Consider the following 165,331-nt stretch of genomic DNA (forward strand, 5'->3'; position numbering starts at 1 on the left):
GTCGAGATGCGGGTTGCGCTCTTCCGGGTGCGGCGGAATCGCCAGGGCGACAACGGAATACGAGTCGGCGATCTGGATGCCGCATTCGCGGGCCATGGTGAAGGTGGGGTGCCCGCCGAGCAGGGCCGAAGCGAGGGTGTGCGCGGCCGTGTGGTGCTCGCCGACCACGGCGCGCAACTCGGTCACGTAGGCCCGCGAGACGGTCGAGGTGATGGTGTCCAGGATCTCCAGCAGGCGGCGGCTGATCTCCTTGAGACTGTCGAAGTCCGCGGCGGTCGCGTTCGCCACGATCAGGTCGAAGCCGAGCTTGAATCCCTCGTGCACGGCGTGGTGGATGGTGTCGATCGGAATGCCTTCTCGCGCCCAGCCCGCCGCGGCGTTGCGCAGCAGGAGGGTCTTCTCCGGGATGTCACTGCCGTCGAGCATGCTGACGGCCAGTTCCAGGCACAGGCGGGTGATGTTGGTGATGTCGCCGTTGAGCGCCTCACCGGGGAGCGTCCGGCAGTGCGCGACGGTCTCGATGAAATGGCCGACCATCTTGCGCGACAGATTCCGCACGTCTCGCAGTGAAGAACTGGCCGGGCGGCCCGACAGGGTCAGATCCGGGCCTGCCGAATCGGTGATGGACATGTGACTCCTTCCCTCCCCGATCGCGGAAAGTACTCCACGGTAACTTGACCGGGTCGGCGTGCCGAGGTCCAAGCCTCCGGTTGGGGACACCACCCGAACCGGGCGACGCGCGTCTGTGAAGCCTCACAAGTCGTCATCGCGCGGTCGAATTCTTTCGATCCCCGTCGTAACGTCGGTGGCAGCAGGGTCGCCGCGCGGAGGGAGGGCCATGAACATCGGCCCGCACGAAGAAGATCGGGACATCACCGAAGTGTCCGCGAGATTCACTCGTGGCGCCCATCGCGGCGGTCCCGACGCGCTGATCAGAATGGGCTTGGAACTGGCCCTCGTCCTGGTCGACGCGGCCGAGGCGGCGGGCAGTCTCGCGCTGGGCCGGTTCGAGCACGCGGCGACCCGATGCGCCCAGGCGGGCATCCCGATCGAAGCGGTGCACGCCGTCCTGCGCGACAGCGTCGACGCGGGCCTCGCCGCACCCGCCACGGATTCCCCCGGACGGCGCACCGCGCGCGATCGGGTCGAGCCCGGCGTGCTCAGCGAATTCCTCGAGACGCTGAACTCGGTGGTGGCGCGCAGTTACGCCAACTGAGCGCGACCGACGCACCGGCCGCTGCTCACAACGCCGCTACGAGCGCGGCGCTCTCCAGCGCGCATCCGTGGCCGATGGTGATGCCGGAGCCGCCGTGGCCGTAGTTGTGGACGACGGGCGTGCCGGGTAGCACGGCGGTGTCGAGTTCCACGCGGACCTCCCGGCGACCGGGGCGCAGTCCCACCACGGCGTCCAGCACCTCACTGCCGTCGAGCCCTGGGACCAGATCGCGGCAGCGCCGCAGGATAGATCGGGTGAGGTCGGGGTCGGGCGCGGTGTCCCACTCGCCGGTGTCCAGCGAACCGCCCAGGACGCAATCGTTCGCGCGGGGATGGACGTAGGCGCGACCGAGCGGATGGGCTTCGTCGCGGACCGACACCGACAGCCCGGGGTTCGCGACCCGCACGATCTGGCCGCGGATCGGATACGCCTCCGGGTCGCCCACCAACTCGGCGGCCCGCAGACCGGCGCAGTTCACCACGACGTCCGGCGACAGGTCCGCGAGATCATCGAGGCTCCGCACAGCACGCGGCACGCGACGCGCGCCTGCCGCGTCCACCTGCGCGCTCAAGAACGGCAGGTAGGTCGGCATCTCCACCAAAGGAACTTCGAAACGGAATCCGAATCCGTAGTCCGGAGGCAGGTCCACCCGATCGGCCTGCCGGAACGAGCGCACCGACCGCGACCACGCGGGAATCGCGGGCTCGTCGCGATACAGCGCCATGGACGCGCACATCCGCACGCCCGGCGCTTCGGCGGCGGCCAGCGCCGCCAAGTGCTCGAAAGTTGTCTCGCTCCAGGCCAGCACGCGATCGGCGGGACCGGCGGCGGTCGGAAACCAGACCGCCGCGGCCAGGAAGGACGTCGTCGCCGTGATCGGCTCGGCGCTGACGACGATGACCTCGTGCCGGGCTCGGAGCAGTTCGGCCGCGGTGGACAGACCCGAAATGCCCGAGCCGAGGACGACGATCCGCATGGGAGCGAGAGTATCGAGCCCTACCCGCCCAGCGCTGTTCCCGTAGCACCGCCCGTGGGACGCGCGGATAGATCAGTCGGCATCGTCGAGCGATGTGACACCGGTCGTCATGGCCACCACCGGCCACTGCGGCCCGGCACAGGCCGCGGCCACGGTACTGCCCTCCGCGAACCCGCCCCGGCTCTCGCCGGTCCCGGCCATGTCCACCCGGGGACCGGCCGCCTCGGCCGAGCCGATCAACACACAGTTCCAGTTCTCCGACGGCGGCTGGCTGCCCACCGCGATGGCGCCCTCCTCCTGGCTGTCCGCCGACAACGTCGGTCCCGCGGCGGCCACCCCCGCGCCGGCAGCAGCGACGATCACGACGCAGCCCCCGGTAGCGGCGACACGTGCAGCGATCCGAAACATGCGACAACTCCTGCGGCCCCCCGTCGTTCGCGTTGCCGCCCTCCGGCCGTTCAAATCGCGTCGAAGCCGACCGGCAACTGATCGGCGAACGCGACTCGTTCGGTTGACTAGCCCGTCGGCCCGTGGGTAATGCCAATCCATGGACGATGGGCGGCTGACCATCGGGGTGGAAGAGGAGTTCCTGCTCGTCGACCCGCGCACCGGCGAACCGCTGGCACGCAATGTCGAGGTGGCGCGTACCGCGGAGGAACTCGGCATCGACCTGCAACTCGAACTCACCCGTTGTCAGGTGGAGACCAGCACCGCGGTCCACACCGATATCGGCGCACTGCACCAGCAGTTGCGCGACCTGCGCCGTGGCATCGCCGCCTGCGCCGAGCGCAACGACGCCCGCTTGCTCGCGGTCGGCATCCCGCCCACCGTCCCGCACGAGTTCCCGGTCACCGACACCCCGCGCTACCAGCGCATCGAAGAGAACTTCGGCATGCTCGCCCACGAGCAGGGGCTGTCGGGCTGTCACGTGCACATCGGCATCCCCGACGTCGAAACCGCGATCCAGGTCAGCAACCACCTGCGGCCGTGGCTGCCGCAACTGCTCGCGATGACCGCGAACTCCGCCATCTACCGCGGCACCGAGACCGGCTTCGCCAGCTGGCGCAGCATCCTGTGGCGGCGCTGGCCCAGCGCTGGACCGCCTCCGTACTTCGAATCCGCGCGGCACTACGAGGCGATGGTCGCGATGATGCTCAACAGCGGCAGCATCCTGGACAAGCAGATGGTCTATTGGGACGTCCGCCCCTCGGTCTCGTTCCCGACCGTCGAGATACGGGTCAGCGATATTCCGGCGACCGTCGAGGAGACCGCGCTCTTGGCCGCGCTGGTGCGCGCCGTCGTCGTGATGGCGGAGAGATCGTTGGCGGCGCGGCAGCTCGCGCCGCAGGTGCCCGCGGAGATGTTGCGGGCGGCGTACTGGAAGGCAGCGCGTTCGGGGCTGGCCGGAGACGGCGTCGACCCTCGTGACGGCACGGTGGCGCCCGTGCGCGACCTGCTGTGCCGGCTGATCGACTACGCCGCGCCCGCGCTGGAGGACGCGGGCGACCGCCGATTCGTCGACGAGGCGTTCGGCCGCCTGCTCGCGCGCGGCAACGGCGCGCACCGACAGATCGCTGCGCTGCGGGCGCGCGGGGAGATCGACGACGTCGTCGAGGAGGTGGCGCGCTCGACCCTCGAAGGCTGCGACCAGCCGGGAAGTTCCCGCGCGACACCGGCGACCGGAGCGCCGCTCAGCTGAGCACCACGGTGGCTATGCGCTGCGTGGTCGGCCGCGCTGGTCCGCGCTCGGACTCGAATCATCGATCGCCCGCAGGATCTTCGACTCGAGGGTGGTTGGCGGATTCACCGCGGCGGTCGCGCTCAGTGCCGCCAACGTGTCCCGGATACGCCGCACCGCGCCGGCGAACGCCGCTGCGGTGCCGGATTCGGCTGTCGCGACGCGGTTTTCGATGCGCCTGCGCTCGATCTCGGCCACCGCGTCCATCGCGTACGGGTACGCCAGATCGAGCAGATTCGCGCGACACGGCTCGGCGCCGGTCATCGCCGGTCACCTTCGACCGACCCGACCGGCAGCCCTGGGTGCGCCGATCGCGGCCTCGCCGCGACCTCGACGCGCGAACGGACCGCCGACTCCGCAGGCGTACGACCATGCGTGGATGGACCCGCACCGCGGTCTGGGCGCACCTGTCTCGTGCCAACCCGCATGCCTTGACTTCGCGGCGCACCGTCTCGCGGATTGGATTCTCGCCATATTCGAACCGAAAACGGGTACGCTCCTGGTCCGCCGAAGTCGTTCCGATGGTTTCGGCCCGGAACGTCGGCGGACGCGCCGGAGGCCGCCGCGCCCGCGCCCGCTTTCCGACGCAGAGGAGATCACCGATGCGCACCGAGCTCCGCGACGATCGTGGCGTCCCGCTCGAACACGTCACCGTGGCGCTCGGCTGGGATCCGGCCACCCGTTCGCGCTTCTTCGGCCGGCGCGAGGAGATCGATCTCAACGTCGCGGCCTTGCTCTTCGCCGCGGACCGGCTCGTCGACGTCGTGTACCACGAGCAGCTCAGCTCGACCGACGGGGCCGTCCGCCTGCACGGCGACAGCATCACCGGAGAAGGCGAGGGCGACGACGAGATCATCAGCGTCGATCTGTCCCGCCTCGCCGCGCAGGTGACGACGGTGTTGTTCCTCATCACCTGCTACACCGGCCAGACCTTCGAGCGGATCGCGAACGCGTACTGCCGAGTGATCGACACCGTGGCGGGCACCCAGCTCGCCCGCCACGAGCTGACCGGCGGCGGCTCGCACACCGGCCTGGTGCTCGGCCGAGTGCGTCGCACCGAGGGCGCCTGGCACTTCCAGGACGTCGGCGCGGGCTTGCGGGCGCGGCACCCGATCGAGGCGATTCCGCAGCTCGGCCCGTACATCGAATGACCTCGTAGCGATTCGGCTTGCGCCGCAACGGCTTCGGTTTCAGCGCGAGCTACGGTCTGGCGCCGGCCGCTTCGCGCGTCGCACACCCCTCCCCCGCCGGACCGGCCGCGGCCTCCGATTGGAATTCGGACGCGCGGGTAGTCGCCGGGCAGGAGGTGTGACATGCCGAAGGAGGTCTCATGACCGGGACGACACAGGTTCGCCCGCCCGCGAACGCACGGTCGGTCAGCGAACTGGTCGAGGACGCCACCACCCAGGTGTCCCGGCTCATCCGCGACGAACTCCAGCTCGCTCGCGTCGAGATGCGGGAGAAGGGCAAACGGTTCGGCTTCGGAGCGGGCCTGGCGGGCGTGGCGGCGCTACTGGCGTTCTACGGCGGGGCGGCGTTGGTCACGGCGGCGGTGCTCGGCCTCACCGAGGTGCTGCCGGGCTGGGCGTCCGCGCTGATCGTCGCGGGCGCGCTGCTGGTGGTCGCGGCGGCGCTCGGTCTGGCCGGGAAGAAGAGCGTCGAAGAGGCGAATCCGCCGATCCCGCAGGAAGCGGTCGAGGGCATTCGCGAGGACATCGAGGTGATCAAGGACAGGAGGCGGGGATGAGTGACAGCCGACCCGGGGCCGACCGGCCCACCGACGACGTCGCGGCCCTGCGGCGCGACCGCGACCAGGCCAGGGCGGATCTCGGCCGCACCGTCGAAGAGCTGGGCCACAAACTCGATGTGCCCGCGCGCAGCAAGGAGAAGGCGCACGACGTCGTCGAGGCGACTCAGCACGCGGCGTCCGAGGCGGCGCTCACCGTCGCGGACAAGGCCCAGCAGGCCAGGACGGGCGCGGCCGACCTCGTCCACCGAGTGGCGGCGGCCACACCGGAGCCGGTGGCCGAACGCGGCAGGCAGGCCGGTGGCGCACTGCGCGCCCATCCGATTCCCGCGGCCCTCGGCGCGGCGGTGCTCGCGGCCGTGGTCTGGCAGATCGTGCGGAGGCGACGATGAAGACGCTCTACAAACCACTCGGCCTGCTGATCAGCGTGCTCGGCGGCCTCGCGGCGAACGCCGTGTTCACCAAGGTGTGGAAGCAGATCACCGGTGAGCGGCAGGCCCCGACGTCGACCGCGCGGGATCATTCCTGGCGCGAGGTGCTTTTCGCCGCGGCATTGCAGGGCGCGGTTTTCGGCCTGGTCAAGGCCGCGATCGACCGCGCGGGCGCGACGGGCTACGAATCGCTCACCGGCACTTGGCCGGAATAACGCGGCGCGTCGCCGCAGCTCGACATCACTGCCGCCGTGACTCGACGTTCTCGAGTCACGGCGCCAATTCGGTGTGCGTCTGAATCCCGGCGTCTGAATCCCGGCGTCATCACGAAGCCGCACCCGTCACCGAGGTCGATCGTCCGCCTCGGCGGTGCACGACGGGCATGCTTCGTCGCGCCGCTGATGGGGATCGGCCCCCCTTCAGGTCGGCTCTTGTGTCACGGCTGCCCCGAGCGACGATCGAGGCAGCCGTCGGACCGGCGCAACGAGCTTGCCCGGCCGCACGAGACCGCCTGGTCGGAGGCGCGACCGGGCGCACAGTGTGATCAGCGCACGACGGGATGGGGTAAGTTGGCCGCGGAGTGGTCGCTCTCTGCGCCGAGAACCCGTGCGCAAGAGACGTGAACCGGAGCGGAGGTCGACGTGGCGTACTGCCGAGGACGCGTCGCCGGCACGGGAGGTGGATTGTGAGTTCCGAAAGCGCGCCCCGGGCGCTGGAGGTCGAGGTGCGGTCGGCGGAGGACACGGTCGTCGTCACCGTGCACGGCGAGATAGACATGGCGTCCGCGCCACGCTTGCAATCGGCTCTCGACGAGGCGCTACGCGACGCACCCGCCGCCGTCGTGGTGGACATGACCAACGTCGGGTTCCTCGGCTCCGCCGGGCTGAGCGTCCTGCTGGCGGCCTCGGAAGCCACCGGCTCCGGTGGCTTGCGCGTCGTCCCCAGCGACGCCGCGCGCAGGCCGATCGAGGTGACCGCGCTGGACCGGTTGCTCACGGTGTTCGACTCGGTCGAGGACGCGCTCGCGGTGAACGAGACCCAGGCGCCGAACTGAGCTTCCCGGCACCGCATCGGTGCCGCTCAGCCCGCGACGCGGTTTCGACCCCGTGTCGCCGGGTATGTGACCGGTCGTCGGCACCGTGTCGACCAGAGCGCACCGGGAGGAGGCCGTATGGCAGAAACCCGCGAACACCGATTGGTGGGAGTGCCCGCGGTGGCGGCGTTGGCGGATCTCGGATTCGCCTCGGTCGCCTCGGGTGTCATCGCCCGGCGCAGGCCGGTGCTGGGCCTGCTGGAACGCACCGGAGCCGATTCCAGGGCGATCGAGCGCGTGCGGCAGTTGCGGCGCGAGTTCGGCGCGGGCCCGGTCGAGCTCGTGGTGCCGGGTCGCCGGATCGTGGTCGTTCTCGATCCGCATGACGTGGGACGGGTGCTGGCCGACGCGCCGACGCCGTTCAGTCCGGCGAATCGGGAGAAGCGCGCCGCGTTGCGCCAGTTCCAGCCGCACGGCGTCCTGCTCTCGGAGGGACCGATCCGTGACCAGCGCCGCGCCGTGAACGAGGCCGCGCTGGACTCGGCCGAGCCGCTGCATCGCCTGGCCGGTCCGTTCGCCGAGGCGATCGCGGAGGAGGCGCGCGAGTTGATCCTGTCCGCCCTGCACCGCGGCCACCTGGACGCGCGGCAGTTCACCACGCGCTGGTGGCGGCTGGTGCGGCGGATCGTGCTCGGCGAGCGAGGACGCGACGACACCGTGCTCACCGACGAACTCTCCCGGCTGCGCTCGGCGGGCAACTGGTCGTTCCTCGCGCCTGCGCATCGCAGGCAGCGCGACCAGTTCACCAACCGGCTGTACCGCCACGTGGAGTCCGCTTCGCCGGACAGTCTCGCCGGAGCGTTGGCCGCGGTGCCCGCGGGCGGCGCCACCGATCCGGTCGGGCAGATACCGCACTGGTTGTTCGCCTTCGACGCGGCGGGCATCGCGCTGAGCCGGGCACTGGCGGTGCTGAGCACTCACCCCGAGCACCAGGCCCGCGCACTCGCCGACGCCGTCGATCCGGAACGCGTCGACCTGCGCGGTTATCTGCGCGCCTGCGTCCTCGAGTCGGTGCGGCTGTGGCCGACCACACCCATGCTGCTGCGCGACATCACCGCCGATACCGAGTGGCGCGACGGCGACGAGCGCTTCACCATCGCCGCGGGCGCCGCGCTGATGATCGCGGTCCCTGCGTTCCACCGGGATGCCGAACTGCTGCCCTTCGCCGACCAGTTCGTCCCGGAGATCTGGCTGGACGGCCGCGCGGAGCAGTATCCCCAACTCGTGCCGTTCAGCGCGGGCCCCGCCGACTGCCCCGGCCGTAACCTGGTGCTGTTCGTCACCAGCACGCTGCTCGCGCACTTGCTGACGTCGGCCGACTTCCGGCTGCGGTCCACGCCGCGCCCCAGCCCGGACGCTCCACTGCCGGTGACCTTGAACAATTTCGGGCTCGACTTCACCGTCGAGCCGTGCATGACCCAAGCGGGCTAGACGCTCGGCACGGAGGCACGATCGGCCGCGCCACCGGACGGAGACCGGGAGCGGCCGATCGCACCACTCACGCAGACGCGACTACCGGACCGCGCCCGCGACACCGCCGATGAGGCCGCCGAGCACGCAGCCGGGGAACACGCCGATGATGAGGAAGATCAGACCGACCACGGCGCCGATGGCGCAGCCGATCAGCACGCCGCCCAGGGCACTCCCGGCATCACCGACGAACTGCGGCGCACCCGGCTCCGGAATGGCGGCGCCGACCGGAGTCAGGGTCAAAGTCGTTGCGTCCGCGTTGATTTCCGGAGCAACCGCGACCTGCTGCCCCATCGCGGATCGCAGAGTGGTCGGCACCGTCGCCACCACCTCGCCGTCCGGCGCGAGCACGGTGATCACGTCCGGTGTGACGGCGAACGTGCCGGAGGCGAGCGTCAGCGTCGCGCTCGACCGGTCCGGCGCGACGACGACGGAGGAGGCCACGACGTCGTCGCCGAGCGCGGGATCGTAGATTTCGGCCTGCCCGTAGGCGGTAGCCGCCGTGACGCCGGTGGCGGCAATGGTCAGCAGCGTGGTCGCTACCAATTTCCTGAACTTCATGAGCTTTCCCATCCTCAGCAGAATCGATCTGTCGTTACCTGGGTACAGCCATGGAACATCAGCGATTATAGACGTTACACATCACTGCTTCGGACAGTTGGTATTCCCAAGATGCCCTGCACGACAGCGCATTTCGTGACGAATCCGGAAAATGGGATGGGCGGACCCTACTCCAGCTCCCCTTCGGTCTCCAGGTAGACCTGCCGCAGTCGATCGAGCGTGTCCTGTTCGGGACGTTCCCACAGTTTCCGCTCGGCCGCCTCCAGCAACCGTTCGGTGATCCCGTGCAGCGCCCAGGGATTGGACTGCTCCATGAACTTTCGGTTCGCCTCGTCGAAAACGTAGCTCTCCGTCAGCTTTTCGTACATCCAGTCGGCCACCACGTTGGTCGTGGCGTCGTAGCCGAACAAATAGTCGACGGTCGCGGCCATTTCGAACGCGCCCTTGTAGCCGTGCCTGCGCATGGCTTCGAGCCAACGAGGGTTCACCACCCGGGCCCGGAACACCCGTGCCGTCTCCTCCGACAACGTCCGGGTGCGCACCGCGTCCGGGCGTGTGCTGTCGCCGATGTAGGCCTCCGGGTTCTTGCCGGTCAGCGCACGCACCGTGGCCACCATGCCGCCGTGGAACTGGAAGTAGTCGTCGGAGTCGGCGATGTCGTGCTCGCGGGTGTCGGTGTTCTTGGCCGCCACGGCGATCCGGCGATACGCGCCGCGCATGTCCTCCGCGGCGGGCGCGCCGTCGAGATCGCGCCCATAGGCGTAGCCGCCCCAGGTGGTGTAGACCTCGGCGAGGTCGTCGTCGGTGCGCCAGCTCTTCGCATCGATCAGCTGCAACAGGCCCGCCCCGTAGGTGCCGGGCTTGGAACCGAAAATGCGGGTGGTGGCGCGCCGCTGGTCGCCGTGCTCGGCGAGATCGGCTTGGGCGTGCGCGCGGACGTAGTTGTCCTCGTGGGGCTCGTCCAGATCGGCGACCAGGCGAATCGCGTCGTCCAGCAGGGCGAGCACGTGCGGGAAGGCGTCGCGGAAGAAGCCGCTGATGCGCACCGTGACATCGATGCGTGGGCGGCCGAGTTCCGCGAGCGAGACCACCTCGAGCGTGCGGACGCGGCGGCTGGCCTCGTCCCAGACCGGCCGCACGCCCAGCAGCGCGAGCACTTCGGCGATGTCGTCGCCGGAGGTGCGCATCGCGGAGGTACCCCAGATCGACAGACCCACCGACCGCGGGAATTCACCGTGGTCGGCGTGGTAGCGCTCCAGCAGGGATTCCGCCATGGCCTGCCCGGTCTCCCAGGCCAGCCGGGACGGCACGGCCTTGGGATCGACCGAGTAGAAATTGCGCCCGGTCGGCAGGACGTTGATCAGGCCGCGCAACGGCGACCCGCTCGGGCCTGCCGGGATGAACCCCCCGTCGAGCGCGTGCAGGACGCGGTCGATCTCCACGCCGGTCTGCCGCAGGCGCGGCACCACCTCCGTGGCCGCGAACCGCAGCACCAGGCGCACCTGCGGGTCATCGGCGATACCGTCGACCGCCTCCGGCGACCAGTCCGCCGCCTGCAACGCCGCGACCAACGCGCGGGCGCGAGCCTCCACGGCATCCACGCGCTCACGCGCCTCGCCTCCCGACTCGTCGAGGCCGAGGGCTTCGCGCAGGCCGGGCACGGTGCGCTCGCCACCCCACAGCTGACGCGCGCGGAGCATCGCCAGCACCAGGTCGAGTTCACTCTCCCCGGCCGGAGCCGAGCCGAGAACGTGCAGGCCGTCGCGGATCTGCACGTCCTTGATCTCACACAGCCAGCCGTCGACGTGCAGCAGCATGTCGTCGAAGGATTCTTCGTCCGGACGCTCGGTGAGGCCGAGGTCGTGGTCCATTTTCGCGGCGCGCATCAGCGTCCAGATCTGCTGACGGATCGCGGGCAGCTTGGCCGGGTCCAGGGCCGAGATGTTGGCGTGCTCGTCGAGCAGCTGCTCCAGTCGCGAGATGTCGCCGTAGGTTTCGGCGCGAGCCATCGGCGGGATCAGATGGTCCACCAGGGTGGCGTGCGCGCGTCGTTTGGCCTGGGTGCCCTCGCCGGGATCGTTCACCAGGAACGGATAGATCAGCGGCAGATCACCGAGAGCGGCATCGGTGCCGCAGGAGGCCGACATACCCAGCGTCTTGCCGGGCAGCCACTCCAGGTTCCCGTGCTTGCCCAGATGCACCATCGCGTCGGCGCCGAAACCCTCGGGCGCGCTGAGCCACCGGTAGGCCGCCAGATAGTGGTGGCTGGGTGGCAGATCAGGGTCGTGGTAGATGGCGACGGGGTTCTCGCCGAAACCGCGCGGCGGCTGCACCATGAGTACGACATTGCCGAAACGCAGTGCGGCGATGACGATCTCACCGGCCGGGTCGGCGGATCGGTCGACGTAGAGTTCGCCCGGCGGCGGGCCCCACGCTTCGACGACGGCCTCGCGCAGGTCGCCGGGCAGGGTGTCGAACCAGGCGGTATAGGTCGCCGCGCCGATGCGGATCGGGTTCCCCTCCAGCTGTTCGGCGGTCAGCCAGTCGGGATCCTGGCCTCCGGCGGCGATCAGGGCGTGGATGAGCGCATCCCCGTCCTGTTCGTCCAGGCCGGGAATCTCACCGGGTGCGCCCAGATCGTAACCGGCGGAGCGCATTTCGGTGAGCAGGCGGATCGCGCTGGCCGGGGTGTCCAGACCGACGGCATTGCCGATGCGGGCGTGCTTGGTCGGGTAGGCCGACAGCATGACGGCGATGCGCTTGCGTTCGGCGGGGATGTGACGCAGCCGCGCGTAGCGCGTCGCGATGCCCGCGACACGGGCAGCGCGCTCGGCGTCGGGGACGTAGGTGGACAGGCCGTCGGCGTCGAATTCCTTGAACGAGAACGGGACCGTGATGATCCGCCCGTCGAATTCCGGCACCGCCACCTGGGTGGCGACGTCCAGCGGTGACAGCCCGTCGTCGTTGGCCTCCCACTGGGCGCGGCCCGTGGTCAGGCACAGTCCTTGCAGGATGGGCACATCCAGGTCGGCGAGCGCGCCGACATCCCACACCTCGTCCTCGCCGCCCGCGGACGCGATGGCGGGCTTGGTGCCGCCCGCGGCCAGGACCGTCACCACCAGCGCGTCGGCGCGGGACAACATTTCGAGCAACGCGGGTTCGGCGGTGCGCAGCGACGCGCAGTACAGCGGCAGCGCCCGCGCGCCCGCCTGTTCGATCGCGGTACAGAGGGCGTCGACGTAGGCGGTGTTGCCCGCCAGATGCTGGGCGCGGTAGTAGATCACCGCCACGGTCGGCCCATCGGGATGCTCAGCGGCGACCCGGTCCAATTCGCCCCAACTGGGCAACTGGATCGGCGGCTCGAAGCCGTGGCCGGTCAGCAGCACGGTGTCGGACAGGAAATTGTGCAGCTGGCGCAGATTCTCCGGGCCACCGGCGGCCAGGTAGTTGTGCGCGTCGGCCGCGACGCCGCCCGGGACGGTGGAGCATTCCATCAATTCGGCGTCCGGGGCGATCTCGCCGCCGAGGGCGACGAGCGGGATCCCGCTGGCGCGCAGCGCCTCCAGCCCGTCTTCCCAGGCCCGCTTGCCGCCGAGAATGCGCACGATCACCAGATCGGCGCCGTCGAGCAGGGCCGGCAGGTCGTCGACCAGCAGGCGAGCCGGATTTCCCCACCGATAGTCGGCTCCGCTGGCGCGGGCACTGAGCAGATCGGTGTCGGATGTGGACAACAGCACAATCACGGGTGGCAGCCTTCCTCGGGTGACGCGCCCATCGGGGGTTCGCTGCTCGCCGGGGAGGGTCTGGCTTTCCACAGTGGCGCGACCGCACCGGACTTTCACCGGTTTCCTCGTCGTCCGCCGAGCACGCCGATGCTACCTGCCGTCCGGATCGTCCTCGTCCACGCGCCCCGCTCGATCAGCCGCGACGGTCGCGGTCGCTCGCCCTGGCTGCCAAGAAGTCGTCCACGAGTCGTGCGCAGTCGGCGGTGCCGATCGGTTCGAGCCCGACCAGCCTGGCGAAGACGATCGGGCCGACGAGCTGGGTCAGCGCGAACGTCACGTCCGGATCGCCGAGTTGGGCGCGCACGTCCGGATCGCCGAAGAGCTGGTCGAACGGCTTGCGGTACTGCTCGATGAGCCGCCTGCGCAGCCCGCCGCCTGCCTGCTGAGCAATTCGATCAGCCGTTGCCGCAGCGGACCGGCGGGCGGCGCCTCGATCACCGGTCTGTTCGTCTTCGCGGCTGCCTCGGCGGCCCCGGCGCTGCTGCACACGCCCGGCTGGTTGATCGCGGGCCGGACGGCGGCCGGGGTGGGCGCCGCTCTCGTCATGCCCTCGACGCTGTCCCTGATCACCGCCGGATTTCCCGAGTCGCGCCGGGGCGATGCCGTCGGGCTGTGGGCGGGTGTCGCCGGTGCGGGCGCGGTGCTGCAGGTCACCGAGCGGATCGGCCCGCAAGCCGCGCCCCTGGCCGACTTCGCCGAATCGGCCTTCGTGCACGGCGCCCAGCAGTCAGCGCTGGCGCTGGGCATTGTCACCTTCGTCGCCGCGGCCCTGATCGGGGTGTGGGCGCCGGGGCGCTCACGCGCGACGGCGAAACCGGCGCCGACTCGACCGGAGACGCAACCGACGACGACACCGTGACGACCGCGCGCCGGTCACACCCGCACGACCGATCACACGACGGCCGTGCAGGATTCGCGCCGGGCCTAGACCAGGTCGGCGTTCCCGTCGATCACCTTGAGGTGGTAGTGGAACCGGTTGACCCGCCACCCCTGCGATGTGCGCTCGACGCCGAGGGAGTAGTTGCCGACGAAGGTACGGGTCTTGCCCTCGGTCGCGGCATTCTTGACGTGCACCGCGATGGCGTCCGCGTGCACGCGCGCCGCGTCGCCGTCCAGATCGATGAGATGGTTGCCCGACTGGTGGTGCACCCCGTCGAGGTCGGCGAGCCCGGTGCGCCAATCCGCGATGATGTCGGCGGTGGCACGCTCCCCGACCGGCCCGCCGAAACCGCCGTCGAAATCGACGGTCGGCGTGAACACCTCCGCCGACAAGTCTTCCCAGCGCTTCTGGTCGGTGTACACGAACATCTTGGTGATCACATCGACGATGGCGAGCCGGTCGGCGAGAGTGGAAATTTCGGACATACGCCGACCTTAGTCGGCGGGCCCGCCCTATGCCTTGCGGACCACCCCGCCGAGCAGCACCAGCCCGGTTTCCGGCAGGTCGTCGCCGAGCCACTGTTGCAGGGGAACCACACCGGGCTCGAGTATCTCGAACCCCTCGAAGAACGACTCGACCACGGCCGCAGACCGATAGACCACCTGGGCCGAGGATTTGGCGGTATCCGACGACGACTGGTCGATGAAGTCCGAATTGCTGTCGTCGGAGCCGTGCGTGAACGCCAGATAGCTTCCCGGAGCCATGATTTCCCGCAGCCGAGCGACGATCTCGGCCGGGCCTTCGTCGTCCATCACGAAATGCAGGACCCCGACGAGCGTGATCGCGACCGGCTCGTCGAAGTCGATCGAACCACCGCTGCGCAGCCGGTCGATGATGTCGTCCGGACGGCGAACGTCACCCAGCATCGCCGTCACCCCGTCCGCTTGCGCCAGCAGGGCATTGCAGTGCGCGTAGACGACCGGGTCGAAATCGACGTACACCACCCGCGCCGAAGGGTCGGTCTTGTGGGCGACCTCGTGCACGTTCGGCGACGTCGGGATACCCGCGCCCAGATCGATGAACTGCCGGATCCCCGCCTCGGCGGCCGACTGGACCGCACGCACCAGGAACTGGCGACTGAACCAGGCCAAGGTTCGGGTATCCGGGGCGATGGACAGCATGCGGTGCGCGACCGCCCGGTCCACCTCGTAATTGTCTTTGCCGCCCAGGAGATAGTCGTATACCCGCGCGGAATTCGGCAGGTTCGGATCGACGCCGCGCGGTGCTCGCTCCATGCCGGACACCGTACCTCCCGATCGCCCCGATCATGATCCTAACAAAACAGTCGCGGGCCGTCGCCTCGGTTCTCGGCCCTGAAAAGGCACTCGCGTATCGAATGACATTGCAGGGAACATTGTTTCAGGCGCTGTCGAGCACGCGCGCACGGACTCACTCGCCGACCGCCGCTAGCAACTCCGTTCGCGCCATCAGCTCATCCGCCACCGGGCGGGGACGGCGACCCAGACCACACGCGCAAGCGAGGCCGTCGATCGGACGGCCCAGCGCGTTCTCGATGATCCGCAATGTCTCCGTCTGCTGTGCCTCGGTAGGAACGTCGTGCACGAACCCCGCGTAGAAATTCGTACCGGCATCGAGGGCCAATTTCGCCAAAGGCGCATAGAATTCCGCTTTCTCCGATGGAGGTACGTCGCCCGCCGCGAGCGGACCGTGCACGTATTCCAGGACGCGCCCCCGCGGCCAATGACCGACGACGGAATTGGCCAGATCGACCAGCGGCCGGGCATCGCGCAACCGGCCTCGTGCCTTGTTGCGCAAACTGCCGAGGCACAGGTGCACCCCGAAACGGGTACCTTCGGGGGCGGCCGCGGCCAGGGCCGCGATCCCCTCCCCCAGCCCCAGCACCCGATCGGTCAGCCGGTGCAACGGCTGTGACTTCGCCATGAGCACCAGTTCCGCGGTGGCTTCCAGCTGCACGACGACGTCGTCACCGGCGAGCTCGCGAATGGCCGTGATGTCCCGCACGGTGGCGTCGAGGAAGGCGCGTCGATGCCGCCGCACGCCGGCGGCTCCCATCGCGATGAACGTCAGCGTGAAATCGGTCGGCATGCCGATCTGGAGTGCGAGACCGGGCAGGTCGTGCTCGGCGCGCAGTGCGCGAAAGATCGGCAGCGCCTCCTCGGCCTCGCCGAGATAGCCGAGATCCATGGCTTCGCTGGGCAATTCGGCGCCTCGCGCCACGCGGTGGATCGTCCGCTGCCTGCTCGAGCCCCACGTCCCCTGCTTCTTCACCGCCAGGACCCCTTGGTCGACCAGGTCTTCGATGATCGGCTGGATGTAGAACTCGTAGCGCCGGGTCTCCCCCGTCGGCAGGGTACGCAGTCGCGTCCCCGCACTGTCCAGCATGGCCCGCATCGCGACGTCCGTGCTTTCGGCCGGAAAACTTCCGACGAAGTGCACCGTCCGCGTACCCGCCCCTTGTCCCGTCGCACCCACGTTTCCGCGCTCCTTGTCCATCGCGTCGTCTCGGACATCCGCTGTCCCGAAGCGATATCGGGCGCGGCCGAGTACACGCGTGCGGCATCAACTATGCGATAGCCACGGAACATTGTGCGCGGTATCGCCGTTCGCCGGGCAACCAGCGGCACGATCCGCCGGGACTGGCGGCATACGGCCATGGGCAGCACTCGCGATCGACGGCGTTCACGAATATCCGGAGCCCGTTGGCGTCCGAGGCAGCACGTGGGTCGCACACCGAAATCGCCTGCTGGAAAATGTTTTACGGACGCCACGCGTGACCGGATCCGGCGTCCGCGGGTATTGCGCGCGGCGAAGTTCACGCATAGCCTGCGTCGCGTGCGAACCTCGCTACGGTCGATCGCCGTGTCCGCGGCGGCCATACTTCTCTGCCTGACACCGAGCACTGCCCACGCCGAAGACACCGCGCCGGGTCGTTGCACAGCGGTCTCCATCCCCGTTCCGCTCGGAGAGATGGCCGGATCCTTGTGCACCCCCACGGCGCGCGCCACCGACACCGTCATGGTGCTGATCGCGGGTTCCAACTACAACGCCACGTACTGGGATTTCCCCTACGCTCCGGAGACCTACAGCTTCCGGCGGGCGATGAACGCCGCGGGCATCGCGACGCTGGTGGTCGACCGGCTCGGCAACGGTGCGAGCACCCGCCCACCGAGCACGCAGGTGACGGCGACGGTCTCCGCCCGCGCCCTGCACGACATCGTCCGGTCCCTGCGCGCCGGACTTGCGGGCGCGCCCCCGTTCGGCAAGGTCATCACCGGAGGTCATTCCCTCAGTTCGGGCATCGATGTCCTGGAGGCGACCACCTACCAGGACGTCGACGGCGTCTTGCTCACCGGTTACTCCCACGCGCTCAACGTGTCCGAGGTGCTCGGCGTCATCTCCACCTACCACCAGGCCGCCGAGGATCCGCAATTCGCTGGGCGCGGTTACGACGCGGGCTATCTGGCGACGCGGCCCGGTACCCGCGCGGCCGATTTCTTCGCTCCCGAGACTGCCGACCCCGAAGTTCTCGCGGTGGACGAGGCCACCAAGGAGGTCTTCTCGCCGACCGAGTATCCCGACGGCCTGACCTCCACCCTTCCCCCGATGAGCAACTTCATCGATGTCCCGGTTCTCGTCGTCAACGGCAGTCGGGACCGGCTCTCGTGCGGCCCCGCGTACGCCGTCTGCGCGGATGCCGAGACATTGCGCGCCACCGAAGCGCCGTTCTTCGGCCCGGCGGCACGACTGCGCACCTTCGTGCTGCCCGGCAGCGGGCATTCGGTCAATCTGGCGCGCAACACCGCCGAATACCGGGCCGCCGTCGTCGACTGGGTGCGTTCGATCGGGCAGTGACCGGCCGTTCCGCCCGGCAGCCGCGTCCGTAGGCTGGAGTCGCTATGACACGACGTGCTCCTGATTCCTGCCCGGGCGTACTGCGGCTGCACGAGGCGGCCGACGGGCCGTTGGCCCGGATCCGCGTGCCCGGCGGTCGCCTGGAGCCCGCACAGCTAGGGGCACTGGCGGAGGCCGCGCACGACCTGGCGGACGGCAACATCGAACTCACCTCGCGCGGCAACGTCCAATTGCGCCGGGTGAGCGATGCCGCAGCGTTGACCGACCGGCTCGTGGCCGCGGGTCTCCTGCCGAGCACCACGCACGAACGGGTGCGCAACATCATCGCCTCGCCGCTGTCCGGCCGGATCGGCGGCCTGGCGGACGTGCGCCCGCTGGTTCGCGCGCTGGACACCGGCTTGCTCGCGGCGCCGCGGCTGGCCGACCTGCCCGGCCGGGTGCTGTTCACCCTCGACGACGGACGCGGCGATGTCAGCGGCCTCGGCCCCGACATCGGCGTGCACGCGGTCGGGGCAGACGAGTTCGCGCTGCTGCTGGCGGGCGGCGACAGCGGCCTGCGGCTGTCCGCAGCCGACGCTGTGGACGTCGTACTCGCCGCCGCGCAAGCATTCCTGGATCTGCGCGGCGCGGACCCCGGCCGGTGGCGGCTGCACGAGATCGAACACGGCGCCGAACGCGTCATCGATCGCCTCGGCTCGGCACCGAGCGCCGATGAACTCGAATTCCCCGCCACACCGGACATTCCGATCGGCTGGCTGGAGCAGGACGACGGGTCGGTCGCCCTCGGCATGGGCGTTCGCCTCGGCTCCCTGCCCGCCCGCACCGCCGAATTCCTCGCCGCGGTCGAACGACCGGTCTTCCTCACGCCGTGGCGCAGCCTGGTGGTCACCGACCTGCCGGAGTGGACCGCCGAGCAGGTGGTGCGCGTGCTCGCGCCGATGGGCTTGATCTTCGACGCCGACTCGCCCTGGCTGCTGGTCAGCGCCTGCGCCGGGCAGCCGGGCTGCGCGAAGTCGCACACCGACGTCCGAGCCGACGCGGCGGACGCCGTCGGCGCAGGCCGGGTGCTGCCGGGGCCCGCCGATCCGCTCGACCTCCCGCGGACGATGTCCGCCGCGGATGTCGCGGTGGCCGGCCGCCAGCACTGGTCCGGCTGCGATCGTCGCTGCGGCCGTCCCCAGGGGGAGGTCACCGACATCGTCGCCACGAGCGAGGGTTATCGCGTCGACCGGCCGCCCCGCGTTCCCTGAGATTCCGGCAGGACAGGTCACCCGCCATGGATCTCGAGGGTGCAGCATTTGACGGAGCCACCAGCTTTGAGCAGCTCGGACATCTCGATCCCCACCGGATGGTAGCCACGGGCACGCAAGGCTTCACTCAGGTCGGTGGCCGCGCTGCTGAGGAAGACGTTCGCCCCGTCGCAGACCCCGTTCAGCCCGAGCACCGCCGCGTCCGCGTCGGTGGCCACGATCGCGTCGGGGTAGAGCTCCGCCAGCACCGCGCGCGCCGCCGGGCTGAAGGCGGGCGGGTAGTAGGCGATGGTCGCGGCGTCCAGCGGAAGCAGCACCGTGTCCAAGTGGTAGAAGCGCGGATCGACCAGTTCCAGCGACACCACGGGCAGACCGAAGTGGCGCGACACCTCCTCGTGCGCGGCAGGTGAGCTGCGGAATCCCGTTCCGGCCAGGAGCCGGTCGCCGACCAGGAGGAAGTCGCCTTCGCCTTCGTTGCATTCCGCGGCGGCCACCAGGTTCGCCACGCCGGACCGGGCGAACCAGGCGTGGTAGGCCGGGCCTTCCGCGGCACGCTCGGGGTGCGTGAAGCGAGCCGACATGGCGCGGTCGCCGACGATCAACCCGCCGTTGGCGGCGAACACCATGTCGGGCAGGCCCGCGACACCGGGCACCACCTCCACGGTGTGCCCGTGTTCGGCGTAGGTGGCGCGCAATCTCTCCCACTGCGTGATGGCCAGCGAGCGGTCGACGGGCTCGGCGGGATTCATCCAGGGATTGATGGAGTAGGTGACGTCGAAGTGGTCGGGACGGCACATCACGAACCGGCGCGGCGACGAACGGCGGGCGGTGGACTCGAGGGGGAGGGTGGCTACAGACGTCAACGGAACTCCCGGCAGTGAGCGTGGACTTTCAGCTGTCATGACGGTAAGTCGCCTAGCATTGCGCTAGAAATGACGATTCATTGCGTATGGAAGGCAAAAATCAGCGAATTGTTGTGCAAGGCGAGAGAAGGTGTGACGTGGACGACCTCGATCGGCGGATTCTCGAGCAATTGCTGAAGAATGCGCGGGCTTCGTTCCAGGAGATCGGCGGCGTGGTCGGATTGTCCGCGCCCGCGGTGAAACGGCGAGTCGACCGGCTGGTGGCGGGCAAGCAGATCACCGGGTTCACCGCGCTGGTCAATCCCGCCGCGCTGGGCTGGAAGACGGAGGCGTACGTCGAGGTGTACTACCGCGACAACATCTCCCCGGCCGAACTCAAACGCAGTCTCGAACCGATCCCGCAGGTGGTCGGCGTGTGGACGATCGCGGGCGAGGCCGACGCGCTGGTGCACGTGATGGCCACCGACATGGCCGAGATCGAGGTGACCGTGGAACGGATCAGGGAGAACGCGCGCGTGGGGCGTACCCGCAGCGCCATCGTCATGTCCCGGATTCTCGAGCGTCCGCGGACCTGATCCGGCGGCCCCGCCCCTCGGTGTCCGGCCGCCGGGCCCGGGATGCGAAGCGCCCGACCCGGACCGATCTGTCCGGACCCGCACCCATATGGTGGACCGCATGTCCGACGTACGTGCCAGCTATCTGACCGACGGGGCCGAGATCTACCGTCGCTCGTTCGCGACGATCCGCGCCGAGGCCGACCTGAGCGGATTCCCGCCGGACGTGGCGCAGGTGGCAGTGCGGATGATCCATGGCTGCGGTCAGGTGGATCTCGCCGCGGACATCGCCTTCTCCCCCGGCGTCGTCGCCTCGGCGCGGGCAGCGCTGCGCGCGGGCGCGCCGATTCTCTGCGATGCCACCATGGTTGCCTCCGGCGTGACCAGGAAACGACTGCCCGCCGACAACGAGGTGCTGTGCACCCTCGCCGACCCGCGCGTGCCGGAGTTGGCCGCCGCCAGGGGCACGACCCGCTCCGCCGCCGCGCTCGAACTGTGGCGCGACCGTCTCGACGGCGCCGTCGTCGCGATCGGCAACGCGCCCACGGCGCTGTTCCACCTGCTCGACCTGCTCGACGCGGGAGCGCCCCGGCCCGCCGCCGTGCTCGGCATTCCGGTCGGCTTCGTCGGCGCGACCGAATCGAAGGACGCGCTGATCGAGTTCGGCGGCGTCGAATACCTCACCGTGCGCGGCAGGCGCGGCGGCAGCGCCATCACCGCGTCCGCGCTGAACGCGATCGCGAGCGAACAGGAATGAGCACTCCGGGCAAGCTGTGGGGCGTCGGACTCGGTCCGGGCGATCCGGAACTGGTGACGGTCAAGGCGGCCAACGTGATCGGCGCGGCCGACGTGATCGCGTTCCACAGCGCGCGCCACGGCCGCAGCATCTCCCGCCGTATCGCGGCGCCGTACCTGCGCCCCGGCCAACTGGAAGAGCATCTCGTCTACCCGGTGACCACCGAGACGACCGACCATCCCGGCGGTTATCAGGGTGCGATCGACGAGTTCTACGAACAGGCCGCCGAGCGGCTGGCCGAGCACCTCGCCGCGGGCCGTTCGGTCGCGCTGCTCGCCGCGGGCGACCCGCTGTTCTACAGCTCCTATATGCACATGCACCGGCGCCTGGCCGACCGGTTCGAAGCCGAGATCATCCCCGGCATCACGTCCGTGAGCGCGGCGTCGGCGGCGCTGGGCACACCGCTGGTCGAGGGCGAGCAGGTGCTCACCGTGCTGCCGGGCACCATGCCGGTCGACGAGCTCACCCGGCGGCTGCGCAGCACCGACGCCGCCGCGATCATGAAACTGGGACGCACGTATCCCGGTGTGCGCCAGGCTCTTACGGATTCCGGCCGACTCGCGGGCGCGTACTACGTCGAGCGCGCGAGCACCACCGAACAGCGCGTGCTGCACGCGGGCGCGGTGGACGACGCCGAGGTGCCCTACTTCGCCATCACCCTCGTGCCGGGTCCCGAGCCGACCACGCCGCTGCCCCGCCTCGAAGAGGAGACCGTTCAGCGTGACCGCGATGCCGAGGGGGTCGGTGAGGTCGTGGTGGTGGGCCTGGGTCCCGGCGCGCACGAGTGGACCACCGACGAGGTGCGCGCGGCATTGGCAGAGGCGACCGACCTGGTCGGCTACACCACCTATTTGAACCGGGTGCCCGAACGCCCGGGCCAGCGTCGTCATCCCAGCGACAACCGGGTCGAGTCCGAGCGCGCGGCCATGGCCTTGGACCTGGCCAAGCGGGGCGCGCGGGTCGCGGTCGTCTCCTCGGGGGATCCCGGCGTCTTCGCGATGGCGGCGGCGGTGCTGGAGGAATCCGCCGACCCGCAGTGGCGCGCGGTGCCGGTGCGGGTGCTGCCCGGGCTCACCGCGGCCAACGCGGTGGCCAGCCGGGTGGGCGCGCCGCTCGGGCACGACTACGCGATGATCTCGCTCTCCGATCGGCTCAAGCCGTGGGAGGTAGTGGCGCAGCGCCTTTCGGCGGTCGCTGCGGCCGACATGGCGATCGCGATCTACAATCCGGCATCCTCGCAACGCACCTGGCAGGTGGGCGCGATGCGGGATCTGCTGCTGGAGCATCGCAAGCCCGACACGCCCGTCGTCATCGGGCGCGACGTCGGCGGGCCCACCGAGTCGGTCCGGGTGGTGCCGCTGGGCGACCTCGACCCCGCGGAGGTGGACATGCGGACGCTGCTGATCGTCGGCGCGTCCACCACCACGGCGCTGGAAACCGGTACGGGCACCCGGGTCTTCACCTCCCGCCGCTACGGCCGCACGCGCGACGCGGCCGCCGGCGACGCGTAGTATCGCCTGACGCACCGAAGCAGATCGGAGGGACCTTGGCCGCGACACTGTCGGAGCTGACGCTGCGCGCCCGAGCCTTGGAGGCCAGGGCCACCGCGAGCGAACAGGCACTCGACGAACAGGGCGAGGTCCTCAACGAACTCGCGGTGCTGACCAGGAAGACGCTCGACGGCATCGGCCGGATCGACCTGCGCGCGGAAACCCTCGGCGAAGCCGTCGGCGAGCTGCGCCAGGACGTCGGAGACCTGCGCGAGAATGTGGGCGAACTCAACCGCAGGGTGACCGTGCTCGAACAAGGACAGGTCCGTCTGGAACAGGGCCAAACCGCGCTCGCTCGCGGCCAGGCGCAGCTCGAACAAGGACAGGCACGGCTGGAGCAGGGAATGGCGCAGGTGCTCGCCCGGCTCGACAAGCTGACCGGCGACGCCTGACCCACCACGTTCCGGTAACATTCCATTATGGAATGTTGAGAGCGAAGGGAGCAGTCGTTGACCAACACCGCGACCAAGCGCAAACCACTGAACTCGACGGCGGCGTCGTTGCTCGGATTTCTGCACGAAGGCGCGATGTCGGGATGGGATCTGGTGACCGAGGCCCAGGAGCGCATCGGCGACTTCTGGACCATCACCCAGAGCCAGGTCTACCGGGAACTCGCCACCATGGACGCGGCGGGACTCGTCGAGAAGGGCGAGACCGGCGCCAGGGAGCGCACCCCCTACCACATCACCGACGCGGGCCGGGAAGCGTTCCTGGAATGGGTCGTCCGCGATCCCGGCGGGGAAACCATCCGGGTGCCGTTGCTGCTCACGCTCTCCTTCGGCGAGCATCTCGATCGCGATCGGCTCGACGGCATCATCGCCGCCAACCGGGAGATCCATCAGGCTCGGCTCACCCGGTATCTCGCCGAAGACCCGGAGGGTAAGACCGCATTCGCCCGCGCCACGTTGGATTTCGGGATTCGCTACGAGCGCACGGTGCTGGACTGGTTCGATCATCTGCCGGAAATTCTCGGCGGCTGATCTCTCCGGCTCGTCGCGAGCCGGAACGTCTCAGCCGCGCCGGGCTCGCCGGATGCGCAGCCAATCCAGCGCTTGCGCAGAGGATTCCACGATCCGCGCGCCCTCGGGCAGCGGCGGGCGGTCCACCACGACCACCGGGATGCCCGCGGCGCGGGCGGCGGCGAGCTTGGCCTCCGTCTGCTCCCCGCCGCTGTCCTTCGTGACGAGCGCGTCGATCCGATACTCCGTGAGCAGCCGCGCTTCGTCCTGCACCGCGAACGGCCCACGGGCGAGGAGCAATTCGTGCCGCGGCGGCAGCGCGCCCTCCGGCGGGTCGATGGCACGAATCAGAAACCAGGGCCGGTCGAGTCCCGCGAACGCGTCGACGCCTTGTCTGCCGATGGTCAGGAACACGCGCTCGCCGAACGTGCCGACTGCCGTCGCGGCCGCGGGGAGATCAGGCACACGCATCCAGCGGTCCCCTGCCTGCTCGACCCACCTGGGCCGGCGCAGGTGCAACAGCGGCACACCCGAAGCTCGCGCGGCGACTGCCGCGTTGGCGCTGATGGCCGCCGCAAACGGATGGGTGGCGTCGACCATCGCGGCCACGTCGTTGGCCGCGAGCCAGGCGCGCAGTCCTTCGGCGCCCCCGAAGCCGCCGACGCGGACCTCGCCCTCGGGCAGCAAGGGTGCGCGCACACGACCGGCGAGCGAGGACACGATCTCGAATCCTCGCTCGCCGGAAGCGATGTGGGCCAGCTCCCGCGCTTCCCGGGTGCCGCCCAGAATCAGAACTCTCAGGGCTGGCCGCTGAAGTAGGCGATACCCGCGTTCAGCAGCGACGGCCCGCCCGCGACGGCCAGACCGATCAGCGCGCCGAGCACCGCGCCCGGCAGGATGCCGACACCGAAGAACACGATGCCGATGGCGGCGCCGATCAGGCCGCCGACCAGAGCGCCGAGCGAGGCGCGCTGCAGTTCGGCGAAGAACCACTCCTGCGCGCCGATGAACTCGGCGGCGACCGGCGCGTTCGCGGTCGGCGCGACCTGCGGCGTCAGCGTGAGCTGCCTGCCCTCGTCGGCGACGGCCGCGGCGATCCGGACCTCCTGACCCTTGGCCGTCGCGGTGAGCGGAATGCTGGTGACGGTCTCGCCCGCGGAGTTCTTCAGTGTGACCGCCCGGTTGTCGGTGTCGACGCTGAACGCGCCACCGGTCACGCTGGTGACCACCGACTTGCCCGCGTCGGTGAGTTGCAGCGCGTAACCGACGCCCTGATCGCTGCCGGTGACGGTGGGCGCCGCAGCGGCCTGGTCCTGCACCGCGGGCGGCACCGGGGCGGCGTAGGAAGTACCGGCGGCCACTCCGGTAGCGGCGACAGCCAGCAATGCGGTAACGGCGAACTTCTTGTATCTCATCTATCTCCCCAACAGGAATCGGATTTCCGATCAATGATCGGAACTCGGCCCCGACCCTACCGCGTGACCGGTAACGTGTTCACGCCTCCGCGGGGAAGGATCGCGCGGTCTTCACCACCGACCATTGTGTGACCGGAAGCTGCGGACGCCAGGTGGTGAAGGAGCCCAGTGGTTCTCCACGATAGATCTGGAACTTCCGCAATATGCCGCCCTGGGCGTTCGACCAGTTGAGTAGCAACGATTCCGATTCCGCTGTGACCGCGTTCGCGACGAGCCTGCCGCCCTGACGCAACTGCGCCCAGCATGTCTCGAGCACGCCATCCTGAGTCAGGCCCCCACCGACGAAAATCGCGTCGGGCGCGGCGATTCCGGTATCGGCGGCGAGTTCGCCACGCACTTCGCCGCGCACCTGGATGTGCGGCACGCCCAGAACCGTGGCATTGTCGGCGATCTGGCGTCGCCTGCGCTCGAGCCGCTCGAACGCGACGGCCCGGTTCCCCGCATGCGCCCGGCACCATTCGATGGCGATGCTGCCCGAACCGCCGCCCACATCCCACAGCAATTCCCCGGGCGCGGGCGCCAGGGCCGCCAGCGTCAGCGCGCGGACCTCGTGCTTGGTGAGCTGGCCGTCGCCGCCGAACAATTCGTCCGGCAGTCCGGGCAGGCGAGTGGCGCGCGGCCGGTCCGGGTCGGCCGAGCAGGTGATCGCCACGACGTTCAGCGGGTCGCCCGGCGGGTGTTCCCACTGCTGCGCGATTCCGGCGCGGCGCCGTTCGGCGGAACCGCCCAGTTGCTCGAGTACCGTCAGCTCCGAACCGCCGAAACCGTGGCCCCCGAGCAGTCGCGCCAGATCCCGCGGTGTGTGCTCGTCGGCGCTGAGCACCAGCAGCCGCCTGCCGTCGGCCAGCTCGGGCAGCACCGTCGCCAACGGACGCCCGACCACGCTGACCACCGGTGTTTCGGCCAGCGGCCAGCCGAGGCGGGCGCAGGCCAGGGAGGCGGAAGACGGTTGCGGCAGCACCCGCAGCGCCTGCGCGCCCAGCAATCGAGCCAAGGTGACGCCGATTCCGTAGAACATCGGATCGCCGCTGGCCAGGACGCACAACCGCGCCCCGCCATGCCGTTCGAGCAGGCCGGGCAGCGCGGGCAGTAGAGGCGACGGCCACGTCACCCGGTGCGCCGCCACGGTGGGCGGCACGAGCGCGAGCTGGCGCACGGAACCGAACAAGACCTCGGCGTCACCGACGGCCTCCCGCGCGGCGCGACCGAGGCCGTCCCAGCCGTCGGCGCCGATGCCGACGACCGTGACCGGTTTTCCTGTCCACGACCCGGGCGCGGCGCTCATCGGGGCATCCGGCGCCAGACCGGTTGTGGCAGCAGTCGCATCGCGAAGAACACCGGCCGCAGGATTCCGGGCACCCAGACTCGGCTCGCGCCCCGGCGCAGACCCTTGACCACCGCGTCGGCAACCTGATCCGGCGTGCTGGAGAACGGCGCCGGGGACATCCCCTCGGTCATCCGCCCGATCACGAACCCGGGACGGACCAGCAGCAACCGCACGCCAGTGCCGTGCAGGGCGTCCGCGAGACCGGAGGCGAATCCGTCGAGTCCCGCTTTGGCCGAACCGTAGACGTAGTTCGCGCGCCGGACCCGCACACCGGCGACCGAGCTGAACACGACGATCTGTCCCGCCCCTCGCGCGCGCAAAAGATTCGCCACCGTGGTGAGAACGCCGGCCTGGGCGACGAAGTCGGTATGCAGAATCGCCGCCGCGTGGGCGGGATCCCGCTCGGCGCGCTGCTGATCGCCGAGCACACCGAAGGCGAGCACCGCGATCCCGATCGGCCCGTGCTCGGCGGCGATTTTTTCCAGCAACGCCGGATGACCCGCCATGTCGTCGGCGTCGAATTCGACGGTGTGCACTTCACTCGCGCCCGCCGCGGTGATCTCCGCGCGCTGCTCGTCCAATTCGCCGCTGCGCCGGGCCGCCAGAACCACCGCTCGTCCCGGCGCCAGCCGTCGCGCCACCTCGAGTCCGATCTCGCTCCGCCCGCCCAGCAGCAGCACGGTCCCGTCGGACAAACCACGCGTTCCCATGCGCCTCAGTCTGTCATTGGCACGGGCGGAGCTCGTCATCGCGCACCGGCGCGGTTCGGGCTGGTGCGGCGGGGGCGGGCGCCGACGGCTATGGTCGGAGGATGCCGACGAGTACTGCTGAGCTCTCGCCCGCCGCCCTCGAGTTCGTCGCCGAACGGCACCTCGCCACGCTGACGACCTTGCGTGCGGACGGAACGCCCCATGTGGTGGCGGTGGGATTCACCTGGGACCAAGAGGCCGGGATCGCGCGCGTGATCACCAACGACGGGTCGGTGAAGGTACGCAACGTGCGCCGCTCCGGCTACGCGGCGGTCAGCCAGGTCGACGGCATCCGGTGGCTCACGCTGGAGGGCCCGGCCACCGTGCTCGAGGCACCCGACGAGGTGGCCGAGGCGGTCGAGCGGTACGCGGGTCGTTATCGCGTGCCTCGGGAGAACCCGACCCGCGTGGTGATCGCCATCCAGGTCCGGCGCGTCCTGTCCAGCAGCACGCTGGTCGCACGGGCCGGGGACGGCGCGGCCAGCGGGAACGGCGCGGGCGCTTAGCGCCTCCGCCGGACGCCTGTCGCGCCGCCGTCAGCCGTCGATCACAGCACCGTCAGGCCGTGCGGCCGCTTGTTCAGGGATTCACCGCCTTCGTCGGTGACGATCACGATGTCCTCGATGCGCGCGCCCCACTCGCCGCGGAAGTAGATGCCGGGCTCCACGCTGAATGCCATGCCGGGCTGCAGGACGAGGTCGTTGCCCGCGACGATGTAGGGCTCCTCGTGCACCGACAGGCCGATGCCGTGCCCGGTGCGGTGTACGAATGCGGGCCCGAAACCGGCTTCGGTCAAGGGGTTTCGCGCCGCGTCGTCGACCGCGGCCGCGGTGACGCCCGGGCGGACGGCCGCGACCGCCGCGGCCTGCGCGCGTTCCAACTCGGCGAAGCGGGCGGCGATCTCCGGATCGGGCTCGCCCAGGACATAGGTCCGGGTGGAATCGGAGTAATAGCCGGGTTCGACCGGGCCGCCGATGTCGACGACCACCACATCGCCTGCCTCGATCCGGCGCTCGGACACGCCGTGATGCGGGTCCGCCCCGTGCGGACCGCTGCCGACGATGACGAACGCCGCCTCGGTGTGCCCCTCGGCCACGATCGCGGCCTCGATATCGCGGCCGACCTCCGCCTCGGTACGCCCCACCTGCAAGAACTCGCCCATCCGCGCGTGCACCCGGTCGATCGCCGCACCCGCCCGGCGCAGCGCGTCCACCTCGGCCGGGTCCTTGATCATGCGCAGTTCGCGCAGGACGGGAGTGGCGGACACCGGCAGGCCGGTGAACGACTCGGCCAGCGGCAGCAGATGCAGTGCGGGCATGACATCGGCCACGGCCACCCGGGAACCCACGTGCAGCGCTGACTTCACCAGCGCGTACGGGTTGGTTCCGTCGACCCAGTCCAGCACTTGCAGACCCAGTTCGCCCGCCGCGGAGCCCTCCAGCGACGCCAGCTCCAATTTCGGGATCACGACCGACGGCGTCGCACCGTCGGCGGGGATCACCAGGCAGGTCAGTCGCTCGAACGACTCGGCCGCCGAGCCGATCAGGTAGCGCAGGTCGGGGCCGGGAGTGATCAGCAGGGCATCGAGGTGGGCGGCCCGCATCAGCTCCACCGCCCGCTCCAGCCGTGCACCGTAGACGTCCGCCGCGAACCTCGAATCCGTATGCGAGCTCATTCGTCCGACGTTACCCGCCGGGCGGGCCCGGCGAACGCCGAACTTCGCCAGGGTGGTGTCGGTGCGACCGAGTAGCCTCAGCCCGTGACCTCTGCTTCCGGTGGGCCCCTGCTGCTGTTGGACGGAGCCAGTCTGTGGTTCCGCGCCTTCCACGCCATCCCCGACAAGATCACCGCACCCGACGGCCGGTCGGTGAACGCGCTGCGTGGTTTCACCGACATGGTGGCGTCGCTGATCACCCGGTTCGACCCGAGCCGACTGGTGGTGTGCCTGGATCTGGACTGGCGCCCGGCGTATCGAGTCGAGCTGGTCCCGTCCTACAAGGCACACCGGCTGGACACGTCGCCCGATGCCGCACCCGGCGCCGAGACCGTTCCCGACAGGCTCACCCCGCAGGTCGAGATGATCCTCGAGGTGCTCGACGCCGCAGGGATCGCGACCGGAGGGGCGGAGGGCTTGGAAGCCGACGACGTGCTGGGCACCCTGGCGACTCGTGAGCGCACCGACGAGGTGGTCGTGGTCAGCGGCGATCGTGACTTGCTGCAGCTCGTCCGGGACGAGCCCGCGCCACCGGTACGGGTGTTCTACGCCGGACGGGGGCTGGCCAAGGCGGAATTGTTCGGCCCGGCCGAGGTGTCGGCGAAGTACGCTGTGCCGCAGCGGAACGCAGGCCCGGCCTATGCCGACATGGCGACGCTGCGCGGCGACGCCTCGGACGGATTGCCCGGAGTGGCAGGCATCGGCGAGAAATCCGCCGCCGCCTTGATCTCCCGTTTCGGCTCCCTGGACGCCCTCGTCGCGGCCGTCGAGGACCCCGGCGCCGACCTGTCGCAAGGCGTGCGTGCCCGGCTGCGCGCCGCCGAGGACTACTTGAAGGCCGCCGCACCGGTCGTGCGGGTGGTCTGCGACGCCGAGGTAGCCCTGTCCCGCGACGACGTCCTCCGCACCGAACCGGCCGACCCGGCCCGCCTACACGCCCTCGCCACCGCCTACAACGCGGAAAGCCCGGTCACCCGCCTGATCACGGCACTCGCCACCCGCACCGCCTGACCCGGAAGCTGGTCGCACCCGTCGCGAAGAGCCATCCGATGCGCAACCGAGCACTCGACGTTCGGACTCGCGGCTCGTGGCTGCCGAACGAGAGCGGCATCCGCTCTGACACCCGCCCCAACCAGCATCGGTGTCCGCTACCGAAGCCATCGGCGGCAGTTGCACGCGACCACTCCTGCTCACCCCCGTCTGCACTACCGTCGCCGAAACCACTCTGAGGTCCGCCACCAATCGGCGGTATGGCTTCCCTCCGCTGGCGAAAGCGAACGCCGAGGTCCGCGCGCGGCCTGACACTCCCAGCTCACCTCTGCCACAGGTTCCGAGCGAAGCGAGACCGAGCATCCGCCGTCCGCGGCCCGGCTCGCGCAAAAACGAGCCATCAGAGGGCCGCGAACACCCAGCGCCGCGGGCGCTGGAGAAACGAACACAGCTCAGCTGGGGCGACCGACCTCGTAGGTGCCGTCGTCCTTGGTGATCTTGATGCTCACCTTCTTGGCCTCGCCGCTGACCTTCACGCTGCATTCGAAGGTGGCGTCGACCTTGACTTCCTGGCCGGAGGGGCAGGAGACGTCGCTGATGTCCTGGATGCCGTAGGAATCCGACAACACCTTCTTCACGCCGTCCTGCACGGCGGCCTGGTCCAGCTGGTCCTTGGCGGTCAACACGAGCACGAGCGCGACGATCGCGCCGACCACGGCGACACCGAGCACCGACAGCCCGATGATCAGGCCTTTGTTCTTGCCGCCCTGCTGCGGAGGCTGCTGTCCGGGAGCGCCCCACTGCTGCTGCGGCTGCCCCCACTGCGGCTGCTGCCCCTGCTGACCCCAGTCCTGCTGCTGTGGTTGGCCCCACTGCGGCTGCTGGCCCTGAGCGGGCTGCTGGCCCCACTGCGGTTGCTGCGGCTGCTGCGGTTGCTGGCCCCACTGCTGCTGGGGCTGTCCCCATTGCTGCTGAGGTTGCTGCTCACCCCAGTGCTGGGTCGGCTGCGCCGAGGCCGGAGTCTGCGGCTGACCGCTCCACTGCTGTGTGGGACCGGCCCCGCCCGGCGCCTGCTGTCCACTCCACTGCTGGGTGGGATCGTTGCGTCCCTCCCCGGGGTCGTTCGGTCCGTAAGGGCCGCTCATTTGCTTGCCTCCACTCGCATCGTTGTACACACGGTAGCCCCCCGCGTGGGCCTCGTCGCATGACACGACTACTCCGCCACGGTCGGTACGCGAAAGAAATCAAATCACAATCGAATCCGCCGTGTTGATATTGCCGCCCGCCGCGTACCCGGCACTCACGCCGCTCAGGCGGCGTCCACCGCCACGACGCCGCGCCGGATCGCCCGCACCGCCTTGGCCGCGGTGGCGGCGACCTCGAGATCGTCGGCGGTGCCGTGGATCTGATCGAGCAGATCGATCACCTGCCTGCACCAACGCACGAAGTCACCGGCCGACAGCGGCGCGCCTTGGTCGCCGCTGGCGAGCAACGACTCGGCCAACCCGTCGCCGCGCGCCCATTTGTAAATGCCGTCGACGAAACCGAGATCGGGTTCCCTGGTCGGCGGCAGCTTGTGTCGCGCCTCGTCGGAGCGCAGCTCGGACCAGACGCCGATGGTCGCGCCTACCGCGCGCCGGATCGGAGCCGTCGGTCCGGTCGCGCCGAGATAGCCGCCCTCCTGGCGGGATTCGTACACCAGGATCGAGACCACACCGGCCAGTTCGGCCGGGCCGAGACCGCGCCACAACCCCTTCCTCAGGCATTCCGCTACCAGCAGATCGCTTTCCGCGTAGATGCGCGCCAACCGGCGTCCGTCCGCGGTCACCTCGCTCTCGTGCACGAATCCACGTTCCTCCAGCAGACCGAGGATCCGATCGAACGTGCGCGCCAGCGAATTGGTGGTCGCGGCAACCTTCTGGCGCATCGCCTCCGTTTCGCGCTGCAACCGGTTGTAGCGCTCGCCGATCCGGGCCAGCTGCTCGCGATCGGGCCTGGAGTGCGCCGGATGGGCACGCAGGCTCCGGCGCAAGGTGGCCAGTTCCCGGTCGTCGGCCGCGGCGGACTGCCTGCCGCGACGTGGCCTGCCCGGCACCGAGATTCCCGTGCTGCGCAGCGCGGAGGCCAGGTCGCGGCGGATGCGCGCGGTGCGGTGATCCACCCGGCGCGGCAGCCGCATGTGCCCGAGCGCCTCGGCGGGCACCGGGAAGTCGGCGACCGAAACCCGTCCGGCCCACTTGTCCTCGGTGAGCACCAGCGGCCGCGGATCGCCCGGCGTCGCGTCCGGCTCCAGGATCACCGCGAGCCCGGCGCGGCGGCCGGACGGAATCGCCACCACGTCACCGCGCCGCAGCGCGCCGAGCGCGTCTACGGCGGCGCCGCGCCGGTCGGCACGGCTCTGCTGGGCCAACTGCCGCTCCCGCTGCTTGATCCGCTCACGCAGCGACAGGTACTCGAGGAACCCGCCTTCGGCACCGCCGAGCTGGTCGCGCAACTTGCGCAGCGCTCCCTCGTTGCGCTCGATGCCGCGCACCAGCCCGACCACCGACCGATCCGCCTGGAACTGGGCGAACGATCGCTCCAGCAGGGCGCGCGACTCGTCGGCACCCATCCGATCGATGAGGTTGATCGACATGTTGTAGCCCGGCCGGAACGAGCTGCGCAGCGGATAGGTGCGCGTCGAGGCCAGACCGGCGACCGCGCTGGTGTCCACCTCGGGCTGCCACAACACCACCGCGTGACCTTCGACGTCGATGCCGCGCCGCCCCGCACGCCCGGTCAGCTGGGTGTACTCCCCGGGCGTGAGCTCCGCGTGCGACTCGCCGTTGAACTTGACCAGCCGTTCCAGCACCACCGTGCGGGCGGGCATGTTGATGCCGAGCGCCAGCGTCTCGGTGGCGAAGACGGCACGCACCAGCCCGTTGACGAACAGCTCTTCGACGGTGTGCCGGAACGCGGGCAGCATCCCGGCGTGATGCGCGGCGAGGCCGCGGTGCAGCGCCTCACGCCACTCCCAGTAGCCGAGCACCTCCAGATCGGCCTTGGGCAGATCGCCGGTGTGCTTGTCGATGATCGCGTCGACCTCGTCGCGCTCCTCCGGACGGCTCAGATCCAGCCGCGAGCGCAGGCACTGGGCGAGCGCGCCGTCGCATCCCGCCCGGCTGAAGATGAACGTGATCGCGGGCAGCAAGCCCTCTTCGTCCAGCTTGGCGAGCACCTCCGGCCGCGGCAGCGGGCGGAAATCCCGGCGCGGGCCACCGCGGCCGTTGCGCGGGGCGCCCCAGCTGTTCATCCGGTCGGCCGCCTCACGGTGGCGGATGAACCGCACCAGGTCTTCGTCGACGAGCACCTTCTGCTCGGTGGATTTGGTGTCGAACAGGTCGAACATCCGCCGTCCCACCATGACGTGCTGCCACAGCGGAACCGGCCTGGTCTCGTCGACCACCACCGCGGTGTCGCCGCGCACGGTCTCCATCCAGGCGCCGAACTCCTCGGCGTTGCTCACCGTGGCCGAAAGGCTGACCAGCCGCACGTCCGGGGACAGGTGCAGGATGACCTCCTCCCACACCGCGCCGCGGAACCGGTCGGCGAGGTAGTGCACCTCGTCCATCACGACATAGGAAAGCCCGCGCAGCGCGTCCGAGGAGGCGTAGAGCATGTTGCGCAGCACCTCGGTGGTCATGACGACCACCGGCGCGTCGGGATTGATCGATTGGTCGCCGGTCAGCAGTCCGACCTGGTCGCGGCCGTGACGCTCGGTGAGGTCGGCGAACTTCTGGTTCGACAGCGCCTTGATGGGCGTGGTGTAGAAGCACTTCCCGCCCGCCGCCAGCGCCAGGTGAACGGCGAACTCACCGACGACCGTCTTTCCCGCGCCGGTGGGGGCACAGACGAGTACGCTGTGGCCTTCTTCGAGCGCCGCACAGGCTTCGCGCTGAAACGGATCCAGCCGGAACTTCAGCTCGGCGGAAAATGCGGTCAACTCGCCCGTCTGCGACCGGTCAACTGTCACTCGTCAGAGCGTATCGGAGTAGTCCGACACCGGTCGTGCGGATTTCTCCGCGGGCGTACCGATCGACCCGGCCGGATCGATCGGTGACGGGGCGCCGAGTTCGGAGGCCTCCTCGTCCGACAGCGCACCCCAGCCCTCGCGCTCCTTGCGCGCCCGGCGCAGGTCGTTGACCCGGGAGAACTGGATCGCCACCTCGAACAACACCGTCAACGCCAAGGCCAGCGCCAGCATCGAGAAGGGATCCTGCGGAGTCACGATCGCCGCGAAGACGAACAACCCGAAGGTGATCCCCCGCCGCCACGCCTTCAGGCGCTCGTAGGTCAGCACGCCGACCAGGTTCAACCCGACGATCAGCAACGGCGTCTCGAAACTGACCCCGAAGATGATCAGCAACTGGATGATGAACGAGAAATATTGCGACCCGCTCAACGCCGTGATCTGCACGTTGTCGCCGATGGTCAGCAAGAAGCTCAACGCGTGCGCGATCACCACGTAGGCCAGCACCGCGCCGGCGGCGAACAACACCGTGCCCGAGGAGACGAACCCGACCGCGTACTTGCGCTCCTTCGCGTACAGCCCCGGGGTGATGAACGCCCACAACTGGTACAGCCAGATCGGCGCCGCCAGCACCACGCCTGCGGTCAGGCCGACCTTCAACCGCAGCGTGAACTGCTCGAACGGCGCGGTCGCCAGCAGACGGCACTCGCCGTCCGGGGTCAACGACGCACGGGCCGACGAGGGCAGCGAGCAATACGGCCCGCGCAGGATCTCACCGAGGCTCTCGATCCCGAGGAACCCGTGCCCGTACCACAGGAACCCGAGCACCGTCGTCGCGATCACCGCGGCGATCGACACGAGCAACCGGTAACGCAGCTCCTGCAGATGCTCGACCAACGACATGGTGCCGTCGGGATTGGTCCTGCGCTTACTGCGCCGCGGATCGAACGGGATTCGCATGGTTGGTGATCGCCCCTGGGTTCACGTGCCTCGCACGGCTCGGCAACAGCACTGAGTCCGGAGTGAGTTCTTCCTCACTCCGGCGCGAGCGGCTCCGCTCAGACCGATTTCTGCTCGGTGCGGGGCTCGGTGGCCTGCTGCGTCGGCTGCTGCGCGGCGGGCAACTGCGGTGCGGGCTGCTGAGCCTGCGCGCCGCTGGTTGGCGCGTTGCTCTCGTTCTGCATCTGGCTGACCTCGCTCTTGAAGATGCGCAACGATCGGCCCAAACTGCGGGCCGCGTCGGGCATCCGCTTCGCGCCGAAGAACATCACGAAGACCACCGCAATGATCAGCCAGTGCCAGATGCTCAGACTGCCCATGATCTACCTCCCAAGACTGTGATGTTTCGATGCTACCGGAGGGTGACGTGCGCGAACGCCGCCGTCACCGCTCGTTCGCCCTGCGTTCGGGCGGGGCGCCCGCCGCTGCGGCCCGCAGTTGGCCGAGCAGCTCCCGTCCGGTCCACGCGCGCCTGCCGCCCTGCTCGGCCGCGACGATCAATTCGATCAGCCGCTGATTCACCGGCGTCGGCATCCCGACCATCGCGCCCAGTTCGACGATTTCCCCGCACAGCCAGGATATTTCGGTGGTACGGCCCAGCTCCAGGTCGTCCGCCATGGACGAACGCGCCATCGGATCGATGGCCAGCACCTGCCCGGCTACCCGCCGGAAGAGGCCGTCGGGAACGGTCAGCAGCGCGGCCATCACCCGGGGCGGCAGTGGGGTCAGCCGGGCGGGGCGAATTCGCGCCTTGTTCATCACCTCGAGCGCTTCGCGCTGGGTGAGCGCGAGGCAACGGCGGTAGTCCCGGTCGGCGAGTTCTTCCCGCAGCGGGCGCCCCGACAGCGCGTTGACCGGGTTGTTCAGGTTCAGCAGCAGCTTCGCCCACTGCACCGGCCGCAGGTCGGGATACCGGCGCAGGCCGAGCCCCGCTCGCTCGAATACGTCCAGGAACGGTGCCAGAGCCGGATCGTCCTGTACCGCGAGACCGCCCTCGGTGCCGCGATGGAAACGCCCGCCGGGGTGGTGCACGACGTTGAACATCACCATTCCGGCCAGGACCACGCAGTGCGGCAGGATCTCCCGGATCACCGAGTCGTTGCCGATGCCGTTCTGCAGGCTGAGCACGACGGTGCCCGGCCGGATCTTGCCCGCGAGGTCGCGCACCGCCTCCGCCGTCGCCGCCGATTTCACCGTGACCAGCACCAGGTCCGCCGAGCCGACGTCATCCGGTTCGGTGGCGCGGTGGAATCGATCCGGCGGCAACGCGTCGTCGCCGCCGTCGAGGTCGGTGAGCCGGAGCCCGGACGCGCCGAGTTCGCCGAGCACGCGCCTGCGGCCGACCAGGGTGACCTCCGCGCCCGCTACACCGAGCTTGCCGCCGACGAAGTTGCCGATGCTGCCCGCGCCTACCACCAGCACACGACTGTTCATGCTGGTAGGGCCTCTGCCTTCCTCATCTGGCCTCCAGGTATCCGGCTTCCTCGTAGGCGGCCAGCGCGGCGTTCGACCGCTCACGCACCGCCGCCACCAGCTCCGGCGGGCCGAGGACGGTGACACCCGCCCCGAAACCGAGCAGCAGGCGGGCCATCCAGTCCAGCGTGGCGAACCGCATGGTCGCCTCCAGGCTGCCGTCGGGATGCACCGCCAGCCGATGCATCGGGTACTGATCCAGCACCCAAGCGTAATCGGCGTGAATCCGCAAGCGCGCCAAGGCGACCGCGGGATCGTCCTGGAACAGGTCCAGGCCCGCCGTCGCGTCGGTGGCATGCACGGGCGGCCGGGCGAGTTCGTCCAGCTCGGTCGCGGCCTCGATCCGGTCGAAGCGGAACAGCCGCACCCCCTCGGCCTGCCTGCACCACGCTTGCAGGTAGCTGTTGTCGTCCACGAGGACGATGCGGATCGGGTCGACGATGCGTTCGGACACCACGTCGCGACTGGCGGAGTAGTACACCAACCGCAGCGCACGGCCGAGCGCCAGCGCCGACCGCACGGCGGCCACCGCGGGCGCCTCCGGCGGCGGGGTTCGCGACCGCCCGTTCTCCGCGAGTTCCGCGCCGCCCGCGATCGCCGCTTCGATCTTCGCGATGGCCGCGTGGGCCGCCGTCGGGTCCACCATGCCGGGCATGTCGACGATCGAGCGCAGCGCGACCAGCAACGCGGTCGCCTCGGTGGAGGTCAACCGCAACGGACGGTCGATGCCTGCGGAGAAGGTGACTTCGATGCTCTCCTCGGAGAACGACAAGTCGATCAGGTCGCCCGGACCGTACCCGGGAAGCCCACACATCCACAGCTGATTGAGGTCGCTCATCAACTGTTTGGTGGTCACGCCCAGGTCGGCGGCGGCCTCGGCCGCGCTGATGCCCGGGTGGGCGATGAAGTACGGGATCATGTTGAGCAGCCGGGACAGCCGGACCGAGAGCCGCGAGCTCATGCCCGGACCTCCGTGCGGTCGAACACCGAACGCAGCCGCGCGATGACATCGGCACGCAGCGACTCGGGGGCGAGTACCACGGCGTCCGGGCCCAGGCCGGTGATCAGCCGGGCCAGCCAATCGCGGGATCGCACCGGAAGCTCGACGACGGCGCCCGTACGGCCGCCGACGACGCGCTCACCGGTCACCTGGCCGAGCCTGCGGATCTCCCGCCCGCGCCCTTCGGCCACCCAGACCGTCGCCGAGCCGCTGACCGGCGCGGTGCTGGTGACCTGGTCGACGATGGCGCGCAGGTCGACGCCCTCCGGCTTGTGGACGGCGTTGCGCGGGCCATACGCGGTCACATCGTCGCCGATGCGGGACAGCCGGAAACTGCGCACCGCGTCCCGGTCCCGGTCGTGCCCGACCAGGTACCAGCGGCCGTGATGGGTGACGACGCCCCACGGTTCGACGTCGCGCATGAGATAGGGGGCGTTGATCGCGCCGCGGTGCTCGAACCGCACCGCCTGGCCCGCGTCGATCGCGGCGAGGAGTTTGCCGAGCACGGGTTCGGAGCCCCGAGCGCGGGCCGGAACCGCGGGCACGGACGCCACGGCGGCGTCGGTTTCCACGTGGATGCCCGCCGCGCGCAGTTTGAGCAACGCCCCCTCCGCGGCGGCGGCGAGTTCCGGCGATTCCCACATCTGCACGGCCACCGCGACGGCGGCGGCCTCCTGATCGCTCAGATCGATGTCGGGTAGCTCGTAGGCGTCGCGGTTGATCCGGTAGCCCTCCACCGTCGAGTACCGGCTCACCGGACCGACTTCCAGCGGAATCCCCAGATCACGCAGTTCGTTCTTGTCCCGCTCGAACATCCGGCTGAACGCCTCGTCGCTGGCGGAGTCCTCGTATCCGGCCACGCTCACCCGGATCCGCTCGGCGGTCAGGAACTGCCGGGTCGACAGCAGCGCGATGACCAGATTCATCAGCCGCTCGACCTTGGATATCGCCACCCGATAGAGGGTAATCTGCGCAGCCGGGCTGTGTTGGTTCGGCCGCTACTTCGTAGCGGCGTGTTCGCGGCCCTCTCATCGCTCGCGTTCGCGCGACCGCCGCTTGCTCCTTCGTCGCCTACGCGGCGGCCGCGTGCGCGGACCATCAGTCTTCCGACAAATAGCGCTCGACCTTCTCCACCTTGGCGGTCATCGCATCCGTCACGCCGGGACGGATGTCGGCCTTCAACACCAAGCTGCAGCGTGGAGCGACGGCGAGGATGGCGTCGGTCGCCTGTTTCACGACGGCCATCACCTCGTCCCATTCGCCCTCGACGGTGGTGAACATGGCATCGGTGCGATTGGGCAGTCCGCTGGCGCGCACCACGCGGACCGCTTCGGCGACGGCGCGCCCGACGTCGACGCCGGTCCCGAGCGGTGTGACGGAGAAGGCGATGATCATGCCTCGATCATGCCCGCACGCCAGACTCGTCTTCGCGACGAGGCGATAGACCGTCGCTCGAACGCGAGCCACACGGTCAACCGCTTGCGCCCGATATCCAAGCACACGACCGAACGAACTGCCGTCTGGACAGCAGTGTTCAGATCGAAACTTCATTCACCGAAGCGCCCAGCGCACCTCGACCATAGGTTTCGAGCGAAGCGAGACCGAGCCTGTTCCGTTCGCGAGCCACCAGGGGGCCGCGAACACCCAGCGCCGCAGGCGCTGGAAAACCAACACGGCAAATTACATCGATGCGATCAGACGATCTACGCGCTCGTCGACCGAACGGAACGGGTCCTTGCACAGCACGGTGCGCTGCGCCTGGTCGTTCAGCTTCAGGTGCACCCAGTCGACGGTGAAGTCGCGGCCCGCCTCCTGGGCCGCGGTGATGAAGTCACCGCGCAGCTTGGCCCTGGTGGTCTGCGGCGGGGTGTCGACCGCGGCGTCCACGGCCTCGTCCTCGGTGACCCGCTTGGCCAGGCCCTTGCGCTGCAGCAGGTCGAAGACGCCGCGTCCGCGCTTGATGTCGTGATAGGCCAGATCCAGCTGGGCGATCTTGGGATCGGACAGCTCCATGCCGTACCGGTCCTGGTAGCGCTGGAACAGCTTGCGCTTGATCACCCAGTCGATCTCGGTGTCGACCTTCGCGAAGTCCTGCGCCTCCACCGCGTCCAGGGTGCGGCCCCACAGGTCGACCACCTGATCGATCTGGGGATCGCGGTCCCGATTGCGCAGATGCTCCACGGCGCGGGCGTAGTACTCGCGCTGGATGTCCAGGGCGCTGGCCTGCCGACCGCCTGCCAGGCGCACCGGGCGCCGACCGGTCAGGTCGTGGCTCACCTCGCGGATCGCGCGGATCGGATTGTCCAGCGCGAAGTCGCGGAACGAGACACCCGCCTCGATCATCTCCAGCACCAAGGCGGCCGTGCCGACCTTGAGCATGGTGGTGGTCTCGGACATGTTGGAGTCGCCGACGATCACGTGCAGGCGGCGGTACTTCTCCGCATCGGCGTGCGGCTCGTCGCGGGTGTTGATGATCGGCCGCGAGCGAGTGGTCGCCGAGGAGACGCCCTCCCAGATGTGCTCGGCGCGCTGCGACAGGCAGAAGGTGGCGGCCTTCGGCGTCTGCAGCACCTTGCCCGCGCCGCAGATCAGCTGACGGGTGACCAGGAACGGCAGCAGCACGTCGGAGATCCGGGAGAACTCGCCCGCGCGCACCACCAGGAAGTTCTCGTGGCAGCCGTAGGAGTTGCCCGCCGAGTCGGTGTTGTTCTTGAACAAGTAGATGTCGCCGCCGATGCCTTCTTCGGCCAGACGCTGCTCGGCGTCGATCAGCAACTCTTCGAGGACCCGTTCGCCCGCACGGTCGTGGGTCACCAATTGCGCCAGGTTGTCGCATTCCGCGGTCGCGTACTCCGGATGCGACCCGACATCGAGGTAGAGCCGGGCACCGTTGCGGAGGAACACGTTCGAGCTACGGCCCCAGGACACCACCCGGCGGAACAGATACCGGGCCACCTCGTCGGGGGACAGTCGACGGTGACCGTGGAAGGTGCATGTCACACCGAACTCGGTCTCGATCCCCATAATTCGTCGCTGCACACCATCGACATTACAGCCAAGTCGAGGTCTTGCGTGGGGCACCGAACAACCCGTATGCATACGTCTTCACAACGATTTGGCCCGCTTTGTCGGAATTTGCCCGGGTGAAACGCCGGTTTCGCCGGAGGATGCACAGTTCGGCCCGGCCCCGGACATGCCGATACGGCCCGCGAACCAAGCGTCGTTCGCGGGCCGTCGAGGTCGTCGGCCCGGCGGATCACTCCGCCGACGGAGTCTCCTTCGCCGACGGTTTCTCATCCTTCGGCTCGGAGCCGGTCTCCTCCACCGCGGGCTTCTCGACCGCCTCCGCCGGACTCAGCAGACGCTCCAGCGTGGCGTTGGGCACCCGCCGGAACGCCCGGCGCGGACGCGCCTGCTCCAAGGTCGCGACCTCGAGCGAGCTCACGCCCAGCACCCGCTTCTCCTTCTCCGCGCCTTCCGGAACGCCCGCCTGCAACGCGCGCACCGCGACGCCGACCGCGGAGGCCAGGTCCAGACCCGGCTGGTACGACGACTTCAGCGCGGTGACGATCGGCTCCGTGGTGCCGCCCATCACCACGAACTCGCGCTCGTCCACGATCGACCCGTCGAAGGTGATCCGGTACAGCACCGATTGCGCGGCCTGCTCCGGATAACCCACCTCCGCCACACAGATCTCCACCTCGTACGGCTTGAGCTGATCGGTGAAGATCGTGCCGAGCGTCTGTGCGTAGGCATTGGCCAGCGCCCGGCCGGTGACATCGCGGCGGTCGTACTGATACCCGCGAATGTCGGCCTGCAGGATGCCGCCCCTGCGCAGATTCTCGAACTCGTTGTACTTGCCGACCGCGGCGAACCCGATGCGGTCGTAGAGCTCACTCACCTTGTGCAGCGTCGCGGACGGGTTCTCCGCGACGAACAGCACACCCTTGTCATACGTCAAGACCACGACGCTGCGCCCCCGAGCGATGCCCTTGCGCGCGAGCTCGGTCTTGTCGCGCATGATCTGCTCGGCCGACGCGTAGTACGGCAACGTCATGATCAGGCGCTCCCTTCTTCGGCGGCCTCGCGGTCGGCGACGATGCCGCGGGTGATCTCCGCCAGCCGCGACTCGGTCACCTCGACCGCACCCTCCTCATCGATCACGATCGCCGTCGGGAAGATGCCGCGCACCAGATCCGGGCCACCCGTCGCGGTGTCGTCGTCGGCCGCGTCGAACAGCGACTCGACAGCGATGCGCAACGCGCGATCCTGATCGATTCCCTTGGCGTACAACTTCTTCAGCGAGGACTTCGCGAACATCGAGCCGGAACCGACCGCGGCGTACCCGAATCGCTCCTCGCTGCGTCCACCCACCACATCGAACGAAACAATGCGGCCCGCCTTGTCGGCATCGGTGGCGTCCAGGTCGTAGCCGACCAGCATCGGCACCACCGCCAGACCCTGCAGGGCCGCGGGCAGATTCTCGCGCACCATCTTCGACAGCTTGTTGGCCTTGCCGTCGAAGGTCAGCGGCACGCCCTCGAGCTTCTCGTAGTGCTCCAGTTCCACCGCGAAGATCCGCACCATCTCCACCGCCATGCCCGCGGTGCCTGCGATGCCCGCCGCGGAATAGCTGTCGGTGATGTAGACCTTCTCGATATCCCGGCTGGCCAGCAGGTTCCCCTGGGTGGCACGGCGGTCACCGGCGATCAGCACACCGCCGCGATAACTCACCGCCACGATGGTGGTGCCGTGCGGAGCGATCTCCTTCGCGGAAGTGCCGCCGGGGATTCCGGCGGCACCCTGTCCGAACCTGTTGCTGGGCAAAAGATCCGGAGCATGCATGCGGAGATAGTCGGAGAAGGAAGAAAGGGCGTACCCCAGGTGGAGACGCGAGGGGTCACCGACTGTCACTGGCCACCTTTCTGCACGTACGCGCGGACGAAGTCCTCGGCGTTCTCCTCGAGCACGTCATCGATCTCGTCGAGCAGGTCGTCGGTTTCCTCCGCCAGCTTTTCGCGGCGCTCCTGACCGGCGGCGTCTACACCGTCGGGGCCCTCGTCCTCGTCGCCACCCCCGGCGCGCTTGGTCTGCTCTTGTGCCATGGCAGCCGACCTCCTCTGTCCTCACCATGATCGGGACCCATGGTGAGCACGGTCCCGATCATGAGCATTGTCCGTGCTCGTCCCTCAACACTACCTACCAGCACCGACAGTGTGCCTATTTTGTGTGGCGGTGTTGGTCTCGCGCAGGTGGACTATGTCGTCAGCTGCTCCACCAGGTCCGCGGCGGTGGTCACGCCGTCGAGGAGTTTGCCGACGTGGGCCTTGGTGCCGCGGCGGGGTTCCAGGGTGGGGATGCGGACCAGGGAGTCGCCGCCCAGGTCGAAGATCACCGAGTCCCAGCTGGCCGCCGCGATGTCGGCGCCGAAGCGGCGCAGGCATTCGCCGCGGAAGTAGGCGCGGGTGTCGGTGGGCGGGTTGGTCATGGCGTCGAGGACCTGCTGCTCGGTGACCAGCCGCTTCATCGAGCCGCGGGCGACCAGGCGGTTGTAGAGCCCCTTGTCCAGGCGCACGTCGGAGTACTGCAGATCCATAAGGTGCAACTTGGGGGCCGCCCAGCCGAGGCCCTCGCGGCTGCGCATGCCCTCGAGCAGGCGCAGCTTGGCCGGCCAGTCGAGCAGGTTCGCGCACTCCATCGGATCGCGTTCGAGCAGGTCCAGGACCATCGCCCAGTTCTCGATGATGTCCCGGACGCGCTTGTCGTCGTTGCCGGTGCGGTCGACGAACTTGATCACCCGGTCCAGGTAGACGCGCTGCAACGCGAGACCGGTCAGCTCGCGGCCGTCGGCGAGCGCGACCGTCGCCCGCAGCGTGGGGTCGTGACTGATGGTGTGCACCGCGGTGACCGGGCGGGCCAGCTGCAGATCCGACAGGTCCTCGCCCGCTTCGATCAGGTCGAGGACCAAGGCGGTGGTGCCGACCTTGAGGTAGGTGGACATCTCGGCCAGGTTGGCGTCACCGATGATGACGTGCAGCCTGCGGTATTTGTCGGCATCGGCGTGCGGTTCGTCGCGGGTGTTGATGATGCCCCGTTTGAGCGTGGTCTCCAGGCCGACCTCGACCTCGATGTAGTCCGAACGCTGGGACAGCTGGAAGCCCGCGTGGTCGCCGGACTGGCCGATGCCGACCCGGCCGGAGCCGCACACCACCTGGCGGGACACGAAGAACGGCGTGAGCCCGACGATGATCTGGTTGAACGGGGTGTCCCGGCTCATCAGGTAGTTCTCGTGGGTGCCGTACGAGGCGCCCTTGCCGTCGACGTTGTTCTTGTACAGCTGCAGCCGCGGAGCCCCCGGCACGCTCGAGGCGTGCCGCGCGGCGGCCTCCATCACCCGCTCGCCCGCCTTGTCCCAGATCACCGCGTCCAGGGGGTCGGTGACCTCGGGCGCGGAGTATTCCGGGTGGGCATGGTCGACGTAGAGCCGGGCGCCGTTGGTGAGGATCATGTTCGCGGCGCCCACCTCGTCGGCGTCGATCACCGGCGCGGGACCGTTCATCCGGCTCAGGTCGAATCCGCGGGCGTCGCGCAGCGGCGACTCCACCTCGTAGTCCCAGCGCGTGCGCTTGGCGCGCGGCACGCCCTCCGCCGCGGCGTAGGCCAGGACCGCCTGGGTCGAGGTGAGGATCGGGTTGGCCGACGGCTCGGTCGGGGTCGAGATGCCGTATTCGACCTCTATTCCGATGATGCGCTGCATGGCATCGAGCCTAAGTCACGCACCCGGCCCGACCCCCCGCGACCGGCGGAGTCCAATGTCATACCGCAGGTGGTACTTCCGGAGGACCCCTCGCGGCGCAGGTCGGCGCGATAGTCGGGACATGTCCGAATCGATCGCAGCCCGCCGCCTGGAGACCGCCGAGCAGCATCGCCCGTCGCCTCCCCCACCACCCGCGCCCGCCCGGCTCGTCGCGTTGGACGTGCTACGCGGGATCGCGATTCTCGGCACCCTCGCCACCAACATCTGGATCATCACCAACCCGGAGGGGCTGGTCGGGTATCTGCACGACATGGGTGGCGAGGCCGGCGGATGGACGTGGACCGAGCGCGTGCTCCAGCAGCTGGCGCAGGGCAAGTTCCTCGGGCTGCTCACCGTCATGTTCGGCATCGGCCTGGCCATCCAGCAACGCTCCGCGACCGAGGCCGGGCGCCGCTGGCCGGGGAAGTACCCCTGGCGGGCGGGCTTGCTGTTCCTGGACGGTCTGGTCAACTTCGTTTTCGTCGCCGAGTTCGACGTCCTCATGGGGTACGCGGTGACCGGACTCGTGGTCGCGTTCGTGCTCGCCACCGGTGCGCGGGCGCGGCGGCGCTGGCTGGTGGGCGCGGCGGCCGTGCACGTGTCACTGTTGACGCTCATCGGGCTCGCTCTGGCGTTCGCGCCGAGCCAGGACGCGCAGGCGCGTCGTGCGCTGGACCCGAATCCGTATGCGGACGGCTCGTTCTGGGAGCTCGCGGCGTTCCGGCTCGGCAACGCCGGGCTGTTCCGGATGGAGACGATCTTCGTCTTCGCGATGTCGGTCGCGCTGTTCCTGACCGGCGCCCGGCTGTTCCGGGCGGGCGTGTTCGGCCCGGAAGGCGCGCGACTGCGCAAGCGGCTGATGATCCTCGGCTTCGGCGTCGCCGCGCCGATCGACCTGGGCGTCGGCATACTGGGCGGTGGCGACCTCATCCTGTTCACCCGGTACGGCAGCGCGCCGTTCGTCTCTCTGGGCATTCTGGCCGCGGTCGCCGAGTGGTACCTGCGGCGTCCCGGCGCCGGGTTCGCCGGGCGTCGGTTCACCGAGATCGGCCGCACCGCGCTCAGCTGCTACATCCTGCAGAACCTGGTGGCATCGATCCTCTGTTACGGCTGGGGTTTCGGACTCGCGGCGCGCGTCTCGCCCGATGACCGTGTCCCGTTCACCGTCGGTGTCTACGTGCTGGTATCGCTGATCATCGCCTGCGGAGCGCACCTGTGGCTACGACGCTTCGAGCGCGGGCCGGTGGAGTGGTTCTGGAACGTGAGTTTCCGAACGCTGGCGCTGGAACGCTGAAACGCCATGACGCCCGTATCCCAGGGCCGGGGATAGGGGCGTGCCCATGCCGACCGGCTCCGTTGTGGCGCAGGGCTTGTCGTACCCGCACATGCCGCGAAGGCAGGCGGCCCCGGCGCGCGGCAGCCGCTACCGTCGTGCTGTGACGCTTGCCGACCGCTACCCCTTGCTGCACACACCGGCTCACTGGGCGTGGGGCGACCTGGATGTCCGGTTCTCCACCACACTCCCGTCCGACGAACTGGTCACCAATATCCACGTCGTCTGTTTCGTCGGCGACGAGATCGTGCTCTGTCGCGACGATCGCGACGTCTGGCTGATTCCGGGCGGCACCAGGGAACGCGGCGAGTCGATCGACGCCTGCGTGCGCCGCGAACTGCGGGAGGAGGCGGGCGCACGCCCGGTCGGACCGATCCGATGGTTCGGCGCGCACCATGCGACGAGCAACGGTCCGGCACCGTATCGCGAGTGGCAGCCCCATCCGCACAAGGCGTGGCTGTGGTGCACCGCGGACGTGATGCTCGAATCCGCCCCGACCAATCCCGACGACGCCGAGCAGATCCTCGAGGTGCGCACCTTTCCCGTAGCCGAAGCGATGCGACGGGCCGGATCCGACGGCGAGCACCTGAGCGAACTGGTGGCATTGGCGGTCGAACTCCACCGGCCGGAGCGTCCCGAGTGATGTAGGCGGCCGGCCGCACATACTCGGCCGCCGCCCACCGGTGGGATCGGGGCAGAATCGAAGGATGGCAACGGCAACTTGGCACGGCCGCGTCCTCGCGACCAGCAATGACACCATCATCGTCGAGGGCAATCACTACTTCCCGCCGGACTCGATCCGACCGGAGTTCTTCCAGCCCTCCGACACGCACAGCTACTGCCCGTGGAAGGGCACCGCCAGCTACTACACCGTAGTGGTCGACGGAGACAGCAACACCGACGCCGCCTGGTTCTACCCGGAGCCGAAGACCAAGGCCGCGCAGATCAAGGACTATGTCGCGTTCTGGCGCGGCGTCGAGGTGACGGAGAGCTGAGCGGCGTCTTTCGCTGCCAGCAATCGAGTGGCGAACTCATGATCGATGCCGGAATCCGGTCGTAGGCGCGGCCGTGCGGTGATCGGCGGGCCAGGGCGGCGGCTCGGACCGCACTGCCCCGGCGAACGGCGGCAATCGGAGGAATCGGGAATACCGCCTGCGCGAAACCGATACGCTCATCCCAGGATTCAGCGCGAGTGTCTCAGCCGGGAGCATCCCATGATGAAGGCTCTGGTCACCAACGGCTTCTCGATGGCGCCTGGCGGCGCGGCGGACGAACCGGCGCGAGCGGGTGTCGCGCTGCTCCGGCCGGGGGTGCTGGCTTTCGCCGGATCGGTCGGTCCGACGGAGTTACACGCGCATCACGCGGTGCAGATCGTCGCCGCGAGCACGCCGATCGTGGTGGTGGACGGTAGCGGCGTCCGCAAGCAGGGCACCCACGTCATCGTGCCGACCGACGCGCCGCACCGGATCGACGTAGGCGCCGCGCACGGCACGGCCGTCTACCTCGACCCCGAGACGGCCGCCGGTGCGGCGGCGGATCGCAGAGCGCACCTCAACGGCTGGGTCGACAGCGCCGACGCCCTCGGCATCACCGCCGGTGGTGGAGACCTGACCGCGCAGGTCACCGCCGTCGTCGACGATCTGCTGCCGCAGGACGGCGCGTCCGGCGCGAGCGAGCGGCACGCGGTGATCACGGCGGCCCTGCAACTGCTGCCCGCACTGGTGCGCACCGGGTCGGTGCGGGGCGCGGATGTCGCACGACAGTTGGGTATTCCCGCGCCCCGACTGTCCCACCTGTTCACCGAGCAGATGGGAATTCCGTTGCGCCGCTATATCCTCTGGCTGCGGCTGCACATAGCGCGGACCCGCGCGCTGGCCGGAGACGACCTCACGACCGCCGCGCACGCGGCCGGTTTCTCCGATGGCGCGGATCTCACCCGCACCTGCCGCCGGACGTTCGGGCTGTCTCCATCGGTGCTCAGCCGCACCAGCGAATCGGTCCCGGACGCATAGCGGCCGGGACGGCTCGCCTTCCGTATCAGTCCGCCGGACGGGACTCGACGTAGTAGTCCGCCGAGATCGTCTTCAGCATCTGCCGCACGCCGAGTGGCGCCCATACCGCGGAGGGGTCGTGCCGCACGACCGGATCGGTCAGCTCGACCACATGGCCGCGGGTTTCCAGGGCGAAACCACCCGCCGCGCAGATGTTCTTGACCCAGTCGACATTCCGGCCATACGTCAGCGCGATCCGGTAGGCGCCGTCCTGCTCGAAGACCATGACCGGGGTGCGGTAGGACCGGCCCGACTTCCTGCCCTTGTGCAGCACGATGCCGAACCCGGGCGCGCGTCCCGCGACCAGGCCCGCGGTCGGATTGGTGACATGCCGGTTGAAATTCGCCAGTGCGTGCGGAAGCACCATGGGCGGCGATCCTCTCTCCCTGTGGCCTGCGGTGTTCACGTTACTCTCGACCCATGTCCGCTCCGCCGCCTCATCGCGAGCCGCCCCACACCGGAGATCCGAGCGCGGAAACGATCGCCATCTACGATGCGGCGGGCAACCCGGTGGGGGCCGCCGAGCGGGCCACGGTCTACCGCGACGGATTGTGGCACGCCAGCGCGGGGGTGCTCCTGCGCTCCGGTGACGGCGAGCGCGTCTACGTGCACCGCCGCACCGACACCAAGCTCGTTTTCGCGAGCATGCACGACTGCCTGGCCGGTGGTGTGGTCGCGCCGGGCGAAGCGCCGCGCGAGACGGCCCTGCGCGAACTGGCCGAAGAACTGGGCGTCACGCCGAACCCCGCCGACGTCTCGCCCGAACCGCTGGCGACGGTCTCCTGGGACGGCGAATGGGCCGGTCGGCCGATGCGGTGTCATCTGTTCGCGTACGAGTCGCGCTACGACGGGCCGGTTCGCCACCAACCCGACGAGATCGCCGCGGGATGGTGGTGGACCGACGCCGAACTGCTGGCGCGTCTGGCCGATCCGGACTGGCCGTTCGTCCCGGACACCCGCCTGCTGATCACGGATCTGCTGATCGGCGCCCGGTCAGCGGCAGATGACGGGACGAGGCCCTGATCAGCTGGACGAGGCGACGGAGGCGGCCCAGGCGGCGAACGCGCCGGGATTGCGTGTCTGCAACAGCACCCGGCCGGGGCCGGTGAAATCGAAGACGAAACCCTCGCCGGACTTCAACGACTGGATCGATCGACCCGAGACCGCTCGCCGGATGCTGAAATTCATCGCCAGGTCGTAGGCGACCACGTGCCCGGTGTCGATCGTGATCGGCTCGCCCGGTTGCAGATCGATCACATCGATCGCGCCGAACACGCCCACCACGATCTCACCCTCGCCGTGCGCGCGCAGACCGAATCCGCCTTCGCCGCCGAACAGATTGGCGAACCCGCCCCACTTGCTCTCCACCTGCACACCGTGCGAATTGGCGATCCATCCCCCGCGGCTGATGAAGAAAGGCCGATCCGGCGTGATCTGCAAGTTCAACATGTCGCCGGGAAGCGCGGGCGCCACGTCGACCCACCCGCCCTGCGGCGGCGCGGTGAACGTCGAGACGAAGAACGACTCCCCGGCCAGCACCGACCGCTTCAGTCCGGCCAGGATGCCGCCCTCGGCCTTGGCCTGCAACGTGACTCCCGCCGAATGAGCCACCATGGCGCCGCTCTCGACCCGCATCGGCTCGCCCCCGGCGAGAAAGCACCGCGCGACGGCGGCGGCGGGACTGTGGCGCAGTTGTACTTTCATGTCCGCCGACCCTACCGCCGAATCCCACACGGCGGGAACGGGTGTCAGAGCAGATCGCGCAGTGCGTCGTCGTCTCGGGCCACCACCGCCCCGCCGTCGGCGGTGAGCACGATCGGCCGCTGGATCAGCCCGGGATGTTCGACCAGCGCTTCGATCCAACGGTCACGGTCCGCGGCGGTCCGCGCCCAGCTCGCCATGCCGAGGTCCTTGGCGATCTGTTCGCCGGTGCGGGTGATGTCCCAGGGTTCGGCGTCCAGCCGCCGCAACACCTCACGCAGCTCGGCGGCCGTCGGCGGCTGATCCAGATACTTGCGCACGGTGTAGTCGACCCCGGCGTCGTTCAGGAACGCGGTGGCGTTGCGGCTCTTGCTGCACCGCGGGTTGTGCCAGATCTCGGTCTGCCCGGAAGTCATGTACGCAGGGTACCGAGGACGCGCACCCGGGCCGCCCGGCGCCCACTGGCGGATCTCGGACGTCGCGCCGCCGAGCGCCGCGTGTGCTCCGATACTGGAAGCCATGACTGAGCACGCGTCGCCCGAAAACCCCTACGGCACACCGACCACATCCGGTCCCGAGCGCATCCCTTCGTATCAGGGCGTGATGAATCGGGTCGTGCGCGCGCTGCTGCGTGTACCCGGGCTGTCCGGCGTCGTCGGCAAGCGGCTGATGATCCTGCACGTAGTCGGGCGCAAGTCGGGGAAGGTCTACGACGTGCCGCTGGCCTACACCCGGCACGGCGACACTCTGCTGATCGGCACCGCCCTGCGCCCGTGGGTGAAGAACCTGCGGGCGGGCGATCCGGTGCGGGCCTCCTTCGGCGGCGAGCCGCGCACCTTCGACCCGGTGGTCCACACCTCCGAGGTCGACGTGCTGCGGCTCTACGAGATCGTCGCGCGGGACAACAAGCAGAACGCCAAGTACAACGGCATCGGCTTCACCGCCGATGGTTCACCCTCCAAGGCCGATATCTACCAGACCTGGCAGCAGGGCGGCGTCGTGGTGGAACTGACGCCGCACTGAGCGGCCGGTCAGCTCGCGACGTAGCCGTCGGCCACGTCGAGCACTTCGTCGACGATCTCGAGGCCGGTGCGCAGTTCGTCGGCCGTCGTGGTCAGCGGCGGCGCGATCTGAAAGCGATTGCCCGCGTTGAACGGCCACAGCCCGCGTGCCTTGGCCGCGGCGGTGACCGCGGCCATCGGCTCGGCGTCCGCGCCTGCCGCCGCGAACGGGATCAGCGGCTGTCTGCTGCGCTGGTCCCGGACCAGTTCCAGCGCCCAGAAGAAGCCGAGTCCACGGACCTCGCCGACGCTCGGATGACGACCGGCGAGTTCGCGCAGGCCTTTTCCGAGCACATCGGCGCCCACCGCCCGTACGTGATCGAGGATTCCCTCACGCTCGAAGACCGCGATCGAGGCGACACCCGCCGCGCAGGCCAGCGGATGACCCGCGTAGGTGAGACCGCCCGGATACACCACATGGTCGTAGCGCTGCGCGATCCGCTCGGCCATGAGCACGCCACCGAGCGGGACGTAGCCGGAGTTCACCCCCTTGGCGAAGGTGATGATGTCCGGCTCGACGCCGAACGCCTGTACCGCGAACCATTCGCCCACCCGTCCGAATCCGACCATCACCTCATCGGCGATGTAGACGATGCCGAACTCGTCGCACAGCGCTCGCACGCCGGCCAGATAACCGGGCGGCGGGACGAGCACACCGTTGGTGCCGACCACCGTCTCCAAAATCAACCCCGCGATGTGCTGCGGGCCCTCGAGCTCGATGACCTGCCGCAGGTGCCGCAGCGCGGCGGCCGTCTCTTCCTCGGGAGTCGTCGTGCCCCACGGTGACCGGTAGGGGTAGGGGCCGAAGAACCGCACCACGTCGACGTTTGTCGGTTCCGCGCCCCAGCGGCGCGGTTCCCCGGTCAGGCCGATCGCGACGCCCGTGCCGCCGTGGTAGGAGCGGTAGGCGGCGAGCATTTTCGTCCGCCCGGTGTAGCTTCGCGCCAAACGCACCGCGTGCTCGACGGCCTCGGCGCCGCCGGTGGTGAACAGGATCCGGTTCAGCTCGCCGGGAGCCCGCTCGACGATCAGCCGGGCCAGTTCGCTGCGGACGTCGTTGCCGACCGTCGGCGAGATGGTCGCCAACCGCTGCGCCTGGGCGACGATCGCCGCGACGATGTCCGGATGCTGGTGGCCGATGTTCACGTTGACCAGCTGGGAGGAGAAGTCCAGATAGCGCTTGCCGGTGTCGTCCCAGAAGTAGGAGCCGAACGCCCCGGTGATCGGAGCCGGGTTCAATTCGGCCTGTGCGCTCCAGGGATAGAAGACATGATCGGCCACGCTAGTCGCTCCCTTCGGTCGACTTGGTCGTGGTCACGAGGGAAGCGAGACGAGGCAGCACCGATTCACCGTACGCCGCCAAAGTCGCGTTCTTCGCGTCGTGCTGGAGATAGACGGCGAACTGGTCCACACCGAGCCTTTCCAGCTCCCGCAACCGGGACAGCTGGTCGTCGGGCGTGCCCAGCAGGCAGAAGCGGTCCACGATGGCGTCGGGCACGTACTCGGCATGGACATTGCCCGCGCGTCCGTGCAGGTTGTAGTCGTAGCCGCGCCTGTCTTCGATGTAGTCCGTGAGGGCAGCCGGGATGTCGCCTGCCGTACCGTATCTCGCCACCATCTCCGCCACGTGGTTGCCGACCATCCCGCCGAACCATCGGCACTGTTGCCGCGCGTGCGCCTGCGCCGCGTCCGTCCCGTCGGTGACATAAGCGGGTGCGGCGACGCAGATCCGCACCGCCGCCGGGTCCCGGCCCGCGCGCTCGGCCGCGGCGCGCACCCGGGCGACGGTCCATGCCGTGATGTCGGGGTCGGCCAGTTGCAGAATGAATCCGTCGGCCACGGCACCGGTCAGCTCGAGTGCGCGTGGCCCGTAGCCCGCCACCCACACGTCCAACCGGGAGTCGGCCGCCCACGGCAACCGCACGACCGTGTCGTCCACTCGCGCGCCGCGACCGTTGCCCAGTTCGCGGATCACCTCGATCGATCGGCGCAGCGTGGCCAGCGTGGCGGGCTTGCCGCCCAGCGTGCGCACGGCCGAGTCGCCGCGGCCGATCCCGCATACGGTGCGATTGCCGAACATCTCGTTGAGCGTGGCGAAGGCCGACGCGGTCACCGTCCAGTCCCGAGTGGCCGGGTTCGTCACCATCGGACCGACCATGATCTTGCGGGTGGCGGCCAGGATCTGGCTGTAGATGACATAGGGCTCCTGCCAGAGCAGATGCGAGTCGAAGGTCCAGACGTGGGAGAACCCATATGTCTCCGCGAGCCTGGCCAGTTCGATCACACGCGAGGCCGGGGGCGTGCATTGCAGCACCACACCGATGTCCATGCGGCACTTCTCCGTTCCGAGGATCGAAAGTCAGATCAGGTTCTGCGCGAGTCCACGCGCGACGAACCGGCCGTGCCCCGCGTGCCCGAGGTAGCCGCCGTCGTCCACGACGACCCGGCCCCGGGACAGCACCGTGTCGACGTGACCGTCGATCTCGAATCCCTCGTAGGCCGAGTAGTCCATGTTCATGTGGTGGGTCTTGCCGAGACCGATGCTGGTGTGGCCGTCCGGGTCGTAGATGACGATATCGGCGTCCGCTCCCGGGCTGATCACCCCTTTGCGCGGGTACATGCCGAACATCCGGGCCGGTGTGGTGCAGCAGACCTCGACCCAGCGTTCCAGCGGGATCCGGCCGGACCGGACGCCCTGGAACATCAGATCCATCCGATGCTCGACGCCGCCGATACCGTTGGGGATCTTGCTGAAGTCGCCGAGCCCCATCTCCTTCTGGCCCTTCATGCAGAACGGACAGTGATCGGTGCCGACGGCCGTGACGTCGCCGGTGCGCAGGTAGCGCCACAGCTTGTCCTGATGCCCTTCGGCCTTCGATCGCAGCGGTGTGGAGCACACCCATTTGGCGCCCTCGAAACCCGGCGCGCCGAGCTGATCCTCGAGCGAGAGATACAGGTACTGCGGGCAGGTCTCGCCGAAGACGTTGCGCCCGGCGTCGCGGGCGGCGGCGATCTGAGCCAGCGCCTGCTCGGCCGACACGTGCACGACGTACAGCGGCACGCCGGTCAATTCGGCCAGCATGATCGCGCGGTGGGTGGCCTCCTCCTCGAGCTGCCACGGTCGGGTCGTGCCGTGGAAGTACGGCGCGTTGTCCCCTCGCGCGAGCGCCTGTTCGACCAGCACATCGATGGCTATCCCGTTCTCCGCGTGCATCATCACCAGCGCGCCGAGTTCCGCCGCTGACTGCATGGCGCGCAGGATCTGGCCGTCGGTGGAGTAGAAGACCCCCGGGTAGGCCATGAAGAGCTTGAAGCTGGTGACGCCCTCGGCCACCAATTCGCTCATGCCCTTCAAGGATTCGTCGTCGACGTCGCCGATGATCTGATGGAAGCCGTAGTCGATCGCGCATTGCCCGGCCGCTTTCGCGTGCCAGGCGGCCAGCGTGTCCTGGACCCGTTCCCCTTGCCGCTGGACGACGAAGTCGATGATGGTGGTGGTGCCGCCCCACGCGGCCGCGCGGGTGCCGGTCTCGAAGGTGTCGGAGGCCTCGGTCCCACCGAAGGGCATCTGCATGTGGGTGTGACCGTCCACGCCGCCGGGGATGACGTATCTGCCGGTCGCGTCGAGCACGCGATCGGCGGACGCGGCGAGATCCGCGCCCAGCGCGACGGAGCCCGGCCGCAGGACGGCGGCGATGGTCTCGCCGTCGACGAGCACGTCGAGCGGCTGCGCTCCGGTGGCGGAGACCACCGTGCCACCGTGGATGAAGGTGCGCGCCATGTCGTTCTCCCCGGTCTCAGGGGGCCACCAGCGGCCCGTAGGCGTCGGGGCGCCGATCGCGGTAGAAGGCCCAGCGGTCGCGCACCACCTTGATCAGGTCCATGTCCAGATCACGGACGACCAGCTCGGGGTCGGTATCGGAGGCGACCTCGCCGACGAACTTGCCTTCGGGGTCGACGAAGTAGCTGGTGCCGTAGAAGTCGTCGTCGCCGTACTCCTCGGCGCCGACCCGATTGATGGCACCGATGTAGTACTCGTTGGCTACCGCGGCCGCCGGTTGTTCCAGTCTCCAGAGGTAACCGGACAAGCCGCGCGACGTGGCCGACGGATTGAACACGAGTTCCGCACCGGCGAGGGCCAGCGCGCGCCACCCCTCCGGGAAGTGCCGGTCGTAGCAGATGTATACGCCGACCTTGCCCACCGCCGTGTCGAACACCGGCCAGCCCAGGTTGCCCGGCCGGAAATAGAACTTCTCCCAGAACCCGTGCACGTGCGGAAGGTGGTGTTTGCGGTACTTGCCGAGATAGCTGCCGTCGGCGTCGATCACCGCCGCCGTGTTGTACAGCAGACCCGGCTGTTCCTGCTCGTACACCGGCAGGATCATCACCAGGCGCAATTCTTTCGCCAGTTCCGCGAATCGTTCCGTCGTCGGCCCCGGGACGGATTCGGCGTAGTCGTAGAACTCCGTGTCCTGCCGCTGGCAGAAATACGGGGCGTAGAACAGTTCTTGGAAGCAGATCACCGCGGCTCCGTGCGCGGCGGCGCGGCGCGCGTAGTTCTCGTGCGCCGCGAGCATCGACTCCTTGTCACCGGTCCAGTTCGTTTGGACCAGCGCCGCTCGAACGATTCCCATGCCTCGTTATACGTCACCGGGAACCTGTTCCGTTGTCCGACGAGTGCCTGGAGGCATTTTGTAGCCAATCCGTGGCAACCGCGGTTACGGCGGCATCCCGACCTGCCCGTGCTCGAGTAATCGAGCCGTACTCCCCCACTTGGTCGGGCGAGATGGAATGATTCGCGCTGCATCGTCCGGTGCGCAACCCCGAGTGAAGGAGATTTTCAGCGGTGAGCAGCGAAGTGCAAGCGCGAGAACTCGTCAACGGCCGGCGCGCGGGGCGCCGGGGCGCGCCGTGGCGATCGCTGCGGATCCTCGGGGTCCTCGTCGTCGGCGCGGCGCTGGTCGCGTCCGCGACCGGTGTCGTCTCGGCGACCCCGTCGCCTGCTCGGGAGCAGGGCCCGGCCGGCTGTGGCGTACCGACCGCGGGGCAGCCGAACGGTAAGCAGTGGCCCGCCGAACCCGGCATGACCATCGATCCCAACGCGCAATACACGGCGACGCTGATCACCACTTGCGGCACCGTGACCGTCGCCCTGGACGCCGCCCACGCACCGCGCACCGTCAACTCGTTCGCGTTCCTGGCCGGGGAACGGTACTTCGACCAGACGAAGTGCCACCGGATCACCACCGACGGCATCTACGTCCTGCAGTGCGGCGACCCCACCGCGACCGGCATGGGCGGGCCCGGCTATCAATTCCCCGACGAGAACCTGGCGGGCGCGACCTACCCGGCGGGCACGATCGCGATGGCGAACGCGGGCCCCGGCACCAACGGCAGCCAGTTCTTCCTGGTCTACCGGGACGCGCCGCTGCCGCCGAACTACACCCCGTTCGGCCGGGTCACCGCGGGCATGGACGTGCTGAACGCCATCGCCGCCGCCGGAGTCAAGGACGGCTCGTCCGACGGCGCACCGGCCGCCGACGTGGTGCTCGATTCCGTCGCCGTCCGCAACTGAATTCCGGACGACCACGGTGGCGGCGTCCGATCGTCGCCGCCACCATGGTCGTCAGCGGGACCGGCTCGTCCGCCCGCTCGGGGGCTCGAACGAATCGGTCAGGACACCGCGGCGCGCCGACGCAGCAGCAGCGCCATCGCCGGCTCGACGAACCGGCTGACGACCGGCCCGAGCACCGCCATCAACAGCACGTAGGTTGTGGCCAGCGCGGCGAATTCGGCGGGGACCGCGCCAGCGGCCACCGCGAGACCCGCGATGACGATCGAGAACTCGCCGTGGGCGACCAGGGCGGTGCCCGCGCGCGCCCGGCCCAAGCGGCCCGCACCGGCCCGCTTGGCCGCCCACCATCCGGTGGCGATCTTGCTGGCCGTCGTGACCAGTGCCAGCAGGCACGCCCAGCCCAGCACCGGCGGAATGCTCGTCGGGTCGGTGCTCAGGCCGAACAGCACGAAGAACAGTGCGGCGAACAGGTCGCGCAGCGGTTCCAGGAGCTTGGTGGCGTTGTGCGCGGTGGAGTCCGAAATCGCGATGCCGAGCAGGAACGCGCCGACCGCCGCGGACACTTGCACAGCGGAGGCCGCGCCCGCCACCAGCAGCGCGGAACCCAGCAGCTTCAACAGGAAGATCTCGCGGTCGGCGCTGTCGACGATCGCGGAGACGTAGCGGCCGTAGCGCAGCGCGACGATCAGCACGACCGTGACCGCCGCCAGGGCGATGGCCAGCGTCTTCAGTCCGGCGAGGAAACCGACTCCGGCCAGCACCGCGGTCAGCACCGGCAGGTATCCGGCCATCACCAGGTCCTCGAACACCAGGATGGACAGGATCACCGGCGTTTCCCGGTTACCGAGCCTGCCCAGATCGTTGAGCACCTTCGCGACGATGCCGGAGGACGAGATGTAGGTGACCCCGGCCATCGCGATGGCGCCGGTGAACCCCCAGCCGAGCCCGAGCGCGACGAGCACACCCGGCGTCGCGTTGAGCACGATGTCCACCACGCCCGCGGCCCACGAGCGGCGCATGCCCGTGACCAGTTCCGGCGCGCTGTATTCCAGGCCGAGGAGCAACAACAGCAGGACGACGCCGATTTCGCTGGCGAGATGGATGAAGTCGTCCACCTGCCGCAACTCGACGAGGCCACCGGTGCCGAACACCAATCCGCCGATCAGATACAGCGGGATGGGCGACATGCCGATGCGCGCGGCGATCCGCCCGAGCAGGCCGAGGCCGAAGAACACCGCGCCCAGCTGGATCAGCGCGAGCGCGGTCTCGTGTGCGACCATGCGCTCAGCCGTCTAACAGGATCTTGGCGGCGGCCTCGAGGCCCTCCACTGTGCCGACGACGACCAGCACGTCTCCAGCGGTGAAGGTGAAGTCAGGCCCCGGCGAGGGAATCGGCTGACCGCTGCGGACCACGGCGACGATGGACGCCTTCGTCCGGGTGCGCATCTGAGTTTCGCCCAGCCTGCGTCCGTCGAAGCGGGAGCGGTCCGGGATGGACAGCTGCCGGGTGGTCAGTCCGGTGAACTCGCGGTGTTCCTCGCGCAGTTGTTCGACCAGCTGCGGCGCGCCGAGCAGGCTGGCCAGCACGGCCGCCTCCTTCCCCGACAGCGGTACCTGTTCGGTCTCGTCGGGGTTGTCCGGCTTGCTCACGATGAGGTCCATCGTGCCGTCGCGATGGTCGATCACCCCTATCCGGCGTCGTGTATTGGTCAGCGGAAAATCCTTGCGCACACCTATACCCGGCAGGGGTGTCACCTCAACATTCACGACCCCACCCTATCGACCCACCCATTACGACCCGTCGACGGGTGACCGAATTGTCCGTATTTCTCGCCGTTTCCGCACGCCACTCCGGCCTTGCGAGTTGGACCACGGTTCACCGCCCGTGGTAAGAGAAATGACGTGTCCCGTTCATGCCTCCGTCGCCGAGCCGTTGGATTCCGTTTCCGCGACGACCGCGCCGCGCGAGTCCGGTGACGGTCGCCCGAGCGGTGAATCGGTTGCTCCGGCCGGGTGCGGTCGCCACCGCGGCGGCCGTGCCGCGGGCGGGCGCCGGCGGGTACCGGCACGATCTGGACGGGCTGCGCGGCGTGGCGATCGCGCTGGTCGTGGCGTTCCACATCTGGTTCGGCCGGGTGTCGGGCGGCGTGGACGTGTTCTTGGCGCTGTCCGGGTTCTTCTTCACCGGCTCGCTGCTGCGCGGCGTGGCGGCCACCGGCACGGTCCGTGTCGCGCACACCGCTCGCCGGCTCGCCCGCCGATTACTGCCCGCTCTGGTCACGCTTCTGGCGGCCGTGGTCGCGGCGACCGTGCTGCTTCGCCCGTTCACCCAGTGGGGCGAGATGGCGGCGCAGACGCTGGCGTCGCTGCTGTACTACCAGAACTGGTATCTGGCGCTGTCCTGGTCGGACTACCTGGCCGCCGATCCGTCGGTGAGCCCGTTGCAGCATCTGTGGTCGATGGCGGTGCAGATGCAGTTCTACCTGCTCGCGCTGATCGTCGTGGCGTCGGTCGCTGGCCTGTGCCTGCGTTTCGCTCGCCCGGGGGCAGTGCGTCCGGCCTTGGCGATCGCGCTCGCCGCGGGCGCGGTGGCCTCGTTCGTCTACGCCGCGCACGGTACCGCGGTGCATCAGGGCTGGAACTACTACGACAGTTTCGCCCGCGCCTGGGAACTCCTCGCCGGGGCGCTGCTGGCGATCGTCGCGCCCTGGCTGTCACCGCCGCGTTCGGTGCGGGTCGCGGCCGCCGTCCTCGGCGCGGTCGCGGTGCTCACGTGCGGTTGGTTGATCGACGGCGCCGATCGGTTCCCCGGTCCCGCCGCGCTGGTGCCAGTCGGGGCCACACTGGCGCTGATCGTCGCGGGCGGCGATCTCGCCGCCGCGGATCAGCCACTACCGAACCGGCTGCTCGGCGCACCGGCCGCGGTGCGCCTCGGCGAACTGTCCTACGCGCTGTATCTGTGGCACTGGCCGATTCTGATCTTCGTCCTGGCGCGGACGGGAGCCGCGACCGCGGGACTCGGCGTGGGTCTGGGCGTCGTCGGGGCGTCGCTGGTACTCGCCTACCTGACCAACCGGTTCATCGAGGAGCCGCTACGAGTGCGGTCCGGTCGTCCGGCCGGAAAGACGCCCGCCCGCGGACGCCGCACGGGCCGGCTGGTCGCTGCGCTCGGCATCGCGGTACTCGCGGCGGCGCTGGGCGAGCAGGTGGTGACCAAGGCGAATCCGCCGCGAGCGGTGGCCGGGCTGGACTCGGCGCGCTATCCCGGCGCGGAAGCACTGGTCAACGGCGTGAGCGCGCCCGAGGCTCCGATGCGGCCGAGCATGTACGAAGCGCCGGCGGACGCGGCCTACCCCTCGCGCGACGGCTGCATCGCGGACTGGGATACCCGCGAGGTCATCACCTGCACCTATGGCGACGCCGCCGCGGAGCGCACCATCGCGGTGGTGGGCAGCTCGCATGCCGAGCATTGGGTGCCCGCGCTCGACCTGCTCGCCCGCGAGCACTCCTTCCGGGTCGAGGTCTACCTGAAGATGGGCTGCCCGCTGACCGTGGCGGCGGAACCGATGTACAAGGGTGAAGCGAATCCGGACTGCCGCGACTGGTCTGTGGAGGTGATCGACCGCCTGGGCGTCGAACGCCCGGAGTGGGTGTTCACGACAGCGACCCGCCCTCGTGACGGCGCGGGTGACGAGACCCCGGCCGACTATCTGGACGTCTGGACCCGCCTGGCCGACCGCGGACTCAACGTGCTCGCCATCCGTGACACGCCGTGGCTGCGCCGCGACGGCGTGCGGTACCGGGCCATCGATTGCCTCGCCCAGCACGGCGACCGGATCAGCTGCGGGATGCCGCGCGCGGAGGCGCTGAACGCGGTCGATCCGGCGCTGGAGTTCGCCGCCTCGTTCCCCAACGTGTTCCCGCTGGACCTGTCCGACGCGCTGTGCGAACGCGACGTATGCGCGGTCACCGAGGGCAACGTCCTGATCTACCACGACGAGCATCACCTCACCGCCAGCTATTCGCGGTCGCTGGCACCGGAACTCGGCAGACAGTTGTCGCCGATCCTCGGCTGGTGGTGAGCCGGAACCGGATCAGTTCAGCCGCAGCATGCCCGGCCATGCTCGCGACCACGGCACGAGCGGTCGCGCGCAACGCCAGACAGTGACGCCGCGGGTGACCCCCGGGAACCCGAGACGAGCGTCGACCTGCCCGATCGCGGTCACCTCGGCACAGTGCGCGCGCACATCGGCCTCAGTGCCACCCACCCACAGCACCGTCGTCGCCGTGTCCGGCGGGGTGCCGAAGTAGCCGAACCCGCGATTCGGACTGAAGACGGCGGGCAGGCCATGGGTCGCGCGCGCGAGGTCCAAGGCGCTTGCCTGCCAATAGGAATCGGCGATCACCACGGCCGAAGCCCGTTCCGGCTCCGGCAGCGCCGCGTAGGCCGCCGCGGTCCCGGCCGCGAGTTCGGACCAGCCGAACCGACCGTAGACCGCGATCTCCAGCCCCGCCTGGGCTTGGGTGTCGACCGGGTCGATGTCGGATTCCGGGCGCAGGGGCAGCGAGAAAATCACCAGCGCAACGGATATCGCGGCCACCGCAACGGTGAGGGTCACACGCGATCGCCGCCGGTTCTCCATCCACCGCACCGCGCCGACCGCGATCAGCGCTCCGTAGCAACCCGCCGCGTAGTACGGTCGTCCACCGGTCGCGATGAAGACCACGATCAGCACCAACGGCAGGACACCGAGAAAACGGTACGGCCGCAAGCTTTCGGCACGGAACAGGGTCCACACCCCGTACACCAGCAGCAATCCACCGATCAATCCGGCGGCGGCGAGCGCGAGCGGCAGCCAGATGTAGCGCCCGCCGATCGTGGCCTGCTCCGCGGCGACCACACCACCCAGACGCAGCTGCGGCCACCCGTGCGCCGCCTGCCACACCAGGCTGGGTACCGAGGTGAGGACGACGATCGCGGCGCCGCACCACAGGGCGGGGCGGCGCAGCAGCTCACGCGGTCCGTAGATCGCCACCCCGATCACCAGTGCGAGCCAGAAGAACGGAATCAGCCACTTGACCTGCATATCCACCGCGGTGAACAGCGCCGAGGCCAGCAGCAAACCGTCGTGGCGGGTGCGAACCCAGCGGATCACCAGCCAGCTCACCACCACCCACAACGCCGTGTCGATCGTATTGGTGGCCAGCTGATCACCCTGCACCAGCAGGAACGGCGAGGTGGCATACGCGGCCGCGGCAAGCACCTGCGCCGGGCGACCGCCCCCGAACTCCCTGGCGATCTGGGCGGTCACCACCACCGCGGCCACGGTGACGAGCACGGCCGGAAGACGCAGTGCCATCAGCGAATCCGGGGCGAGCAGATCCGTCATCCGCGCGATCGCGGGTAGCAGCGGCCCCTGATCGGCGTAGCCGACCGCGAGCCTGCGGCCTGCCGCGACGAAATACAGCTCGTCGCCGAAGAATCCGTACCGCCCGATGGAAACCAGCAGCGCCACCGCACCCAGCGCCGCCACCGCGCCGACTCCGCCGAAGGCGAACGAGGGCAACGGTGTCGTGGCATCGTCCCGGCGCCGCGGGGTGTCCAGTACCTCAGTCATCGTTACCCGCTTTCCGGGTCGCCGTGTCGAACAACCGGCACACGTGTGCCGCGTACGCGTCCATCGCGAAGTCCTGTTCCCGGACCGCCCGTCCGGCGGCGCCATCGATGGCGTCGCGGATGGACTTGGCCATCAAGAGCGGATCGAACTCGCCGAACTCGCCGGTGCGCTGCCCTTCGGTGAGGATGTCGACCAGCGGCGCGATGATGTCGCGTTCACCGTCGGCGGAGGCGAACTTCGGGTTGCCTTCCGCGTCCCGCAGATTCGTCACCACCTCGACCAGCGCCGCCACATACGTGGTATTCGCATCGATGAAACCGAGGTTCGATTCGAGGTAGGCCAGCAGGCTCGCGCGCGGTCCGGCCGCCGCTCCGACCCGTGGCGCGATGTACTCCGCGGCCGAGACGTAGAGCTGGACCACCAGCTGCGTCATCAGATCGTCCTTGCCCTCGAAGTGGTAGGAGATGACGCCCTTGGAGATGCCCGCGTGCTCGGCGATCCGCGCCAGCGAAGCATTCGCGTACCCGACCTCGGAGATCACCTCCACCGCGGAGGCGATGATCTGCCGCCGTCGCGCCTCTTCGATAAAGGACCGCCGTTGGCCACTCGTACTGTTTTCTGGCCGCATGGTCAAATTTTAGCACGAGCGGACTGTAGGCCTGCTGATGAGCGACGACGCCGAATGGCGCGCCGTCGAGAGTCATCCGGATACGAGTGGTGTGCGGCCGTCGCCGTGCACCGTCACCTGCGCCCTGGACAGCGAAAGGGCCGCGTCTCCGGGGAGACGCGGCCCATCGTGGTCGGCGGAACCTTTACAGGTACTGACCGGTGTTCGACTCGGTGTCGATGGCGCGGCTGGCACTGGCGTTCTTGCCGGTGACCAGCGTGCGGATGTAGACGATCCGCTCGCCCTTCTTACCCGAGATGCGTGCCCAGTCGTCCGGATTCGTGGTGTTGGGCAGGTCCTCGTTCTCGGAGAACTCGTCCACGATCGAATCGTAGAGATGCTGGATGCGCAGACCCGGGTTGCCCGTGTCGAGCACCGCCTTGATGGCGTACTTCTTGGAGCGGTCCACGATGTTCTGGATCATGGCGCCGGAGTTGAAGTCCTTGAAGTACAGGACCTCCTTGTCACCGTTGGCGTAGGTGACCTCCAGGAAGCGGTTGTCCTCGCTCTCGGCGTACATCCGGTCGACGACGCGTTCGATCATGGCGTTGATGCACAAGACCTTGTCGCCGCCGAACTCGGCCAGGTCGTCGTCGTGCAGCGGCAACTCCTGGGTGAGGTACTTCGAGAAGATGTCCTGCGCCGACTCCGCGTCCGGACGCTCGATCTTGATCTTCACGTCCAGGCGGCCCGGCCGCAGGATCGCGGGATCGATCATGTCCTCACGGTTGGAGGCGCCGATCACGATGACGTTCTCCAGGCCCTCGACACCATCGATCTCCGACAGCAGCTGCGGCACCACCGTGGTCTCGACATCGGAGGAGACGCCGGAGCCGCGGGTGCGGAAGATGGAATCCATCTCGTCGAAGAACACGATCACCGGCGTGCCTTCGGACGCCTTCTCGCGGGCCCGCTGGAAGATGATCCGGATGTGACGCTCGGTCTCACCCACGAACTTGTTGAGCAGCTCGGGGCCCTTGATGTTCAGGAAGAACGACTTGGCTTCCTTGGCATCCTCACCGCGCGCCTCGGCGATCTTCTTGGCCAGCGAGTTGGCCACCGCCTTGGCGATGAGCGTCTTACCGCAGCCGGGGGGACCGTAGAGCAGCACACCCTTCGGCGGACGCAGCGCGTACTCGCGGAAGAGGTCCTTGTGCAGGAATGGCAGCTCCACCGCGTCGCGGATCTGCTCGATCTGCCTGCCGAGACCGCCGATGTCGCTGTAGTCGACGTCGGGCACCTCTTCCAGCACGAGGTCCTCGACCTCGGCCTTGGGGATGCGCTCGAAGGCGAAACCGGCCTTCGTGTCGACCAGCAGCGAGTCGCCCGGCCGCAGCTTGCGGATGGGGGAATCGGGATCGTCGAGGTCGTCCATCTCGGCGACCTTCGCCAGCGGGCCTGCCAGCCACACCACACGCTCCTCGTCGGCATGGCCGACGACCAGGGCGCGACGACCGTCGTCGAGGATCTCCCGGAGGGTGCCGATCTCGCCGACCGCGTCGTAGTGCCCGGCCTCGACGACCGTGAGCGCCTCGTTGAGGCGGACGGTCTGACCGTATTCGAGCGTCGAGGTCTCGATGTTCGGTGAACACGTCAACCGCATCTTGCGACCCGAAGTGAACACGTCGACCGTCTGATCGTCGTACACACCGATCAGAATGCCGTATCCGCTCGGCGGCTGACCCAGCCGATCGACCTCCTCACGCAGCGCGACCAGCTGCTGGCGCGCTTCCTTGAGGGTGTCCATCAGCTTCGTGTTGCGAATGGTCAGCGAATCGATGCGGGCTTCCAATTCCCGTGTGCGATCCGGCGAATCGGCGAGTTGCCTTCGGAGTGCAGCCGCCTCGGCGCGCACTGCCTCGAGCTCTCTCCAGGCCGCCGAATCCGAATTCTCGATGGGGCTCATGTGCTGCTCCTCCCAGTCCCGGTCTATCAACGCTACCGGGCGCGACCCGTTCTCGCTTTCCGACATGGTTTCGTGGTGATCACATCTGGGCCGCGATCGGCGGCCGGATCACCATGTTAGCCTGCCCTAACCCGACCCTGGTGAGCCTCCTCGCCGCTCGAGCCGAAAGGTTGCCGACCATGCTCCTTCCCGCGAGAACCCTGCGTTTTTCCCTCGTCACCGCCGCGGCGGCGCTGGCCATCTCCGGCGCGGTGGCGGCGTGCGGCTCCGACGACGACTCCACCGGCGCGGCGACCTCGGCCGCCACCAGCACCGCCGCGTCGGGTACCCACGATCACTCCGCCCATGCGACCGGTGCGCCGACCGCCGATACCTTGCAGGCCGTGCTGGTAAAGCTCACCGATCCGACTGTACCCACCCCCGAGAAGGCCAAGCTGATCGTCAACGGTGAAAAGCGCACAGCGAACATCGACCAGATGAACAAGGGCCTGCAGGGCTACGCGCTCACCTTCGCCGTCGCCGACATCACCACCCAGGGCAACACCGCGAACGCGCAGGTGACCATCACCTCCCCGCATGGCGCCGCCCCCGCCGTGCCGCTGAGCTGGGAAAACGTCGACGGCACCTGGAAGCTGACGGACGCGAGCGGCTGTCTGCTGCTCGGCTTCGCGCAGGCGCCCTGCGTCCCGGCCTGAGTCGGCCACCACCTCGCCCGCCCGGCCGCGCTCAGCCCTTCGAGGGCCTGCGCTGCGGCTTGGGCGTGACGGTGCCCTCGGCGAGCCTGCGGGCGCTGACCAGGAAGGCGGTGTGACCCTGCATGCGGTGCTCGGGCCGCACGGCGAGGCCGACCACATGCCACGGTCGCACCAGCGACTCCCAGGAGCGTGGCTCGGTCCAGCACTCCTGCTCGCGCAGCGCTTCGACCACTTTCGACAGCTGGGTGACGGTGGCCACATAGACGATCAGCACGCCGCCCGGCACGAGCGCCTTGGACACCGCCGGTAGCGCATCCCACGGCGCGAGCATGTCCAGTACCGCGCGATCCACCGGCTCTCCGGTGTAGTCGGCCACGTCACCCACGGTCAGCGACCAGTTCGCCGGCCGCTCGCCGAAAAACGTCTCGACGTTGCGGATCGCGTGCTCTGCGTGGTCGGCGCGGATCTCGTAGGACACCACCTGCCCCTGCGGCCCCACCGCCCGCAGCAGCGAGCAGGTCAGCGCACCGGACCCCGCGCCGGCTTCCAGCACACGCGCGCCGGGGAACATGTCGCCCTCGTGCACGATCTGCGCGGCGTCCTTCGGGTAGATCACCGCGGCGCCGCGCGGCATGGACAGCACGTAGTCGATCAGCAGCGGACGCAGTGCGAGATAGGGCGTGCCGTTGGTGGAATGCACCACGCTGCCCTCGTCGGCACCGATCAGGCTGTCGTGCTTGATCCCGCCGCGATGGGTGTGGAATTCCTTGCCCGGCTCCAAGACCACCGTGTACAGGCGTCCTTTGGCATCGGTCAGCTGCACCCGGTCACCGATGGTGAATGGCCCGGTCCGTCTGGCCGTCATGAATCTCCGTTCCACTTGTCGGAATCGTGCTGTGACGCACCGGCGTGTCGGTGCCGCCGGATAGCCTGCCAGGTATGTGCTCGCCCGTGTCCACGCCCCCTGCCGACGACGCGCGGACCGCCCGGCCCGATCCGACGGCCACCCGCGCCCGGCCCGCGCTCTCGCCTTCCCGGGCAATGGATTTCAAGCAGTGTCCGCTGAAATACCGCTTTCGCGCGATCGATCGGATACCGGAGCGGCCTTCGGTGCACGCGGTGCGCGGCACGGTGGTGCACGCGGTGCTGGAGGACCTCTACGGGCTGCCCGCGGCCGAGCGGGTGCCCGAGCGCGCCGAGGCCCTGGTGCCGACGGCGTGGGCGCGGGTGCACGCCCAACAGCCGGAGGTGGCGGAACTGGTCGCCGCGGGGCAACTCGACGCGTTCCTCGAGGAGGTGCGCGCGCTGGTGCGCCGCTACTACCGGCTGGAGGATCCGACCCGGTTCGATCCGGAGTCGCGCGAAGCGCGGGTGGAGGTGGAACTGGCCGACGGCGCGCCGCTGCGTGGGTTCGTCGACCGGATCGACCTCGCGCCCAGCGGCGCCCTGCGCGTCGTGGACTACAAGACCGGCCGTGCGCCGGGGCCGACGCAAGAGACCAAAGCGCTGTTCCAGTTGAAGTTCTACGCGCTGGTCGTACTGCGCACCCGCGGCCTGGTGCCCGCCCAGCTGCGGCTGATCTACCTCGCCGACGAGCAGATCCTCACCTACGCCCCCGAGGAGCAGGAGTTGCTGCGCTTCGAGCGCACGCTCTCGGCACTGTGGGCGGCCATTCTCGAGGCGGGCCGCACCGGGGACTTCCAGCCGAACACCAGCTGGCTGTGCTCGTACTGCGACTACAAGCCTTTGTGCCCGGCATTCGGCGGCACGCCGCCGCCCTACCCTGGCTGGCCGAGCGGCGGCGTCACCGAATCCCCGGACGAGACCCTGGCCGAAGCCGTCTCGGACTGACGAGCTAGTGGCCCAGCGCGGCCACCAGGAAGTCCAATGACGTCCCGCGCTCGCCGAGCAGGAAAACCGCTCCGATCAGGACCACGACCAGTACCGCGTCGCCCGCGATGATGAACAGGTTTCGTATCCGCGTCCACGCCGTGCCGCGCGCGGGGACACCGTCGGCCGCCGGGGTGGTCGCTCGTCGGCCCGGCTCCGCCGCGGCCTTCTCGTCGTTGATCCTGTCCGACACGCCCGACAGTCTTCCCGATGAGGCCGGTGGTTTCGAGCCGACCCGCGTATTCGGCCGGTGAACATTTCCCGAACGGCGGGCCGCCCGGCCCCGATGTCCAGGACCGGGCGACATCGCGTGCCCGAGTTTCGGCTGCGTATCCATGGGGCCGACGCTCAGGCGGTGAAATTGTGGAACAGCAGCACCGAGAGTCCGAGACCCACCGCGAGATTCACGACCGCCGCGGACCCGAACACCACGACCGGCCGCCAGCCCGCTTCCCGCAGTCCGCGCAGCGAGAACTCCAAGCCGATGGAGACGAACGCGAAGATCAGGAACCAGGTGCGCAGATCGTTGATGATCGCGATGTGCGCCGCACCGGACTTCTTGTCCACCGCCTGCAGGTACAGCGTGCCGATGACCGAGGCGGCGATGAAGCCGAGCACGAACTTCGGGAACCGCTCCCAGAACTGGCGCGGCGAGGGCCGCACCGCACCGGGCGCCCGCTCGACGCGCAGCGTGAAGTACGCGGTCAGCGCGATGGCGACCACACCGATCAGCGCGTTCTGCGTGGTCTTGACGATAGTGGCGATCTGCAGCGCCTTCTCCCCCGCGATCGCGCCGGAGGCCGCGACCGCCGCCGTGGTGTCGATATTGCCGCCGATCCAGGCGCCCGCGACCGCGTCCGACAAGCCGAGCACCTCCGCCAGCCAGGGCAGCAGGAAGATCGAGGGCAACGCGAAGACGATTACCAGCGAGGCCGCGTAGGCGATCTGCTCGCGCCGCGCCTGCACCGCGCCCGCCGCGGCGATGGCCGCGCTGACACCGCAGATCGACACCGCCGAGGACAGCAGCGCGCGCAGCTTGTCGTCCAGCCCGAGGCGTCCGCCCAGCCACCAGGTGAAGCCGAACACGGCCGTGATCAGCAGCAGCGCTTGCAGGATCGACGGACCCGCCGCGGTGACCAGGACCTTCAGGTTGATCGAAGCGCCGAGCAGCACCACGCCGGTCTTGATGAAGAATTCGGTGCGGAATCCCGCCGAAAGCCGGTCGCGCAGTGCGAGTTTGCTCAGCACGACATTGCCGAGCAGACCAAGGGCGATGGCGTACACCGGGTATTCGACGGACTTGGCGACGCGCTGGAACGGAGTGCCCACTGCCCACTGCGGGACGTGTGTCTCGAAGTAGCGGGTGAGGGCGCCGAGCACGATCACGACCGCGATACCGGCCGCGATGGTCCCGGCGGTCGGCCGGGACGTCGCCTGCACCGCTTCCGTCTCGGATGACGGGATTCCGCCGGGCGCGGCCACGCCGGAATCCTTGTCCGCCAAAGCCTTCGATTCCTTCGCCGATTCGGCGCCGGTCTCGGCCATCACGGCACCAGCCAATCCGGAGTCGCGCCGAGCAGGACCAGCGCGATCAGGATCAGCCCGGCGATCGCCGCCAGCCAGTCCTCGTTCCAGGTGAATGTGCTGCCCGACTGCTCCTCGGGTGGTGACTGTGACACGGGGGCTCCTTGCGTTTCCTCATCGAGAGGCCGCACGGTAGCAACCCCCGGTCACAGGGCACACCGATTGCGCTCAGCCTGAACGAATCAGGCGTATCGGACGAATCCGGCGTTCAGAATGCGCGGCAGGAGCGGATGTCCGTGGCCAGGATGGCTTTCGCGCCCAGATCGGCCAGCTTGTCCATCAACTCGTTGCTCTGCTTGCGCGGCACCAGTGCGCGGACCGCGACCCAGCCGGTGTCGGCCAGCGGCGCCACGGTCGGCGATTCCAACCCGGGGGTGATGACGAACGCCTCGTCGAGCAAATTCTTCGGGCAGTCGTAGTCCAGCATGACGTACTGCTGGGCGAAGACCACGCCCTGGATCCGGGCGACGAGCTGATTCCGTGCCCGGTCGCCGCGATCGGCGTCCTTGCGCTCGACCAGCACACCCTCGGAGTCGCACAGCGATTCACCGAACGCGACGAGGTTGTGCTGGCGCAGCGTGCGCCCGGAGCCGACGACGTCGGCGATGGCGTCGGCGACGCCGAGCTGGATGGAGATCTCCACCGCGCCGTCGAGGCGGATCACCTCGGCCTCGATGCCGCGGCCGCGCAGATCGTCGAGCACCAGGTTCGGGTAGGAAGTGGCGATGCGCTTGTCGGCGAGGTCCTCGACCTTCCACTCCCGTCCGGCCGGGGCGGCGTAACGGAAGGTGGAGCGGCCGAAGCCGAGGGCGAGCCGTTCCTGCACCGGTGCGCCGGAATCGAGGGCGAGATCACGACCGGTGATGCCGAGATCCAGCTCCCCGGAACCGACGTAGATCGCGATGTCCTTGGGTCGCAGAAAGAAGAACTCGACCTGGTTGGCCGGGTCGAGCACGGTCAGATCGCGGGAATCCGTGCGCTTGCGGTAGCCCGCCTCGGCGAGGATCGAGACGGCGGATTCGGAGAGGGCGCCTTTGTTGGGGACTGCGACGCGCAGCATGGAGGGAGTCCTTTCGGGAGGAGAAACGGGGTGTCGGACGGCCGTCATCACAGATGTCGGTACACGTCTTCGAGCTTCAGCCCGCGACCCACCATCAGCACCTGCACCCAATACAGCAGCTGGGAGATCTCCTCGGCGAGCGACTCGTCGCTCTCGTGTTCGGCGGCCAGCCACACTTCACCGGCCTCCTCGAGCACCTTCTTACCCTGGGTATGCACGCCTGCGTCCAGCGCGGCAACGGTTCCGGACCCCTCGGGGCGGTTGACCGCACGATCCTGCAGTTCGGCGAACAGGGATTCGAAGTTCTTCACGATGAGCCATTGTTTCAGACCCGGATGCGGGTCTGTTGCTCCGGCCCACGATGGCCGGTAACGGCGACCGCCCGGTTCCTCCACCCCTGACCGGGGGCGGAGGAACCGGGCGGAAAGCGGCTAGTTCCCGGCGAGCAGCGCCTGCAGGTCGGCGACCGCCGTGCAGAGGTGGTCGGCGAACGCGTGCATCTGGTCGGCGACCGGTTTCGGAGTGGCCAGGTAGAGATTCCAGCGGTCCGGCAGCAGGACGTAGGCGATGCCGATGCAGCGGGGACTGGTGGAGCCGAAACCGAAGTAGCGGATGTTGACCGACGGCGCCGAGCTGGTGCTCAGGTAGTCGTCGCGCATGATCGTCCAGCCGGGGCTGTCGTAGAGCGGGATCGGGTCGATGACGCCCAGTTCCGCGCCGCGGCGGCGCTGGATCCACTGCAGCTCCCACAGGTGCTGCTCGGGCGCGTCACCGGCCTGGCACTGCTTGGCCCGCTCCACGTGCGCGGACGCGGCCGTCCGCGCCGCGGCGAGCTTCGCCTCGGCGCTCGCGTCCTGGTCCTGCATCGCGTCCACGAAGGCGATCATCTCCGGGGTGATCACCCGCATGGCCTCGGTGCGGCCGTTGCGGTACTGCCTGGTCGCGATGGACTCGTAGGTCGCGCCGGTGAGCCCCTTGCTGCGCCGATGGGCCAGCTGGTAGCTCAACTGCGCGAACGCGTCCGGCGAGATGCCGAGCTGCTTGGCCCTGGCGGTGCCGAAGTCCGGGAACGACACCGTCTGGGTGGCGTTCGCCGCGGCGTACTGGGCGAAGGCGGCGGCCGCCGCGGCGATATCGCCGCGCTGCGCCTCGTCGAGCACGAACTCGACCGGCTCCACCGCGGGCAGTCCCTGCGCCTGTGCGCCGGAGTGGGCGGCGTGTTCCGGCACCGAGGTTTCCAGCAGGGTGTCCACGAACGACAGGATGGTGGTGCCGTCGAGTCCGCAGTGCTCGACATTGATGCCCGCCTGTCCGTCGGCGAAGACGACGAAGGACACCGATTTGTCGAACCACCGGTTCGCGCTGTCACCGTGCAGCAACTCGTCGCAGGCGTGCAGTTCGTCGCGCGGGGCGAAGTCCTCGAGGCAGACGGCGAACAGCGCGGTCTCGATGGTGTCCAGCGCCGCGGCGTTCGCGGGCTCGGCCAGCAGCCGCTGCCTGCTCTGGGCCCATTCCGCGCGGGCCTTGGTGGTGAGGTGCCCGACGGCGGTGTCGGTGCGGGCCGGGCGGGCGCCCGCCTTCAGCACCGCGCGCAGCCCGTCGGCGAGATCCTCCGGCGAGTACGGCGCTCCGTCCGGGCCGACCACGTCCATCCGGAACGTGCTGCCGTGGAAGAACACCACGATGTGCCGGGCCTGCGAGTGACCCGGCCATTCCGCGCTGTAGGGGACCCGGACCGTGTCCTGCTCCACGCCGGGAATCCTGGTCTCGGAGAACAGGTACTTGTTCTGCCACATGGACAGCTGCTGCCCGCGCTGGGTCACCGGCGGGATGGCCTCCCGGTCGAGGGCCAGCTTGTAGTCGACGGCGGCGGAGATGATGCCCGCCGCCCGGTCCACCTGAGTCGCGGCGGTGGAGGCGGCCAGTGGGGTGTCGTCCCGGAACAGGAAGAAGAAGTTCGCGTTCAGGGCGATCCGGTCCCGCCTGCCCAGGTATCGCGACGGCCAGAACAGGTCGAGCCAGCTGCCGACGCCGGGCGTCGCGTCGTACTCCGCGAGCGCCGCGTGCAGCGTGCGCCCCGGACCGTCGGGTCGCAACAGGTCGTCGACCGCGGCCCGGGTGGCGGCGATCTCGTCGGCGGTCAGCAGCGGCTCGCACCACTGCAGGAACCGGCCACAGCTGTCCTCCAGCGTCGGCAGGGGCACCCGGGGAAGGTGGTCGTCGGCGGCGAAGGTGCGTTCGGTCAATGCGAGTCCTCGGTGTCGGCGTGATGTTTCGGCAGCGGCCTCGACACGTACAGGTTGGCATACAGCCAGCCCTGGTCTTCCCGGCCGGTCGTGTCGATCCCGTTGGCGGACAGGGTGTTCAGCACTTGCGCCTGTTCGGCCGCGGAGGCGAACCTGCGTTGCTCGTACAACCCCGGCGCGTGCTCGGTCCGGTAGCCGAGCGCGGCGAGTTCCGCCTCGATCGGTGCGAAGTCGAACATGCGCAGTACGAAGTGTGCCATCCACGGCCGCCTGCGCGGGTGCGCGGTGGCCACTCGGGTCAAGGTTTTCTCGGTGATGTACCCGACGCAGCCGGTGGAGACGACCAGATCGGCGGTCGCGAGCAGGGCGCGCTGCTCGTCGGTCGGCTCGCCGGACTCGAGGTCGGCGTGCACGACGTCGTGCAGGAGCCCGGCCTCCCGCGCGTACTCCAGGGCTGGGCGGGCGGCGTCCATGCCGAGGAAGCGGACGTCCTCCACCGCGGCCCGCCCCGCCACGCGGTCTCGGTCGCGCCGGATCAGACCGGCCCGATCGGTGTCGGCGGCCGCGTAATGCTCGGCCAGCTCGCCGATCGTGGTGTCGAGGCGCAGCAGCGCGGCGTTCACGCCGTAGGAGCAGCCGAGGTCGAGCACGGTCGGCACGGCGACCCGGGCGGACGCGCGGTATTCCCGAATCTGTTGCTGGAAGAAGGGTTTCGCCAGTTCCGGAATGCGGTAGTCCAATTCGGACATGCGCGCGTAGTAGGCGCGCGGATCGGGGCGGACGTAGATATCGTCGAAAGACGCTTTCCCGGTGGTGTCTAACGGCACTGGCACTGTCGGTCCTCTCGGGTCGAGCTCGGTCAGTCGAGCCGTTCGGCTCAGTCGAGCAGTCGATCGCCCCGGACGGCGTCGGCCGCGGCGGCTAGGTGGTCGGGTAGCACGCGGCCGAACAACTGCCGGGTGCGCTCCACCGTGCCGACCATCCCGGGACGATCGGTGTAGGCGAAAATGGCCGAATGGCGCTGACGCGCACCGTCGACGGGTGAGACGCGGTGCAACGAGAAGCGACCCTGGAACAGCTGCAGGTCGCCCGGACGCAGTTCGAGCCGCTGGACGAATCGCTCGCCGGTGCCGGTGAGCACGGCGCGGACGTCGTCGAGGTGTTCCGCCTCGGGTGTGCGGATGTTGGGGCAGTACTCGAAGACGCCGCCCTCCTCGGCGGGCTGGGTCAGCATCGAGACGGTGAATTCGTTGGTGTCGAAATGCCAGGGGTGCGACATGCCCGGCGCGACGACGTTCAGGCACAGTCCCGCCAGGGGATCGGCGAATTCGTGCAATTCCGACAGGTCGAAGCAGTCGGCGACGAATCGCTGGAACAGCTCGTCGGTGTAGAGCCGGTGGATCAGCGCGTCGGCGGGGATGCGGTCGCGGGGCACGAAAGCGTTGCCCCGCTCGAGCACGATCCGGCCCGGATGGTCCTCCGGCAGGTCGGCGTCCAGCGGAATGTTGTAGGCGTTGACCCGCTCGACCTCGTAGTGCGCGTGCGGGGCCATCAGCTCGCCCTGCGCCCGCAACGTGTCGGTCAGTTCCGGGCGGATGAAGCCACGCAGCACGGTGCAGCCGGTGTCGGCCAGTTCCGCACGGGCGCGCCGAACCGCTTCCCGCAGCGCGGGTCCTTCCGCCTCCGCCAGGGGATACCGTCCGGTATCTACGATCTCGTCGAGGACGCCCAACGCTGCCATGGCGTCATTTTGGTGGAGCGGTCGCCGACACGCCCGGGATTCGGCGAGATTGCCGGTGATCACGGTCACACCTATCATCTGCACGCACACCCGTTGCGGCACAGTAACTCTCGGCATGGCCGGTGCGCCGATGTCGCGCAACCCGGCCACCCGGATGGCTCAACCCCGCACGCGCAGAGCGTTTTCGAGTTCCGCGACGGTCAACCCGATCAGCGAATCCCGGAACACCCGCCCTGGCGCGTGCGGCACGGGAATCTCGCACGGGACGACCACCACCGCGCAGCCCGCGGCCTGCGCCGCACGCGTACCGGTCGGCGAATCCTCCACCGCCACACACTGTTCCGGATCGAGCCCGAGCAGCTCGGCAGCGCGCAGGTAGACATCCGGCTCCGGCTTGCCGTGCGCCACCTCGTCGCCGCAGACCGAGACATCGAAGAAGTCCCGGCCCAGCGTGTCGAGACCGAACTCCGTGAGCGACCGCTTGGTATTGGTGACGAGCGCGCTGGCCAGCCCCGCCGCGCGTACCATGGCCAGCGCATCCTTCGCACCAGGCCGCCACGGGATGGGGCCGGTCATCAATTCGGTCACCCGCCGCTCCAGGAACTCCCCCGCCGCACGCAACGAGTCCGGCGTGGGCTCGATACCCAAGCCGGTGAACATGATCCGCAGCGCGTTCGGGCCGGACGCCCCGATCAGCGCGTGCCGGATCGCATCGGTCATCTCGTGACCGTGCTCACGTGCCAGTTCCCGCACCGCGACATCCCAGAGCTTCTCCGAGTCGAGGAGCGTGCCGTCCATGTCCCAGAGCACTCCGGCCAGTCGCGCTGTCACGTTTCGGTCCTTCTCCCAGCTCTCGTCCATGTCGCGGGCACCGTTGCGAACCTTCCGAGATCACCCGGCCGCCGCACGAACCGTACCGCCGGGACGGAGCCGCTCCGCAGCCGAGCCTGCTCACCCTCGGATGGCTGGGCTACTCGATGGCGCAGGCCAAGGCTCGGCCGTGTCCCTAGGTACCCGATGCGGCGATCTGCAACTTGGCACTGTCGCCGACGACCTCGATCCAGCGGCTCTCGGAAGTCGTCGTGCCGTTCTTCAAGGTGTAGGTCAACGCGACGACCGCCCGATTCGCGCCGTTCTGCGTAACCGAGCCCACGCTCACCGAGCGAATCGTGCCCCAGAAGTTCACGTATGAGTCGTAGCCGGTCTTGGCCTGGTATCCGGGGGCCAGCTGCGTCCAGGCGCCGGACACGTTGGTGGGCAGCATGCCGTAGTAGCCCTGGATGAACGAGGCGATCCGGTCGGGTGTCGGCGGACCGGACGGGGTCGTCGTCGCGGTGGTGGCCGGGCCCGTGGTGGTCGGGGCAGGGCTCGACGTGGGCTGAGGCGTGGTGCTGGGCGGCGGAGTCGTGCTCGGCGCGGGGTTCGTCGTTTGCGCCGGAGGGGTGGTGCCCGGGGCAGGCGGGGGCAGCGGAGCACCCGCTGAAGTGGGCGCGGGCCCCGGCACGGGTCCAGAAGTGGGCGCGGGCGCTGAGGAGGCGGATGTTTGCGCCGGGGCGGGAGCGGGAGCTTGCACCGGCGCCGGTCGAGGCTCGGCTCCGGCCGCGTCGGCTGGCGCCTGCGTGTTCTCGGGCGCCACGGCGGCCGGAGGCTCGACCGACGACGTCGGCGCGGCGCCGCCCTCGCCGTCCACGCCGGCCAGCGTCGCGATGATGCCGACCAGGATCAGCACCCCGACCACCGCGGCGACTTCCACGGCGATCAGTCTGCGGCGCTGCCTGCCGCTCAGAACACTCCGCAACCTCGCCGCCACCCCGGCCAGCCTCGGCACCGGCCGTGACGTAACTCCTTGCGGCACGGCCGGACCCGGCACAGCGGCGGGTACGACCGCGGTGACACCGGTGTCGTCCGACTGCTCCGGCGATACGGCAGCGGCGGGGTCGGGCAGCACGGTCGTCGTGGCGGCGGGGGCGGCAATCACCTTGGTCACCGATGCGGGCAGCTCCAGATCCCGTCCCGCCGCGACGGCTTCGAGGACCGCTTTCGCCTCCCGCATGGTCGGGCGGTCGGCGACGGCCGGGGCGAGCAGGTACATCAGCACCGGCCCCAGCGAGCCGGCCGCCTCCGGCGGCGGGATTTCGCCCCGCGCCACCGCGTGCAGCAGGGCCAGCGGGTTGTCGCTCTCACCGAACGGTGGAGCGCCCTGCACCGCCGCGTACAACGTCGAACCGAGAGCGAAGACGTCGGAAGCCGGTTCCGGGTCCTCGCCGCGCGCCACCTCGGGCGACAGGTAGGCCGGCGTCCCGGCGAGAAACCCGGTGGCCGTGACCGTCACGTCGCCGACCGCGCGGGAAATGCCGAAGTCGGTGATCTTGACCGTGCCGTCGTCGGCGACCAGCAGATTCGCCGGCTTCACGTCCCGGTGCATGATCCCCGCGTCGTGCGCCGCGGCCAAGGCGCTCGCCGCCTGCGCGCCGATCCGGGCGACCTCCAGCGGCGGCAGCGTCCGGTTGCCCGACAGCTTGGTCGCCAGGCTCGGCGCGTCCAGGTACTCCATGACCAGCCAGGGCTGGCCGTCTTCCTCGGCCACGTCGAACACGGTGATGGCGTTCGGGTGGTGCAGCCGCGCCGCGATCCGCCCCTCCCGCATGGCACGCCGTTTCGCCTCCAGCGCAGCCGATCCGGTGAGTCCGGGACCGAGGAGCACCTGTTTGACCGCGACGGTGCGCTGCAGCCGGACGTCGGTGGCCCGCCACACCACACCCATGGCGCCGGTGCCGATCGGATCCGTGAGCCGGTAACGTCCCGCGATCAATCGATCCGCCGTCATCGTGGTGTGCCTCTTCCTACTTGCGCGCCTAGCCGTCTCGCACTCCACACGCAAGCCCGGAAGAATTCCGAAAGCGTACGCGCCGAGGTGCTTTGCACCACTGAGCAGGGACGCGAACGCATCCGCCGACTGCCCCGGATGCAGTTACAACGCCTTCGACAATGGCACATCCACCCGACACACAGCCACCTCCCGGTGCGGGCACGGACGATCGCCCAGGTAAACCGCGCGCGCCCGCCACTGTGACGCGCCGACGAGCGCCCCGATGCACGCGAGACATGACATCCGGGCAGGTAGCAAAGGCCCTTCACACGAGAGCATCTCGCTATTGCTCACAGTCCACCACTGATCGCCGTCCGGCCGCGACGCCCGCTGCGGACCACGAACGGACGGACAGGCCGAGAAAGGCGCTCACGTCCGCTGGACTCCGCGCGCCTACGCCCGATCCGCGAGACGAAGATGGCGCGCCCCGGGCACTCGGCAGACCGATCGGCCGGTCGAGAGCGTCCGGAAGCAGCGATGCCGACCTGCGGCAAAGGCGACGTACCGATACGGCTTCCAAAGCCTCGCGCCTGACGATCGGGCAGCCGCGTTCGCGCTGACAGCGCGGCGCCGAGACCCTCGGGCGTCGGCGCCGCGCCGCATCGGCGAACGGCTACGCGTTGAAGTACTTCGCCTCCGGATGCAGCAGGACAAAGGCGTCGGTGGACTGCTCCGGATGCAGCTGCAGCTCCTCGGAGAGCACGACGCCGATGCGATCGGCTTCGAGCAGGTCGACCAGTTTGGCGCGGTCCTCCAGCTCCGGGCACGCGCCGTAGCCGAACGAGTAGCGGGCGCCGCGATAGCCGAGCTTGAAGTACTCCAGCACGTCGGCCGGGTCGGAGTCGGCGACCGCGTGACCGTCGAGGACGAGCTCCTCGCGGATGCGGCGGTGCCAGTACTCGGCGAGCGCCTCGGTGAGCTGGACGCCGATGCCGTGCACCTCGAGGTAATCGCGGTAGCTGTCACCCGCGAACAGCTCGTTGGCGAAGTCGGCGATCGGCTGACCCATCGTGACCAGCTGGAACGGAAGCACGTCCACCTGACCGGTCGAGCGGGCGTACTCCCGCGAACGGATGAAGTCGGCGATGCACAGGAACCGGTCGCGCTGCTGCCGCGGGAAGGTGAACCGGTACCGCTCCGGCGCATCGGGTTCCGGTTCGGTGAGCACGATGACGTCGTCGCCTTCGGACACCGCGGGGAAGTAGCCGTACACCACCGCGGCGTGCTGCAACACACCCTCGGTGCTCAATCGGTCCAGCCAGGCGCGCAGACGCGGCCTGCCCTCGGTCTCCACCAGTTCCTCGTAGCCGGGACCGTCGCCACCGCGCTGCCCACGCAGGCCCCACTGCCCCAGGAACAACGCCCGCTCGTCGAGCAGGCCCGAATATTCGTGCAGCGCGAGGCCTTTCACCACCCGTGTGCCCCAGAAGGGCGGCACCGGCACCAGCAGATCGGCCGCGACGTCGGAGCGCTCCGGCACCACGACGGGCGCCTCGTTCGCCCTGCGCTCCGCCGCGATTCGCTTGGAGCGCTCGTGGCGCGCTTTGCGCTCGGCGGCCTTCTCCCGCTCGGCGATGGCTTCCGGGCTGTCCGGGTCGAGGTCGCCACCGCGTTTGCGGGTCATGATGTCGTCCATCAGCCGCAGGCCCTCGAACGCGTCGCGCGCATAGTGCACGTCGCCCTCGTACACCTCGGTCAGGTCGTTCTCCACGTAGGAGCGGGTGAGCGCCGCACCGCCCAGCAGCACCGGGAACTGCTCGGCCACACCCTTGGCGTTGAGCTCCTCGAGGTTCTCCTTCATCACCACGGTCGACTTGACCAGCAGGCCCGACATGCCGATGACGTCGGCCTTCTTGTCCACCGCCGCGTCCAGGATGGTGGCGATCGGCTGCTTGATGCCGAGGTTGACCACCTCGTAGCCGTTGTTCGACAGGATGATGTCGACCAGGTTCTTGCCGATGTCGTGCACGTCGCCCTTCACGGTGGCCAGCACGATGCGGCCCTTGCCACTGTCGTCGGTGGCCTCCATGTGCGGCTCGAGGTACGCGACGGCGGCCTTCATCACCTCGGCGGACTGCAGCACGAACGGCAGCTGCATCTGACCGGACCCGAACAGCTCGCCGACCGTCTTCATCCCGGCCAGCAGGGTCTCGTTGATGATCTGCAGCGGCGGCACCTCGGTCATGGCCGCGTCCAGGTCGGCTTCCATCCCGGCGCGTTCCCCGTCGACGATCCGCCGCTCCAGCCGCTCGAACAACGGCAGCGCGGCCAGTTCCTCCGCCCGCGACGCCTTCGACGAGGACGTGGACACGCCTTCGAACAGCGCCATCAGCTTCTGCAGCGGGTCGTAGCCCTCCGCACGGCGGTCGTACACCAGATCCAGCGCGACCTCGCGCTGCTCCTCCGGGATACGGCTGATCGGCAGGATCTTGGAGGCGTGCACGATCGCCGAATCCAGACCGGCTTGGACGCATTCGTGCATGAAGACCGAGTTGAGCACCTGCCGGGCGGCCGGATTGAGGCCGAAGGAGATGTTGGACAGACCCAAGGTGGTCTGCACCCGTGGATGCCGGCGCTTGAGCTCGCGGATGGCCTCGATGGTCTCCAGCCCGTCGCGGCGCGACTCCTCCTGGCCGGTGCCCAGGGTGAAGGTGAGCGTGTCGATGATGATGTCGCTCTCCGACAGCCCCCAGTTGCCGGTGATGTCGGCGATCAGCCGCTCGGCGATCTCCACCTTCTTCGCCGCGGTGCGGGCCTGGCCCTCCTCGTCGATGGTCAGCGCGACCACGGCGGCGCCGTGCTCGGCGACCAGGCGCATGGTCTGCTGGAACCGCGAATCGGGACCGGCGCCGTCCTCGTAGTTCACCGAGTTGACCGCGCAACGCCCGCCGAGGTGCTCCAGCCCGGCCCGCAGTACGGGGGCCTCGGTGGAGTCGAGCATGATCGGCAACGTCGAAGCGGTGGCCAGCCTGCTCGCCAGCTCCGACATGTCGCGGGTGCCGTCCCGGCCGACGTAGTCGACGCACAGGTCGAGCATGTGTGCCCCGTCACGGGTCTGGTCCTTGGCGATGTCCAAGCACTTCTGCCAGTCCCCGGCGAGCATGGCCTCACGGAATGCCTTGGAGCCGTTGGCGTTCGTGCGTTCGCCGATCATCAGGACCGAGGCGTCCTGCTCGAACGGCACCGCGGTGTACATGCTGGACACGCTCGGCTCGTGCACCGGCGCGCGCCGCTGCGCGATCGGCGGCAGGGTCGGCTCGACTTCGCGCACCGCGGCGGTGACCTGGCGGATGTGCTCGGGCGTGGTACCGCAGCAGCCGCCGACCAGGGCCAGGCCGAACTCGGTGACGAACCCGCGCAGCGCGACCGCCAGTTCCTCGGGGGTGAGCGGGTAGACCGCCCCGTCCGCGCCGAGCACCGGCAGCCCGGCGTTCGGCATCACCGAGACCGGCACCTGCGCGTGCCGGGACAGGTGGCGCAGGTGCTCGCTCATCTCGTCCGGGCCGGTCGCGCAGTTCAGGCCGATCATGTCGATGCCGAGGGGCTCCAGCGCGGTGAGCGCCGCGCCGATCTCGCTGCCGACCAGCATCGTGCCCGTGGTCTCCACCGTGACGTGCGTGATGATCGGGATCCGGCGGCCCAGCTTCGCCATCGCACGCTTGCTGCCGGTCACCGCCGCCTTGACCTGCAGCAGGTCCTGGCAGGTCTCGATGAGGATGGCGTCGGCGCCCCCGTCCAGCATGCCGAGGGCGGCCTCGGTGTAGGCGTCGCGCAGCGCGGCGAACGGGGCGTGTCCGAGCGTGGGCAGCTTGGTGCCCGGCCCCATCGAGCCGAGCACGTAGCGTGGCGTACCGTCGGGAGACGGTCCCATCTCGTCGGCGACCTCACGGGCCAGCCGGGTTCCCCGCTCGGAGAGGTCGCGGATCCGGTCGGCGATGTCGTAGTCGGCGAGGTTGGGCAGGTTGCAGCCGAAGGTGTTGGTCTCCACCGCGTCGGCGCCCGCTTCGAAATAGGCGCGGTGGATGCCGCGCAGGACCTCGGGGCGGGTGTCGTTGAGGATCTCGTTACAGCCCTCCAACCCGCGGAAATCGTCGAGGGTCAGATCGGCAGCTTGCAGCATGGTGCCCATCGCACCGTCGCCGATGACGACACGGCGGCGCAGCGTGTCGAGTAGCGTGGTGTCGAACTCGGCGGGGACGGACGCAGACATGCGTTCCAGCGTAGTGGGCGCGGCTGACGATCCAGGCCACGGCGTGGAGGCTCGGTGTCCTGGACCACACGCGCGGCCCGGAGCCGCCGCGTCCGCGCTCCGGAACACGCCACCCCGTCCGGCCGTTCTACGACACGCCATATCGCCGCACACCGTAGGCTGACCGAGTGAACGCCAGTGAAACTCCCGATCCGGAACTGCCGACGTTGCGGGATCCGGTACTGGTCGCCGCCTTCGAGGGGTGGAACGACGCCGGTGACGCGGCCAGCGGCGCCGTCGAGCATCTGGAACTGATCTGGGACGCCGAGCCGTTGGCCGAGCTCGACTCCGAGGACTACTACGACTATCAGGTCAACCGGCCGACGGTGCGTCAGGTGGACGGTGTGACCAGGGAAATCCAGTGGCCGTCGACGATGTTGTCGGTGTGCTCGCCGCCCGGCAGCGACCGCGACGTGGTGCTGCTACGCGGTATCGAACCGAATATGCGCTGGCGCAGCTTCTGCGGCGACCTGCTGGAGTTCATCGAGCAACTCGGGGTGCAGACCGTGGTCATTCTCGGCGCACTGCTCGCGGACACTCCGCACACTCGTCCGGTACCGGTGACCGGCTCGGCATACAGCAAGGAAGCGGCCGAGCGGTTCAGCCTGGAGCAGACCCGCTACGAGGGACCGACCGGGATCACCGGCGTGCTGCAGGACCAGTGCGTGAAGGCGGGGGTCCCGGCGGTGTCGTTCTGGGCGGCCGTTCCGCACTATGTCTCCCAGCCGCCGAATCCGAAGGCGACCATCGCGCTGCTGCACCGGGTCGAGGACGTGCTCGACATCGAGGTGCCGCTGGGTGAGTTGCCCAAGCAGGCCGAGGACTGGGAGACCGCGGTGAACGAGATGACCGTGGGCGACGAGGAGATCAGCGAGTACGTGCGCTCGCTGGAGGAACGCGGCGACGCCGCGGTCGACGTGAACGAGGCGATGGCCAAGATCGACGGCGACGCCATCGCGGCCGAATTCGAGAAGTACCTGCGCAGACGGGGTCCGGGCAGCTTCGGTCTCTGATCGGTTGCGCGTCGGCGCGTTCGGTGCGGGCGGCCGGCGTCCGCGGGGTTCACCGGAAGTTCGCCGGGGGGCCACCTTCAGGTCGGGAAACGACCCCCTCCTACACTTTCGCCGGTGACCGTCCATCCGATCGTCGAGCGTCTGCGCACCTTCGACGAGCGGATCGCCGTCCATTGCCCCGACCGTGCGGGCGCGGACGGCGGCGGATCCCCACCCACCCGGCAGGTGACCTACGCTCGGCTTGCTGCGCTCGTCGAGTCCTTCGCGGCCGAACTCGGCCCGGCCCGTCGCCTCGTCGCGCTCGCCGCGCGCAACGATCTTTCCTCGCTCGTCGCGTACCTCGGAGCGCTCAGCGCCGGATGCGTGGTCTTGCTGACCGAGCAGATCACTGCGGAGTTGCGGGACGCCTACGACCCGGACGTGCTCGTCGAAGACGGGCGCGCCGAGGTGGTCCGGGAACGCTCGGCGCATCGCCTGCATCCGGAGCTCGCGCTGCTGCTGAGCACCTCGGGCTCCACCGGGTCGCCCAAACTGGTCCGGCTCTCGGCGACGAACCTGCGTTCCAACGCGGCGGCCATCGCCGAGTACCTGGCCATCGGTCCTGGCGATTGCGCGGCCACCACCCTGCCGATGTTCTACTGCTACGGGCTGTCGGTGGTGCACAGCCACCTGTGGCGCGGGGCGAGCCTCATGCTCACCGACCAGTCGGTATTGGACACGCAGTTCTGGCGCGCGTTCCGGGACTGCCGCGCAACGTCGTTCGCCGCGGTTCCCTACACCATCGAACTGCTGGACCGCATCGGTTTCGCCCGTATGGACCTGCCGCACCTGCGTTATGTCACCCAGGCGGGCGGCAGGCTGGCGCCGGAGCGGGTACGCGAATACGCCGCGCTCGGCCGGGAACACGGCTGGGAGTTCGTGGTCATGTACGGCCAGACCGAGGCCACCGCGCGAATGGCCTATCTGCCCGCGCATCTGGCGAGCGCGCACCCGGACTGCATCGGGATCCCGATTCCGGGCGGCGAATTCACCCTCGAGCCGGTCGAGGAAGCCGACGACAATGGGGACGAACCGCGCGAACTGGTCTATCGCGGGGCCAATGTGATGATGGGGTATGCGAAGTCCGCCGCAGACCTCGCCCTCGGCCGTACGGTCGATGCCCTGCGCACGGGCGACCTGGCACGACGCACACCCGACGGCTTGTACCAGGTGGTCGGCAGGCGTAGCCGGTTCGCCAAGATCTTCGGACTGCGCATCGATCTGGAGCGTCTCGAATCCGGGCTGGCGGAGGCCGGATTCACGGCACGGTGCGCGGACGACGACGCGCACCTCGTCGTGGCCGTAGAGACCCCGCGGTCCGATCTCACCGAGCTCGCCGCGCGACTGTCCGGCCTGCCCGCCGCCGCCGTGCGGGTCCACGTGGTCGAACGGATCCCGCGGTTACCGAACGGCAAACCCGACTACCCCGCTATCCGGCGGCTGGCCGGATCCGCGCCGCAGACACGTGATATCCGCTCCCTCTACGCCACGACGCTGGGCATCGATCCCGCGCGGGTCCACCCGGACAGCACGTTCGTCGACCTCGGCGGCAACTCGCTCACCTACGTGACCACCGCGGCACGGCTGGAGCGGGCGATCGGCCGCCTGCCCACCGACTGGCCGAACACGTCCGTGGCGGAACTGGAACGGATACCACGAGGCCGCAGGCGTTTCGGACGGGCACTCGACACCGGAACGCTGCTGCGCGCGGTCGGCATCGTGCTCATCGTCAGCTCGCACGCCGGAGTGTACGTGCTCTGGGGCGCGGCGCACGTGCTGCTCGGCGTGGCCGGCTTCAACTTCGCGCGGTTCGGGGTGACCACGGCCCCAGCCGCCGAGCGACTGCGCCACACGTTGCGCACCGTGGCATACATCGCGGTGCCGACGGCACTCTGGGTCGCGCTGACCATGACTCGCACCGACTACTACGGCTGGCAGAATGTCCTGTTACTGAACAAGATTCTCGGCCCGCACGACAGCGCCACCGCCGGGCACCTGTGGTTCCTCGAGGTGCTCGTGTATTTCATGCTGGCCGCCGCGCTGTTGATCCGGATCCCCGTGGTGGACCGGTGGCAACGGGCCGAGCCGTTCTGGTTCGCGATGGCGCTGGTCGCGCTGAGCCTCGTCTTTCGATACCAAGCGTTCGGTCTGTATTCGGCGAAGGACATCCCGTTCTCTCCGCTGGCGGTGTGGCTCTTCGCGCTCGGCTGGGCGGCGGCGAAGGCGACGTCGATGTGGCAGCGGATGACGGTGAGTGCCGTCGTACTGATCACGGTGCCTGGCTATTTCGGCGTTCCCGAACGGGAACGTTTGATCATGGCGGGCTTGCTCGCACTGGTGTGGTTGTCCGCGGTCCGGGTTCCCGCCGCCGTCGCCGTCTGCGCCGCGGTGCTGGCCGACGGCTCGTTGTTCGTCTATCTGCTGCATTGGCAGGTATACCCGCTGTTCGAACAGCACCGGCTCGCGGGGCTGCTCGCTTCCCTGGCAGCGGGTGTACTCGTCACCGGCGCGGTGACCGGGCTGCGACGCTGGGGTTCGGGGCGGTACCGGGCAGTTCGGTCGCGGCGATCAGCTCTCCACCGTCCACACCCGCGCCGCCGCCTCCTGAGCCAGCTTGGCTATCAAGATGTCGCGCGGAATCGTCTGGCCGGCAAAGTGATCGAGTGAGGGAACCACCACATGGTGCGCGTCCGCGCGCTTGAGTTCCGCCGTGAGCTCGGCGAAAGCCGCCCCGTCACCGCCGGTCGATTCATGGAACGTTGCGGCGAAGCACAGCCCTTCCTCGCGGGCGAGGCTGCTCATCGCGGCCTCGAGCTCCTTGCTATGGCCATCGGCCAGATCGTCACGCAAGTATCCATAGATCAACGCTTCCACCCGAACCTCCGTTGGATTGGGATCGCTGTTCTCTTATGTGGATCCACCCGTTTTACGGGGTATTTGCGCTTCGTGCAAGAGCAGATGTACTTGCAATTGCTCTTACAGGAGGGGCTGGCTAACTTCTAGCGCCATGTTCAGCATGCACAACGCGGCGGCGCGAAAGTAGCTGTCAACACACGGACATCTGCCTGCCCTCTTAAGGCCACCAAACGTTAACTGGTGCGATACTACAGACGTGGCCGCTACCGACGATCGACCCGTCTGGGCAGTCCGAATGCGTTCCGAGCGTGACGCGAGGGGGTGGTCGCAAGCCGACGCTGTTCGCGTGATGCGTGGAAAGTCTTCGCACAACCTGCCGACCGACAGTACTCTCCTACGCAACTGGCGCCGTTGGGAATCGGGCGAATCACGCCCCGACGACTTCTACGCGCCGATCATCGCCGCCACCTTCGACACGGTGACCGCGGCGTTCTTTCCCAAGGCCAGACCGAACCGGGACGACGAATTGCTCTCGGCCACCGGCATGGACACGCTCGAGTTCATCGGACGACTCCGTATGTCCGATGTGTCCTCCGTGACACTGGAGGCCGTCCGCATCACCGCAGAACGCCTGTGCTGCGAATACTCCTACGCCGACCCGCACGACCTGCACGCCGACGGCACCGCGTGGCTGCGCAGAATCACCTCGTTGCTGGACGGTCGCCTGACCCTGGCGCAGCACCGCGAAATCCTCGTTCTCGCCGGATGGGTGGCGTTGCTGGTCGGCTGCGTCGACTACGACCTCGGCAGGCGCACCGCCGCGGAGGCGACCCGCCGCGCCGCCCAGTCGCTGGCGCAGGAGGCGGAGAACATCGAGATCGCGGCATGGGCAGCGGAAATGACCGCGTGGTTCGCGCTGACCCAGGGTAACTACCGCGGCGTCATCGAGACCGTGCAGCCGACGCTGGAAGTAAGCCAGCACCTGCGCGTCGGTGTCCAGCTCGCCGCCCAGCGCGCCAAAGCCTGGGCCAGGCTGGGCAACCCGCGCGAGGTGGAGGCGGCGCTCGACGAAGGCCGAGCTATCTTGGAGCGACTCGATCATCCGGCCAATCTGGACAACCATTTCGTCATCGATGCGAACAAGTTCGACTTCTACGCGATGGACTGCTGCCGGGTCGCGGGCGAGGATCGGCTCGCCGAAACCTACGCGCGGGAAGTGATCCGCAACGCCACCCGCCCGGACGGCAGCGTGCGCAATCCGATGCGGGTCTCCGAGGCGCACCTGACTTTGGCCGTGGTCGCGGTGCGCGACCGTGACCTGGAACTCGCGGTCGCCGAGGGCATGCGCGCGTTCGCGGGCAGCAGGCGGTCGTTGCCCTCGCTGATGTGGATCGCGGGGGAAGTCGCGCGCGAGATCATCGAGCGGTTCCCCGGCGATCCGCGCACCCGCGCTTATCTGGACCAGTTGCGTTCGCTGTCCGTCGAGTGAGCCGACCTGCGCAGCGGCAGCGGCGAACGGTGACGAACCGGACGCGGCCACGCCGAACACCGGAACGTCGTGCGGGTGGCGATCGGCCCGCTACTACCCTGTTCCCGGTGACCGACTCCGATGACGGCTGGGCCGACGCCCACTGGGACGACCGGCTGCGGCTGTTCTCTTTCGCCACCGCCGAGCGGCGCGCCGATTACCTCCGGGTGCTGCGCGCGTTCGACGGCGCGCGGGCAGCATACGTGGTGCTGCTGCACGCGGACGACGTCGCGGAGTGGATCGACCGCAACGGGAACACGCCGCACACGCCCGATCCGGTCACTGCGAACCAACCGGTCACGAATGCCGGCGTGGATCCGGCGCAAGCGCGCACGCGTCCGTCGGATCCACCCGGGGGCGAGCCGGAAACCGGTGCGCCGGACCGGTCCCCGGAGACACCCGGCCGACCCGCGGCCCCCCCGCTGACCGCGGCCGAGATCGGCCCGTTGCTAGACCAGTTGCACCAGTGGGGCATGCTGGAGCGCAGTTACGACGGAACCCGCGCCGCGACGCTGGCCGAATATCGTAATCGGCACTACGTGTACCAGTTCTCCCAGGCTGGTTTCCAGGCCTACCAGGCAGTCGCCGGTGTGCTCAGCGCCCGCCTCGACGAAGCTTCGTTGTCGCGCCTGGTGCTGCCGGAACTGCTGGCCGATCTGCACACCCTGGCCGAGGCCAACCGGGCGGGTGACGCCGAACGCGTCTACCGCACGCTGCGCCGTCTCGACATCGCGTTATCCGACCTGGCCGCCCGCGCCGCGCACTTCTATCTAGGGCTCGGCGACCTGGTTCGCACCACCGAGATCACCCCGGAATCGTTTCTCGCGCACAAGGACGCCCTGCTGGCGCACATGCGGGAGTTCAGCCTCGACCTGGCCCGGTTCACCCCGCGGCTGGCGGCCGCGATCGCCGAGATCGAGGAGACCGGCGTCGACGACCTGACCGGCCGGGCGGCGCGCTGCGACGAGCGGGTGCTGCTGAGTGTCGAGGAACGCCGGTCGGATTGGCAGGCCAGGTGGGACGGACTGCGGACCTGGTTCGTCGCGTCCGGCGGTGAACAGGCGGGGACGACGGAGGCCGAGCGGTTGCGTGAGGCCACCATGAGCGCGATCGCCGCGGTGCTGTCGCTGCTGCGGCGGGTCACCGAGACGCGGCGCGGCGGGGTCAGCCGGGAGTCGGCGCTGCGGCATCTGGCCGGCTGGTTCACCGCGGCGCCGACCGTGGACAGCGCCCATGCGCTGTTCGACGCGGTGTTCGGGCTGGGCAAGCCGCGGCACCTGGCGATGGAGCACCCGGACGCCGACGTGATTCCGGCGATTCGATCTTGGTGGGACGCACCGCCGTTGGAGATCTCGCGCACGCTCGCCGAGACCGGACGCCCGCCCTCCGCGGGTGCGCCCGCCCGTATCCACCGCAACGACGCGGGTATCCGGCGTCTGCGCGAGGCGCAGTTGGACGCGCAGCGGGCCCGCGCGGAGGCCGCCAGGTCGCTGACGTCCGGCGACGTGCACGAACGAGTGCTGGACGACCGGGAGACCGAGGTGCTGCTGCGGCTGCTGGACGCCGCGTCCACCGCGTGGGTTCCGGTGCGCGGCCGGGTGGCCGGCACCACCGGCTCCGACAGCGGCGTCACCCTGACGGTGTCCGAGCACGACGGTCCGACCGTCGTGCGCACCACCCGGGGACTGCTGCGGTTGAACAACCGGTCACTGAAGATCGAGCAGACCGCCGGAACACGGTCCCGCCCGCGCGGGGAGCACGGCTGATGCACGCACACACCATCGATGCGCTCGCCCTGGACAACTACCAACGCGCCGCCCGAGTCGTCCTGGCCAACCACCTGGTGACCCGCGCCTATCCGGACCGGATCGCACTGCCGCTGATCCGGCGCTGGGCCACCGAGCTGCGCGAGGACCTCGCCGAATTATTCGGGTACCGCCTGGAAGTCACCGAGACCACCGCGCGGGTCTTCCCGGTCACCGACCGCCTGGACGCGGGCAGGCCCGCGCGTACCGCCGCCGAGCGCGTCTTCGACCGCCGCCGCTACGCCTACCTGGCTCTCGCGCTGGCCGCGCTGGGGCGCGCCGGGGACCAGATCACGCTGTCGGAGCTGGCCGATCAGGTCGCCGCCTACGCGAACCGGGTGGAGGGACTGGAACTGGCCACCGACCGGGCCGCCGACCGCGACGCGTTCGTCGACGCGGTGGGCTGGCTGACCGTGCGCGGCGCGCTGGGCCTGGCCGACGGCGACGCGGGCGGCTGGGCCAGCGATCCGGAGGCCGGTGAGGCGCTCTACGACATCGACCGGCCGGTCGTCTTCGCGCTGTTCCGGCCGCCGCGGGCCCTGCAACATCTGCACGGCGTGCGCGGGTTGCTCACCGAAGAGCCCATGGTCGGCGGTGTTTCCGCGCACGCGACGACCACCGCCGAAATCGCCCGCCGGGTACGCAGGGCGCTGGTGGAGCAGCCGGTGGTGTACGCAGAGGATCTCGCACCCGAAGAGCGTCCTGTTCTCGCCCAGGAGCGGATCGTCGCGGAGGTCGAACTGTTCACCGGGCTGCGCGCCGAACGCCGCGCGGAGGGCGTGGCGCTGATCGACACCTCGGGGCGGCTGTCGGACGTCCGCTTTCCGGGGACCGGGACGCTCGCGCAGGTCGCCTTGCTCCTGGCCGGTGAGATCGCCGACCGCGTGCTGGACATCGATCACCCGCTGCCGCGGCGCCACGCCGGCCCGGACACGGATGCGGCACTGGCCGACCAGCTCGATGAAGCCATTCCCGAATCCACGCTGTTCGTGCCGCTCGCGGAGCCGCGTTCGCCGGATCCGTCCGCCCCCGAACCGGATTCGGCGACGGATGCAGCGGAGCAGACAGACCGGTCCGTCGCGACAGGCTATCCGCTGATCGACCGGGCCTGGCTGTATGAGACGGTGCAGGCGCTGGCCGATCGCTACGGCACCACGTTCGCCGCGCAATGGCAGGCCGACGTTCCTCGCCTCACCACCGAGGTGGTGGCGCTGCTGGAACGGCTGCGGCTGATCCGGATGGTCGAGGACGGACTGCTCGTGCTGCCCGCACTGGCCCGCTACCGTGGCGCGGTCGTCACGGTCCGCACCAAGCGGGCCGCGGAGCTGTTCGTCACCGCGGCCGACACCTACGGGCCCGGCGGCACCGGGACGGAAGGGAACTGACGAATGTCGCTCATTCACGGCGGAGTGCGGTTCACCCCCACCCGCGCCGGGATCGTCAACCTGTGGGACTACCGCGACCAGGAGTTCTGTTTCGCGGACGGCAGATTGGTCCTGCGCGGGCCGAACGGGTCGGGCAAGACCAAAGCGCTGGAGGTGCTGTTCCCCTTCGTTCTGGACGGACGGATCGAGCCGCGCAGGCTGAACCCGTTCGCGGGCGAGGAACGCACGATGAAGTCGAACCTCCTCTACCGCAAGCAGGACTCGGCCTACTCCTATGTCTGGATGGAGTTCGCGCGCGGTCGCTGGGAAGACCCCGAGGCGGTCACCGTCGGCATCGGCATGCGCGCCACCCGTTCCTCGGACAAGGTGACCCGCTGGTATTTCGTCGCCGACGGCCGGGTCGGGATCGACTTCTCCCTGATCGGCCCCGACGATCGGCCGTTCACCCGCAAGCAGCTGGCCGAGCAGATCGGCACCGACTCGATCGTCGACCGGCCGGTGGACTATCGCAACGCGATCGACGCGCGCATGTTCGGCCTCGGGACGCAGCGCTACGACCAGCTGATCAATCTGATCCTCACGCTGCGCCGCCCGCAGCTGGCCAAGAACCTCGACCCGCGCGGTTTGTCGCAGGCGCTCACCGACGGCCTGCGCCCGCTCGACGAGCAACTGATCCTGGACGCCGCTCGCTCGTTCAGCGATATGGAGGAGGTCGGCAGGACCCTGGAGGGTTTGGTGCACGCCGACACGGCGACCAGGGCTTTCGTCGAGGTGTATCGCAAATATCTTGCGGTTCAAGCGAAGACGGATATCGACCAGGTGCGGGCGCGGCTCGACGCGGTGACCCACGCGAGCACCGCGCTGTTCGCCGCCACCGCGCTGCGCGAGCGCAGGGAGACCGAGCGTGCCACGGCCGAGGCTCGGGCCGAGGACGCCGACCGCGCCTACGAGCAGGCCATCGCCGACCGGGAGAATCTCCAGCGTTCCAGCGCCTACGAGGGTAAACAGCAGCTCGACGACCTGGCCGACGCGGTGCGTCGCCTGGAGACCTCGGCGGGCGTGCACGCCGACAAGGCGCTCAAGTCCCGCCAGACCCTGGACCAGCGGACCCAGGAGGCCGAGCGCGCACGCACCGCGGTGCGCACCGCCGCCGCCGCGCTCGCCCGCGGCGAGGACGATCTGCGCGCCGCCGCCGAGGAGGCGGGGATCGCATGGACGCCGCTGCCGGAGTCGACGCGGGCCGAGCAGCTCACCGCGGCGGTGCGCGGGCACGCCGAGGAGCGCGACGTCGATGTGCGCGCGGTGCGCAAGGCGGTGGGCGCGGTGGATACCGCTGCCGCCGAACGCACCAGGGCCGAGCGACTGGCCGAGCGCGCGCGGGAACTGCGTGATGCCGCCGCGGCGGAGGTCGCGCACGCCGAAGCGACGGTCGCCTTGACCCGTTCCGAGGCCGCGGCCGCGTTGCGGACCTGGTGGGACGAGCACCGCGCGGTCTACACCCCGGTGCGCACCGGCCTGTTGGAAGCGCTGAACTCGGCGCTGGCCGAGGCCGGTTCGGATGCGCCCACCGTGGCCGAGGTGCTGGCCGATCGCACGGAACCCCTGCTCGAGGAGATCCGCACCCGCCGCCAAGAGGCACGCGCCCAGGTGGCCTCGGCCACGGCACACGTCGAGGAGCTGACCGCCGAACTCGAGCGGGTCGCGGCCCGGCGCGACGACGCGCCACCGGTATTCGCGGGCCGCTCCGGCCGGACCGGTGACCGGTCCGGCGCCGCGCTGTGGCGGCTGGTGCGCTTCGCCGACGACGTGCCGCCCGAGACCGCGGCGGGCATCGAGGCCGCGCTGCACGCAGCGAATCTGCTGGACGCCTGGGTGTGCCCGGAAGGCGAGCTGCCGCCGGACTACGAATCCGATCAGTTCCTGCTGCCGCTGCCCGCATCGGACCGCCCGGCCGGTCGCACGCTCGCCGACGTGCTTGTCATGGAAGACGATTCGGACACGCTGACGGTGCCGCGGCAGGTCGTGGCCGATGTGCTCGCTTCCATCGCCCTGCACGAGGACGCGGGCGAGCCGAGCGGCGCGGTGACGATCGGAGCGAACGGCGCGTTCCGGCAAGGCGTGCAGATCGGCCGCCACCGCAAGACCGACGCGGAATTCATCGGCGCCACCGCGCGAGCCAGACGCCGCGAGCTCCGCTCGGCCGAGTTGACCGCGGCCGTGGCGGCCGCCGAGGCGGACCGGAGCGCCGCCGGACAGCGGGAGGCCGCCGCCACCGCCGAACTCGCGCGAATCTCCGCCGCCGCCAAAGCGCTTCCGCGTCCGACCGCGGTGACCACGGCGCTGCGCGCGGTGTCCGAGGCCGCGGGCGTGCTGCGGTCGCGTGCGGAGGCCGCCGCCCACGCCGAGCGCGAACTCGACCAGGCGGTCGCGGACGTGTCCGCCGCGGAGAAGAAACTGCGCGCCGCCGCCACCGCACACCGCACACCGCGCACGGCGCGCGAGATCGACGCCCTCGCCGCCGCCATCCGGCACTTCGAGAACACCGGCACGGGATTGTTGCGGTTGCGCGGCGACCACGAGCGGGAACGAGAGCGCGAACGCGAAGCCGACGACCGCTTGACCGAAGCCACCGACCTGGCCGAGGCGTTCGCGGAAGAGGCCGAGGCCGCGCGCACCGGATACCAGGAGCAATTGCGCAAACTGGAGACCCTGCGCGATGCCCTCGGCGCAGGCGCGGCCGACATCGACCGCGAATTGGAGCAGGCCCGGCAGCGGATCGAGGCGACCAAGGTCGAGCAGAAGGCCGCGCGCAAGGCCGCCAACCAGGCCATCGAGGCGGTCGGCGACGCCGAAGCCGCCTACCGTACCGCGCACGAGTCGCTGGCCACCGCGCTGACCGAGGTGCTGGCGGAGGTGAAAGCCCTCGCGCCATACGCTCAGCCGGATCTGCTCACGCTGCTCGGCGCCCCCGCCGACGGACGCTGGCCCAGCAGCGACGCCGCGTGGTCGACGCCCGAGCAACTGCTGTACCGGATCGCGACGGCGGGGCCGGAGGCATCACCGCGGGTGCTGCCGGACGAAGTCGCCGCGCTGTTCGACAGCCTCTCGGCGGCCACGGCAGCGGTGCGCGTGAGCGAGGCGACGCGCAAGTCCACCCGCACGGCGGTGACCGGAGCGTTGCAGGAGTTCGACGCGGCGTTGGCCGGCTCGGGCCGCGATTACCGGTTGCAATGGGACGCCGCCGACGGCCTCACCGTCGTCCAGGTGCACGACGAACACGGGGCTTCCGCGCTGGCCGACTTCGCCGCCCGCGTCGACGCCGCCCGGCGGGATCAGGAACTGCTGCTCACCGACGCCGAGCGCCGCATCCTGGAGGATGCCCTGTTGACCGGCCTGGCCCAGCAGATCCACGAACGCACCAGCGACGCGCGCGATCTCATCGCCAGGATGGGCGCGGAGATGAAGCAGCGGCGGATGTCCTCGGGCAACACCATCGGCGTGCACTGGGTGCTGGCCGACAGCCTGTCCGACGCGGCGCGGGCGATGTGCAAGCTGCTCGACCGGGACGCGTCGGCGCTGACGGCGGAGGATCTCGCGGCGATCCGGGCGCACTTCGCCTCCGAGATCAGGGCAGCGCGGGCGGCGCACCCGGAACGCTCCTACCCCGAGATCCTGGCCGCGACCCTGGATTATCGCACCTGGCGGGTGTTCTCGTTCACTTTGATCTCCGCCGACGGCAGCGAGGACAAGCTCACCGTGGCCAGGCACAGCGCGCTGTCGGGCGGCGAGCAGTCGGTGTCGCTGCACCTGCCGCTGTTCGCCGCGGCGCACGTCATGCTCGATTCCGCCGACCCGCAGGCCCCGCGCCTACTGGCCCTGGACGAGGCGTTCGCGGGCGTCGACGACAACGGCCGCAGCGAATTGCTCGGACTGAGTGTGCAATTCGACCTCGATCTGTTCATGACCGGCTACGACCTGTGGATCACCTATCCGCACGTCCCGGCGTGCGCGCACTACGACTTGGCGCACTCGGCGGCCGAGAACACCGTCAGCGCGACACTGCTGGTGTGGGACAGCGGCGACCTGCTCGCCGAACACGACGGAACGGATCTCACCGCCGCGCTCGGCTCCCCCGATCGGCGCAGGCTTCCCACCACGATCGAGGGCGCGCTGGAACTCACGCCGGTGAGCTGATCGCCTCCGGGCCGGGTTGATCGACGGCTCGGTCCGGGAGGTCGCAGCAGGCCGCGTCGAGCAGGGAACGACCACGGGCGGGATCTGCTCATCGACGGCAGTCTGCCCACCGCCGTTCCCGACCCGGCGGTCCAGCGCGCCGCAGCAGCGGCAGTCAGCGTGCGCGGCTGGTTCCCACGCCGGTCAGCTCGCGTACGGGATGGGCGATTCGCAGCGCCGCCAATGGTTTTCGAAGTGGTCGTATTCTGCCGAACCGACCCGATCACCGCACGCTGGCGTCGGGCAGCATGGGCGGGCACGGTGTGCCCGGCGCGGTCTGCAGCTCGAAATGCCAGTACTCGTTCTCGAACGAGCGGCAGAGCCCCCATCGGTAGCCGTTCGCCTCGAGCCACCGCGCGCCCTGTTGCGGACCGACATCGATGGCGTCTCCGGACACGTGGGTGGACTCCTCCGGCGGCAGGACCCAGCGGCGCGCGTTGTCCGGCCCGTAGGTCGCCACACCGTCCTCCCACAGCGCCTGCTGCTCGGCGGGCGTCCGGTACCCGGACGTGATGGACAGCGGCACCCCCTGCGCGTGCGCCTCGCGTTCGGCCAAGGTGTAGGCCAGCGCCAGCTTGGGATCGAGCCCTTCGGTCCCCGTCGCCGAGCCCACCGACTCGCGCTGCTCGATGGCGACTGCCATGTCGGCCTGCGCTTCCCCCGCCGAAAAACCGACCGCGACCAGCGCCGGAAGCACTGCCACCGATAGTCCCGCCGCCACCCGACTCCGCCCAGCATTCCCGAACACCATGCGCCGATGCTATCGCTTGCGATCACCTATGCCGGATATGCCCCGATCGCAACGCGCTCCCGCGCTAACGGCGCAGGACTTTCGCGGTGACCGGCGCACGGCAGGAGGCAGGTCGCCGCCGCACCGGAGCCGGCTCGGCAGCCCGGGCGGTGCGGGAGCTTCACGCGGATGCGGTGATCGTGTCCTTCGCGAGCTCGCGGTAGTACTCGCTCGACGCCATCAGCTCGTCATGGGTTCCGATCGCTTCCACACGTCCGCCGGCGAGCACCACGACACTGTCCACGTCCCGAATCGTCGAATACCGGTGGGCGGCCACGAGAACGGTGCAACGTCCGCGCAGTTCGCGCAACGTCCGCAAGACAGCCGCCTCGCTGATCGGGTCCAGGTTCGACGTCGGTTCGTCCAGCAGAAGCAGGTCGGGCTCGGTCAGCAACGCGCGCGCGATCGCCAAACGCTGCCGCTCGCCGCCCGATAGGGACTGTCCGTGCTCGCCGACCTGCGCGTCCATGCCGCCGTCGAGCCGGGCGAGGACATCCTCGAAACCAGCGAGCTCGACCGCGCGCTCGACCTGCCGCTGGGTGGCGTGCGGATGAGCGTAGGTGAGGTTCTCCCGCACCGAACCGTGCAGGATCGGAGCGCCTTGCTCCACGAAGGCGATACGACGCCGATAGGGAGGCAGATGGAGGCGAGACACGTCGTGACCATCGAGGAGGATCACGCCACCAGCGGGCTCATAGAAACGCTCGATCAGGGACAACACCGTGCTTTTACCACTGCCGGATCGACCGACCAACGCGACTTGTTCGCCACCCGGCACCGTGAAAGACACTTCGTCGAGCGCTCGGCGTGACGACTCATAGGAAAAGGTGAGCGTACGGAGTTCTACCGTGGCCGGTCTGCGCCGCCCATCGTGCACCACCGCCTGCCCCTTCCCGAGACCGGTCAGCGTGGCGGGACCCTCGGTACCGGTGTCGTCTTCGATGTCGACCCGAAGCGCTTCGGCGACGCGCTGGAACGCACCCATCCCTTTCTGTATCGATCCCAGCAGCGAGATGGCGCCGGCGAGCGGTGTGGCCAGAAATGTGGCGTACAGCAAGAACCCGACCAGTTCACCGACTTCCATCCGATCGCCTGCCACGCGAATACCACCGATCAGCAGCAGAGCGAGGAACGACCCATTGACCGCCGCCGAACTCGCCGGGCGGATGATCGCCTCCATGCGCGCGGCGCGGACACCGCTGTGCAACGCCTCGGCCGCCTTCGCGGTGAGGCGAGCCGCTTCCCGGTCCTCAGCCGAATTCGCGCGCACCGTTCGCAGTGAACTCAAGGCTCGTTCGGTGTCGGCGGCGAGTTCTCCGACACCGGTCTGCGCGCTCTCCGAGGCGGTTCTGATCCCCGCCAGAGCAGCCGCCACCAGCAATCCTGCCGTGGCGATGGTGACCAGGGTCACCACGGTCATGAACGGACTGAGCCAGACCATGGCCGCCAACGCCGTGATCGCCGAGACCACCGATATTCCCAACTGCACCACGCTCGTCACCGCGTGCTCGCGCATCGCCGAGGTATCGGCGCCCAGTCTGGATGTCAGATCCCCGATCCGCATACGGTCCAGTGCCGGCATTCGCACCCGCAGCAAGCGCTCGACGACACGCGCACGCAGATCGAATACCACTCGTTCGCTGGTGCGCGATACGAGAAAGTCGCCGCAGGTCTCGAACAGCGCCTGTGCGACGAACACCACGATGAGCAATGCCACGAGCCCGGCTATCGCGTGCCGACCGGCTACCGCGTCGATGATCCGCATGGTCACCCAAGGCTGCACGAGGCCCGCGCCGGTACCCGCCAACAGCAGCACGGCACCGGCACCGACTTCCCTTGCGTGCCGCCGCAGTAGAGCGACCAGATCGCGATACCGAACTCGGTCTTCGCGCCGCAATTCCGACACTTCACCCCCCTGTGTCCGACCGATGAAGCAGATATCGATCTACTGCCATAGTCGTACGGTTCAGGGTAGGCGAACAAGTTCATTCCGGCTTCGAACGGTGCGTGGGCGGACAAAACGTCCGCTTCCGCCTCGGCGTGTTGTGAGACACAAGATCGACTTCAGCCGGGGCATCCAACTAGCGCACTACTCCACATGCAGCGCACCGCACATGTGGACAACAGTCAGCGAATTCCACAGAAAACTCCACAACTTGGGATAATGTCCATCTGCTATGTCCGTTATGCGCCCAATTGCCCTCTTGCGGCAAACATTTCGCCCATCCTGGAACGAGTGATGTCCACAATCTGTGGATGTGTTGTGGATCACTACGGCATTCAACCTGCTACCAATCGCGAATTGGCCGCCGATAAGCGACTTTTGGGTGATTTGTGCCCTGTCGTGGACAACCGGAGGGATGAGATCGAGCCTCCGCGAGAAACTTTCGCGAGGCGATGTGTCCCTTTCGGCCGGTATGTCAGGCATACCCGGACCAAGGCATCAGCACGGACATATTCCGCGAATCCCCGCGATCCGGGCGCGGCGAACCATTTCGAGCCTTAGACACACCGCGGGCGGCCGTGGCTCGCGCCGCCAGCCGCCCGTGAATCGGGTGAATCATCCACAGATGTCGGGAATTTCACATTCTCTCCCCAGTCATGTGAAGATCGGCCGCATCAGACGATACGGACCGGCCACACTCCCGGCGGGCCGCCCAGCGCGCTCGGACGCGACGGCGGCGCGGTCATCCGCACACCTGCCCGGCGAATCGACTCCGCCGCTTCCCTGTTGCGCGCGATCCGCTCCAGGATCTCGCCGCCGTGCGCGCGGGCATACGCGAGCGCCAGCCTGATCTTGCTCGCGTGCAGGTCCGATTTGGCGCTGAGCACGGCGATCCGGCGTTCCAGCGGTCCGTCCAATTCGCGCAGGCGCGCAACGACTTCCCAAACCTCCGGACCGGCCGTCAGCGCGGCGCGCCGGTCGTGCAGCGGGCCGCGGAAAACGATTCCGGGGTGGTCGAGCTGGTCGACGCCTTCGTGGATCAGCCGATCGAGCAGTGTGGTACAGCTGGTTCCCTCACGGGCAGCGCGATCGGCCAACCGGGAGGCGGCCGACTCGGTGATACACAACGCCGTCGGTACTGGCCTGGACGTGCTCATAGCTCTCCTCGACCTGCATCGGTGCGGAAATCGACGAAGTTCTTCGCTAAGCGTGCCCGCTGCGACCGCACCACCGCCCCGGTGATCGGGGTGACATCGTCGTGTCCGGGCCTGCCGAGGCAGGCCCGGAGAACGACTCAGACGCGCTCTTTGGAGCGGGTGCGCACGCGCAGCGCGATCGGCTTCTGCGTTTCGGCGAAGAAGTCGTTGCCCTTGTCGTCGACGACGATGAACGCCGGGAAGTCCTCGACCTCGATCTTCCAGACGGCTTCCATGCCCAGTTCGGGGTATTCGAGCACCTCGACCGACTTGATGCAGTCCAGCGCCAGCCGCGCCGCGGGCCCGCCGATCGAACCGAGATAGAAGCCGCCGTGTTCCTTGCACGCCTTGGTGACCTGCGCGGAACGGTTGCCCTTGGCGAGCATGACGAACGAGCCGCCCGCCGCCTGGAACTGGTCGACGTAGGAGTCCATCCGGCCCGCGGTGGTCGGGCCGAACGAGCCGGACGCGTAACCCTCCGGCGTCTTGGCCGGGCCCGCGTAGTAGACGGCCATGTCGCGCAGATAGTCCGGCATCGGCTCGCCACCGTCGAGCCGCTCCTTGATCTTGGCGTGCGCGATGTCCCGGGCGACGACCAGCGGACCGGTCAGCGAAAGCCTGGTCTTCACCGGATATTTGGACAATTCGGCACGGATCTCGTCCATCGGCCGGTTCAGGTCCACGCGCACCACGTCGCCACCGAGGATCGCGTCGGTCTGCTCGGGCAGGTACTGCGCGGGCTCGCGCTCGAGCTGCTCCAGGAACACACCCTCGGCGGTGATCTTGGCCAGCGCCTGCCGGTCGGCCGAGCAGGACACCGCGATGGCGACCGGGCAGCTGGCGCCGTGCCGGGGCAGGCGCACGACCCGCACGTCGTGGCAGAAGTACTTGCCGCCGAACTGGGCGCCGATACCGAAGGACTGGGTCAGCTTGAAGACCTCTTCCTCCAGTTCCAGATCACGGAAGGCGTGCGCCGACAGCGAGCCCTCGGTGGGCAGGTTGTCGAGGTAGTGCGCGGAAGCGTATTTCGCCGTTTTCAAAGCGAACTCGGCGCTGGTGCCGCCGATCACGACAGCGAGGTGGTACGGCGGGCAAGCCGCGGTGCCGAGCGAGCGGATCTTCTCGTCGAGGAACTCCAGCATCCGCGCGGGGTTCAGGACGGCTTTGGTCTCCTGGTACAGGAACGACTTGTTCGCCGACCCGCCGCCCTTGGCCATGAACAGGAACTTGTAGGCGGGGTTCGCCGGATCGCCCGCGGTGGAGTACAGCTCGATCTGCGCGGGCAGGTTCGAACCGGTGTTCTTCTCCTCCCACATGGTGATCGGCGCCAGCTGCGAGTACCGCAGATTCAACTTGGTGTAGGCGTCGAACACGCCCCTGCTGATCCATTCCGCGTCGTCGGCGCCGGTCAGCACGCCCTCGGACTTCTTGCCCATCACGATCGCGGTGCCGGTGTCCTGGCACATCGGCAGGACGCCGCCCGCGGAGATGTTGACGTTCTTGAGCAGATCCAGCGCGACGAAGCGGTCGTTGCCGCTGGACTCGGGGTCGTCGATGATCTTGCGCAACTGGCCCAGATGCGCCGGACGCAGGAAGTGACTGATGTCGTGCATCGCCGTTTCGGTGAGCAGCCGCAGCGCCTCCGGGGCGACCTGCAAGAAGGTGCGCCCGTTGTGCTCGAACGTGCTGACGCCCTCCGTCGTGAGCAACCGGTAGGGGGTATCGTCCGCGCCGATGGGCAGCAGGTCTGAATAACGGAACTCCGGCGCGGTCACCAGTCGCACTCCTTCGAACGGGCCCGAACACCGCGAACGGCCGGGCTGGTCACGAGCACAGCGAGCCTAGTCACCGCCGCGCACGTCCCTGCTGGTTAGGCAACCCTATCTCGGACAGTTGGCCAGCAAAGGTTGCACGTTCAACCCCGGTGATGCTACCTCTCATCTCTGAGAAAGCGTTCGGGCGGCCGAGTCCGGCCGCGCGCGGACCGTTCCGCGCCGCACATCGCGACACGGAACGATCTTGGGACAAATCGGAGTTTGGAGCGCTGTCGTGACCGATCCCCAATGGCTCGATGACGTCGAGATGCGCGCCTGGCTGGGCTTCGTGCGCACCCGCGACCTCATCGCCGCGGCGGTCGGGCGGGATTCCACCAAGGAGTCCAACCTCACCTACGTCGAATACTCGGTGCTGGCCTATCTGGCCGAGTCGCCGGACCACCGGCTCACCTTCGCCGATCTGGCGGCCAAGCTCGAGTGGTCGCAGAGCAGGCTCTCCCACCAGATCACCCGGATGGAGAAACGGGAGCTGGTCGTCCGTGAGCCGATCCCCGACGACGCCCGCCGCACCGCTGCCAAGCTCACCCCGTTCGGCGCCGATGTGCTCACCGACGCCGCGCCCGCGCACGTGCAGAGCGTGCGCAGGCACATGATCGACATCCTCGATCGCCAGCAGCTCGCCGCCCTGGCCGACATCTACGACACCTTGCTCGCGCACCACCGTCGGGCGGCGGCCGAGAACTGACCGCTCAGGCGGGCGTGGCCGCGTGGTCCGCCGGACCGCTTGCCGCGGAGCGGTTTTCGGGCAGCCCGAGCGCTCGCTCGAACCCGGCGGGCACCACCACGTCCGAGCGGTCCAGATCGCCGACGCTCGTCTTGCGCAGACCCAGCAGCGCGGAATCGATGCCGCCGCGCAGGATGTCCAGCACGTTCTCCACGCCGGCCTGCCCGTTCGCGGCCAGCCCCCAGAGATAGGCGCGACCGATCATGACCGCCCGCGCGCCCAGCGCCACGGCCTTCACCACGTCGCTGCCGCGCCGGATGCCGCCGTCGAGCAGCACCTCGATCTGCGCGCCCACCGCGTCCGCCAGCACCGGCAGCGCGCGGATCGCGGCGGGGGTGCCGTCGAGATTGTTGCCGCCGTGGTTGGACACCGAGATCGCCGCCACACCCGCGTCGACCGCACGCAGCGCGTCGTCCACCCGCATGACGCCCTTGAGCAGCACCGGGCCTTCCCACTGCTCGCAGACCCAGCGCACATCGGCCCAGTCCGGCGCGGGCGTGCCCATCCATTCGCCGTAGGCGCCGAAGAAACCCGGCGCGGGCGCGTCGCCGATGGCCATGTTGGGCGCGGTGAGATCCGGAATGCTGCCCGACCGCGCATAGGTCGCCAGCCACCGGGGACGCGCCAGGGTCTGCGGCGCGAACTTCAGCATCGTGCGCAGGTCCAGCTTCTCCGGGATGACCGGGCTGCCCCAGTCCCGCCCGTGCGAGAACGACCAGTCCAGCGTCAGGATCAACCCGACCGCGCCGGCCCGCTTTGCCCGGTCCATCCGCTGCTGGATCGCGTCCTTGCCGCCACACCAGTACAACTGGAAGAAGGTCGTCGGGTTGGCCGCGATCACTTCTTCGATCGGCTTGCTGGCGAACGAACTCAGGCCCATGGCGATGCCGCGCGCCGCGGCCGCCCTGGCGACGGCGACCTCACCGTCGGGATGCACCGCCTGCACACCGGTCGGCGAGATCAGCACCGGCATCGAAAGCTGTTGCCCCAGTACGGTCGTGGACTGGTCGCGCGCGCCGATCGGCCCGGCCACGTGCGGCGCGAAACCCAGTTCGGTGAACGCCCGCTGATTGTCCTCGATGGTCTGGCCGCGCTCGGAGCCTGCGATCAACGCGCCGTACACCGATTTCGGCAGGCGCTTCTTCGCCCGCCGCTGCGCTTCGGCGACGGTCTCGAACCACGGGTTCATGTTGCGGTCCTTTCCGGGGAGTTCTCCGGCCACCAGTGCCGGGTTCGGTCGAGCAGGTCGGTGCTCAGGTGATCGAGCAGTGCCGCGCCCTCGGCGGCGGTCGCGCCCGCCGGGTCGCCGAGCACGCCGTTGGCGCTGACCGCGCGCACTCCGCCGCTACGCAGCAGCGGCAGCAGTTCGGCCAGCGGGCGGGTGTCCCCGGCCGCGGCGCGGTCGGCGTGCACTCGCTCGGGCGCGAGGGCCAGTTGCAGCGCCGTCTCCGAGCGGCCCGCGTGCGGGTCGCCGTCGAAGCGCGGCAGGTACACGCGCACGTCACGCGATTCGGCGCGCAGCAGATCCTCGGCCCGGCGCAGCGGTTCGATGTTGCCGCCGTGCCAGTTGACCAGCAGGATCCGCTCGAAGGCTTCGGTCGCCGAGCGACACAGCTCGACCACCAGCAGTTCCAGCGCCGCCTGCCCGATCGACAGCGTGCCGGGAAAGCCCGCGTGCTCGCCGCTGGCGCCGTACGGGATCGCCGGTGCGGCGAGCACGTCCGCGCGCGCCGCGGCCAGCCGGGCGCACAATGCCGCGGCGATGTCGGTGTCGGTGGACAGCGGCAGATGCGGGCCGTGTTGCTCGGTCGCGCCGACCGCGACGGCAAGGATCGCACCCGCGGTGGCGCGCACGCCCGCCTCGGGCCAGGTGAGATCCGCCAACATGCGGCGAGATTATCGTCAGTCACTGACAAAATCAAGGGCCGTGGCGGCCGAGCACAATCGAACAATGCTGGAGAACCGGGCCAGGCGCGGCCGCCCACGCGGCACCACCAAACGCGAACTCGAACTGATCGCGATGCGACTGTTCAGCGAACAGGGCTTCGACGAGACCACCGTCGAGCAGATCGCCGTCGCCGCCGGCATCAGCGGACGCACTTTCTTCCGGTACTTCCCCACCAAGGCGGAGGTGCTCTGGTCGCAGTTCGATGATGAGGTCGCCGCACTGCGCGCCGCGTTCGCGACGGTGCCTGACGATGTTCCGATGATGACCGCGGTGCGCCGAGTCGTGGTCGAAGCCAACAAGTATCGCGCCGAGGACGTTCCGGAACTGCGCACCCGGATGCAGTTGGTCGCGAACATCCCCGCGCTGGCCGCCACCGCGGGCGCGCACTACGACGCCTGGGAGCGCGCCGTGAGCGCGTTCGCTGCGAGCCGGCTCGGCGAACCCGAGGACGGGCTCATCCCGCTCGCCGTCGGCCGGACCACGCTGGCGGCGGCGCGCGCCGCGTTCGACGCCTGGCTGACCCGCGCGGACGCGGACCTCACGGTGTATTTGGACGAGGCGCTCGCAGCGCTGGAACGCGGATTCGCTACGGTGCGGTGAGGCACTCCCGCACTCGAACATCAGGCGAACAACCGGCAGGTTTCGTCGGCGACTCGGGTGGGGTATGACTAGGCTCGGAATCGGCACGCGCCGAATGCACACAGATCCCGACTGAACCGTCGAAAGGGGCAGGAGTCCATGTCCGAGGTGTCCATGAGCCTTTCGGCGGATTCCCTGACCGCGGGACCGATCGATCAATTGCTCCCGCAACTCGTCGAGCACCTGCGCCAGAACCGCACCGCGCTGCGTGAAGAGTGGGCCCGCCGCATCGCCGACGCCCAACTGCTCACCGCCATGACCCCGGAGGAGATCTTCTCCGAGGCGACCTCGATCTACGACGGCTACGTCGACGTGCTCGAGACCGGTAGCGTCGAAGCGCTGCAGGCGTACGCGCGGGACCTGTCCGAACGCATCATCCCGAGAGGCGTCGAGACCGACGAGGTCATCGGCATCGTGCTTCTGCTGCGCGACGTGCTCGCACGCAGCCTTTTCGAGAAGTACCAGTCGGACTTCGAACTCCTCAACAAGGTGCTCGACGCCTACGAACCGGCCGCCAACCGAATCGCCAACACCGTGACCGTGTCCTTCGTCCAGGAGCGCGAGCGCGTCATCCGGCAGCAGCAGGAAGCCATTCGCGAGTTGTCCACGCCGGTGCTGCAGGTGCGCGAACAGCTGTTGATCCTGCCCATCATCGGCGTGCTGGACAGTCAGCGCGCCCGCCAGCTCACCGAGCAGTTGCTGCGCGCCATCCGGGCCAACCGCGCGAAGGTCGTCGTCATCGACATCACCGGTGTCCCCCAGATCGACTCCACCGTGGCCAACCATCTGGTGCAGACCGTCGACGCGTCCGGCCTGATGGGCGCGAACGTGATCATCACCGGGTTGTCCTCGGAGATCGCGCTCACCCTGGTCACCATCGGCCTGGATCTGTCGAAGATGAACGCGGTCGGCGACCTGCAGGGCGGTATCGAAGAAGCGGAACGGCTGCTGGGCTACGAGGTTTCCCGCGTGACCGAACGGGTCACCGAACGCGACGGCCGCTGATCGGGCGCGCCACATGCCGGTTCCGATTCTCAAACAAGGGACGTATCTCATCGCGTCGGTGCAGTCGGCGCTGACGGACGCCGATACCGAGCGCCTGCAGGACGACCTGATGAAACAGGTCAGCAAATACCGGGCACACGGCATCATCGTCGATGTCACCGCGATCGACGTGATGGATTCGTTCGCCGCGAGATCGTTGCGTACCATCGCGCACATGACGCAGCTGCGCGGCGCCGAAACGGTGATCGTCGGTCTGCAACCGGAAGTCGCGTTCGCCATGGTGCAGCTCGGTCTCACCTTCGAGGACATGCACACCGCCCTCGATCTGGAAGAGGGACTCGCCTGGTTGGACCGCAAGATCCCAGCCCGTCGCCAGCGAGACGGTCGTGACAGTGGCCGCTGAGAACGTGGTGATCGCGGTCAGGGTGTCCGGAGACATCGTGACCGCACGTCAAGCCGGACGCGAACTGGCAGCGAAACTCGGATTCACCCTCACCGACCGCACGATGATCTCCACGGCGATCTCCGAGATCGCCCGCAACATCACCAGTTACGCGGGCAGCGGCGAGATCCGTCTGCTCGTCGACGACCGGGAGGGCCGTCAGGCCCTGGTGGTGCAGGCCGAGGACCAGGGGCCCGGCATCATCGACATCGCCAGAGCATTGGAGGACGGCTACTCCACCGGACGCGGGCTCGGGCTCGGTCTGCCCGGCGCCCGGCGATTGATGGACCGGCTGACCGTGGATTCCGCGCCGGGTCGCGGCACGCTGGTGGAGATGTGGAAGTGGGTACCGAACGGTGCATGAGGACGGGTTCATCGGCCGGATCGAGTGGGCGGTGGCCGGACGCGCACTGCCGGGTCAACAGGTCTCCGGTGACCGCGGTGTCGTCCTCGACGCCGGTGGCGGTACCGTCCTCTTCGCGGTCCTCGACGGGCTCGGACACGGCGCCGCCGCGGCGGACGCGGCCGATCGCGCCGCACGGGTGCTGTCGGAGAACCGCGCCGAACCGCTGGACGTGCTGATGGTGTTGTGCCATCGGGCGATGGCCGACACCCGGGGGGCGGCGATCTCGCTGGCCCTGTTCGACGAGGGCGACACGGTGCGCTGGCTCGGCGTCGGCAATGTCGAATCGCAGGTGCTCACCGCGGGTCCGGCGGGCAGCCTGAAGGTGCACGCCACCGTCCTGCTGACCGCGGGCATCGTCGGCTATCGCCTTCCGGCCAACCTCCAGCCGCAGTCGGTCGCGGTCCGTCCCGGTGACCTGCTGTTGATGTCCACCGACGGTATCGTCACCGAATCCGCCTCGGCCATCGACCTTTCCAAGTCCACCGCCGACATCACCGCCGACATGCTCGCCCGGCACGCCAAGGACACCGACGACGCGCTGGTGCTCGCGGCGCGGCACCGCGGTGCGGGGGGGACGGCCAAATGAGCGCCCTGCTGGCCGACTTCCTGGACGACTATGGCGATGCGCTACGGCGGCACATGGATTCGCCGACCCAGGCCGGTCTCGCCGAGGGCTACGAGCTGGGCAGGCGGGCCCTGGTCGAAGGCATCAGCCTGCTCGACCTCACGGAGAACCACTTCCGCGTGGTTCAGGAAGCGGAGGAACAGCGACAGAAGGACGCGGCCACCGAGGGCCGCGAACTCGCGGCACGCCTACCGGAAACCGCGCTGGAATTCCTGTTGCAGACCCTGGTTCCGCTGGACATCGCGACCCGCGGCTATCTGGACGGCACCCGCCGCTACGAGCAGCAGCGCACCCGCGCCGACGATCTGGCCGGACGCGACGCGTTCCGCACGGCGCTGGTGGAATCGCTGCAGGACGGCTTCTTCGTCGCCGACGCGCAGGGCACCATCATCGAGGTCAACACCGCCTTCGGCGCCTTGACCGGCTACGGCGCCGCGGGCATCCCCTATCCGCTGCCGCATCCGTGGTCGAGCCCGGACGGTCCGCGCTATCCCGACCTCGGTACCGAGGCACAGCGCTTCGTCATCCCGATCCGGCACCGCGACGGGCGCAATGTATGGCTCGCGGTGAGCACCAGCGCCCTGATCAAGCCGGAGGACAACGAGCGGATCTTCGTCGGCACGCTCCGCGACATCACCGCCGAACACGACGCGCAGGCGCGCGACCAGGCCGCGTCCCGGCTCGCCACGGCTGTCGGCGCGGCCACCAGTGTGGTCGAAGTGCTCGCCGTCGGGCTCGACGAGCTGCGCCGTACCGTGGGCGCGGAAACCGCGGTGGTGGCGGTGTGGCCCAGCCGCAACGCCGTGCCAGAGGTGTACGTCTCCGGCACGGGCGCCGACCGCACTTCGCACGACGGCGCCGCGTCCCTCGACGACGGGTCGCGCGCCCTGCTGGAGCGGGCCAGACGCAGGCCGCCACGCAGCCTGCTGGCCATTCCGGATGGAGCCGAGAGCTCCGAGGGCATCGTCGCTCCGCTCGGCGAGACCGGCGACGCGGCGGTGTGGTTGCGCTTCGCCGCACCCCGGGCGATCAGTGCCGCGGACTGGACGCTGTTCTCCCTGTTGATCGGTCATCTCAGTCTCGCCGTGCAGCGGGCGCGCAACTTCGACCAGGCCCGCGCCACCTCGCTGACCCTCCAGCGCGCCATGCTCGGCCCGATCGATCTGCCGCCGCGTTTCTCGGTGCACTACGAGCCGGCGCTGCCGCCGCTGGAGATCGGCGGCGACTGGTACGACGTGGTGCCGCTGCGCGACGGCACCATCGGCGTCGTGGTCGGCGACTGCGTCGGTCGTGGCTTGTCCGCCGCGGTCGTGATGGGACAGCTGCGAACCGCCGCCCGTGCGCTGCTGCTGCGCGGCGCGGGACCTGCGCAGCTGCTCGCCGAACTCGACACCGTCGCCGCTCGCATCCCCGGCGCCATGTGCACCACCGTCTGCGCCGCCGTGCTGGACCCGGTGCGCGGTCTGGTCCGCTACAGCAGCGCCGGTCACATGCCACCGATCCTCGCGGACGTCGCCAGGACCGGCAGGCTGCTGGAAGGCGGGCGCTCGGTGCCGCTGGCGACCTTCGATCCGCCGCGCAGGCCGGAGGCCACCACGGCGCTCACACCCGGTTCGACCCTGGTGCTGTTCACCGACGGTTTGGTCGAACAGCGCGGCGTCGACATCGACGAGGGGTTCGCCAAGATCGCCGCGGTCCTCGCCGACACCTCGGGACGGCTGCCGCGCGAAGTGGCCGACGCGGTGCTGTCGCGCCTGCGGCCGTCCGCGGGGTACGACGACGACGTCGCCATGGTGGTCTACCGCCAGCCGCCCGCGCCGCTGCGGCTGGACGTGCCCGCGCGCGCGGACGAGCTCGCGGCCCTGCGGCGCACGCTGAAGGGCTGGCTGGCCGCCGCGGCGGTGCCGCACGACCTGGCCGCCGACCTGGTCGCGGCGGCCAACGAGGCGTGTAGCAACAGCATCGAGCACGCCTACCGCAACGACGACACCGGCCGGGTGCGGATGTCGGCCACCTGCGACATCGACACCGTCGTCATCGTGGTCGCCGACGCGGGCGGCTGGAAGCCACGGGCATCCGATCCGGGGTATCGCGGCCGCGGTATCGACATGATGCGCGCCCTGACCGAGGAACTCGACATCGACCATTCGGAATCGGGGACGACCGTGCGGATGTCGGTGACGCTGCCCGCGATCACCTTCCCGGTGGCCAATCCGTTGCGCGGGACGAACCGGCGCGTTCCCGGCTGAGGACCCGCCTTGCGCTGAGCGCAGCGGCGGGCCGAACTCCGTAGATCCGGTATTGCATACCCCGATACGGGTTACCGGATTCCGCCCATTCGCTGACGATCATGCAGAACGCGCCGTCGAACCTGCTGTCCGGGTGGACATAACAACCATAGAGGCGCGGCACGATATCGGGACCGCCCGGCGCCCAGAAAGATCCTTTCACCGGGCGGTAGGTCCAGGCTGTGCGCCAGTTGTCGGTGATCCTCCTGGCCACCTTGACGAAGGCACCGTAGGCCCCGGCGTCGAATCCCGACATCACCCAATTCCCTTGGATCCGCCGCAATCCGATCTCGCCCAGTTTCGTGTCGTCGGCCAGGATGCCGAAACGCGGATCGCCGCCCGGATCCCGGCCCCAGCCCCAATCCTGTCCGTTCCAGCCCCATCCTTGCCAGGCCGCCGGGTCGATGAGCGCGGCATGGCTCTCGCGTACTCGCCACAACAGCATGTTCTTGTTCCTGGCCAGTCCGCCGGTGGAGATGACGTAGACGTAGCCGTCGCCACCGCGTTCCCACGAGATCATCGTGCGTTTACCGCCGTAGGCGCTGGTCGACCACCGCACGGCGGTATCGGTCCAGCTCTCGCCGTTGTCGTCGGAATACCGGATCTCGCACCACCGCTCGTTCGCTAGTCCCTGGGTGACCATCACCCACAGATAGATCCGGCTGCCGATGGTGATGGCGTCGCAGGGCAGAACCGTGGAGTACTGGGGATTGTCGTGCGGGTAGTCCCATAGTTGCCGGGCATCCCGCGCCGCCGATCGGAATTCGATCGGTGCGGACATGTCGTGGGTGCCGCTGCGCAACAGCATCGGGGAACGCCAATTCGGCCCTCCCACCGCGGGTTCGGCGCCGGAGAACGTGTCACCGAGCAGGTACCCGATCTCACCGCTCGGCATGCGGAAGGGGATGAACAGATCCGACCCTCCGATGTCGGCCATCGGCAGCGGGTTCAGGTTTGCGATCTTGGGCATCGCCGGATCCTGTCGATTCTCGGAGCGTCGCTGATGGATCGGCTCGTAGGGATCACCGCGAGTGTGCACGGGCTGTACACCAGTATCGGCTGCCGATGGCTGCGACGTTGCTGATTCGGGCGGATGAGGGCACGCGAGAATGCGGAAACCGACTGTGCAGCTTGTATTCCGGCAGCTCGATGCGGTGACAGGTCGCGCTATAGCGGTGGCTTAGGCCGCTTTTCGGGTGCCGCTTCGGATGTGCACGGTGTTCGCCGACGGCTGGGAACGCGCGGGATCAGCTGGTGCCGATCGAACGACCCGACGGTGTCGATTCCATCGGGCCGCGGATCCCCGATGACGTGCGGGCGTGCCGTCGCCGCGGTGCGATTCCGCGCCGGTGCGACACCCTCGGCGCGTAGACCGGCCATCACCGCTCCGGACGCCGTGTTTGGGCGGCCGTACAGCGGGTAAATCGCGCACTGCCATACCGGGCCAGCACACCCACGGATCGGACGGAAGGTATGTCCGAAAGAGACACTCCCGACGAAGAACATCCCGCCCCCGATGCCGCGGACAGCGGACACAGCGGCGACATCGCACAACCCCACGGCACCGACGAATCCGGTCCGATCGTCGCCGCCGAGGCCGAAGCCGCCCGTGCGCGCAGTGCGGAGTTCCCCCTGGGCCGACCCGGGCGTCCCTTCGATCGGCGCTCGCCGTTCATGATCGGGATGACCGGAGCCGCCGGCGTCGCGGTGACCTACGCCGCCATTCGCACCGTGCTCGCGGCGGGCCAGACGCTGATCCTGATCGTGGTGGCGTTGTTCCTGGCCGTCGGGATGGAGCCGTTGGTGTCCCGGCTGGTACGGCCCCGGTTCCCGCGCTGGGCCGCGGTGACGACGGTCTACCTGGTCGGGCTCGGCCTGTTCGCCGGATTCCTCGCCGCGGCGATACCACCGCTGGTCACGCAGGGTGAGGCACTCGCGCACAACGCGCCCGATTACGTCACTCACCTCGCCGACCGCTATCCCTACATCGGCAGCCTCGACCAGCGATTCCACCTGCAAGACCGGCTGCGGCGAACACTCGAATCGGACTCCTCCGGCTTGACCACCGGGGTGCTGGACGCCGGGCGCGCGGTGTTCTCGATCGTCAGCAGCACGGTCGTCATCGCGGTGCTGACCGCCTACTTCATGGCGAACTTCACCCGCGTGCGCGCTTCGGTCTACCGGCTCTTCCCCCACTCGCGCCGCTCCCGCGCCATTCTGATCGGCGACGAGATCTTCGCCAAGGTCGGCGGCTACATCCTGGGCAACCTGGTCATCTCGCTGATCACCGCCGTCCTGACCGGCATCTGGCTGCTCATCTTCGACGTGCCGTACCCACTGCTGCTGGCGGTGCTGGTAGCTGTGCTCGACCTGATCCCGATCGTCGGTTCGACGCTCGCCGGGGTGATCGTCGCGCTGGTCGCGTTGACCGTCTCCCTGCCGGTCGCGGTGGCGACCGTCGCGTTCTTCATCGCGTTGCGCCTGTTCGAGGACTACGTTCTGGTGCCACGCATCATCGGCCGCGCGGTGCACGTACCCGCGCTCGTGACCGTGGTGGCGGTGCTGCTCGGTGGCGCGTTGCTCGGGATCATCGGGGCGTTGCTGGCCATCCCCGTCGCCGCGGCCGTCCTGTTGATCATGCGCGAGACCGTCCTGCCCTCACTCGACGAGCGATGAGCGAGACCGGGTGGCGGCCACATACCCGGTACCGCGGTATCACCGTGTCCGGCGCAGCATGCGGATGACGGCGCTGTCGATGACCGCCCGCTCCGCGTCGGGGGATCCGGCCCGCTTCGCGCGCCGCAGCGCCGCGGCGACAGTCGTACCGTTCTCGAAGGCGGTCACCACCCGTGGATCGACATAGGACGCCTGGGCGACGGCGGGGGTATTGCCGAGTGCGGCTGCGACCTCGTCCATGACCTCCCGGACCGCACGCTTGCGCGCACGGAGGTTCGACGGCCGTTCCATCGAACCGAGCGCGGCCGCGGCCAGGACGGTCGCCTGCCAGGTGCGCAGGTCTTTGACGCTGCACTCGCAGGCGGCGAGTTCTTGGAAGCGCGCGTTGATGTCGTCGGCGCGCAGTTCGCCGTAGCGGTCGCCGTCCCGATACACCAAGAGCCGATCGGATTCCGTCCTGCCGCGCTGCAGTGATCGAACGGCTTTGGCCAGCAATGGGTCTCGGACGCTCACTCGTCGCCGGATACCGCCCTTGGCGCGATAGTCGAAGAGCATCTGCTCCCCCGACACCCGGACCTGCTCGCGCAGCAATGTCGCGACTCCCCTGGTGCCGTGCTCCTCGGCGTACTCCTCGCCCCCGACCCGGAACACTCCGCGATCCACCAGATCGATGGCCACCGCTTCCACCCGCCGCCGGGCCGAGCCGCGCAGGGCGAGATCCTCCCGGACCTGCGCGCGGACCTCCGGCAAGCGGCCCGCCAAGGCCAGGACCCGGTCGAACTTCTCCTCGTCTCGCTCCTTGCGCCACTGCTCGTGGTACAGGTACTGGCGGCGGCCCGCGGCATCGACGCCGACGGCTTGGATGTGACCGTTCTCGTGCGCGCAGATCCACACCTTTCGCCAGGCCGGCGGAATCGCCAACCCGCGGACGCGCTCCAGTGTCGCGTCGTCCCGCACCGGTTCGCCGTGCACGGTGCGATAGCCGAACCCGCGTCCACGCCGGACGCGTCGGAGTCCGCCGTCGTACGGTCGGCTACGACGCAATCGCATGCTCACATCACATAGCTGCCCTGTCCTGGACGGGCGAAACAGTTCGAGGCGCCGGGACCCGGCAGGACGACCCGGCGCGGCACGTGTTCGGTGATCCAGCCGGAGAGTTACGGGGCCGACGGGACGAAGGGCTGGTTGACGGTGGTGAAGTACTGCACCAGAGCGGCGACGGCGATCGGCGCGGTGACGAAGAGCTGACCGGCGAGTGTGCCCAGAGCCCCCACGGCCAGGATTCCGCCCAGACAGCCGACGGCGGCGGCCGGGATGAACGGGCCGAACATGCCGACGATCGTCGCGGCCGCGACGGTCGCTCCCGCGATGCCGCCGAGCACGCAGCCGACCAGGCCGCCACCGAGGCCACCGGCGACGGTGCCGATCGCGGCGCCCGTCGCGATGGTGTCCTTCAGCCGGGTGAATGCCGCGACCTCCCGCTCATACGGCGTGCGCCAACGCGCCGAGTCCTCGAACGGCAGGGCGACCGGGCGGTACGCCGCGTGCTCGAGGTCGAACAACGGTGTGAGCGTGGCGGTCCGGCCGCCGATGTCGGCCGCGATCGGGAAAACGAAGTCGTCGACACGGAATTCCAGCGGCGTGCCCGCGAGCACGGTGCCGTCGTTCGCCGCGATCGCGAACACTCCGTTCTCGGCCTGCAGCGAGCCGGAGTCGATCCGGACGACCACGCTCTCGGCGGAAGCGGTCGCGGTGTAGTTCACGGCTTGCCCACCGGCTTCCGGTGGTGCGGCGCCTACGTTTCCGGCCGGAACGCAGGCAATCGCGACAGCGAGCGTCGATATCGTGGCGATCTTGCGCACAACCATGTCCGTCAGTCCTGTCGCACCGTGCCCAGCACGGCCCCGCAGTTCGCGTCGACGGCGGCCGCCGCGAGCAGCCCGCGCCGACCGGGAAGTACGCGGCGAATAGCGACTTTCATAGGAAAACCTCCTGCGGGAATAGGGATCTCGAAGACGAAGATCACCTTCGCAAGCGAAGGCTTAAGACAGCCTGAAGTCGCCTGAAAACCGGTTCAGGCAAGCGTTTCTCTGTCATTGTCGGGCCGACGGCGTTAAGGTCGGTGACGGGTCGGGGTTTCCGGGGGTTTTCGCATTCGTTTCCGTCGGTCAGTCCCGACGCTGCCCGCGTCGGCTGTGCCCGCTGCTCAGCTGTCGCCGAGGCGCGAGGGTGGGTGCGCTCGATCCCCTCCGAATGCACCCACCTTCCCCGAGCACATGCTCGCCGCTGCCAGTTGATCGAACCGGTGCACCAACGCCCGGTCACAAAGGTTCATTCGGCCACGAACTCCGCCTCGCGCTCCACCGCCTCGATGGTCCGGCGCGGCACCTGGATCGGACCGGGCGTGTAGGTGACAGCTCGCAGCGCGCCGGTGTAGCGGAAAGTGCCGCGGCGTTCGCGCAGTTCCCACGCCACCGGACCGCGAGCGTCGACGCCGACGGAAATCCCGGTCCACGGTGACATACCGACCAGCTGGACTCGATCCACCAGCCGCGCGACCTGGACGCCATCGAGCTCGATGACGAAATCCCACCGCAGCCGGGGCCGCACCGTGGCGCGCACGGTGATGTGCCGCGTTCCTTCCGCGAGGGTGCGCGTGGTGACGCTGTCGTAGCGGCCGTAGCTGTTGACACCGAACGTCACCCGGCCGTTCTCGAGGTAGAGCACATAGCCGCCCAGCGGGTCGCCGTGCGCGACGAGAACCCCTTCGTCGCCGGACGCGTACCCGGCGAGTTCCGCCTCGATGACGAAGTCCCGATAGGCGATCAGTCGCTGCGAGCGATACCGCTCCAGGGTCGGGGTGCCCGGCAGCAGCCGGACAGGCGCGGAGGATCGATCCTCCTCCGGCCGCCGCCGTGCCAGATCCTGGCGCGTGAGTAAGGGGAACACGGTATTCGCCCAGGCGGATTCGTCCCATGCGGCGGCCAGTTCCGCGACCTTCTCCGGGAACCGCTCGGAAAGATCGTGCAGCTCCGTCGGATCGGCGCGAACGTCGAACAGCTGCCATCTCGGCTCATCGATATCGGTCCCGGGCTCGTACAGCGACAGCAGTTTCCATCCGTCGCGATAGAAGCCGCGATTGCCGACCATCTCCGAGTACTGCTCGGTGTGCTCGGACACCGCATGGGGGTCACGCAGCGTCCGCACGGCCGAGACGCCGTCGAACTCCTTGGCGGGCAGCCCGTTGCGTACGCCCGGCCGCCGCAATCCGGCCAGTTCCAGCAAGGTCGGCGCGAGATCGGTGACGTAGGTGTACTCGTGCCGGATGCCGTTGTCGCCCGCGCCGCGCGGCAGCCCCTTGGGCCAGGAGATCACGAACGGCACGCGTACGCCGCCCGCGAAGGTCTGGCCCTTGTAGAAGCGGAACGGCGTATTGGACGCCTGGCCCCACCCGCGCGGATAGTGGACACCCAGCTTCGCGGTGCCGATCAGCTCCTCGTCGTGCGGGACGTCGCCGATCCAGTCCGGATCGGTGATGTGGGCGAACTCCGCGAAGTAGGTGCGGGTGCCTTCCGGCCCGCCCTCGGCGGTGCCGCCGTTGTCCGAGGTGAATACCACGATGGTGTTGTCGAGCTCGCCGAGTTGTTCGAGCGTGTCGACGAGGCGCCCCAGGCTCTGGTCGATGCTGTCGACCATGCCCGCGTACACCTCCATGTACCGCGCGAATCGCCGCTGCTGTGCGGGAGTCAGCGAATCCCACTCCGCCGCTTCGTAACCCGGCTCGGTGTTGCGGGGCTTCTGCTGCGTGCCCGCGGGAAAGAGGCCCTGGGCGAGTTGGGCGGCGAACCGGCTCCTGCGCAGATCGTCCCACCCCTTCGCGTAGCGGCCGCGGTATTTGGCCAGGTCCGCGGGCTTGGCCTGCAACGGACCGTGCATGGCGACGTGCGCGAAGTACAAGAAGAACGGCTTGGTGGCGTCGTGCGCGCGCAGATCCTTGAGGTAGGCGATGGCCTTGTCGGTCAGATCGTCGGTGAGGTAGTACCCCTCCGGGTACTCCTCGATGTCGACGACCGAGGAGTCCGACACCAGCTGGTTCGGGTAGTAGAAGGAATTGAGGCCCTCGAGCGAGCCGTAGTAGCGGTCGAAGCCGCGCTGGGTCGGCCAGGAATCCCGGTGCGCGGCCGGGTTCATCGTGGCGTCGCGCACCAGGTGCCATTTGCCGACGGCATAGGTGGCGTAACCGTTGCCGCGCAGGATCTCCGGCAGTGTCAGCACGTCGTCCGCCAGTTCCAGGCGCAGCCCCGGATATCCGGGATCGGCGTTGGCGACGAAGCCGAAGCCGGCGCGGTGGGCGTTGATGCCGGTCAGCAGCGACGCGCGCGACGGCGAGCACAGCGGAGTGGTGTGGTAGTTGGTCAGCCGGAGGCCGTCGGCGGCCAGGCGGTCCAGCGTCGGCGTCTCGATCTCGGAGCCGAACGGGCCGATGTCGCTGTACCCCATGTCGTCGATCAGCACCACGACGATGTTGGGAGCGCCCTCGGGAGCGGTGGGCGGATAGCTCCACTCCGGTGTCGAATCTGCCGTGGTGCGGCCGACGGAGCCGCCGAAGTCGTCATAGCCGCGAGCATGGGGTGGAACAGGCATTCGTGCAGTCAAAGCCACCTTCGCCCGGGTCACCATTCTTTCGCGCATCGTGCGCCGAACGGATGACCCGGTGGTCCGCGGTTGCTAACTTCGCTGTCGGCCCTGGGCCGCGTCGAGCGACGGGCGCACCTCACCGCTCCGGTGCAAGGCTTGCACCAAGTCTGCGACGTCCGCCGCATCCGGTGTGTAACCGGGGAAGTAGCAGCACACCTCTTCGATCCCGGCGCCGAAGCGGGCCCTGATCTGCGCCGCGCACTCTTCCGGTGTGCCTGCCACCCCGATCGTGCGCACCATCTCGTCGGTGACCGCCGCCCGCATCTCGGCGAAATCGCCCGTCTTGGACAGCGCGTTGAGTTTGGGATGCAACGCCGCCCATCCCTCGACTTCGAGGACCGGACGATACGCGGGCGTGGACCCGTAGAACGCGATCAGCGAGCCCACGCCGCCCATCGCAGCGGTCAGAGCTTCCTCGGTGCGCCCGAGCGCGACCATGACCTGAGCGATCACCGGGAATCCGTCCGCGGTCCGCCCGGCCCGGCGCAGGCCCTCGGCGACGGCGGGCAGTGTGCGCTCGGTGAAATGGCGCCCGCTGTTGAACGGCATCACCAGCAGTCCGTCGGCGACCTCCGCGGCCTTGCGCGTCATCACCGGTCCGAGCGCGCCCATCAGCACCGGAGGCGGACCGAACGGGTTCGGCCCGGGATCGAAGGTGGGCGGCATCAGCGTGTGCGTGTAGTACTTGCCGCGAAAGTTCAACGGGCCCCGCCCTTCCCACGCGGCGAGGATCGCTTTCACCGCCGCCACGCTCTCCGCGGTGCGCTCCGCGGGCGCGCCCCAACTGCTGCCGTAGCGCTTCTCGATATGGGCGCGGATCTGCGAGCCCAACCCGAGCCGGAACCGTCCCTCGCTGTAGAGCCGCAGATCGTAGGCCGCGTGGGCCAGATGCATCGGGCTACGCGGCCCGGCGATCGCCACGTTCGTCATCAGTTCCAGGGATGTCACTCCGGCTGCGACGACGAGGGGAAAGAACACGTCGTGCGGGCCCTCGAAGGTGAACAGGCCGTCGGCCCCGGTCTCGGCCAGCGCTCGCGCGTCGGCCGCGACGTGCGGTGGCGCTCCGGTGACCTGCACATGAACCTTCACGCCGACCTCCGCCGGTGCCGGTGCGTCACGCTTTCCGCGACACGACGACCCCATCGTATGGACAGTGCTCTGTGCACATGTCCAGTTCGAGCGAATCGCTCTCGGATCGGCTTCGCGCGATGTCACCGCCGGACCGCGGAACTCCCGAGGGGTGAGGTCACGTACCGAGCAGCGAGTTCTCGCTCACGGTGACGACGACCACGATGTCGCCGTAGGGCGCCGCGCCCATGGCCAGTCTGTGGCCCAGACGCGCCAGACCGAGCCATCGTCCGTATTTGGTCTGCATACCGGTCCGCACCTGGTGGAACAGTGGCCCGGTACGAAGCAATTCGGCCGTGCCCTGATGCTGCCGCGACCCGAGAGCCGGCGCACCTCGCCAGTCCGCGGCCTGCACGATGACCCGAGGTTCGCGGGCCAGATGCCGAGCCTCGCTGGAATGCGACGAGATACAGAAGGCCAGACGCCCGTGGTCGACCGGTAACACGAGGTGCGGCACGGTGTTCCAACGCCCCGTGGCCTCCGGCCGTGGGTACGTCACGCGCACTGTGCTCGCATCCCACCACAGCATCCCCGGATGCCATTCGCTGGGACGATTCGGGACGGCGAGAACGCGATGCGCCGCCGGGAGCCGGTTGTACCGCCGCGGGGTGTAGCCGCGGAGTCTGCTGCGGAGCGAGGAGCCGCCGTGCACTGGATAAGTCATCGCGTGGAACCTCCGGGACAGGGGCGAGTTCAGGGGGTACCGATCCGAATCTCCGTACTGCGATCGGCGCTGTGGCGCCGTGAAGAAGTACCACCGGGCGCATCCAGGTGCAACGACCTGTCCGTGTCGCCGCGCAATGGAGAGCGAATCGTCATGCGCCGCGCCCGGCCGAGAAAGTGTTATGGCCGTCCGGCTGGGACCGATGCGCGCGAACCGCGTTCACGGCGGCGAACAGCAATCCGATACCGATCAGAACGCAACCCCGCAACCACACGACCCCGTCGATCCGGGTGAACAGGAACAGACAGGAGGCCAGTCCCAGCCAAGGCACGACGCGTGGCACGCGAAAATGCTCGGCCACGTCGGGCTCCCGCCGCAGGATCAGCGCCGACGCATTGACCGCCGCGAAAACGACCAGCAGCAACAACACCAATGTCTCGGCGAGGGAGGCCACCTCGCCGGTCAGTGCGAGCGACAACGACGCCGCCGCGGTCACGGCGATCGCCACCCACGGCGTCCGGCGGCCCGGCAGAATCCGGCCCAGCGCGCGCGGAAGCAGCTCCTCGCGAGCCATGCCGTAGGCCAGCCGCGAGGACATGATGCCGGTCAGCAGCGCCCCGTTCGCGACGGCCACCAGGGCGACCACGGCGAACAACTCGTCCGGGACGCCACCGGCCAGGCGCACCACCTCCAGCAGCGGACCGCTCGAATTCGCCAGCCGATCGGTGGGCACCGCCGCGCCGGCCACGAAGCCGATCAGCAGGTACACGCCACCGGCGGTAAGCAGCGCCCCGAACAGCGCGCGCGGATAGGACCTGCGCGGCTCGGCGACTTCCTCCGCCAGATTCACCGAGGTCTCGAACCCGACGAAAGAGTAGAAGGCCAGCACCGCGCCCGCCAGGGTCGCGCCGACGACGCCGTGCTGTTCGGTCCCCACCTCGGCGAGCCGGGCCGGTTCGGCGTCTCCCCGAACGATCACCCACGCGCCGAGCCCGATGACCACGACGAGCCCGCCGAGTTCGACCACGGTCGCGGCCACGTTGGCGCCGAGCGACTCCTTGATGCCATAGATGTTGAGCAGCGCCAACGCCCCGATGAACACCACCACGACCAGCGCGGTCGGCAATGTGACCAAGGCGCGGAGGTAGTCCGCGGCGAACGCCCTGCTCAGCGCGGCCACCGACACCACACCGGCCGCGAGCATGCAGAAGCCGACGAGCGATCCCGCGGCCGGCCCGAGCGCACGGCCCGCGTAGTGGGCCGAGCCGCCCGCCTGGGGATACTTCGTCGCCAACTCGGCATAGGAACCGGCAGTGAGGCAGGACATACCGAGGGCCACCAGAAGCGGTAACCAGATCGCACCACCGGACTCCCGCGCGATGTTGCCGACCAGCACGTAGACGCCCGCGCCCAGGATGTCACCGAGAATGAAGAAGTACAGCAGAGGCGTGCTCACCGCCCGTCGCAGAGTATCCACCACAGGGCGGCGGATACCCGCGTCATCGACGCCGAAGCTCGCGCCGTGTCACGCCGGCGTCGCCGCGATCATCCGGGTGGGGGCCGCCTGCACGGCGCCGTGATAGAAGTGCCTGCCCAGACCGACCGTGAACACGAGGATTCCGTACACCGAGTGCTCCACCGACGCGGTGAACAGCGACCGGGTCCGCGAGTACCGCGAGGCGAAGATCCAGCCACCGACGCCGCTGGCGGCGACCGAGAACCAGCTGCCGAAGACGATGTGCACGAAGCCGAACGCGACCGCGCCGATCACATTCGGACGATGGGTACCGACATCCTCAGCGGGACAACCACCCTGCGAACCACCGGGACAGCAGCGGCATGATCACCCACACCATCGCGGCCACCGCGACCGGCACGATACCGGCCAGCCGGAGCGGCGACGGCAGATGGTCCACTTCCCGCTCCTTGCTTCGCCGCTCGCGCCCCGCGTTCTCTCCGAGCAGACGGAGCAGACCACGCCACTGTGACATTCGCGAATGCCTCGCACAGTGTGCCTGCTGCCGGAGCCACGACGCGCATGGTCGGTCTTCCCACACCAGGGCACGATGGTCGCGCAGGCGCTTCCACAGCTCTGACGCCCGGCCGCCCGCGGATGCGTCGCGGCGTCGTGAGGCGGTTCACGCCTGCGCGGTACACACGCATACCCATTACGCGGCGGGGAATGCCGGACCAGTGAACGACAATGCGCCATCGGGGGCCGTGCCCACGGTCCCCGTCTCCAAAAGAACGGGAAGTTTCCAATTCTGGTTCGCCGACCAACGCTGGGAGTGGTCGGAGGAGGTCGCGGCCCTGCACGGGTACGCACCGGGTGAGGTGACACCGACGACGGAACTGGTCCTGGCGCACAAGCATCCGGACGACCGAGCGGAGGTCGCCGACACTTTGGCGACGGCGGTGCGGACCGGGCTGCCGTTCAGCGGCCGCCACCGCATCGTCGATACCATGGGAGTGACGCACCACGTGCTGGTCGTCGGCGATCAGATGCGTGACGCCACCGGTGCGGTGGTCGGCACGGCGGGGTACTACATCGATGTCACCGACACCGTCGACGAGGAGCGCCAGGAGATCATCGACGCCACGCTGCCGGAGATGGTCGCCGCCCGCGAAGTGATCGAGCAGGCGAAGGGCGCCTTGATGCTGGTGTACGGGATTTCGGCCGATCAGGCATTCCGTGTGCTCACCTGGCGATCACAAGAGACGAATACGAAACTGCGTGTTCTGGCCGAGGAACTCGTGGCCGCGCTGAGCGATTTCGGCGGTGCGGATGTGCAGACCCGCACGCGCTTCGACCACGTGCTGCTCACCGCGGACGAGCGTCGTGTGCAGGGCTGCCCTTGACCCGATGTCGTCGGGGTCTCGACTCCCCCGTCGTGTCAGTGGTTGTCCGGACGGCCGTGGTCGATCTCGGCCATGTGCGCTTCGGCCCACGCGCGTAGCGCCGCCAGCGGAACTTCCAGCGACAGACCGAGTTCGGTGAGCCGGTAGTACACGCGCGGCGGCACGGTGGGTTCCACGCGCCGTGCGACCAGGCCGTCCCCGGTCAGATTCCGGAGTGTCACGGAGAGCATCTTCTGCGAGACACCGGGCATGCGGCGCTGGAGTTCGGCGAAGCGAATCTCGCCGGGCGCGGCCTCGGCGAGCAGTTTCACCACCATGGAGACCCATTTCGTGCCGATGCGGTCGAGCAGCCGCCGGGTCGGACAGGCGGGATCGAACAGGTCACCGGCGGCTTCGGCGTGCTTACGCCGGGGATCGGTAGTCACCTCGGGCTCACCACCTGATTCGAAGGTGCGGTCTTGGCAGCGCCGCTCAGCTTACCTACGGTCACCTGATAACCAATAGTGACCAGGAGTAGGTGATGACCACCTTGTCTTCCGAGATCTCGTTGCGCCGCATCGCGACCAATGGCATCGAGGTGAATGTCGCGATCGCCGGACGTGGGCCCGCGGTCCTGTTGTTGCACGGGTTCCCGCACACCTGGCAGCTGTGGTCCGAGGTGATCGGGCCGCTCGCGCGAGGGCACCGAGTGATCGCACCGGACCTGCGCGGCCTCGGGGCGAGCACGCGCGCGGCCGACGGCTACGACGCGGGGAATCTGGCCGTCGACGCCGCAGGACTGCTGGACGCGCTCGGCGAGCCGACCGCGGCGGTGGTCGGAATCGACGCGGGCACGCCACCCGCCTTTCTGCTGGCCATGCGGCACCAGCACCGGGTGCGGCGACTGGTGCTGATGGAATCGCTGCTGGGCACGCTGCCCGGCGCCGAGGATTTCCTGTCCGCCGGGCCGCCCTGGTGGTTCGGGTTCCATGCGGTGCCGGGCCTCGCGGAGAAGGTCGTCGCCGGAAACGAGGCGGCGTATATCGACTGGTTTCTGGACGCGGGCACGTTGGGCCACGGTGTCCCCGGGCCGATTCGGGACGCCTTCGTCGAGGCCTACGGCAACCCGGAGGCGCTGCGATGCGCGTTCTCCTACTACCGTGCGATGCCGGCCAGCGCCCGGCAGATACACGACGCGGCGGCCACCGTACGGCTCACGGTGCCGACCATGGCCGTCGGCGCACACCCGGTGGGTGACGCGCTGGCCCGGCAATTGGCTCCCATCACCGATGTGCTGATCCACCATGAGATTCCGGGTTGCGGGCACATCATCCCGCTGCACGCACCGACGGAACTGGTGTCGCTGCTCAGCGATTTTCTTGCCGCCGACCGCGGGGCCGCACTACGGCCGGATTGACGGGAAAGCGCGGACAAACCAACCGAGCCCCGAACCGGTATACATCGGTTCGGGGCTCGCTCGGGGGTATTCGCGCCTATCCACCGATCGCTCGGTAGTTTGACAAGACGAATGTACCGGGCTGTACGCGAAATCACCAAACCCGGGTTCCGCGGGGGCGGAATGGTTCAACGAGCAACTTGTTCGGACTCATATGAGGTTCTTCTGCTTGCGGATTCGCCGACGCAGATCGACCATCAGCGCGTGCGATCCGCCGTGCCGCACGAAGCGCGGAATGAAGCGGTTGACAAAGGAAACGAATACGAACAGGTTCTCGAACCTCCGCTGGTCGGCGTCGGTCCACTCGACCCGGAGCTGTTCCCGGAAAATCGGGGCCAGGAATCCGATGGTGAGGAACCGGAGCAGGTTCCGGAAAGGCAGCCGCAGGTACCAGTGGATCATGCGAAGATTCAGCAGGCTCTCGAGGTAGCCCCGGACGTAGTCGTCCAGCACGACTTGCTCGCACGCGGTGTTCCAATATTCGTCGAATTCCGCGCGGGTGGCGGGCCACATGTCCTCCGTGACCTGCAAGGTGGTGCCCAGAGTGGAGGACGAGGTGTAGAACGCCTCGGCCTGCTCGTCGTTCATTCTCCCGTGCAACAACTGGTAGGTGTCCTCGAAACCGATGTAAAGGCAGGCGGCGACCCACAGTTGGAGGTTGCGGTCGAAGGCGTTGTACTTCACGGCGGCGCCCGGGGCCGAATGCACCTGCCGGTGCGCCACATTCACCGCTTCGCGATATGCCGCGCGCTCTTCGTCGGTACCGAGGATGGCGACCGCGAGATATTGCGTGGTCGTACGCGCCCGTTTCCACGGGTGCTTCATCAGCGAGCCGGACTCCACCTTGCTTTCGGCCACGCCGTAGCCGACGCCCGGCCGGGCCATCTGCATGACGACGTTGGCCGCGGCGCCGGCGAAGGACCAGAAGTCCAGAGCGTCGGTGAGTTTGATCGGCCGCTTGGTGTACGGCCGATGCGTGACGCTGATACCGATGCGGGTGCGGTCCTTCGTCAGCGACGCACTGTGTTCGCGATCGGGTTGATGAGCGACTGCGGTCATCGGGATGTCCTTCCATCTGCGTTCATACGTCGCGCGACCAGGCGAACCAGTCGCGCCGACGTCAGCCGAACACCGCCGAACACCAGCCCGGCGGCGGAGAGCACGACGAGGAACTCGAACACGGTCAACTCCGCTCCCAGCACCCGACCGACGGTCGACGGTCCGGACCCGACCGTGTCGCGCCACCCCGCGGACTCCGAAGCCGGGGCACGCCCAACTCCGGCGCGTTCCCACTTCGGTCGCTCCTCCACGAGAACATCGGCGGGCATCGGACTCTCCTGCGTTCGATGACCTGGACCGGTCACCCGTGTGCTTATGTTACTGACAATTCTACTCGACTCCGAGTTGCCGATGCAATAAAAATAGTAACCAAGGCGATATTTACTGGGCGCATAGAATCATATGTGGTCCTATGTTCTGAGTCTCGCACCGATCGCCAGGCCGTCGGAATGGCCGTGCCAGGTCGCTCATTTCCGCACGCCGGGCGGTTGGCTCGCCGTATCGAACAAGATGACCCGCATCAAGCGCGCCACGGCATCCTGCGGACAGCCGTGCCTGCCGTCGCCGAGGGCCCTGCCGAGGTCGACGACCAGACCGAACGCGGCGTGCACGAGAATTCGCGCTTGCGCTGCGGAGAGATCGGAGCGCACGGCGACCAGCAGCTTGCCCCACTCGGCCACCGACAGACGCTGAATGTTGCGCAACACGACTCGGTCTTCGGCCGGGACGTGCGAGAACTCCGTGTAGTAGACGAATGTCAGTTCCCGCTCGGCGAAGGAGCCCGCGACGTAGAGTTCGATCAATTCTGTCAGCGCCGCGGAGGGAGTGGCCGAAGACGCGATGACGGGACCGATGGCGTCCGCCACCTGGTCGGCGGCGCGACGGAAAGCGGCGGTCAACAGGTCGCTTTTGCTGCGGTAGTAGCGGTAGACCGCGGACGCGGCGGCCAGGTCCGCCGCGGCGGCGATGTCCTCGACGCTGACATTCGGATATCCGCGCTCATGGAACAGTTCCACGGCTTTCGCCAGCAACAACTGATGTTTGAAAGGGGTCGGCGGGTCCGTCGACGGCTGCGCGACGGGGGATTCGGCGAAAGTCGGCAACACCGCGTGCACCGCCGTCCAACAGGCGGAGGCCAGCAGGACCGCGAGGGATTTCGTCGGCAGGGCGGCGTGGTGATCACCGATGCTGCTGACGATGCTGAGTATCGCCACCGCACGGACGAATTCGTCTCGCTTGCTCAACCCTGGGCGCACCGCAGCGATCAGCCGGCGAAGCGCGGTGATCGAGGTCGCGAATTGATCGGTGAGTGTCTTGCCGTCTTCGTCATCCAGATAGCGGCCTTCCCAGCGCGCCAGAGTCACGGTCGGGCGATTGGTGACGGCCTGGGCGATCAAGGCATCGATGACGTATCGCAATCGAGCCTCGGCGCTCCAGCTCTCGGCCTCGGCGGGAAGTGTCACCGCGTCGACGGTGATCTGGCCCAAGCGGAGCAACTCTTCGCGGAACAGCGAATACTTGCTGGGGTAGTGGCGATACAGCGCCGCGGAGCTGATCCCGACCTTGGCCGCGATCTCCTCCATGCTGACGCCGTGATAGCCGAGGGCCCCGAACGCGGCGGCGGACGTGGCCGCGATCTGCGCCCGCCGGTTGCGCGGGCGCCTGCGCACCACCCGTTCCGAGCCGGGCTCGGCGGATTCTGTTCTCGCGCTTTTCACGGCACCGGCGTCACGGTTGCGCGGGTGATGTCAACGGCGAGTTGACCTTGTTCACCAGCCACCTGTCCCCGACCTTCTCCAAGCGCATCACCATCGACAATTGCCCCGGCGCGGGCTTGCCCTTGGTGCCGAGACTGGTGATGGTCTGGCCGATGACCACGATCGCTTCGGCGGAGTGTTCGTCACCGGCGCGAATCGCGCACTGCACGTCGCGCGTGGCCGAAGTGACCTGGCCTTCGCCGAGCACCGTACGCAGCTCCGTGCTGGTGGACTCGAATTGTTTCTTCCAGTCGCCGGTGGCGCCGTCGCTGACGGCGGCGAAGTAGGCGTCGAGATTCTTCGAGTCGTAGTTCGCCAGGACGGGCGCGTACCGGCAGGCCGCGGCGCGTGCGTCTTCCTGTGCCGCCAGCAGATTCTTGCTGTTGTGATCCTGGACGTACCAGTAACCGGCCGACGCCACCGACACACCCACGAGGATCGCGGCCGCCGAACGCAGGGCGATCGGACCGGGACGGCGGATCGGCAGACCGCGCAGCCGGCGCCACCGATCACCGGATTTCGCTGTGCCGGTTCCGGCGGGATTCGCGTCCGGCGCAGTCGTGCCCGCGGAGTCGGTGCGCACGGACTCGGCGTCCTTCTCATCCGCTTGCGTTGCGCGCGAGCCGGTTTCGGTGGGCGGATCGACGTCTTCATTCTTCATCGGAAATCTCCTAGTTGCCGGGGACCGGGCGGGACAGTTCGTCGCCACGGACACCGGGCGGCCGGGCGGCCCCGTTGTCCGGAATGCCGGGACGCGGCGCGTTCGCCGAACCACGCACCTGCAGGGCGGGATCGTTGGTGACGCAGTAGTTGTAGAGCCGGACTCGGGTGTCGGTCATCTTGTCCGTGGGCACCACCGGGATGGTGTCGTATTCGCATGTAGGGCGCGGCCAGATGTCGACCAGGGTGTAGAAGGCGTTGTCGTGGGCGGGTATGCCCAGCGCCTCCGAGCCGACCCGCAAAGCGGGGAACAGTGCCGCGATCGCCGGGGCGCGCAGCTTGGCCGCCTTGGTGATCGCGACGAAGTTCGTCACCAGGTTCGTGATGGGATCCTGGGTGCGGGACACGAAGCCGCCGAGCGTGCTGAGCTGGGCGGGCCCTTCGTCCAGGAGGTGACGTACTTCCAGATCCGCCGCGGTCAGCTGCTCGAACAGCACGCCGCCCGTGCGCGTGAGTGTCGCGAGGTCCGGTTGCGCATGCGAGGTCGTCTCCGCGATCACTTCGAGGTTTTCGATCAGCTGACGTGTCTGCGGCAGCAGGTCGGTCAGCCCGGCCATGGCGCGACTGATGCCCGACACCATGTTGCGCAACTGGTCGGGGCCTCCGGCCAGCGCCTTGTCGAGTTCGTCGACGATCACGTTCAACCGGTCCGGGTTCAATCCCCCGATGAAGCCGCTGAGATCGGTCAGCACCGACTGCACGCTCACCGGCACGGTCGTCTGGGAGCGTTCCACCAGCGCGCCGTCGGTGAGGTAGGGGCCGGTGTCGGAATCCGGGCGGAAGTCCAGGTACTGCTCGCCCGCCGCCGACAACCGGCCGACGGCGACCGTGCCGCCCACGGGAATCTCGGCAGCGGAGTCGATCTCGGCCACGGCCGCGACGCCGCTGCCCGCGACTTTCACCTCGCGGACCTTGCCGACCCTGGTGCCGCGGAAGGTGACGTCGTTGCCCGCCGACAAGCCACCGGACGACTGCAACTCCACAGTCACCGTGTAGTCGTCGCGTAGCGGATCGAACCGCAGGACTTCGGCGCCGAGATAGGCCGCGCCGAGGATCAGCACCACGATCAATCCGAAGTTCGCCACCGCGACACGGCGGCGGACCAGCCATCGCCACAAGGGGGGATTCATCGCTCTCCTCCTTGCGGGGGCTGCTGAGGTTGCTGTGGCGGACTGGTGACCCGGCCGATCACCTTCTCGATCACCTGCGCCAAGCTGCCGATGAACGCGGGCACGTCGCCGATCTCGGGCAGCCTGCTGCCGCTGGGATCGGTCAAGGCCCCGACGCTGAGGTAGGACACCGTCGCGGCGACGGCCAGGGCGGGCCCGTCGAGGCTCGCCATCAGCGAGGGATAGATGGTGTGCAGGCCGTTCAACGTTCCGTCCAGGTCGTCGCCCATCTGGGTGAAACCCGCCATCAACCGCTGGATGCTGTCGAACAAGCTGACCGCCTGCGGGCCGGTCGTCTCGGTGAAATCGCCGAGCGCGGTCATCGTGGTCGAGACTTTGTCGAGCAGGTCCACGATGGACTGGTTGTTCTCCGCGAGCAGAGCCAGCAGCCCGGGGAAGGTATCCGCGGCGTCGCCCAACTCGGCCTTCCGCCTGGCCAATTCACCGGTGAGCACGTTGAGGCCGGTCAGGACGCTGTCGATGTCGCCGGTGCGCTGATTCAGCGCGGCGATGACACCGGTCAGTTCGCTGAGCAGGTGCGCGAGTTGTGGCGCGCGGCCCGCGAACATCGAATCCATCTCGGAGGTGATCTTCGCGGCCTGGTTGATGCCGCCGCCGTTGATCAACATCGAGACCGACATCATCAGCTGCTCGACGGACGCGGCCGCCGACGTGTGCTCGGTTCCGATGACGTCACCGGCGCGCAGATTCTCGCCGCCGGATGCGGCCGCGGGCAACGTCATCGCGACGAAGATGTCGCCGAGCGGCGTCGCCTGACGCAACTCCGCGGTGGTACCGCGTGGCAGCTGGATGTCCTCCCTGATCAGCATTTCCACCTCCGCGATGAAGTTGGTCGTGCTGATCGCGGTGACGACGCCGATATCGGTGCCACCGATCTTCACGTGCGCGTGATCGGGCAGATTGAGCGCGTCACGGAAGGCCGCGCGAATGGTGTAGCCGGGGGCTCCGATACCCGGTTTGGGCATCGGCAGATTCGCCACCGTCACGCCGCAGCCGGTCGCGGTGCCCATGACCGCGACCAACGCCGCCGCCACCGCGGTGCGTCGAAGCGGGTTCGTTCCGATCATTTCGAAATCCCCAGTAGTGCCGCGGTGAGGCCGAAGTCGGGCCCGAAGTCCTGGATCTTCCCGGTGCGGCAGCCATCCAGGCGCATCTGGACGCGTTCGCAGAACTGGGACACGACCTCGTTGTCGAGCAGGACCTTGTCGGTCAGCGCGTGCAGGCGCAGCGCTTGGTGCTCCCGGCTGACCGCGTTGGACAAGTTCTCGAACAGCAACGGCCCGACGTCGACGATCTCGGTGAGGCCGCGGGCGTTGGCCCGCATCTGTTCGGTGATGGTCGTGAATCGCTCCAGCGCACCGGCGAGCTGATCGGAGTTCTCGCCGACCAGCGTGGCGGTGTTGGCGACGAACTGGTCCAACTGCCGCAGCACCGCCTGCAGACCGGGGGCCTGGTCGCCCATCAGCTGCACCAGTTCGGTGAGGCGGCCGCTGAAATCACGTACCGTCTGGTCGTTCTGGGCGATGATCTGCGTGATCTCGTTGAGTTTGATGATCGTGTTCGAGATCTGGTCCTTGTTGGCGAAGGTCACCTCGAACGCCGAGGACAGCGCGTCCAGGGTCGCGCGCAGTCTGTCGCCGTTGCCGTCCAAGAGCGGGAACAGGACACGGCTGGCCATCGGACCGTTCCGGTCGTCGCCTTTGAGCGCGGCGCCGAGCTGGTCGAAATTCTGCAGGATGCGGTCGAGTTCGACCGGTGTGCGCGTCCTGGCCAGCGGGATGTGCGTCCCGTCGGTGAGCAGCGGCCCGTCCCCGCTGTACGCGGGGGCGAGTTCGACATGCCGATTGGTGATCAGCTGCGGCGACACCAAGGCGGCGATGGCATCGGCCGGGACCTTGGTTCCCTGTTCCAGGCTCATGGTGACCTGGACGTAGCTGCCCTTGGCCTCCACGGTGTCGACCCGGCCGACCGGAACGCCCAGCACCGCGACCTCGTTGCCCGCGTACAGCCCGGCGACGTTCTCGAAATCGGCGCTGATGCGGATGCGCTCGCCGAGGTACTGCCGCGGCAGCGCGGTCAGGCTGTCCGGTACGAGCGCGCAACTCGCGGTGACCAGCGCGGCCACGATCAGCACGCCGAGCTGCGCGAATCGTCGTGTTCTCATCAATTGCACCCCTGTACGGCTCGAGCGAAGCACAGCCAGTTGTCCGGGAAGAACCACGGCGCCCAGACGTCGCCGTACGGACCGTTGCCGACGGCGTTGTTGAACTGCCGCAGAGCGATCGGCATGTTCTCGTAGAGCCGGTCCAGATTGTCGCGGTTCTTGACCAATCCCTCGGACATGGTGTTCAGGTCGTGGATCAGCGGCCCGAGCTGGCCGTTGTTCTCCAGACCCATCTCCTGGAGCAATCTCGACAGGGCCGCGACGTTGTCGAGCAACTGTTTCAACAGCTCCTGTCGCTGCTGAACGGCGTTGCCGATCGCCTCGCCGCGGGTCAGCAGCAACAGCACGCTGTTCTGGTTGTCCGAGACCAGCTGAGACACCTCATCCATGCTCTTCAGCAGCGAGTCCACTTCGTCGCGGCGATCGGTCACGACCTTGGCGAGCGCGCCGATGCTGTCGAGCGCCTGGACCGCCAGCTGCGGGGAATCCCCCATCTGCTGGTCGACCAGGTCGAGCGCCTGGCGTAGCTTCTGCGGGTCGAGGCGTTCGATGCGTTCGAAGGAGTTCTTGTACTTCGGGTCCTGGATGACCTTGCTCAGGTTGTACGGCACCGACGTGTTCTCGATGCGGATGCGATTGCCCGGCAGGCCCTTTCCGTCTCCTGGCACCAGGTCCACGTGCAGGCGGCCGAGAATCGTCGACATCTTGATCGCCGCACGCGCGTCGGGGCCGAGACGGAGATCGCGACGCACTTTGAGATCGACCACGACCTTGGTGCCTTCGAGCCGGACCGCGCGCACCGCACCCACTTCGATTCCCGACACGTCCACCGTCGCGCCGGGACGCAAACCTGCGGCCTGGGCGAATTCGGCGTGAATCGTCTTGTCGCCCAACCGGGCCTGGGTCAGGACACTGGAGCCGATCAACAGAGCGGCCACCGTCGCGGCGGCGACCAGGCCGAGTCGCAGATACCGGTTCCGCAGGAATCCCGGCCACGGAATGCGCTTGCTCATCGGCACACCTCCGAATGCGAGTTGCCGCCCACCTGGGAGAACAGTCCAGGAGGCAACAGCACGCCCCACAACGACACGTCGAGGCTGCACAAATACGCGTTGCCGTAGGCGCCGTTGCTGGTGAAGCGCGCGACGCCGTTGAGTACGGCGGGCAGTTCGACCGCAGCCCGGTCCAAGGAAGCGCCGTTGAGCAGCAGCAACGCCACACCTGTGGTGGCATCGTTCTGCGCCTTCGACAAACCTGGCTTGACCTGCATGATCAGCTGGGTCAGCGAGTCGGTCGTGTGCGCGACGCGGTCCACCGACTGCTTCAGACTCTCGCCTTGCGAGTAGAGCGCCTCGACCAGCGCCCTGGCCTGGGTGAGCAGCGTCTCCAGCTCGCCGCTGCGATTGGCCAGGCCGCCGATCACGGAGCTCAGGTTGCTCAGGACCTCCCCCAGGATCTTGTCCCGCTGCCCGAAAGTGCCCGCCAGATCCGCGGCTTGGGTGATCAGGCTGCTGAGCGACACCTGGTTGCCTTGCAGGGCCTGGATCAACGTCTCGGACAGGGAATTGACCTGATCGGGTTGCAGCACGCTGAACAACGGCTCGAAGCCGGACAACAACGCGGACACGTCGAACGACGGTTCGGTTCGCTCCAGCGGAATCCGCGCGCCCGCCGCGACGACGGCGCCGGCTTCCTTGCCCGGCGCCAGGGCGATATAGCGCTGACCGATCAGATTCTGGTAGCGCACCAGTGCCTTCGTCGTGGTGGTGAGATGCTGGCGCGCATCGATCCGGAACTCCACCTCGGCGCGGTAGCCGTCGGTGAAGTCGATCTTGTCCACGCGACCGACCCGCACGCCTGCCATGCGTACGTCGTCCCCGACGCGCAGGCCGAGCACGTCGGAGAAGACCGCCGAGTAGCGCTGGGTATCCCCGGTGACCGATCGCTGCAACGTGGACCAGATGGTGACGGTGAGCGCGATCGCCAGCACCGCGAACAAGCTGAATCCCGCCAGCGCCTTGCCTGATCTCATCGGCGCGCCCCTCCCTCGTCGGCGGCGGTCACGGTGACCGATCCGCCCGCCAGCACCGGAGTCAGCAGCAGGTACTGGGCCACGGTCGGCCGCGCTCCCACGATCGCCGCCACGGCGTCGGAACCGCGCAGCGCGATGGGCCGCGCCTCGGGGCCCGGACTCTGCGGGCCGGGCTCGCCGGGTGCCACGGCGCTCGGCGAAAGGCCGGGGACGGACGGCAGACCCGGGATGAACGGGAGACCGGGAATCGCAGGCAGGCCCGGCAGCACCAGCCCCATCGCGCCCAGCGGCGCGGGCGCGACCGGCACGGGTGCGGGCCCCGCCGCGTCGAGCCACTTCGGCATCAGCTGCGGCGGGTAGTTCTGCTCCGGCGCCACCTCGGGCACCGTGGCGCCTCCGCAGCGGGGACCGTACTGGTCGCCGTAGTGCGGGCAGTCCTTCGCCGTGTACTGCTGGAACGGCGTGAACGAGACATCCATCTTCCACACCATCTGTTTGGACGGACCGAAGTGGAACGTGGTCGCCAGCCGTCGCAGGGCCACGTTCAGATTCGCGGCCGTGTACGGGATGGCCTCGGGATCCTTGGCCAACCCGCCGAACAGATCGTCCAGACCGGACACGAGGAACTTGCCCGCGTCGGGGTTGCGGGCGAACAGTGCGTTGACCGAGTCGACCGTCGCGTTACCGGTGGCCAGCAAGTCGATGAGCTTCGACCGTCGTTCGGCCAGCGTGCGGGCGGTGGTCACCGACTCCGACAGCACCCCGACCAGTTCGGGAGCCGACTGGCTCAACGCGATCGATGCCCGCCCGAGATCGCCGAGGAGCGCGTCGATGCCGGGCGTCGCCCGAATTTCGGTCAGCCAGTTGTCCAGGCGCTCCACCGTCGAGCCGGGCGCACGCGCCGCGGGATCCAGGGCGGCCGCGAGAGTGGCCAGCACCCGGCCCAATTTCTCCGGTTGGATGTTCTCGAGCACGTTCCGCAGCACATTCAACGTCGTCTGCAACGCCACCGTCTCGCTGCTGGTGTCCTCCGCGATGGTGGCGCCTGCGCGCAGCGTTTCCGGTTCAGGGCCGTTGTCGACGAATTCGATCGCCGTGACGCCGAACAGGTTGTTCGGGATCACCCTGGCCGTCACGTTCACCGGAATGGTCGAGGCGACACCCGGTTTCAGATCCACGCGCGCCTGCTGCCGGGCGCCGCGGGCCACCACGTCCACCGCGGCCACCCGGCCGACGACCATGCCGCGGAATTTGACGTCCGCCCGCCCGGGCAAGCCGTCGCCGGTGCTGGTGAGCTCCACGGTCACCGGGACCTTGTCCTCGAAGTAGCCGGTGTAGCGCAGCGCGAGCAGGTACAGCAGGACCGCGACCGTCGTCAGCACCGCCAACCCGGCGAGGGTGAGCTGTCTCGCGGTCGGTCCGCGACCACTGGGGTCAAGAATCATCGTCGGCCTTACCCCGAGATCCGGAATCCGGGATCGATGCCCCAGATCGTCAGCGTGAGAAAGAGATTCGCGAACACCATCACGACGATCACCATCTTGATGGCGCGCCCGGCCGCGACCCCGACGCCTTCCGGGCCACCGGTGGCGACGTAGCCGTGGTAACACTGGATGAACGTCGAAAGCAGCACGAACACCACTACTTTGAGCAGCGAGAAGAAGACGTCCGGGCCGATCAGGAACTGGAAGAAGTAGTGATCGTAAGTGCCCGCCGCCGTGCCGCCCAAGAACAGCACCGTGATCTTGGTGGCCAGGTAGGCGGTGGCGAGACCGATGCTGTAGAGCGGGATGATGGTCAGGGTCGCGGCGATCATGCGGGTGCTGATCAGATACGGCAGCGGGCGGATGGCGATGGATTCCAGCGCGTCGATCTCCTCGGAGATGCGCATCGAGCCCAGTTGAGCGGTGAACCGGCATCCCGCCTGGATGGCGAAAGCCAAGGTCGCCAGGATCGGCGCGAGTTCGCGAGTGGTCGCGAATCCGGAGATCGCTCCGGTGAGCGGAGACATCGTCAGCAGATTCAGAGCCGTGAACGACTCCATGCCGACGATGATGCCGCCGAACGCGCACAGGATGACGACCACACCGATCGTGCCGCCGCCCACGATGAGCGAGCCGTTGCCCCAGCCGACATCGGCCGTCAGCCGGGCCACCTCACGGCGATAGTGCTTCAGGACGAACGGGATGGCGATCAGCGCCTGGAAGAACGTGATGGCCTGATGCCCCACGCGCTGATTGGCGTGCACAGGCGCCAGCGCGACTTTCCCGGCGGCATGCAGGGGCCGCAGCGCCGGAGGTGTGTAGCTGCTCGCCATGCTCACACCACCTTCGCCGGGAAGAGCGTGTTGTACAGCTGAGTGAGAATGATGTTGGTTGCGAACAACATCAGCGCCGAGCTGACCACCGCCGAATTCACCGCGTTGGCGACACCGCCAGGGCCGCCGTGCGCGTGCAAGCCGATATCACAGGCGATGACCGCGGTCAGCACCCCGAAGATCGCGGCCTTGACCAAGGCGATGATCAGATCGTTCGCCACCGCGAAGGACGCGAACGAGCTGATGAACGAGCCCGGCGTACCGGATTGGGCGTACACGTTGAACATGTACGCGGTGGCGAATCCGACGAACACGACGAATCCGCAGAGCAGGACGCTCACCAGCACCGCCGCCGCGAGCCGGGGCGCGACCAGGCGGCGTACCGGATCGACGCCCATCACCATCATCGCGTCGATCTCTTCCCGGATGGTTCGCGATCCCAGATCGGCACAGATCGCCGAACCGACCGCACCGGCGACCATCAACGCCGACACCAGCGGAGCGCCCTGGCGGATGATGCCCAATCCGGCGACCGCGCCGATGAATGTCGTTGCGCCGACTTGATTCACGAGCGCGCCGACCTGGATGGATACCACGACGGCGATCGGGATGGCAACGAATACCGTCGGCGCCGCCGACACGTTGGCCATGAAGGCGCACTGCTTGATGAATTCCCGGTACGGGAATCGTGCCCGCACCAGTGAGACGAACAGCTGGACGAAGGCTTCACGGCCCAGAGTGACCTGCCTGCCCAGTGTTTCCAGCGACCGCTGGGGGTGGCGCCGCCACAAACCCGAAGCGCTGTCGATCATCTTCCCGAGCTCGCCCGGTTCCAGTGGCGGTTGCTTGTCGGCTGGCGTTCGCAACGAGGCAGTCACCGGTAGCCGTTCCTTTCCGATTTCTCGTCCACCGCGCCGGCGGCCGCCCCTTCGATGGCGCGGAGCGGGTGAAGTGTTGCACACCTCACAGACGTCAGACAAGTTGCAAGTGATTCATTATTCCAGGCATCGTCATCCGCCGAAGCGCACGGTCCATGTCAAGGACCTCGGCAGATACCGCCCTTTTATCCTGCGCATACGTGCGACTACTGCACATAGATGACCACTTCGGAAAGCGACTCCCGATGGTAAGTAATCCTCTATTCTGCACTCGGACGACCAGAGCCGAGTCGGCGAAGCCGCTAGGCGAGGGCCTCCAGCCAACGTTGCAGCAGCACCACGAGTGCGACGAGCACCGCGCAGCCGGCCAGGAAGAGACCGAGTACGGCCACCCACAGCCCGAAGCGGAGCACGGGATTGACCTTCATCTGCCCACCGAGGATCTTGACCACGATCACGAGAACGTCGATGAGCCACACCATAGCCATCATCAGGTCATGCACACATTCGAGAAGGTCAGCACGGGCCAGCACACGATCGATCCCAGGAACGACATCAGCAGATCGATGCCGTGCATATCGCGCAGATGACCGGTGTGCGTGAGCGTCCAGATCACCCCGGCCAGGCCGTAGGGAACGCCAATGATGATGAGAGTGCCGAGGAACTCGGAGACCTTCATCTCGTAACCGAGTATTCGGTCCAGCTTCTTGAGCATGCGTCGATGCATCCTTTCGATTCGATCCACGCCGCCGCACACGCATCGGACACCACCGGAAGAGGCGTCCGGCCGCACGCGCCAGTCAACGAGATCCGCGCCGTATGTTAGTCGATATTCTTCCATCTATGGAAGGGGTATCGAGAGATGCGGACCGGCAACTTGGATACAAGCAGGTAATAGCTCCATATGAGCAGCCTGTCGCCCGGATCATGTTGATGGACATTCTTCTAGATGTGCAACACTGCGCCCGCACCACATGCGCCACGACACGCACGTCTACGTTGGCGGCGTTCGGTTTCGACACGGCGCACATGTCGTCGATTGCGTCGACCACCGGCGCGAGCGCCTCGCCATCTGCGCCCCGCACCCCGCCACGTAAGGCCGAGGCGAGAACGGACTCCGTCGCACGGGCTTGACCTTGCCCCTGGGGCAAGGTTGGACGGTGGTCGGCATGAACAACAACGCACTGCACACCGCCGAAGCCCGGATTCGCGAGCAGATCGCCGCCTACTGCATGTCCAACGAAGTCCCCGGATTCGTCGCGGGCATCTACCGTGCGGGCGAGCAGATCGTCGTCGCCCACGGCATCGCGAACGTCGCCACCGGGGCGCCGATGCGCGCGGACACCGGGTTCCTCTTCGGCTCGGTGACCAAGGTGCTGACCACCACGCTGGTCCTCCAACAGGTCGAGCGCGGGCTGCTCGATCTGGACGCGCCGGTGGTGCGGTACCTGCCCGAGTTCGCCCTGACCGCGCCGGGCGCCGCGGAAAAGATCCTGGTTCGCCACCTCATTTCGCATACCAACGGCATCGATGCGGACTTGTTCTTCCCTGATGCGAAAGGGCGCGACTCCCTGAAAACTTATGTCGAGGGTCTCGCGCGCAATTGCGGTGTCCTGTTCGAGCCCGGCGAGCAGCTCAGCTACTCCAACGGCGGCATGATCGTCGCGGGCCGCCTGCTGGAGGTGGTGACCGGTCTGTCCTTCCCCGACCTGCTCGAGCGCGATGTCTACGCACCTGTCGGCATGACCGACTCCAGCACGTCGGCCGAACGGGCGATCCTGCGCAGCACCGCCATCGGGCACTTCCCGGACCCCGAGACCATGGCGGCCGAGCCCACCGGAATGTTCACACTGCCCGACACCTGGGGACCGGCGGGCGGCACGCCGATCGGCACCGTCGCCGACCTGCTCGCCTTCGGACGCACCCATCTCGCGGGCGGTGTGTCCCCTTCCGGAACGCGCGTCCTCTCGGCCGGGTCGACCGCACTGATGCAACAGGTCTCGCACGACATGGCCACCCCGAACGTCCCCCCGATGGGCCTGGGTTGGGTGCGGTATCCGTTCGGCGACACGATCGTCCTCGCGATGTCGGGCGCGTCACCCGGCGGCGTGTCCATTCTGTGCGTCGTGCCCGAGCACGACCTCGTGTTCACCGCCTTCGGCAACACCCCGGGGGCGATCATGCTGCACGACCAGATCCTGCGCTGGCTGCTGAGCGAACACCTCGGCGTTCGGATCCCCACCCTGATCAACGAATCGGCGCAGGACATCGATCTCACACCCTACGTGGGCACCTACCGTTCCGATCAGCTGCGCGTCGAGGTCGGCGTCGTCGACGGCCAACTCGAGGAGCGCGTGACCTACGAACCGGCGGACGCATCGCAGGAGCGGATCTTCACCGAGTTCGCCGGGGGCACGACCGCCGCCCCTCCGCAGCGGTACGTGCCGATCCGGCCCGGCCTTTTCGCGCCCGCCGGATACCCGTTCGAGACGTTCGACGGATACCTGCGACTGCTGCTCGTCTCCTTCCACGACATCCGTGACGGCCGAGCGCGTTTCCGCAACGGCGGCGGCCGACTTACCCGGCGGGCCTGACCGCTGTCGGAGCCATCCGCCACGGCGAGCGAGATCTCCGCCGTCCGAGGTGATGCGTGCGTGAACCGACGCGTTCGCCATTAGGCTGACGCCGTCGAAGGTGACCGAACGGCCGATCCCGGTGTGGCGAGGCCGTCCTCAACGGTCGGGCGCGGAAAAGCGAGGTATGCGCTATGCGGGACAGTCGGTGGCGGCGGGTGGTCGCATCCGTCGTGTGCGGAGTCGGAGTGCTGGCGGGATCGTCGGTCGGCGCGGTGGCGGACCCGGCCGGTGACACCGGTGTCGTGTGGTTGTGCAGGCCGGATCGAGCGGACGACCCCTGCCGAGGCAGCTCGGCGACCACGGTGCGGCAGGCGGGGCAACCCGATGTGCGGGAAGACCCTACGCCTGCTGAGGATTCCGGGGTGGACTGCTTCTATGTGTATCCGACGGTGTCGTTGGAGCCCACACCCAACTCCGACACTGCGGTGACCCGAGAGGTGCGGGCGGTGGCCGAACAGCAGGCCGCCCGATTCTCCCAGGTCTGTCAGGTCTTCGCGCCGGTGTACCGGCAGCGGACCCTCACCGCGCTGGCGCGGGAACGGGCGTACTCCCCCGACGAGCGCGCCGAGATGGCGCGGATCGCGTACGAGGACGTCCTGCGCGCGTGGCGGCAGTTCCTCGCGGAGCGCGAAAGCGGAAGGCCGATCGTCCTTCTCGGGCATTCGCAGGGTGCGCGCATGCTGCGCCAACTGATCCGGGAGGAGATCGACCCGCAGCAGGCGGTGCGCGAGCGGATCCTGTCGGCGATCCTGCTGGGTGGCAATGTGGTGGTGCCGAAGAACGGTGACGTCGGCGGCGACTTCCAGCACCTTCCGCTGTGCCGCGGCGAACAGCAGACACGGTGCGTCCTGGCCTGGCAGACCTTCGGCGCGACCCCGCCCCCGGACAGCCGATTCGGCCGCAACCCGACGACCCCTGAGCCGCTGCCGCGTCCGTACGGCCCGGACTACGAGGTCGCCTGCACCAATCCGACTTCGTTGAGCGGCAACGAGTCCCGCACCGCGGCCACCGTGCTCCGCACCGGTCCCGTGCCCAGCCCACTCGCCGCCGAACTGGCGCTGCGCCACGGGCCGTCCGCCGTCGCCGCGCCGACTCCGTGGCTGGTCCCCGCCGAGAAGTATCGGCTCCAATGCGTCCGCGACGGCGACGCGACGGCGCTACTGGCGACGCCGGAACCCGGCAGCGCCGAGCTGTACGCCGTCCCGGACGCGACCTGGGGCCTGCACCTCGCGGACGTGGAGATCGCACTGGGCGATCTGGTCCGCATCGTCGCCTCCCAGATCAGCGCCGACCGCGCGGCGCACCGCTGAACGCCGGAGTCCGCGAAGCGGCCCATCTCTCCGAACCGGCCCGACCCGGTTCGGCACCCGAGACCGCGCGGCGATGCCCGACCGCGCGGCGAATCGGCCACAGGCGCGGCTATTCGGGGATGGTCGCTATCGCATCGATCTCCACCAGCGCGCCGGGGCGAGCGTGTCCCGCGGTGGAGACGACCGTGATGGCGGTGCGGTGGTCGCCCCACACTTTTCGCGCCGCCGCGTATCCCGCCTGTGCGTCGGCCCCGGCGACAAGGTAGATCGTGAGTTTGACGACGTGTTCGGGACCGGTATTCGCAGACGCCAGCACGGTCAGTACGTTGCGCATGGCCTGGATGGTCTGCGCTTCCAAGCCGTCCAGCAGTTCTCCCGTGCCGTCGGTGCCGAGCTGACCGCCGACATAGACCGTCTGGGCAGCGGGCGCGATCACGCCCTGTGTGAAGGCCGGGTTGTGATGCAGTTCTTCGGGGTCGAGGTGGGTCGTCTTCGTGATCATGGGTTTCCTGACAGCCTCGGAGTGCGTATAGAGGTCGCGGATCAGGCAGACCTCGGACAGGTGGTGGATCAGCTCACGGTGGATGTGCAGCACCAGATCGGCCATGGGCGCCTCGGGGAAGGGCTCGTTCGGGCCGATCGGGACCCGGAGTCCGGCGTCGCCGAGACCACGCACTCCGGTCAGCCAGACGTCGAGCTGGGCTTCGAGCTGGTCGAGCGCCGTGGCCGCGTCGCCCGCGTATTCCCATGTCTCGTACGCGGCCGCCGGCGCGCCGAAATGGGTCGCGTTGCGCGCGGCGAGCACGCCGACGATGACGTGACCGAGCCGCCAGGCGATCGTGGTGAACGGCGCGGGGACCGGATTCGGGAAGGCGTAGTCGATCGTGAAGTCCCCGGCCCCCGCCTGCACGGGCGCCGTCGAACTGCCGCGCGGTCGCACGCTCCATGCGTCCGGTACCGGAGACCAGAAGTACTCGTCGTCGGTGAGACCGTGGAGCCGGTCGCGTAGCTGATCGTTCCAGTGGGCTTCCCACTGCTCGCGCAGTGTCCTGTTCCAGTCGAGTGCGTCTGCGTTCATGCCGCCCACCCTGGCACCCCTAGCGGACAGAATCGGTCCGCTATTTCTGGCAGGCTGAGCGACATGGAAGCGGCGAGCGGTACCGAGCGGGGCACGACCGAGCGGGTGCTGACCCTGCTCGGACTGCTGCAGCAACGCCAGGTCTGGACCGCGCGCGAGCTCGCGGAGCGGCTGGGCGTCACGCCGCGCACGGTACGGCGCGATGTCGAGCGCCTGCGCACGCTCGGCTATCCGGTGCACGCCTGTCACGGCGTCGGCGGCGGCTATCAGCTCGGCCGGGGACAGGAGCTGCCGCCGCTGCTGCTCGACGACGAGGAAGCGATCGTCACCGCGGTCTCGCTCCTCGGCGGCGCGGGCGCCGCGGTCGCGGGCGCCGGGGATGTCGCGCTCCGGGCGCTGGCGAAACTCGACCGGGTGCTGCCCACCCGTTTGCGGCACGAAGTGCAGGCACTCTCCGGCTCGGTGGAGTCCTTCGGCGGAGGTCACCCGCCGGTCGACCCCGACGTGCTGATGACGCTGGCCAGAGCCTGCCGCGACGAGGTCGAGGCCGGTTTCGACTATCCCGCCGGAGACCGGGTGCGCCGACGGCGGGTCGAGCCCTACCGCTTGGTCGCCTCCGACCGGCGCTGGTACCTGCTGGCCTTCGACCTCGATCGTGCGGACTGGCGCAGCTTCCGTGTCGACCGGATGACCGAGGTGGCCGCGCGGACGTGGCGCTTCCGACCACGCGCGGCGCCCGAGGCGGCGGCCTACGTGCAGGAAGGCGTGGCGAACCGGGTCTACCCACTGCGGGCCCGATTCCTCGTGCACGCCTCCGCCGACACGGTGCGCGCGCAGATTCCGGCGTCGGCGGCCGTCGTACGGCCGTGCGGCAGCGGGCGCTGCGAGGTCCGCAGCGGAGCCGACCACAGCCTGGACTTCGTGCTCATGCATGTGCTGTTGCTGGGGCACGACTTCGAGATACTCGACCCGCCCGAGCTCGCGCACCGCGCCCGCGCGCTGGCCGAGAAACTGCTGTCGGCTGGGGTGACGGCCGCACCGACGCACCGCATCGCGGATTCGTGAGCCCGTCGCGGCCCACGAGCGTCGCGAGCCTCGGATGTAGCGGTTCGCGCCCTGGCGTCCACGGCATGGACACCCGCGCATCGCTCATGTGCGTCCTACTGCCGAGCGACTACAACCGGCTCGGTACCGGAGCCGGTCGGTGTCCCGGCCTGCGCGGTTCCACCGCCCGATTCGCCGCACGTGGGCGACGCCGACCGCGGTCTGTAGGTCAGACAGGCTGCCGATGCTCCGTCCACTGCCAGGAAGACCACTATGCGCGCGGTGTCGAGCAGGCCCGTTTCCCGCGCATGGAGGTAGGCGTGTACCGGCCCCGCGGTGTAGGGATCTCCGATCGAGGCGTCGAAACCGACGACCGACCGCGACGGAATGGCGAGCGCGCCGGCCAAGCGGACGCGGAAGTCGGCGGCCTGGTCGGGCGCCAGCAGCAGCGCGTGCCCTTCGGCGAAGTGGCGGCCGTCGAGCCCTTCGGAGTCCAGACAGGCACGCACCACCTCGGCCGCCGAATCCACCCGGTCCTCCGCACCGGTACGAACGCGGATCGCGCTGCGACCGTCGGCGCCGACATCGTTCAGCGGCACCCAGGCGATGGGGCCGACCGGGCCGGTGGTGTCGCGCGTGTGCAGCCGCCCGAATCCTCCTGTGGCAGGCGAGGTTCCGAGCAACAGGGCGGCGCCGCTGGCGCTGTAGGGGAAATCGGCGACGTGGCGCTCGGTCGAGGGGTGGGTGTCGCCCGCGACGACCAACGCGTACCGAACCGTGCCGGTGGCGAGGAAGGTGTCGGCGGTCGCGATGGCGTGCAGCAGGCCGCAGGCCCCGTGCATCAGGTCGAAGGACAGAACCGGGACGCGCCCGGCCGCATACGTGAGCCCGAGGCCGATCCGCTTCTGGATGAGGGCCGACACGGCCGGCTCGGAGATATTGCTGTCCCGGAAGACGCCCCCGTTGATCAGCATCCCGATCTCGTGCAGGCCGACCTCCGAGCGCTCGACGCAGGCCAGTGCCGCGCGAGTGGCCAGTTCGAGGTAGCTGCCGGTGTCGAGGTCGCGGTTCGTCGCGGCCGAGACGATCGTCGTCGCCATGCTCATGCCGCCAAACGCGAGATGGTCGCGGCGAGATACCCGGAGACGATGCCCGATGCCGCGGGGATCATCAGAATCTTGGATCCCTTCGGAACCCTCTGTTGTGCGAGATGCTCGTGCAGGACCAGGAAGTGAGAGGTCGAAGCGGTATTGCCGTAGTCGTGCAGCACGTTGAGGGCCTGCGGCATCGGCGTGCCGAAATGCCGTTCGGTCAGATCCGAGATGTACTCGATGGCCGGCGCGCTGAATTGATGATGGATCCAATAGTCGTATTTCTCGCTCTCCCAGGTGCGTCCGGTCTCGGCGAGGAAGTCGGCCATACGGTCGATGCCCTGCCGATACCGGGCTTCGTTCTGCATGGCGCGGTTGTCGGTGTACATCGCGATGCCGCCGGTGCGGTCGCTGGGCATTCCGATGCAGTGCTCGGCGCCGTCGGCCGCGGTCATCAGCTCGACATAGTGCAGTTCGTCCTCGTCGTCGCCCCGGTCGTCGAGCACAACCGCGACCGCGGCGTCACCGACCGTCAACGCCGCGAATTGCGGGTCGTAGGGGCGGCTGATCTCGCGCAGCGCCGTCTCGGCGATCGGCGTGATCTGCTCGCCGCTGACCACCAGGCCGTTGCGCACCGCACCGGCCTTGATCATGCGATCGAGCACCATCACTCCGGTGATCATCCCGGCGCAGGCATTGGAGACATCGAAGTGCCGAGCCGCGTTCGCGCCGATCGCATTGCCGAGCATGAGCGCGAAAGAAGGTGCGTAGCAGAAGATTCCCGCGCCGCGAGTACGCGTGATGGAGGCCGAGATGACGACGTCCAATTCGTCGGCCCGATACCCGGAATGCCACAGACAGTCCTCGATCGCGTGCAACGCCAGCTCGAAGGACGATTCGTACCGGTCCGGATCCGAGTCGTAGACACGACGATTCTTGATCCCGGTGATGCGCTCCAGGTCCAGCGACCGCGGCACGGCCAGCTCGGCGATCAGATCCTCGGTGGAGCGGACAGTCGTCGGCGTGTACGCGCCGATCGACTCGAAACGAGTACGGATCATGCTCCCCTGCCTTCCGCTTCAGTCGGCGTCGATTGTCGGGTTGCTCAGCGATAACGGTGTCGCTGGTCGTGTGTGCGCCTACCCGGCGAGTCCGACCAGAGCGGCGCTGACTTCACACAGCTGCTGCCCGAGTGCGTCGTCCTGCGCGAGACGGGACGGAGCCTTGACGCGGTTGTTCTGGAAGTAACAACCGCTGACCGCGGCGACCTCCGGGTCGGCGGCCAGGTAGGTCAGCGCTCGTCCTCCTTCCGCGGCGGAGATCATGAACAATCGCTTGGCGAGCGCCACGAAAGGTTGCCCGAACCACGGCATCGAATCCCAGATCCCGGTTGCCACCGCACCGGGGTGAAAGGCGTTGACCGTTACGCCGGTTCCCTCCAGACGCCGCGCCAGCGCCCGGGCGTACAGGACGTTCGCCAGCTTGGACCGGCTGTATGCCTTTTCTCCCGAATAACTCTCCCGGAACTCCAGATCGGCGAAATCCATGGTGGCGCCGAATTGCATGACCGACGAGGTGAACACGATGCGCGACGGGGCGCTGCGCACCATCAGATCCGTCAGCAGTTCGGTGAGCAGGAAACCACCGAGATGGTTGACGGCGAAGGTGGCCTCGATGCCGTCCACGGTCTCGCTCCTGGCCTTGTGGTAGCCACCTGCGTTGTTGGCCAGCACATCCAGCCGGTCGTAGGCGGACGAAACCTCCTTCGCCAGCTGACGGACCGACGACTGCGACGCGAAATCGCACTCCAGCGTGTCGACTCCCGCCGCCCCCGCGCCTCGGACCAGCTTCGCCGCGGCGGAGAGCTTCTCCGGACTCCGCCCCACCAACACGAGCCGATTCCCTTGCGCCGCCAGCTGCTGAGCCGACTCCAGCCCGATACCCGATGTCGCCCCCGTGATCAGGATTGTCTGCACAGCCGACCACCCTGCCACAGAAGTTTCCTCGGAGATTGCTGACACGAGCCATCCGAACCGAGATTTCCGTCGTCGCCGACCTCGGCTTCGCCGAGCATGTCCGACTCACGCCGAAGTCTCAGCTCAGGCTGCGGCTGTGGCGAAGCGGCTCCTGCGGAGAACCAAATGTCCCGCGGTGGCGAGGTGAACGAGCGCGAGCGCGCTGCCGCCCGCCATCATGCCCGGAATTCCCTGCGCGGCGCCGATGGCGACGTCACCGAGCTGTACCGCGCCGGACACGGTGAGCAGCGGTAGGAGTGCCCTCTTGCGGCGGCCGGCCAGGCTGAACAGCAGCGCGGCACCCAGCGGGATCGCCCGGGCCGCGTACGCCTGGGCATACAGATCGATCCCGGGCGAGTCCGCGCCGATCGAGATCGCGGCGGTCGGATCGACCAGTGCCGCGACGCTGAAGGCCACGGCGGTGGCCGCGCCGATCGCATTGACAACCATCGCGGTTCGACTGAGCTTCTCGTCCTGCATCTTTCACTCCAAAAATCATTCAGACCGTGACTGATTTAGGTTCAGTATTATGCTCGCCATGAAGAACGTCAAGGCGGAAAAGCTGCCGGAGACCCTCAGCTTCCGGCTCGGACTGCTGGGCGCGTTCCTGACCGACCGCTTCAGCGCCGATGTGTCGGGTCTCGAGCTCAAGCCGAAGCACGCCGGGATGTTGAATGTGTTGGCGGCCAACGGACCGACATCGCAGATGGAGATGGCACAGCTACTGCGCGTCGCGCCGAGTCTGGTCGTCGCGCTGGCCGACCACCTCGAGTCCCTCGGGGCCATCGAACGGTTGCGAGACCCGAAGGATCGCCGCCGTCAGAATCTGAACCTGACCCCGCACGGCCGCGCACTACTGCGCAAATGCCTCGACGCCGCGCGGGCGATCGACGCCGAGACCACCACGGATCTCACCGCCGCCGAGCGTGCCGACCTGCATCGCATCCTCGGCACGATCGCCGATCGGCTGGGGCTGCCCAGCTGATGGCGTGCGAGCGCTGCGACCGTAGCCGTCGCCTCGGCAGGCCGATCGGCGGAACGGGGTATGGTTAGCTCTATGAACACCCAAAGGTTGCGAATCCGCCGCGATTTGTGTGTTGTGAAGTTGTTTCCTGCGCACACAGCGTGAACATTCGCGGCACCTGCTGCGTATGTCCGGTTCGAGAACACAGAACCGGGTGTGTAACCGCCTGACACTGAAAGTTGGGCGCGCTGATGCTATCCGGCCTCGTTTCCGCCATCCCCTCGACCCTGAACGCCCCCTCTCGGACACCCGGTAACCGCCCGCTCGCCGGGCCCGCCGCCAAGCCGCTCGCGTGGAACACACCGCTCCCGCTCCCGGCGCTGATCCGGCCGCAGGAACCGGCGCGTGCGCCCGCGCTGTACGACGTCCGCCCCATCGACCGGGCGGGCCGGATCATGGCCCGGCGCCTGCTCACCGCCCTGCAATGGCGGCGGGGCCAACAGTGCCGCATTCGCGTCGACGAGGGCGTGCTCGCCCTCACCGCCGACAACCAGGACGATGCCGCCCCGGCCTACGTCGACGGGCAGGCCAACCTGCGCCTGCGCGCGGCACTGCGGCGCGAGACCCGCATCGACGGCGGATATCTGCTGCTGCTCGCCGATATTCCGTCGGCGACTCTGCTGGTCTTCCCACCCGCCACCCTGACCGCACTGCTGGCTCCGTGGACCGGCCCGCTCGAGGAGGCCTTCCCAGCATGAGCACACCGCCCTCCGACGCTCAGCTGGCCGCCGCGCGAGTTCTGCTGCAAGGGCTCGGAATCGAACCCGAACAGCTACTCGGCCAACCAGGTACCACGCGAGCGATACCGACCCTGGCTGAATACGTCCCGATCGTCTACGCCGCCATGCCCGACACTCCCACCCGCAACCACTACCTCTCCTACTGGAACAAGCTCCTCGTCGACCACGCCGACCAGCGCCTGAACGAACCCACCGTCTCCCAGCTGCAGACCTTCGTGCACACGGTGCGCGAGCAACGCCAGCGGCGCAGCAACGACCGCGGCGGGGTCAGCACCGCCAACCACTGCATCCACGCCCTGCGCTGCCTCTACCAGCACGCGGTCAACGACAACTACATCACCGCCGCCGACAACCCCACCGCCAAACTCGGCAAGGCCCCGCGCCCGGCCTCCAACCGGCGCGCCCTGCCCCACGACTCGCTGGCCCAGATCTGCACCGCGGTCGCCGACGGCGGCGACGACCCCGTCTTGGACACCCTGATCGTGCGCCTGCACATCGAAACGGCCTGCCGCCGAGCAGGCATCCTCACCATGAGCGGCGACGACCTCGACCCCGTGCGCTGCCTGATCCAGGTCCGGGAGAAGGGTGGCTTCTCCCGCTGGCAGCCGATTTCCCCCACCCTGACCGAGGCTCTGATCGAACACCGCGAAACCCGAACCCCACCCACCGACCAACTGCCCGCTTTCACCCGCAACGGCCATCCCATCACCGCCGCCCGCAATCGGCGGCTGCTGCGCTACCGCAACGGCCACCCCCTCGGCATCCGCCGCTACGACGTGCTCTGGGACCGCCTCGGCCGACAACTCCCCTGGATCGCCGAGCACGGCATCTCCACCCACTGGCTCCGCCACACCACCCTGCGCTGGGTCGAACGCAACTACGGCCCCGCCGTCGCCAAGGCCTACGCCGGCCACTCCGACCGCAGCTACAACGGCAACGCCATCGATATCTACACCCGCGCCACCATCGACGAAATCGCCCACGCCCTGGCCACACTCACCGGCGAGCCACACCCCCTCGCCAGCGACCCCACCAACCAGCACCAGGGGCACGAATTCCTCCTCCCCGCGCGCGCCTGACGAGCCCCACCACCAGCAACGTCGGCTGCCGACCTCCGACGACACCAGGCCGCCGCCCCGCTCGCCGTGCACACGATGTTAGGACGGGCGACGGCGATGAGCAGGCCCGTTCGCTGATCGTGGGAGTTGGGGCCCGTGTCGATGTCGGCGACCGGGCTGATCTACGCCTCCAGCGCGCTGGCGAGCAGCTCTTCTTGTTCGGCCAGCGCAGGTAGATCGAAGCCTTGCCGACGTCGGCGCACTTGGACACCGAGTTGACGGTGAACTTGCCCCAGTGTCAATGGCCAGTGAGTTCTGGCTCAGGCACAAATTTGGTGATCTTGCCGGGGGTGGTGGTCAACTGAGGAGCACGAGGCGTCGCAGGAGATCGAAGTTGGCCCGGCCAAAGCACCTGCGCTTGATCGCCTTCAATTGGCAGACCGCGCCCTCGACGGCTCCGCTGCTCCATTCGAGGGTGAGTCCGTTGCGGACTGCGTCGTAGTCCTTGAGCAGACCGGCGGCGAATCCTTGAAGTTGGGAGATGTCACTGGCTTGGGCTGCAGCGATCCAGGCGTTGAGGTGCTGGCCCCGACGGTGGCGCAGCATCCCGCCGAAGTCGCTGACCAGCCGATCGACGCCGCGCAGGACCGGGCATCGGTCCAGGATCCGGGCCAGGTCGGCTCGTTCGGCCTCGGTGCGCTGGTGTGCCGGACGGATGATCCAGCCGGTGACCTGCCGGGGTTTAGGTGTCGTGATCGGCGTGGCGGTCGGTGGCGTGGTGCCGGCTCGCCAGGTCTGCAGGAGGCGGCGAACCTGGCGTTCACCGCCCCGGTAACCGCGCTCGCGCAGCTCGCCGGTCAGGGTTGCGGCGTTGGTGCACCCTTGCTGCCAGCGTTCGGCCAGGTAGGCGGTGTGTGGGTCGAGCGCGCTGCCGCGTTTGGGCGACTGGGTCAGCAACTCGTCGGCGCTGCCGGCTCGGGCGTAGCGGCGTACCGTCTTGTCGTCGAGGTTGAGCGCCCTGCAGATTGCGGTGTGCCCGATTCCCTTGTCCCACAACGCGTGAACCTCCACCCACCGTTGCCGGGTAAACTCCGCACGCCGACCGTCGACGACCACCGGCGCGGGAGCGGGCTGGGCAACAGCCTCATCGACTGGCCGATCATGCAGGCACTTGCGGTGGGCCCGCACCACCCGGTCGACAGCATCAGTGAGGTTGTAAAGCAGGTGGAAGCGGTCAGCGACCTGGATGGCGTCCGGCGCTCCCCGCCGAGCACCCTCGGCGAACCCGCTCGCCCGGTCGCGGCAGATCACGGCGGCACCGGGGTGGGCACGCAACCATTCGGCAAAGGTGTCGTTCAATCGGTCCGGCAGCAGGTCCACCGGCCGGTGAGTGCGCATGTCGACCACGATGGCGCCATAGTTCGCGCCTCTGCGGAAGGCGAAGTCATCGACGCCGAGCGCGGTCACCGGGCCGGGTTCGGGCATCGGCACTGCCCGGATCAACCGCAGCAGAGTCATCCTGGATACCGTCACCGACAAGTGGCGGGTCAACCGCTGGCCGGGGCGGCCACCCACCGCCAACGCGATCCGCTCGAGCATGCTGCGTAGCAATGGGGTCCGTCGGGCATGCGCCGTGGTCAGGCCGGGTACCTGCTCGGCGAACGTGGCGCGGGCGCAATCCGGGTTGTCGCAGTAGAACCGGCGTACCCGCAGGCAGATCAATGTCTCTGTCCCGCCGACCGCGGCATCGGACAGACACCGCTGGTAGCGACTGTGCACCCGAACCGACCAGCACGTGCCGCCCGGACACGACGCGCCCTGCGCAGTGATGTCGGCATGGATCCATAAAGCCATTCCGCGGCGGGTGACCTGCTCGATGTTCAGGTCGGCGAGATGCGGAAGCAGGACCTTCAGATCAAGATCAGCACACCCTGGTCATGATCGATTACCTCCCGCCAGGCTCCAAATCATCGGCACGCCACCAACTTTGTGCCTGAGCCCAATTCATCCGGTGAGGCGGCGCGGGCGAAGCGGCGGATCGTGCCGCGGGCAAGCCCAGCTCGCGACCGATGCGGCGCAGGCTGTGGCCCTGCGCGAGCAGTGTGTGGACCTGGGCATAACGCTCGCGGGTTCGGACCGCGGTCCGATCGGCACGCAGATGTGGTTCGACCGGGCCGTGGGGCAGAGCCGCCGCGATTTCGCTGATGTCGGGCCGTGCTGGTGCGTCGTCGGGGTCGGGCACCGCGGTCAGGTGGCGGCGGTGGCCGGCGACGGTGCGTTCGACGGCGTCGCCGAGGTTTTCCATAGGTGCCAGCGATCAGCGACCTGGATCGCGTGCGGTGCTGCTGTGGTCGCTGCTTCGGCGTAGACGCCGGCCCGGTCGCGGCAGATGATTTCGATGCCGGGGCGGTCTCGAAGCCAGGCGGTCAGGCTCTCGGTGCTGCGGTCGGTGAGCATGTCGATCGGTCGGCGGGTCGTCATGTCGATCAGGATCGTGCCGTAGCGGTGTCCGCGGCGCAGGGCGAAGTCGTCCACAACCACAACCCGGGGCCGTACCGGCGCTGAGGCGCACGGCGGGTTCGGCGAGAGGTCCGGGGCACGCACCTCGCGGTCCATGACAGGCTCGCTCACCCGAATCTCCCTACGGTTCAGAGGGTCCGAGTGTCAAGCCAACTCCGTCAGTTTTATACATCACAAGGGAGCTGGTGCGCGGCAGATTGACTCAGAAGCCAGCGACAGAGATCGAGAAACTCCTACGGCTTGCTGAGCATGGGTTCAACGCCAACGCAGTCGCGACCGAACTGAGTCGGATCACGAGCGTCAAGTGGACGCGCTCGACGGTCGATCGCATCGTGGCTCGCGCCGAGTCGATGGGCTTCCGAATCGGATCCAGGCAGGGGGTGGGGCCCGCGGTCACCTCCGCCTGATGCGACGGCCGGGGCGCGCGGCTTAGCTGTGATGTCCAGGGAGGTTGTACCGGGTTGGAACGGTGAGCCTGTGTGACTGGTGAAGGCCTCCGGCGGTGAAGTGGAGCTGTCGAATTCACCGCTTCACCGATCCGGAGGCCTTCGTGTCCCACGCTAACGCAGCGTTGACCCCGCGTGCTCGTCTACGACTGGCCCAGCTCGTCGTCGACCGCGGCTGGAGCTATACCGCAGCAGCGAAAATGTTCATGGTCTCCCCGCGAACCGCCAGGAAATGGTCCGACCGCTACCGCGGCGAGGGTCCTGCCGGGATGGCCGACCGCAGCTCGCGTCCGGTGACCAGCCCGGCCAAGACCCCGCCACACGCGGTACGCCGGATCGTGCGGCTTCGGTGGCGTCACCGGCTCGGACCGATCCAGATCGCCGGCCTGCTGGCGATGCCGGCCTCGACCGTGCACGCGGTGCTGACCCGGTGCCGGATCAACCGTTTGTCGCGCATCGACAGGGTCACCGGCGAACCGCTGCGCCGCTACGAACACCCCCATCCCGGGTCGCTGATCCATGTCGACGTCACCAAGTTCGCCAACATCCCCGACGGCGGCGGGCACAAGTTCCTCGACCGCCGCGCCAGCAAGTCCAACGCCCGCGCCACCGCCCACCGAACCGGCAAGCGCGGCAACAACTACCGGCCCGCCATCGGCACCGCATACGTGCACACCGTCATCGACGACCACTCCCGCCTCGCCTACGCCGAGATCCACTCCGACGAGAAGGCCGCCACCGCGATCGGTGTGCTGCAGCGGGCCGTGGCATGGCTGGCCGACCACGGCGTCGCCACCGAACGGGTGCTGTCGGACAACGGCTCGGCCTACAAATCACATGCCTGGCGCGATGCCTGCACCGAACTGGGCATCACCCACAAACGCACCCGCCCCTACCGGCCACAAACCAACGGAAAGATCGAACGCTTCCACCGCACCATGGCCGAGGGCTGGGCTTACGCCCGGCTGTATGAATCCACCGAACAACGCAACACAACCCTGCCCGCATGGCTCCACTTCTACAATCACCACCGAGCCCACTCCGCCCTCGGAGGTCGGCCACCGGTCACCCGGCTGACCAACCTCCCTGGACATCACACTTAGCCGCACGCTACGCCGCGTACCCCACGCCCTGCGTGAGCATCAGCGCACAACAACTCCAGATATGACGAAGGCCCCCAGCGGCAACTGAGGGCACTTCTGATACACGACCCGAAGGTTGCTCATGAAAGGCACCTCCGAGGGTAGCGCACGCCCTGCCACGGCATCAAATACCGCCAACGGCACACGGGCCATCCTCTACCTGGCCAGCGTGCGGGGCCATAGCTGTCCTGGGGATTTATGCTGAGAAGGCGGCGGAGTCCACTGGTAACGAATCCGATTCAGGCGCGGGTAGACACCCCTAACGCCGCACCGTTCGACCAGCGCAATACGGCGGCCCGCAGGCATCCTGTCTGCGGGCCGTCTCTCTACCGATCGGTTTCTCTCCTGGTGGCCGCGTGGGCCCGACGCACACACCCGCTGCCTGGCGCGGGCGGAAGGGGAAGGTAACGGGCGGGTTGCCGGTCCGGAACGCGGGTAAGCCTGACAGCCGGTGCACCGTTGCGCCGATTCGATGCTGTCTCACCATCGGAAGGAGGGGAAAGTCGATATGAGTACCCGCGAGATCACGACGTTGCTGGCGCAGCTGCGCGCTGCGCAGGCGTTGACCAATACCGAGATCCAGATTGCCGATACCCGTATCGCCCAAGCCCGCACCGAGGCGATACGCCAGGAGTTGTCCGCCAACGCCGAGCGCGCCCGCGACCGCGCCGCCGCCATCGAGGCCGCCATGCGCGAGTTGGGTGGTGTCCCGGAGGTGATCGGCCCGTTCCTCGGCCGCGCGGTCGCCGCGGTCAAGGCACTAGCCGACCAAGCGCAGCCGTTCGAGGAGGCCCTGCTGGGTGATCTGGCCCTGGAGCACCAACTACTCGACCGCGCCCGTTACATCAAAGCCCTCGCCACCACCGCCGGGCATCCCGAGGTCGTGGGGTTGGCGGACCGGTTGATCACCGCCCACACCGAGACCGTGGACTGGCTGACCACCGTCCTGGCCGAAGACGCCCTCGGCGGGCCCGCCGCGCTGCGCCCGACCCTGCTGCAAGCAGCCACCGGGACCGCGGTGCGACTGTTCAACCTGCCCGTCGACTGGTCGGCGCGTGGCCTGGACCGGGCGCTGGACACCGTCCGCGCCACCCGGCCCGCACTCGGGGAACTGCTCGCCCAAGGCGGCCGCGCCGGGGATGTCGCGGTCAAAACCTTCACCGCGTCCCGGGACGCGGCATTGGCCACCGCCGGGCAGGTCACCCGCGGTGAAGGCGCCGACACCGCCGCCGACGCGCTGCGGTCGGTCCGCGGCGCCACCACCAGTGTCCTGGATCCCGACGAACTCCCCATCAGCGACTACCCGGAGCTGAACCTGACCCAGGCCGCCGACGCGATCAAAGAACTCACTGACCCCGTCGATATCCGCGTGATCCTCGCCTACGAGGAAGCGAACAAGAACCGCCAGGGCGTGCTCACCGCCGCCCGCAACCGGCTCACCACCATCGCCAGAGACATCACCGGCCTCACCTGACCCAAGGTCCCTGCATCTTCACGCCGCGCGTCGGCGAGGCTCATCGCTGCGTTCCTGGCCGGGGTCGATGTTGTGGCTGCGGGCCGATGCTCGGCGGCTCGGCGGGCTACAGCCTCCCGTTGCGGCTCGGCCACAGCGAGGGCGAGGGCTCGTTCGCCCCGTTCACGTGCTGCGGCGACGAGCCGGCTGGCTTGGGGGGCCTGGTTCAGCAGTATGCGGCGGCGCTGCGGGTCATCGGTGACGCTGGCGAGCGCTTCGTTCTTCAGCTCCTGCACACGCCGGCCGATCTCGTCGATGACCGCCACCGGCGCCGTGCGATCGAGCCTGTTCAATACAGCGAGGACACCGGCGATTCTTTTTCCAAACTGAGCATCCTCTTCCCCCTGGATCCAGGTAACCGGCTGCGTCCTGTCCGAGCCAGGGTAACGCCGTTACCAGCACCGAGAGGTGTTCCCTATCATGAAAACCCTTCGGCCAGAGGCGGATAGGGCCCCGCTGCGGCGTCCTTGAACGTGCGCGGGCATTGTCTCAGCGCTCACGGCCCCCTTCCTGGCGAGCCGATCAGTCGTGGGCTCGGATCGCCACCCGGACCCAGGGTCCGGCAGCCGGGCTGGTCATCCGAATTCGGCGTCCACACCTGTGACTCGTCTACGGCTATTCGCCCGTGGCGTGCTCCGGTGCCCGCCGCTGAGCCGGGTCCACCCGAGTGTGGCCGTGGGGGAACGCGACGGGGATCGGGTCACCTGGCCGGAAGGCTTGGATGACACGGAGGTGGGTGGTCAGACCGGGCAGGTCGGTGAGGCGGGCTTGCCCGCGGGGGGTGCCGACGAGCAGCACTTCGACCTCGCAACCGGTGACGATGTCGGCCGGTTGGGACCGGTCCAGGGTGACCACGACGGTGGTGACTGGTTCGAGCCCCGCATGCAGGTACACCGGTCCGGCGTCGGAGGGCCGGTAGCTGAAGGTGAGCACTTCCGGTCCGGAACACTCCCGCACGAAGCTCCAGCCCCGGGCGGCGAGGGGTGATGCCCAGTCCGGTGAACACCTGCATGTCGGCTGCGGTCAACGGGTACCCGCGGGCCGTGGCGAGCGCTTGGAGGAGGCTGGCGGGTGGCTAGCGGCGATGCCAGATCTCGGCTTGTATCGCCGTGACCAGACCGCTCGTCTCGGCGCGCGGGCCGCGTGCGCGCTGCCCGGCACGTCGATCGGGTCTTTCCTTGCCCCTGGACATGAATGATCATCCTCGCAGTTCGGGCACCGGACCGTCCGCAGACACGCCTACCCAGGGGGTGAGTAGAGCTGGTCACGCCGCCGTATACGGCCAGCGACCACAGCGCCCACCGCCTGTGGAAGCGACACCGCACAATGGTGGGCACGGTCGGCGGAACCCGATGATCTGGGCCGCGGCCGGGTTCAGCGTGGCCGGTTCGTGCCGGACCTGTTGCCGAACGGGGTCCATGTTCGCACTGATGCTGATAGTTTGCGGCTATGGCAGGTAGGCATCGGAAAGGCCGGGATCACGACCAGGCGGACTCCACTGCACTCACCGGGGCGCAGTCGGGGGATCCGTGCGGGCCCGGCACCGGCGGTGGGTTCGCGCAGCGGGCGTTGGCGGCGCAGCCGTTTATTCCGGCGTGGATCGCGTGGCTGCTCGAGCACGCGGGTGAGCCGTTGGCGCGGCTGGAGTATCAGATGCATTACCCGTTGGATCACACCAGTGACCCCGACCGGCGCACCGATGACGAGGCGGTGATCATCCGCCGTGCTTGCCACGCTGAACTCGCCGCTCGATCGGTGCAGCGCGCCCACCGCTTCTACCGCGACCAGCCGGGTGTGCTCTCCGCCCACTTTCCTGCCCTGCCGGATGACATCGAGTTCTACACCGCGTTGGAAGCCGGGCGTGAATGGAGCGGTCACTGGTATTCCCGCGACCCCATCGAAGCGTGGGAGTCGAGCGGCATGCCAGCCTGACCGCCTGCCAACCGGGTGCCCGGCGGCATCCTGGAAACAACTGTCGTACCTCGACAACGCCCCACCCCTCGAGGAGGGCACGTGCCACCGCAAACAATCGGCGAGGGAAAGGGACACGCCGGGATGGACGATCGTGTCGCTGTGCGGATTGCGGCCGTGCGCGATTCACGGATCTCGTTCCGGGCCAAAGGGGTATTGGTGTTTCTGCTGGCCGCGGGCCGCGGTGAGGACCTCACCCTCGAGTCGATCGCCGCCGCAGGCACCGAGGACGCCACCGAGGTTGCCGAAGCGCTACAGGAACTCATCGACTCCGGGTATCTGGCCCGCGAACGCCAGTTCGGCGGCGAACTCGGCGAATCGGCATGGACCATCACCGACACCCCCGACCAACCCGAAACACCTTGACACCGACGCCCGAGGCCCCCGCAGGCGGCTCTGTCGATTCTTCAGGACAGAGCCGAAGAAGCCGCAGTCCCCGCACAACCAGTCGCAACGAGGCAGTTCGCAATGACGTGCTCGACTCGGGTCTGGCCCGGACCTGGCCGAGCGTCATCGACCACCTCATCACCTCGATACCCAGCGGTAGTGGCAGTTTCCGCACGCCGATGCGCCCCCCGCATGCTGGGCGCGGTGTCATTCGGGGAAGTCGAGTCCGGCGACGAGATCGAAGAACTGTTGGTCGATGACGCCCCAGACCTCGACCTCGATGCCCTCGATGACTCCCCGGTACTCGATGGTCCCACCCGTGGACGGTGGCACGACGCGGGACAACCCCAGCAATTGTGCCCAGGCCTGCACGATCTCCGGGACCTGGGCTTCGCTGTAGTCCCGGCCGGCGGTGGTGCCGGAGACCGCGAGCGCGCCGGTGTCGTCGGTGACGAACAGCTCCCAGTTCAGCGGTGCGCACCCCGCCCGCTGACCGACCTTGTTCACTACGGCCTCGACACCCAACTCGATCATCCGGCCGAAACCATGACCACCGGCCGCATCACGCCACGACGTCACCGCCCCACCTCCTGTCCACATCGAGGGCTGCCGACCTGGGCCGCAGCAACCTACCGACTGTGAGACTTCGCTGAAAGATAACCACTGCGGTGATCGGCAGGATGTTTGGGTCGTGTCGGGTTGCGTGGTGTGACGCTCGGCCAGGGCGATCAGCCGCCGCAGCCGCCCGGCGACGGTGCCCTTCGACAGGGGTGGGCTGGCCAGTTTCCCCAGCGCGCCCATCCCGGCCTGCGGATGTTGCAGCCGCAGGTGCGCGATGGCCGCGAGGTGGTCGGGGACCCGGTCGCCGAGCACCGCGAGCGCCGCCCGCACGGCCGCCACCTGGGTGGCGGCGGCATGCTGGGCGCGTCCGGTGTTGGCGGCAGTGAGCTCCCGCGTCGCGGAGTAAGCGCGGATGCGGCGCCGGTCGTCCCAGCGCACGCGCATCCGCTGCGCCGCCCTGGGTGCGCCGATCGCGGCCAACGCCGTGGCGACCGCATCGATCCCGGCCAGGGTGACCTGCTCGGCGCCGGTTCGCTCGTGGTGACGCACCCCGGCGACGGCCCCTACCCGCCGCAGTGCCCCGGCGACAGCCAACGCGACCGCCAGGGTGGGACAGGTGATCTGCAGTCGCGGCACCGGGCCGGTCAGATGAACAGTCCCCGCGGCCAAGAACCCCGCCCGTGCGATCGCCGCGGCGTCCTGGTCGAGGCGGGCGATCACCTCCGGCGGCAGCCCCTGCACCCGACGCCCACCCCGGCGGCGGTCGAGCAGTCCCAACCGAATCCGCACGCCGGTCGCCTCCGCCACCCGCACCTGCCACCGCGCCCGCGCCCGCGGCTCGATCACCGCCACCCGCCCCGGCGTCTTCAGTTGCGTACCCAGCAGCGTGCACACCCGCCATGCCGCGGCCCGGGAACCGAACGCGAGCACACCGTCGCCGGTCGCGAACCGCACCAGCGTGACCAGCTCGACACGATCGGTGTGGTCGTCTCGCGGTGCCGCACCCAACTCTAGGGCCGCTATATCGGTTACCGATCGGAAATCGTCATCCACACCCCTCACCGTGCCAGCACACCCCCACCAGCCCCGTCACCAGCGCGGCGCGGGCGGGCGCCACACATCTCGCGGCCGCAGCGCAACAGCAACCGACGAGTGATGACCCGACGATCCGGAATGACGATCAGGCCGCCACCGGGATCCACGGGTGCCGTTGTATGCGTTGGTTTGTCGCTGGTTCACCGGTTGCGCGGGAGGCCACGACGAGCAGCGTGCTCAGTGGCCGTTGTTGCCAGACGTGGGCAGTGCAACCCGGCGGCCGAACCGCAGTGAGCGCCTACGCTGCACCCGAGCGGCCTGCCAGCGAGGCGCCGACGCGCTCGAAACGTTCCCGGACCGGCCCAAGAAAGCCCTGGCGACGGCCGGGAGAAAGAGAGTCCGAAGTGAATATCCTGTCGATTCTGTCGCTGCTGCTCAGCGCCGGAAGCAGCGTCCTGTCCCTCGGCAGCAGCGGGCTCTGACTGTAACCGACGATCCGACCCTGCTGGCGCGGCGCCCTGCGGACCGGCCCATGGTCCGCGGGGCGTTCACGACCACCAGGGTTGCCGGACTGATGAAGCCTGCCGCAGTCCCAGTCAGCGACTCGCGGGCGACCGCCGAGCCGTTCACCTTCGCGCCTGGGGTGGGCACTGCTCGCGCTGGCCCAGCATCGAGAAGCCCGAGTTGATGTGTGGCCGAACGGCTCGACGCCTTGGACTCAGCCCCTCACAACTTGGTTAAGGGCCGCCCGGCCACCAAAGACGTGAACACCTCGCCGCACTGAGCGATACGAGCGGGCCGCGCCTGCCAGGTCCGTGCCTGTCCTTCGGCCGCACGTAGCCGTGGTTCGACGAGAGGCCCGGGGAATCCGAACGGGTGTTATCCCGACTGTGCCCCGGCCTACTCGACTCTGTCTCAACACGTGTTCACAGTCCCTCAGAATTCGGGCACCGACGCCACGGGCGATCGCTGGGAGTTCGGGTTATGGGCGGGTCACCTCGGTGGCGTGGAGGTTGCGCAGGGCGCCGTCACCGGCCTCGTGCTGGGAGGGGTAGAGCAGTTGCACGGCCACGGTCAGGGGTGTGCCGGGCTCGATGGTGTGGGTGTCATCCGGTGTGGTGATGACGACCGATCCGTCGGTGCCGTCCTCGAGCACCTTGTACCACTGGGTTTGCTGGGGATTGATGCGGGTTCGGGGCGGGACGTCGAAACCGATCTCCCACCACACCACCCGCTGCTGGTGGGCGGCCAGAGTGAGTTCGTAGCTGATGACCCAGCCCTTCGCGTCGTCGGGCCAGGTCTGTGGCCACTGCCCGACGATCACGGGGGACACGGTGACGGGCGGCCGATCGACCTCGGTGGTGACCGAGCCGGAGTGCCGTTCGGCGGTGTTGGCGCGGGAGGGTGAGGTGACAAGGCTGGTGCAGGTGAGCCTGCCCTCGAACTGCGGATCGATGGTGCCGGTCAGGTGGATGGTCGCTTTGCCGCCCTTGGGCAGGTCGATCGGCATGTGCAAGCCGTCGCGAACCGAACCGGTGCCGCAGACGGCTCCGTTCTCGGCCTGGCAGGTGACTTCCAAGTCGGTCAACTCTGTCGGGACGGTGGCGTCCAGCACGGCGTCGGGGGCGTCGTTGGGGCCGAGGTTCTGCACACCGATGGTGTAGGTGATCCGATGCCCCGACTGCGCTGTGCGCGGGCCGTGGATCTCCAGCGGCATTTCCGCGGGCAGGGTCACCTTAAGGTTGCGGATGCGGTGGGAGGCGGTCGCGGCGCCGGTCCCGGCGGCAAAGCCCAGTTTGAAGGTCTGCGGCACGGGTGGCTGACCGTCGGCGCCGGCGAGATCGAAGTCGTTGATCAGCAGGGTGCCGTTCGGGTTGGTTTTGTCGGCGTGGCGCACGGTGAGCCGGCCGCCGACGATGGAGACCTGGATGTGGGCGCCGCGCTCCCAATCCGCCCGGAAGCCACCCGGCACCGCAACGCCGGTGAGCCACCTGAACCCTTCCCGCAGGTTGCCGGCTCCGCGCACCCCCAGAGTGTTGGGCCGTTGCGCACCGCCTCCGGTACCGGCCAGCGGTGTGGCGAAGTTCCCGTAGTTGTCGAAGCCGACGCCGACGAACCCGGCGGTGACTCCCGGCGCGACGATCTGCCCCGACCCCGTTTTCGTGACGGAGTAGCCGAGTGCGGCGCCGATACCGCCGGGCTGGGTGGTATGCGCGCCGTCGATCACGTAGACGCTGAAGCCGTCGCCGAGGCCAGCTGCTCCCTCGCAGGAGTAGTCGAAGTCGATGGTGACCCCGAGCGTGGAGGAGAACGGCTGATCGAGGAACGCTGTCCCGGCTTGGGAATTGGTGTTGGGGGTCAGCTCCAGGCTGCCGCCGTGCAGCCGCGCACTGCCCAGCAGTTGCCAGTGCGGGTTGGTCACGGTGTCCTGGGTGAACGATTCGATGATCGGGAACTGCGCCTGCTGGATGGTGACCGGTGCATACGTCGTCATAGTCGAATCCTCTCGGGGGGCGGATATGCCAGGAGATGGGCGATTGCGCCACGCGGGTCGGCTCCGCCGCGGGTCCGGCGAAGCCCCGGTCTATGAGGTTCCTTGCCGAGCAGCCAAGGGCCACACAGTCGACTGTAGGAACAACCGGGCGCGACCGATTCACCTCTTTCGAATGAACCGGGGCAACCACCGGCCCTCACTCTGCGGCTTCGCGGGTGCAGGGCCGGACCGAACCCCTGGCCGGGTGGACCGGCGAAGTCGTCGGTGCAGCCGTGATCCGCGAAGCGGGTGTGTGATCCGAGGGGACCACCCAGCGGTCGGCTCCGTCACCGACGGCGACGAGGGAGGCTTCAGCGGGCGACCGAGTTCTGCGATACCGGAGAGCGCGTGTGCGGTGCAAGTGCGCCGCACACGCCGCCACCCAGGGCGTCATGCGAGAAGGCGTCCTGGGCGGGTAGGGAGGCGAGTCGCACAGTGCTCCCTCAAACCGGTCGCCGGACGATTGAAGGGAGATCCGACGACACACCCACGATAACACCGGCCAGTCGGTTTTAATCTCGGCGTCCCCTCGCCCAGGGATCCCGATGTCTGGGGTATCGCCTGCGCGTTCCCGGGGCGCCACACTCGAGAATCTGCGGTGACGCCAGCGCAGGTCCTGGTGGCGCACCCCGCGAGAGATCCGGGCGACCGCGACCCCACCGGCGGCCCATCAATGGTGCTGTGGCGTTGCGGTTGTCCTGGTCGGGCACCGCGTACGACAGATCTCACTGAAGTGCGGCGGAACGCAGGATCGACTGACAGATCGTTGTGCAACTGGGCAATCAATTGTTCCGGTTCACCACCGGCCGCAGTGACCGCCTGCGCGGCGGGTGGGACGAACGCCAGAGCCAGATGGTGGGCGGCGAATCGCCGGTCCGCGTCGAGCAGCTGGATCGGTTCCTGGCCGGCGACACGGGCGCAGGCAACGCAGCAGCCGACGCATCGTCGGCGAGGAATGAGGACACCTCGTTGTCCAGCAGTTCAGTGAACGCCAAGTCGCCGGCGTGTCCGGTCTGCCTCGCCAGGTTCTCCATGGCCTGCAATGCCAGCGACTCGGCATGAAGCGACGCCGTCAGCGAGGCCAGATGCCCGACATCGGATGCGGTCGGTATCGCGTGGTGAGAGGAGATACCGCCCCTTCCCCGGGCCGATGAGACCTCCCCGAAGGCATGGTGATCCCTTCTCCAGATCGATCGTCCGGCGTTTCGGCCGCAGTCCCCCCTGGAGCAGCCCGTGAACTTCGAGTGTCAGACAGCGGCCGAACAACCGTATTTGCTACCGCTGCGACGAAGAAGGTTGTCGGGAGGTTTTTTTCGACAGTTCCGGACACGGCGTTAGTCAATAACGCGGTGAATATGGCGGTCCGGGAACGGAAAAGATCCCACGGCGCTATATTACATGCCGACCACGGCACTCAGTTCACATCCTGGTCGTTCGGAGAAAATCTCCGCAGACACAATATGATTCCCTCGTTCGGAACCGTGGGCGACTGCTTCGACAACGCCGCCATCGAAGCGTTCTGGGGGCGAATGCAAACCGAACTGCTGAACACCAGGAAGTGGCCCACGAACCTTGAGCTGACCATAGCAATGGCCGACTGGATCGATAATTTCTACAACGCCGAACGCCTCCACAGCTACCTCGGCCACGTCAGCCCCGACGAGTATGAGATGCTGTGGCACGCCACCCAACCAGAGTCTCAACTCTCGTAAGAGCGGCTCGCTCTCCGGGGGCCGGATCAGTTGGTCGCTTCATCGGGGACCGCTCACGACGAATACGAAGCCAGCCCCCATCCACCGGTTCCAACCGGAACCAGGTAATCCGCTCTCGGGCGGAAGCTCAAACTAACGAACTACAACTGTCGTGTTATGGCTGGCTGCCTCGGAGTCCTTCCACTACCATCCGACATTTCTCGATATCGAAGATTCCGCCTAACCAGAAGTCTGATAGCTGGTGGCCATGAGCCTGGTAGAGACTGTGTTCGCGCTCCAGGCCGAACACTTCGATAGGGTCGGCGGTGACACCGAGATGTTCGAGGCGATTCGCGCGTTCACCGAACGCGTCGCTCCCCGCTCGAACCATGTCGGTCCACTCTCCGGTTGTCGAGAAAATGTCTTTCTCGAAATCTGAAAGTGCGCTCGGGGGTAGCTCATGGTTTTCCAGTGACCAGTTCATCAGGATTCGGGACGAACTTCCGTTGTAGTCCCCCCAGGGGTGGATGGAGATGTAACGTCGCTGGAGTTCGGCGGCGAGCTGGTAGGGGTCGGTGCCGGGCAGTTTGCGATCGACGTTGTACCAGTCCGAGAGGGCTTGAAGTTCACCCTCGATTGCCTTCGGCGGGATTCGGTACTCGACCGCACTGTAGTCCGGCCACAGGGGGACGGTTCCTTGCGGCATGTGTTCCAGATAGGGATTCGCCTCGAACGCAGCTAACTCCCTGTCGGTGAATGGTCTCTCGCTGAGGGCTACCCGCCTGCGGCGACTAGTGACCCCACCGATGTGGGGCTTAGTGAACTGCGATATTCGCCGGTGGAGTTCGGTCATGAACGGCACGGTCAACTCTTGATCACCGTAATGGCGGGCGAAGGCGCGGGCATCCAGATAGCCCGCCCAATCCCTCTCACCGAACGTCAGTTCCGGGCGCGGGTAGCGGGAAAGCAGGGCTACCTGATGGGCCGGCTCGTCGATGAACAAGCTCGATTCCAGCGCACGCTGGGCCGGTGTGTGCAACCCCAACTCCGCCGACCGTTGATCAATCATCCCCGGCAGCCCGGCAACGTTGTGTGAGAAGGGCGGCGTCGTGATGTCGGTAGTGTCGGGGTTCGACGGTCGCTCGTCACGTCCGGCTTCCCTGCGCTCGGGCAAATCACCGACGTGCGTCGATTCAACCTCGGATCCCCTGCCGTGCCGTTCCAGCCATTTCGCGAGCGTCGCGTCGGCATGCGTCGTTGTCGACACCGCAGACCGAAGACCGTCCGCGGTGCTGGAGAATGGGTGCGCCGCTGCTCTCGCGACGCCCTGTATGTTCGCACTGAGCCTGTCGCGCACGGCTTGCAACACTCTACTTATCCGGCTCACAGCACCGCTCGATCGATTACATCACCCATCGAGCAAGTCGTAGGTGTAGTCGGAAAGCGAGCGCTCGCCGACCGCGCCGCTGCTGTGATCGTCGCCAGGTCGACCTCGCGCCGCGGCTGCCGCAGCACGGTCACCGGGCACCCCTCACGCCGCAGAACGATGACGAGACCAATTGCTTCAGCGTCGTTGTCGCCGATGACGGCACGCGCAGCGTGCAGAGCGGCCGAGATCTTGCTGGTAGTCGACTCTTGCGGCATCTACTCGCCTACCGCATCGGCGTCGGGAGGGAGAGGATCGATGCGTTCGCGCATCGGCCGTTCGACCTCCGCCAGTGGCGACAATGCGCGCTCTGCCAGCCGCATCGCGGCCGGTAGATCGCCGCGCCCGTGATGGGCCTTCGCGATGAGCATCACCGACGCGGACAACTGCGCGAGTAACAGCGTCTCGCGCGCCGTGTCGTGGGCGGTGGCCGATTGTTGAGCCAGCACATACGCAGTCCGCGCAAGACTGGCCGGAGGGGCCCCGTCCGGCCTCGGGCGGGGACCGCTGCTCCGGGCCATGCCGGATCGGGCAACTTGCTCGGATGCGGTGGCCAACGGGCCACCGGAGGCGGGTTCGGAGCGCAGCGACCAGATGGCGAGAACTCCGGCGACTCGGGTGGCCGACCACTGCCAGCTTTGGCGATCTGCTGCCTCGGTAAGCCGTAGGCGGTGATTGAACTGTGCGGCATCTACCAGCGCTCGCTGCCACATCGCCTGCGAGGTCAACAGGATTGATTCCCGCTCCCGTCGGCCCATAATGCGCACATGTCGCCACTCCGCCGCCGCCTCCAACCGTGCCTGTTCGCTGGAGTCCCAATCCAGGCGCAGCACCTGCAGCAGGCAATCGCCACCGAGTTCTGCGTCCGATATCTCTGGTCGCAGAAGCGTTGTCCGCGGATCGCGCAGCGAGAAACCGACGACAGTCGAATCATTCGCACCGAAGCGTGGCTGCAACATCATTCGCGGCGTGCGCAGCCGACGGACGAACTCTCCCTCGCTCACGCTAGCGACCGCTGCGGCCCGCACGATCCTGCGCAGCAGATCGAATTCGGTTGCCGGGTCGGCATCGCGGCGTTCGGCATGCGCGAGTTCATGCTCCGCGCCAAACGGACCCCACGCGAGAAGACCATCTGCGGGCACTATCCCATAGAGCCCTAACCGGTCGGGTCTGCAACGACCATCATCGTGGTGGCGCGGCTGGTCGTCCTCGTAGAAGCTCATCGTGAGTCCGCCGCTCGATCGTGGCGCCCGAGCACATCGCTCAGCCCGCCGACCACTGGCGCGCATCTCGCACGCGAATGCCCGCTCCTGCTGTGCCAGCATCCCTTCGGCGTAGCGCAGATCGTCGGCGTGTAAACCGGAAATTCGGCCACGCCGAGCAGGTCCGGTAGCCCTCGCGGACTGCGTTTCGGTGGCGCAACGACATCGAATACGGTCGTCGGTGCGGCAGCGGCGCTCGAGGCCAAGACGTATCGCGTGTGGCTTTGCGCTTCGGCACTCATCGCCCGTTCCCCCAAGAGATCATGCGAGGCTGCGGCGAACCAGTCGGTCTGGCCGTTGGCGCCGTACCCGGTGTGCGCGACAGTGACGGTCGCGTAGTGCAACAGGGTTGCGGGATTCGGCAGGTCAGCGTTCGCCGCAATCTCAGCGCCGACCGCGGCGCCGATCTGATTGACCAGCCTCGGGATCTGTCCTAGAGGGTCGGCGCTGATAGCGCCGACGAGTTGACCGACTGTGTCCGCCGCGGCCTGGGTCTGCTCCGTGGTCGGCGCGGGAGTGCGTGGATCTACTGCCTCCGCCAGGCGCTGCGAGACGGTTTGCGCGGGTGCTTGGTTCACCTGGCCGGCCGGATCAACCGTGACATCCGACAGCAACACCGTATTGGCTGCCTCGGTTACCGTGTGGCTCCATACCCCTGCCAGGCTGCCCGCCGCCGTGATCGGGTCCCGCAGGTCGGCCTGCGCCGCGAGTCCGGCTGCCGTGCGCAGCGCCGCGGCATGACCGGGGGCATCGCATGCCAAATCACCCGCCGCGCAAAACTCGCCCACTCGCCCGGCAAGGGCACCGAAGTCGGTGCCCCGGTCGGCAATGCCGCCGCTGCCCGGGACCGGCGACAGCCGCACATGTGCGGTGTGTGTGCCGTCTGTGCCCGGCGGGGCACTCGGCGACGCCTGGCCCCCCAGACTCGGTGTCGGCCCTGTCCCAGCCGGTCGGGTGGGATCACTCAGCAGCGCAATCGCGGCCACTCGATCTGCAGGCACCGGACCGATACCTGCAGTGGTGTCCTGCGCGAAACCGGACACTACCGCGGCGCCGCCGGAATATCCCGCGGCGCGATCTGCGTGTGTGGGCAGCGGTCCACGACCTCGGCTGCCGTGGCGTCCAGTCGAGCGGGGGCCTGATCAGTCGAGGAGGCGAACGGGTCGGTGGCCGGTCCGGCGCCCAGCACACCACCGAATGACGTTGGGTAGGGAATGTAGACGCGGTCCACGCTCGCTCCCTCAGCGACTATCGGAGCGAACAGCCGGCCGAGCATTCCCGAATCCGCAGTAGGGGAGGCGGTCGGCGACGACTCGGAGGTGCCCTGCACGCCCAACACCAGCAGCACCGGGCAGCCGGGCAGCGGGACGGGGCCTTCGTCTGCGGCCGCAGCGCCAGCGCCCGTCGCCATCACAGCGGCGGTGGTCACCGCCACCGCTCCCCACTCCCCCGGCTCGTGCACTCGTACGGCAGCGGCGATGCCTACTCACGCACTCACCTCCACAACTGCGCAAGCGCAGGCTTCGCGCAGCGACCTGGATACTGCCGAGCGCCACACTGGACTCGGCCACGATCCGTACAATGAAACGTCGCAATGGAGTTCCTCTTTCAACGATCGAAGGCATTGGTAGATAGACAGCGCAGAAGCGACGGACTCCCAGGAGCCGGCCCGCAGCGTTAGGGCCGGATCCCACCAAGCCGGTCGATCGCGCCGAACGAGTGCAGAATCGCGATCCCGTTCGCCAGGATCGACAGGCCGCTCGAGACGAGATTCGAAACTGCGTAGGCCGAGAATGTCCATGAGTTAAGTATTCCTTTCATTACTGACGCACGAAGGCTATACAATCGGAATAGTGGCCGCCTGATATGAACTGATGACATTTCACAGCGAGCTTCAGTGGTCGCACGGCAGTGAATGGAAGTAAACCTCGTACACGTGCAGCGCACAGCGCAGCAACGGCGCACGCAAATTTCCCACCGCCCCCGGCGAATGTCAGCCCTACACATTCATAAACGAGCAGATTCCCCACAGCAGCTACCGCCGGGATGTCCGACCGAATACTGAATGTTCGGTCTGCAAGTCAGTCTTCGGTAGCAAGATGTACGTGTCAACGCTCTTTTGGGTACCCACTTTGTATCACATTCTCCAGAAAGACACCCAGACCGTCAGCGCCACCGACATATCGGCAATTTCACCCACGCTGGGTACATTTTATGTCGAATGTTGGCTGCATTCAGGTGATCACACAGACCTGCTCTACACTCGCACCGCCGGCGACAAAAGGGCCGGCGTCGCCTGCGATCACCCGCACCAGCCTCAGTTGCCGGACACCGGAAGGAGTGGAACGCATCGTATTGCAATATCGGCGCGCTGCCGAACGCCTCGACACGTGACGGTGGCCGCCACAGTTGTAAATAATCGGCTACGGCGGCAATTGACCGCTAGAGAGTTGGACAGATCGAACCCCATACCCTCCACATCACGACTGGATGGGTCCGCACTCCATGCTCTACCGGCAGCGTCCGCGTCGATAGGTGACCGACAGCCGACGCAGACGCGCTAAATGCCCCGATCGAGTTGACAACCGCTCAGCAATCTCCCACACTTCCTCGACCCAGCTCCTTACCTGTCCATATTGTGCGAGAAAGCAACAGGTTCAGACATCCGCCCCTACGGTAAAGATACATACGTAGGCCACCCTGAGCCAGAGCCTTCAGCGAGATAGTCCCCCGGAACGGTGCGCCCCCGGTGGCTGCCGTTGCGGATGGACGCCCCGCCGTCGCGCCGGATCGCTCGCCTTCACCCGGGATATCGCCAAGGTGATCGTGCGACCGCCGGGCCGCCCATAGTCCAGCGGCACAGCGACGTTCGCGCATTCGCCACCGGCCTTGTCCAGGTTCTCGACACCGCACGGCTTCCACTCGAGCGGCTGGTGATAGAAGCGGTCCAAGTCGTTCGGGTGCGAGTCGCCCACCGGATCGGCCCGGCTGTACGCGGGCGCGGCGAGCAGTGCGGACACCGCCACAATCGACAACGAACGCCAGAACGGATTCGTGGACAACGAAATTCGCCTCTCCGCCGGAGCGAGCACATAGGTGGATGCGAAAGAACCGTATCGGATCTGCGCTCGCCACGGCGGCAACGCCTTCCCCCGCGCGGCGTGGTCGGATCGAGGCGTCCATTCATCTCGTCCGGCCGCGACGGGGCGGTACGGGTCCTCACGCCCACGGCCGAACGACCCCATGACCGGCGGAACCGACGAAGCCCGGCTCGAACGAATCGAGCCGGGCTTCGTCGACCGATCTCACGGCCCCGCGGTCTCGGTGGATCCGGAGCGCATTTCGTCCGAACGCTGTCGGAGCACGCCGAGCATCGACGATCAGAATTCGCCCATGACGCCGAGAACGGTGCGCCCCCGGTGGCTGCCGTTGCGGATGGAGTGCAGCACCCGCTCCACATCGGTGATCGGAGCGTAGTTCTCCAGGGTCGAAAGATGCTGCGGTCGTAGTTCTTTGCCGAGCTGGGCCCACACCTCCCTGCGGCGCTCGATCGGAAGGTTGACCGAATCGATGCCTTCCAGGGTGACGCCGCGCAGAATGAACGGCATCACCGTAGTGGGCAGTTCCGCTCCGCCGGTGAGCCCGCTGGCCGCGACCGCGCCGCCGTAGCCGATGGCGCTCAGCACGTAGGCCAGCGACGCGCCGCCGACGCTGTCCACGGCCGCGGCCCACCGCGCTTTGGTCAATGGCCGCGGCTTGGCGTTCGGGTCCTCCGGCAGCCTGCCGATCACCTCGTTCGCACCGATCTCGCTGAGCAGATCGTTCGCGTCGGTCTTGCCGGTGGAAGCGATGACTTCGAAGCCGAGGCCGGAGAGAATGTCGATGCTCACGCTGCCGACCCCGCCGGTCGCGCCGGTGACCAGCACCGGGCCCGCGTCCGGCATGAGGCCGCGATCGAGCAGGGCCTGCACGCTCAGGGCCGCGGTGAACCCGGCGGTGCCGAGCGCGGCCGCGTCGCGCAGGCTCAG

General features: G+C 68.5%; 156 protein-coding genes and 3 pseudogenes (1 of these 159 running past the window's edge). 57 read left to right on the forward strand and 102 right to left on the reverse strand.

Features of this window, described 5'->3' with window-relative positions:
- Positions 1-630 carry the start of a helix-turn-helix domain-containing protein gene (locus AB0L97_RS12365; RefSeq protein ID WP_355077629.1) on the reverse strand. Its footprint begins 636 nt before the window's first position, so only the first 630 of its 1,266 coding nucleotides appear in the window; its start codon is at positions 628-630; its stop codon lies beyond the left edge, outside the window.
- Positions 631-838: 208 nt separating this feature from the next.
- Between AB0L97_RS12365 and AB0L97_RS12370 the strand changes: the two genes are divergently transcribed.
- Complete coding sequence (locus AB0L97_RS12370) at positions 839-1,216, forward strand: hypothetical protein (protein ID WP_355077627.1); 378 nt, start codon at positions 839-841, stop codon at positions 1,214-1,216.
- A gap of 25 nt (positions 1,217-1,241) precedes the next feature.
- On the opposite strand, the gene AB0L97_RS12375 is transcribed toward AB0L97_RS12370, so the two are convergent.
- The gene (locus AB0L97_RS12375; RefSeq protein ID WP_364428217.1) at positions 1,242-2,192 is read right to left on the reverse strand and encodes an FAD-dependent oxidoreductase; all 951 of its coding nucleotides are present in this window, start codon (positions 2,190-2,192) and stop codon (positions 1,242-1,244) included.
- A gap of 72 nt (positions 2,193-2,264) precedes the next feature.
- The gene (locus tag AB0L97_RS12380; protein ID WP_364428220.1) at positions 2,265-2,600 is read right to left on the reverse strand and encodes a hypothetical protein; all 336 of its coding nucleotides are present in this window, start codon (positions 2,598-2,600) and stop codon (positions 2,265-2,267) included.
- Between the two features lie 139 nt (positions 2,601-2,739).
- Here AB0L97_RS12380 and AB0L97_RS12385 point away from each other — a divergent pair, with 139 nt between their 5' ends.
- Entirely contained in the window at positions 2,740-3,891 is a 1,152-nt protein-coding gene (locus AB0L97_RS12385; protein WP_364428223.1) for a glutamate--cysteine ligase, read from the forward strand.
- A 12-nt stretch (positions 3,892-3,903) separates the two neighbouring features.
- On the opposite strand, the gene AB0L97_RS12390 is transcribed toward AB0L97_RS12385, so the two are convergent.
- The gene (locus AB0L97_RS12390) at positions 3,904-4,194 is read right to left on the reverse strand and encodes a hypothetical protein (RefSeq protein ID WP_364428226.1); all 291 of its coding nucleotides are present in this window, start codon (positions 4,192-4,194) and stop codon (positions 3,904-3,906) included.
- Positions 4,195-4,532: 338 nt separating this feature from the next.
- Here AB0L97_RS12390 and AB0L97_RS12395 point away from each other — a divergent pair, with 338 nt between their 5' ends.
- From AB0L97_RS12395 to AB0L97_RS12420, 6 genes are all read left to right on the forward strand, one after another.
- Positions 4,533-5,081, forward strand: coding sequence for a TerD family protein (locus tag AB0L97_RS12395; protein WP_364428229.1), 549 nt, complete (start codon positions 4,533-4,535; stop codon positions 5,079-5,081).
- A 179-nt stretch (positions 5,082-5,260) separates the two neighbouring features.
- Complete coding sequence (locus tag AB0L97_RS12400) at positions 5,261-5,677, forward strand: phage holin family protein (protein WP_364428232.1); 417 nt, start codon at positions 5,261-5,263, stop codon at positions 5,675-5,677.
- Positions 5,674-6,069, forward strand: a complete 396-nt coding sequence (locus AB0L97_RS12405; RefSeq protein ID WP_364428235.1) for a DUF3618 domain-containing protein — start codon at positions 5,674-5,676, stop codon at positions 6,067-6,069. Before AB0L97_RS12400 ends, AB0L97_RS12405 begins: the two co-directional genes overlap by 4 nt.
- Positions 6,066-6,323, forward strand: a complete 258-nt coding sequence (locus tag AB0L97_RS12410; protein ID WP_355077613.1) for a DUF4235 domain-containing protein — start codon at positions 6,066-6,068, stop codon at positions 6,321-6,323. The genes AB0L97_RS12405 and AB0L97_RS12410 overlap by 4 nt, the downstream gene beginning before the upstream one ends.
- Before the next feature lie 470 nt (positions 6,324-6,793).
- On the forward strand, positions 6,794-7,162 hold the full coding sequence (locus tag AB0L97_RS12415; RefSeq protein ID WP_355077611.1) for an STAS domain-containing protein: 369 nt from the start codon (positions 6,794-6,796) through the stop codon (positions 7,160-7,162).
- A 117-nt stretch (positions 7,163-7,279) separates the two neighbouring features.
- Positions 7,280-8,632 (forward strand): cytochrome P450, encoded by a 1,353-nt coding sequence (locus tag AB0L97_RS12420; protein WP_364428240.1) that lies wholly within the window; start codon positions 7,280-7,282, stop codon positions 8,630-8,632.
- Positions 8,633-8,713: 81 nt separating this feature from the next.
- On the opposite strand, the gene AB0L97_RS12425 is transcribed toward AB0L97_RS12420, so the two are convergent.
- The 3 genes from AB0L97_RS12425 to AB0L97_RS12435 form a co-directional block, all read right to left on the reverse strand.
- Entirely contained in the window at positions 8,714-9,232 is a 519-nt protein-coding gene (locus AB0L97_RS12425; protein ID WP_356962095.1) for a hypothetical protein, read from the reverse strand.
- 167 nt (positions 9,233-9,399) lie between these two features.
- On the reverse strand, positions 9,400-12,975 hold the full coding sequence (gene cobN, locus AB0L97_RS12430) for a cobaltochelatase subunit CobN (protein WP_364428244.1): 3,576 nt from the start codon (positions 12,973-12,975) through the stop codon (positions 9,400-9,402).
- 175 nt (positions 12,976-13,150) lie between these two features.
- Entirely contained in the window at positions 13,151-13,321 is a 171-nt protein-coding gene (locus AB0L97_RS12435; protein WP_364428247.1) for a hypothetical protein, read from the reverse strand.
- Positions 13,322-13,450: 129 nt separating this feature from the next.
- On the opposite strand from AB0L97_RS12435, the pseudogene AB0L97_RS12440 reads away from it, so the two are divergent.
- Positions 13,451-13,669, forward strand: a pseudogene (locus tag AB0L97_RS12440) (MFS transporter); the annotation flags it as partial.
- 272 nt (positions 13,670-13,941) lie between these two features.
- On the opposite strand, the gene AB0L97_RS12445 reads toward AB0L97_RS12440, so the two are convergent.
- The 3 genes from AB0L97_RS12445 to AB0L97_RS12455 form a co-directional block, all read right to left on the reverse strand.
- Positions 13,942-14,382, reverse strand: coding sequence for a nuclear transport factor 2 family protein (locus AB0L97_RS12445; RefSeq protein ID WP_364428250.1), 441 nt, complete (start codon positions 14,380-14,382; stop codon positions 13,942-13,944).
- A 27-nt stretch (positions 14,383-14,409) separates the two neighbouring features.
- The gene (locus tag AB0L97_RS12450; protein ID WP_355077601.1) at positions 14,410-15,192 is read right to left on the reverse strand and encodes an SAM-dependent methyltransferase; all 783 of its coding nucleotides are present in this window, start codon (positions 15,190-15,192) and stop codon (positions 14,410-14,412) included.
- Positions 15,193-15,346: 154 nt separating this feature from the next.
- Positions 15,347-16,411, reverse strand: a complete 1,065-nt coding sequence (locus AB0L97_RS12455; protein WP_364428254.1) for a hypothetical protein — start codon at positions 16,409-16,411, stop codon at positions 15,347-15,349.
- A 495-nt stretch (positions 16,412-16,906) separates the two neighbouring features.
- Here AB0L97_RS12455 and AB0L97_RS12460 point away from each other — a divergent pair, with 495 nt between their 5' ends.
- Positions 16,907-17,791: an alpha/beta hydrolase gene (locus tag AB0L97_RS12460; protein WP_355077598.1), complete on the forward strand. Its 885-nt coding sequence runs from the start codon at positions 16,907-16,909 to the stop codon at positions 17,789-17,791.
- Positions 17,792-17,835: 44 nt separating this feature from the next.
- The gene (gene cobG, locus AB0L97_RS12465; RefSeq protein WP_364428258.1) at positions 17,836-19,041 is read left to right on the forward strand and encodes a precorrin-3B synthase; all 1,206 of its coding nucleotides are present in this window, start codon (positions 17,836-17,838) and stop codon (positions 19,039-19,041) included.
- Positions 19,042-19,058: 17 nt separating this feature from the next.
- Here the strand turns inward: cobG and ddaH are convergent, their stop codons facing one another.
- Positions 19,059-19,943 (reverse strand): dimethylargininase, encoded by an 885-nt coding sequence (gene ddaH, locus AB0L97_RS12470; protein WP_355077594.1) that lies wholly within the window; start codon positions 19,941-19,943, stop codon positions 19,059-19,061.
- Positions 19,944-20,041: 98 nt separating this feature from the next.
- On the opposite strand from ddaH, the gene AB0L97_RS12475 reads away from it, so the two are divergent.
- The 5 genes from AB0L97_RS12475 (at position 20,042) to AB0L97_RS12495 (ending at position 23,784) form a co-directional block, all read left to right on the forward strand.
- A complete protein-coding gene (locus AB0L97_RS12475; RefSeq protein WP_043726335.1) occupies positions 20,042-20,479 on the forward strand; it encodes an Lrp/AsnC family transcriptional regulator in 438 nt (145 codons plus the stop codon).
- 100 nt (positions 20,480-20,579) lie between these two features.
- A complete protein-coding gene (locus AB0L97_RS12480; protein WP_364428263.1) occupies positions 20,580-21,215 on the forward strand; it encodes a precorrin-8X methylmutase in 636 nt (211 codons plus the stop codon).
- Positions 21,212-22,765 (forward strand): precorrin-3B C(17)-methyltransferase, encoded by a 1,554-nt coding sequence (gene cobJ / locus AB0L97_RS12485; protein WP_364428266.1) that lies wholly within the window; start codon positions 21,212-21,214, stop codon positions 22,763-22,765. Before AB0L97_RS12480 ends, cobJ begins: the two co-directional genes overlap by 4 nt.
- Before the next feature lie 35 nt (positions 22,766-22,800).
- A complete protein-coding gene (locus AB0L97_RS12490) occupies positions 22,801-23,196 on the forward strand; it encodes a hypothetical protein (RefSeq protein WP_364428269.1) in 396 nt (131 codons plus the stop codon).
- A 57-nt stretch (positions 23,197-23,253) separates the two neighbouring features.
- Complete coding sequence (locus tag AB0L97_RS12495; protein ID WP_355077587.1) at positions 23,254-23,784, forward strand: PadR family transcriptional regulator; 531 nt, start codon at positions 23,254-23,256, stop codon at positions 23,782-23,784.
- Positions 23,785-23,814: 30 nt separating this feature from the next.
- Here the strand turns inward: AB0L97_RS12495 and AB0L97_RS12500 are convergent, their stop codons facing one another.
- The 4 genes from AB0L97_RS12500 to AB0L97_RS12515 form a co-directional block, all read right to left on the reverse strand.
- Entirely contained in the window at positions 23,815-24,564 is a 750-nt protein-coding gene (locus AB0L97_RS12500) for a cobalt-precorrin-6A reductase (protein ID WP_364428581.1), read from the reverse strand.
- Positions 24,561-25,178, reverse strand: a complete 618-nt coding sequence (locus AB0L97_RS12505; protein WP_364428273.1) for a hypothetical protein — start codon at positions 25,176-25,178, stop codon at positions 24,561-24,563. Before AB0L97_RS12505 ends, AB0L97_RS12500 begins: the two co-directional genes overlap by 4 nt.
- A 79-nt stretch (positions 25,179-25,257) precedes the next feature.
- Positions 25,258-26,523, reverse strand: a complete 1,266-nt coding sequence (cbiE, locus tag AB0L97_RS12510) for a precorrin-6y C5,15-methyltransferase (decarboxylating) subunit CbiE (protein WP_355077584.1) — start codon at positions 26,521-26,523, stop codon at positions 25,258-25,260.
- Complete coding sequence (locus AB0L97_RS12515) at positions 26,520-27,275, reverse strand: SDR family NAD(P)-dependent oxidoreductase (RefSeq protein ID WP_364428277.1); 756 nt, start codon at positions 27,273-27,275, stop codon at positions 26,520-26,522. Before AB0L97_RS12515 ends, cbiE begins: the two co-directional genes overlap by 4 nt.
- A 101-nt stretch (positions 27,276-27,376) precedes the next feature.
- On the opposite strand from AB0L97_RS12515, the gene AB0L97_RS12520 reads away from it, so the two are divergent.
- Positions 27,377-27,820, forward strand: coding sequence for a PPOX class F420-dependent oxidoreductase (locus tag AB0L97_RS12520; protein ID WP_364428280.1), 444 nt, complete (start codon positions 27,377-27,379; stop codon positions 27,818-27,820).
- A 41-nt stretch (positions 27,821-27,861) separates the two neighbouring features.
- Here the strand turns inward: AB0L97_RS12520 and AB0L97_RS12525 are convergent, their stop codons facing one another.
- Positions 27,862-28,989 (reverse strand): Xaa-Pro peptidase family protein, encoded by a 1,128-nt coding sequence (locus AB0L97_RS12525; RefSeq protein ID WP_356962069.1) that lies wholly within the window; start codon positions 28,987-28,989, stop codon positions 27,862-27,864.
- Between the two features lie 84 nt (positions 28,990-29,073).
- Between AB0L97_RS12525 and AB0L97_RS12530 the strand changes: the two genes are divergently transcribed.
- Positions 29,074-30,039, forward strand: a complete 966-nt coding sequence (locus AB0L97_RS12530) for a 5'-3' exonuclease (RefSeq protein ID WP_364428284.1) — start codon at positions 29,074-29,076, stop codon at positions 30,037-30,039.
- 431 nt (positions 30,040-30,470) lie between these two features.
- On the opposite strand, the gene AB0L97_RS12535 is transcribed toward AB0L97_RS12530, so the two are convergent.
- From AB0L97_RS12535 to dop, 13 genes are all read right to left on the reverse strand, one after another.
- A complete protein-coding gene (locus tag AB0L97_RS12535; RefSeq protein ID WP_364428287.1) occupies positions 30,471-31,163 on the reverse strand; it encodes a DUF4333 domain-containing protein in 693 nt (230 codons plus the stop codon).
- Between the two features lie 164 nt (positions 31,164-31,327).
- Entirely contained in the window at positions 31,328-34,030 is a 2,703-nt protein-coding gene (locus AB0L97_RS12540; RefSeq protein ID WP_364428290.1) for an RNA helicase, read from the reverse strand.
- Positions 34,031-34,033: 3 nt separating this feature from the next.
- Positions 34,034-34,987, reverse strand: coding sequence for a twin-arginine translocase subunit TatC (gene tatC / locus AB0L97_RS12545; protein WP_355077569.1), 954 nt, complete (start codon positions 34,985-34,987; stop codon positions 34,034-34,036).
- 98 nt (positions 34,988-35,085) lie between these two features.
- Entirely contained in the window at positions 35,086-35,346 is a 261-nt protein-coding gene (gene tatA / locus AB0L97_RS12550; protein ID WP_355077567.1) for a Sec-independent protein translocase subunit TatA, read from the reverse strand.
- Positions 35,347-35,410: 64 nt separating this feature from the next.
- Positions 35,411-36,460 (reverse strand): 2-dehydropantoate 2-reductase, encoded by a 1,050-nt coding sequence (locus AB0L97_RS12555; protein WP_364428295.1) that lies wholly within the window; start codon positions 36,458-36,460, stop codon positions 35,411-35,413.
- A 22-nt stretch (positions 36,461-36,482) separates the two neighbouring features.
- Positions 36,483-37,460, reverse strand: coding sequence for a YafY family protein (locus AB0L97_RS12560; RefSeq protein WP_355077564.1), 978 nt, complete (start codon positions 37,458-37,460; stop codon positions 36,483-36,485).
- Positions 37,457-38,452 (reverse strand): YafY family protein, encoded by a 996-nt coding sequence (locus AB0L97_RS12565; RefSeq protein WP_355077562.1) that lies wholly within the window; start codon positions 38,450-38,452, stop codon positions 37,457-37,459. Before AB0L97_RS12565 ends, AB0L97_RS12560 begins: the two co-directional genes overlap by 4 nt.
- A gap of 145 nt (positions 38,453-38,597) precedes the next feature.
- Positions 38,598-38,894 (reverse strand): MTH1187 family thiamine-binding protein, encoded by a 297-nt coding sequence (locus tag AB0L97_RS12570; RefSeq protein WP_356962060.1) that lies wholly within the window; start codon positions 38,892-38,894, stop codon positions 38,598-38,600.
- Between the two features lie 285 nt (positions 38,895-39,179).
- Complete coding sequence (pafA, locus tag AB0L97_RS12575) at positions 39,180-40,538, reverse strand: Pup--protein ligase (RefSeq protein ID WP_174186519.1); 1,359 nt, start codon at positions 40,536-40,538, stop codon at positions 39,180-39,182.
- A gap of 217 nt (positions 40,539-40,755) precedes the next feature.
- Positions 40,756-41,556: a proteasome subunit alpha gene (prcA, locus tag AB0L97_RS12580; protein WP_364428300.1), complete on the reverse strand. Its 801-nt coding sequence runs from the start codon at positions 41,554-41,556 to the stop codon at positions 40,756-40,758.
- A gap of 2 nt (positions 41,557-41,558) precedes the next feature.
- Positions 41,559-42,413, reverse strand: coding sequence for a proteasome subunit beta (prcB, locus tag AB0L97_RS12585; protein ID WP_355077558.1), 855 nt, complete (start codon positions 42,411-42,413; stop codon positions 41,559-41,561).
- Positions 42,410-42,604: a ubiquitin-like protein Pup gene (locus tag AB0L97_RS12590; RefSeq protein WP_014986166.1), complete on the reverse strand. Its 195-nt coding sequence runs from the start codon at positions 42,602-42,604 to the stop codon at positions 42,410-42,412. The genes prcB and AB0L97_RS12590 overlap by 4 nt, the downstream gene beginning before the upstream one ends.
- A 152-nt stretch (positions 42,605-42,756) precedes the next feature.
- The gene (gene dop, locus AB0L97_RS12595) at positions 42,757-44,256 is read right to left on the reverse strand and encodes a depupylase/deamidase Dop (RefSeq protein ID WP_364428305.1); all 1,500 of its coding nucleotides are present in this window, start codon (positions 44,254-44,256) and stop codon (positions 42,757-42,759) included.
- A 121-nt stretch (positions 44,257-44,377) separates the two neighbouring features.
- Here dop and AB0L97_RS12600 point away from each other — a divergent pair, with 121 nt between their 5' ends.
- From AB0L97_RS12600 to AB0L97_RS12615, 4 genes are all read left to right on the forward strand, one after another.
- Positions 44,378-45,589 (forward strand): DUF418 domain-containing protein, encoded by a 1,212-nt coding sequence (locus AB0L97_RS12600; protein WP_364428308.1) that lies wholly within the window; start codon positions 44,378-44,380, stop codon positions 45,587-45,589.
- 142 nt (positions 45,590-45,731) lie between these two features.
- Positions 45,732-46,271 (forward strand): NUDIX domain-containing protein, encoded by a 540-nt coding sequence (locus AB0L97_RS12605; protein WP_364428311.1) that lies wholly within the window; start codon positions 45,732-45,734, stop codon positions 46,269-46,271.
- Between the two features lie 64 nt (positions 46,272-46,335).
- Positions 46,336-46,623 carry a DUF427 domain-containing protein gene (locus AB0L97_RS12610; RefSeq protein ID WP_355077552.1) on the forward strand — a complete coding sequence of 96 codons (288 nt, stop codon included), beginning with the start codon at positions 46,336-46,338 and terminating at the stop codon, positions 46,621-46,623.
- 219 nt (positions 46,624-46,842) lie between these two features.
- Positions 46,843-47,640, forward strand: coding sequence for a helix-turn-helix domain-containing protein (locus tag AB0L97_RS12615; RefSeq protein ID WP_364428315.1), 798 nt, complete (start codon positions 46,843-46,845; stop codon positions 47,638-47,640).
- A gap of 25 nt (positions 47,641-47,665) precedes the next feature.
- Here AB0L97_RS12615 and AB0L97_RS12620 read toward each other — a convergent pair whose 3' ends face one another.
- The gene (locus AB0L97_RS12620; RefSeq protein WP_355077548.1) at positions 47,666-48,046 is read right to left on the reverse strand and encodes a nitroreductase family deazaflavin-dependent oxidoreductase; all 381 of its coding nucleotides are present in this window, start codon (positions 48,044-48,046) and stop codon (positions 47,666-47,668) included.
- A 53-nt stretch (positions 48,047-48,099) separates the two neighbouring features.
- Here AB0L97_RS12620 and AB0L97_RS12625 point away from each other — a divergent pair, with 53 nt between their 5' ends.
- Complete coding sequence (locus AB0L97_RS12625; protein WP_355077546.1) at positions 48,100-48,702, forward strand: NUDIX domain-containing protein; 603 nt, start codon at positions 48,100-48,102, stop codon at positions 48,700-48,702.
- Here the strand turns inward: AB0L97_RS12625 and AB0L97_RS12630 are convergent, their stop codons facing one another.
- Together AB0L97_RS12630 and AB0L97_RS12635 are read right to left on the reverse strand one after the other, a co-directional pair.
- Positions 48,703-49,383 carry a TIGR00266 family protein gene (locus AB0L97_RS12630; RefSeq protein ID WP_195080044.1) on the reverse strand — a complete coding sequence of 227 codons (681 nt, stop codon included), beginning with the start codon at positions 49,381-49,383 and terminating at the stop codon, positions 48,703-48,705.
- Positions 49,384-49,427: 44 nt separating this feature from the next.
- Positions 49,428-49,796: an arsenate reductase family protein gene (locus tag AB0L97_RS12635; RefSeq protein WP_364428320.1), complete on the reverse strand. Its 369-nt coding sequence runs from the start codon at positions 49,794-49,796 to the stop codon at positions 49,428-49,430.
- Positions 49,797-49,899: 103 nt separating this feature from the next.
- Here AB0L97_RS12635 and AB0L97_RS12640 point away from each other — a divergent pair, with 103 nt between their 5' ends.
- Positions 49,900-50,403, forward strand: coding sequence for a nitroreductase/quinone reductase family protein (locus tag AB0L97_RS12640; protein ID WP_364428323.1), 504 nt, complete (start codon positions 49,900-49,902; stop codon positions 50,401-50,403).
- Between the two features lie 8 nt (positions 50,404-50,411).
- Here the strand turns inward: AB0L97_RS12640 and AB0L97_RS12645 are convergent, their stop codons facing one another.
- From AB0L97_RS12645 to AB0L97_RS12660, 4 genes are read right to left on the reverse strand one after another with little or no spacing between them, the layout of a single operon-like run.
- Positions 50,412-51,722: an aspartate aminotransferase family protein gene (locus AB0L97_RS12645; protein WP_355077538.1), complete on the reverse strand. Its 1,311-nt coding sequence runs from the start codon at positions 51,720-51,722 to the stop codon at positions 50,412-50,414.
- A gap of 1 nt (position 51,723) precedes the next feature.
- Positions 51,724-52,770: a TIGR03842 family LLM class F420-dependent oxidoreductase gene (locus AB0L97_RS12650; protein ID WP_364428327.1), complete on the reverse strand. Its 1,047-nt coding sequence runs from the start codon at positions 52,768-52,770 to the stop codon at positions 51,724-51,726.
- Positions 52,771-52,800: 30 nt separating this feature from the next.
- Complete coding sequence (gene hydA, locus AB0L97_RS12655) at positions 52,801-54,222, reverse strand: dihydropyrimidinase (RefSeq protein ID WP_355077534.1); 1,422 nt, start codon at positions 54,220-54,222, stop codon at positions 52,801-52,803.
- 16 nt (positions 54,223-54,238) lie between these two features.
- Positions 54,239-55,075: a nitrilase-related carbon-nitrogen hydrolase gene (locus AB0L97_RS12660; RefSeq protein ID WP_355077532.1), complete on the reverse strand. Its 837-nt coding sequence runs from the start codon at positions 55,073-55,075 to the stop codon at positions 54,239-54,241.
- A 212-nt stretch (positions 55,076-55,287) separates the two neighbouring features.
- Here AB0L97_RS12660 and AB0L97_RS12665 point away from each other — a divergent pair, with 212 nt between their 5' ends.
- Positions 55,288-56,016 (forward strand): peptidylprolyl isomerase, encoded by a 729-nt coding sequence (locus AB0L97_RS12665; RefSeq protein WP_364428332.1) that lies wholly within the window; start codon positions 55,288-55,290, stop codon positions 56,014-56,016.
- 98 nt (positions 56,017-56,114) lie between these two features.
- Here the strand turns inward: AB0L97_RS12665 and AB0L97_RS12670 are convergent, their stop codons facing one another.
- Together AB0L97_RS12670 and AB0L97_RS12675 are read right to left on the reverse strand one after the other, a co-directional pair.
- Positions 56,115-57,296: a cation:proton antiporter gene (locus AB0L97_RS12670; RefSeq protein WP_355077528.1), complete on the reverse strand. Its 1,182-nt coding sequence runs from the start codon at positions 57,294-57,296 to the stop codon at positions 56,115-56,117.
- Between the two features lie 4 nt (positions 57,297-57,300).
- Positions 57,301-57,783 carry a TrkA C-terminal domain-containing protein gene (locus tag AB0L97_RS12675; protein WP_355077526.1) on the reverse strand — a complete coding sequence of 161 codons (483 nt, stop codon included), beginning with the start codon at positions 57,781-57,783 and terminating at the stop codon, positions 57,301-57,303.
- A gap of 233 nt (positions 57,784-58,016) precedes the next feature.
- Here AB0L97_RS12675 and AB0L97_RS12680 point away from each other — a divergent pair, with 233 nt between their 5' ends.
- Positions 58,017-60,098 carry an acyltransferase family protein gene (locus AB0L97_RS12680; RefSeq protein ID WP_364428584.1) on the forward strand — a complete coding sequence of 694 codons (2,082 nt, stop codon included), beginning with the start codon at positions 58,017-58,019 and terminating at the stop codon, positions 60,096-60,098.
- Positions 60,099-60,110: 12 nt separating this feature from the next.
- Here AB0L97_RS12680 and AB0L97_RS12685 read toward each other — a convergent pair whose 3' ends face one another.
- The 3 genes from AB0L97_RS12685 to arc all read right to left on the reverse strand — a co-directional run bounded on the left by AB0L97_RS12685 (position 60,111) and on the right by arc (position 64,207).
- Positions 60,111-61,634: a glycosyltransferase family 39 protein gene (locus AB0L97_RS12685; protein ID WP_364428337.1), complete on the reverse strand. Its 1,524-nt coding sequence runs from the start codon at positions 61,632-61,634 to the stop codon at positions 60,111-60,113.
- A complete protein-coding gene (locus AB0L97_RS12690) occupies positions 61,627-62,262 on the reverse strand; it encodes a TetR/AcrR family transcriptional regulator (RefSeq protein ID WP_364428340.1) in 636 nt (211 codons plus the stop codon). The genes AB0L97_RS12685 and AB0L97_RS12690 overlap by 8 nt, the downstream gene beginning before the upstream one ends.
- A gap of 184 nt (positions 62,263-62,446) precedes the next feature.
- Positions 62,447-64,207 (reverse strand): proteasome ATPase, encoded by a 1,761-nt coding sequence (arc, locus tag AB0L97_RS12695; protein ID WP_364428343.1) that lies wholly within the window; start codon positions 64,205-64,207, stop codon positions 62,447-62,449.
- Between the two features lie 179 nt (positions 64,208-64,386).
- On the opposite strand from arc, the gene AB0L97_RS12700 reads away from it, so the two are divergent.
- A complete protein-coding gene (locus AB0L97_RS12700) occupies positions 64,387-64,902 on the forward strand; it encodes a hypothetical protein (RefSeq protein WP_364428346.1) in 516 nt (171 codons plus the stop codon).
- 31 nt (positions 64,903-64,933) lie between these two features.
- On the opposite strand, the gene AB0L97_RS12705 is transcribed toward AB0L97_RS12700, so the two are convergent.
- Positions 64,934-65,767 (reverse strand): tRNA (adenine-N1)-methyltransferase, encoded by an 834-nt coding sequence (locus tag AB0L97_RS12705; protein ID WP_355077516.1) that lies wholly within the window; start codon positions 65,765-65,767, stop codon positions 64,934-64,936.
- Positions 65,768-65,841: 74 nt separating this feature from the next.
- Here AB0L97_RS12705 and AB0L97_RS12710 point away from each other — a divergent pair, with 74 nt between their 5' ends.
- On the forward strand, positions 65,842-66,753 hold the full coding sequence (locus AB0L97_RS12710; RefSeq protein WP_355077514.1) for a RecB family exonuclease: 912 nt from the start codon (positions 65,842-65,844) through the stop codon (positions 66,751-66,753).
- A gap of 4 nt (positions 66,754-66,757) precedes the next feature.
- Here AB0L97_RS12710 and AB0L97_RS12715 read toward each other — a convergent pair whose 3' ends face one another.
- From AB0L97_RS12715 to metH, 11 genes are all read right to left on the reverse strand, one after another.
- Entirely contained in the window at positions 66,758-66,985 is a 228-nt protein-coding gene (locus tag AB0L97_RS12715; protein WP_355077513.1) for a hypothetical protein, read from the reverse strand.
- A 155-nt stretch (positions 66,986-67,140) separates the two neighbouring features.
- Entirely contained in the window at positions 67,141-68,337 is a 1,197-nt protein-coding gene (locus tag AB0L97_RS12720) for a putative sulfate exporter family transporter (protein ID WP_355077512.1), read from the reverse strand.
- Entirely contained in the window at positions 68,337-68,471 is a 135-nt protein-coding gene (locus tag AB0L97_RS12725; protein WP_364428353.1) for a hypothetical protein, read from the reverse strand. Before AB0L97_RS12725 ends, AB0L97_RS12720 begins: the two co-directional genes overlap by 1 nt.
- 113 nt (positions 68,472-68,584) lie before the next feature.
- Entirely contained in the window at positions 68,585-69,436 is an 852-nt protein-coding gene (gene hisG / locus AB0L97_RS12730) for an ATP phosphoribosyltransferase (RefSeq protein WP_356962033.1), read from the reverse strand.
- 47 nt (positions 69,437-69,483) lie between these two features.
- A complete protein-coding gene (locus AB0L97_RS12735; RefSeq protein ID WP_039798430.1) occupies positions 69,484-69,747 on the reverse strand; it encodes a phosphoribosyl-ATP diphosphatase in 264 nt (87 codons plus the stop codon).
- Positions 69,748-69,867: 120 nt separating this feature from the next.
- Positions 69,868-71,682: a choline/carnitine O-acyltransferase gene (locus tag AB0L97_RS12740; RefSeq protein ID WP_364428357.1), complete on the reverse strand. Its 1,815-nt coding sequence runs from the start codon at positions 71,680-71,682 to the stop codon at positions 69,868-69,870.
- The gene (locus AB0L97_RS12745) at positions 71,679-72,515 is read right to left on the reverse strand and encodes a class I SAM-dependent methyltransferase (protein WP_364428360.1); all 837 of its coding nucleotides are present in this window, start codon (positions 72,513-72,515) and stop codon (positions 71,679-71,681) included. The genes AB0L97_RS12740 and AB0L97_RS12745 overlap by 4 nt, the downstream gene beginning before the upstream one ends.
- Positions 72,516-72,559: 44 nt before the next feature.
- Complete coding sequence (locus AB0L97_RS12750) at positions 72,560-73,423, reverse strand: arpA protein (RefSeq protein ID WP_364428363.1); 864 nt, start codon at positions 73,421-73,423, stop codon at positions 72,560-72,562.
- A gap of 159 nt (positions 73,424-73,582) precedes the next feature.
- A complete protein-coding gene (locus tag AB0L97_RS12755) occupies positions 73,583-74,284 on the reverse strand; it encodes an HAD family phosphatase (protein ID WP_364428366.1) in 702 nt (233 codons plus the stop codon).
- A gap of 145 nt (positions 74,285-74,429) precedes the next feature.
- A complete protein-coding gene (locus AB0L97_RS12760) occupies positions 74,430-76,250 on the reverse strand; it encodes a protein kinase (protein ID WP_364428369.1) in 1,821 nt (606 codons plus the stop codon).
- A gap of 655 nt (positions 76,251-76,905) precedes the next feature.
- Positions 76,906-80,502, reverse strand: a complete 3,597-nt coding sequence (metH, locus tag AB0L97_RS12765; RefSeq protein ID WP_364428372.1) for a methionine synthase — start codon at positions 80,500-80,502, stop codon at positions 76,906-76,908.
- 167 nt (positions 80,503-80,669) lie between these two features.
- On the opposite strand from metH, the gene AB0L97_RS12770 reads away from it, so the two are divergent.
- Positions 80,670-81,554, forward strand: coding sequence for a PAC2 family protein (locus AB0L97_RS12770; protein ID WP_063018039.1), 885 nt, complete (start codon positions 80,670-80,672; stop codon positions 81,552-81,554).
- 114 nt (positions 81,555-81,668) lie between these two features.
- Positions 81,669-84,260 carry an AMP-binding protein gene (locus tag AB0L97_RS12775; protein WP_364428376.1) on the forward strand — a complete coding sequence of 864 codons (2,592 nt, stop codon included), beginning with the start codon at positions 81,669-81,671 and terminating at the stop codon, positions 84,258-84,260.
- Here the strand turns inward: AB0L97_RS12775 and AB0L97_RS12780 are convergent.
- Positions 84,162-84,467: a hypothetical protein gene (locus tag AB0L97_RS12780; RefSeq protein ID WP_350901430.1), complete on the reverse strand. Its 306-nt coding sequence runs from the start codon at positions 84,465-84,467 to the stop codon at positions 84,162-84,164. The genes AB0L97_RS12775 and AB0L97_RS12780 overlap by 99 nt on opposite strands.
- A 331-nt stretch (positions 84,468-84,798) precedes the next feature.
- On the opposite strand from AB0L97_RS12780, the gene AB0L97_RS12785 reads away from it, so the two are divergent.
- The 4 genes from AB0L97_RS12785 (at position 84,799) to AB0L97_RS12800 (ending at position 93,361) form a co-directional block, all read left to right on the forward strand.
- Complete coding sequence (locus tag AB0L97_RS12785) at positions 84,799-85,938, forward strand: XRE family transcriptional regulator (RefSeq protein WP_355077686.1); 1,140 nt, start codon at positions 84,799-84,801, stop codon at positions 85,936-85,938.
- Between the two features lie 107 nt (positions 85,939-86,045).
- Positions 86,046-87,743: a TIGR02677 family protein gene (locus tag AB0L97_RS12790; protein WP_364428381.1), complete on the forward strand. Its 1,698-nt coding sequence runs from the start codon at positions 86,046-86,048 to the stop codon at positions 87,741-87,743.
- Positions 87,743-89,167 carry a TIGR02678 family protein gene (locus AB0L97_RS12795; protein ID WP_364428384.1) on the forward strand — a complete coding sequence of 475 codons (1,425 nt, stop codon included), beginning with the start codon at positions 87,743-87,745 and terminating at the stop codon, positions 89,165-89,167. Before AB0L97_RS12790 ends, AB0L97_RS12795 begins: the two co-directional genes overlap by 1 nt.
- Positions 89,168-89,170: 3 nt before the next feature.
- Positions 89,171-93,361, forward strand: a complete 4,191-nt coding sequence (locus AB0L97_RS12800) for a TIGR02680 family protein (protein ID WP_364428387.1) — start codon at positions 89,171-89,173, stop codon at positions 93,359-93,361.
- Positions 93,362-93,623: 262 nt separating this feature from the next.
- Here the strand turns inward: AB0L97_RS12800 and AB0L97_RS12805 are convergent, their stop codons facing one another.
- From AB0L97_RS12805 to AB0L97_RS12820, 4 genes are all read right to left on the reverse strand, one after another.
- Positions 93,624-94,043, reverse strand: coding sequence for a M15 family metallopeptidase (locus tag AB0L97_RS12805; protein WP_364428587.1), 420 nt, complete (start codon positions 94,041-94,043; stop codon positions 93,624-93,626).
- Between the two features lie 268 nt (positions 94,044-94,311).
- Entirely contained in the window at positions 94,312-96,096 is a 1,785-nt protein-coding gene (locus AB0L97_RS12810; RefSeq protein ID WP_364428390.1) for an ABC transporter ATP-binding protein, read from the reverse strand.
- Between the two features lie 713 nt (positions 96,097-96,809).
- On the reverse strand, positions 96,810-97,292 hold the full coding sequence (locus AB0L97_RS12815) for a hypothetical protein (RefSeq protein ID WP_355077488.1): 483 nt from the start codon (positions 97,290-97,292) through the stop codon (positions 96,810-96,812).
- A gap of 137 nt (positions 97,293-97,429) precedes the next feature.
- Entirely contained in the window at positions 97,430-99,106 is a 1,677-nt protein-coding gene (locus AB0L97_RS12820) for a fumarate hydratase (protein WP_364428394.1), read from the reverse strand.
- 274 nt (positions 99,107-99,380) lie between these two features.
- Between AB0L97_RS12820 and AB0L97_RS12825 the strand changes: the two genes are divergently transcribed.
- Positions 99,381-99,851, forward strand: a complete 471-nt coding sequence (locus AB0L97_RS12825) for a MarR family winged helix-turn-helix transcriptional regulator (RefSeq protein ID WP_355077485.1) — start codon at positions 99,381-99,383, stop codon at positions 99,849-99,851.
- Positions 99,852-99,855: 4 nt separating this feature from the next.
- Here the strand turns inward: AB0L97_RS12825 and mftD are convergent, their stop codons facing one another.
- Both mftD and mftE read right to left on the reverse strand, forming a co-directional pair.
- Positions 99,856-101,079 carry a pre-mycofactocin synthase MftD gene (gene mftD, locus AB0L97_RS12830; RefSeq protein WP_364428399.1) on the reverse strand — a complete coding sequence of 408 codons (1,224 nt, stop codon included), beginning with the start codon at positions 101,077-101,079 and terminating at the stop codon, positions 99,856-99,858.
- Entirely contained in the window at positions 101,076-101,777 is a 702-nt protein-coding gene (gene mftE / locus AB0L97_RS12835; RefSeq protein ID WP_364428402.1) for a mycofactocin biosynthesis peptidyl-dipeptidase MftE, read from the reverse strand. Before mftE ends, mftD begins: the two co-directional genes overlap by 4 nt.
- 64 nt (positions 101,778-101,841) lie before the next feature.
- On the opposite strand from mftE, the gene mftR reads away from it, so the two are divergent.
- From mftR to AB0L97_RS12865, 6 genes are all read left to right on the forward strand, one after another.
- A complete protein-coding gene (gene mftR, locus AB0L97_RS12840) occupies positions 101,842-102,438 on the forward strand; it encodes a mycofactocin system transcriptional regulator (RefSeq protein ID WP_364428405.1) in 597 nt (198 codons plus the stop codon).
- A gap of 138 nt (positions 102,439-102,576) precedes the next feature.
- Positions 102,577-103,482: an STAS domain-containing protein gene (locus AB0L97_RS12845; protein ID WP_039798458.1), complete on the forward strand. Its 906-nt coding sequence runs from the start codon at positions 102,577-102,579 to the stop codon at positions 103,480-103,482.
- Positions 103,483-103,495: 13 nt separating this feature from the next.
- Complete coding sequence (locus AB0L97_RS12850; protein WP_039798459.1) at positions 103,496-103,885, forward strand: STAS domain-containing protein; 390 nt, start codon at positions 103,496-103,498, stop codon at positions 103,883-103,885.
- Entirely contained in the window at positions 103,875-104,288 is a 414-nt protein-coding gene (locus AB0L97_RS12855) for an ATP-binding protein (RefSeq protein WP_051020806.1), read from the forward strand. The genes AB0L97_RS12850 and AB0L97_RS12855 overlap by 11 nt, the downstream gene beginning before the upstream one ends.
- Positions 104,281-104,916: a SpoIIE family protein phosphatase gene (locus tag AB0L97_RS12860; RefSeq protein WP_355077479.1), complete on the forward strand. Its 636-nt coding sequence runs from the start codon at positions 104,281-104,283 to the stop codon at positions 104,914-104,916. Before AB0L97_RS12855 ends, AB0L97_RS12860 begins: the two co-directional genes overlap by 8 nt.
- Positions 104,913-107,204: a SpoIIE family protein phosphatase gene (locus AB0L97_RS12865; protein ID WP_355077478.1), complete on the forward strand. Its 2,292-nt coding sequence runs from the start codon at positions 104,913-104,915 to the stop codon at positions 107,202-107,204. The genes AB0L97_RS12860 and AB0L97_RS12865 overlap by 4 nt, the downstream gene beginning before the upstream one ends.
- Here the strand turns inward: AB0L97_RS12865 and AB0L97_RS12870 are convergent.
- Complete coding sequence (locus AB0L97_RS12870) at positions 107,149-108,213, reverse strand: DUF4185 domain-containing protein (protein ID WP_356962009.1); 1,065 nt, start codon at positions 108,211-108,213, stop codon at positions 107,149-107,151. The genes AB0L97_RS12865 and AB0L97_RS12870 overlap by 56 nt on opposite strands.
- Positions 108,214-108,716: 503 nt before the next feature.
- On the opposite strand from AB0L97_RS12870, the gene AB0L97_RS12875 reads away from it, so the two are divergent.
- Positions 108,717-109,919, forward strand: coding sequence for an AI-2E family transporter (locus AB0L97_RS12875; RefSeq protein ID WP_364428413.1), 1,203 nt, complete (start codon positions 108,717-108,719; stop codon positions 109,917-109,919).
- A 39-nt stretch (positions 109,920-109,958) separates the two neighbouring features.
- Here AB0L97_RS12875 and AB0L97_RS12880 read toward each other — a convergent pair whose 3' ends face one another.
- The 8 genes from AB0L97_RS12880 to AB0L97_RS12915 all read right to left on the reverse strand — a co-directional run bounded on the left by AB0L97_RS12880 (position 109,959) and on the right by AB0L97_RS12915 (position 118,400).
- Positions 109,959-110,969, reverse strand: a complete 1,011-nt coding sequence (locus AB0L97_RS12880) for a DNA topoisomerase IB (protein WP_364428416.1) — start codon at positions 110,967-110,969, stop codon at positions 109,959-109,961.
- A gap of 107 nt (positions 110,970-111,076) precedes the next feature.
- Entirely contained in the window at positions 111,077-111,787 is a 711-nt protein-coding gene (locus tag AB0L97_RS12885) for a hypothetical protein (protein ID WP_364428419.1), read from the reverse strand.
- A 463-nt stretch (positions 111,788-112,250) separates the two neighbouring features.
- On the reverse strand, positions 112,251-114,563 hold the full coding sequence (locus tag AB0L97_RS12890; RefSeq protein WP_364428422.1) for an arylsulfatase: 2,313 nt from the start codon (positions 114,561-114,563) through the stop codon (positions 112,251-112,253).
- 84 nt (positions 114,564-114,647) lie between these two features.
- The gene (locus AB0L97_RS12895) at positions 114,648-115,706 is read right to left on the reverse strand and encodes a TIGR03617 family F420-dependent LLM class oxidoreductase (RefSeq protein WP_364428426.1); all 1,059 of its coding nucleotides are present in this window, start codon (positions 115,704-115,706) and stop codon (positions 114,648-114,650) included.
- A gap of 157 nt (positions 115,707-115,863) precedes the next feature.
- Positions 115,864-116,409, reverse strand: coding sequence for a hypothetical protein (locus AB0L97_RS12900; RefSeq protein ID WP_355077465.1), 546 nt, complete (start codon positions 116,407-116,409; stop codon positions 115,864-115,866).
- Positions 116,410-116,560: 151 nt separating this feature from the next.
- The gene (locus AB0L97_RS12905) at positions 116,561-117,865 is read right to left on the reverse strand and encodes an APC family permease (protein ID WP_364428430.1); all 1,305 of its coding nucleotides are present in this window, start codon (positions 117,863-117,865) and stop codon (positions 116,561-116,563) included.
- A gap of 69 nt (positions 117,866-117,934) precedes the next feature.
- A complete protein-coding gene (locus AB0L97_RS12910) occupies positions 117,935-118,180 on the reverse strand; it encodes a hypothetical protein (RefSeq protein WP_364428433.1) in 246 nt (81 codons plus the stop codon).
- Positions 118,181-118,205: 25 nt separating this feature from the next.
- Positions 118,206-118,400 (reverse strand): hypothetical protein, encoded by a 195-nt coding sequence (locus AB0L97_RS12915; RefSeq protein WP_364428436.1) that lies wholly within the window; start codon positions 118,398-118,400, stop codon positions 118,206-118,208.
- Positions 118,401-118,602: 202 nt separating this feature from the next.
- On the opposite strand from AB0L97_RS12915, the gene AB0L97_RS12920 reads away from it, so the two are divergent.
- Positions 118,603-119,268: a PAS and ANTAR domain-containing protein gene (locus AB0L97_RS12920; RefSeq protein ID WP_364428439.1), complete on the forward strand. Its 666-nt coding sequence runs from the start codon at positions 118,603-118,605 to the stop codon at positions 119,266-119,268.
- A 35-nt stretch (positions 119,269-119,303) separates the two neighbouring features.
- Here the strand turns inward: AB0L97_RS12920 and AB0L97_RS12925 are convergent, their stop codons facing one another.
- Positions 119,304-119,693, reverse strand: coding sequence for a helix-turn-helix domain-containing protein (locus AB0L97_RS12925; RefSeq protein WP_364428442.1), 390 nt, complete (start codon positions 119,691-119,693; stop codon positions 119,304-119,306).
- Positions 119,694-119,788: 95 nt separating this feature from the next.
- On the opposite strand from AB0L97_RS12925, the gene AB0L97_RS12930 reads away from it, so the two are divergent.
- Positions 119,789-120,664 carry an alpha/beta hydrolase gene (locus AB0L97_RS12930; protein ID WP_355077457.1) on the forward strand — a complete coding sequence of 292 codons (876 nt, stop codon included), beginning with the start codon at positions 119,789-119,791 and terminating at the stop codon, positions 120,662-120,664.
- A gap of 189 nt (positions 120,665-120,853) precedes the next feature.
- Here the strand turns inward: AB0L97_RS12930 and AB0L97_RS12935 are convergent, their stop codons facing one another.
- The 14 genes from AB0L97_RS12935 to AB0L97_RS13000 all read right to left on the reverse strand — a co-directional run bounded on the left by AB0L97_RS12935 (position 120,854) and on the right by AB0L97_RS13000 (position 133,535).
- Complete coding sequence (locus tag AB0L97_RS12935; protein ID WP_364428447.1) at positions 120,854-121,762, reverse strand: oxygenase MpaB family protein; 909 nt, start codon at positions 121,760-121,762, stop codon at positions 120,854-120,856.
- Positions 121,759-122,031 (reverse strand): hypothetical protein, encoded by a 273-nt coding sequence (locus tag AB0L97_RS12940; protein ID WP_364428450.1) that lies wholly within the window; start codon positions 122,029-122,031, stop codon positions 121,759-121,761. The genes AB0L97_RS12935 and AB0L97_RS12940 overlap by 4 nt, the downstream gene beginning before the upstream one ends.
- Before the next feature lie 198 nt (positions 122,032-122,229).
- A complete protein-coding gene (locus tag AB0L97_RS12945) occupies positions 122,230-123,480 on the reverse strand; it encodes a TetR/AcrR family transcriptional regulator (RefSeq protein ID WP_364428453.1) in 1,251 nt (416 codons plus the stop codon).
- 10 nt (positions 123,481-123,490) lie between these two features.
- The gene (locus AB0L97_RS12950; RefSeq protein WP_364428456.1) at positions 123,491-124,180 is read right to left on the reverse strand and encodes a hypothetical protein; all 690 of its coding nucleotides are present in this window, start codon (positions 124,178-124,180) and stop codon (positions 123,491-123,493) included.
- 10 nt (positions 124,181-124,190) lie between these two features.
- Positions 124,191-125,369 (reverse strand): MlaD family protein, encoded by a 1,179-nt coding sequence (locus AB0L97_RS12955; RefSeq protein ID WP_364428459.1) that lies wholly within the window; start codon positions 125,367-125,369, stop codon positions 124,191-124,193.
- A complete protein-coding gene (locus tag AB0L97_RS12960) occupies positions 125,366-126,496 on the reverse strand; it encodes an MCE family protein (protein ID WP_364428462.1) in 1,131 nt (376 codons plus the stop codon). The genes AB0L97_RS12955 and AB0L97_RS12960 overlap by 4 nt, the downstream gene beginning before the upstream one ends.
- Positions 126,493-127,593 (reverse strand): MCE family protein, encoded by a 1,101-nt coding sequence (locus AB0L97_RS12965; RefSeq protein ID WP_355077443.1) that lies wholly within the window; start codon positions 127,591-127,593, stop codon positions 126,493-126,495. The genes AB0L97_RS12960 and AB0L97_RS12965 overlap by 4 nt, the downstream gene beginning before the upstream one ends.
- Complete coding sequence (locus AB0L97_RS12970; RefSeq protein WP_364428466.1) at positions 127,593-128,606, reverse strand: MCE family protein; 1,014 nt, start codon at positions 128,604-128,606, stop codon at positions 127,593-127,595. The genes AB0L97_RS12965 and AB0L97_RS12970 overlap by 1 nt, the downstream gene beginning before the upstream one ends.
- Positions 128,603-129,625, reverse strand: coding sequence for an MlaD family protein (locus tag AB0L97_RS12975; RefSeq protein ID WP_355077439.1), 1,023 nt, complete (start codon positions 129,623-129,625; stop codon positions 128,603-128,605). Before AB0L97_RS12975 ends, AB0L97_RS12970 begins: the two co-directional genes overlap by 4 nt.
- Entirely contained in the window at positions 129,622-131,070 is a 1,449-nt protein-coding gene (locus AB0L97_RS12980; RefSeq protein ID WP_364428470.1) for an MCE family protein, read from the reverse strand. Before AB0L97_RS12980 ends, AB0L97_RS12975 begins: the two co-directional genes overlap by 4 nt.
- Before the next feature lie 8 nt (positions 131,071-131,078).
- Positions 131,079-131,942 (reverse strand): ABC transporter permease, encoded by an 864-nt coding sequence (locus AB0L97_RS12985; protein WP_356961971.1) that lies wholly within the window; start codon positions 131,940-131,942, stop codon positions 131,079-131,081.
- A gap of 2 nt (positions 131,943-131,944) precedes the next feature.
- Positions 131,945-132,754 carry an ABC transporter permease gene (locus tag AB0L97_RS12990; RefSeq protein ID WP_355077680.1) on the reverse strand — a complete coding sequence of 270 codons (810 nt, stop codon included), beginning with the start codon at positions 132,752-132,754 and terminating at the stop codon, positions 131,945-131,947.
- 368 nt (positions 132,755-133,122) lie between these two features.
- Positions 133,123-133,311: a hypothetical protein gene (locus AB0L97_RS12995; protein ID WP_364428475.1), complete on the reverse strand. Its 189-nt coding sequence runs from the start codon at positions 133,309-133,311 to the stop codon at positions 133,123-133,125.
- On the reverse strand, positions 133,311-133,535 hold the full coding sequence (locus AB0L97_RS13000) for a hypothetical protein (RefSeq protein WP_195080102.1): 225 nt from the start codon (positions 133,533-133,535) through the stop codon (positions 133,311-133,313). The genes AB0L97_RS12995 and AB0L97_RS13000 overlap by 1 nt, the downstream gene beginning before the upstream one ends.
- Positions 133,536-133,989: 454 nt before the next feature.
- Here AB0L97_RS13000 and AB0L97_RS13005 point away from each other — a divergent pair, with 454 nt between their 5' ends.
- Together AB0L97_RS13005 and AB0L97_RS13010 are read left to right on the forward strand one after the other, a co-directional pair.
- Positions 133,990-135,414 (forward strand): serine hydrolase domain-containing protein, encoded by a 1,425-nt coding sequence (locus AB0L97_RS13005; protein WP_364428480.1) that lies wholly within the window; start codon positions 133,990-133,992, stop codon positions 135,412-135,414.
- A 173-nt stretch (positions 135,415-135,587) separates the two neighbouring features.
- A complete protein-coding gene (locus tag AB0L97_RS13010; RefSeq protein ID WP_364428483.1) occupies positions 135,588-136,766 on the forward strand; it encodes a DUF3089 domain-containing protein in 1,179 nt (392 codons plus the stop codon).
- Positions 136,767-136,875: 109 nt separating this feature from the next.
- On the opposite strand, the gene AB0L97_RS13015 is transcribed toward AB0L97_RS13010, so the two are convergent.
- Complete coding sequence (locus AB0L97_RS13015; RefSeq protein WP_364428591.1) at positions 136,876-137,268, reverse strand: RidA family protein; 393 nt, start codon at positions 137,266-137,268, stop codon at positions 136,876-136,878.
- Positions 137,266-137,844 (reverse strand): annotated as a pseudogene (locus AB0L97_RS13020) (DinB family protein); the annotation flags it as partial. The pseudogene AB0L97_RS13020 and the gene AB0L97_RS13015, both read right to left, overlap by 3 nt.
- Positions 137,845-137,907: 63 nt before the next feature.
- On the opposite strand from AB0L97_RS13020, the gene AB0L97_RS13025 reads away from it, so the two are divergent.
- Positions 137,908-138,909: a YafY family protein gene (locus AB0L97_RS13025; protein WP_364428486.1), complete on the forward strand. Its 1,002-nt coding sequence runs from the start codon at positions 137,908-137,910 to the stop codon at positions 138,907-138,909.
- A 95-nt stretch (positions 138,910-139,004) separates the two neighbouring features.
- On the opposite strand, the gene AB0L97_RS13030 is transcribed toward AB0L97_RS13025, so the two are convergent.
- The 4 genes from AB0L97_RS13030 to AB0L97_RS13045 all read right to left on the reverse strand — a co-directional run bounded on the left by AB0L97_RS13030 (position 139,005) and on the right by AB0L97_RS13045 (position 142,474).
- Entirely contained in the window at positions 139,005-139,994 is a 990-nt protein-coding gene (locus AB0L97_RS13030; protein WP_364428489.1) for a hypothetical protein, read from the reverse strand.
- A complete protein-coding gene (locus AB0L97_RS13035) occupies positions 139,991-141,040 on the reverse strand; it encodes a 3-oxoacyl-[acyl-carrier-protein] synthase III C-terminal domain-containing protein (protein ID WP_364428492.1) in 1,050 nt (349 codons plus the stop codon). Before AB0L97_RS13035 ends, AB0L97_RS13030 begins: the two co-directional genes overlap by 4 nt.
- A gap of 78 nt (positions 141,041-141,118) precedes the next feature.
- Positions 141,119-141,955 carry an SDR family oxidoreductase gene (locus tag AB0L97_RS13040; RefSeq protein WP_364428495.1) on the reverse strand — a complete coding sequence of 279 codons (837 nt, stop codon included), beginning with the start codon at positions 141,953-141,955 and terminating at the stop codon, positions 141,119-141,121.
- A gap of 123 nt (positions 141,956-142,078) precedes the next feature.
- Entirely contained in the window at positions 142,079-142,474 is a 396-nt protein-coding gene (locus AB0L97_RS13045; protein ID WP_364428498.1) for a hypothetical protein, read from the reverse strand.
- A gap of 58 nt (positions 142,475-142,532) precedes the next feature.
- On the opposite strand from AB0L97_RS13045, the gene AB0L97_RS13050 reads away from it, so the two are divergent.
- The 3 genes from AB0L97_RS13050 (at position 142,533) to AB0L97_RS13060 (ending at position 144,837) form a co-directional block, all read left to right on the forward strand.
- On the forward strand, positions 142,533-142,979 hold the full coding sequence (locus tag AB0L97_RS13050) for a MarR family transcriptional regulator (RefSeq protein ID WP_355077420.1): 447 nt from the start codon (positions 142,533-142,535) through the stop codon (positions 142,977-142,979).
- 230 nt (positions 142,980-143,209) lie between these two features.
- Complete coding sequence (locus AB0L97_RS13055; RefSeq protein WP_364428502.1) at positions 143,210-143,716, forward strand: hypothetical protein; 507 nt, start codon at positions 143,210-143,212, stop codon at positions 143,714-143,716.
- Positions 143,713-144,837, forward strand: a complete 1,125-nt coding sequence (locus AB0L97_RS13060) for a tyrosine-type recombinase/integrase (RefSeq protein ID WP_364428505.1) — start codon at positions 143,713-143,715, stop codon at positions 144,835-144,837. Before AB0L97_RS13055 ends, AB0L97_RS13060 begins: the two co-directional genes overlap by 4 nt.
- A gap of 336 nt (positions 144,838-145,173) precedes the next feature.
- On the opposite strand, the gene AB0L97_RS13065 is transcribed toward AB0L97_RS13060, so the two are convergent.
- Positions 145,174-146,670 (reverse strand): ISL3 family transposase, encoded by a 1,497-nt coding sequence (locus AB0L97_RS13065; protein WP_364428508.1) that lies wholly within the window; start codon positions 146,668-146,670, stop codon positions 145,174-145,176.
- A 427-nt stretch (positions 146,671-147,097) separates the two neighbouring features.
- Positions 147,098-147,360, reverse strand: a pseudogene (locus AB0L97_RS13070) (transposase); the annotation flags it as partial.
- 526 nt (positions 147,361-147,886) lie between these two features.
- On the opposite strand from AB0L97_RS13070, the gene AB0L97_RS13075 reads away from it, so the two are divergent.
- The 3 genes from AB0L97_RS13075 (at position 147,887) to AB0L97_RS13085 (ending at position 150,886) form a co-directional block, all read left to right on the forward strand.
- The gene (locus AB0L97_RS13075) at positions 147,887-148,885 is read left to right on the forward strand and encodes an IS481 family transposase (protein WP_364428511.1); all 999 of its coding nucleotides are present in this window, start codon (positions 147,887-147,889) and stop codon (positions 148,883-148,885) included.
- A 547-nt stretch (positions 148,886-149,432) separates the two neighbouring features.
- A complete protein-coding gene (locus AB0L97_RS13080) occupies positions 149,433-150,398 on the forward strand; it encodes a ferritin-like domain-containing protein (RefSeq protein ID WP_364428514.1) in 966 nt (321 codons plus the stop codon).
- 86 nt (positions 150,399-150,484) lie between these two features.
- Positions 150,485-150,886: a hypothetical protein gene (locus AB0L97_RS13085; RefSeq protein WP_364428517.1), complete on the forward strand. Its 402-nt coding sequence runs from the start codon at positions 150,485-150,487 to the stop codon at positions 150,884-150,886.
- 166 nt (positions 150,887-151,052) lie between these two features.
- On the opposite strand, the gene AB0L97_RS13090 is transcribed toward AB0L97_RS13085, so the two are convergent.
- Positions 151,053-151,394: a hypothetical protein gene (locus AB0L97_RS13090; protein ID WP_364428520.1), complete on the reverse strand. Its 342-nt coding sequence runs from the start codon at positions 151,392-151,394 to the stop codon at positions 151,053-151,055.
- Positions 151,395-151,886: 492 nt separating this feature from the next.
- Here AB0L97_RS13090 and AB0L97_RS13095 point away from each other — a divergent pair, with 492 nt between their 5' ends.
- Positions 151,887-152,369, forward strand: a complete 483-nt coding sequence (locus AB0L97_RS13095; protein ID WP_364428523.1) for a hypothetical protein — start codon at positions 151,887-151,889, stop codon at positions 152,367-152,369.
- Positions 152,370-152,525: 156 nt separating this feature from the next.
- Entirely contained in the window at positions 152,526-152,774 is a 249-nt protein-coding gene (locus AB0L97_RS13100; RefSeq protein ID WP_364428526.1) for a hypothetical protein, read from the forward strand.
- 228 nt (positions 152,775-153,002) lie between these two features.
- Here AB0L97_RS13100 and whiA read toward each other — a convergent pair whose 3' ends face one another.
- Positions 153,003-154,409 (reverse strand): DNA-binding protein WhiA, encoded by a 1,407-nt coding sequence (gene whiA, locus AB0L97_RS13105; RefSeq protein WP_364428529.1) that lies wholly within the window; start codon positions 154,407-154,409, stop codon positions 153,003-153,005.
- Positions 154,410-155,373: 964 nt separating this feature from the next.
- A complete protein-coding gene (locus AB0L97_RS13110) occupies positions 155,374-156,885 on the reverse strand; it encodes a hypothetical protein (RefSeq protein ID WP_364428532.1) in 1,512 nt (503 codons plus the stop codon).
- 807 nt (positions 156,886-157,692) lie between these two features.
- Between AB0L97_RS13110 and AB0L97_RS13115 the strand changes: the two genes are divergently transcribed.
- Together AB0L97_RS13115 and AB0L97_RS13120 are read left to right on the forward strand one after the other, a co-directional pair.
- Complete coding sequence (locus AB0L97_RS13115; protein WP_364428535.1) at positions 157,693-157,986, forward strand: hypothetical protein; 294 nt, start codon at positions 157,693-157,695, stop codon at positions 157,984-157,986.
- Positions 157,987-158,384: 398 nt separating this feature from the next.
- Positions 158,385-158,636, forward strand: a complete 252-nt coding sequence (locus AB0L97_RS13120; protein ID WP_364428538.1) for an integrase core domain-containing protein — start codon at positions 158,385-158,387, stop codon at positions 158,634-158,636.
- Positions 158,637-158,790: 154 nt separating this feature from the next.
- Here AB0L97_RS13120 and AB0L97_RS13125 read toward each other — a convergent pair whose 3' ends face one another.
- The 7 genes from AB0L97_RS13125 to AB0L97_RS13155 all read right to left on the reverse strand — a co-directional run.
- Positions 158,791-159,882: a Fic family protein gene (locus AB0L97_RS13125; protein ID WP_364428541.1), complete on the reverse strand. Its 1,092-nt coding sequence runs from the start codon at positions 159,880-159,882 to the stop codon at positions 158,791-158,793.
- A gap of 116 nt (positions 159,883-159,998) precedes the next feature.
- Positions 159,999-160,259 carry a hypothetical protein gene (locus AB0L97_RS13130; RefSeq protein WP_364428544.1) on the reverse strand — a complete coding sequence of 87 codons (261 nt, stop codon included), beginning with the start codon at positions 160,257-160,259 and terminating at the stop codon, positions 159,999-160,001.
- Positions 160,260-161,264 (reverse strand): hypothetical protein, encoded by a 1,005-nt coding sequence (locus tag AB0L97_RS13135; RefSeq protein WP_364428547.1) that lies wholly within the window; start codon positions 161,262-161,264, stop codon positions 160,260-160,262.
- Positions 161,261-162,166, reverse strand: a complete 906-nt coding sequence (locus AB0L97_RS13140) for a hypothetical protein (RefSeq protein WP_364428550.1) — start codon at positions 162,164-162,166, stop codon at positions 161,261-161,263. The genes AB0L97_RS13135 and AB0L97_RS13140 overlap by 4 nt, the downstream gene beginning before the upstream one ends.
- A gap of 179 nt (positions 162,167-162,345) precedes the next feature.
- Complete coding sequence (locus tag AB0L97_RS13145; RefSeq protein ID WP_364428553.1) at positions 162,346-162,732, reverse strand: hypothetical protein; 387 nt, start codon at positions 162,730-162,732, stop codon at positions 162,346-162,348.
- A gap of 1,285 nt (positions 162,733-164,017) precedes the next feature.
- On the reverse strand, positions 164,018-164,365 hold the full coding sequence (locus AB0L97_RS13150; protein WP_364428556.1) for a hypothetical protein: 348 nt from the start codon (positions 164,363-164,365) through the stop codon (positions 164,018-164,020).
- A 318-nt stretch (positions 164,366-164,683) separates the two neighbouring features.
- On the reverse strand, positions 164,684-165,331 hold a 648-nt coding region (locus AB0L97_RS13155), incomplete at its 5' end, for a zinc-binding dehydrogenase (RefSeq protein WP_364428559.1).

The sequence above is a fragment of the Nocardia sp. NPDC051911 genome (assembly GCF_040681035.1).
In the GTDB taxonomy this organism is placed as follows: Bacteria; Actinomycetota; Actinomycetes; order Mycobacteriales; family Mycobacteriaceae; genus Nocardia; species Nocardia sichangensis.

Excerpts from the sequence above, each read along its gene's own strand:
- AB0L97_RS12370 (WP_355077627.1), top strand. The coding sequence starts at position 839 with ATGAACATCGGCCCGCACGAAGAAGATCGGGACATCACCGAAGTGTCC.
- AB0L97_RS12375 (WP_364428217.1), bottom strand. The coding sequence starts at position 2,192 with ATGCGGATCGTCGTCCTCGGCTCGGGCATTTCGGGTCTGTCCACCGCG.
- AB0L97_RS12380 (WP_364428220.1), bottom strand. The coding sequence starts at position 2,600 with ATGTTTCGGATCGCTGCACGTGTCGCCGCTACCGGGGGCTGCGTCGTG.
- AB0L97_RS12385 (WP_364428223.1), top strand. The coding sequence starts at position 2,740 with ATGGACGATGGGCGGCTGACCATCGGGGTGGAAGAGGAGTTCCTGCTC.
- AB0L97_RS12390 (WP_364428226.1), bottom strand. The coding sequence starts at position 4,194 with ATGACCGGCGCCGAGCCGTGTCGCGCGAATCTGCTCGATCTGGCGTAC.
- AB0L97_RS12395 (WP_364428229.1), top strand. The coding sequence starts at position 4,533 with ATGCGCACCGAGCTCCGCGACGATCGTGGCGTCCCGCTCGAACACGTC.
- AB0L97_RS12400 (WP_364428232.1), top strand. The coding sequence starts at position 5,261 with ATGACCGGGACGACACAGGTTCGCCCGCCCGCGAACGCACGGTCGGTC.
- AB0L97_RS12405 (WP_364428235.1), top strand. The coding sequence starts at position 5,674 with ATGAGTGACAGCCGACCCGGGGCCGACCGGCCCACCGACGACGTCGCG.
- AB0L97_RS12410 (WP_355077613.1), top strand. The coding sequence starts at position 6,066 with ATGAAGACGCTCTACAAACCACTCGGCCTGCTGATCAGCGTGCTCGGC.
- AB0L97_RS12420 (WP_364428240.1), top strand. The coding sequence starts at position 7,280 with ATGGCAGAAACCCGCGAACACCGATTGGTGGGAGTGCCCGCGGTGGCG.
- AB0L97_RS12425 (WP_356962095.1), bottom strand. The coding sequence starts at position 9,232 with ATGAAGTTCAGGAAATTGGTAGCGACCACGCTGCTGACCATTGCCGCC.
- AB0L97_RS12445 (WP_364428250.1), bottom strand. The coding sequence starts at position 14,382 with ATGTCCGAAATTTCCACTCTCGCCGACCGGCTCGCCATCGTCGATGTG.
- AB0L97_RS12450 (WP_355077601.1), bottom strand. The coding sequence starts at position 15,192 with ATGGAGCGAGCACCGCGCGGCGTCGATCCGAACCTGCCGAATTCCGCG.
- AB0L97_RS12460 (WP_355077598.1), top strand. The coding sequence starts at position 16,907 with ATGGCCGGATCCTTGTGCACCCCCACGGCGCGCGCCACCGACACCGTC.
- cobG (WP_364428258.1), top strand. The coding sequence starts at position 17,836 with ATGACACGACGTGCTCCTGATTCCTGCCCGGGCGTACTGCGGCTGCAC.
- ddaH (WP_355077594.1), bottom strand. The coding sequence starts at position 19,943 with ATGACAGCTGAAAGTCCACGCTCACTGCCGGGAGTTCCGTTGACGTCT.
- AB0L97_RS12480 (WP_364428263.1), top strand. The coding sequence starts at position 20,580 with ATGTCCGACGTACGTGCCAGCTATCTGACCGACGGGGCCGAGATCTAC.
- cobJ (WP_364428266.1), top strand. The coding sequence starts at position 21,212 with ATGAGCACTCCGGGCAAGCTGTGGGGCGTCGGACTCGGTCCGGGCGAT.
- AB0L97_RS12505 (WP_364428273.1), bottom strand. The coding sequence starts at position 25,178 with ATGAGATACAAGAAGTTCGCCGTTACCGCATTGCTGGCTGTCGCCGCT.
- cbiE (WP_355077584.1), bottom strand. The coding sequence starts at position 26,523 with ATGAGCGCCGCGCCCGGGTCGTGGACAGGAAAACCGGTCACGGTCGTC.
- AB0L97_RS12515 (WP_364428277.1), bottom strand. The coding sequence starts at position 27,275 with ATGGGAACGCGTGGTTTGTCCGACGGGACCGTGCTGCTGCTGGGCGGG.
- AB0L97_RS12520 (WP_364428280.1), top strand. The coding sequence starts at position 27,377 with ATGCCGACGAGTACTGCTGAGCTCTCGCCCGCCGCCCTCGAGTTCGTC.
- AB0L97_RS12525 (WP_356962069.1), bottom strand. The coding sequence starts at position 28,989 with ATGAGCTCGCATACGGATTCGAGGTTCGCGGCGGACGTCTACGGTGCA.
- AB0L97_RS12535 (WP_364428287.1), bottom strand. The coding sequence starts at position 31,163 with ATGAGCGGCCCTTACGGACCGAACGACCCCGGGGAGGGACGCAACGAT.
- tatC (WP_355077569.1), bottom strand. The coding sequence starts at position 34,987 with ATGCGAATCCCGTTCGATCCGCGGCGCAGTAAGCGCAGGACCAATCCC.
- tatA (WP_355077567.1), bottom strand. The coding sequence starts at position 35,346 with ATGGGCAGTCTGAGCATCTGGCACTGGCTGATCATTGCGGTGGTCTTC.
- AB0L97_RS12555 (WP_364428295.1), bottom strand. The coding sequence starts at position 36,460 with ATGAACAGTCGTGTGCTGGTGGTAGGCGCGGGCAGCATCGGCAACTTC.
- AB0L97_RS12560 (WP_355077564.1), bottom strand. The coding sequence starts at position 37,460 with ATGAGCTCGCGGCTCTCGGTCCGGCTGTCCCGGCTGCTCAACATGATC.
- AB0L97_RS12570 (WP_356962060.1), bottom strand. The coding sequence starts at position 38,894 with ATGATCATCGCCTTCTCCGTCACACCGCTCGGGACCGGCGTCGACGTC.
- prcA (WP_364428300.1), bottom strand. The coding sequence starts at position 41,556 with ATGACGTTGCCGTACTACGCGTCGGCCGAGCAGATCATGCGCGACAAG.
- AB0L97_RS12590 (WP_014986166.1), bottom strand. The coding sequence starts at position 42,604 with ATGGCACAAGAGCAGACCAAGCGCGCCGGGGGTGGCGACGAGGACGAG.
- dop (WP_364428305.1), bottom strand. The coding sequence starts at position 44,256 with ATGCAGCGCATCATCGGAATAGAGGTCGAATACGGCATCTCGACCCCG.
- AB0L97_RS12600 (WP_364428308.1), top strand. The coding sequence starts at position 44,378 with ATGTCCGAATCGATCGCAGCCCGCCGCCTGGAGACCGCCGAGCAGCAT.
- AB0L97_RS12610 (WP_355077552.1), top strand. The coding sequence starts at position 46,336 with ATGGCAACGGCAACTTGGCACGGCCGCGTCCTCGCGACCAGCAATGAC.
- AB0L97_RS12615 (WP_364428315.1), top strand. The coding sequence starts at position 46,843 with ATGATGAAGGCTCTGGTCACCAACGGCTTCTCGATGGCGCCTGGCGGC.
- AB0L97_RS12620 (WP_355077548.1), bottom strand. The coding sequence starts at position 48,046 with ATGGTGCTTCCGCACGCACTGGCGAATTTCAACCGGCATGTCACCAAT.
- AB0L97_RS12625 (WP_355077546.1), top strand. The coding sequence starts at position 48,100 with ATGTCCGCTCCGCCGCCTCATCGCGAGCCGCCCCACACCGGAGATCCG.
- AB0L97_RS12630 (WP_195080044.1), bottom strand. The coding sequence starts at position 49,383 with ATGAAAGTACAACTGCGCCACAGTCCCGCCGCCGCCGTCGCGCGGTGC.
- AB0L97_RS12635 (WP_364428320.1), bottom strand. The coding sequence starts at position 49,796 with ATGACTTCCGGGCAGACCGAGATCTGGCACAACCCGCGGTGCAGCAAG.
- AB0L97_RS12640 (WP_364428323.1), top strand. The coding sequence starts at position 49,900 with ATGACTGAGCACGCGTCGCCCGAAAACCCCTACGGCACACCGACCACA.
- AB0L97_RS12650 (WP_364428327.1), bottom strand. The coding sequence starts at position 52,770 with ATGGACATCGGTGTGGTGCTGCAATGCACGCCCCCGGCCTCGCGTGTG.
- hydA (WP_355077534.1), bottom strand. The coding sequence starts at position 54,222 with ATGGCGCGCACCTTCATCCACGGTGGCACGGTGGTCTCCGCCACCGGA.
- AB0L97_RS12660 (WP_355077532.1), bottom strand. The coding sequence starts at position 55,075 with ATGGGAATCGTTCGAGCGGCGCTGGTCCAAACGAACTGGACCGGTGAC.
- AB0L97_RS12670 (WP_355077528.1), bottom strand. The coding sequence starts at position 57,296 with ATGGTCGCACACGAGACCGCGCTCGCGCTGATCCAGCTGGGCGCGGTG.
- AB0L97_RS12685 (WP_364428337.1), bottom strand. The coding sequence starts at position 61,634 with ATGACTGAGGTACTGGACACCCCGCGGCGCCGGGACGATGCCACGACA.
- AB0L97_RS12690 (WP_364428340.1), bottom strand. The coding sequence starts at position 62,262 with ATGCGGCCAGAAAACAGTACGAGTGGCCAACGGCGGTCCTTTATCGAA.
- arc (WP_364428343.1), bottom strand. The coding sequence starts at position 64,207 with ATGAGCCCCATCGAGAATTCGGATTCGGCGGCCTGGAGAGAGCTCGAG.
- AB0L97_RS12700 (WP_364428346.1), top strand. The coding sequence starts at position 64,387 with ATGCTCCTTCCCGCGAGAACCCTGCGTTTTTCCCTCGTCACCGCCGCG.
- AB0L97_RS12705 (WP_355077516.1), bottom strand. The coding sequence starts at position 65,767 with ATGACGGCCAGACGGACCGGGCCATTCACCATCGGTGACCGGGTGCAG.
- AB0L97_RS12710 (WP_355077514.1), top strand. The coding sequence starts at position 65,842 with ATGTGCTCGCCCGTGTCCACGCCCCCTGCCGACGACGCGCGGACCGCC.
- AB0L97_RS12720 (WP_355077512.1), bottom strand. The coding sequence starts at position 68,337 with ATGGCCGAGACCGGCGCCGAATCGGCGAAGGAATCGAAGGCTTTGGCG.
- hisG (WP_356962033.1), bottom strand. The coding sequence starts at position 69,436 with ATGCTGCGCGTCGCAGTCCCCAACAAAGGCGCCCTCTCCGAATCCGCC.
- AB0L97_RS12750 (WP_364428363.1), bottom strand. The coding sequence starts at position 73,423 with ATGGCAGCGTTGGGCGTCCTCGACGAGATCGTAGATACCGGACGGTAT.
- AB0L97_RS12755 (WP_364428366.1), bottom strand. The coding sequence starts at position 74,284 with ATGGACGAGAGCTGGGAGAAGGACCGAAACGTGACAGCGCGACTGGCC.
- AB0L97_RS12760 (WP_364428369.1), bottom strand. The coding sequence starts at position 76,250 with ATGACGGCGGATCGATTGATCGCGGGACGTTACCGGCTCACGGATCCG.
- metH (WP_364428372.1), bottom strand. The coding sequence starts at position 80,502 with ATGTCTGCGTCCGTCCCCGCCGAGTTCGACACCACGCTACTCGACACG.
- AB0L97_RS12785 (WP_355077686.1), top strand. The coding sequence starts at position 84,799 with ATGCGTGGAAAGTCTTCGCACAACCTGCCGACCGACAGTACTCTCCTA.
- AB0L97_RS12795 (WP_364428384.1), top strand. The coding sequence starts at position 87,743 with ATGCACGCACACACCATCGATGCGCTCGCCCTGGACAACTACCAACGC.
- AB0L97_RS12800 (WP_364428387.1), top strand. The coding sequence starts at position 89,171 with ATGTCGCTCATTCACGGCGGAGTGCGGTTCACCCCCACCCGCGCCGGG.
- AB0L97_RS12805 (WP_364428587.1), bottom strand. The coding sequence starts at position 94,043 with ATGGCAGTCGCCATCGAGCAGCGCGAGTCGGTGGGCTCGGCGACGGGG.
- AB0L97_RS12815 (WP_355077488.1), bottom strand. The coding sequence starts at position 97,292 with ATGAGCACGTCCAGGCCAGTACCGACGGCGTTGTGTATCACCGAGTCG.
- mftD (WP_364428399.1), bottom strand. The coding sequence starts at position 101,079 with ATGAACCCGTGGTTCGAGACCGTCGCCGAAGCGCAGCGGCGGGCGAAG.
- mftE (WP_364428402.1), bottom strand. The coding sequence starts at position 101,777 with ATGTTGGCGGATCTCACCTGGCCCGAGGCGGGCGTGCGCGCCACCGCG.
- mftR (WP_364428405.1), top strand. The coding sequence starts at position 101,842 with ATGCTGGAGAACCGGGCCAGGCGCGGCCGCCCACGCGGCACCACCAAA.
- AB0L97_RS12845 (WP_039798458.1), top strand. The coding sequence starts at position 102,577 with ATGTCCGAGGTGTCCATGAGCCTTTCGGCGGATTCCCTGACCGCGGGA.
- AB0L97_RS12850 (WP_039798459.1), top strand. The coding sequence starts at position 103,496 with ATGCCGGTTCCGATTCTCAAACAAGGGACGTATCTCATCGCGTCGGTG.
- AB0L97_RS12865 (WP_355077478.1), top strand. The coding sequence starts at position 104,913 with ATGAGCGCCCTGCTGGCCGACTTCCTGGACGACTATGGCGATGCGCTA.
- AB0L97_RS12870 (WP_356962009.1), bottom strand. The coding sequence starts at position 108,213 with ATGCCCAAGATCGCAAACCTGAACCCGCTGCCGATGGCCGACATCGGA.
- AB0L97_RS12875 (WP_364428413.1), top strand. The coding sequence starts at position 108,717 with ATGTCCGAAAGAGACACTCCCGACGAAGAACATCCCGCCCCCGATGCC.
- AB0L97_RS12880 (WP_364428416.1), bottom strand. The coding sequence starts at position 110,969 with ATGCGATTGCGTCGTAGCCGACCGTACGACGGCGGACTCCGACGCGTC.
- AB0L97_RS12885 (WP_364428419.1), bottom strand. The coding sequence starts at position 111,787 with ATGGTTGTGCGCAAGATCGCCACGATATCGACGCTCGCTGTCGCGATT.
- AB0L97_RS12890 (WP_364428422.1), bottom strand. The coding sequence starts at position 114,563 with ATGCCTGTTCCACCCCATGCTCGCGGCTATGACGACTTCGGCGGCTCC.
- AB0L97_RS12900 (WP_355077465.1), bottom strand. The coding sequence starts at position 116,409 with ATGACTTATCCAGTGCACGGCGGCTCCTCGCTCCGCAGCAGACTCCGC.
- AB0L97_RS12915 (WP_364428436.1), bottom strand. The coding sequence starts at position 118,400 with ATGTCACAGTGGCGTGGTCTGCTCCGTCTGCTCGGAGAGAACGCGGGG.
- AB0L97_RS12930 (WP_355077457.1), top strand. The coding sequence starts at position 119,789 with ATGACCACCTTGTCTTCCGAGATCTCGTTGCGCCGCATCGCGACCAAT.
- AB0L97_RS12935 (WP_364428447.1), bottom strand. The coding sequence starts at position 121,762 with ATGACCGCAGTCGCTCATCAACCCGATCGCGAACACAGTGCGTCGCTG.
- AB0L97_RS12940 (WP_364428450.1), bottom strand. The coding sequence starts at position 122,031 with ATGCCCGCCGATGTTCTCGTGGAGGAGCGACCGAAGTGGGAACGCGCC.
- AB0L97_RS12950 (WP_364428456.1), bottom strand. The coding sequence starts at position 124,180 with ATGAAGAATGAAGACGTCGATCCGCCCACCGAAACCGGCTCGCGCGCA.
- AB0L97_RS12955 (WP_364428459.1), bottom strand. The coding sequence starts at position 125,369 with ATGAATCCCCCCTTGTGGCGATGGCTGGTCCGCCGCCGTGTCGCGGTG.
- AB0L97_RS12960 (WP_364428462.1), bottom strand. The coding sequence starts at position 126,496 with ATGATCGGAACGAACCCGCTTCGACGCACCGCGGTGGCGGCGGCGTTG.
- AB0L97_RS12965 (WP_355077443.1), bottom strand. The coding sequence starts at position 127,593 with ATGAGAACACGACGATTCGCGCAGCTCGGCGTGCTGATCGTGGCCGCG.
- AB0L97_RS12970 (WP_364428466.1), bottom strand. The coding sequence starts at position 128,606 with ATGAGCAAGCGCATTCCGTGGCCGGGATTCCTGCGGAACCGGTATCTG.
- AB0L97_RS12975 (WP_355077439.1), bottom strand. The coding sequence starts at position 129,625 with ATGAGATCAGGCAAGGCGCTGGCGGGATTCAGCTTGTTCGCGGTGCTG.
- AB0L97_RS12980 (WP_364428470.1), bottom strand. The coding sequence starts at position 131,070 with ATGATTCTTGACCCCAGTGGTCGCGGACCGACCGCGAGACAGCTCACC.
- AB0L97_RS12985 (WP_356961971.1), bottom strand. The coding sequence starts at position 131,942 with ATGGCGAGCAGCTACACACCTCCGGCGCTGCGGCCCCTGCATGCCGCC.
- AB0L97_RS12990 (WP_355077680.1), bottom strand. The coding sequence starts at position 132,754 with ATGATCGACAGCGCTTCGGGTTTGTGGCGGCGCCACCCCCAGCGGTCG.
- AB0L97_RS12995 (WP_364428475.1), bottom strand. The coding sequence starts at position 133,311 with ATGATGGCTATGGTGTGGCTCATCGACGTTCTCGTGATCGTGGTCAAG.
- AB0L97_RS13000 (WP_195080102.1), bottom strand. The coding sequence starts at position 133,535 with ATGCTCAAGAAGCTGGACCGAATACTCGGTTACGAGATGAAGGTCTCC.
- AB0L97_RS13005 (WP_364428480.1), top strand. The coding sequence starts at position 133,990 with ATGAACAACAACGCACTGCACACCGCCGAAGCCCGGATTCGCGAGCAG.
- AB0L97_RS13010 (WP_364428483.1), top strand. The coding sequence starts at position 135,588 with ATGCGGGACAGTCGGTGGCGGCGGGTGGTCGCATCCGTCGTGTGCGGA.
- AB0L97_RS13015 (WP_364428591.1), bottom strand. The coding sequence starts at position 137,268 with ATGATCACGAAGACGACCCACCTCGACCCCGAAGAACTGCATCACAAC.
- AB0L97_RS13025 (WP_364428486.1), top strand. The coding sequence starts at position 137,908 with ATGGAAGCGGCGAGCGGTACCGAGCGGGGCACGACCGAGCGGGTGCTG.
- AB0L97_RS13030 (WP_364428489.1), bottom strand. The coding sequence starts at position 139,994 with ATGAGCATGGCGACGACGATCGTCTCGGCCGCGACGAACCGCGACCTC.
- AB0L97_RS13035 (WP_364428492.1), bottom strand. The coding sequence starts at position 141,040 with ATGATCCGTACTCGTTTCGAGTCGATCGGCGCGTACACGCCGACGACT.
- AB0L97_RS13045 (WP_364428498.1), bottom strand. The coding sequence starts at position 142,474 with ATGCAGGACGAGAAGCTCAGTCGAACCGCGATGGTTGTCAATGCGATC.
- AB0L97_RS13050 (WP_355077420.1), top strand. The coding sequence starts at position 142,533 with ATGAAGAACGTCAAGGCGGAAAAGCTGCCGGAGACCCTCAGCTTCCGG.
- AB0L97_RS13055 (WP_364428502.1), top strand. The coding sequence starts at position 143,210 with ATGCTATCCGGCCTCGTTTCCGCCATCCCCTCGACCCTGAACGCCCCC.
- AB0L97_RS13060 (WP_364428505.1), top strand. The coding sequence starts at position 143,713 with ATGAGCACACCGCCCTCCGACGCTCAGCTGGCCGCCGCGCGAGTTCTG.
- AB0L97_RS13065 (WP_364428508.1), bottom strand. The coding sequence starts at position 146,670 with ATGGCTTTATGGATCCATGCCGACATCACTGCGCAGGGCGCGTCGTGT.
- AB0L97_RS13080 (WP_364428514.1), top strand. The coding sequence starts at position 149,433 with ATGAGTACCCGCGAGATCACGACGTTGCTGGCGCAGCTGCGCGCTGCG.
- AB0L97_RS13085 (WP_364428517.1), top strand. The coding sequence starts at position 150,485 with ATGCTCGGCGGCTCGGCGGGCTACAGCCTCCCGTTGCGGCTCGGCCAC.
- AB0L97_RS13095 (WP_364428523.1), top strand. The coding sequence starts at position 151,887 with ATGGCAGGTAGGCATCGGAAAGGCCGGGATCACGACCAGGCGGACTCC.
- AB0L97_RS13110 (WP_364428532.1), bottom strand. The coding sequence starts at position 156,885 with ATGACGACGTATGCACCGGTCACCATCCAGCAGGCGCAGTTCCCGATC.
- AB0L97_RS13120 (WP_364428538.1), top strand. The coding sequence starts at position 158,385 with ATGATTCCCTCGTTCGGAACCGTGGGCGACTGCTTCGACAACGCCGCC.
- AB0L97_RS13130 (WP_364428544.1), bottom strand. The coding sequence starts at position 160,259 with ATGCCGCAAGAGTCGACTACCAGCAAGATCTCGGCCGCTCTGCACGCT.
- AB0L97_RS13135 (WP_364428547.1), bottom strand. The coding sequence starts at position 161,264 with ATGAGCTTCTACGAGGACGACCAGCCGCGCCACCACGATGATGGTCGT.